Source organism: Kitasatospora sp. NPDC034035 (assembly GCF_055575755.1).
The window spans coordinates 1-230686 of the sequence record NZ_JBVISA010000007.1 but is presented as its reverse complement, the minus strand read 5'-3'; the positions used below and the strand labels follow the sequence as shown (position 1 = coordinate 230686).

Below are 230686 nucleotides of genomic sequence, written 5' to 3'. Positions count from 1 at the left end.
CGGCGGCGGTGGAGCCGGCCGGGCCGGCGCCGACCACGATGACGTCGGCACTCTCCTCGGCGGTCTGCTCTGGGCCGGGCATCGCACTCTCCCACGGGTCGGATCGGCTGCACGCGCAACGGAATCAGCGGACTGGGCGGTTCCAGACGGACGATAGAGAAACCTGGAGCCCGCACGCCGCCCCGACACGCAGGCCGGGCCCGAGGACCGGTCAATACCGGCCACCTCGGCATCGCAGGTTCACCCGCCGGGTCGGGGAGCGGAGTTGACCGCCACCGATCGCCGCCGACCACCTGCACCGGCCTGAGCGCACACGAAATCACGACAACCGGGTGATCGGATCGTTGTAACGAACTAGTCGGACTAACCGTCCACAGCGATGCATTTCGGCCAAACCTCCCTTGCATCACGTTTCTCTCTGCGGGAACTTTTGTGCCCCTCCCGTCGTACGGCACCGGCTCCCGCCGAACGGCCGACCAGAGGCTCCCTCCCACCGCGCAGGCTCGTCCGGCCTGCCGAACCCGATGGAACTAGCCATGCGCATCCGCTCCACCGCCGCACGCTCCCTGGTGGCCGTCCCGACCGCCGCCGCCCTGATGCTGCTCGCCCCCGCCGCCGCGCACGCCACCGCGGGCGGCAAGGGCGGCGCCCCCGGCAACAACGGCACCGTCAAGATCCACGACGCCGCCACCGGCCAGGAGGACGTCCGCAACGAGCCCAAGGTCTGCAGCTTCTACCTGGACTCCTTCGGCTTCGACGCCAACCAGGACGTGATCTGGGCGATCACCACCGTCGGAGGCGGCCCCACGGAGAAGCTCGTCGCGTACGGCGACCTCCCCGTCGACGGCCACGGCCACGTCCGCACCGAGGACATCCACCTGCCGGACGGCCACTACAAGCTGTACTGGCAGTCCGTCGAGCTGGTCAACGGCGATCTGCCGCAGGGCACGAAGCTCAACAACCCCAAGCACAAGGTCTTCAAGGTCGACTGCGGCGGCCAGACCCCGGCCCCGACCGGCAAGCCCTCGCCGACCGTGACGCCGACCCCCACCAAGACCCCGTCCACCGGCCCGACCAGCGTGCCGACCACGCCGTCGCACAGCCCGTCGGCTCCAGCCTCGCCGACCGCGAGCGCCACCCCGAAGCCGTCCGGGACCCCGACCACCCCGGCGCCCACCACGCCTGCGCCCACCGCCCCGGCGACCGGCGCCCCCACCGGCGAGCCGACCGGCGCCCCCACCGACGTCCCGAGCCCGGGCCCGTCCAACCCGCCGACCGCCACCGTGCCGGTGCACACCCCCACCACCGACACCCCGGTCAACCCGGACGAGCCGCTGACCCTGCCCACCAAGGTCAGCGTCCCCACCCCGATCCCGGGTGCCGCCTCGGACGGCAAGAAGCTGGCCAGCACCGGTAGCGACGGCACCCTGCTGTACGCGGGCGCCGGCACCGTCCTGCTGCTCGCGGGCGCGGGCACGGTGGTCTACACGCGCCGCCGCCGCACCTCCTCCTGAGGCACCGGACTGCCGAGGCACCGGGCCCGCCCGAGGCGCTGACCGCGCCTCGGGCACCCGCCTCGGGCACCCGCCGCGTCTGAGCCGCGGCATCACGGAGCCCCTGGCCCCGCGGGCAGTCGCGGGTCCGGGGGCTCCGTGTCGTACGACGGCACCCGTGTCCCCGGGGGGGGGCACGGCCGACGGTGCCGTCGCCGACGAGGGCCCCCGGCCACGGGGGTGAAACCGGCGGCCCTCATCCCGGTCTACGGGCGGCCCGCCGTCCCGGGTTCACCACCGGCACCACGAACCTCACCAGAGCCGCCCGACCCACCCGACCCGCCTGACCCGCCAGGCCCCGACCCCCGGAACGCCGGAAGCCCCTGGCCGCACGGGGGAACGGGCCAGGGACTTCCACCTGGGACTACGGCTGACCCACCCTCACGGGTTCACCGCCAGCACCGCGTACCCCGCGAGCACCGCCAGGTGCACCGCGCCCTGCAGCAGCGTCGCCCGGCGCGGGATCACCGTGAGGATGCCCAGCACGATCGTCAGGGTCAGCAGCACCATGTGCGCCGGCCCGAGGCCGAGGACGAGCGGGCCGGACAGCCAGGCGGAGGCGATCGCGACCGCCGGGATGGTCAGGCCGATGCTGCGAGCACCAGGGATCCGAACGGCTCCCCCGACCAGTGCGCGATGACCTCGGCGTGGTGCACGGCGGACAGTACGGCGGCCACCAGGAAGCACGCGACCACGCCCACCACCCAGCCGGGCAGGTCCTTGTGCCAGGTCAGGACGAGCACGACGAACGACACCACCGGAACGACGACGGTCCATTGCGCGGCGCCCGCGCGGAGCTTCGTGATCATGCCGCCGAGGATCCCAGACCTGGCGCCCGTCACCCGAGTGCTCGCGCCGGGATACGTGGGGGTATGGCATAACTCATCCCGGTTTGCGCGTTCACCCGCCGTAGTCGGCAAGGTACTGAAGCACCTTGTCGACATGGGCCCGCACCCGGTCCGGGACGCCCCCGGTCGCCTCCACGGTCTTGTCGCTGGTCCGGTAGGCGGCCGTGACCAGGGCCGGCAGGTCGCGGGTGAAGCCGCCGCGCTTGAGCTGCTGGTCGAGCCAGCAGACGTAGTTGCCCATCGCGGCGATCGCGTCGCCCGGGTCGAAGTACGACTTCGGGCCGGGGTGGGTGGCCGCCTTGGCCCAGGCCTCGAAGACGCCGGGCGTCCACATGGCGATGCCGTACTCGCCGGTCTCCGGGCGGGCGGCGTTCGGGTCGAAGCCGCTCTCGGCCTTCAGCATCGCGGCCAGCAGCACCGGGGTGACCTCCGGCTCGGGGCAGCGCCGGGCCGCGTTCAGGATCATGTCCCGGTAGGCGACCGGGACGTCCGAGCCCGCCGGGATCGCGCCGGGCAGCGGGGGCGGGGCCGACAGCGGGGGCGGAGCGGGCAGCCGGGCGCGGTGGGCGCCCGGCCCGGCGGGCTCAGGACCGCCGGTCAGCGCGAGGGCGGCGAGCGCGCAGGCCAGCAGGCCCGCCCCGGCCCGTACGGCGGCGCGGCGGTGCCGGGCCGGACGGGCGGTGGCCCGGGCGACCAGCGCGGCGAGGTCGGCGCGGGCCCGTTCCTCCTGCCCGGGGGCGAGGCAGGCGGTGACCACGGGACGCCATCGCGCGGGCAGTGCCGCGTCCAGCCGGAGCGGCGCCGCGCCGCGCGCGTACGCCTGGGCGGCCAGCGAACGGGCCCGGGCGGTGGCGCCGAGGAAGGGGTGCGGACCGCCGGTGAGCAGTTGGTGGGCGATCACCCCGTAGGCCCAGACGTCGGCGCTGGGGCGCACCGCGACACCGCGCGCGCCGGTGCGCTGGGACCACCACTCGGGCGGGACGTGGTCGGGCGAGCCGAGCGGCGGGGCGTAGGCGTGGGTGCCCTCCAGCTCCGCGGTGAGGCCGAAGTCGGCGATCTTGGCGGTGCCGTCGGGCATCAGGAGGATATTGGCCGGTTTCAGGTCCCCGTGCACCCAGCCGACCCGGTGCATGTGGGTCAGCCCGGCGCAGACCTCGGCGAGGATCCGCTCGGCACCGGGCACCGCACCGCCGGGACGGGCGACGGCCAGCACGTCCTGCAGACTGCGGGCGGCGCGCTCCATCACCAGGGCGACGGCACCGTCCAGGGCCGGGTGGTCCGGGTCCTCGACGGTGACCACGGCGAAGGTGCGGATCAGGTGCGGGTGGTCGGCGCGGCGGCTGAAGCGCTGCTCGCTGCGGGCCATCCGGGCCACGGTCCGCCGCTGGCCGGGGCTGAACCGGGCGGCGCCGAGGAGCTTGACGGCGACCGGGGTGCCGTCCGGGCCCTCGGCGGCGTGGACGCTGCCCCAGGCGCCCGCGCCGAGGAAGGCGCCGAGGCGGTAGCCGGCGATCGGGTAGCCGTCCGGGACCTCGAAGGGCGGGCCGTCCGACGACGGGTCTTGCGGCGACCGGCCTTCCGGCGAAGGGTCGTCCGGTCGGTGGTGGTCGGTGGGCAGTCCCTTCGGCGGCTCCGGATCGGGCCCGGCGTCGGGCCCGACGTCGGGCGTCACGGCCGGGCGGCCGCGCGCCGGGGCGGGAGCAGGGCCAGGTGCTCCTCCCGGACGAGGTCGAACTTCAGTGCCAGGGCGGCGAGTTCCTCGCGCTTGCCGCCGCCCGGGCCCTCCTCGTACGGCTCGCGCAGCCGCAGCTTGGTCTCCACCAGGTAGTCGATGTGGTAGTTCACCGCCGAGCGGGTCAGCCCGTGGCAGGAGGGCAGGGCGCGCAGCCGGGCCAGCACCTCGGTCACCCCGGGGACGGCGGCGGCGGAGGGCGAGCGCAGCCGGGGCTCGCAGAGCGCGAGCAGCACGAGGAAGTACTTGGCGGTCGGGTCCAGGGCGAAGGGGCTGACGGTGTGTTCGCCGTCGGCGCCGCCGGGACGGCCGTCCAGGTAGGCGTGCTGCGGGGCGAAGACCTTGAAGGAGGCGGGTTCGCCGAGCGCGGGCAGCAGCACGCGGGAGAGCTCGAAGGGCACGGGCGCGCCGAGCCGGCCGGGGGCGACCTTGATGTGCTCCCCCGCGCCCTCCAGGTTCTCCACGACGTAGGTCGCGGAGGCGCTGAAGTTGGACAGCCGCCAGTAGTCCTCGGCCGCGACCACCTCGCCCGCGCGGCGGGAGACGCCCTGGTCGGGCAGCGGGATGGCGACCGGTCGGCCGGGCTCGCCGCGCCCGAACACCGCGGCCTCGCCCGGGCCCATCCGCACCAGCGCGGGCGCTTCGCCGGGCGCCATCTCGGGCCCCGGACCGGGAAGTTGCACGATGACCGTGTCCACGCAGCCACCTCCGTGGGATCGGGTCGATGGTATCCGCCCGATTCGCCCCGTCGGCAATCCGCCACCCGGACGAGTGAAGGGACACCGCCAACGCCGCAACGCCGCCAACGCCCCAACGCCGTCCGGCTCGACCGGAGTTGCCGTCCACCCACGGGAGGAGCGCCCTTCTCCTTCCGGTCGGAGGGTCGGGCCGTTCGGCCGAGGCGGGCCCGGCCGAACGGCGCTGCGTACACGGCGAGCAAAAGAGCGATCCAAGGGTTGGTCAAGGCGGCGGCACCGGCGTACGACACCAAGGGCATCCGGATCAAACGCGGTCCTCCCGGGCACCGCGGACACGGCCTGCGTCCGGCCGCCGGGCATCCCGGACGCGGCCTGGGCGCAGTTCAAGAAGGCCTACGGGCCGCTGAACGTCGGAGGCTTGGAACGGATGGCCGAGCCGGAGGGGATCGCGCGCGCGATCCTGGCGCTGACCTCGGACGATTTCGGGTACCGGACCGGCGCTTCGGTGCCGCTGGACGGCGGGGCCACGGCCGGACGCCGGATGGTGCTGCCGCCCACGAACTGATCGCCCGCCAGGCCGCGGGTTGTCCGGATATCGAACGCTCGGCGAAATGATTGCGGTATGTAGTTGAACGGTCACCATGAGTGTGACGCAACGCACACACGCGGCGTTCACAATGTGTGCAACACTCATCCCAAGGAGTGAGATTCCCTTAATTTCCAAGGAGGTTCGCATCATGCGCACTCGGATCGCAGCTGTGATGATGACGGTGGCAGGGATCGCCGGGCTGACGGCAGGACCGGCCCTGGCCGCCACGGCAACGTCCGAGACCGACACCGTGGCCTGCACCACGGTGCTCAACCGCCCCTGCATCTCGCACCAGGCCGACGGCGAGGGCGTCGTCGGCGTCGCCCAGGTCACCGCCGACCCGGCCCAGTTGACGGTCGTCAGGGTCGAGGTCCGCACCCAGGCCGCCTGGGGCAGCCCGTGGGAGACCGCCGCCTCGGCCACCACCGTGCGGATCGGCTCCGCCAAGGCCGTCACCCCGCGCGTCGTCACCACCGACCTGCGCATCATCTGCGCCACCGCCGGCCCGGCGCTGGACGCGGCCAAGCAGGTCACCACCTGTACCAACCCGTTCTGATCACGGGGCCGGCCGCCGGGACCCCCGTTCCCGGCGGCCGCCCTGCCAGTTCGGCCATCCCGGTCGCACCGCCCCTCGGCCCTCGACCCTTCCGGGCACACCGCCCCCGACCAGGCCTCGGGTGGACCTGGGGCACCCGTTCACGGCAAACTGGTCTAGACCTCGAAGGTCTAGACCTCATACGCGCCTCAGAACGGTGGACCCAGTATGGAAATCGTGATCGTCCCAGACGCCCCAGCGGCCGGCGAACTCATCGCCGCGGCGATCACCGATCTGCTGACCGACAAGCCCGACGCCCTGCTCGGCGTGGCGACCGGCTCGACCCCGCTGCCGATCTACCAGGCCCTCGCCGCGCGGGTCGGCGACGGCCGGCTGGACGCCTCCCGGGCGCGCATCTGCCAGCTGGACGAGTACGTCGGCCTGCCTGCCGGCCACCCGGAGTCCTACCGCTCGGTGGTGCTGCGCGAGGTCGTGGAGCCGCTCGGCCTGACCGAGGGCTCCTTCCTGGGCCCGGACGGCAACGCGACGGACATCGCCGCGGCGGCCACCGCCTACGACCGCACGCTGGCCGAGGCCGGCGGCGTCGACCTCCAGCTTCTCGGCATCGGCACGGACGGCCATATCGGCTTCAACGAGCCCTGCTCCTCGCTGGCCTCCCGGACCCGGATCAAGACCCTGACCCGGCAGACCCGCGAGGACAACGCACGCTTCTTCGACAGCATCGACGAGGTCCCGCACCACGTCATCACCCAGGGCATCGGCACCATCCTGGAGGCCCGCCACCTGGTGCTGCTCGCCACCGGCGAGGCCAAGGCCGAGGCCGTCGCCCTCTCCGTCGAGGGCCCGCTGTCCGCCGCCGTCCCCGCCTCGGCGCTCCAGTTGCACCCGCACGCCACCGTGGTGGTCGACGAGGCCGCCGCCTCCCGCCTCAAGCTCGCCGACTACTTCCGCGACACCTACGCGGCCAAGCCGGCCTGGCAGAAGCTCTGAGCACTCCCGCGGCGCAGCCGTGACGGCCGGGGCGCCGGCCACCGATCCCCTCGGTGGCCGGCGCCCCGGCCTCGTCGTGTCGGCGGGTGCCAGAGTGCGGCGGGTACCGGAGTGCGGCGGGTGCCGGAGTGCGCCGGTCAGCGCTTGCGGAGCCAGGCGGCGAAGGCGTCCAGGGCCGGGCCCGGGTCGCGGCGGCCGAGGCCGATGCGGAAGCGGTCGGTCGGGGTGGGGGTCAGCTCGGAGCGGAAGATGCTCGCGGGCAGCAGGATGACACCCGCCTGTTCGACCAGCCCCGTGCAGAAGTCCTCCACGCCGTCCGCCCCGAGGTAGCGCGGGAAGGCGACGCAGCCGCCGTCCGGGGCGCGCCACTCGAAGAGGTCGGCGAACTCGGCGAAGAAGGCGTCGAAGAGCGGCAGGTTCTCCGCGATGATGCCGCGGTTGCGCGCCAGGATCCGCTCCCGGGCGGTGATCGCGATCCGGGCCAGCACCTCGCTCGGTGCCGAGTTGCAGATCGTGGTGTAGTGCTTGGCCCGTTCCAGGCGGGCGCGCAGCTCCTTGTCCCGGCAGGCGATCCAGCCGATCCGCAGGCCGGGCAGGCCGAGCGACTTGGACGTGACGTTGAGGGAGAGGGCCCGCTCGGAGAGGTCGGCGGCCTGCGGCAGGGTGCGAGCCGGGTCGCGCTCCAGGCCGCGGTAGACCTCGTCCGAGAAGACCCGGATACCGCGCTCGTCGCAGATGTCGACGAGCCGGGCGAAGTCGGCGGCGTCGATCACCGCGCCGGTGGGGTTGTTGGGGAAGTTGACCGACAGCACCTTGGTGTTGGGGCGCAGCGCCGCCTCGACCGCGTCGAGGTCGAGCGCCCAGTCCTGCCGCTCGTCCAGGGCGACGCCGGTGACCTCGCACAGGGAGAGCGGGATGGTCTCGGCGGACTGGTAGTTGGGGGTCACCACGACCGCGTGGTCGTCCGGTTCGAGCAGCACCCGCATGGCGAGGTTGAGCCCCTCCTGGGCGCCGCCGAAGCAGAGCACGTCGTCCGCGTCGACCCGCTCGTACATCCCGGCGATCGCCCGGCGCAGCCCGGGGTCGCCGAAGGTCTCGGTGTAGCCGAGGGCGAGGGTGTCCCAGGCCTCGCGGTCCTCGGGGCCGGCCAGGGCGAGCAGCTCGGCCATCGTCATGGTCTGGGCGTCGGAGGCGGTGAGGTGGTGGGGGGCGGTGAACTCCCAGCGCGAGAGGTGGGTTTCGAGCCGGAATTCGGGGAGCTGGGGCATGGGGGCTGTTCCTTCCTGAGGCCTGCGGGGCTGCGGGGCCTACGGGTCCTGCTGTCCTACGGGGCGGCGAGGCCTGCGGGGCTCACGGCCTGCGGGGCTTCACGGGTGGGCGGGGCTCACGGGCCTGCGGGGTGCTTGAGCTCGGCGAGCAGGCTGTAGGCGGTCGAGCGGGAGATCCGCAGCGCGGTGGCGACGACGGGGACGGCGCGTCGGACGGCGAACACCCCGGCCTGGTCGAGTTCGTGCAGTACGGCGAGCCGGTCCTCGCGGGTGAAGCGCTCCAGCGGGCGGCCCTGCGCGCGGACGTGGGCGCCGATGACGTCGTTCATCCGCTCGGTCCAGTCGCGTTCGAAGAGCGGTTCGGGGCGCGGCGCGGTGGGGGCGGCGAAGCCGGCCAGGAGGGCGGCGGCCTGTTCGAGCGGGCCTCGGTCGAGGTTGACGCAGAGCACCGCCGAGGGCCGTCCGGCGTCGTCGCGCAGTACGGCGCTGACGGAGGAGAGCCGGCGGCCGTCGGGCAGCGACTTCTCGTACGGGCCGTAGACGTCGGGGACGGAGGGGTCGACCTCGTCGAGTTCGCCGAGCATCGACGGGTCGCCCGGGGCGCGGGGGGTCATCGGGTTCCAGATGGCGAGCACCCGGTCGGTGGCGGGGTCGTGCAGCACCACCTCGGCGTACGGGCCGAGCAGCAGGGCGACCGCGCGGCAGACCGGGGCGAAGGTCCGGACGCGCGGGTCGGTGTTCTCCGAGGGCATGTCTGGACTGTACGTCCAGATCGGACACTTAGTCCAGCACCGCCGACGGCCGAGGCCCTGCCGGAACGGTCCGGCAGGGCCTCGGCGCGCGGGTGAGCGGCAGGTCCTACGCGCAGGTGATCGACAGCCCGAGGACGGAGGAGCAGCTGCGGGTGTCCCGGCTGGTGCCGGGCGACGGGTCGGCGGGCGCGCCGGCGGAGCGGGCCACGGTGACGTCCCAGCTGCGGACCAGCGAGAACAGGCCGACCTTGATCGAGAAGTGCCGGGTGGCGGTCGCGCCCTTGGCGAGCGGTGCGGCCAGCGTGCAGGTGAGCTTCCCGGCGGCGATGGCGCAGTCGGTGGAGGTCGCGGTCAGCCCGGCGGGCAGGTCGGCGGCGACGGTGGCCGCGGTGATCGGGTCGGGCCCCTGGTTGGTGAGGGTGATCGTGTAGTCGACCCGGCTGGCGAGCAGCTGGGTCACCGGGGTCGCGGTGAGCGCGACGCCCAGGTGGGCGCTGGGCGCGGCGTAGGTGAACCGGTCGGCGGTGACGGCCGCGCTGGTGCCGCCGGGCGTGGTGACCTGGACGTCCACCGGACCGGTCACGGTGGTGGCGGGGGCGGTCGCGGTGCAGCGGGTCTTGGTGCAGCTGAACGAGGTGGCCGCGCCGGCCGCGCCGAAGGTCACCGCGGTGGCACCGTTCAGGTCGGTGCCGGTGACGGTCACCGTGGTGCCGCCCGTCCCGGAGCCGCCGTTCGGGGTGATCGCGGTCACGGCCGGTACGGGCAGCGGGAAGTGCAGCAGCTGGACGGCGCTGCCGGTGAAGTCGGCGAGGTAGCCGTGCCGCCCGTCGGCGGCCAGCGCCAGGGTGTACGGGCTCGCGCCCACCGGGACGGTCGCGGTGACGGTCCGGCTCGCGGTGTCCACCACGCTCAGCGTGTTGTCGGCGTAGTTGGACACGTACGCGGCCGAGCCGTCCGGGGCGACGGTGACGGCGTACGGGCCGGCGCCGACCGGGACGGTGCCGAGGACCGTGTTCGCCGCGGTGTCGATCACGGCCGCCGTGCTGTCGTCGCCGTCGGCCACCCAGAGACGGCTGCCGTCCGGGCTGAGCGCGAGGCCGAAGGCGCTGTGGCCGACGGGAACGGTGGCGCTCACCGCGCTGCCCGCGGTGTCGACGACGTTCACCGCCTTGTCGCCGGAGGCCGCGACGTACAGCCGCTTGCCGTCCGCCGAGACGGCCAGCCCGTGTGGCTCGGCGCCGACCGGGACGGTCGCGGTCACCATGTTGGACGAAGTGTCCAGCACGCTCACGGTGTTGGCGGCGGCGTTGCTCACATAGGCGCGCGAGCCGTCCGGCGAGAGGGTGAGTCCCCAGGGCTGGGGGCCGACCGGGACGGTCGCGGTGACGGTGTGGCTCGCGGTGTCCACGACGCTGACCGTGTTGTCCAGGTGGTGCGTCAGGTAGGCGCGGTGCCCGTCGGGCGAGAGGGCGACCGCGTAGGAGCCGGTGCCGGCGGTGAAGCTGCCGCTCACGGTGTTGCTCGCGGTGTCCAGCACGCTGACGGTGCCGCTGCTCTGGCTGGTCACGTAGGCGTGGCCGCCGTCCGGCGCGAGGGCGACGCCCGCCGGGTAGGGCGCCACCGGCACCTGGGCGGTGACGGTCGGCGGCGGTGCGGCGGCCTGGGCGGTGGCGGGCTGGGACAGCAGTGCGGCCGTGGCCGCGGCTATCGCGGTCACGGCCGTCAGGGTCCGGCGGGGGGCTCGGCGTGTTCTCACGGTCTCTCCAAGCGGTCGGCGATACGGGCGGTGCTGCTGGGCTGCTGGGCCGCGGGTCACGTGTGGTACGTCACATGCGGGTGGGCGATGTGGGCCGCACGGGCACCACGCGAGGGGCGGCCCGGGGCCGCACGAAGCGTAGAAGCCACCCTGACTGCCCGTCAGGGAGTGACAACTAATGTCGCCAACTGTTCAGATTCGACCGATTCACCGGGGTAGCCCCCGGGCCGAACGGTTCAGGATCGTGCAGGAAATTGGAGTTTTGGAGTCGTATTAGATAGCGTTTCGAACGTGAGGCTGACCAAGAGCACCGACATCGCCCTCCGGATCGCCATGCGGCTGGCCGTGCTGGACGAGGGCGACAACCCGACCACCCGCGAGGTGGCCGAGTCGGTCGGTGTGCCGTACACCCACGCGGCGAAGGTGGTCAGCCGCCTGCAGCACCTGGGGGTGCTGGAGGCTCGGCGCGGTCGCGGCGGCGGGCTGATGCTCACCTTCGCCGGGCGGACCGGTTCGCTCGGGCTGCTGCTGCGGGAGCTGGAGGGGGTCGGCGACGTGGTCGGCTGCGAGGACGACCCGCCGTGCCCACTGCGGGCCGCGTGCCGGCTGCGCGGGGCGCTGCGCAACGCCCAGGAGGCGTTCTTCGCCGCGCTCGACCCGCTCTGCGTCGACGACCTGGTCGCCGCGCCCACCGGGCCGGTCCTGCTCGGCCTCGGCACCGGACCCACCGACTGATCACCCACCGATCGCACCCGCCCATCGGGGTCGCGCGCCACCGCACGGCCTTTAATACGCATCTCAGATGCCAGTTAGGAGCCCGACTGATGCTGTCCGCGAAGTCCACCGAGGTCATCGAGGCCACCCTGCCCGTCGTGGGCGCCGCCATCGGCGACATCACCCCGCGCTTCTACGACCGGCTGTTCGCCGCCCACCCCGAGCTGCTGCGCGACCTCTTCAACCGGGGCAACCAGGCCAACGGCACCCAGCGCGAGGCGCTGGCCGGCTCGATAGCCGCCTTCGCCACCGCACTGATCGCCCACCCGGACCAGCGCCCGGACGCGATGCTCGCGCGGATCGCCCACAAGCACGTCTCGGTCGGCATCGACAACGAGCAGTACAAGGTCGTCCACGAGCACCTGTTCGCCGCCATCGTCGAGGTGCTCGGCGCGGCCGTCACCCCCGAGGTCGCCGCCGCCTGGGACGAGGTCTACTGGCTGATGGCCAACGCGCTGATCGCCATGGAGAACCGGCTGCGCGCCGAGGCCGCCGCGGGCGGCGGCCCGGCCGACCTGTGGCGCCCCTACACCGTGGTGACCCGCTACCAGGAGACCGACACCGTCACCAGCTACCTGGTCCGCCCGGCCGACGGCCGCCCCGTCCCCGCCTCCCGGCCCGGCCAGTACGTCTCCGTGCGCACCGAACTGCCCGACGGTGCCCGGCAGATCCGCCAGTACAGCCTCTCCGGCGAGGCCGACGGCGCGCTGCGCTTCACCGTCAAGCGCGAGGCCGGCGGCGAGGTCTCCGGCCACCTGCACGACCACCTGCGGACCGGCGACACCGTCGAGCTCTCGGCCCCGATGGGCGACATCGTCCTCACCGACGGCGACGGCCCGGTCCTTCTCGCCTCGGCCGGCATCGGCAACACCCCGATGACCGCGATGCTCGACCACCTCGCCGCCACCGGCTCCACCCGCCGGATCGTCTCGGTGCACGGCGACCGCGACCAGCTCGGCCACGCCTTCCGCGCCGACCTGGAGCAGCTGACCGCCAAACTGCCGAACGCCACCGCCCACGTCTTCTACGAACAGCCGCTCGGCGAGTGGCCGGCCGAGCGCACCGGGCTGGTGGACCTCGCCTCCGTCGAGGTTCCGGCCGGCACCACCGCCTACCTCTGCGGCCCGCTGCCCTTCCTGCGCGCCGTCCGCTCGCAGCTGCTGGCCGCGGGCGTCCCGGCGGCGGACATCCACTACGAGGTGTTCGGCCCGGACCTGTGGCTCGGCGCCTGACCTCCGGCTCCGGCAGCTGACTTCGGCTCCCGCAGCTGACCTCCGGCTCCGGCACCCGACTTCGGGCGCAGGAGCGCGAGTTCCCACCACGGCACCGGTCCGCTCGATACGATCACGAGCGGTCCGGTGCCCGATCACGAGCGGGCCGGTGCCGTACGACCGGAGGGAGCCCGGATGCGGGTCGCGCTGTTCGCCACCTGCGTCAACGACGCGCTGTACCCCGCCACCGCGATCGCCACCGTGCGGCTGCTGGAACGCCTCGGCGTGACGGTGGACTTCCCCGCCGGGCAGACCTGCTGCGGGCAGCCGCAGTACAACACCGGCTACCGGAAGGGCTGCGAACCGCTGGTGCGGCGCACGGCCCGGGCCTTCGCCGGATACGACCACGTGGTCACGCCCTCGGGTTCCTGCGTGGCGATGGTCCGCGACAACTACCCGCGGATCGGCGCCCGGGCCGCCGCCGACGGCCGCGGCACCGAACTGGCCGACCTCGCCGCCGACTTGGCGCCCCGGGTGTACGAGCTCACCGAGTTCCTGACCGACGTGCTCGGCGTCGAGGACGTCGGCGCGTACTTCCCGCACACCGTCACCTACCACCCCTCCTGCCACGGCCTGCGGCTGCTCGGCCTGGGCGAGCGGCCGCGCCGACTGCTGCGCGCCGTCCGGGCGTTGGAGCTGGTCGAGCTGCCCGGCGCCGAGGAGTGCTGCGGCTTCGGCGGCACCTTCGCGGTCAAGAACGCGGCGGTGTCGGCCGCCATGGCCGCCGACAAGGTCGCGAACGCCCTCGGCACCGGCGCCCGGGTGCTGTGCGGCTCCGACAACTCCTGCCTGCTGCACCTCGACGGCACGCTGCGCCGCCGGGGCGAGACGCTTCGCCCGCTGCACCTGGCGGAGGTCCTGGCCAGCACCGAGGAACACCCCTGGGGGCCCGCGTGACGCAAGCGTTCCTCGGCATGCCCGCCTTCCCCGAGGCCGCCGCCCGGGCCGTCCGGGACGAGCGGCTGCGCGCCAACCTGCGGCATGCCACCCACACCATCCGTGACAAGCGGGCCCGGGCGGTCGCCGAACTCGCCGACTGGGCGGAGCTGCGCGAGGCCGGGAAGGCGATCAAGGACCACACGCTGCGCCATCTCGACCGCTACCTGGTGCAGTTGGAGGAGTCCGTCACGGCGGCCGGCGGCACCGTGCACTGGGCCGCCGACGCCGAGGAGGCCAACCGGATCGTCGCCGGCCTCGTCCGGGCCACCGGAGAGACCGAAGTCGTCAAGGTCAAGTCGATGGCCACCCAGGAGATCGGGCTGAACGAGGCGCTCGCCGCCGAGGGCATCACCGCCTACGAGACCGATCTCGCCGAGCTGATCGTGCAGTTGGGCGACGACCGCCCCTCGCACATCCTGGTGCCCGCGATCCACCGCAACCGCGCCGAGATCCGGGAGATCTTCGCCGAACGGATGGCCGCCTGGGGCCGGCCGGCGCCCGAGGGCCTCACCGACTCCCCCGCCGAACTCGCCGAGGCCGCCCGGCTGCACCTGCGGGAGAAGTTCCTGCGCGCCCGGGTGGCCGTCTCCGGCGCCAACTTCATGGTCGCCGAGACCGGCACCCTGGTCGTCGTCGAGTCCGAGGGCAACGGTCGGATGTGCCTCACCCTGCCGCGCACGCTGATCTCCGTGGTCGGGATCGAGAAGGTCGTGCCGACCTGGCGGGACCTGGAGGTCTTCCTCCAACTGCTCCCCCGCTCCTCCACCGCCGAGCGGATGAACCCCTACACCTCGATGTGGACGGGCACGAGCGCGGGCGACGGCCCGTCCGAGTTCCACCTCGTGCTGCTGGACAACGGCCGCACCGCCGCGCTCGCCGACCGGGTCGGCCGCCAGGCGCTGCGCTGCATCCGCTGCTCGGCCTGCCTCAACGTCTGCCCGGTGTACGAGCGGGCCGGCGGGCACGCGTACGGCTCGGTGTACCCGGGCCCGATCGGCGCCATCCTGACGCCCCAACTGCGCGGCACGGCAAGCCCGGTGGACGCCTCACTGCCGTACGCCTCCTCGCTCTGCGGGGCCTGCTACGAGGTGTGCCCGGTGGCGATCGACATCCCCGAGGTGCTGGTGCACCTGCGCGAGCGGGTCACGGAGCAGGGCGGGCACCCGCTGGAGCGGGCGGCGATGGCCGCCGCCGGGTACGTGCTGGACCACCCGGCGGCACTCGCGGCCGCCGAACGGCTGGCCGGGCGCACCCGCGCGCTGCACCCGCGCCGGCTGCCCGGGCCGGGGCGCGCGTGGACCGACACCCGGGACCTGCCGGAGGTGCCCGCCGAACCGTTCCGCGACTGGTGGCGGAGGAACCGCACGTGAAACCGCACACGACCGCACGGGAGTCGATCCTCGCCCGGATCCGGGCGGCGCTCGGCGACGCCGCCGGGATGGACGAACAGCCGCTGCCGCGAGGCTACCTGGCGGCGCACGTGCCGACGGACGCCCCGGCGGCGCTGGTCGACCTGCTGCACCGTAACCTGGCCGAGTACCGGGCGCGGGTGCACCGGTGCCGCGAGGACGAACTGCCGCGGCGGATCGCCGGGTTGCTGGCCGAGCGGGGCAGCCGGACGGTCGCCGTGCCGGACGGGCTGCCGTCCGGGTGGCTGGCCGCGACCGCCCCCGCCGTCGAACTCGTGCCGGACGACGGGACGCTCACCGCCGCCCGGCTCGACACCGTGGACAGCGTGGTCACCGGCTGCGCGCTGGCCGTCGCCGAGACCGGGACGATCGTGCTGGACGCGGGGCCGGGCCAGGGGCGTCGGCTGCTCTCGCTCGTCCCGGACCACCACGTGTGCGTCGTCCGGGCGCCGGAGCAGGTCGTCGCCTCGGTGCCGCTCGCGCTGCCGCGCCTGGATCCCCGGCGGCCGCAGACCTGGATCTCGGGGCCGTCCGCGACCAGCGACATCGAACTCGACCGGGTGGAGGGGGTGCACGGGCCGCGCACCCTGGAGGTGCTGCTGGTCGGGCCGGAGCTCAGGCCGGCCTGAGCTCCAGGGTGCAGCACTTGGCCCCGCCGCCGCCCTTCAGCAGCTCCGAGACGTCCACCGGTATCGGCTCGTAGCCGTGTTCGGCGAGGCGGCCCGCCAGGTTCTTGGCCGTCTCCGGCAGCAGCACCCGGCGGCCGTCCGAGACCGCGTTGAGCCCGAACACCTCGGCGTCGGCGCGGTCGGCGAGGATGGCGTCCGGGTAGAGCGCGCGCAGCACGGCGCGACTGTCGGCGTCGAAGGCCTCCGGGTAGTACATGACGTGGTCGTCCGAGAGCACGGCCAGCGCGGTGTCCAGGTGGTAGAAGCGCGGGTCGACCAGGTTCAGGCTGACCACCGGGACGCCGAACAGCTCGCCCGCCTCGGCGTGCGCCGCGCGCGAACTGCGGAAGCCCGTCCCGGCGAGCACCCGGTGGCCCACCACCAGGTGGTCGCCCTCGCCCTCGTTGACGTGCCCGGCGCGGCGCACCTCGCGGTAGCCGCGCTCCCGGAACCAGGCCTGGTAGGCGTCCGACTCGGCGGCGCGCTCCGGGTAGCGGAAGGTCGCCACCAGTGCCCGGCCGTCCAGCACGGTCGCACCGTTCGCGGCGTAGACCATGTCCGGCAGGCCGGGCAGCGGGTCGATCAGCTCGACGGTGTGGCCGAGGCGGCGGTAGGTCCGGTGGAGCCGCTCCCACTGGCGCAGCGCGAGCGCGGTGTCGGTGGGCTGGGCCGGGTCCATCCACGGATTGATGGCGTAGTCCACGGTGAAGTGCGTCGGCCTGCACATCAGGTAGCGCCGTGGCCGGGCGGTGCGCTCCGGGGTCTGCGTGGGCATGGGTCAACCGTCCTTGGATCGCGGGGTGGCCCGGGTTCCGCCGGTACGGAACACCGCGCTGTTGCAGAGGCGGCTGCCCCGGTGGCACCGTTCGCACACCCGCGCGGGCGCCCCCGGTGGACGCACGCCCCCGCGCACCCGGCGCGAGCACCGGCGCACGAACGCTCCGCCGCTGTCGGCGCTGTCGGCGTGGTGGCGCTCTCGGCGCTCTCGGCGCTCTCGGCGCTCTCGGCGCTCTCGGCGCTCTCGGCATTGTCGGCGCTCTCGGCATTGTCGGCGCTGTCGGCGCTGTCGCCGCTGCCGGCGGGCAACCGTGGTGGGCGGGCCGCCGGTCAGGCCCGCGTGGCTACCAGCGGAGCGCGGTGAAGTCCACCGGCGCGGGCCGCAGCGTCCGGCAGCGTTCGGCGAGGGAGCGCAGCCGGCGGTCCGCCTCCTCGGCGGGCATCCGGCGCCGGTCCCCGTGGCCGGGCAGCAGCCACTCGAAGCGGAGCACGCCCAGGCTGCGCTCCAGCGAGGCGGCCTGCTCCTCGATCGAGTACCAGGTGATGGCCTCCTGCACCTCCACGTCCTCGGTGGTGCGGGACCAGTACAGGCTGTCGCCGCTGAAGCAGTACCGCTCCTCGGCGACGAAGAGCACGCTGCCGCGGGTGTGGCCGGGGAACGGGTGGGCGACCAGGCCGGGCCCGATCTCCACCGGCTCGGTGCCGCGCAGTACCCGGTCCGCGTCGGGCACGGCCTCGAGGTCGCCCTCGTGGATCCAGAGCCGGGCGCCGAGCCGGTCGGCGTACTCCCGGCCGTGCCTGGCGTGGTCGCGGTGGGTGAGCAGGATGTCGGTGACCGGGCCGAGTGCGGCGTAGCGGGCGGCGAGAGCCTCGCTGTAGCGGGGCGTGTCGACCATCACCCAGCCGGTGGGGCGGCGGCAGAGGTAGGAGTTGGCGCCCGCGGTCCAGCGGGAGTTGTGGCCGAGCAGCAGCACGTCGTCGTCGAGCGCGAGCGGGAAGGGGTCGCCGGCCGGGTCGAGTGGGCCGGAGCCGGGGCGGATGGAGCGGGTCGGGCAGGCGTGGGCGGCGGCCCGCAGCTGTCGGCGCTCGGCCTCGTCGCGCGGTTGGCGGACCAGCTCGGACCGGCCGGCGTGCTCGCGGACCAGGTCGGGCGCGAGCTGCCGGGCGGCGTCGCAGTTGGTGCAGCGGTCGTCGATGGACCACTTCTCGGGTACGTCGGAGCGCGTGTCGATGGCCATGGATGTTCTCCCCCGGGAGGACGGCGACCCGGGCGGTCGCTCCCTTCGAGCATCGGCCGGTCGGGCCCAAAAGCGATAGGGGGTAAGGATCTTGTTCTTTCCGGGGTGCGGCGCTCTGAGCCGCGAGGAGAGCCGACGAGGGTACGTGGTCCATCTCACGTGCGGCCGGGGCGACCTACGGTGGCGTAGGTCACTTGATTGGGTGAACTATCTCTTTCATGCCGTACCTCCAGGAGACCCTTGACCTCAGCTCGTACGCCGCCCTCGGGGACAGCTTCACCGAAGGCCTGAACGACCCCGGTGTCGACGGCAGGTTCGCCGGATGGGCCGACCGCCTGGCCGGGCTCCTCGCCGCCGGGCGCCCGCCGGGCGCATTCCGCTACGCCAACCTGGCGGTGCGCGGCCGACTGTTGGACCAGATCGCGGCCGAGCAGGTGCCGCAGGCCCGCCGGCTCCAGCCCGACCTGGTCACCTTCTGCGCCGGCGGCAACGACATCCTGCGGCCGGGCAGCGACCCGGACGAGGTGGCCGAGCGCTTCGAGGCCGCCGTCGTCCAACTCGTCGAGTCCGCCGGGACGGTGCTGATCTGCACCGGCTTCGACACCCGCGAGGTGCCGCTGCTCAAGCACCTGCGCGGCAAGATCGCGACCTACAACGGGCACATGCGGGCCGTCGCCGACCGCAACGGCTGCAAGGTGGCCGATCTGTGGTCGCTGCGCGCGGTGCAGGACCGCCGCGCGTGGAGCGAGGACCGCCTACACCTGTCCGGCGACGGCCACCAGCGGGTCGCCCTGCTGGCCGCCCGCTCGCTGGGCCTGGCCACCGAGCAGGACCCGGAGGCGCCGTGGCCGGACGCCCCCGTGCTCACCCCCGCCGACCAGCGGCGCGAAAACCTCCAGTGGGCCCGTGAGTACCTGATCCCCTGGGTCGGCCGACGCCTGCGCGGCGAGTCCTCGGGCGACCATGTCGAGGCCAAGCGGCCCGACCTGCTTCCCCTCTGACGACCGCGTCACATTGTTCTGACGACTCGTCAGGTCGCTCCGCCGGGTGCTGCGCCGCGAACGGCCCGCAGCACCCGGTGGAGCAGCACGGCAGCGCCCGCGCCGACCAGGTACCAGAACAGGTCCGGCGGGTTGAACGTCGAGCCGAGGACCAGCCGGACGAGCATGCTCCGGCGACCCCAGGCGTCCGGCAGCCCGGTGAGCTGGAACAGCTCCACGGCCCAGCTCAGCGCGGCCGCCAGGGCGGCGGCCCGGGCCGGCTGGATCCTCGGCGCGACCAGCACCACCAGCGCGTACACCAGGACGGTGTAGAGCGCGTCCCCGGCGTACTTGGCGACGTCCCCGCCCGCCACCGCCCGCACACCCAGACCCGCGGCCACCGTCACCACGGCTGCTGCCCCTGCGGCCGTGCGGGCACGCAGGTTCCCCCCAAGATCATCCACGGGCCCACGCTACCCCGCTGCGGTGGCACCCGCGTCGTCCGGGGCGCGTCGGCGGTCAGGGGCAGGCAGCGCACGGACGGGGCGGACGGGTACGGGTGGGGGCGATCTCACCCGCCCCGCAGGAACCACCGTGCGGCTCCGGACGTCCCTCCCCCCGATGAACCATCCGCGCAGCTCGCGGGCGGGTAAGGACCGGAAGGGACGGGCGGGGCGCGGTGGCGCGGATGACCGAAGCAGTGGACGGAACTGAGCTGAGAGCAGCGGGAGGCCGGGGCGGGCCTGGCGTCGCGGCGCAGCGGAGCATGGCAGCGCAGCGGAGCGTCGTGGCACAGCGGAGCGCGGACGGTGCGGACGACCCGGCCGGGCGGGCCCGGCGCGGGTTCGCGGTGGCCGGGTTCGCGTCGGCGCAGGACGGGCGGGCGCGGGAGCGGGGCAAGGAGCTGCGGGCACGGGTGCCCCGGGAGCGGCACGCGGAGTTCGCCCTCGCCCACGGGCGGCCGACGGCCGTGGAGGCGATCGAGGCGTCGAACGCGGGCCGGCTCGCCGAGTTGGTGCCGATCCGGGTGGGACGGATGGCGGCCACGCCGTTCGCGTTCCTGCGCGGGTCGGCCGGGCTGATGGCGGCCGACCTCGAGGGCACGCCGGTGACCGGGGTCGGCGCGCAGCTGTGCGGCGACGCGCACGCCGCCAACTTCGGCCTGTACGGCGATGCGCGCGGCCAACTCGTCATGGACATCAACGACTTCGACGAGACCGTGCACGGTCCGTGGGAGTGGGACGTCAAGCGGCTCGCCGCCAGCCTGGTACTGGCCGGCCGGGAGACCGGCGCGAGTGAGACCACCGCGCGCGAGGCCGCCGAGCACGTGGCCGGCTCGTACCGCCGGACCATGCGTACGCTCGCCAAGCTGCCCGCGCTGGACGCCTGGAACGCCGTCGCCGACGAGCAGTTGGTGTCCTTCGCCGAGGCGCACGACCTCGCGGACGTGCTGCGCAAGGTCGGCGCCAAGGCGCTCGGCAACACCAGCGCGAAGTTCGCCGCGCGCAGCACCACCCGTACGGCGGACGGCGGTTGGCGTTTCTCCGCCGCTCCTCCGGTGCTCACCGAGGTGACCGACGCGACCGCCCGGGCCGTCGCCCACGCGCTCGGCCCGTACGTGGAGACGGTGCCCGCCGAGGTGCGCACGCTGCTGTCCCGCTACCGGGTGCAGGACGTGGCGTTCCGGGTGGTGGGCACGGGCAGCGTGGGCACCCGCTCGTACGTGGTGCTGCTCACCGACCACCGGGACCAGCCGCTGGTGCTGCAGGTGAAGGAGGCCCGCCCGTCCGCGCTGCTGCCGTACCTGCCGCCGGTGGAGCGGGACGGCCACGAGGGCCGGCGGGTGGTGCTCGGCCAGAAGCACATGCAGGTGGTCAGCGACACCCTGCTGGGCTGGACGACGGTCGACGGACTCCCCTACCAGGTGCGGCAGTTCCGCAACCGCAAGGGCAGCGTCGACCCGGCCGCGCTGCTGCCGACCCAGCTGGACGACTACGCGCGGATCACCGGCGCCCTGCTCGCCCGGGCGCACGCGCACACCGCCGATCCGAGCCTGCTGGCCGGGTACTGCGGCAAGAGCGAGGCGCTGGACGAGGCGGTCGCGGCCTTCGCCGTGGCCTACGCGGACCGCACCGAGGCGGACCACGCCGACCTGCTCACGGCGGTGCGCAGCGGGCGACTGCCCGCCGAGCACGGCGTGTAGTCACTCCGGCAGGCACTCCGCACAGCGTGTGGTCACTCCGACAGGAACGGCGCCACCGCGGCGACGAAATCCTCGGGCCGGGCACCGTGCACCAGGTGCCCGGCCTCGATGGTGACGAGGCGGCAGTCCGGGATCAGCCGGACGAGTTCGGCGATCCGCTCCTGGGGGACGTGGCTGGTCGGGCCGCCCGCGACCGCCAGGGTGCGGGCGGTGATCCTCGCCAGCCCCTCCCGCCAGGCCGGATCGGGGCTGTCGATCTGGGCCCGGACGGCCCTGACCATGGCCCAGTGGAAGTGGACGGACTCGTCCGGGTCGTCCGGCAGCGCACTCGCGGGGCGCGGGTACAGCGCGGGGATCTCCTCCAGGACCAGCCGGTCGATCCGTTCCGGCGCGGCCTGGGCGAGCAGGTAGGCGACGGCCCCGCCCATGGAGTGGCCGACGAGGTCGACGCGGTCCAGCCCGAGCGCGTCGAGGAAGGCCAGCACGTCGTCCCGCATCGCCTGCAGGCTGTAGGCCCCGGCCCGGTCACTGTCGCCGTGGCCGCGCAGGTCGAGCGCGTACACGTGGTGGCCGAGGGCGAGACCGGGCAGCACCACGTCCCAGTCGGAGGCGCGCTCGCCGAGGGCGTGCAGCAGTACCAGCGGCGGGCCGTCGGCGCGTCCGCTCTCGCGGTAGGCGAGCGTCACTCCGGGCAGGTCCACGGTCCGTACGTCGGTCATGCAGGCCACCGTACGGGCCGGAAGACCGTCAGCGGACCGCAGTTCGCCCTCGGCAGAGCGCGACCGGCTCGTCCTCGCGCCGCTCCCGCGCGGTGGCGCGGCCCGCGAGGACCGAGGCCAGGACGGCGAGTCCGGCCACCGCCGCGCAGACCGCACTCGTGGTGGGGCAGGCGGAGCGGTGCCCGCCGCCGCCGGCGGTCTGCCGCAGGTAGACGCCGGACAGGCCGAGACCGCGACGGCCGACCCGCGCTGGGCCGAAGATCACCGAGCAGTAGGATCGATTCGCAACACGACGCGAAGGGGAGCTCAATGGCGCGGGTTGCGGTGGTCGGCGGCGGTATCAGCGGACTGGGGACGGCGCTCATGCTCGGCCGGCGGGGCCATACGGTCACGTTGTTCGAGCAGGACGCCAGACAGGCCGGCGAGGACCTGAACCAGGACTTCTTCGACTGGAACAGACCGCGAGTCCCGCAGGCCAACCAGCCCCACTCGTTCCTCGCGCCCGTGCGCACCGTGCTGCGCGCCGAGGCCCCTGACGTCTACGCGGACCTGCTGGCCCGCGGAGCCCACGAGTACCACGACTTCGACTGGTTCGGTGAGCACCCGCCGCATCGGGCCGGCGACGAGGAACTGGTGACCCTGCGCACCCGCCGCATCGTGCTGGAGGCCGCCCTGACCGCGGCCGTGCAGCGGGAATCCACCGTCGAGGTGCGGCGAGGCTCCCGGGTCAGCGCCCTCGTCTTCGAGGAGGGCAGCCCGGCTCGGGTCACCGGCGTGCGGGTGGGCGAGGAAACGCACCGGGCCGACCTCGTCGTCGACGCCTCCGGTCGTCGCTCGCCGATACCTGCCTGGCTGATCGCGGCCGGCTGCCGCCCGCCCGTGGTCGACAACCACCGCACCGGGATCACCTACCTGTGCCGCTGGTACCGCCTGCGCGCCGACGGCCCGCGTGACCCCGGGCGGGTGAAGAACGGCTCGACCGCGCCGTACGCACTCGCCGGCATCTTCCCGTCCGACAACGACACCTTCGCGGTGAGCCTGGTGGTCTCCACCGGTGATCCGACCCGCAGCGCGCTCATCGACCCTGCCGTGTTCGAGGCCGTCGTCCGCCGCTTCCCCGCCACCGCCGCCTGGCTCGACCTGGACCCCGAACCGCACTCCGCCGTGCTGGCGATGGCCGGCCTGGACAACCGCTGGACCTCGCTCGTCGACGCCGACGGACCCGTCGTCACCGGCCTGGTCAACGCCGGGGACAGCCTCGTCCACACCAACCCCACCCTCGGCCACGGGGTGGCCCTCGGCCTCCGGGCCGCCCAGCACCTCGCCACCCACGTCGACCGGATCGCCGCCGACCCCACCGGCTACCACACCTGGGCTGCACAGACCCTCCGCCCGTGGTTCGACGCGCAGGTGGCGGCCGACCGTGCCAACGAGCAACGCCTCACCGACAGTTCTCCGTCCACGGACGTACGGGCCGCCGCCCAGGCCGCCTGCGCCTTCGACGATCCCGTCGTCATGCGCGCCCGGGCCCAGGTGCGCCACCTCGTGCGCACACCCGACGAGGCCTTCGGCAGCGACGAGGTGCGCGAGCGCGTCACCGCCTGGCTGGCCGAGCGCCCGGACTTCTCGCCCCGGCACGACGGCCCGACCCGGGACCAGTGGGACGCGCTCATCCCGGCCTGAGCGCTTCGACCCGGGGTGGCGGCCCGGACTCCCGACCGTCCGGACTCCCGACCGTCCGCAGGCCTCCCGTCCGTAGGCCTCCGGGTGGTACGCACCCTTGGGGCTTCGGCCGCTTCCACCACGGTCGTCCGCGCTCAGGTCCGTCAAGGACTCGGCCCAGCCACACCGCTGATCATATGATGTGCGGCGAATCGTGGCCGGTCAGCGGCCCGAAAGGCGAGGGGGACGATCGTGTTCGGCATCATCAGACCGTGCAGGCACCGGCTGTCCGAAAAGCTGCAGACCTCCTGGATGGCCCACCTGTGCGGGCTCTGCCTCGCACTGCGCGACGACCACGGTCAACTCGCCCGGACCGCCACCAACTACGACGGCCTGATCATCTCCGTCCTGGTCGAAGCCCAGGCCGCCCGGGAGGACGCCTCCTGGCGGCGCACCGCCGGGCCGTGCCCGCTGCGCGGCATGCGAACCGCCTCCGTCGCCAAGGGCGAGGGCGCCCGGCTCGCCGCCGCCGTCTCGCTCACCCTCGCCTCGGTGAAGATCCGCGACCACGTCGAGGACCGCGACGGCGTGTTCGCCCGCCGCCCCGTCGCCGCCGGGGCCCGCGCGGTCACCCGGCGCTGGGACCGGCAGAGCGCCGGCAGCGCCTCGACGATCGGCTTCGACACCGCCGTCCTGCTCGAAGCCGCCTCCCGGCAGGGCGAGTTGGAGCGCTCGCTGCTTCCTGGCGGATCCGTCCTGCTGGTCACCGAACCCACCGAGACCGCCACCTCGGCCGCCTTCGCGCACACCGCCGTCATCGCCGGACGCCCCGGCAATGCCGCCCCGCTCGCCGAAGCCGGGCGGCTGTTCGGCCGGCTCGCCCACCTCCTCGACGCCGCCGAGGACCAGGCCGCCGACGCCGCCTCCGGCGCCTGGAACCCGCTCACCGCCACCGGCACCGACCGCGCCGAGGCCGAACGGCTCTGCCGCGACGCCGTCCACGGCATCCGGCTCGCCCTGCGCGAGGTCGACCTGACCGACCGGGCGCTGGTCCACGTCCTGCTCGCGCACGAGACCGAGCGCGCCGTCGACCGGGTCTTCGGAGCCTCGCACACGGCCGACTGCCGCACCACGGGCGGCGCCGCGGGCGCCACGCCGGACGTCACCACGGACGTCACCACGGGCGTCACCACGGGCGAGCACCCGCACGACGCGCCGCCGCGCCAGGCGCCGCCCGGACAGGACCCGGGTGCGCCGATCCCGCCGTGGGTGCCGCAGGGCCCCGGCTTCACCCCGCCCGGCGAGAAGCCGCCGCGCCCCCGCAACCTGCTCGCCGGGTGCGCGGTGTGGGCGCTGATGGCCTGCACCTGCCAGCTACTCTGCTGCGACCACAACGACCCGTTCAGCCGCCGGCGCCGCCAGGGCTTCTGTGAGCGGCACGACTGCTGTGAGTGCCCCGACTGTTGCGACTGCTGCAACGGCTGCTCCGGGTGCGGAGACTGCTGCAACTGCTGTGACAGCTGCGACGGCTGCGACTGCGGATGCGACTGTTGAGGCGACTGTTGAGGCGACTGCCGAGACGGCTGCCGAGGCACTTGCCGATCCACCGTCAGTCGGCGTCCCCGGCGACCGCCTTCCCCGGCATCCCCGGCATCCCCGCCTGATCGGCGCCGACCGGCCCGGAGTGCCCCCGCGGCACTCCGGGCCGGTCGGCGTTCCCGTACTCCACGCCCTCGCTCCCGCGCTCGCCCTCACCGCGCCGCCACAGCGGAACCACCGCCACCGGGCACCACCCGGCGAACTCAGGCATCGCGCCCCGCCGCCTCCCGGTCCGCCATCAACGAGTGCTCCAGCCGCGCCAGCAACTGCCGGAACCGCTCGGTGTCCTGCTCCGTCATTCGCCCCTCGGGCACTGCCCCCGGCCGCTCGGCCGTTCTCTCGTCCATGCGCCCGACGGTAGGCGATGACGATCAACGGCCGATAAACGTGCCCTGGAGTCCGGATGTGGTCGGCCCGTGAGCGCGGGCCCCGATCCGGCTGTCGGCACCGGCGGTCGGGCGAAACGGCGGTCGGCGAACGGCCGTCCGGCTGCGGTCAGGGCCGGCCCGCCAGGGCGGCGTCCAGCAGCAGCCGGGCGGCTTCCCTGGCGTCGGCGGCGGCCGTCGGGTCGCCGTGGACGGCGGCGGTGGTGATGGCACCCTCGGCGAGCAGGGCCAGGTGGGCGGCGGTGGCGGGCGGGGCGCCGGCGGCCTCGGCGAGGCCGGCGAGGTAGCCGCTGAACTCCTCCTTGTGGTGCCGGGCGGCGGCCGCGACGACGGGCGTGGTGGCACCCAGTTCGCCGAAGGAGTTCACGAACGCGCAGCCGCGGAAGCCGGGTTCGGCGAACCACTGGCCGAGCCAGTCGAAGACCGCGAGCAGCTGGTCCCGGGGGGTGCCGCCGGCACGGGAGACGTGCACGGCGAGGCTCGCCCGCCAGCGGCCGTCGCGGCGCTGCAGGTAGGCCTCGACCAGGTCGTTCTTGGACGGGAAGTGCTGGTACAGGCGGCGCATCGTCACGCCGGAGGCGGTCCGGACGGCGTCCATGCCAACCGCTTGGATGCCCTGCCCGTAGAACAGTTCCTCGGCCGCGTCGAGGATGCGGGTCCGCGGGTCTTCGTGCTCCATCTGCCGTGCCCTTTGCGCGAGAACGATAGTTCTCCTATCGTAGCCACGGAAGTGAGAACGATCGTTCTCGCCAGTGGAATACCCGTTCCCGAGGAGTTCACCCATGGCCGAGCAGCTCGACGGACAGCGACCGCCCCTGCCCCCGTTCACCGAGGAGACCGCCCGGCAGAAGGTCCGGGCCGCCGAGGACGCCTGGAACACCCGCGACCCGCAGCGCGTCGCCCTCGCCTACACGCCCGACAGCCGCTGGCGCAACCGCACCGAGTTCCTCACCGGTCGCGAGCGGATCGCCGAGTTCCTCACCCGCAAGTGGCGCCGCGAGCTCGACTACCGGCTGATCAAGGAGCTCTGGGCGTACGACGGCAACCGCATCGCAGTCCGCTTCGCCTACGAGTGCCACGACGAGGCGGGCCGGTGGTACCGCTCCTACGGCAACGAGAACTGGGAGTTCACCCCGGACGGCCTGATGGCCCGCCGCCACGCCTCCATCAACGACCTGCCGATCACCGCCGAGGAACGGCTGTTCCACTGGCCGCTCGGCCGCCGGCCCGACGACCACCCGGGCCTCACCGAACTCGGCCTCTGAGTGCACTGAAAACCCTGTCGGGCCGCCACCGGAACACTGCTGACGCCGTATCGGCGCATCGGACCGCGCTGTTCCAGGTCTGTGACACATCGCGAACCGGTCATTGACCTTGCGCTGGGACGCTTCTCCCCAGAAAGCGAACAGCACCATAGGGGGGACCTGGAATGTCCGTGCGCAACAGATTCGGCACCGCCGCCGCGATCGCCCTCATGACCACCGTGGGCGCGGTCCTGCTCTCCGCCTGCGGTCCCAACGGCCCCGACTCCGGTCCCACCGCCGCACCGACCGGCGCCGCTCCCGCTTCGGCGGCGCCGGGGACGGCCGCGCCCGGTGCCCCGTCCCAGTCCGGCAGCCCGACGCCGGGCGCCAAGGAGGTCAACGGCACCTCCGCCGCCAACCACCTCACCATCAGCACGGGCACCCAGACCGTCGCGATGAACGGCGCCACCGTCGACTTCGGCACCACCGTCCGCGACCTCGCCTGGTCCCCCGACGGCAAGAAGGCCGCGTTCGTCAACGGCAGCGGCGACCTGGTGATCGCCAACCCGGACGGCACCGGGAAGGTCACGCTCGCCAAGAACCCGGGCGGGGAGACCTGGTCCCACCCCACCTGGCTGCGGGCCACCGCGATGCCCGGTGACACCTCCGGCGCCGCGGGGCTCGAGCGCTTCAACACGATCGTCTTCGCGTCCGACAAGGGCGGTGTGCTGAAGCTGGAGCGGGTCCCCACCAAGACCCCCGGCGCCACCCCCGAGGTGCTCACCCCGCACAGCTCCGAGGGCGGCGACGACAACCTGCCGCAGCCGCCGCAGACCGGCAACACCTGGGCCAACGCCGGCGGCCACCGCGGCGAGATCGCCTACGCCAACACCCCGGCCAACGAGGTGTACATCTACGACGACTACATCCGGCCCGCCGCCCGGGACATGGGCAAGGGCTCCCAGCCGGCCCTCTCCCCCGACGGCGAGCACCTGGTCTTCGTCCGCTCGGTGAACGGGCACGACCACCTGTTCACCCGCTCCACGCAGTTCGACCAGAAGCCCGAGAAGGACCTCACCCCCTCGGCCACGACCGACTACACCGAGCCCGTCTGGTCCCCCGACGGCAAGACCATCGCGGCCCGCACCCCGGACGGCGTCAGCACCCTGCCCACCGACGGCTCGGCTGGGCCCGTCCGGGTCTCCACCATCAAGGGCCTGCCCGCCTACCGGCCGTAAACAGCCGCACGGCCGTAAACAGCCGCACGGCCGTGAACCGCGGCACGGCCGTGAACCGCAGCGCGACGGTGCGCTTACTACTGTCCCCGGCCGGGCTGCTTCGCCAACTCGGCGCGCAGCTCGGCCAGGTGCTCGTCGGCCGACTCGTGCGGCAGGTACTCGACCAGGTCGAGGAAGCGGAACAGCACCCGGGTCTCGGTGACCGCGTACTCGTAGTCACCGAACCCGACCACCGCGCCCAGCCCACCGCGTGCCGCCCCGCGGACGGCGGCCGACGTCAGTGCGTCGGCCGCGTCCTCGGCGGTCACCCGTCGCCGGGCGTTCGGGCGGGCCAGGTACGGGCAGACCATCGACGCGTAGAGCATGCACGCGCGGTGCCCGGGGCCCTCCATGGTCGGCGCGAGGTTGCGGTACGGCCGGCCGGCCGCGAGCGCGTCGGCGATCGCGGCGCTCTCGGCGGGCCCCACGACCCGCCACACCGGTCCGCGCTCCATGAATCCGCCGCACACCGAACAGCGGCGCTCCAGCGCGCAGTCGGCGCTGCGGCCGTGGTCCGTCAGCGCGAACTGCGGCTCCTCCCCGTGCCACGGCGTGATCGCCGGCACCGGGTACCCCCGCCCGTCCCGGGGCCGCGCCCCCACACCGTCCGGCATCGGCACATGTTCGAATCGCACGCCCCTATCGATATCAGGGACGGGACCAGCCGGTCGACCCCGGGCGTGAGACCCCGCCGACCCCGCCGACCCTGCTGGCCTCGGTGGCGCCCGCCCCGGCGCCGACCGCGGTCAGCCCGAGCGGCCGTCCTCGGGGGCCTCCTGGACCAGCATCACCTTCCGCAGCAGGTCCGACAGCGTGCGCCGCTCGTCCTCGGAGAGCACTCCGAGCAGTCGGCGTTCCTCCCGCCCGACCACGTCGAGGGCCTCCTGCCACGCGGCGCGTCCGGCCTCCGTGAGGAGGATGTCGACCTTGCGGCGGTCCTCCGTGGAGGGGGTGCGCACGACGAAGCCCCGCCGTTCGAGGGTCTCCAGGCGGCCGGTGATCGAGGCCGGGGCGAGGTTGAGGTCGGCGCGCAGGTCGGAGGGGGCGGCGTGGCCGCCGCGGCCGGCGAGCTCGTGGAGGGTGTCGAACTCGTGCTTCTGCAGGCCGTAGTCGGCGACGCCCTGTTCGCGGACCCGGCGGAAGTGCCGGGTGAGTTTGGACATGCGAGTGACGGCGGCCTCGATGTCCGGGTCGAGGTCGGGCAGCACCGGTTGCCAGCGCTCGACGTGGCCGTCCGTCCAGTCGCGGGGCGGGGTGCGGTCCTGGTGGGGGTGCTCGGCCATGGGAGGAGTCTACAAACCTCAAAGCAACGCCATCAAAATATTCGTTGTCAAAATTTCGTCACCGAAATACAGTGCGGCGCGTGACCCGACACCCCCTGCGCCTACCGGACTTCCGCCTGCTCTTCCTCGGCCGGACCATCTCCACCCTCGGCGACGCCGTCGTCCCCGCCGCCCTCGCGATCGCCATCACCCGGGCCACCGGCTCCTCCGCCGCGCTCGCCCTGGTGCTGGGCTGCGCGATGGTGCCGAAGCTGCTCCTGCTGCCCTTCGGCGGAGTGGTCGGAGACCGCTTCGACCCGCGCCTGGTCGCGCTCACCACCGACCTCGTCCGGGCCGTCGCCCAGGTGCTCGTCGGCCTGGAGCTGCTCGGCGGGCACCCGAGCCTGCCGCACATCGCCCTCGCCTCCGCCGTCGGCGGCATCGCGTCCGCCTTCGCCATGCCGACCGCCTCGCCGCTGGTCGCGGCCACCGTCCCGGTCGAGCTGCGGCTGCGCGCCAACGCCCTGCTGGGCACCGCGAACGGCGCCGCCCGCCTCGGCGGTCCGGCCCTCGCCGGGCTGCTGGTGTACACCGCCGGGCCCGGCTGGGCGTTCGTCCTGGACGGCGCCTCCTTCGTGGTCAGCGCCGCGCTGCTGACCCTGCTCACCCGGTTCACCCGACCCGCCGGTGACCGCGCGCCCGCCGCGGACCGCGCCGACCACGCCCCGGGCGAACCGCGCTCGCTGCGCCGGGACCTCGCCGACGGCTGGGGCGAGGTGCGCTCCCGGGACTGGTACTGGACCAGTCTGATCGCCCACGGGGTGTGGAACGGCGCGAGCGCCGTGCTGCTCACCCTCGGCCCGCTCATCGCCGCCACCCGCCTCGGCGGCGACGGCGCCTGGGTGGCGTTCACCCAGGCCGGGGCGGTGGGCCTGCTGGTCGGCTCGCTGATCGCCGGGCGGGTCCGCCCCCGCCGTCCGGTGCTGGCGGGCAACCTCGCGCTCGCGCTGTACGGGCTGCCGCTGCTCGCGCTCGCCGTCCCGGCCCCGGCGCCCCTCGCGGTGGCCGCGCAGGCGGTGGCGATGACCGGGCTGGGCTTCCTCAACCCGGTGTGGGCGACGGTGGTGCAGCAGGACTTCCCGGCCGGGGTCCTGGCCCGGGTCACCTCGTACGACTGGCTGCTCTCGCTGGGCGCCGCCCCGCTCGGGTACGTCCTGGCACCGCTGGCCGCCGACGCCTGGGGAAGCCGGGTGCCGCTGCTGACGGCCGCGGCGCTGGTGACACTGGTCTGCGCGGGCACGGCGGCGGTACCCGGGGTGCGCAGGCACGGCGCGCGGCCCGCAGCCGGCACCGGAACCGCGCCCGCCACCGGGCCCGGAGCCGGAGCCGAGCCCTTGCCGGAGCCGAGCCCGGAGCCGAGCCCGAGCCGATGACCACGCGGCCGCCGGCTCAGGCTCGGCCTCCGGCTCAGGAGAAGGTCAAACCCCGATCGCCGGAGCTCAGTTCCAGATGCCGGTGATGTCGCTCGCGGTGGCCGCGTTGCCCGCGTGGCCGCCGGCGCCGGCCAGGTCCTCCAGGGTGCGCAGCACGTTGTAGTGGTTGTAGGTGGTGGCGGAGCTGCTGCCGGGGGTGACGTGGGCGCCGTAGACCAGGGTCGGGATCCGGTTGCCGGACAGCTTGTTGTCCTCGTCGAAGGTGACGACGAGGAGGCTGTTGTGGGTCTGCGCCCAGGTGGCGTAGGCGCCGAGGTTGTTCTTGATCCAGGTGTCGCCGGTGCTGACCGAGCAGTCGTGCATGTCGCTGCAGAGGTTCGGCACGACGAAGGAGACGTTCGGCAGGGTGGTGTAGTCGGTGGGGAACTGCGCGAAGGTCTTGGCGCTGCTGAGCGGGACGTTGCCGAAGCCGAACCACGGGTTGTGCTTCTGGGCGTAGTTGCCGCTGCTGCACACGGTGCTGCCCTGGCTGGGCAGGGTCTCGTTGTAGCTGGCCCAGGTCTTGCCGGCGGCGATGACCTCGGAGGCCAGGTTGGCGCTCTGGAAGCCGCCGACGGTCACGCAGCTGTCGTCGACGCGGCCCTGGGTGGAGCCGGAGAACAGCGCGTAGTAGTTCGGCTCGCTGGGGTGGGTGATGCCGAAGGACTGGGTGAGGTTGGCGCCGCCCGCCTTGAGGGTGTTGTTGAGGTACGGGGCGCTGCTGCTGCCGATGACCTGGGTGTAGGCGTGGTTCTCCATCACCACGACGATGATGTGGTCGGGCGTGGGCAGGGCGGCCGCCTGCGCGGTGGTGGCGGTGGCCGCCCACAGGCCGGCGGAGGCGGCGACCAGGGCGACGGCGGAGCCGATCGCGGTCGCGGTGCGGCGGGAGCGGGGGTTCTGGGGCTTCGTGGACGAAGTCATGACAAATCCTCGGGTGAGGAGCGGCCCCGGTGAGCCGCTCGGCATGGGGGGAAGGAACGTTTCCCGTACGCCGGGTGACGACCAGTACGCCTCAGCGCTGCGTCAGGACGGCGTCAGTACGTGTTGGTGCGGCGTTGGTGCGGCGTCAGTACGGCGTGCCGTTGGCGAAGTCGCCGGCGACGGTCGACTCGATGGCGTCGAGCACCCCGGAGTCGGTGGTGATCAGGCCCAGCTCGCGGTTGTGGTTCAGCGAATTGTCGGAGAAGTTCTCCGAGCCCGCGAACACCTTGGCCGACACCGTGCCGTAGTCGGCGACGATCGCCTTGGCGTGGACGTACAGGCCGGTGGTCGACGAGTAGGTGACGACCTGGCCGCCCGCCGCGGTCACCTGGTCGAAGGAGTCGGCGTACGAGCTCGGGTTCATCCCGACCACGCGCACGGTGACGCCGCGCGAGGCCGCCGCGGCGACGGCGTCCACCAGGGCCGCGTCGCCGAACTCCAGCTGCTCCAGGTCGAGGCTGGTCCGCGCGCCGTTGATCAGGGCCAGCAGCCGGGACTGCGAGTCGGTGGGCGACCAGACCAGGTTGTCGCCGTCGGTCGGGGTGACGGCGGTCTTGGCGTAGTCGGCGGCGAAGACCCGCTCGATCGCGGCGACGTCGTTGGCGTCGGTGTCGATGACGCCGTAGTCGCGGTCGTTCGCGTAGTAGGCGGAGTCCAGGTTGCCAGTCATGATCAGCGACGTGGCGCCGTCCACCGTGACGGTCTTCTGGTGGGTGTAGACGAACGCCGTGGAGGAGTACGTCACCCCGACCCCGGCGGCCTTGAGGGCCGAGTAGGCGGAGCCGTTGACCGAGGTGTGCGCGCCGTCCAGGATCACCCGGACCTTGACGCCGACCCGCTGACGGGCGATCAGGGCGTTGACGGCGGTGGTGTCGCGCAGCTCGTACATGGTGACGTCGACGGACCGGGTCGCCGCGTTGATCAGGTTGTAGACGACGGTGTGGTCCTGGTCGGGGAAGACGATCGCGGTGTACGTAGCGGAGGCCGTGGTGGCGGCCTGGGCGGTGCCGGACAGCGGTATCAGACCGGCGGTGGCGAGCAGCAGGGCGCCGGCGCGGCGCGCCAGGGAGGCCAAGGGCATGGGGAAGCTCCATGGTCGGGTGACGGGGAACCTGGTGACGGGGAACCTGGTGGGCGAAGCTGGACGGGCGAAGCTGGTGGCGGGAGGCTGCTGAAGGGATCCGGCGGGAGGGAGCCGGTGCGGGGGAGCATGCCGGAACGCGCGGTGAGCGCCCGAACAGCATGCGGCGCGGCCGTCAACGCGGGTAGACGACAGCAGGTAAAACCTTGGCTCCGGACCGGGAAACGAACGGGGCGGCCGACACGCCGATTCCCACAACGGACGATGCGGGCGAACCGGTTCACATTGCCTTCGACCGCCCCGGCCGGTGATAGTGATCTTCGATCGGCGCGGCCGGACGCCGCGTCAGCTGATGAGAGAGCCGAGGAACATGGCGAAGACCAGCCTCCTGCGTCCCCTCGCGGTGGCCGCCGCCGCTGCCGTCCTGATGGCGACCGGCGCCGTGCACGCCGCGGCCGCCGACCGGGGCGCCGCCGACGCGCCCGCCTCCGACATCCCCGGCGTGCTCGCCGCCCTGCAGGCCACCACCGGCGCCGGCGCCCCGGGCGCCTTCGCGGTGATCCGCGACCACGGCGACAAGGAGAACGCCCGATCGGTGTCGGTCGGCCGGGCCGACCTGGACGGGACCCCGATGAACTCCTCGTGGAGGTTCCGGGTCGGCAGCAACAGCAAGATGTTCACCGCCGTTCTCGTGATGCAGCTGGCGCAGGAGGGCCGGATCGACCTCGACAAGCCGCTGCGCGACTACCTGCCGGAGGGCACCCTGCCGGAGGGGTGGACCATGACGGGCCGCCAGGTGATGGAGCACCGGGCGGGCGTCTACGACCACACCAACGACCTGCTGGAGCAGGCGGGCGAGGAGACCACCAGCGCGTTCGAGGCGCGCATCCGCACCAATGTGTACGACCCGCGCGACCTGGTGGCGATGTCGGTCAAGCACGGTGTGCAGTACACCCCCGGCACCCGCTACTCGTACTCCAACACCGACTTCGTGCTGATGGGCCTCGCGGTCGAGCACCTCACCGGCCAGCCGTTCGCGGAGGTGCTGAACGAGCGGATCATCCAGCCGCTCGCCCTGCGCAAGACCTCCTTCGTGGTGCCCGACCAGCAGATCCGGGGTGCCCACGTCACCGGCTACCTCACCAACGACGACCGCAGCAAGCCGCTGCTGGACTCCACCGCGCAGAACGGCTCCTGGGTGTGGAGCGCCGGTGCCGTCATCTCCGACGCCGAGGACCTCGACCGCTTCCTCACCGCGCTGCTGGCCGGCGGCGAGGGCGGGCTGGTCTCGGACGACTCGCTGCGGCAGATGACCGCCGCCCTGCCGACGCCCACCGCGAAGATCTCCTACGGCCTGGGGCTGCGCCGCATCTCGCTGTCCTGCGGGGACGTGTACGGCCACGGCGGCATCGTGCAGGGGTTCCAGACCCAGTCCTTCGTGACCCAGGACGGGCGGCGCAGCGTGGTGGTCTTCGCCAACGCCTCCAACAACGGCGCGGTGACGCAGGGGCTGATGAACACCCTGGAGCCGGCCTTCTGCGGCAAGAAGCCCGCGGTCGCGTCGAAGAAGTCCTTCGCGCCGAGCGCGGACGTCCGGGGCTCGGACCTCACCGACGGGCTGCCCGTGGTGGAGGACACCCGGATCTGACCCTGCGGCGCCCGTCCCCTCTCGCCGCGGAGAGGGGACGGGCGCTCGTGTCAGTGCCCGGGCGGCCCCTGGAAACCGCCCCCCGGCCGGGGGCCGTTCGCGCTGAGGTCGCTGAGCGCCTCGGTGAGCAGTTCCCGGGCCTCCTCGGCGCGGCCCTGCTCGATCAGCGCGGTGCCGAGTTCGGTCAGCGTCTTGGTCATGCTGTCCGGCCGGCCGACCGCCTCGTAGTGCGCCAGGGCCTGCCGGTAGGCCTTCTCGGCGGCCGGCCAGCGCTTCAACGCCGCACGGTCCAGGCCCAGTTCGTGCGCGGTCATGGCCGCGAGCAGGTTCATCAGCGGCGCGGACCAGCGCTCCACCAGCTCCAGCGCGCCGGCCAGGGCCCGCCGCCGGGTGTCCACGGCCTCCTCGGCCCGGCCGGACTCGCGCAGGCAGTTGGCGGCGCCGCGCAGGGTGACCAGCCGGCCGATCATCGCCGAGCGGTTGTCGACCTCGGCGAAGGCGTCCGCCGCCCGTTGGAAGGCGTCGATCGCCTCGCGGTGCCGCCGCAGGTAGCGCAGGCCGGAGGCGAGGTAGGTGAGAGCCCAGCCCTGCTGCTCCCGGTCGCCCAGCGCCTGGGCCAACTCCAGTCCTTCGGCGGCCAGTTCGATGCCGCGCTGGTAGCGGTGCAGACAGGTGACGTACGTCCAGGCCAGGTAGTTGACGTGCACCGCCTCGGCCTGCCGGTCGCCGAGCGCGCGGGCGGCGTCCACCGAGAGCTGGAACACCTCCGCCCAGATCCCCCAGCTCAGCAGCCGGTCGGAGAACCAGTGCATGGCCTCGGCGGTGTCGATCACCTCCCGGTGGCGGCCGGTCCGCTGCGCCTGGTGCAGGGCGGCCAGCCACTCCAGGTGCTCGTACTCCAGCCAGCGTGCGGCCTCGGTGAGGTGCGCGGACGCGGAACCGGTGACCTCGGCGCCGTCCCTGGCGTGCTCGGGGTCGAACCGCAGCCCGTAGGCGGCGGCCCGGTCGAGGAGCCAGCGCCCGGCCCGGGTGCGGGCCTCGGCCAGGTCCTCGGGGGCCTCGTCAACGGCCAGCCGTTCGCCCGCGTAGAGCCGCACCAGGTCGTGCAGGCGGTAGCGCTCCGGGGTGGCCGGCTGCACCAGTCCGGCGTCGACCAGTTGCTCCAGCACCAGTTCGGTCCGGGCCGCCGACCGGCCCGCGTAGGCGGCGGCGACCACCGCCGTGAAGTCCGGTCCGGCCGTCAACGCGCATCGCCGGAGCACCAGTTGGGACTCGGCGGGCAGGCGGCGGTAGGACAGCTCGAAGGCCGGGCGGACCGCCAGGTCGCCGGTCTCCAGCAGGTCCAGGCGGTACTCCTCGGCGGCCAGCTGGCGCACCAGGTGGGCGACCGGCTGCTGCGGGCGGGCGACCAGCCGCTGCCCGGCGATCCGCAGCGCGAGGGGCAGGTAGCCGCAGAGCCCGGCCAGTTCGGCGGTGGCGTCGGGCGCGGCCTCGATCCGCTCCCGGCCGGCGATCCGGGCCAGCAGGCCGGCCGCCTCGGCCGGAGCGAGCACGTCCAGGCTCAGCCGGTGCACCGACTCCAGTCCGGGCAGCGCGTTGCGGCTGGTCACGATGGTCACGGCCGGTCCGGAACCGGGCAGCAGCGGGCGCACCTGGCTCTCGTCGGCGGCGTCGTCCAGCACCAGGACCAGCCGCCGCTCGCGCACCAGGGCCCGGTAGAGGCCGGCCCGTTCCTCCGTCCCGGCGGGCACCGCGGCGTCCGCGACGCCCAGGGCGCGCAGCACCTGGCCGAGGGCGTCACGGGCGGGCAGCGGGTGCGCGGACATGCCGCCGAGGTCGAGGGAGAGTTGGCCGTCCGGGAAGCGCGGGGCAAGGGTGTGGGCGGCGTGCAGGGCGAAGGCGGTCTTGCCGAGGCCGGGCTGACCGCTGACCAGCACCACCCGGGGATGGGCGGGCCGGTCGTCCGAGGCCAGGCCGGCGAGCGCCGCGAGGGCGCCCTCGCGGGCGGTGAAGTCGGCGATGTCGCGGGGTAGGGCGAGGGCGCTCTGGCCCGCGATGACGGGCGCTGTCCGGGGCGCTTGCTCCCTGCTCCCCGGGTCCCCGTTCCCCGGGTCCGTGGTCGCCGGGTTTTCGGGCGGCGCCGCCTGGGCCCCGACCCGCGCCGGACCCGGCCGGACGCCGCGCGGGCGCCCGGACTGCGCGGCGCGGTCCAGCGCCTCCGTCTGCTGGCCGACCAGGCCCAGCGCGACGGCCAGGGCCCGGACGGTGCGCCGCTGCGGCCCGCGGGTGCGGCCCCGCTCCATGTCCCCGAGGGCGCGCAGGCTGACCCCGGCGGCCGCGGCCAGTTCCTCCTGGGTCAGGCCGGCCGCCACCCGGTGTTCGGCCAGCAGACGGCTGAACTCCCCCACGTCCGTGCCCGTTCCGCCGACCCCAGCCGCCATGCCCCGCCCCCACTCACTCGGTCCTGCCACTTCCGCACTTCTGCCTGGAATCACGCCGGGCGATCGGCACCAGGCAGAAGTATGCCCCGGCGGCGGAATTGCCCGTACCCGATCAATCGTCGACGTCTCTTCCCAGCTCAGGGGTACCGCCCGGGTGTCGGACGGTCCGGCGGCGAAGGCCGTTCCCCACGTCGGAACTGCCGGTAGTTCCGCCTGCGGTTCCGCTCTCTGGTGAACGGCTCGACGGCGGGTCGAGGTTCACATCGGGTTTTCCCTCCGGTCTCCCCTCGGGCTTCCCATGGGTTTTCCGGGGGCCGGCGGGACGGTTCCGCCCATCGGTCGGCGGCTGCCCACCGGTCGGCGACCGCCCGTAGGTCAGCGGCCGCCCGTCGCCAGTGTCTCGGCGTGGCGCCGGGCCTCGGCCCCCTCCATGCCGCGGCCCAGCTCGCACAGCAGGTCCGCGAGCAGTCCGTGCGAGCGCGCCTCGAGCGCGGGATCGCCGACGGCACGGCCGAGGGCGACGGCGAGCCGGGCCGAGGACAGCGCGGCGTCGCGGCGGCCGAGGGCGTGCAGGGCGCGGGCGCGGCTGTGGGTGGCGAGGACGGCCTCGGCGCCGCCGGGGCCGGCGGTGGCTTCCCGGACGGCCTCGTCGGCGTGGGCGAGGGCCGGGCCGGGGTCGCCGGCCAGGACCAGGGCGTCGGCGAGTCCGGTGAGCGAGGGCACCAGCAGGTGTCCGGTGACCGGGGTCCGGGCGGCGACCACCAGGTCGGTGAGCATGGGCAGGGCCCGCTCGTAGCGGCCGGCCCGCAGCAGCGCGGCGGCCACCCTGCTGCGGCAGTGGTGGCGCAGCGCCGCGTCACCGGCCCGGTCGGCCGCGGCGACGGCGAGGTCCAGCTGCTCGGCGGCGGTGCGGTGGGCCGCGCGGGCGATGTGCAGGACCGCGAGGTCGGTGCCGAGCCGGGCGACGGCCGCCGCGTCGCCGTCCGCGTGCGCGGCGCTCAGCCCGGCTTCGACGACGGCCCGCCAGTGGGTCCGGTCGTGGCCGGTGGCCTCGTACAACAGGGCGATCCGGTGGGCGAGTTGCCAGGACCCGGCGGTCCGTCCGTACTGCTCGGCGCACACCACGACGGCGCGCAGGGCGCTCTCCTCGCGGCCGAACCAGGCCGCCGCCCGCTCGCTGCCGCCGGCCGCAGCCGTGCACTCGGCCGTCCAGCCTGCGGTGACGTCCAGGTAGTGGGCGATCAGCCGGTCGAGGGCGACGAACCGTTCGTCGCAGGTGAGTTCGGCGGCCTGCCGGGCGGCGTAGCGGCGCACCAGCTCGCGCCGGGCGTAGCGGCCGGGGGTTTCCTCCTCCAGCAGGTGGACGGCGTCCAGCCCGGTCAGCAGGGAGCGGGTGGCGGCGGGCGGGAGGTCGGCGAGGGCGGCGGCGGTGTCGGTGTCGATCACCGCGCCGGGGTGCAGGCCGAGCAGGGTGAACAGCCGGGCGGCGGCGGGCGGCAGCGTCCGGTACGTCCGGTCCAGGGCGGTGGTGAGGCCGATCGGGCCGCGGGCGGTGCTGGTACCGGTGCCGGACAGGGCGGCCAAGCCGGTCTCCTCGGCGGCGAGTTCGCGGGCGAGGTCGCCCGGGGTCCAGTCGGGTCGGGCGGTCAGCCGGGCGGCGGCCAGGCGCAGCGCGAGCGGCAGACGGTCGCAGCGCTCGGCGAGTTCGGCGAGTTCGGCGACGGTGTCCGGGTCGCCACCGGTCCGGTCCGGTCCGAGGGTGCGGGCGAGCAGCGCGGCGGCGTCCTCGTGGCCGAGCGCGCCCAGCGGGAGCGGGACGCCGCCCTCGTGGACCAGTAGGTGGCGCAGGCGGCTGCGGCTGGTGACGACGGTGACGGGGGCCGGCCCTGGTTCTTCCCCGCCCTCGGTGTCCGCCGCCGGCGGGTCGGGCAGCAGGGGCCCGAGCTGCTCGTGGGAGGCGGCGTCGTCCAGCAGGATCGCCATCCGCCGGCCGGCGACGAGTTCGCGGTAGCGGCGGGAGCGTTCGGCGGTCGAGGCGGGGTGGGCGTCCGGGGCGACGCCGAGGGCGGTGAGGAACTCGGCCAGGACGTCGGCGGGTTCGCGTGGCCCGTCCGGGTCGAAGCCGCGCAGGTCGGCGCGGAGGAGGCCGTCCGGGAAGTGGCGGGTGCCGTGCCGCGCCGCCCAGTGCTGGACCAGGGCGGTCTTGCCGACCCCCGCCGGGCCGGTGACCAGGATCGGATGGCCCGCCCGGGCCGCGGGCAGGGCCTCCTCCAGGCGGGCGAGTTCGGCGCCGCGGCCGACGAAGCGGCGGTCGGGTGAGGCGGGCTGCTCGCCGAACTGCTCACCGGCGCGGCGCAGTTCCGGCCCGGGCGGGCCGGGGAGCCGGGCGATCGCGCGCTCGTACCGCTCCCGCGCCTCCGCCCGCCGCCCGTCCTGCTCCAGGCAGCGGACCAGCCGGGCGGTCAGCGTCTGCCGGGACGGGTGGGCGTCGGCCGCCTCGGCCAGTTCGGCGGTCGACTCGCCGCCGCGGCCCGCGCGGAGGAGTTCCTCGGCCAGCCGTTCCAGGGCGCGCAGTCGCAGGTCGGTGAGGTGCGGGAGCGCCCGCTCGCGCAGCAGGGCTGAGCCGCAGTCGGTGAGCGCCGGGCCGTGCCACAGGTCCAGCGCGGCGCGCAGCAGCGGCAGCGCGGGGCTCTCCGGGGCCGCATCCCTCGGGGCCGCATCCCCCAGGGCCGTCTCCCCCGGGGCGACGGGCCCGGGCAACGGGACGCCCGCCTCCTCGCAGAGGCGCGCGAAGCGCAGCGCGTCGACCCGGTCGGGCTCACCGGCCAGCAGGTAGCCGGAGCCCCGGGTGCCCAGCACCAGCCCCGGCCCGTCCAGCAGTTGGCGCAGCGCCGCGACGTGCCCCTGGAGGGCGGCCCGCGCGGTGGGCGGCGCCGCGCCGTCCCAGACCAGCTCGATCAGCTCCTCGGTGGCCACCGTCTGGTTCAGCCGCACGGCGAGCGCGCTCAGCAGCGCCCGCCGTTTGGGGGCCGAGGGCGTCACCGCCGTCCCGTCCTCCCGCCGCAGGACCACCGGCCCGAGCAGATCGATGTACACGCGCCCCTCTTCTCCCCCACCCGCGGACTTCCGTCCGAGGATAGGCCCGACCTGCCCGTTCACGCTCTCGCGGACCGGTCGGGCCGCCGCGACCCGCGCTCGAACCGGACGTGGCGGTCGGCGTCGTGTCTCTCCGTCATGGCGGCACGGTATCCGGCGGGTCCGACACGAAGGACCGGGCCCCCTCGGGGATTCCGGCCCGGTGCGGGCCCGGGCCCGGGCGCGGGAGGCAAGGCCCCTCGGCGGTCGACGCAACCCGCACCCGCCCCGACCGCGTCCCCCGGGGCAGGAGCGGCGCGGCGCGGACCGTTTCGCGCATTACACTGCTCCACCCCGGGGACCACCCCGGGTGTGACGTGCGGCGATGGTGGGGGTACGTGGTGCGGATTCGGCTGCTCGGCCCGGTGGAGTTGCGGGTCGGGGCGGACGGCTTCGCCACGTTGGCGGGGGCGCAGCGGCGCGCGATCCTGGCGCTGTTGGCGCTGGGGCTCGGACGCGTGGTCACCGTCGACCGGTTCTGCGAGGCGCTGTGGGGGGAGCAGCCGCCGGCCAGCGCGCGGGCGGCGGTGCAGGGGCATGTCGCCGCGCTGCGCAAGGTGCTCGCCGGCACGCCGTTCGAGCTGCACACCCGGGCGTCGGGCTACCTGCTGACCGGGCCGGCCGACGAGGTGGACGCGCTGCGGTTCGAGACGCTGACCACCCGGGCCGCCGAGCACGCCGACACGGCCGACACGGCCCACACGGCCGGCACGGCCGGCTGCGGTGGCGGCGCCGAGGCGATCGCCCTGCTGGAGGAGGCCCTGCGGCTGTGGCGCGGCGACGCCCTGGCCGACCTGCCCGACACCCCGCTGCGCACTGCCGCCGTGGACCACCTGAAACAGTCCCGCACCGCCGCCCTGCTCTGCTGGGCCTCGCTGCGGCTGCGCCAGGGCACCGGCGCGGCGGCGGTGGCCGTGCTGGAGGAGAACGTCCGGACCGACGGGCTGCGCGAGGAACTGGTGGCGCTGCTGATGCGCTGCCTGCGCCAGGCCGGACGGCCCGCGGACGCGCTGACCGCCTACCACCAGGCCCGGCAGCGCCTGGACCGCGAGCTGGGGCTCCGCCCCGGCCCGGCCCTGCAGGCCGCCCTCGCCGAGGTGCTGGCCGACGACCGCCCGGAGCGGGTGCCCGCCGCGCCCCCGGCCCCCGGGCCCGCCGCCCGCGTCCCCCACCGGATCCCCCGCCGGATGGTGGACTTCGTCGGACGGCAGGCCGAACTCGACCGGCTCGACCACACCTGCGCCCCGGACCGCGCCGCCGACGGCCCGGTCCTGGTGGTCGGCCCCGCCGGGGTCGGCAAGAGCGCGCTGGTCACCGCCTGGGCGCACCGGGCCGCCGCCCGCTTCCCCGACGGCCGGCTGCACGCCGACCTGCGCGGCCTCGCCCCGACCGGCCCGGCGCAGCCCGACGCCGTCCTCGCCGACTTCCTGCACGCCCTCGGCGTCCCGGCCGACACCGTCCCCGCCGACCGCGCCGGACGCGCCGCGCTCTTCCGCGAACGCACCAGGGGCCGACGGCTGTTGGTGGTCCTGGACGACGCCGCCGACCCCGACCAGGTCGCCGACCTGCTGCCCGAAGGGCCCGGCTGCGTTGCGGTCGTCACCAGCCGGGGCTCGCTGGAGGACCTGGTCGCCCTCGACGGGGCCGCCCTGCTGCGGCTGGCCGCCCTGCCCGAGGACGACGCCCTGCTCCTCCTGGAACGCGCCCTGACTCCCGAACGGGTGCGCGCCGAACCGGAGGCCGCCGCCCGCCTCGTCCGCCTCTGCGACCGACTGCCGCTCGCCCTGCGGATCGCCGCCGCCCGCCTCGCCGCCCAGCCCGACTGGACGGTCGCCGAGCTGGCCACCGAACTCGCCGACGAACAGACCCGGTTGGCCGTCCTGGACGCCGACGGCACCCTCGGCATCCGCGCGCAGCTGCATCTGACGTACCGTCGACTCTCCGAACCCGCCGCCGACCTGCTCACCGCCCTGGCCGTCCACCCCGGCGGCGAGGTCGACACCCCGACGAGCGCCGCACTGCTCGGCACCGACACCGCCACCGCCCACCGGGCGCTCGGCGAACTGGCCGCCCACCACCTGCTCCCCGGCACCGCCCCCGGCCGCTACGGCCGCACCGACCTGGTCCGGCTGTTCAGCGCCGGACTGCTCGCCGAACTGCCCGAACGACGACGACGCCTGCTCCGGGAACGCCTGGCGGACTACTACCTCGCCGCCCTCCAGCACTGCGGCTGTTACCTCGACCCCGGCCAGGAGGACTCCGACTCCCCCGCCCACCCGCCGCAGGCCCTTCCGCCCGCCGGTGACATCCGCACCGCGCTCGACTGGTTCCGCGCCGAGGAACCCGCCGTCCACGCACTCGTCGGCGCCACCGCTGACACCGACCCCGAACGCGCCTGGCGGCTCGCCCTGACCAGCGGCTCGCTCTACTACGGCGCCAGCCGCTTCACCGACTGGCTCGCCACCGCCCGGGCAGGCCAGGAGGCGGCCGAACGGTGCGGGGACCCGGTCGCGGTCGCACTGCTGCACAACTGCCGGGCGCAGGCCCTGGTCGCGCTCGAACGCCGGCACGAATCGGCGGAGGCGGCACGAAAGGCGGTGGCCGCCACCGAATCCGTCGACGGGCCGCGGGCCGCGTCCGCGCGCGTCCGGGCGCTCGCCACCCTCGCCTTGGTCACCGCGATGCTCGGCACCACCGCCGAAGCCGAACGGCTGGCCGCCTCCGCCACCGCCCTCGCCCTGGCGTCGGGCAACCGCCGACGGCTGGTCGACGCCAAAGTCCACCAGGGCTGGGTCCGCCTGGCCGGCGGCGACCGGGAAGGCGCGCAGCGCTGCTCCCGCGAGGCCCGCGAGCTACTGCCGCCCGCTCCCGTCACCCAGGTCCACCTCTGGTCACTGCTGACCGAGGCACAGGCCCTCCCGCCGACCGTCCGCGACGAGACCGCCGACCTCGCCTGGCACCGGTTGCTCGCCGCGTGCGAGGAGGCGGGCCTGCTCTACCTGCACGCGGTCACCGAACAGTCCTACGCCGCCCACCTGCTGGCCCGCGGCCGGGAACCGGAGGTGGGCGGCCGGCTGCGCATCGCGCTCGACCGCTTCCGCGCCCACGAGCGGCAGGCCGGCTACCTGAGCGAGTTCACCACCAGCCTGGAGGAGTCGCTCAACCTCCGCTCCACCGGCTGGCCACCGGGCCGCTGAGGCGGGCGAACGGGCAGCGGGCGGCCGAAGCGGGCCGACCGTCAGCGGACGGTCAGCGGGCGGCCGAAGCGGGCCGCTGAGCCGGCACGGTCACCGGACCGGCCGCGGCGGCGCCGCCCTCCGCGGCCGCTGCCGCCGTGCGGACGGGCGGGGCGTACCCGTGCTCCGCCGCCAGGACCGGGCGCAGCGCCCGAATGGCGTAGAAGTTGCGGGACTTGACCGTCCCCGGCGGCACCCCCAGCCGGGCCGAGGCCTCCAGCACCGACCGGTCCTTCAGGTGGAGCTCGACCAGCACCTCCCGGTGGTGCTTCTGCACCCGGCGCAGCGCCAGCGCGATGTCCCGGGCGACCACGACCTGTTCGTACGGGTCCTCGGCGAGCGGGCGGTCCTCCAACGGCTCACCGATGACCTCCTTGGCGCGGGCGGCGGCCATCCGGTAGTGGTCGATCGCGATCCGCCGGGCCACCGTGAACAGCCAGGGCCGGCTCTGCTCGGGCCCGGCGCTCAGCGCCTCCGGGTGCTGCCAGGCGCGCAGCAGGGTCTCCTGCAGGATGTCCTCGGCCTTGCCGCGGTCCCCGCCCGTGGCCCGCAGCAGCGCACGCAGCAAGTAGCCGCCGTGCAGCCGGTGGATCTCGGCGAGCGTCTCGGGGTCGAGGGTCGGACGGACCGGGCGGGCCGGGGCAGTGGCAGCCCCCGCCGCGTCCGACGGACCCCCGGAGGGCTGGGCGACGGGCGTGGACTGGGCGACGGACGGCTTCGACACGCGCTACCTCTCAGATCGGGCAGGGGGCACGGCACAGACAGGGCACCGCTGGGCAGCCGGCCGGACGTCCCCGGCAGCGGCTACGACAGCACACTGCCGGAGCCCGCCAAGTCCTCACCAACGATCCGCCAACGCCCCGACTCACGGCACCCGGGCCGCCGCCGGATGCCGTGTTAGCCGGCCCCGGCCACGCGCGGCAGGCCCCCGTCGCAGGCCCCGCCGAACGCCCTCGATCAGGCGGCGGTCAGCGCCCGTTGAGCTCCCGCACCAGGTCCTCCACCCCGTCCTCGCCCCGGTGCTCCATCAGCATCGCGACCCATCTCGCCAACCGCTCCCGCTCCGCCGCCGACCACCCCGACGCCGACGGATGCTCGTCCACCACCAGCGCCGAGGCCACTCTCAACAACCCCGACGGCGCCGATCCGGGCCGCCACCGCCCCTGCGGCACAGCCCGCAACGCCAACCGGCGGGCGACGGCGATCACCACCTCCGCCGACGCCTCCGGCACCCCCAGCCCGGTCGGCCCCGCCCCACTCGGCGCACCCGCCCGCACCAGCGCGGCGACGAACTCCCGCGCCTCCGGCCCGTCCACATCCATCCCGCGGCCCTCCCCCGTCCCGATCACGGGACTCACGCTCCTTCCACCTCGATGACACTCGGCGGACGCCGGGTGCCACCGAACGACGGTACCGAGCGGTAGCCGGTCGAGCAGGGGAATTAGTGCGTACGACCGGACGGGCGGACGCACGGCACAACCTCCCGGCACGACAAGGGGAGCGAGGCGCGCCCTGCCCCGCTCAACGGTCCCCCCGCCGGGAGTGGTTCAGGTGAACCGGAACGGAACCTTCGACCGTAGTCCCGGCTGTACGGGCCGACCGGAGGCACCGGTCGGGCGCAACACGGACCGGAAGGTCGGACGATGGCTTTCACCGACGGCACCCCCGGTGTCGGCACCGACGTCCCCGCCGCCCCCGACTACTCGCCGGCCGCCTGGCCCGAACCCGTCGCCCTCCTCCCCCGGCAGCCGCTGGACCTGCTCGGAACCGTCCTGATCCCCGCCCCCGAACGGCAGTTGTTCACCCGCGGCCCGGACACCGACCCAGCCACGGCCCCCCAGCCGCCGACCGGCCCCGCCACCCCAGCCGCAGCCGCAGCCGCACCACCCACCGCGATCGCGGCGGTTGCGGCAGTCGCGGCGGTTGCGGCACCGGACACCCCGGCCCTGCGCCGTGCACCCGCCGGCCCGCGCACCCGCCGCCTCACCCTTCCCGGCAGCGCGGAGACCCGGCGCCGACACCTCCTCGACCGCATCCGCGTACCCCTGCGCGCCTGCCACCGCATCGCCGTCGTCGGCAGCCCCACCGAAGGCATCACCACCGTCCTCGGCGCCCTGCTCGCCGAACACCGCGCCGACCCGGTCGTCGTCCTCGTCCCCGGCGGCCCCGCCCAGGGCGAACACCGCACAGCCGGCCGACTCGTCGTGCGCGCCGTCCAACCGGACCCCGCCACCCTCCCCGCCACCCTCACCGAACTCAGCGGCCACTACCCGGTGATCCTCGCCGACACCACCGCCTCCCCCGTCGACCTCCGGCTACCCGCCGTCGAACTCGCCCACCAACTCGTCCTCTGCGAACCCGCCTCCGCCACCGGCGCCCACAACGCCAACACCCTCCTCGACCACCTCACCGCCCTCGGCCACCACGGCCTGGCCCGCGGCGCGGCCACCGTCTTCACCCCCGCCCCACCCGCCGACCGCCCCATCGCCGAACGCGACCTCCTCACCCACTTCCGCACCCGCTGCCGCGGCGCCGTCGCCCTCCCACCCCCCAGCCCGGCCGACCCCACCACCCTCCGTCCCCGCACCCGCGACGGCTACCTCGAACTCGCCGCCCTCATCGGCGACGCCATGGCCGACCGCCAAGGGTGACGCCGCCCCCGGAACCGCCCCGCCCCGGCCACAGGCGCGGAGGGTGACGGCGGCGGTTGGGGACATGGCGGGACGGCTGCGGGGCTGCGGGGTGCCCGTTCCCGAGCCTGCCCTCGACCGAACGTCACCGCAACGGGGCCTGCCGCAGCACGCAACCCCCTCACCAACCCGGGTACCTGCCCGGGGCGGAGCGACGGTGGTGGCTTGGGTGGGTCGTGGCTTGGGTGGGGCGTGGCCCGGCCGGCCGGGAGCTACCGCACGTCGCCCCTCCCCCGCCCGCTCCGGGCACGGGCCCGGATGGTGATCGTGGCAAAGACGGGGCAAGGGTCGTGGCGCGGGCGGCTCCAGGAGCTGCCGAAACTCGGACCGCCGCGCACCCCTCGTCCGCTCGTGCGCCCGGCCCGGGCACGGGTCTCAGTGCGGGCACAGGGGGCGATGGCGGCCCGAAGGGAGCACCCTTCCCTCAGTTCTCCTCCACGCGGCCCGGGCGCCAGCCTCGGGTGCGGGCGCGGGGGGTGACGGCGGCGGCTGCGGCTACCAGGGCGGCGGTGGCGAGGGAGGCGAGGGCGATGGTGGTGGCTTGGGTGGGGGCGTTGGTGGCGGGGCGGGTGGGGGGCATGGCGAGGGCGGCTGCGGGGGGTGCCGGGGTGGTGGGGGCGGGGTCGGGGAGTTGGGTGACGGCGGTGACGGGGTCGATGGTGCCGTAGCCGTACTGGGGGTCGGTGCTGTGGTAGGCGGTGGTTTCCAGGCGGCGGGTCAGCTGGTCGACGGTGAGGGTCGGGCGGTAGCCGAGGGCGAGGGCGGCGGTGGCGGCGACGAAGGCGGTGGCGAAGCTGGGGCCGACGCCGGTGTAGTAGCCGCCGGGGGTGGGGCCGGGGCCGGTGACGGCGTCGCCGGGGGCGGCGAGGTCGACGCGGCCGCCGACCGGGACGGCTGTGGGGCCGTCCGGGAGTGCGCCGCCGGGGGCGAGGTCGCGGACGGCGAGGACCTCGGGGTAGGCGGCCGGGTAGGCGGGGCCGGGTTTGGCGGTGCCGGACTGGCCGGTGTCGGTCGGGGCGGTGTCGGGGGCGGCGGGGGCGACGATCAGGGCGCCTTTGGCGCGGGCTGCCCGGACGGCGCCGGCGAGGGCGTCGTTGCCGCCGGGGAGGGCGACGGCGACCGCGATGATGCGCGCGCCCCGGTCGGCCGCTGCCGTGATGCCCTGGGCGAGGAGGTCGGCCGAGGCGACCCCGGCCTCGTTGGTGACGGAGACGGCGAGGATTCTGGCGCGTGGCGCGACGCCGGCGAAGCCCGTCCCCTCGCGTTGGTCGGCGGCGATCAGGCCGGCCAGGAAGGTGCCGTGGCCGACGCAGTCCTGGGTCGGGTCGGCGCCGCCGGGGAGCGGGGCGTAGTCGAGGCGGCCGGTGAGCAGGCCGCTGCCGTCCTTGACTCCGGAGCCGAGGACGGCGACGGTGACGCCTTCGCCCCGGCTGAGGGGCCAGACCCGGTCGGCCCGTAGGAAGGTCTGCGGCCAGGGGGTGAGTTGGGTGCCTTTGGTGGATGCCGGGAGGCAGCCGGCCGGTTTGCCGCCGGGGTCGCGGCGCAGTTGGGTGACGCCGGGCAGGGTGTCCGGGGAGTCGGCGGCGGCCGCGCTGCCCGCCGAGGGCAGCAGCAGGCCGGCGGCCAGCAGCGCCGCCGTGCCTCGTACGGCGGGCAGACCCACACCCCTCGCGGAGACCCCCCTCACGGGCACCCGCCTCACGCGAAGCTGCCGATCCGCTCGGTCGGGATGTCCTGGGGCAGCAGGAGGCTGAGTTCGTCCAGGTCCGCGATGTCCAGCCGGGACAGCCGCCCCGCCTGGCGGGTGATCATCGCTTCCAGCATCTGCCGCGCGAAGCGTCCGTTGCCGAAGGAGCGGTCGCGCGGGACGACCGCGAACAGTGTGGCGAGTGCCGCCAGGGTCTCCGGGGTGCAGCTGTACCCGGCGGTTTCGGCCTGGAGCCGGACGATGGTGACGAGTTCGTCGTCCGCGTAGTGGTCGAAGGTGATCTCGCGGGAGAACCGCGAGGCCAGGCCGGGGTTGGAGGCGAGGAAGCCGCGCATCTCCTCCTGGTAGCCGGCCACGATGACGACGACCTCGTCGCGGTGGTCCTCCATCAGCTTCATGAGGGTGTCGACCGCTTCCTGGCCGAAGTCGCCGCCGGCGCCGTGGCGGGGTGTCAGCGTGTAGGCCTCGTCGATGAAGAGCACGCCGCCGCGGGCGCGTTCGAAGGCGTCCCGGGTGAGCTGGGCGGTGTGGCCGATGTAGCGGCCCACGAGATCGGCGCGGGCGGTCTCGATGAGCTGGCCGGCGGGCAGCACCCCGAGTTCGGCGAGGAGTTCGCCGTACAGCCGGGCGACGGTGGTCTTGCCGGTGCCGGGCGGGCCGGAGAAGACCAGGTGGTGGCTGATGGTGGCGGCGGGCAGGCCCGCCTCGATCCGGCGCCGGGTCTGCTTGGTGAGGTTGACCAGGTCTTCGACCTGTTCCTTGGCGGCGGCGAGGCCGACCATGGAGCGCAGCCGGTCGAGCAGGCCGGGCTCGTCCGGCTTGCTGTCTCCGGCGACGGCCGCGGCGGCCTGCTCGCCGACGTCACCGGGCAGCAGCTGGGTCAGTGCGACGTTGTCGAAGTTCTCCAGTTCGGCGAGCCGGGAGGCCTGCCGGTCGACCATCTCCTCGAACACCTTGCGGGCTGCTCGGCCGTTGCCGAAGTCGGCGCCCTTGGGCATCCGTTCGAAGTGGACGGCGAGCGCTTCGCGGGTGCCCTCGGCGAGTTCGTAGCCGTGGCCGGCGGCGGCGTGTCCGACGATCGTGGTGAGTTCGTCGACGCTGTAGTTCTGGAACTCGACGGTGCGGCTGAACCGGGAGGCCAGGCCCGGGTTGGAGGCGAGGAACTCGCGGATCTCGACCTCGTATCCGGCGACGATGACCACCAGGTCCTCGCGGTGGTCCTCCATCAGCTTGACCAGGGTGTCGATGGCTTCGCGGCCGAAGTCGGGGCCGGTGCTGCCGGAGCCGGCCGACAGGGTGTACGCCTCGTCGATGAAGAGCACGCCGCCGAGGGCCTCCTTGACGACCTCGGTGGTCTTCAGGGCGGTTCCGCCGATGATCGAGGCGACCAGGTCGGCGCGGGCCACCTCGACGAGGTGGCCGCTGCGCAGCACACCGAGTTCGGCGAGGATGGCGCCGTAGAGCCGGGCGACGGTGGTCTTGCCGGTGCCGGGCGGCCCGGCGAAGACCAGGTGGCGGCTCATCGGGAGGGCGGGCAGGCCGGCCTGTTCGCGGCGCCGGGCCAGCTTGTTGAGGTTGACCAGGGTGGCGACCTGCTCCTTGACGCCCTCCAGACCGACCAGGGTCTGCAGGACGGCCTGCGGACCCTGGGGGCCCTGCGGCCCGGCGTCGGCGGGGCCGGACTGCGGGGTCCCGTCGGCGGGTGCGCTCTCCCCGTCGGTGGTGACGGCGGTGCCGGGCGTGGCGGCGGCGACCGCCGCCGAACCGTGGGCGTCCGGTGACCGGTTGTCCCGGCTGTCGAGGTTCTCGACCGCGAGCCGGTCGGTCGTCTCGGTCTGCCGCAGGCCCGCGCCCTGGTTCTCGGCGGCCAGGCAGTCGGTGAGCCGGACGGGCTCCGCGGACTCGGAGCGCAGCCCGTCCACGGTGTTGTCGATGAGCTGGCAGGAGGTCAGTGTGGCGCGGGCGCCGGCCATCAGGTGGAGTCCGTGGCGGCGGTTGGTCCGCAGCCGGGAGCGGGTGGCGGTCAGTTCGCCGCCGCGCTCGACGCTCGCGCCGTCGAAGGCGTTGTCGGTGGAGTCGACGTCGCGCAGGGTGGCGACGCCCTCGGTGCCCACCGAGATGCCGCAGGACTTGCTGCCGCGCACCTGGCTGCCGCCGAGGTAGGTGTTGGCGCCGTCGGCGATCCGGATGCCGTGGTTGCCGGAGTCGAGCACGGTGGCGTCCTCGATCCGGCCGCGCCCGTCGCGCAGCACCTCGATCCCGTGGCCGCCGGCGGCGGTGACGGTGGTGCGGCGCAGCAGCGGGTTGGCGCCGTCGCGCACCACGATGCCGACGCCGGCCGCGTCGCGGACCTCCAGCCGGTCGAACTCGGCGGCGCTCTCCCCGGTGAGTTCGACGCCGTCGGTCTCGGCGTCGCGCACCACCGCCCGCACCAGGCCGGGGCCGGCCGACTCGCCGACGTGGATGCCGGCCTGGGCGGGGGCGGTGACCTCGCAGTCCTCGAAGGTGCCTCGGGAGCGGCCCGTGATGTGCAGGCCATGGCCCTGGGGGCGCACGGCGCGGCAGCGCCGCAGCAGCGGGTCGGTGCCGTTGGTGAGCACGTAACCGTGGCCGCGCACGGCGGTGACGGTGCAGTCCTCCAGGACGACCCGGGCGGTGGAGCCGACGAACACGCCCAGCGCGCTGTCGCGGATCTCGGTGCGCAGCAGCCGCGTGGTGCTCTGCTCCTCCAGGGCCACGGCGGGCTTGTCGGTGGCGGAGATCTCGCAGTCCTCGACCACGCCGCGCGCCTCGCCGTTGGCGCAGACGCCGTTGCCGCGGGCGTCGCGCAGCACGCAGCGCCGAACGGTCGGGTTGGCCCGCTCGCCGATCACCAGGGCGGAGGTGCCCAGGTGCTCGATGACGCTGTCCTCGATGACACTGGCGCCGGTGGACGTCTCGACCAGCCCGGCGCCGGCCGGATTGACCACCCGGCAGCCGCGCATGGCGAGTTCGCCCTGCTGGCGGGTGAGCACGGCGGTCCACGCGTTGCCGGCCACCTCGCAGTCCTGGAGGGCGAGTTGACCGCGCGGAACGTCCACGGCGGGCAGCTCGTCGTCCTGCCCCTGCAACACCAGTCCGGTCAACTGGACGGCTTCGGTGAGCACCTGGACCACCGAGCCGCGCCGCGGACTGATCCGCACACTGCCCCGGACGTCCTCCGCGGTGATGCTCACCACCTTGGTGAGCACCAGGTTCTCGTCGTACCGGCCGGGGCGCACCGAGATCACCGCGCCGCTGCGGGCGGCCTGGAGGGCTTCGCCGATCGTGCGGTAGGAGCCGGGCTCCCGCTGCTCCGCGCAGACCGTCAGCACCGGGCGCGACATGCCTGGGGTTCCCTTCGTCGTGGGGCGTGGTGGTTCTTCGGTGGTTCGGGCGTGCGGTGTGAGGGCGTGCGGTGTCGGGGCGTGCGGTGTGAGGGCATGCGGTGTCGGGGCGTGCGGCGTCAGGGCGTGCAGGTGGCACGCACCGCGCTGGCGGCGTGGTGGGCCAACTTGGCGCCGCTGCTCCAGTCGACGCCGCGGCTGTGCAGGGTGAGGGAGATCGGGCCGCGGTAGGGGAACGGCCCCTTCGTCACCCAACTACCCAGGCTGGCCGTCTGGTTGATGGTGAACGAGCCGACCGATCCGCCGCCGCTCTGCACCGTGTAGTAGCTCGGGTTACCGCCGACCTGCTTCACGTTGCTGCTGGCCGGGATGTAGACGGCCAGGGTGCAGCTGGTGACCTTGTCCAGGCTGAAGGTCCAGACCACCGAGTTGCTCTTGTCGTCGTTCGCGTCACCGGACATCGGCATCGAGGCGTAGGTGCCGTTGCAGCCGTCGCCGCTGTAGCCACCGGAGTTGTTGCGCCAGCCCTTGTCGCCGTCGTCGTACCAGCCGTAGGTGCGGTAGTTGCCGCAGTACGGGCCGGCGACCGCGGTGACCGGCGCCGGCTGCTTGGCGACCGGCGGCGGGGCGGGGTTCTGGGCCCCGGCCGGCGGCGGGGCCGGCTGGTTCGCCGGCGGCTGGTTCGGGGCGGGCTGGTTCGGCGCGGGCTGCTGGGGCGCGGGCTTGGCAGCACCGGCGCCGCCACCGGCCGGGGCGGGGCCCGAACCGCCCTGGGCCGGGCCGCCCCCGCCGGTCGCGCTGCCGCCGGTCCCCACCGGGTTGGCCGCTCCACCGGGCTGCGCCGCGACGCCGGAACCCCCGCCGCCACCCGTGCCGTTCGGGGCCGACGCCGGCTGGTCACCCGTGGCAGGCGGGACCGATCCGGCGTCCACCGGCGGAACGACCGCCCCGGGCTGCCCGTCCGGGGCGGGACTCCCGCCGCCGACGCCGCCGTGCTCGTCGTAGCCGGGCACGAACCCGCTACCGCCGTCCCCGCCACCCTGCCCGTACCCGGGCGGCGCGTCGGCCTGGGCCGGCCCGTGCTTGGGGTCGTTGCCGCCGAGCTGCGTCACCACCACCGAGGTGCCGACCAGCACCAGACCGACCGCGACGGCCGCCGCGATCATCGGCCGGGACACCCGGCCCGGCCGCGGACCCGGATCCGTACCCGACTCGGTGGACGACTCACCGACCACCGCGGCGGCCAGCGCCTCGGGCGTCCCGGCCGCCGACGGAGCCGCGACGGCGGGGGCCGCGACGGAGGCGGGAGCGGGCACGGGAGGCGCGGCCGGGGTCACGGCCGGCTTTCCTGCCTGCGCCCCGGCCTTGGACGCGCTCTCGGACGCGTTCTTGGGGGCACGCTCTGCTTCGGCCCCGGCCCCCCCGGCGGCTCCCGCCTGCGCGGGCAGCACCGCGGTCGGGGCGCCCGCCGCGGCCTCCGCCGCCGCCCCGGACGCCGCCTCCGCAGACTCCGCTTCCGCGGACTCCGCCTCGGCGGCCAAAGCCCAGTTCACCGTCGGAAGTTGGAAACCGGACGGCTTCCGACCCGGCTCGCCGCGCTGCTCCTCGCCCACCATGCATCCCCTGTGTTCGACGACACTCCTGTGGGGAGGTACGGCCAGACCGGCCCGCGCGGTTCAGCCGGTTCCGCCCGCCTTCAGGAGCCGACGGTCCAGACCGGCTCCTCGGCCGCCTCCGGCGGGGTCAGCACGAACGAGACCGCCCGCTCCAGCACCTCCTGCTCCGGCTCCGCCCACGGCCCGTCACCCTGGGCGCGGACGTGCGCGAGCAGCTCCGGGTCGGGCGCCAGCCCGTACTCCTCGAGGTAGTACGTCACCGTGTCGGTCCAGATCCACCGGCCGTCGGTGCGGAAACCCATCGGGACGACACCGCGCAGGCTCGGATCGACCACGTCGTCCATCAGCATCGTGGTCAGCAGCACCGCCGCCCCCGCCCGCAGGTAGCGGGCGACGGCCTCGCGCTCCCCGCCCGCCGCGAGCCGCGGCCGGTCCGGCCCGAAGCCGGGCCCGGTCACCGGGTCCACGACGTCGAACACCGCCGCGAGCCGGAACCCGTCCCGCACCGTCTCGCCCATGCCGCACTCCTCCTGCTGGTCTTTTCCCTACGCTACGTCCCACGGACGGCCGGGCGTCCCCGGTTCACCGGAGGCGGCACGAGCGAGGAGCCGTCCATGGCGGGCCTCCGCGCCGGGCCTCCGTGCCGGGCCTCCGTCCGGGGTCGGCTCCGGAGTCACCTCCGGGGGTCCGGACCGCGTGCCCCGAGGGGCCTATCCCGTCCCCGAGCCGAGATCGAGCGTGTAGCGGGCGAGGTCCGCGGGGCGGACGCGGTCGGTCGGGGCGACGGCGTCGCGACGGGCGAGCCAGCTGCGGAGGCGCTCGGGGGCCGGGCGGACTCCGCCGATCTCGTGCAGCAGGACCCGCGCCGGGTGACCGGCGTCCGGGTCGGGTGCCTGGACGTCGACCACTTCGAACTCCGTCCCCGGGGCGAAGATCACGGTCGGCTGGTCCCCCAGTTCGCCGAAGGCCGAACTGCGGCGGCCGCCGACGGACCAGATCGCGAACTCGATCCCGAGGTCCTCGCCGAGTTCCGCACCCGGCGCCGCCAGACCGGTCACCGGTGCCCGTTCGGTCAGGACCGTGCCCGGGGTGTACGCGCCGAGGCCGGTCCCCTCGGCCGGGCCCGCGACCAGCACACCGCCGTAGTGGCTCGGCAGCCGGCGCAGGCCGGCGGCGAGGCACCGCAGGTACGGGCCGTAGCGGCCGGGTGCACCGGAGCGGGCCGCCGCGAGGAGCTCGGCGCGGGGAGCCAGGGGGGTGCAGTCGCCGTGCTGCAGCAGCACGGCGACCAGTTCGGGCCTCGGGTCGACCGCCTCCGACCGGGTGCGGAGGCTGGGCAGCCGGGTGGCGACGTCCTCGGCCCGCCGCGCGAGCCGCTGGTAGGCGGGCCCGAGCTGGGACACCAGGGCCGCGCGGTCCTCGGCGGGAGTGCTGGGCGCTCCCGCCGCCGGGGACACGGCCAATGGGGCGGGCACGGGCGGCGCGGGTACGGGTACGGGTTCCGGCTCTCGTTCTGGAACCGGCTCCGGGTCGGGGGTCGGCTCGGGTTCCGGCGCTGGTTCGAGGTCCGGCGCTGGTTCGAGTTCCGGCTCCGGTTCGGGCTCCGGGTCGGGCTCGGGCTCCGGATCGACTGCGCTCGAGGACACCGGACTTGACGCCTCGGAAGCCGGCTCCTCCGGCACTGACGGGGCTTCCTCTGCCTCGGTCACCGGACGAGGGTCCGGAGGCGTCGCCTCGAACTGCCCGCCGGAGGTCGCCACCGTGACGGCGGGCGTCGGCGCGGCCACCGGTTCGGGTTCCGGTTCAACCTCGGGTTCGATCTCGGGCTCGATCTCGGGTTCGATCTCGGGCTCGAGCGTCGGCTTCGGCTCAGGCGTGGGCGCCGGCTCGGCCTCGACCTCACACTCCGGCTCCGGCTCCGGCACCGGCTCCGGCACCGGCACTGGCACCGGCACCGGCACAGCCGTCAGCTCAGGCTCGGCAGCAGCCCCCGCTTCCGCCCCGGCCCAGTCCAGCCCGTACAGCCGCGCGCAGAACCGCCCGACCGCCGCGGACCCGATGTCCAGCGTCCCCGCGACGGCGAGTGCGAGGCGTGCTGTTCCCGGCGGGAGTGCGCCGAGCAGGGCGCCGAGGTGGTCCCACAGGGTCTCGGGGACCGGGCGTCCCGGGGCGCCGACGACGAGTACCGGCTGTGCGGGGTCGGGGCGGCGCAGTCGTGGTCCCCGGTCCGGGGTGGCCGCGGGGCGGAGCCAGAGGCCGGCGGCGACTGCCTCCAACTCCCAGCCGGGGAACGCCGGGTAGCGTGCCGGGCCGGGTGCCGGGGGCAGGTCGGGCCGGGTGCGCCAGCCGATGGCGGTGACGGTGCGCTCGCTCGGGCGGGCGACCAGTTCGGTGAGGTACGGTTCCCAGCCCTCGGCGCCGTCCGCGCCTACGTGGACGTGCCGGGTGCCGGCCCCGGCCCCGGCCGGTACCGGCACACCGACGGCCGCCCACACTTCCTGCCGGAGCGAGGCCGCCGACACCGCCGCCAGTTCGATGAGTTGGACCGGCTCGGCCCACGGCGCGCTCAGCGTGAGGCGTTCCGGCCTGCCGGTCGTCGTTTGCAGCAGCGCGGCGGCGTTGGCGAGTTGGGTGCCGCTGGGCAGCGGTCCCTCCGGTTCGCCGAGGACGAGCAGCAGTCCGTCGTCCGCCGTGACGGCCCGGTCGAGTACGGCCGGTCGCTCCGATCCCACGGCGGCCTCGGTGATCCAGTACGCGCCGCCGGCCAGCGGGGTGATGGTCGCGGCGGCCGGCCAGTGGGGACCGAGCGGCACCGTTCCGGCGCCGGGCCGGCACCGCCACCAGGTTCCGTCGACGGCCGGCAGCGTGCCGTCCGTCTCGACGCTGACCACGGAGTCGGGTGCGACGACCGTCAAACCGCAGCGCCTGGCCAGCAGTTCGGCGGGTCGGCGGCCGTCCGGCCCGACCGCCGCCAGGCCGGAGGCGGCGAGCACCAGCGTCTCGGCCCCGCGTTCGCGCGCGACCTGCGCGAGTTCGTCCAGCGAGGCCAGCAGGACGGGTGCCGCGTCCGCGGCGGCGGCGAGCAGCAGCAGCGCCCGCGGTTCGACGGGGACGGCTGCCAGCGCCTCGGCCAGTCCGGCCGCTTCCGCGTCGGGCGGCGCGATGACGTAGTGCGGGCCGAGTGCCCGCAGCGTCGAGCCGCCCGTCCCGGGGGTCACACCCACCGCACCCGTCCTCACCGGCCCCGTCCTCACCACACCCGCACTCACCGCACCCGCACTCACCGCACCCGGCGCGATACCCGTAGCCCCCGTCATCCTTCTTCTCCCAGGTGTCCGGTCTGCACCTGTACGGTGCGCCGCCGGGTGATGTACAGCCCGCGCCCGGTGGGGAACTGCCGCGGCTTGAGGTTGCCGAACAGGTATCCCTCGGAGGGCGGGCAGGACATCAGCAGCGAGGGCGAGTTGACTTCCTGGAGCTTGCGCAGCAGCGGGTCGCCGAGGGCTCGGCCGATGCCGTTGGCGCCGCGTGCGACGACCAGGTGGAGGCCGATCTCGGTGCCCTGGGCGAGGTCTTCGAGCAGGGCGGCGAAGGGGTGGGTGCCGCTGCCGGCGCCCACCAGGTCGTAGTCGTCGACGAGGATGAACAGTTCCGGGCCGGTCCACCAGTCGCGCAGCTTGAGCCGGGAGGGGGTGATGTCGGCGGGCGGGATGCGGTTCTTCATCGCCCTGGACGCCCCGTCGACGATCTGGCGGAGCTTGTCGATGGCCACCGCGTAGCCGAGCCGGTATTCCTCCGGCACGGCGTCGTACAGGCCGCGCCGGTAGTCGACCAGCATGATCCGCGCCTCGGCCGGGGTGTAGGTGGTGGTGATGGCGTTGATCATCAGTCGGAGCAGGTTGGTCTTGCCGGATTCGCTGTCGCCGACGATCAGCAGGTGCGGGTTTTCCTCGAAGTCGTGCCAGAGCGGGGAGACTTCGGTGTCCTCGAGGCCGATGGCGACGCGCAGTCGTCCTTCGGGCGCGGGGAGTCGGGCGGCGTCGAGGGTGAGCGGGAGCATCCGTACCTCGGGGGCGCGCGGCCCGGTCCAGTGTGCGGCGACGGCGTCGACGAGGTCGGCGACGCCTTCGCCGAGGTCGTCGGTGCGGCCGGAGCCGTCGATGCGGGGCAGGGCGGCGAGGAAGTGCAGTTGTTCGTCGGTGAGGCCGCGGCCGGGCAGCTTGGGGACCTTGGCGGCGGCCCGCATGTTGATCATGGAGTCGACGGAGTCGCCGAGGCGCAGCTCGAAGCGGGTCTGCAGCTGGTCGCGCAGGCCGCCGGCGACCTCGCCCCACCTGGTGGTGGCCACCACCAGGTGGACGCCGTAGTTGAGGCCGCGCTGGGAGATCAGGGTGAGCGGCTGGACGAGGTCGTTGAACTCCTGGCGCAGGGTGTTCCAGCCGTCGATGACCAGGAAGACGTCGCCGTGCGGCTCGTCGGACAGTTCGCCGGCGGCCCGGCGGCGGCGGAAGGCGGCGATGGAGTCGAGGCCGAGTTCGGCGAAGTACTGTTCGCGGCGGTTGATGATGGCGTTGATCTCGGCGACGGTGCGCAGCACCCGCTCGCCGTCGTGCCGGCCGGTGACGCCGCCGACGTGCGGCAGGCCACGCAGGGCGGAGAGCGTGCCGCCGCCGAAGTCCAGGCAGTAGAACTGGACTTCGCGCGGGGTGTGGGTGAGCGCGAGGCCGGTGATCAGGCTGCGCAGCAGGGTGCTCTTGCCGCTCTGCGGGGCGCCGGCGATGCCGACGTGGCCGCCGGCGCCGGAGAGGTCGGCGGTGAGCAGGTCGCGCAGCTGCTGGAAGGGGCGGTCGACCACGCCGACGGGCAGTCCGAGGATGCCGTGGCTGCTCGCGTCCTCGGTGGTGAGGCCGCGTTCGGGGTGCGGGACGAGCGGCGGCAGCAGTTCGTCGAGGGTGGGCGGGACGTCCAGCGGCGGCAGCCAGACCCGGTGGGCGGGCGGGCCGGCGTCGCGGAGCTTGCCGGTGGCGACGTCGAGCAGGGATCCGGCGGCGGTCTGCTGCTCCTCGGGTTCGGCCTGGGCGACGGGGAGCCGGCGGGGCACCACGTAGTCGGTGCCGTACGCGACGACCTGCCCGGCGATGGCGGCCTGCTGGGCGGCGCGGCGCTTGGGCCGGTACGGGCCGGAGACGTAGGCGGCCTTGAACCGGGTGAGGGTGGAGATGTCGCTGCGCAGGAAGCCGTTGCCGGGCTGGGAGGGCAGCTGGTAGGCGTCGGGGACGCCGAGGACGCCGCGGCTCTCCATGGCGGAGAAGGTGCGCAGGCCGATCCGGTAGGACAGGTGGGATTCCAGCGCGCTCATCCGGCCTTCGTCGAGGCGCTGCGAGGCGAGCAGCAGGTGGACGCCGAGGGAGCGGCCGAGTCGGCCGATCATCACGAAGAGTTCCATGAAGTCCCGGTGCGCGGACAGCAGTTCGCTGAACTCGTCGACGACGACGAAGAGCGTGGGCAGCGGGCGCAGCACGGCGCCGGCGGCGCGCGCGGTCTCGTAGTCGAGCAGCGAGGCGTAGCCGGCGTCGCGCAACAGCTCCTGGCGGCGGACGAGTTCGCCGTGCAGGGCGTCGCGCATGCGGTCGACCAGGGAGGCCTCGTCGGCCAGGTTGGTGATCACCGCGGAGGTGTGCGGGAGGGTGTCGAGGCCGAGGAAGGTGGCGCCGCCCTTGAAGTCGACCAGGACGAAGTTGAGCACCTCGGAGGAGTGGGTGACGGCGAGGGCGAGCACCAGGGTGCGCAGCAGTTCCGACTTCCCGGAGCCGGTGGCGCCGATCAGCATGCCGTGCGGGCCCATGCCGCCCTGGGCGGACTCCTTGAGGTCGAGGTCGACGGGGCGTCCGTCGGGTCCGAGGCCGAGCGGGACGCGCAGCCGCTGCGGGATGCCGCGCTGGCCCCAGAGCTCCTCGACGTCGAGGGCGTGCAGGTCGGGGATGCCGAGCAGGGCGGTGAGGTCGAAGTCGGTGGCGAGCGGTTCGGCGGCGTCGACGCCGTCGGCGATGCGGTAGCGGGCGAGCAGGGCGGCGAGGCGGGTCGCGGCGGGCAGGGTGAGCGCGTCGGGTCGGCCGAGGTCGGTGACGACGTCCTTGCGGTTGCGGTCGGAGCCGACCATGGTGAGCCGGCCGTCCTCGATCCGCAGCCGCAGGGTGGCGCGGGCGGGGCCCCACTCCAGGCTGTCGGAGAGGTCGATCAGGACGGCGTTGCGGTAGCCGGTGAGTGCGGCGCGGCTGCCGGTGTGCGCGCCGGGGCCGTCGAGGACCAGGACGGTGAAGGGCTCGTCGCGGTCGGGTACGGCGTCCGGTTCGAAGCCCGGGCGGCCGGTGAACTCCTCGCCGAGCAGCTGCTCGACCTCGCCGAGGCTGCCCGCGACCAGTCGGACCGGGCCGGCGCCGTCGGTGTCGGTCGGGTGCAGGGCGTGCGGCAGCCACTTGGCCCACTCCCAGTCGGCCCGCCGTTCGGAGTCGGTGACGACGGCGATGCTCAGCTCGTCCGGGCCGTGTACGGCGGCGAGTTGGGCGAGCACGGCCCGCACCAGGGCGCGGGCGGCCTCGGGGTCGTCGGAGCGCAGCAGCAGGTGGGCGAAGCCGCGCAGGTGGATGGCCATCGGCTGGTCGGCGACCGTCCCGTAGGCGTGGATGAAGCGGCGCAGCGCGTGGGCGCAGAGCGGTTCCAGGTCCTCGACGGGCTTGGTGGCGAGCGGTGCGAGCGGGGTGGCCAGGCGCTGGGCGCCGACGCCGATCCGGACGTCGCTGAAGTCGGGGTGGGCAGCCCGGCGCTCCCACAGCCGGCTGGTGCCGACCAGCGACCACAGCTCGTCCGGCGCGGGGTGGCGCCAGGTGAGGGCCTGCCGCTGGGCGTCGATCGAGCGGCGCACCTGGCGGCGCATCTGGGAGAGGTAGCGCAGGTAGTCGCGGCGTTCGGCGCGCAGCTGCTGCTTGCGGTCGCTGGAGCCGCGGATCAGCTGGGTGAGCAGCATGCCGACGGCGGACAGCGCCATCATGCCGACCGCGACGTAGCTGAGCGCGCCGCCGCCGCCTTCGCCGCCACCGCCGGGGTGCAGGAACATGAAGACCATCGACAGCGAGCCGAGCGCCATCGGGGCCATGCTGATCACGCTCGCCATGCCGCTCTGCTTCTCCGGCAGACCCGGCGGCTCCTGCAGCTGGATCTCGCCGTCCGGCATCTCGGGCCCCGGACGCCGGGGCGTCCGCTTGACCAGCACCACGCTCACTCAGGGCTCCTCACTGCGACCGGCTCTTCACGCCACGGGCTCCCCATTGCGACGCCGTCCCCTCTGGCTGACGGACGGTACGGCGCCCGGGGTTCAACGGCGGGTTGAACGCGGCGCGCCGGGCGGGCCGTTCATCCGGGCGGAGAAGGCAGCACACCACCGAGCCGGAGGACAGGCGTGAGCAGCAGTGTCGTCGCAGGATTGTGCCGATTGAGGTTCCATGCGCCGGGGGCGGTCTTCGAACTGGCCGTCCCCGCCGACGTACCGCTGGCCGACCTGCTGCCCGCCATCCTCGGCCACGCCGGGCCCGACCTCGCCGAGGAGGGGCTGGAGCACGGCGGCTGGGTGCTGCAGCGCCTCGGCGAGGACCCGCTGGACGAGGAGCGGAGCGCCGAGGCGCTGGGCCTGCACGACGGCGACGCGCTGTACCTGCGGGCACGCCACGAGGCGCTGCCGCCGGTGCACTTCGACGACCTGGTGGACGGCGTCGCCACCGGCATGCACGAGCGCGGCGACACCTGGCGCCCGGGCCTGACCCGGATCCTCTCGCTGGCCCTGGCGGTGACCGCGCTCGCGGCGGGCTGGGTGCTGCTGGCGCTGCCCGGCCCGGCCGCCCCGCGCGAGGCCGCGGCGGCCGCGGTCGCGCTCCTGCTGCTGCTCGGCGCGACCAGCGCCTCCCGGGCGATGGCCGACGCGGGCGCGGGCGCCGCGCTGGGCGCCGCGGCCGTGCCGTACCTGGCGCTGGCCTCGCTGCTGCTGCCGAACGGGCCGAGCGGCGACGACCTGCTCGGTGCCCGGGTGCTGGCGGCGTCCTCGGCCGGGGCCGGGGCGGCGGTGCTGGCCCTGGCGGCGGTCGGCGCGGCGGCGCCGCTGTTCCTCGGGGTGGCGCTGGTCGCGCTGCTCGGGGTGCTGTCGGGGGTGCTGGTGCTCGCCGGGCTGACGCTCGCCAAGCTGGTGGCGGTGCTCGCGGTGGTGGCGGTCCTGGTGGGTGCGTTCGTGCCGTCGACGGCCTTCCGGCTGTCCGGGCTGCGGCTGCCGATGCTGCCGCGCAACGCGGAGGAGCTGCAGGAGAACATCGAGCCGGTCCCGGCCGCCGCGGTGCTGCCCCGCGCGCTGGTCGCCGACGACTACCTGATGGCCCTGCACGCCGCCATCGGCGCGGTCTGTGCGGCCTGCCTGGCCGTCCTGCCCTTCGCGGACGGCTGGGCCGGCCCGGCCGAGGCCGGCACCCTGAGCCTGCTGCTCCTGCTGCACGGCCGGGCCGTCGGCAGCATCCGCCAGCGCCTGACCATCCTGCTGCCCGGCGTGCTCGGGGCGCTCGTCGTGCTCGCCCGGGCCACCGCCACCGCCTCGGCGACCGGGCGCCTCACCCTGGTGGGCGGCCTGCTGGCGCTGGCCGTCGCCCTCCTGGTCGCCGCCTGGACGGTGCCCGGCCGCCGCCTGCTCCCCTACTGGGGCCGGATCGCCGACATCCTGCACACCCTGTGCGCGCTCGCGCTGCTGCCGCTGGCCCTCCAGGCCTGCGGCGTCTACCACACGCTGCGCGGGCTCGCGGGCTGAGCCGGACGGCGAGAGGGCCCGCCACCGTGACGGTGGCGGGCCCTCTCGCCGTCCCCCGGCCGGGTGGCTCAGTCGAACGGGCGCAGCGGGTGCACCGGCTCCCCCGCGCGCTCGCGGGCGTCGAGGGCGGACCAGAGGGCACCCGGCTCCAGCCGCATGGCCGCCGGGGCACCGGGGTTGACCACGATCCCGAGGCCCGGCGGCAGCCGTTCCAGCAGCGTGCCGGGCCCGATCACCGCGTGGTCGGGGTTCCCCGCGGCGTCCAGCCAGGACCGCGCGGAGTACACCACCACCGCCGGCTTCCCGTCCGGGAGCCCGAACCCGCCGACGCCGCCGAACTCGTCCAGCAGCACGGCGAACCGGGCGGCGGCCAGCGCGCGGTAGACGTCCTCGGCCGGCCCGTACCCGGTCGCGGCCAGCTGGACGGCCGCGTCCACCGGGTCGGTCGGCGCCGGCCACTCGCGCGCCAGCGGCGAGGGGCGGTACTCCCCGTTCTCCGCGAACTCCTCGACGGTGCCGTCCTCCCCCGCGCGCCACCGCCCGATCACCGCCCAGTCCGGCGGCTCCCCCTCGCCCTGCCAGTGCGGGTCGACCAGTCCGATCCACTGCCCGGGCGCGGCCCTGGCCGCGGCCAGGATCCGCTCGGGTACCGGCCCCGGGCCCGCGTCGGGTGCGGGCGGCGCGGGTACGGGTGTCGGCTCGGCTCGGTCCTGGTCGGAAGCGGTCATCGTGGTCCTCTCGGTCGGTGGTGGCCGGCACTGCGCGTCCCGCTACTCGTAGTCGTCGTCGGAGAGCGGGGGCGGGTCGTCCAGCCTGCCGTAGACGATCCACTGGCTCTCCGGCGGCACCGTCTCCTCCCCGCCGTCCATCGGCTGGTTCCACTGCACGGCCGGCGGGATGATCCTGATGGGTGTCCAGTACATCCCGCTGCCGAAGAGGATCTCCAGTTCCTCCGGGCTCTCCGAGATCGCCGGCAGGAAGGCTCCCCGGGTGTTCTCGGGCACGAGCAGGTGCATCTGGATCAGCCGGCTGGCGAAGGACGGGTGCAGGTGCTCGCCCACCGTGGCGGAGATGTAGGTGGGTTCATGGACGAACTCGCCGACCCGCAGCACCCGCGGGTGCTCCCAGTTCCCCACGAACGGCGCGCCCCGGCTCACCAGGAGCGGCGCCGTCACCGGGCAGAGCCCGATCGCGTCGTCGATGGCCGCGATGTGGTCCAGGATGGCCTGGCCGTTCGGCCGGGCGGCGATGTCCGCGTCCGGGTTCGTGTCCAGTTCCCACTGGGTTTCCTTGATCTGGTAGTACGAGAGCTCGTTGGCCGCGCTGCCGTCGCCGTCCTCGCTGGGCTGCGTGTAGAACTCCAGCGCGGCCTTGAGCTGAGGTTCCAGCTCCGCGACGAGGTCCGTCATCTGCCGCAGCGCGGCGTTCCGGACGGCGACCGCTTGCGGGTGCTGGGAGACCGTCATGTGGAACTCCAGCTGCGCGTACCGCACCTGGAAGTCGCGGGGCATCGCGGCGAAGTGGTTCTGGGCCAGCTGCCAGCCGCCGCTCTGCGCGAAGAAGGCCTCGGCGGCCTGGGTGGCGGTCGCACCGGCCTGCGGCCAGTTCGCCGGGTTGAGCCACCCTGCGGCCGGCGGCATGTGCTGGCCGACCGGCGGCGGCACGGCGCTGTTGTCCGAGTCCGACCCCACCGCGAGGTCGTTCAGCACGTTCGCGATGTCGTCGGCCGAGTGGTCGCTCGCCGAGTCGCCGTCGGTGGAGGAGTCGCTGTCGGTCGAGGAGTCGCTGTCGTCCGGGTGCTCGACCGCGTGCTCGACCGCGTACTCGGCGTCCGTGTGCTCGGCCTCCGCGTGTGTGCCCGCCTCCTCCGCGTCGGCGGCCAGCACCCGCTCCCGCATCCGTTCGACCTGGTCGAAGTCCCGGTGGCTGGGCCAGTAGGCCTCGTTCGGGATGAAGGTGACCTCTTGGGCGTAGACACCGGTCGCCGGGTCCAGGGAGACGTCCTCCACCAGCTCGACGCCCACGATGTACTGCGGGTCGATGCCGCCGGGGAACGCGACCTCGTCCTCCAGCTCCGCGAGGCCCGAGTGCTCCAGCGTGGCCCGGACGTCGATGCCGCCCGGCGCGTCGGTCACGTAGCGGCGGTGCGTGCCCCAGTCCACGTGCTGGGCCCGGTCGGAGCGCGTGGTGCTCACGAAGGACGACGCCTCGTTGTTCCCCACGTAGTCCCGCAGGTCGACGTGGCGGTTCTCCTGCCTCGGCGCCAGCCCGTGCTCGAAGACGTGCTCGTAGTCCTCCATGCCCGGCCGCTGCCGCTCCCAGCGGTACAGGAGGCCGAGGTCGTGGCGCCACACCGGCGTGGTGCTCTGCTCGGCCAGCAGCTCGCCCAGGTTGACGTCCCGGCTGGTCGCGATGGGTGGGTTGGGCAGCTCCGGGCCTACCAGCGCGTCCTGTTGCGGTGGCACCGCGTACCGGGGCGGTTCGAGGTCGGGATCCATCCGGACGCCCTGGGCGCCGAGGACGTCGGCCAGCAGGCGGTACTCGGGTTCCTGCGGCTGCCCGTCCTGGTGGTGGACCGCCTGGGGCTGCACCTGGTGGACCAGGTTCCCGTCCACGTCGTAGTGGAACTCCCGGCCGTCCGGAAGGTAGTGGATCTCACCTCCGTGAGCGGGGTAGTGGATCTGCACGTGGTCGGGGAAGACATGGGTCTCCGAACCGTCCGAGTAGCGGTGGACCTCACGGTCCTGGTGCTGCTCGGACGCCACCAGGACGACCTGCTCCTGGCCGTCGGCGTGCCCGGCGTGGTCGCCGTACTCGCCGTTCCACATGTTGTCCAGCGCGTCATCCGGGTGCCGCGGCCCGGCGCCCCGGTCGCCGGGCGGGCGGACGGACAGGGGGCCGGACGGCGGTGTCGCGCCCGGGCTGTCGCCGGCGGGGTCCGGGTGGAAGGTCCGGAACAGCCCCGCCGATCCGTCCGGAGCGGTCTTGACGTACAGCCTGGCGGTCGACGGACCGTCGGGGCCTGCGGGCCTGCCGCTGACGCCGGTGCGGCCGGTCGGGGCGTGGACGGGCAGCCCGGTCTGCCGGGCGACGGCCTGGGCGTGCTCGGCGGACTCGCAGCTGACCAGCGCGATGGAGGCCGGTTTGCCGTTCACCGTGTCCTGTGCGTCGGCGGCCTTCCGGGCCAGGTCGGCGAGCTTGCGCTTGAGCAGCCCGCCGACCTCGGTGCCGCTGACGCCGTGGGCCTTGGTGCCGTCGGCCAGCGGGAGGTCGAACCCGTGCGGTCCGGCGTGGGCGGCGAAGAAGTAGGTGTGCTCCCCGTCCCACGGCACCCGCTGGGGCGTACCGGTGACGAGGCCGTCGGCCGTGCGGGGTACGAAGGTGGTGACCTCGCTCAGCTCGGGGTAGAGCTGGGCCCTGGACGCCCAGTCGGCGTCGTCGAACAGCGCCTGTCCGCGTTCCTGACCGGAGGCGTCGGTGATCGGGTGCGTGCGCAGCTGCCCGTCGGGAACGGTCCGGCCGTCGTTCAGCCGTACTCCGCCGGACGGCGGCGCGGGCTGCTCGGTGTGGTCGGTGCCGGCGCCCGGCCGCCGGGCCGGGGCTTCGGTGGCGGTGTTGTCCGACTCCTCGGCGGGCACCTCCCGCGCCCTGAGCCGGACGTAGGTGACGCCGTCGTCCGTCCGGGTGGGCGTGCGCTCGGTGACCTGCATCCGGGCGCCGGGCAGGAAGAGGACCTCGTCCTCCTCCATGTGCGAGGAGAACGGCGCGATGTCGCGGCCGTTGTGGCCCGTCGCGTCCAGTTCCAGCAGGACCCGGTACTCGTCCTCGCCGTCGTACTTCTTCATGAAGCCCAGCGAGGTGCCCTCGTTGGTGCTGAAGCTCGCGAACGTCCGGTGCTGGATGACGTCGCCGCCGTACTCCGGACCGGGAGGCCGGCCGGTCGGCTTCGACGGGTCCTCCAGCGTGCCGTCGCCGCGGAACAGCTTCCCCTGCGCCGCGGGCAGCAGCTTCAGGGCGTCCGCCAGCAGGTGGCTGTGCAGCGCCATCTCGTGCTGGATGCCGGCCAGCTGCTCGTCGGTCAGGGAGTCGGCGAGGCGCCACGGGTCGGTCCGCTCCCGCATGCCCTCGGCCAGCTGCGGAAGCGCCGTGATCGACTGCGGCAGGGCGGTGCCCTCGTCCCCGTAGCGCTTGGCGATCAGCGCCGCGATCTTTCCCCGGAGCGCGGGGACGGCCCCGGCGCCCGGGTTCTTGAGCAGCACGTTGAGCAGCGAGTAGGCCGGCCCGGTGTAGGTGTACAGGGCCACGAAGTGGGCGTGGCCGAGCAGGTCGGTCACGGCCTTGGGGTTCTCGACGCCGTTGCGGGTCATCCAGTCCTGGTAGGCCTTCACGCCGGGCGCGGGGGCGGGCTCGGTCTCCGCCAGCATGTCCCGGCGGTTCGCCGTCTCCTGGAGGACCGCCTCGTCGACCTCCTTCGAGGTCAGGGCCCACTCCAGGTAGGTCCGCTCGTGCGGCAGCCCGACCGTGAGCGTGTCCGGCGCGGGGTGTTCGGACGTCGGCCCGATCGGCCCCTCCCAGCCCTCCACCGGCGGGCGCAGCTCGAACAGCGGCACCCCCGGCAGGTTCCGGTACAGCTCGGCGCCGTCGGCGTATTCGTGGTCGGGGAACGCCCCGGCGAGCCGCATGCCCGCCACCACCTCGTGCAGCGAGTGCTCGCCGCCCGTCAGCAGGGACGCGTACAGGGCCCGCGCGAACGGCTCGTGCCCGGTTCCGCCGAGCCGCAGGTACGCGTGCATGGCGTCGGCCGCGGCCCGGGACACCCCGGAGACCGTCCGGATGCCCCGGCCCGCGAGGTCGGCGTGCCAGGCGGCGTCGGCCTGCGGGACCTCGGGGCGGCCGGCCGTGAACCGCGGGTCGCCGGCGGCCCGCTCCCGGAACGCCTGCATCACCTCGTGCAGGCTCCCGTTGGCGACCAGGTCGGCGTACTCCGCCGTGCCGCTCTCCTCGGCCAGCTTCCGCAGCGCCTCGCGGGCCTCGTGGAGCGCCCGGGGGTCACTCGCCGTCCACTCCCCGAGCTGCCGCTCGAAGTCCTCCGTGTGGTGCCGGTACCGCGGCTCGTCGAAGACCGCGTGCCGTACGGCCACTGCCGTGGGTGGCGGCTGCGGGTCGAGGTGCAGCGCGGAGAAGGAGGACGCGACGTCGTGGAGCTGCTGCTGATCGGGGACCGGTCCGCCGGTCTCCGACTCCGCGACGGAATGCTCCCCGGTGGCGTGCTGCTGGTCGGGGACCAAGGTGTCGGCGCCGAACTTCACCGCGCCGGCGAGCGGGCCGCGCACGCGGTGCTCCTGGACGGTCGGGTACTCGGCCCTGCCGTCGTCGCCCGCCAGGTAGGCGCCGAGCAGTTCGGTCGGGGTGTTCCTGGCGATGCGCAGCCAGTTGCCGCCGGGGACGATCACCGGACGGCCGCTCGCCGTCACGCCGACGCCGGAGGAGACCACCAGGTGGCCCGGTCGACCGGTGTCCACGGTGCCGTCCGGATGGCGCGCCTGGGCGAACCAGACCCGGCCGTCGGCGGCGTAGGCCACCGCCTCGGTCAGGCCGCCGTCCCACACGTACTGCATGACCTCGCGCACGTACTCCTGGTCCGGCCGGGAGTTGAGGTCGCAGCCCACGAAGCGCAGCGGCTTCACGCCGTCCCAGGCGTCGTCGGCGCGGAGCTTGAGCAGCCCGCGCGCGATGTCCGCGGGCGCGACGGTGACGTGGTCCAGCACCGGCACGCCGTCGGAGGTGTGCATGGCGAGGGTGAGGTAGTCGTCCGCGTGCGGGAAGTGCGGGAACACCGACTCGGTGAGCGCGCGCCAGTCGTCGCCCCGGGCGCCCACCCAGTAGAAGTCGGGCCGGTCCAGCGGGAGCAGTTCGGAGGCCGGGGCGTTCCCGGGGTCGCGCCAGGCGTGCTCCAGCGCGGCGACGGTCACCGCGTGGCCCGGGCGCTTGAGCCCGTCGACCAGCGTGACCAGGTGTTCCAGGTCGGCCGCCGCGACCTCGTCGCCGTTCGACCCGCGCAGCTTCCGGACGTAGTCCTCCAGGTGCGTCCGGGTGACCGGGTGGCCCGTCGGCACGGACAGGGCCTCGCGGACCAGGTCGGCGGTGCGGCGCACGCGGGTCAGACCGTCCAGGGTGATCCGGTCCGCGCCCCGCAGCTCCTGGGCGAGCTTCGCGGTGTGCCAGGCGTTCGTGCTCGCCTCGCGGCGGGCCGCCTCGCCCGACAGCAGCTCGGTGAACCGGCCGGGGAGCGGGCGCCGGTGGTCCGCGCCGATGTGCTCGGCCAGCGGCCACAGGTCCTCGTGGGTGCGCAGCTTCGGGATGTTGGCCAGCTCGGCCAGCGTCTGGTGCAGCCGCAGGTCCTCGGTGGTCGCCTTCGGGAACGCCTCCGGTGCGGACCGCTCGGTGAGGTCGATCCGCTCGTAGCTCTGCCGGGAGGCCGGGTCGTAGACGATCTTCCGGGCGGTGAGGTCGAAGGTGCTGCCCGGACGGATCAGGACCTCGTCCTCGCCCTGCTTCTCCGAGAACGGCTGGATGTCGAAGGCGCTGCCGCCGCCGTCCACCGCGTAGTGGACCAGGGCGGGGTGGGTGATCGCGAGCTGCTCGCGGGTCTGCATGAAGTTCCGCGCGACCCGTTCGCTGGTGCTGGTGCTGACGAAGTCGCGGTTGCGGTAGGTCGAACCCGCGTAGGTGGGCGACAGCCGGCTGCCGAGCGAGTTCAGCGGGCCCACCACCCGCTCCCCGCGCCAGAGTTCCCCGCTCCACGTGGGCAGCTTGGCCAGCGCCTCGTCCAGCAGCTCGGTGTGCACGAGGAGCTCGCGCTCGATCCTGGGGAGCTGCTGCTTCACGGCGGGCCGCAGGGCCGCCCAGTCCTCGTCGGAGCGGTCGCGTGGCGCCCGGCTGAGCAGCGGCGCGAGCACCGGGTCGTGCCTGAGGATGGACGGCAGGAGGCTCGGGTGCCGGTTGTCCAGCAGCTGGTTGATCTGGTACTCCAGCGCGGTCCGCCGGCTGAGCGGACCGAACCGCAGCATCACGTTGATCAGCGCGTGCGTGGGACCGCTGTAGAACGCCAGCGCGTCGAAGTGTGCGGGGGTCAGCCGGTCGAGCACCTCGTGCGCGGTCAGATGGTTACGGTCCAGCCAGTCGACCACTCGCTGCGAGACCTCGGACTCGCCGTCCCGGACGGCCTCGAACGCGGCCCGGTTCGCGGCCGAGGCCCTCCTCGTCGGCTCGTCGGACCAGCCGTTCTCGGCGCGCGGCTTGGCGAGCAGCTCGTGGTAGGCCGCCTCGTGCGGCAGCATGCCGTACTCGCCGAGCTCGGCACGGACCCGGTGCTGCGGGATGCCCGGGACGTGCTGGTACATCGAGGACACGTCGCCCAGCGCGTGCGTCGGGATCGGGGGCAGCTCGCCCACCAGTTGCGCGCCCTTGAGGATCTCGTACAGCGAGTGGTCGCCCAGCGGCAGCATCCAGCCGGTCAGGGCCAGCAGCATGTCCTGCGGTTCGCTGTCGTGGACCTTGAGCAGCCGGAAGCCGTTCAGCATCTTCGCCGTGGTGGCCGAGTTGCCGGTGCTGACCGGCATGTTCTTGCCGAGGTGGGTGTCGCCGTACCAGGCGGACTTCTCGTTGACGGTGTTGAGTGAGCGGCCGGATTTCCAGGCCAGCGGCCCCGCGCCGCCGTCGTGCCCCTGGAACGCCAGTTCCCTGGTGCTCAGCGGCATGCCGCGCTCGGCCAGGTGCGTCGCCGTCAGGTCGTTCAGCGGCACCTCGCGCGGCTGCCGGGCCTTCAGGCTGGCCAGGTACTCCGCGCCGGCCTTGAGCGGCTCCGCGCCCTGCTTGATGACGGTGCCGGTGCCGAAGTGGTCCTTGGTGAACATCGACTCCAGGCCGGGCACCTTCCCGAGGAACGCGCGCAGACCGCCGTTGAGGAAGTCCGCCTGGGTCTTCAGTACGCGCAGGTCCAGGCCCATCGCCTCGGCGCGGGCGGAGTCCCCGGTCTCCAGCAGCGCCTGCAGCACCTTCTTCAGGCCGTGGTCGGAGTCGTTGACGTAGGCCGCGTTGTAGAAGGCGGTCATCAGTTCGCGGGTGTTGCCGGTGCGCATCATCGTCCGGAACTCGGCCAGGGTGAGGTCCACGCCGACCTGGCCGGCGGAGCTCTTCTCGTCCTTGAGGAAGACCTTGTAGAGCTCGCCCTCGGCGACCGTCGGGTGGGCGGCCCGCAAGGCGTCGTAGAGCCGCTGTACGGCGTTGCGGGCCGCGGCCTGCGCCTTGGGGTGGCCGTAGGCGAGGGCGCCCAGCTTGGCCTCGAAGGCCACCGCCCGCCGCTTGTGCTCCGGGGTGGCGTGGAGCTCGTGCTTGGGACCGGTGCCCAGGGGCTGCAGGCCACGGCGATCGGTGATCGGGTGGTCCGGCGTGACCTCGGCCAGCGGATGCGGGTCGTGCAGCTGCGGGCCGTGGACGGCGACGACCTGGACGACGGGACCGTGCGCGCCCGCGCCGTCGTTCACCGGCGCGGCGTTCTCGTGCGGGGGCGCGGCGTTCTCGTGCTGCGGCCCGGCGTTCTCGTGCGGGGGCGCGGCGTTCTCGTGCTGCGGCCCGGTGGGCGGGGTCTCGCCGTTGCGGGGCACCCGGAGGTGCAGCCATTCGCCGCCCGGTTCCACCCGGGGCCGGCCGCCGACGTCCCAGCCGACGTCCCGGCTGACCACCAGGTGCGTACGGCCCTGGTGCGAGGCCACCCAGAGCTCGCCGTTGGTGACGAACGCGTCCAGTTCCGCGTCCGGGAGCCGTTCGCGCAGTGAGGTCAGCACCTGCTCGACGTAGGCGCGGGCGTCGCAGGCGGCGAACCGCAGCGGCCGCCCGTCCCACTCCCCGCTGCGGTGGAGCTCGGCCAGCCGGTCGGCCAGGGCGTCCGGGTGCAGGGTCCCGCCGTTCCAGCCGGGCGCCCCGTCCTCGGTGACGGCGTGGTAGGCGATGGTGAAGTAACGCGGGTCGTCCTGGATCCGGCGCACGTTCCGCTCGACCTGCTCGCGCGTGGCGGGACCGGCCGTCGGGTCGTGCAGCACGTGCACGCCGCCGTCGTGGTGCGGGGTCAGCGCGCGGGCCACCTGGACCGCGAGCGGGAGGGCCTGCGGCAGGGCGTGGCCGCCGGGGTGTTCGGGCGTGAACTGCGTCCAGTGGTCGGCGGGTGAGAGGCCGAGGGTGGTGTGGGCGTGCGGGATCTCCAGCTCGATCGGCACCAGACCGGCCGCCGACCGGTCGCCGCCGAGCTGCCGCACCACGGTGGTGTCGCCGTTGCGGAGGTCCAGTTCGACCTTGACGTAGCCGGTGTAACGGGCCATCGGGGTGGCCGCCTTGGCGTTGGCCACGGTGCGGCCACCGGCCTCGGTGACCACGCCCAGACGCTGCCGGTGGGTGCCCCCGCCCAGCACCGAGGCGGTGCCCTCGACCTTGCCCCCGAGGTCGCCCTGGGCACCGGCCTGCGCCCGGACGTTCCACTGCCGCCCGGTCAGCTGCGTGCTCCGGTGTCCGCCGCCCGACTCGTTCGCCGGGCTGAGCGCCGCCGCGGCGTTGTCCCCGTGGTACTCCAGCTGGACGAGGGACAGCCGGACGGTCACCTCGGCGTCGTCGACGAACCAGCGCCGGCCGACCGACGGGGTGGCGACCGGCCTCTGCTGTCCGGCCGGCCCGGTCGCCGGGGCCAGCAGCGAGGAGAGCTGGGCGTGGCTCAGGCCCGCGGTGACCATGGGCTCCAGCCGCTTCCAGGTGCCCTCGCCGAAGAACCGCGGGCCCTCGATCCGGAGCAGGCTCCGCAGGCCCGAGGTGTCGCCGGCCCAGCGCAGCACGTCCCCCGGGCGCAGGCCGGAGGTGAACACCTCGGCCGGCGGCACCCGCAGCTCCCGCGCGGCGACCACGCCCTGCCGCCGCCCCCGCAGGGTGGGTCCGTCGGCGGCGCGGTCGCGTTCGGTCAGCACGTCGGCGTGGATGACGGTCTCCGAGACCGTACGGCGCATCCGCCACTGCGGGACGACGGCGTTCCCGGCCTCGGTCAGGCTGTGGACGGCCGCGCGCAGCCCGGACCGCGGCGGCTGGACGGGGGTCGGCACCGGCCTCCCGTCGCCGGGCAGTTGCAGCGCGGGCCGGCGCTCCATCACCACGGACAGCCGGATGTCGGCCCGGTGCGCCTCGGCCGCGACCTTGGACTTGACGGCCGTTCCGGTCACCAGGACGTCCCGGCGGTGCTCCAGCGTGTCCTGCCGGCGGGTGTGGGTGACGCCGCCGCCGGCCACCACGGCCACGCCGGTGCCCAGCGGGTCGGTCGTCGCCAGCACGGTGACGCCGACCGAGTTCGCGTGCCCGCTGCCGGAGTTGGTGCCGACCTCGGAGCTGGTGAAGGCGGTCTGCGCGCCGGCGCCGATGTTGAACTCGACCTGGGCGGCGTCGCCGGACTTGGTGATCCGGTCCACCGAGGCGGTGATCCGCACGGTGCTGCGGCCGTGCGTCAGGACGATCTCGTGGCCGGAGGTCAGCGGCTTCAGCAGCGGGTGCAGCCGGTCGAAGTCGAGGGCTTCGAGGAGCTTGGCCTTCATCCCCGTCCAGTCCCGGCCGAGGACCGCCTTGCCCCGGTCCTCCAGGCTCGCGACCACCCGGGAGACCGCGCCCGGCCCGCTGTGCACCAGGCCGTTCCCGGCGTCGAGGAGGACCCGGGTGACGATGTCGGAGGAGCCGATCCGCTGGTCCGGCAGGTGCCGGACGGGCGGGCCGTCGTTCACCGGCGGCCGGACCACCTCGCGGTGCGGCGCGGCGATCACGACGGGTGTCGGAACGGTGGTCTCGGCGAGCGACCGCTGGAGCGGGCCGGGGACGAATCGGATCGTGAACGCGGCGTCGCCGTCGAAGAGTTCGGCTGTCTCGGTGCTCTTGCCGCGGCTGTTGGTGCCGCCGGTGCGCTCGATGGTGAGGCCCCGGACGCTGTCCCGGGTGTGGGCGTACTCGCCGGTGACGCTCACGTGCGGGACGGTGCCCTTGAGCGAGAGGCCGCCGCGCCAGCGGCTCATCCGGTCCCAGCTGTAGCCGATCGTGGTGCGCTGCTGGCTGCCGAGCTCGAACTCGAACCCGTTCACCGTGCGCCGGTGCCGCAGGGCCAGCGGGGCGACGGTGACCTCCACCGTGCCCTTCCAGTTCCCGGTGTCCACGGACAGCTTGATCCCGCCGCCCCGGCTGAGCCGGGACAGCGAGGCGGTCAGGCCGGCCGTGTCGAGCTGCGCGGCGAGCCGGGCCGAGGCCCGGGCGCTCACCGGGCCGGCCGTTGCGAGGACGCGCTCGACCTCGCCCAGCACGCTCGGGCCGCGCCGGCCGACGCTCAGCACCACGTCGGAGTGGCCGAGCCGGTCGGGGACGCGCAGGTGCGCGGGGGGCTGCCCGGTGGCCTGCGGCCGGACCGGCGGCTGCGGCTGCGCCTCGTCCAGGCGCGGGGGCGCCGCCCCGTCGAAGGGGTTGGCGATGACCCGGCTGTTACGGGCCCGGGGCTCGGTGTGCGCCTGCTCCATGCTCAACGAGGCGTCCAGCCGGACCGGGTCGCCGTGCGGCTTCCCGTTCACCGTCAGGTGCAGCTCGAAGGTCGCGTCATAGAGCACCTGGGCGCTGCGGTACTTGCCGTTCGCGTAGCTCTTGGCCGAGTCGCCGCCCCGCCAGCCGTCCCGGTCGCGCACCTCGTGGGTGACCGTGGCGGTGCCCTGGAGCGAGTCCTGGAACGGCTTGCCGTTCTCGTCCAGGACGTTCTCCCGGGTGTGCACCGGCCCCTTGCCGAAGCCCTGCGCCGTGATGTTGCGGCTGTCGGAGTTCAGGAACCGCTGCGACGCGAAGGTGGTGCTCTCCCGGACCGGGTTGAGGTCCGCCGAGTCCTGCTCCCGACGGTAGGTCAGCGTGGTGACGTGCGCGGTGACGCCGATGCCCAGCTTGCTCAGCGCGCCGAGCGTGACCGCCGGGGTCCGCAGCGGGACGTCGTGCGTCATGCCGACCAGGTGGGCGCCGACGGCGGCCTGCGAGAACGCCCGCAGGACGTCCTGCCGGACCGCGCGCCAGGCCTTCTCGCCCAGCTGGACACGGCCGATCTCGTCCAGCCGCGCGTGCAGCGGGGCGACGCTGTGCACGTCGCGGACGACCGTGGTGACGGGCAGGCCGGTGTACCCGGCCGCGCCGGGCCAGATGCCGGTCGGCGGGTGCGGGACCGGGGTGCCGGGCGGCAGCGCCGTGGACTCCTGGTGCGCGACGGGACCCGCCTGCCCCTGGTCCGTGTGGGCGGGGGCCTGGACGGTCTCCGAGCGGTCGACGACCACCCGGAACCCGAGCCCCGCGTCGACCGAGCGGGCCTGGACGGGCCGCAGCCCGCTGCGGCGGGCGCCGAACTCGATCTCGATCCGCGCCTCGCCCTCGAACACCACCGCCGTGGACTTGACCTTGGTGCCCAGCCCCAGGTCGTCGCCCCCACCGTGCAGCCCGACCTTCTCCCTGCCGGTCCTGGCACCCGCGCCGGCTCCGCCGCCGCCGTTCTTGGCCGAGCCGGTCGCGCTGAGCGGCAGCGGGAACTGCCACCCCGAGCTCCTGGTGTTCTGCTCGACGTGCGTGCGGGAGGTGCCGGTGGCGATGTTGAACTCGGTGGTCGGCAGGTCCGCCGTCTGCCCGATCCGGTGGATCCGGGCGTTCTTCAGGGTGAGGGCGGTCGTGGGACCGAGGGGGACGTCCAGCTCGATGGTGCGGGTCTCGCCCGACATCAGAGCCTTGAGGTCCTGGTGCAGCGTGTTGAGGTCGACCTCCTCGAGCAGCTTGGCCTTCAGCGCGGGCCAGTCGCCGCCGAAGTGCTCGGCTGCCTGCTCCTCGAAGCCGGCGATGAACTCGGTCATGCCCTTGGCGCCGGGCCGGGGCGCGTTCAGCTCGTTGAGCTGGACCCCGTCCGCGGTCACGACGGGCGCCTCCCGGTGCGGCAGCGCCCAGACGTCGGTGACGACGTGCGGGCCGGCCAGCCGCCCGCCCTCGCGCGAGCCGGGCGGCGGCAGCAGCAGCGGTCCGTCGAGCGGCCGCGGCGCACCGGTCTCCCGGAGCGGGACGGCGACCCGGGCCGTCACGTCCACCGGCCCGATCCGCTGCGGCAGTGCCTCGCGGGGCACCTCGGCGCCGTGATGGGTGAGGTTCAGGAAGTCCACCGTCAGGCGGAACTCGGTGTCGTAGAGGACGGCGGTCTCCACCGTCTTGCCGCGGGCCACCATCCGACTGGCCTGCGCGTCGGTCATCCCCTGCTGCCGGCCGTGCTGGTAGCCGGCGGTCTCGGTGAGGTCGGCGGGCTTGCCGAACTTGAACTTGCCCTGGGCGCCGACGTTCAGCTGCCAGAGCCGGTCCTTGGTCACGCCGACCGAGGTCTGCCGCTCCGAGCCGTACTCGAACTCGAAGTTCTCGGCCGTCCGGACGAAGGTGCCGTGGCCGAGCCCGGCCGCCATCCGCACGGTTCCGGACCAGCTGCCCGCCGAGAACGGCACGTCCCACTGCTCGCCCCGGGACAGCGCCGTCAACTTGGCCTGGAGCGTCTCCGCGCCGAACAGGCTCTCGGCGAGCGTCCTGGCCGCCGGCTCCTCGCCGTGCAGCACCCGGCTGAACCGCTGGGTGAGCCGGTCGAGGATCTGCGTACGGGTGCCGCCGAGCCCGATCAGCACGTCCGAGGCGGCCAGGCCGTGCTCGTCGATCCGCGACGGACGGACCGGCGTCACCGGGCCCTGCACGACGTGCTCGCCGTCCGCGTCCACCACGACGTGCCCGGGCTGCAGCACGTCCTCACCGGTGTGCACGGACGCGTCGTCGTGGTGCGACGCGACGTCCTCGTGCACCACCTCGTTCCCGTCGTGGTGCGGCTGGACGTCGTTGCGGGCGAACTTCAGGTCGCCGGACAGTTCCGTGACGACCTGGTCGTGCTCGACCTGCTGGTAGCCGCTCGCGGACAGGTCGAGCACGTCGTTCTCCCGCGGGAGGTTGGCCCCCGGGGCGTAGGGGTGGATCTCGAGCCACCTGCCGCTCCCCTTGGCGATCACCGGGAATCCGTTGGCGTCGAACCCCACCTTGGCCGCCGCCACGAAGGCCCGGCCACCGGTCGGCTGGAGCGGATCGCCGGCGTGCGGCGCCGGGACGGGCGCGAACCAGACGTCCTGCCTGGCGGCCCGGATCTTGATGTCCATGCCCGCGTCGTGAAGCTCCTTCTGAAGGGACCGCAGGTACCCGCCGCTGCCGGCCTCGGCGAGGCGGCACGCGTCGAACTCGATGTTCTTCGTGCCGTCCCAGTGCCCGTCCCGCCGGAGCGACTGGATCATGGCGCGCATGTCCGCGGGGGCGATCCGGTATCCGCCGACCGTGGGGTACGCCTCGTGGTCGGTGTGCACGACGATCCTGAACCAGTCCTTCGACGTGCTGAGGAACCCGAACTCCGGCAGCGCACTGCCGTCCAGCACCCATCCGTGCGTACCGCCGTCACCGTCGACGAGCGGCCGGCCGGGGTCGGACCAGTGCGGAACGGTCATGAGGAGCGGCACGGAGTGCGTCGGCGCTCCGGCCCCGGCGGCGTTCCCCGCGGGCGGGCCCGCGTTCTGCTGCGCCGCGTCCTGCTGCGGGTCCGCTCCGGCCTGGTCCAGCGCGGCGTGGTCGGCCCAGAAGCCCGCCTCGGTCTTGCCGCCGCCGACCGGCAGGGTGTGAAGCGCCGGACCGACGATGCTGCCCTCGTCCACCTCGTCGACCGTGAACTGGGTGGCCTCGCTGTCGAAGTAGGCAGCCGTGCTCTCCGGGGACGCGCCGTACTTCAGCCGGAACCACGTACCGGGGTTGGCGTACACCGTGTCCCCGGCTGCGTTGCTACCGGCCCGCTCGGCGGCGACGACGTGCCAGGTCCCGAAGGCCGTCCGGACGAGCCAGACCTTCCCCCGCGCCGCGAACACGGTGATCCGGTGGTCCATCCGCCACAGGTGCTCGAGGACCTGTTCGGTGAACGGCCGGTGGCCGTCCGCGTGCAGGTCCGTCGCCAACAGGCGCAACGGTGTGCGGGCGGGGTCCCACCCGCCCTCGGTCGTCAGCGCGTAGACGGCGTGCGCGACGTCGGCCGGAGTCAGTGGGGAACCCTTCAGCCGGGGCAGACCGTCAACGGTCGGCATCAGGACGCTGAAGTGGTCCCCCTCGAACTCGCTCGCCCTCAGGGCCCGAACGACGGCCTCGTGGTTCGGGGAGTGCTCACCGAGCACGTGCACGGCGCGTCCGACCGGCTCGGTGGTGACCAGGTTCGCCGCGCCCCAGACCCTCCGGAGCTGCTCCATCGCCGCGCGGTGGTCGGTGTACGTGACGTCCCGGGCGACCGCCACCAGTCGGCGGAGATCGCGCTTGTGCGTCTCGGCGTTCTGGGTCACCTGCAAGGAGAAGCGGTGCAGGTCCTCCAGGGTGACCCGGTGGTCGGGCCGGAGGCGGAGTTCGGTGCGGGCGAGCGTCGCGACCAGCGACACGTCGGTGAGTTCCGCGCGGCTGGTACCGGCCGTCCCGTGCAGGGTGGCGACGATCCTGGCCGTGTCCCAGGCGTGTTCCGTCGCCCGCTGGACCAGGACCGGGTCGGGCGTACCGGCCCCGGCACCCTCGGCGCCCGGCATTCCCAGGTGGGCGCCGATCGCCTTCGCCAGCGGCCACAGGTCACGGGCGTACCGGACGTCGGTCCCGTTGCCGAGGCGGGCCAGCTCGGACCTCAGCTCCTCGTGGAGCTTCCGGGGCCACTCGGGCGACCCCTCCGACCACTCGAACGGTCGCGGTGCCCCGGTCTCCACCTGGTCGATCCGCTCGTACGGTCCGGTGTACGAGGATCCCCTGCCGAGGTGCGTGGCCGTGAAGACCGCTCCCGGTTTGACCAGGATCTCCTGTTCCTCGAGCAGGAAGCGGGAGAACGGCGTGATGTCGACACCGCTCTCCCCGGCCAGTCGGATCCGGCGGAGGACACGGTGGGCCAGCCAGTACTTGGCGAGGTCCCGGTCGGGCAGCAGGAACCTCTCCGCCGTCTCGATGAGTCGGCTGGTGCTGAGCAGCGCCTCGCTGCTCTGCGTGCTTCCGGCCCTGGCCCGGAGCAGTCTCTCCAGGCCCTCCAGCCGGCCGGGCGCCCACTCGCCGCGATAGACGACCCCGGTCGCGCCCGGCAGCTTGTCCAGCGCCTCCACGATCATCTCGGCGTGGATCCGGAATTCCGTCTTCAGGTCCGGAAGCATCGCCATCGCCAGCCGGTAGGCCTCCGCGGAGTCCTCGGCCGTCCGTAGCTCCGGAGTGGACTTCGCGAGCAGCGGCCCGAGGACCCGGTGGTCCCGGAAGACCGAGGGGAGGCTGCCCACCGGCCCCTTCAGCAGATTGTCGATCTGCTTGCCGAGCGCCTGGTCCAGTGTCACCGCGCCGTCGTGCTTGAGCAGCACGTTGATCAGCGGGTACGCCGTCCCGGTGTAGATGTTGAGGGCCTCGACGTGGGCCAGGCTCAGCCGGGCACGGAGCTGGGTGGGCGTCAGCCCGATGGTGCCCAGCCACTCCCGCTCGTGCGGGAGGAGGTTGGCACCGTTGCCCGCCGTCATGCGCGCCCACACCACGGCCACCTGGTCCAGTTCCGCCTCCTTGTACCCCCCTTGATCGCGCGGCCGGGCGACCAGGTCGTGGTAGGCCGACTCGTGCGGGAGCATCACGGACGCCTGGCGCAGCGTGCCCTCGGGCAGGCCGGGCACGTGCCGGTACATGACGGCCGCCTCGGTCAGCGAGTCGGCGGGCACGGGCGGGAGCTCCTGGGCGAGGTCGGCCCCCTTGAGGATCTCGTAGAGCGTGTGGTCGCCGAGCGGCAGCATCCAGCCGACCAGGGCCAGCAGCATGTCGTCGGGGGAGACCTCGGGGACCTTCAGCGCCTGGAACGCGGTGAGCATCTTGGCCGTCGTGGCCGACAGACCGACACTGAGGTGCAGTCCCTTGTCGTTGCGGGTCTCCCCGTACCACGCCGACGAGGTGTTGAGCTCGTACCGGGAGCTGCCCGTCACCCAGTGGAGGCCGCCGGTCGGACCGGTCACCTGGAAGCTGAGCTCGCGCGGGCTCAGCGGCATGTCCCTGTTGATCGCCACCGCGTCCACCGGCATCGGGACCGGGCGCTCCTTACGGGCTTTGGCGCTGGTCAGGAACTCCATCTGTTCCGTGTAGGGGGCCTTGTGGAAGGTTGCTCCTGTGGCGAAGTAGTCCCTGGCGAAGTAGCTGGCCTTCGTGACCGTGGAGGGCATCCACCGGCTCGGACTGTTGAGGAACTCCAGCCGCTCCGGCACCTGGGAGGTGTCCAGGCCGAGCATGCGCAGTCGGTAGCCGATGTCCGCCGCCGGGCGGTCGGCCAGGTCGTTCAGCAGGTATTTGAGGGAGAGCGGGGCCGTGTCCTTGTTCCCCTGGGCGTAGGAGGCGTTGAAGAACGCGGTCATCAGCTCACGGAGGTTGCCGTCGTCCGCGAGCATCGAGTGGAACTGGTCCAGGGTGAGGTTCTCGCCGACCTGCCCCGCCGAGGTGACGTCCCCGCCCAGGAAGACCTTGTACACCCGCTCACCGGTCGGGTCGGCGTGCGCGAGCTTCAGCACGTCGTACAGCCGGTACACACTGCTGCGCGCGGCCCGCAGGGCCCTCGGGTCGTCGTAGGCGAGCTTGCCGACGGCCTCCTCGAACCTCCGCACGGCGGCGTCGTACTCGGGCCTCGCGTACAGACCCTGCCGTCCGACGCCGAACTCGTGGGCCTCCGGGTCCGGCTTGACGATCGGGTGCTGCGGCTCCGGGTGCTCGGGGGCCGGGTGCTCGGGGGCCGGGTGCTCGGGGGCCGGGTGCTCGGGGGCCGGGTGCTCGGGGGCCGTCGGCATCGGAGCCGACTCCTCGCCGGGGTGGCCCTTGACGTGGGTGACCTGCACCTCGGGGTGGTCCGGCGAGGCGGACAGCCGCACCCAGGACCCGCCGCCCTCGACCCGCGGGAGTCCGGCCGCGTCGAAGCCGACCGTGCGGGCGACCACCAGCTGGTGCGTGCCGTCGGCCTTCTCGTGGTCCGGCCGCGACCAGAGCGAGCCGCCCGGCGCGTCCACCTGGACCTTCAGCTCCGGCCGCAGCTCCCGCAGCGCGCCGAGGAATCGGGCGGCGTACGAGTCCGCGCCGCCCCGGCCCGCGTCGCAGCCGGCCAGCCGCAGCGGACGGCCGTCCCAGACACCCCGGTCGTACAGGTCGAGCGCGGCCCCGGCGAGCTCGTGCGGCGTGACCGGCCGGCCGTTCCGGCTCGGCGCACCGTCGGGGCCGGTGCCGTGGAACGCGAGGGTGAAGTGGGTGGGGTCGGCCGGGAAGTGGGCGAGCGCCCGCTCGGTGGCCCGGGGCGCCGGCCCGAGGTCGGCCACCCAGTGCACGCCGGGACGGACCTCGGTGATGTGCACGGCGTCGGCGGACTCGTGCGGGGCGACCGGACCGTGGACCACGGTCGGCGCCACGACGGGTGCCTCGACGTGCTCGGTCGGCGCGGGGGTGTCGTCCGCGCTGCGGCCGACCGTCCGGACCGGCTCGGCGGGGGCGACGGGCTCCTCGGGCTCGGTCGTGGTGCGGGGCTCGTTCCCCTCGTGCAGGGGCTCGTTCCCCTCGCGCGCGGGGTCGTTCCCCTCGTGCGGTTCCGCGTCCTCGCGGGTCTCCGGGCGCTCGCGGCGCCCGCCGCCGGACTCGCGCTGGACCGGGGCCAGGACGTCGAGGATCTCGTCGACGTCGCGCTCGCGGCCGCGGTCCTCTTCCGCCTCGTCGAGCCGGGGCTCCTCGGCCCGGGGCTCGTCGTCGCGGAGTTCCTCGGGCCGGGTCTCCTCGTCGGCCCGCGGCTCCTCCGGTCGGGACTCCTCGCGGCGGGCGAAGGCGTCCTCGTGGGTGCGCTCGTGGGTGCGCCAGGAGACCTCGTCCAGGTGGGCGAGCTTCCACAGCTCGCGGTAGCGGTCGAAGAACTCGTCGCCGTACTCGCGCTTGAGCGCGGCGGCCCGGTCCTCGGCGAGGACGTGCGGCCGGGCCAGGTCGTCGAAGCCCCGGGCGGCCTCCCGGAGGGCGGGCGCGACCTCCCGTTCGAAGGCGGCGTGCTCGTCCAGTTCCCCGGCCAGCTCGTCCTGGCGCCGGCGCCATTCGTCCCGGCGGGCCGTCAGGTCCTCGCGGGTGCGGAACACCTCGTCGAAGGCGCGGCCGGTCCGGTCGGCGTGGCCCTCGGCAAGCCGCTCGGCGGCGTGCTCCGACAGGCCGCCGTGCGTGCGGGCCGCCACGTCGGCGGTGGTCTCGGCGACGCGGTGGGCCGCCTCGCGGGCGGCCCGGTACATCAGGAGGTCGCGGACGTTGCCGGCGTCGGTGAGGCCCTCGATCGCGCGCCGGAGGGCGTCCGGGCGGTCGGCATACTCGGTGACCCCGCGGTCCAGGGCCTCGGCGAGATCCCGGGTCACGCCCTCCGTCGCCCGGTGGACGTCACCGGCGGTGACGCCGTACTGCTCGGCGAGAGCACTGTCCTCGGGGTGCAGGTGCCAGGATCCCGCCGCCTGCTCCGCTTCGGCGAAGGCGCGGCGGATCGCCGCCTCGCGCGCCGCGTGGACGGCGAACTCGTGGGGCAGGCCGCTGACGTGGCCGCCCAGGGCCAGGGTGAACAGCTCCACGGCCTCCGCACGCTCGCGGCGCGGTCCGGCGGAGGAGTCGAGGGGGCCGGCGATCTCGGCGAAGTCCTGGGCGACCCGCTCGCGCAGCTGCTCCTTGACCGCCTTCACGGCGGCGTCTGACAGCTTCACGGGCCCCGTCACCCCGGCGGCGGCCAGCAGTTCGCGGTCGGTCGCCGGGAGCCGGTCGTACCAGCCCGAGTCCCGGACCGCCCCGTCGACCAGGCGATCGGCCTCCGCGAGGGCGCGTTCCCGGTCGGCGCGCACGGCGAGTTCCTCGCGCAGGTGCCCGGTGAGCCGGTCCAGGGCCTCCCGCGCCCGGCCCGTGGCCTCCTCGACGACGTCCTCGGCCTGCCGGACCGGCCCGGCGCCCTCCGCCGGAACCGCCGTCAGATCGGGGACGTTCTCCGGCCGGGTGTAGAGCCGGGCCGCCTCGTCCTCCGCCCGCTGGAGGAACCCGCCCTCCGAATCCGTCCGGATCGTGCCGAGACCGGCCTCCGGGATCCGGGCGGGCTCGTGGGTGGGCCCGGTGCCGTCGCCGATGAGCCGCGGTGAGCCCAGGGAGTCCAGCGCGTCGTCGAAACGCTCGCGGGCCATCCGGACGAAGGCCTCGCGCACGGCCGCGACGCGCACCAGCCCGTCGAGGTCGGCGAGGATCCGCTCACGCTCCTGCGGCCGCTCCGCCAGTTCCCGGTACATCGCGTCCCTGGCCCTGCGGTGCACCGCCGCGGGCAGGTCCGCCGGGGCGTGCTCGGGGAAGCGCACGGACCCCTCGGCGAACTGCTCCGCCAACCGCGCCTCCGCGGCCTCGTCGTACTCGTGGCCGCTGTCGTCGGGGTCCCTCCGGTGCCGCTCGGCCGCGTCCGAGAGCTTGGCCTCGTAGTCGTCCTGAAGGTCCCGCTGGGTCTGCCGCCACCGCGCCTCGCGCTCGCCGTCCGCCTCGACGCGGATGTGCTCGGGCGCGTCGGCGTAGTGGTACGCGTGGCCGGACGCGGTCCGGTCCGACGACGGCGTGGACCCGTGCGGCGGCGGGACCTGCTCGGACCGGGGGTCCTCGCCGAACCGCCCGGAGTCGGGCATCGGCTTGTCGACCTCGCCGCGGAGGTAGTTGTCCGGCAGCTTCGAGGGCTTCGTGGTCACGAGCAGCAGGGGATCCTTGACGGGCCCCTCGGCCGGCTCCTCCGTGGGCGTCGTCCCCTCGATGGGCGGCTTCCGCTCGGCGTTCCCGTTGGTGTACTCGTGCCAGTTGCCGCCACCCTCGACGACCGGGCGGCCTTGCCCGTCGAAACCGACCTTCCGGGCGACGATCAGGTTTCCGCTGCCGACGCCCGGCGCCGTCATCGTCCTCGGGCCGCTGAACCCGGGCACCACCCAGACCGGCCCGTCGGCGGCCCTCGCCCCAAGTCCGGTGAGTCCCTTGACCTGCCAGACGTGCTCCATCACCTCGGCGACGAAGTTGACGTGCTCCGCGCCGTTCAAGCCGCAGGCGATGAAGTCGAGGACCTTCCGGTCCTTGAGCTGCCCGTGCTCGCCCAGGGCGATGACGGCGTCCGCCACGTCCTTCGGGGACAGCTCGACCCCGTCGCGGGTCGGCAGGCCGTCCGCGTTGGTGTGCATCACCAGGGCGTAGCGCGAGGCGTCGTCCGGCCGCTGTTTGAGTGCCTGCAGGGCCGCTTCGGAGGGCGGGTCGCCGACGACCCAGGCGTTGCGGTCCTCCGCGGACAGGGGCCGGCCGTGCGTCGAGGCCGCGCCGTAGTCGGGCGCCGGCACGTGCTGCGTGGTGGTGCCTTCCGGCGCCGGGTGGGTGACCGGGGTGTCGTTGCCGGTCCTGTCACCCTGGGCGGTGTGGTCGACCTGGGCGGTGTGGTCGACCTGGGCGGTCTGCGGCCGAGGGGTGTCCGGCTCCTCGTGGACGACCGGCCGCTGCTGGTTCTGCCCCTCGTGCTCGCCGGTCGTCGGCACCCGGCCGGGCGTCTCCGTCGCGGAGCTCGTGGCGTGCGCGGGGGGCGTCACGGGCTCGGCGGACTCCTCCGGCGTCCGCTTCGGTCCCGTCTCCTCGCCGCCGACCGTCGAACTCCGCTTCGGCGGCTCCGGCGTGGAGGCGTCGGAGGACTTGGACCCGCCGGAGGAGGTCTTCGCCCCGTCGTCCCCGCCCGTCATCTTCGTCCGGCTGCCCGCCGGGGGCTCCGCGGTCGTCTTGTTCCCGTTGTTCCCGCTGTTCCCGGACGACGTGGACGAGCCGTCCGAGTCCGTCTTCAGGTTCTGCGGCCGGGCGCCGTCGAGGGGGCCGGTCCCGTGCTCGTTGTCGCCGACGAAGATCCCCTTCGGCGGCCCGCCGACGCTGCCCCCTCCCTCCGGTCGGGAGACCCACAGCGAGGTCGGGTGGCCCATCAGGTTGGAGACCACGGCCAGCGGGAAGCGGGCGTAGTTGGGGAGTTCCAGGTCCTGGAGCTTGAGCCGCAGCGGGCCGCCCGCCATGTGGCCGAGGTGGCCGAGCGCCCCCATCGCGACGCCGCCGTAGAAGCTCTCGACGGAGACGGTGAACTTGTGCTCCTCGCCGAAGGTCAGGTTGTAGGCCCCCTCGGTGATGACGTTCTGGACGCCCCCCTTGAGCCAGCCGCCGACGCCCTCGCCGAGCCGGTACAGGAACTGCCCGGCGGTCTGCGGGTGCAGGCCGTCCATCAGGCCCACCGCGCGCTTGGCGAGGTCCTGGGTGGCCGTGACGGTGTCCGTGAGGTGCTTCGCCTCCGCCTTGAGGAAGTCCAGGTGCTTCGTCTCGCTCTCCAGCAGGCTGCCGCCGAGGTGCTTGAGCTCGTTCTGCATCTGCCCGATGTGCTTGGTGAGGCCGTCCAGGGCCTTGAGGTCGACCATCCCCGCGGTCTCGACCAGCGACCTCACCATCTTGTTGAAGGCGCCGAGGTCGATGGCGTGGCGGGCGCCGTCGGCGGCGAGCCGGGAGGCGATCAACCGCCCTGCGGCATTGGCGAGTTCCGCGTCGATGCCGTGCTGGACGAGGTCCTTCTCGAACAGCTCGCCCATCTGCTGGGCGAGCTTCTCCACCTTGCTGAGCTTCTGCGCCACGTTCTCGAGGGCCTCCCGGCCGGCGCCGATGACACCCTTCTCGCCGCTCTCGACGAAGCCCTTCTTGACCTGGTCCGCGATCTCCCCGAGGGCGTTCCGCTCGGCGTTCTTCGCGCTGTTCTTCGCGGCGTCCTTCGCGGAGTTCTTGGCCGCGTTCTTCGCCGCGTCCTTCGCGGCGTTCTTCGCGATGTCCTTCTCGACGATCTTGAGGGCGTCCTTGACGGTGAGCCCCGAGGTGTTCCGCATGAGCTTGAGGACCTGGTTCAATTCGGCCGTGCCGAGCGTCTTCAGCTCGTTCTTGAACTCGGACCCGGCCAGCATCTTGAGTTCGGCCTGGAGGTCCTTGCTGAGGCCGCGCCCGAAGATCCGTCCGAACAGCTTGCCGGCGCCGAAGGTGAGCAGTTCCAGCGGGCCGGTGAGCAGGCCGTTGATCGCGCCCATCTCGATGGCCTGGATGAAGGACTCCTTCTCCCACTTGTCCTTGTGGCCCTTGCCGATCTGGATGCCCTGGATGATCCCGTCCATCAGCATCGCGGTGGTGATGGACAGGAACTCGTGCAACAGGAGCTGCTTGAACAGCCAGATGAAGACCTGCTTGATCACTTCGCCCGCGACCTTGTAGGCGACGAAGATCTCCGCGAGCGAGCCGCCGAAGGTGATCGGCAGCATGGCGATGGCCCAGGCGATCTGGGCAACCAGCTGGATCAGCTGGGCGATGATCATCCACTTGGCGTACTCGACCTGGTTGGCCACCTTGTGCGCGAACTCGCCGAGCTGCTTGGCCATCATGCCCGCGGCCGTGACGTAGTCGGTGCCGCCGTCCTCACCGATGAGCTGGCGCATCTTGCGCATGAACTCGTCGGCCGCCTGGCCCTCGAAGCTGTCGCGGCAGATGTTGACGAGTTCGACCAGGTAGCCGCGGAGCTCGGGGATCTTCTCGTTGATCAGCAGGTAGTCGTCGCCCGCCGTGCGCAGGTTGTCCTCGTTCGCCTCCGGCCACTTCATCCCGGTCACGATGCTGAAGAACTTCGCCAGGCCCGGCGGCAGCATGATCGACACGGCGGTGGACTCCTGGCGGTGGTCGTACGGAAGAAGGGAGGTGCCCGGCCGCACGGCGGGCCGGACGGCGCGTCAGACCGAGTTCCCGGCCTCGTGGTCGGCGTCGTTGAGGATGTTGGCGGTGTTCGTCCCACCGGTCCCGGCGCTCTCGACGGTGCTCCGCACGCTCTTGAGCAGCTTGATGATGGACTCGGTGGGCGCGTCGACGTTCTCGTGGTACTTCTTGCCGATCTCGTCGTTGCCTGCCGATTCCTTGTTGTACAGGTTGATCTGCCCGGTCCAGGTCTCGATGTCCGTGAACAGGTCGGCGAGCTGGGGGTACTTGCCGAACTTGTCCTTCAGGTCCGACAGCGCGGTCAGCCTCTCAGCCACGGAACTCCTCCTGCCGGTCGCGCTTGCGCCGCTCCTCCGCCGCCGCGTCCTCGGCGAAGCCGGGGCGCATCTGCCGCAACGGGGCGAAGAGTCCGTCCAGTTCGGTGCCGCCGGTCATCGAGGCCGCCAGGGTCTCACCGAGGCCCTTGAACTCGCCCATCGTCGCGGCCACCCGGTCGCCGAGGTCGGCCCGCGCGGTGTTCAGCACGTCGGTGAGCACCTTGGCGAGCTGGGCCGGAGCCATCGACCGGTAGGCGGTGGTGTGGAAGGTCAGCGACTCCACCTGTCCCTGGGCGCCCACCACCGCGGTGACCATCCGGTCCTTGGACGTCACCGAGGCGGTCGCCACCTCCAGTTCCTTGGCCGCCGCGGCCATCTTGACCTGCTGCTCCTCCAGAGCGGCCATCGCCTGTTCGATCTGTTCGGCGAACGAGAGTTCCACTCCCGCACCTCCGTCTCTTCCCGAGGGTGCGTCCCGGGCCCGGGGATGTCGGGCCCGGGACCGCACCGGTCCGTGGGGTCGTACGGTCATCTCTACGGCTGCGCCCGGCCGCCGGGTTCGACGTCGGCCGACCGCGTCCCGTGAGACGGGGCCCCCGCGCGTGCTCAGCGGCCGATGACGCCCGTCACCGCACCGGAGTCGGTGCCCCAGACCTCCTCGTCCTCGGCCAGCCAGGTGGTGCGCTGCCGTTCCTTCTCGCTCTGGCCGGCGGCTCCGGCGCCCGCACCGGCACCGGCGCCCATCGGGGGCATCATCGGTCCGCCCATTCCGCCGGTGGTCGGGACGCCGCGGCCCATCAGCTGGGCCTCCTCGGCGGCGGTGGCGGCGGCGGCCCGGCCGGCGGCGGCGCGCCCGGTCAGGGCCGCCTCCTCGGCCAGCGCGGCGCCGCCGTTCGCGGCGCCCAGCGTGGCCATCCGCCCGCCGGTCCCGATCGTCGGCGGACCCGAGGCGCTGATGCCGCCGGTGGTCCGGGGGCCGGAGAGGCCCGAGCCGCCGGTCTTGCCGAAGGACTCCCCGAACAGGTCGGTGCCGCCCTTGAAGGAGCCCGAGCCGCCGGCACCGCCCAGACCGCTCGTACCGAAGGAGAAGTCGCTGCCGAAGGAGGGCGGCAGGCCGGCCCAGCTGCCACCCCCGCCGCTGCCGCCGGAGGTACCGCCGGGCCGCCCGGTGTAGGCGCGCGACTGGTCGTTCAGCAGCTGTTCGAACTGCGAGATCGGCTGCCCGTTGGCGTTGCGGACCGTGCCGTCCTTGTCGATCGTGTCGTCCTTGCCGAGCAGCACCGGATTGCCGTTGGCGTCCTTCAGCGCGGCGCCGCCGGGACCGGTGACCGTACCGTCCTCGTTCTTCTTCGAGCCGGGCGGCACCGTGAACGGCGCGCCGAGGCCGCCGCCGCCGGTCTGGTTCTGGGTCGGGGTCGGCTTGCCGACGGTCGTCCCCAGCGGCACGTGCCGCGGCTTGCCGTCCGCGCCCAGCAGAGGCTTGCCGTCGGGACCGATCAGCTCGCCCTTGGCGTTGACCGTGGTGCCGGGCGGCACGTACAGGGGCTTGCCGTCCTTGTCCAGGAGCGGCTTGCCGTCCTTGCCGAGCAGCGGCGCCTGGCTGCCGCCTCCGCCGCCGTTCCCGTTGTTGCCCCCGATCCCGGTGAACGAGCCCGGCACGTGCGGGGGCGGGGGCGGGGGCGGGGTGGCGCCCTTGGTCCCCGGCGGCTTCTTGTCGCCCGAGCCGCCGAGACCCAGGTCACCGCCCTTGCCGTCACCCCCGGCGCCGGACGATCCCGGCGGGGGCTTCGGGCCGCCGTCCGGGGCGGTCGGCGGCTTGTCGGCGGGCAGCCACTTCTTCGGGGGGTCGACCTTCTGCAGGACGGCGGTGGCGTGGGAGTAGGCCGTCTTGAACGCGGTCATCGCCTCGGTCGCGTGCTTGTCCAGGGTGAGCTCGATCCAGGTCGTCCAGGTTTTCTTGGAGAGCTCCTCCAACCACTGTTTGAAGGCGTCGTTGTCGGTCGGCAGCACCTGCCCGCCGGTGAAGGAGGCGGTGTTGTTGTCCACCATCGTCGGGACCAGGCCCGCCGTCGCCACCGCGAACGCGGCGTGGACGCATGCGTGCGGCCAGGAGAACGAGGCGTCGTCCTCCTTGAGGGTCCACTTCGTCGCGAACAGGTTCTCGCCTCCGTTGACCCGCCAGGCGTTGTAACCGTCGTACATCTTGCGGTGCGCGGCGCGCATCGCCTCCGCGACGTCGTCGAGGGCACTCGCCATGGCGTCCGTCGTACCGAGGTCGAGGTGCAGCTTGATGAACTCGTTCCGCGTACCGATCAGGACTTCCTTGAACCGGCCGGCCGCGCTCCCCTGGAAGTCGCTGCCCGCGCCGTCGACCTCGTCCGCCCAGGTCTGGATCTTCTGCTGCTGGTTCCCCACCCAGAGGTTCGCGGCGCGGATGACCGTCGCCGCGTCGTTGTAGCTCTGGGCGCTCGTCTTGTCGTTCCTGCGGTCGCCCCACAGGAGCGGCGCCAGGATGGTGTCCGCGTTGGCCTCGAAGTGCCCGAGCGGCGTGCTGGTGTCACCCGCGGGCGGCTTGAGCTGCCAGAAGTCCCAGTCGACCGTGACGCCCACGATCGTGCTCCACGGGCTCGTGGTGTTGTACACCCACTCGGCCCACATGTCGTAGCCCGCCCAGCCGCTGCTCCCCGACTTCTGGGACTTCCTCTCGTCGTTGCCGCTCTTCATGCCCGTACGGACCTCGATCCCGGTGATCCACGGCTGGGCCATCGCCGCGTCCCGGTTCGTGATCGAGGTCTGCGTCGAGCTCGCGAAGGCCGCCAGGGCGTCTTCCCATGGGTAGTGCTTCGGATCTGCCATGGCTTCCTCCGGTAGGCAGCGGAACGGGAACGGAAGGGGACGGCGCCGTACCCGCCGTCGGACGGGCGGTCAGGCCCGCCCGACGGAGAGTCGCGTCACTTGACGGATGTCGACGGGCTGCCGCCGCCCAGGACGTCGTGCAGGATCTCCATCATCTGCGCCTCGGTGAGGCTGTCCTCCGCCCCGAGGTTGAACATGGTCCCGGCCATCTGCAGGTCGGACTTGATGTTCTTGACGTCCGTCTGGATGGCGGTCAGCGCGGAGGCCACGCTGGCCATGAACTCGGTCGAGCCCTTCTTCAGGTTCGCGATCTCGGGCAGGATGTCGTTGCCCGGCAGAAGGGGCGGGCAGTCGTGCACCTTGCTCGCCGCGTCGCCGACCTCGATGCGGAAGGTCTCGAGCTTCGTGGCGAAGTCATTGAGACCGCTCACCGAGACCTTGATGGTTTCCTCGCCCATGGGCGATCACCTCCGTCCTCGCCTCAGTGGTGGAACTGCTTCCCGGCGTTGGCGTCAGACTCCGTCATGATCTCGTGCATCGTGTTGAGGGTGTTCGCCGCGGCGGTGATGTCCTCGTCCATGGCGCTCTCGTTGGCCGCCACGACCCGGGAGAGCTCCTCGAAGGCGTTGGCCGCGACACCCTGGAAGTGGCCGCCGTCGATCACGCCCTTGAGCTTGCCCATGAGTGCGTCCAGGTTGCTCCGCATCATGGAGCCGGCCTGGCGCAGTTCGGTGGCCGCCTGCGAGACGGTTTCGTGGTGGAGCTGGATGCTGCCGAAGTCCATCGGTACTGAATCCTCCTTCTGTGACGGGAAGTCAGGCGCCTTGCAGGCCGTTGTAGATGCCGTCCGCGGCGTGGGCGCGCGCGTCGTCCTCGGCCTGGGTGAGGATCTGGTTGGCACCCTGGGTGGACTGCACGAACCGCTCGAAGGACCCGATGATCTGCTGGTAGCGCGTCATCCAGTCCTCCACCTTCTGCTGGAAGATGGTGCTGGCGCCGGAGATGTAGCCCCCGGCCAGCTCCTCCTTGATCCGCTCGACCGTGCGCCCGGCGGTCACCATGTTCTCGATCTGGTGCTCCAGGCTGGCGAGGACCTGGCGGATCGCCTCGTCCTCCTTGGTCAACATGCCCGGTGTGGTCATGGCGTGCTCCCTTCCCTGCGCTCGCCGGGCGGGCGGCCCGGCGGAGATTCCTGATCGACTCAACGGCCCTGCGACGGGCGGTGGTTCAGCCGCACGGCGGCGAGGCCGGCGGCGCGGCCTGGGTGGCCTGCGCGGCCGGGGTGGCCGTGGCGGTCGGCGAGGCGCCGGTACCGTCGCCGAGGGCGGCCGGGTCGAGGCTCGGCCCGGCCGGCAGTAGGCCGAGCACCGGTGCGGGCACCGCGACGGGGGTGGTGCCGCCGTAGCCGAGCTGCTTCGCCACCGCCGCGGCGGGCAGCGGGAAGCGCACCCCGGCCTCGGTGACCAGGTACTCGGTGCTGCCCGCCCCGGCGCCGGACAGCGCCCGCACCAGGGCCCCGCGGCCCGGCCGTACGGCGATCCGGTCGGCGACCGCGCAGGTCCCCGGGGGCCCGCCCACCGGGGCCGTCGGCGGGCGGCCCGCCTCGGCCCGGTCGGCGGGCAGCACCGTGACGGACGTGACCGGGGCGCCGGCGCCGGTGTGCAGGTCGGCGCAGACGCCTTCGCCGCGCAGCGGCAGGACCAGGGCCGGCGGCGTCTCCGGGAGCCCCGGGGCCGGCGGACCGCCGGGCGCGGTGTGCGCGGCCAGGTCCATGGCGCCGATCGGCGCGGGCGTCGGGGCGTCGCCGCCGTACGCCTCCTGCTGGGTGCGCGGGTCACCGAGCAGCAGCGCGTACAGGGTCGGGGTGAGCGGGGCGAGGCCGTCCTTGGTGAGCAGGTAGTGCGCGCCGCCGGGGGCCCCGAAGAGCTGGCCGATCCGGGTCGGTTTGCCGCCCAGCGCCGGGCCCGGCTCGCCGCGCCGGGCGACGGCGGGCGAGGCCAGGTCCGGCCCGGCGGGCAGCGCGTTCAGCAGGCCGGCCGGGACGGGGAAGGGCGTCGCACCGCCGTAGCCGAGCGCCTGCAGCGCCTGGTTGGCGGTGTCCACGCGCAGCCGCTGGCCCTGCCAGAGCAGGTGGACCGAACCGTCCGGCTGGGCGACCAGTACGCCCTGGGCGGCGGTCAGCGCCCGTCCCTCCGCGGCCGGGTCCATCTGCAGGCCGAGCCGGGTCGCGGGGGCGCCGGTCGGGCCGGACTGGACGGTGCCGCAGACCAGCCAGGTGCCGCCCGCCAGGTCGGCGGCCGGGGGCAGCCCGTCGGGGGCGCCGACGATTCCGACCGGTAGGCCGCGCGGCGCGTCCGCGAGCGAGTCCCGGCTCACCTGCCGCACCGTCATCTGGTCGCCGGCCACCAGCCGGGCGCTGGTGTCGTTCAGCACCGGGTGCAGCTGCCCGCCGACGAAGAGGTAGCGGGCGCCGGTCTCCTCGACCACCACCAGGGTGCCGGGTTTGGCCCAGCCGTCGCTGCCGCCGGGTTTGATCACCCCGTACACCGTGACGCCGAGCCCGATCAGCACCGCGACGGCCAGGCCGGTCATGGTGCCCCGGGTGGTCCGCCCGGTGGGGGTGTCCGGCGCGTCGGGCTCCGCGCGCAGCATGCCCGAGGCCAGCCTGCTCATCACGAACAGGTGCGCCTGCACCTGGTCGCGTCGGGACTGCATCCGGTTCCTCCCCGCCTCCTGGGCGCACCCGTTGTCGCCGGGGACGCGCGGTGCGCGCGTCCTCTTCGGTGCTACGGGCGGCGGAGGCGGTCCGGTTCACCGCCCCGGCGGCGGCTCCGGCGGCGGCCCTGTCGGCGGCTCCGCCGGCGGTCGGTGGTCCGGGCCGGCGAGGGCGTTCAGGCGGGCGCTGACGGCGTCGGCGTCACGGTGCTCCAGGTCTTCGAGGATGGCGAGGCCGCGCGTCCAGGAGGCCCGGGCGGCTTCGGGATCGCCGAGGGCGAGGTGGGTGTCGCCGATGTGGGTGTGGATGTCCGCCTGGAGGAAGTAGTCGCCGACCTCCTGCCGCAGCCGCAGGGACTCCTGGTAGGCGGGCAGGGCCTCGTGGTACTCGCCGAGCTGGTGGTGGATGTAGCCGACGCTGTCCCAGATCGACGACTGGGCGGGGAGGTTGCCGGTTTCGCGGGCCAGGTCCAGCGCGCGCCGGCAGTGCGCCAGTCCCGGCCGTGGCTCGCCCTGCTGCGTCAGGTACCAGCCGATGCTGTTGAGGGCGAGGGCCTGCCCGTTGCGGTCGTCGATCGCCCGGAACAGCTCCAGTGCCCGGCGGGACTCTGCCACCGCCTCGGCGTCGGCCTGTTCCTCGCCAAGCGCGAGGGCGAGGTCGAGCAGTGTCCTGCCCTGGCGCGGCCGGTCGCCGAGTGCGTCGAACAGGTCGAGGGCCAGGCGCAGTTCGTGGCGGGCCTGGGGCTGGCGGCCCTGGGAGCGGTGCACCTGGCCGAGCCAGCGGTGCGCGTGGGCCTGTCCGCGGAGGTCCCCGGTCCGCTCGGCGGCGGCGAGCGCGGTCTCGCTCGCCCGCTGCCACTGCTGCCACAGCCCCGACTTGAGCAGGTAGGCCACCTGCGCGGCGACGAGCTGCCAGGCGTGCGTGTCGAGCCCCGCCCGGTGGGCCCCGTCGACGATCCGTTCGAGCACCGGCTGCTCGCCCCGGTACCAGGCGAGCGCCTGCCCGCGGTCGGCGAGGTCCTCGGGCGCGACCCCGGCGGCCGGCTCCGCGAGGGCGAGCGGCTGCCAGGAGGCGTCGTCGGCGTAGGCGAGGCAGCCGGCCCGGTGTGCGGTGTGGAGGTAGTGGTCGAGCATCCGCAGGGTCGCCTCGGCCCGTCCCTGCGGGGACTCGTCGGCGGCCGCCCGCTCGGCGGCGTAGGCGCGCAGCAGGTCGTGCAGGGTGTAGCGGTCCCGGTCCGGCGCCGCGATCAGGTGGGCGCGGTGCAGGTCGTCCAGCAGCCGGCGGGCCTCGGCCGGCTGCAGGCCGGCGAGGCTCGCCGCGGCGGCCGCGCCGGTCTCCGGCCCCGGGTGCAGGCCGAGCAGCCGGAACAGGCGCGCGGCTTTCGGCGCCAGGGCGCGGTAGGACCAGGAGAGCACCACCCGGACGTCCGCGTGCACGTCCCCGGTGGACAGCAGGTCCAGGCGCGCCCGGGAGTCCCGCAGTTCGCGCGCCCAGACGCCGAGCGGGGTGCCGGGGTGGTCGGCCGCGCGGGCGGCGGCGATGTTCAGGGCCAGCGGCAGCCGGGCGCACAGCTCGATCAACTCGTCGGCGTCGTCGGGCTGTTCCTCGACGGCGGCGGGGCCCAGGCGGCGGGCGAGCAGTTCGCGGGCCTCGGCGCGGGAGAGCACGTCGAGGGCGAGCGGGACGGCGCCGTCCAGGGCGACCAGTCCGGGCATCCGGTTCCTGCTGGTGACCAGGACCAGGCAGGTGTCCGAGCCGGGAAGCAGCGGGCGGACCTGCTCCGCCTCGAGGGCGTTGTCGAGGACGATCAGCGTCCGGGTGCCGGCCAGCCGGCTGCGCAGGAGCGCGAGTTGCCCGTCCGGGTCGGCGGGGATGCGCGAGGCCGGTACGCCGAGCGCGTCCAGGAAGCCGCGCGCCACGTCGGCGGCGTCGACCGGACTCCTGGCCGGGTCGAAGCCGCGCAGGTTGGCGAAGAGCTGCCCGTCGGGGAAGCGGTCCGCCACCCGGTGGGCGAAGTGCACGGCGAGCGTGGTCTTGCCCACGCCGGCGGTGCCGGCGATCGCCGAGATCACGACCGCGCCGCAGCCGGGGATCCGGTCGCCGAGGAGTCTGTCGAGCGCCTGGATCTCTCGGGCCCGACCGGTGAAGTGCCGGATGGCCATCGGCAGTTGCTGCGGCACGGCCGGCGCGCCACGCCCCCCACCCGGCCCGGCCGGGGAGCGCGGGAGGGGCGGGGAGGCCGCCGCACCGGCCTCGGGCCGGGGCGCGGCCGCCGGGGTGTCCGGTCCGCCCGGCTCCTCCGCGCCCGCGTCCCGGGCGGCCATCAGCCACCGGGCGCGGGTGTCCGGGTCGAGGCCCAGGGCCCCGGCGAGCCGGACCACCGAGGACATCCGCGGCCGTCGCCCACCTGCCTCCAGGGCGCTGATCGACCGGGTCGACACCCCCGAGCGCTCTGCCAGCTCGTCCTGGCTCCACCCCGCCGACAGGCGTCGCTCCCGTAACAGCTCGGCGAACACAGCAGCCCCCAACACGTCCCCCACTCCCCCGGCCAAGCGTCCCCCGCGCCCCGCCCCGTCCGGCGCGGGCCGCGAACGAGCGTAGCCGGGAGCGGCCCAAGTGTCAGGTCAACGTCAGGTCAACGTCGTGGTCCGCCGGAGCCTCCGGCGGCGACAATGAACGCCCGATCGACCCGTCCGAGGAGGAGCACGTGAACGCCCGCACGGCCGCTTCGCGTCCGACCGGATTGCGCGACACCGACGGTGGCACGTCCACCGGAAGTCGCATCAGGGTCACCGGCTGAATCCGCCGGCCCGGGACGCGAGCCGAGGCAACAGGGGTACCGCGGCCCGCGTCCGGGTCGGCTCAGCTCGGCATCGCCGCGAGTGCCGCGCGGGCGACCGTCACGGCCTGCGCCTCGCAGCCGTCCGCCGGGTGCGCCTTGCCGCCGAGGTCGACCGAGAGGCGCAGGTTGCCGTCGCGGACGTGAAGGGAGCAGTTCGTCCCGTTCCCCACCGAGCCCCAGTAGGCCTCCTCGCCGACGCCGAGGCCGCTCGCGCGGCGCTCGCCGGCGGCCAGGTCACCGAAGTCCTTGCGCTGGACCTGGGTCGCGTTGTCGCTGGTCCCGGCGCTGCGCTGGAGCATCCAGCGGACGATCGCGGACGGGTTCCGGTCCCAGTAGGTGGTGCCGGAGACGGCCGACGAGCCGTACCAGTAGCAGTCGGTCTCGGCCCTGGAGGACTGCTCGACGTAGTGGTCCTCCTCCTGCTTGCGCTCGGCGGCCGGGAGCGGGAGCCGCCCGGTGGCCTCCGCACAGGCCGGTGCCTTGACGTACTTGTCCGGAACGGCCGGGCCGTTCGGGTCGTTCGCGTCGCGCAGCCACAGGTATCCGCCGACGCCCGCCGCGGCGACGAACCCGGCGGTCACCAGGGCGGCGGTCCGGCGCGACCGGCGCGGCGGGGTACCGGCGGCGACGACGGGTACAGGTGCGGGCGCGTCGGTTTCCGGCCCGGTGTCCACGGCCGTGGCCAGGGCGGTCAGCCCGGGCGCCGCCAGGTGGTACGAGGTCGGCTCGGACGTCCGCGCGCGCGGCGGCGCGGCGCCCTGCGGGGCGGCGAGCAGCCCGTCCACCGCCGTCTGCTGCGCGGTGATCAGCGCGTGCACCGTCGGCGGCCACTGCCGGGCGGCCGGGGCGACCGGGCCGAGGAGTTCGAGCAGGCGGGCCGGGGTCGGGCGGGCGGCCGGGTCCTTGGCGAGGCAGGCCGCGAGCAGCGGCCGGGTGGCGGCCGGTACGGCGGCGAGGTCCGGCTCGGTGTGCACGACGTTGTAGAGGGTCTGCAGGGTGGAGGCCCCGGCGAAGGGGCTGCGACCGGTCAGGGCGAGCGCCAGCACCGCGCCGAGCGAGAACACGTCGGCCGCCGGGGTCAGTACCCGGCCCTCGGCCTGCTCGGGCGACATGTACGCGGGCGAGCCGATCACGCCGCCGGTGTGGGTGAGCTCGGCGTCCTCCTCGGCCGCCCGGGCGATCCCGAAGTCGATGACGCGCACGCCGTCGTCGGCGAGCAGCACGTTCTCCGGTGTGAGGTCGCGGTGGATCAGCGCCGCCCGGTGGATCTCCACCAGGGCCGTGGCCAGGCCGACGGCGAGCCGGTGCACGGCGTCCGCGGGCAGCGGCCCGGCGGCCTCGACGGCGGCGCCGAGCGAGGGCCCGACCACGAACACCGAGGCGAGCCAGGGCGTCGGCGCGTCGACGTCGGCGTCCATCACGGCCGCCGTGTACGCCCCGGACACCCGGCGGGAGGCGCCGGCCTCGCGCCGGAACCTGGCCCGGAAGCCGTCGTCGGCGGCGAACCGGTCGTGCACCTGCTTGACCGCCACCAGCCGCCCGTCCGGCGCGGCGCCCAGCAGCACCCGGCCCATCCCGCCGCGCCCCAGCTCCGCGAGGACCCGGTACGGGCCGACCTCGGCCGGGTCCGACTCCCGGCGCGGCCGCATCGAGGCGCCCGTCACCGGAACGCCGGCTGCGTGGGGGACACCTCGGGGGACGTCCCGTTCACGGACACGAACTGCGCCACCTGCACCGCCGTCGCGGCCATCGTCCGGGTCAGCTCCTCACACCGCCCCTTCGGGTAGCTGCTGCCCTTCACCGCGATGAAGACGTTCAGGTTGACGTCGCGCACGTAGAACACGCAGTTCTCCTCGTCCAGATACTTCTTCGGGAGCCAGAACGCCTCCTCCGCGAAGCCCGGGTCCGACACGCGCGTGCGGCCTCCGACGTAGAGGGCCTCGAAGTGCTCCTTCGCCCGCTCGGCGCCGGTCAGGCCACCGGGGAGGCTCGGGTAGACGTCCCAGTCGACGTCGAGCTGGTCGCCGCTGCGGGAGTTCCACTGGCAGCCCTTCTCCGGGTGCTTCCCGTGCGAGTCCGTGGCCTCCCAGGTCCCGGGGTTGCCCCAGGGTGCGGAGAACTCGGGCGGTACCGTCACCCTCCGGGCGTCCGCGCAGGTGGGCGCCACGGCCGTGTACTTGTCCTTGACCTGCGAGAGCGGCACGTTCCCGGGCGTGGGCACCGGCTCGGGGAACACCGAGTCCAGGTTCACCACCCCGGTGGCGACCAGCCCGCCCGCCACCCCGGCGAGCGCCAGGACGATCGCGCCGACGGTCAGGACGATCCGCCTCCCCCGGCGGCGCCGCCGCACGGGCGCGGCCGGCGGCTCGGCCGGTCCGAAGGCACCGCCCACCGCGGGCACGGGCCGGTCGGCGGCCGACGCGGGCACGGGCCGGACGGCGGCCGGCGCGTCGGTGCCCAGCAGCCGGGCGATCTCCGCCCCCTGCGCCGCCAGCAGCCCGTGCACCGCCTCGGGCCACGGCCGCGTCGACGGGGCGAGCCGCCCGACCGCCGCGAGCACCTCCTGCGGGGTCGGCCGCGCGGCCGGGTCCTTGGCCAGGCAGGCCGCGAGCAGCGGCCGCAGTCCGTCCGGCACCCCGCTCAGGTCGGGTTCGGCGTGCAGCACGTTGAAGAGGATCCGCGGCAGCGACTCCCCCGTGAAGGCCGGCCGGCCCGCGCAGGCCACCACCAGGGTCGCGCCGAGCGAGAACACGTCACTGGCGGGCGTCAGTTCACGCCCCTCGACCTGCTCGGGCGACATGTAGCCGGGCGAGCCGATCATCGCCCCGGTGCGGGTGAGCTTGGTGTCCTGGCTCTCCGCCGCCCGCGCGATCCCGAAGTCGATGACGCGCACGCCGTCCTCGGCGAGCAGGACGTTGGAGGGCTTGAGGTCCCGGTGGATCAGACCCGCCCGGTGCACGTCGACCAGCGCCTGCGCCAGCCCGGCGGCCAGCCGCCGGACCGACTCCTCCGGCAGCGCGCCGACCGCCCGCAGCGCCTCGTTCAGGGCCGGACCGGGCACGAACTGCGAGGCCAGCCAAGGGGTTTCGGCCTCCGGGTCGGCCGCGATCACCGCCGCCGTGTACCCGCCGGAGACCCGCCGCGAGGCCTCCACCTCGCGCCGGAACCGGATCCGGAACCCGTCGTCCTCGGCGAACTCGGCGTGCACCTGCTTGACCGCCGCGGGCCGCCCGTCCGGCGCCACCCCCAGCAGCACCCGCCCCATTCCGCCCTGCCCGAGCAGCGCCAACACCCGGAACGGCCCCACCTGCGCAGGCCCGTTCGGTCCCACCGTCTCCACGTCGCCCCTGCCCCCCGCCGCTGTGTGCGAACAGATGATACAGACGGGCCCTCCCTGCGATCCGGGCCGGTCCGATCGGGCACGGAACCTCCCCGCGGCCTGCCCGTCACTCGCATCGGTGCCGCGAACTGGCACCCGAACGACGCCTGGCCGAGGCTGGGGCCGGGTCCCCCTTCTGACGGGTTCGGTGCCGATGTTCGATACCAGCTTTGCGTTCCCGCGTTCCCTGCTGCGGCCGGTGGGCGGCGCCCGGGGCCGGGTCGCCGTGGTCGGATCGGGCATCGCCGGACTGGTGTGCGCACACGAGCTGCAGCGCCGCGGCTTCGACGTCGTCGTGTACGAGCGGGCGAACCGGCCCGGCGGGCGGGTGCGGACCCACCGGTTCTGGGACGGCACGCACGTGGACCTGGGCGCCATGCGCATCCCGGGCAACCACCACTGCGTGCTGCACTACGTCTCCGGGTTCGGGCTGGCGACCCGCCCGTTCGTCAACGCCAACCCGCGCGCCTTCTACCATCTGCGCGGTCGCCGGGTCCGGGTGCAGGACGTGGCCTCGCTGTTCCCCTCGTACGCGCTGCGCCCGGCCGAACGGCAGGCACCGGCACCCCTGCTGGACCACCTGCTCGGCTCGGTGTGGCGCACCTTCACCGTCGAGCAGCAGCGCCGCATCCTGGAGGGCCACTGGGACGACCCGGCGCTGGAACGGGCAGCCTCGGTGTCGCTGTGGCAGTTCGTGCACGAGCACGTGTCGCAGGACGCCTGGGAGCTCTTCGGACACGCCAGCGGCCTCGCACACTACGAGCAGTCCTCGCTGCTGGAGGTGCTGGTCGACTACTTCGGCCTGTTCCACAGCGGGCAGGTCGAGCTGGTCGACGGGCTGGACGCGCTGGTCCACGCCTTCGTCCGGTCCCTGCGCCCCGGCACGCTGCGGCTCTCCACCCGGATCGACGAGATCGCGCTGACCGCGGACGGCGTCCGGATCGGCGGCCGGCGGATCGGCGCCCGGCTGCGCGACCACGCCGACTACGTGGTGTGCTGCGTCCCGGCGCCCGCGCTCGACCAGATCACCGTCACCCCGGGCCTGCCGCCCGCCCAGCGGCACGCCGTCCGCGGCATCAGCTACGCGAGCAGCGTCAAGACCGTCCTGCACCTCACCCGCCGGCGCTGGGAGCTGGAGGACGACATCCACGGCGGCGGCAGCTTCACCGACCTGCCGATCCAGCAGGTCTGGTACCCGTCGGACAACGCGGTTCTCACCGAGGGCGGGGTCAACGGCAGCTCCGGCCCGAGCTGGGGCCCGCGCGACCCCCTGCGCTCCGCGGACCCGGCCGCCCTGCTCGGCGCGTACCTGTGGGGCGCCAACGCCCGGCGCTTCGCCGCGCTGCCGGTCGCGGACCGGGACGCGCTGGTGCTGGACTGCCTGGAGAAGCTCCACCCGGGCATCACCGGGGACGTGGACGACATCGTGCACTGCGACTGGGACGTGCAGACCGGCATGGGCGGCGGCGCCTTCGCCCACCTGGCGCCCGGCGAGCACACCCGCTACCTGAGCGTGCTCGGCTCCCCGCACCCGGTGGAGCAGCCGCGGATCTTCTTCGCCGGCGAGCACCTGTCCGGCGCCCACGCCTGGTGCCAGGGCGCCGCGCAGTCCGCCCTGGACGCGGTGAGCACGCTGCTCGACCGCGCCGGACACCCCCGGATCGCCGCCCGGGTGGGCACGGCGTGACCGGCCCGCACGCCGGCCGGGCGCTGGAACGGGCCGAGCTGCTGGCCCCGTTCCGGCCCGCCCGCGGCGAGCGGGTCGGCCTCGAGGTCGAGTGCGGCCTGCTCGACCCGGCCACCGGGCTGGCCGCCCGCTACTTCGGCCCGCGCGGCGTGCTGGCCGTCCTGGAGGAGGTGCTCGCCCGGTGGGGCGGCGAGCGGCTGGCGGACGCCGGACGGCTGACCGGCGTCCGCCTCCCGGACGGCAGCCTGATCACCCTGGAGCACGGCGGCCAGATCGAGTACTCCTCGGCCCCCGTCCCGAGCGTCGCCGAGGCCGTGGCCGACATGCGCACCGCCCTGGAGCGACTCGCCGAACCGGCCGGCCGGTTCGGCCTCGCCCTGGTGCCCGGCGCCAACCTGCCCTTCGACCGGCTGCGCGACATGCGGTGGGTGCCGATGAGCCGGGGCGCCATCATGCGGGACCACTTCGCCGGGCTGGGCGCGGCGGGCAGCCGGGCCCGGTACGTCATGGCGCTGTCGCTGTCCACCCAGGTCACCCTGGACTACCTCTCCCCCGAGGACTTCACCCAGAAGCTGCGGATGCAGATGGCCGCCGCCTCGGTGGTCTCCGCACTGCTCGTCAACTCGCCGATCCAGGAAGGCCGGTGCGATGGACTGCTGTCGAACCGGTGCTGGGCCTGGCTGCGGATGGACCCGTACCGCAGCGGCGTGCTGCCGCCCGCGCTGCGCCCCGACGTCACCGCCGACGACGTGGTCGACTGGGCGCTCGGCATCCCCCTGATCCACTACCGCACCCCGGACGGCCGCTACCACCCGGCGCCGCCCGGCCGCACCTTCGCCGAACTCCTCCGGGACGGCTACGGGGACGGTTCGCGGCCGACTGCGGACCACTGGGCCGCCCACCTCGACCAGCTGTGGACCAACACCCGGGTCCGCCGCACCCTGGAGCTGCGCGCCGCGGACGGACCGCCGTACCCGTTCGTCGCCGCCGTCCCCGCGCTGTGGGCGGGGCTGACCTACCACCCCGAATCCCGCGCCGCCGCCTGGGAGTTGCTCGGCCGCTACACCCTGCGCGAGCACCGGGCCGCCCTCGCGGAACTCCCCGCCCGGGGCCTGGCCACCCGCCTCGGCGGCGACCCGGTCCGCCCACTGGCCGTCGAACTTCTCCGCCTCGCCAGGGCCGGCCTGGCCGCCCGCGTCGCGGCGGACCTCGAGCCGCCGCACGTCCTCGGCTACCTGGACCCGCTGGACGAGATCGCCGCCACCGGCCGGACCTTCGCCGAGTGGTGCCTGCGGCGCTGGCACGGCGACCTCGGCGGCGACCCCGCCCGCTACGTCGCCGCGTACCGGGTCTGAACGCCCGGGGCCGGGCCGGCGTCCGCCCGCCGTCAGCGGTCCGTCATCGGGTCGTCAGCAGTTCGTCAGCAGTTCGTCAGCGGAGCGTCAGCAGCCCGTCAATCCGGGCCCCGGCCCGGCCGAAGCGGTGGAAGCTGGACGTCCCTGCAGGTCCGCAGGCCGTACCGGAGGTGAGCCGCATGTCCGTCAGCGCAGCGTTCCGTTCCGCCGTCCCCGACGTCCGCCGCCGGAGCCGCACCCTGCGCGCCGCGCTCTCCCGGGGCCTGCAGCGGGTCCTGGAGCGCCTGGCCGCCAGCCCGCTCGACAACTCCGTCCTCGGCGCCATCGGCGCACCCCGACCGCCCCGCCCGCACACCGCGTCCCGTCCCGACGGCTCACCCCGACGGCTCGACCCGACGGCTCGACCCGACGGTTCACACCGCGATGCCGTACCCGGACGGGCCGAGCGGCGCGGGGGCGGCGCCGACGCCGCCGCCGGACGTAAGGCCCGTCCCGGCGTAGGCCTGCCACTCGCGCGGGGAGACCCCGTAGGCGGCCCGGAACGCCCGGCTGAAGTGACTGGCGCTCACGAAGCCCCAGCGGCCCGCCACCGCCGCCACGGTGACCCGGCCCGCCGTCCGGCGGGCGAGGTCACGGCGGCACAGGTCCAGTCGCTGGCGCTGGATCCAGCGGGCCACCGTCACCCCCTCGAAGCGGAACAGCTTGTGCAGGTACCGCACCGACACGTGGTGGGCGGCCGCGATCCGCTCCGGCGACAGGTCCGGGTCCCCGAGGTGGCGCATGATGTGGTCCTTCACCCGGGCCAGGGTGGCCAGGGCCGCCTCCGGTGCCTCCGGCCCGGACCGGCCGCGGCGCTCGTGGGCGAGCACCGCGAGCAGGTCGAGCGCCGTGATGGCGAGCCAGGACGCCAGGTGCGGTTCCATCGAGCCGGCCGAGCGGGAGAGGCACTCCAGGTACGCGGCCACCAGCCGGGCGGTGCCGTCGGCGCTGTCGAAGGCCGTCGCGGTCAGCACCCGCAGGTCGTCCTCCGAGACGCCCACGGCCGAGCGCGGCCAGTGGAACGCCGTGAAGGCGAAGGGCTCCGGCAGCTCCTTGGCGAACGGCCGCCCGGCGTCGGAGACCGCGAAGGTGCCCGGCCGCAGCTCGACCCGGTGGCCGTCCTGGACCAGGCGGGCGGTGCCGCGGTGCTGGAGCGCCAGTGTGAGGTGGTCCTCCCCGCCGCGGGCGATCAGCCCCGCGCTGCGCTCGACCCGCTGCGGCCCGGCCTCCACCAGGGAGACCTGCAGGTCGCCCAGGCGGTGGCTGGTGATCGTCGCGGGCGCGGGCGCGCCGTCGAGCAGCTCCACGTCGAGCGGGATGAAGGTACGGGAGACGGCCTCGCGCCAGTACTCCGCGCGGTCGGCGGACGGTACTCCGGTGGTGTCGAGGACGACGGACATCGGTGCTCCTCAGGCTGCTGTCGGCCGGACCGGCCAGGTCCGGCCGGGTGGTGTCGCGGTGTCGGAACGGGAGAGCGGGAAGGACGCGGCGTCCCGGCCCGGCGGGCTCGGGGCCGGGGTCACCACGACCGGCTGTGCAGGGCCACGTGCACGGTGTCGACGACCTGGATCAGCGCGGCCCGGGCGGTGCCGGTGGGGCAGTGCCCGGCGAGCAGCAGGAAACCGTGCACCGCGCCCTGGTAGCGCATCGCCACCACCGGGACGCCCGCCGCGCGGAGCCGGGCCGCGTAGGCCTCGCCCTCGTCCCGCAGCACGTCGGCCTCGGCGGTGACCACGAGCGCCGGGGGGAGCCCGGCGAGCTGGTCCAGGGACGCGCGCAGCGGCGCGGCGGTCGCCTCGCCCCGCCGGCGCAGCTCCGGCAGGTAGTCGTCCCAGAACCGGCGCATGTGGTCGCGGTGCAGGAAGTAGCCCGTCGCGTACCGGCGGTAGGACGGGGTGTCGAAGTCGGCGTCGGTCACCGGGCACAGCAGCACCTGCTGGACCAGCCGGACGTCCCCGCGCTGCCGGGCCAGCAGGGTCAGCGCCGCCACCAGGTTGGCCCCCGCGGAGTCGCCGACGGCGGCGATGCGGCGCCCCTCCAGCCCGATCTCGTGGCCGTGCGCGTGGATCCACCGGGCCACCTCGTAGCACTGCTCGACGGCCACCGGGTAGCGGGCCGCGGGCGAGCGGGCGTAGTCCACGTACACCACGGCGGCATCGGTGCCCAGGGCGAACTCCCGGACCAGCCGGGCGTAGCAGGCCGCGTCGCCGAGCGACCAGCCGAGGCCGGGCAGGAACAGCACCACGGGGCTCGGGCCCACGGCGTCCGCGGGTCTGGTCACCTGGACGTGCACCCGTCCGGCCGGTCCGCAGGGCAGGGCGAGCCACTCCGTCGAGGTGCCGTGCGGGTCGTCCGGGTCCTCGTCCGGGTCCTCGTGCGGGCCGCCGGTCGGGACACGCTCGGGGGTGAGGAAGGAGAGGTCCGGCAGTTCCGTCGCGGACCGGCCGGCCCGGGCGTCCAGGAACTCCTGGAGTGCCCGGTCGAGCACCGGGTGCCGGTCGGGCAGGGGGGTGGGGTCGGGCAACTCTTCGCTCCTGGCTTCGGTCGGTGGGCGGCGCGGCGGCCGCGTGCGCGGCGGCGGTCCGGCGGCTCGTCAACCGGCATCGCGGTGCGGCGGTTCGCGCCACTCCCGGGGAGAGACACCGTACGCGGCGCGGAAGGTCCGGCTGAAGTGCGCCGGGTTGACGAAGCCCCAGCGCTGGGCGACGGCCGAGACCGTGGGCGTGGTGCGGCCGCGCCGGGCCAGCTCGCGGGCGCACGCCGCCAGGCGGCGCTGCTGGATGAGCCGGCTCACCGTCACGCCCTCGCCCTCGAAGATCCGGTGCAGGTAGCGCACGGAGATGTGGTGGGCCTGCGCGATCCGTTCGGGCACCAGCTCGGGGTCGGCCAGGTGGTGGTCGATGTACTCGCGCACCCGACGGACCAGGTGCGCGTTCGGGGCGTCCGGCTCCTCCGGCCGGGCTCCGACCAGCTGGACCACGAGCGCGCTCAGCAGGTCCGCGACGCTGCCCGCCAGCCGGTCGCCGACCGGGGCCGGGTAGGAGTGCGCGGAGGCGGCGAGGACGGCGAGGAACGGCAGGAGCACCGGTCCGCAGCCCTCCGTGGGGCCGACGGCCGTCGCCGCCGCCTGCCGCAGGTCCCGCTCCGGCACGCCCAGCAGCCGGCGCGGCAGGTGGAACAGGTGGGTGCGGAAGCGCTCCGGGTAGTCGACGGCGTACGGACGCGCCGTGTCGTACACCACAAGCCCGCCCGGCGGCACCTCCGCCCGGCGCCCGTCCTGCTCCAGGACGGCCCGGCCCGTCTCCTGCACGCCGATCGCGACCTGCGGCTCGCCGTACGGGGCCCGCTTGATCAGGGCCGCCGTGCGGGAGAGCCGGGCGGCGTCTGCCTCCAGGGTGGAGATCCGCAGGTAGCCGAGCCGGTGGGACACCAGGAGTCCGTCGAAGGGCCGCCCGGTGCGCGGGTGCACCTCCACCGGGACCATCGCCCGGGACACCGCCCCGGTCCAGTACGCCGTCTTGTCCTCGTCCGCGACCGAAGCGGTCGTCACCCGCACACCCATCTGACCGCCCTTCCGCCGAATTCCCTGCGCGGTCCCAGCCTGGGGCGCAGGCGCGGCGGCCCGTTAGGTCATCTGACTGTCCTTTCGGGCAGCATGTGCCGCGCGGCCGGGCAGCGACCGCCGGGAAGGACGTCAGCGCAGGTCAGTGGCGTTGTCGAGGGCGTGGGCGAGCGCGGCCCGCGAGGTGATGCCGAGCTTCGGGAAGATCTTGTAGAGGTGGGCCGCGACGGTGCGGGGCGACAGCAGGAGCCGGCGGCCGATCTCCTTGTTGGTCAGCCCGGTCGCGGCGAGCCGGGCTATCCGCAGCTCCTGGCCGGTGAGACCGGGCGATTCCGCGGCCGGTGCGCCGGGCGGCGGTGCCACCGGGTCGCCGGCGGCCCGCAGCTCCTCCTCGCAGCGCTGGGCCCAGGGGTCCGCCTGGAGACGGCGGAACACGTGGTGGGCGGCGCGCAGCGGTTCCCGGGCGCCGGGCCGGTGGCGGCGGCGCAGCCACGAGCCGTGGGCGAGCCGCAGCCGGGCGAGGTCGAACGCCCACTGCTCCGCGCCGGGGACGGCGTACGCGGCGCGGTAGCCGGCGTCGGCTTCGTCGTCCCCGGCGGCCACGGCGGTGGCGGCCGCGCACAGGAAGGCGTGGCGGTCGGAGATCTCCGCGGAATGGGCCGCCCGGCCGGCGGCGAGGTGGGCCCGGGCCTCCTCGTGCCGGCCGGTGTGCACGGCGGCCGTGACCAGGTCGAGGACCAGGGCATGGCGCCAGGGCGGGCCGCCGGGCAGCCGCCCGGGCGGGGTGAGCTCGGAGAAGTGGGCGTACGCCTCCTCGTGGCGCCCGTGGGCGAGCGCGGCCAGTCCGCGCAGGTGGGTCAGTCGGTCGAGGACGTACCGCATCCGGGCGCGGGTGGCGGTGGGCCGGATGGCCTGCTCGACCTCCCGGAGCCCGGCCTCGTCGCCACGGCCGGCCAGGAAGTGGGCGTAGTACTGGCGGAACATCAACGCGTTGGTGTGGTAACCGAGTTCGTCGGCGATCTCGGCTTCGCGCAGGCAGACGGCGGCCTGGTCCCAGTGGCCGAGCAGGAAGTCCTGGTGGCATTTGGCCTTGGCGATCGAGCCCTGGGAGGCGTAGCCGTGCAGCCCGGTGAAGCGCTGCCACAGGGAGCCCTCGGGGCAGTCGAGGGCCGAGGCGGTCCACAGCAGCAGCCAGGCGGCGCCGGCCTCCTGTTCCTCCGTCATCCGCTCGGCGACGGCCCGCAGGGTGGCGGCCGCGTCCGGGCCCGGGTCGGTCCAGGCCCGCAGGCACAGCCGGCCCGCCTCGGAGACCTCGTCCCGGTGCCGTTCCAGGGCCCGCCAGGCCCACGGGTCGTCCGTGTAGGTGGCGGCCAGGAGCAGTTTGAAGTAGGCCTGTTCGGTGATCCCGCCGAAGGTGTCGGCGCCCGGTGCGGTGAGCGCGTCGAGGGCCGCGGGCAGCAGGGCGGCGGAGGACTCGAAGTCGACGTGGTGACTCTGGTCGGCGTAGACCACCGCGTACGCGAACAGCGGGGCGACGTCATCCGGCACGGTGACGGTCTTCAGTTCCTCCACCAGGGACGCGGTGTGGCGCAGTTGCCCGCCGCGCGCCGACATCACCGCGGCCCAGGTGAGCCTGCGGACGCGGTCGCAGGAGCTGGGGCTGAGGACGGCGGCGCGTTCGAGCAGCAGCGCACCCTCGGCGTCGCCGCCCCGGCGGGCGAGCTCCCGGCCGGCCTCCTGAAGGCGGTGGGCGAGGTCCTCGTCGGGCAGCAGCGCGGCGGACGCCTCGTGGACCAGTCGCCTCGGGTCGTCCGGCGCGAGGGCTTCGGACAGGGCCCGGTGGGCCTCGCGGCGCGCGGTGTCGGAGGCCGCGGCGACGACGGCGGTGCGGACCAGGGGGTGCCGGAAGACCAGCTGTCCGGCCGGGTCCAGCCGGGCCAGGCCGTCCGCCTCGATCCGGGCCAGGGCCTCCTGCGCGTTCCCGTCGGCGACGGCGCGCAGCCAGGCGCCGCTGCTGAACTCCGGGCCGGTGGCCAGGGCGCCGAGCAGCAGGAAGCGGCCGACCTCGGGCGTCATCGCGCCCAGCCGGTCGGCGAACATCCGCTCGAGCTTGCGCCCCAGCGGCAGCCGTTCCGGCAGCGGCGCGGTGCCCCGCTGCTGGGCGGCGGCGAGTTGGCGCGGCAGTTCCACCAGCGCCAGGGGGTTCCCGGCGGCCTCCGCCAGGACCCGGTCCCGGGCGGCCGCGGCGAGTTCGGGGTGGCAGGTGCCCAGCAGCAGGGCCGCGTCCGGGCGGGGCAGGGCGCGGACCTCGACGGCCTCGGCCGACCAGGTCTGCGCGGCCGGTCCGTCCGGGCGGCTGGCGCCGACGATCACCATCGGCAGTTCGGCGCAGCGCCGGTGGAGGAAGGCGAAGACGGTCGCGCTCGACGAGTCGATCCAGTGCAGGTCGTCCAGGAGCAGCAGCACGGGGGCGGTCCGCATCGCCTCCTCCAGCAGTGCCAGGGCGGCGGCGCCGACGGCGAAGCCGCTGGGGGTTCCGGAGCGGACGCCGAGCGCGCTCTCCAGGGCCTCCCGCTGGTGGTCGGAGAGGGCGCCGGAGCGCTGGAGCAGTGACCGGAAGGCCTGGTGCAGGGCGCCGAACGCGAGGTCCGTCTCCGCCTCGGCGCCGACGGCCCGCAGGACGGTGAAGCCCCGTTCGCGCGCGGCGCGCTCCACCCAGGACAGCAGGGTGGACTTGCCGACGCCGGGCTCGCCGCGCAGCAGCACCGTGGACCCGCTCGCGCCGTCCTCGGCCTGCACCAGGGCGGCGGTGAGCAGTTCCGTCTCCCGCTGCCGCCCGACCACGGCCGGGACCCGGCTGTCGTGCACCACTCTTCGTTCCCCTCGGGTCGGTCGGACGGACCGCCCGCCCCGGGGACCCAAGGCTAATGCCCGCCAGGACCTGCTGTGACCACACTGGGTGTGGCTCCGACCACACCCGGCGACGCGCCGCGACTCCCGGCACGGAGGGCCGCTGACGGAACGTGTTCAGACAACTCGAGGCGTTCGCCGGACGTACAACGGGCAGCCATGAACGGTCCGCCGGGCGGTACCCCACGGGCGCTGTCCTTGGGGTGCCGTCCTCCACCCTCGCGACACCCAGAGGTCATTCCACCCATGGCAGAGCTGAACCGTCGACGTTTCCTCCAACTCGCGGGCACCACAGCCGCGTTCACCACGCTGTCGCAGAGCATCGCGCGGGCCGCGGCGATCGCCCCGCAAGGCGCCACCGGCACCCTCCGGGACGTCGAGCACATCGTCGTCCTGATGCAGGAGAACCGTTCGTTCGACCACTACTTCGGCGCGATGAAGGGGGTCCGCGGCTTCGGCGACCCCCGCCCGGTGACCCTGCCGAGCGGCAAGTCGGTGTGGCACCAGACGGACAGCGCCAAGAAGGAGGTGCTGCCGTTCCGCCCCCAGGTGAACGACCTGGGCATGCAGTTCGTCCAGGACCTCAACCACGACTGGGCCGGTGGCCACAAGGCCTTCAACAACGGCAGGTACGACCAGTGGGTCCCCGCCAAGACGGCCACCACCATGGCCTACCTGACCCGCCAGGACATCCCGTTCCACTACGCGCTCGCCGACGCGTTCACCCTCTGCGACGCCTACCACTGCTCGTTCATCGGCTCCACCGACCCGAACCGCTACTACATGTGGACCGGCTACACCGGCAACGACGGCACCGGCGGCGGCCCGGTCCTCGGCAACCAGGAGGCCGGGTACGGCTGGACCACCTACCCCGAGCGGCTGGAGAAGGCCGGGGTCTCCTGGAAGGTCTACCAGGACATCGGCGACGGCCTGGACGCGGCAGGCTCCTGGGGCTGGATAGGCGACGCCTACCGCGGCAACTACGGCGACAACTCGCTGCTCTACTTCGACAACTACCGCAACGCCAAGCCCGGCGACCCGCTGTACGACAAGGCCCGCACCGGCACCGACGCCAAGGCGGGCGACGGCCTGTTCGACGTACTGCGCCGCGACGTCCAGGCCGGCACGCTGCCGCAGATCTCCTGGATCGCCGCCCCCGAAGCGTTCACCGAGCACCCCAACTGGCCGGCGAACTACGGCGCCTGGTACGTCTCCCAGGTGCTGGACGCGCTCACCTCCAACCCCGACGTGTGGGCCCGCACGGCGCTGTTCATCACCTACGACGAGAACGACGGCTTCTTCGACCACGTCGTGCCGCCGTTCCCGCCCTCCTCCGCCTCCCAGGGCCTCTCGACGGTGTCGACCACGGCCGACTACTTCGCCGGGAACGCCGCCAACGCGGCCGGTCCGTACGGCCTCGGCCAGCGGGTGCCGATGCTGGTGGTCTCGCCCTGGAGCACCGGCGGCTACGCCTGCTCGGAGACCTTCGACCACACCTCGATCATCCGCTTCATGGAGCGCCGCTTCGGCGTGCTGGAGCCCAACATCTCGCCCTGGCGGCGCGCCATCTGCGGCGACCTGACCTCCGCCTTCGACTTCACCGCGTCGAACCCCGCCCCGGCCGCGCTGCCCTCCACGGCCGGCTACCTCCCGCCGGACCGCAACCGGCACCCCGACTACGTGCCCAGCCCGCCCGCCACCGGCACCATGCCGAAGCAGGAGCCCGGCACCAAGCCCACCCGCCCGCTCAAGTACGCCCCGTACGCGGACGGCGCGGCCGACACCGGCACCGGCAGGTTCCGCCTCACCCTCAGCGGCGGCGCGGCGGCCGGCGCCCAGTTCCTGGTGACCTCGCCCAACCGCACCGACGGGCCGTGGACCTACACCGCGGAGGCGGGCAAGTCGATCACGGACACCTGGAACACCAGCTACTCCAAGGGCGTCACCGACCTGACCGTCCACGGCCCCAACGGCTTCCTGCGCCGCTTCCGCAACCCCGGCAAGACCGCCGGGCCCGAGGTCACCGCGCGGCACAACCCGACCACCGGCAACCTCGACCTCACCCTGACCAACGCGGGCGCCGCCGACGTCGTCCTCACCGTCAGCAACGCCTACGGCGGCACCCCGCAGACCGTCACCGTCCGCCGGGGCGCGACGCTCGCGTACACCGTCGACCTCGGCGGCTGCCGCCACTGGTACGACGTCACCGTCACCTCCGCGGCGACCGCCGACTTCGTCCGCCGCCTGGCCGGCCACGTCGAGACCGGCGCCCCCGGCCTCTCGGACCCGGGCATCGTCACCTACTGATCCGGCTACCCCCCGCCCCGCCGCCACCGCCACCGACGCCGGCGGGGCGGCGGGCGGCGGCCATTCGGCGCAGCGCGCCCCCGCACCGCGCGGGCCCGGCCGGGCGGCGTGCCTATCGTGGGCGAATGACCGATCGTCGGACCGCCCGGCCTGCCGCGGGCCGCTTCGGCTACCTCGTGGCCGCCGCCGCCTTCGCCGTCTGCATGGCGGGCACCACACTGCCCACCCCGCTCTACGGGCTGTACCAGGACGAGATCGGCTTCTCCGAGCTGACGGTGACGGTCGTGTTCGCCGTGTACGCCTTCGGCGTCATCGGCGTCCTGCTGCTGGTCGGCAACGTCTCCGACACCATCGGGCGCCGCGTCGTCCTGCTCTTCGGACTCGGGTTCGCGGCCTGCAGCGCCGTCGTCTTCCTGGCGGCGGACAGCGTGCCGCTGCTGCTCCTGGGCCGGCTGCTGTCCGGCTTCTCGGCGGGCCTGTTCACCGGCACCGGCACCGCGTACGTGCTGGAGCTCGCCCCGCCCGGGCGGACTGCCCGCGCGGGCTTCGCCGCGACCGCCGCCAACATGGGCGGCCTCGGCTGCGGATCGCTGCTGTCCGGCGTGCTCGCCGAGTACGCGCCCGACCCGCTGGTCCTGCCGTTCGTCGTGCACCTGGTGCTGCTCGCCACGTCGTTCGTCCTCACCCTGTTCCTGCCGGAGACGGTCGCCGGGGCCCGCCCGCTGCGCACCGCCCGGCCCAACCGGCCGTCCCTGCCGCCGGAGGTCCGCCGGGTGTTCGTCCCGGCCGGGCTCGCCGCGTTCGCGGGCTTCTCCCTGCTGGGCGTCTTCACCTCGGTCAGCCCGGCCTTCCTCGCCGCCGGCCTGGGCATCCACAACCACGCGGTCGTCGGCCTGATCGTCTTCACGGCCTTCTTCGCCTCCACCCTGGGCCAGCTCCTGGTGCCCCGTCTCGGCACGGCCCGGGCGATCCCGCTGGGCTGCCTGGTGCTCATCGTCGGGCTCGCCCTGCTGGCCGTCTCCCTCGCCTGGACCACCCTCCCGCCGCTGGTGCTCAGCGCCCTGGTCGGCGGCGCGGGCCAGGGCATGGGCCTGCGCGGCGCCGTCGGCGAGGTCGCCGCGGCGAGCCCCGCCGAGCACCGCGGCGGGGCCCTGTCGGCGCTGTTCGTGGTCGCCTACTTCGGCATCTCGATCCCGGTCATCGGCGTGGGCCTGCTCACCGGGCCGGTCGGCCTGGCGCATGCCGGCCTGGTCTTCGCCGCCTGCATGGCCGCCCTGGCCGCCGTGTCCGGAACGTACCTGCTGCGCCAGGCCAGGGCCGGGGCCGGGGCCTGAGCCCGTGTGACGCCGGGGGCCGGCTTTGCGCCGGGAGGCCGTGTTGCGCCGACCGGTGCTTGCCGCCCGGGCCCGGGACCGATAGACACGGTCCCGACACTGTGTGTGACACCAGGAGGTCCCCGGCCATGAGCGTGACGAGTCGGTACCGGGACGCCTGGGAGGGCTTCTGGCGCGGTGCGCCCGAGGAGCCGGGCTCGGTGATCTGGGACGCGGAGCCGGCCCTCACGGCGGAACGCCACCTCGCGCTGTTCGCCCCCTACGTCACCGACCCGGGGCTGCCCGTGGTCGACCTGGGCTGCGGCAACGGCACCCAGACCCGCTTCCTGGCCGGCCACTTCGACCGCGTCCTCGGGGTCGACCTGTCCGCCGCCGCCCTCGACCTGGCCCGGCGCCGGGATCCGGCGACGCGGGCCGAGTTCGCGGCGCTGGACGCCACCGACGCCGAGGCCGTCCGGGCGCTCCACGACCGCCTCGGCGACGCCAACGTCTATCTGCGCGGTGTGATCCACCAGAGCGAACCGGCCGACCGCCGCCTGGTCGCCGACGCCGTCGCCACGCTGGTCGGCGCACGCGGCCGGGCCTTCCTCGTCGAGCTCGCCGAGGCGGCCAAGCAGGTCCTGGCCGACCTCGCCCACCACCCGGCCGGGCCGCCACCGAAGCTGCGCCCGGTCTTCGCCCACGGCCTCGCCCCTGCCGAGGTCGCCGACACGGCCCTCCCCGAGCTCCTCGACACGGCCGGCCTCGCCGTGCTCGCCGCCGGCGACCTGCCGCTGATCACCACGGAGTCCGCCCCCGACGGCCACCGGATCGACCTCCCGGCCCGGTGGTTCGTCGTGGGCGCCCGGCCGGCCCGCCCCTGAGCCGGGCGGGCCGGCCGTCGGGCCGTCAGGCCGGGTGGGCCGCCGTCGGTTCCTTCTCCCGGCGGAGGAGGTCGTCGAATCAGACAACAGCCTTACCGCGAGCCTGGGCGTCATGCACATGCAAGGCCAACGCGATCGAAATCGCAACTTCCTTTTGTTTTCACTTACTTGGGGTATACCTGCACCGCCACGCGAGGAGCGGCTCCCGATTGGCGCCGCTGCCAGAACGGGCTGTCCGGCCACCGCTGTTCGAGGGCGTAGTAGGCCGCGTGGTGGCGCCGGTAGGCGGCGGTGACGGCCGTGACGACATCGGTGTAGCCATCCAGCGCGTGCGGGTCGCCGTCGAGGTGGCCGTGCACGGCGGCTCCGGCGGCCTGACCGGTGTACAGGGCCGTCAGGATGCCCTGGGAGGACAGCGGGTCGAAGGCGGCCGCGGCGTCGCCGACGGCGGTCCAGCCGTCGCCGTGGACGCGGTCCAGGCGGACGGTGTGGGCGGGCGCCCTGGCGGGTGCGGGGAGCGTGCGGTGGGCGGCGGTACGGGCCGCGGTGGGGCCGGTGGCGGCCAGGCGCAGCCCGAAGGACCGGCTGTCCGGGCGGGCGGCGGGCAGGTCGGCGTCGGTGAAGAAGGCGACCAGCAGCCGGCCGCCGGGCAGCAGCGCGCTGTACCACCAGCCGTCGGGCGCGGCCTCGACGAGCGTGGTGGCGTCCGCGGTGTCGCGGGCGTCGAGGGTGAGGTACAGCGCCACGAGCCGGTCGCCGCGGACGCGTCGGGCGCCGTGGGTGGTGGCGATGGCGGCGCGCCGGCCGGTGGCGTCGACGAGGTGCCGGCAGCGGACCGTCCGGCCGGCCAGGGTGAGGGCCCACGAGCCGTCCTGGTGACGGGCGTCGGGGCGCACCACCGCCTCGCGGACGTCCACTCCCACCGCGCGGGCCGCCGCGCGCAGCCGCCGGTCGAAGAGTGCGCGGTCCAGGTGCCAGCCGGGGCCGTACGGGTCGTTGATGCTGTCGACGGTCCCGATGTCCTGGGCCCCCCAGGCGGACCGGTTGCCGTAGCAGGGCAGGTGCCCGGTGCCGGGGACGGTGTCGGCCACGCCGAGGTCGCGCAGCAGCATCCGGGCGACCGCCGGCAGCGCCTCGCCGACCGGTGGCGGGCCGCCGGGGGCGTGGGCGAGCAGCACCCTGCGCCCCCGGGCGGCCAGGGCGAGGGCGGCGGCCGCACCGGCCGGTCCGCCGCCCACCACCGCGACGTCGTGGTCCGACGTCACGCGCCGCCCTCCTCGCCGAAGGGGTCGAGCTTGTCGAAGTACCCGATGGTGACCTCCTCGGCCGAGAGCCCGGTGAGCGCGAGGACCTCGCCCGCCGCCTGCATGCTCAGGCCGTCGTGGGCGGCGGTCGCGGCGGGGACGTGGATGGCGCTCAGGTTGCGGGTGTCGGAGACGCCTTCGAGCGGGAAGCCGGGTACGGATTCGACCTGCATCCGCTCCGGGAAACGGCCGTCGCCGACGGTGTACGGGCGGACCTCGACGATGCCGAAGTGGTACCACTCGGCGACGGCCTGCTTGAGCTGCTGCTTGTAGTCGCCCTGGAGTCCGCGCAGCCAGGACGCGCGCTTGGCGAACGCCGCCTCGCGGCCGTCCTCCTCGACCCGGGTGATCTCCTTGTTGACGATCCGGTAGTCGCTCTCCTTGAGGACGTGGTTGGGCACCCGGGCCGGCCAGAAGGTGGGCAGGTAGGGGTCGTAGCGGGGGCCGAGCTGCTTGGCGGCTTCGTACCCCGAGCGGCAGCTGGCGGTGTCGGTCTGCCAGGGGACGGCCATCCAGCGGGTCAGGTCGCCGGGGCCCTGCTCGTGCAGGGGACCGTCCGGACCGAGCGCCCGGGCCTGGCTGAGCTTGTCGCCGTAGTCCGGTTCGGCGGTGCCCTCGGCGCGGTGGCGGATGCGCAGCGGTTCGCCGTACATGGTGGGGTGCCGGATCGGCCAGGTGACCTCGCAGCCGGGGTGGAAGGCGTCGGCGAGGCAGAAGTCGAGGGCGGCGCGGTCCAGCAGGGCGGGCTGGTCGGCGACGGGTGCGTCCTCCAGGCGCCGGGGGAAGCCCGGCCACGGCGTGGTGGTGAACTCGCCCTTCATCCAGGCGAGGAGGATCGCGTCCTGGGTCGGGGAGACGGTCATGTACTGCAGGACGGAGGTGGGGATGCTCTTCATGCCGTCGCCGTAGATCCACGGCCAGGGCATCGGGGAGATGCCGTCCCGCTTGGGGTCGCGCAGCGCGGTGTAGACCTGGCGGCGCAGTTCCTCGTGCGTGGGCGAGGGGTCGGCGAGCCTGGCGAGGTGGTCGGGGGCGAGGAAGTCCTGGGGGCCGCCGAAGCCGAAGTGGGCGGCGAACCCCTTGTTCACCCACTGGAGTTCGCAGAACCGCTGCAGGATCGGTTTGACGTCCCGCTCGAAGTTGACGGTCTTGGGCGGCGCCAGCGTCCCCTCGGTGACGAAGAGGTCGTACAGCAGGTCGTGGAGGGTGCGCACGGTCTTGACGTCGGGTGCGTAGTTCGGCGGGGCGACGACGACCCAGGCCGGGTCGACGCGCAGCGCGGTGCCGTCGATGGTCACGGTCGCGGTGACCGGGCCGTCGGAGGTGTCGTCGCACCAGCCGTCGTTGTTGCCGTACGAGACGAGCTCGCCGCCTTCGGGGTTGCGGGACGTGCCGACGCCGCCGAGCACGACCAGCCGGCCGTCCGGATCGCAGTGCATCCGGCCGAGCGGGACGGGCGCCCCGAGGAAGGAGCCGCCGGTGAACTCCACCTCCTGCTTGCTGCCCGCGACCAGGGTCTTGCGGCCGGGGTCGATGACCAGGCTCGCCCGGTCCTTGACGGCCGCGTTGCGCCGGGGCTCGGGCTGGTCCTTCATGTCGGGGATGTCGAGCGGGAGGCTGAACTCGTACCAGGCGGCCTTCTTGTTGGCGACGTGCACCGCCCACTCGATGCGCACCCGCGGGTCGTCGACCGTCAGCTCGCGGACGACCCTGCCGTCCGCGCCGTAGCCGTAGATCCGGAAGCGGGCGGCCTGCCGCTTGATCGCGCCCTGGTCGTCCTTGGAGAAGCCGGGCTGCTCGGCCGGCGGGTCCGGCACCTCCGGGCCGAGGAACCAGCCGTCGTCCCGAGTGCTGTTGCCGACCCGGGCGATGCCGATCGCGGGATGGATCCTGGCATAGGCGATGTCGTCGCTCAACGCGCTCTCCTCTGCTCGCACGGACGGGGCACGGCCGTCCGATGCCGCCCCCACCCCAGGGTCTTCGGTAGACGAACCACCGGAGTTGAGCACGCGCCCGGGTGAAGCGGTCGGACCGGAACGCGGAGCGAGCGCCGGACCGACGGGGAGGGCAGCGGGCCCACCACCGTCCGGCCCGGCGGGTCACTGCGCGGTCCAGCCGCCGTCCACGCCCAGTGCCTGGCCGGTGATGTAGGACGCCTCGTCCGAGGCGAGCCAGAGGACGGCGGCGGCGACCTCCTCGGGGCGGCACAGCCTGCCCAGGGGGATGTTGCCCAGGTAGAACTCGTCGGCGCTCGGGCCGCGGTCGCGGCGGGCCTGTTCCAGCATCGGGGTCAGCACCGGCCCGGGGCAGACCGCGTTGACCCGGATGCCCCGGGGGCCGTAGTCGATGGCGCTGTTGCGGGTGAGGCCCACCACACCGTGCTTCGCCGCGGTGTACGGGGCCGCGTTGAGGTAGCCGACCAGGCCGGCGATCGAGGCGACGTTCACCACCGCGCCGCCGCCGTCCTGCCGGAGCATGGCCTGGATCTCGTACTTCATGGACAGCCAGACGCCCTGCAGGTTGGTGTCGGTGATCCGACGCCAGTCCTCCAGGTCGAACTCGTGCAACTGCCGCCCCGATCCGGGGACGCCCGCACTGTTGCAGGCGATGTCCAACCGGCCGTCGCGGGCGACCACCTCCTCGACCAGTGCGGCGACGTCGGACTCCCGGGTGACGTCGGCCGGCACGGCGAACGCCCGTCCGCCGGCCGCCTCGATCACGGAGACCGTCTCGGCCAGTGCCCCGGGCCTCCGCCCGGCGACCGTCACCCGGGCTCCGGCCGCCGCGAAGGCGACGGCGACGGCCCGGCCGATCCCGGTACCGCCGCCCGTCACCAGGACGGACCTGTCCTGAAAGCGCATCCCCGCGCCCCTCTTTCCGCTCGTGTTTCCTGGGTCGGCTCGTGGGTTTCGTCGGCTCAGCCTGTCCGCTTGACGAGGTCCTCCACCGCGCGCACGATCGCCGCGGAGTCCGGCAGGACACTCGGCTCCAGCGCCGGGCTAGCCGGGTAGGGCACGCCGAGCGACCCCAACCGCACCACGGGGGCGCGCAGTTCCTCGAAGGCGTGCTCGGTCACCGCCGCGGCGATCTCCGCCGAAGGCCCGTACCGGACCCAGGCCTCGGCCGCGACCACCACCCGTCCGGTCCGGCGCGCGGAGGCGGCCAGCGTGGCCACGTCCAGCGGTCGCAGCGAGCGAACGTCCACCACCTCGCAGTCCAGGCCCTGTTCGGCCAGCCGGCCCGCCGCCACGAGGGCCTCGGGCACCATCCGGGACAGCGCGAGCACCGTGACGTCGCTTCCGGGGCGCACCACCTCGGCGGTACCCAGCGGCACCAGGTGCGACCCGGTCGGGACCTCGCCCTCGGTCGCGTAGAGCAGCTTGTGCTCGACCATGATCACCGGCTCGTCCGAGCGCAGCGCCGCGGTGAGCAGGCCCTTGGCGTCGGCCGGGCTCGCGGGCAGCACGGTGTGGAGCCCGGGCAGGTGGGCGGTCCACGCCTCCAGCGACTTCGAGTGCTGCGGGCCGGCGTTGATCCCGGCGCCGCCCTGGGTGCGCACCACGACCGGCATGCGCACCTGGTCGTTGTAGGCGAACGGGAGGGCGGCCACGCCGTTGGCGATGCTGTCCAGCGCCAGGCACAGGAAGTCGGTGTACATGATCTCGACCACCGGCCGCAGTCCGCTCATCGCCATGCCCATCGCGGCGCCGACGATGCCGTTCTCGGAGATCGGGGTGTCCAGGACCCGGTCGGCGCCGAACTCCTCCAGCAGTCCCCGGGTCACGGAGAAGATGCCCCCGTAGTGGGCGACGTCCTCGCCCAGCACGACCACCCGGTCGTCGGCGGCCATCTCCCGGCGCAGCGCGTCGTTCAACGCCCCCGCGTACGTCATCCTGGTCGTGGCCGGCGACGTGGTCGTGGCCGGCGAACCGGCCGTGGTCGCGCTCGTGGTCGTACCGGTCACCGCAGTGCTCCTTGGTCCCACCTGGACGCGTACGCGAAGAGCTGGTCGGGGTCGGGCCACGGGCTCGCCCTGGCGAACGCCACCGCCTCGGCGATCTCCGCCACCGCCGCCCGGTCCACCTCGGCCAGTCGCTCGGACGGGACGCCGCGCTCCCGCAGCCGGCCGGCCGCCAGCTCCAGGGGGTCGGTGGCCCCGGTCCCCTCGTCCGGGTCGCGGTAGCCGCCGCGGTCGGAGCTGGAGAAGCCGGACCTGCGGAAGGTGACGGCCTCCACCAGCGCCGGCCCCCGTCCCTGCCGGGCCGCCTCGACGGCGTCCGCGACCACCCGGCGCACCGCCTCCACGTCGTTGCCGTCCACCGCGTACCCGGGGATGCCGTAGCCGGCCGCCCGCCGGTACAGCTCGGTCTGGCGCGAGTGCCGGTCGAGGCGGACGCTCAGGCCGTAGCCGTTGTTCTCGACCAGCACGACGACCGGTAGCCGCCACAGCGCCGCCATGTTCAACGCCTCGTTGAACGCACCGGAGTTGACCGCGCCGTCGCCGGTCACGCAGAGCGTGACGGCGCCCCGGCCGGCCCGCTTCTGGGCCAGGCCGTGGCCGACCGCCAGGAGCAGCGAGTGCCCGACGATGCCGGAGGGGCCGAGCAGTCCGTGCTCGGCGTCGGCGATCAGCATGTGCCCGGCCCGGCCGCCGCACTGGCCGTCGGCCCGGCCCATCATCTCCGCGAAGGTGCGGCCCAGCGGCAGGCCGAGACCGACGTACTGGGCGTGCGGGCGGTGCGTGGCGGTGGTCAGGTCGCCCGGCCGCAGCGCGGCGGTGGCGCCGATGCCGGCCGCCTCCTGGCCGATGCCCAGGTGCATCGGCCCGGTGACGAGCCGCTCGGCCACCAGCTCGGCGAGCACTTCGTCCATCCGGCGGAGCACCCGCATCCGCCGGTAGAGCTCCAGCAGGTCGTCGTCGGGCGGGGGGTGCGGGAGCGTTCCGCACGCCTGCCGAGGTTGCGTCACAGTGCGTTCTCCAGAACGTGGATGGGGGCGGCGGGCGCGGTCCGACGGCGGAACGGCCCGACCAGGGCGAGTCCGCCGGCCGCGCCGGCCAGCGCGAGCAGCGCGCAGGACCACCACAGCGCCCACGGCGCGACCGAACCGTAGAGATAGGCGCCGGCCGGCGGGCCGAGCAGCTGGGCGGCCGCGTAGGACCAGCCGAAGGCCGCCTGGTAGCGGCCCTGGGCGTGCGTGGGGGCCAGGTCCGCGATGATCGAGCCGACGAAGCCGGCCGCCCCGATCTCGCCGATGGTCCAGACCACGACGGTGGCCAGGTACCCGGCCGCGGTGTGCACCAGACCGGTGGCCGCGATGCCCAGTCCGAAGACGGCCCAGGACACCGCGAGCACCGCGATCCGGTCGAACCGTTCCAACCAGCCGGCCAGCGGCGGTTGGAGCACGCCGATCAGGACGCCGCTGACCAGGAAGACCGCGCCGTAGACGGCGGAGGACTCGCCGCTGTCCTTGATCGCGAGCGGCAGCCCGACGGTGACCTGCGCGTTGATCAGGCCGCTGACGACGTTGAGCGCGATCAGTGCGAGCAGCAGCCGGTCCCGGAACAGCCCGACGGGGTGCTTCCGGGCGACGGCACGCGGCAGGGCCGCCGCCGGCCCCTTCGGCAGCAACAGGGCCACCAGCACCGCGAAAGCGGCGGAGGAGGCGGCCTGGGCGAGGAACAACAGCCCGTAGCCGTACCGGGCCAGCAGGCCCGCCAGCAGCCCGGCGAGACCCACCCCCAGGTTGACCGCCCAGTAGATCAGTCCGTAGGCACGCGGCTGGGACTGCGCGGGCACCAGGACCGCCACCAGCGCGGCCGCGGCCGGACGGTAGACGTCGGCCACCACCCCGACCAGGACGGCGGCCGCGAGAAGCGCCGGCAGGCCGTGCGCGAGGCCGAGGCCGACGATGCTCGCCGAACTGGCCGCGAGCCCGCAGACCACGGCCACCCGGGGGCCGAACCGGTCGGCCAGCACGCCGCCGAGCGGCTGCGAGACCAGGCCGCCCAGCCCGACGGCCGCCAGCACCGTCCCGGCGTCCGACGCGGACAGGCCCTGATCGCCCAGATAGAGCACCAGGAACGGGACCGCCATACTGCCGATCCGGTTCACGAGCTGGCCGGCGAACACCACCCAGAATCCCCGTGGCAGCCCACGGAAGTGACGTAAAACGAAAGTCCTTGCCTGGGTGATGATTTCGATACCCCCGATCCCCCGACCGGACACCGCAACGGATGGCCCGGAAACTCGGCGAGAATGCCGTATTGCCCCGCGAGAGCATCGGCAGGGCTGTTCCGGACGTGCGGTCCCTTCGTCCTCACCGTACAAGCCGACCACGTGCTTTTGAAGGGACATCTCAACACCCGAGATGGCCATCCGCCCTCGTTGACCGAATGTTGACAGGTCGTCACTCCTGTGCTTGCATCCCCAAGGCGAATCGCCAGCTGCCAGAGAGGCTCGGTCAATTGACTACCCGGCGTGTGATTCTCGTCGACACCTACGCCCTGTCCCGCCGTCTCGCGACCGCCTTCCTCGAGCGCGGAATAGAACCGGTCAGGGTACAGAGCACTGTCGAAGTCCCCCGGCTCTACGCCGGGAAGCCGGATTCGAATCCGTATCTCGCCGACTTCGTGCACACCGGGGACGTCGAGGCGACCGCGGCACGGCTGGCGCCCTTCGAACCGCTGGCCGTGCTGCCCGGCGGCGAGCTGGGGGTGGAACTCGCCGACGCGCTGAGCGAGCGGCTCGCCCGCGACCGCCCGATCCCGACGAACGGGACGGCGCTCAGCCCGGCCCGCCGCGACAAGTACGCCATGGTCGAGCGGATCAAGGCCTGCGGGCTGCGCGGAGCGGAGCAGATCCTGGTCCGCTCCGAGGAGCAACTGCGCTCCTGGCACGAGCGGTCGGGCGGGCGGGCGATCCTCAAGCCGCTGCGCAGCGCCGCCAACGACGGCGTGTTCTGGTGCGACACCCCCGAGGAGTCGGTGCGGGCCTACCGCACCCTCGCCGGCCGCGAGAACATCTTCTCCGAGCCCGGCGACGGCGTGGTCGCCCAGGAGTACCTGGTCGGCGCCGAGTACCTGCTGAACACGGTCAGCCGGGACGGCCACCACCATGTCTGCGACATCTGGAAGACGCACCGGATCAGCGCCAACGGCAAGCGCGACCTGGCGGTCGCCTGCCAGCTGCTGCCCCGCCGGGGCGAGGTGCAGGAGCCGGTGGTCGACTACGGCCTGCGGGTCCTGGACGCCCTGGGCATCGCGAACGGCCCGGCCCACGTGGAGATCAAGCTGACCCCGCAGGGCCCGTGCGTGATCGAGGTCGGCGCCCGGATCGCGGGACTCGACCTGCCCGGCCGCACCCACCTCGCCACCGGCGAGTCCCAGATCAGCTGGACGGTCGACGCGTTCGCCGAACCCGACCGCTTCCTGGCGCGCCACCAGGAGGACTACCGGCTGAGCCGGTCCGTCGCCTGGGCCGGCCTGGTGTCACCGGTGCGGGGCGTCCTGCGCGGCTACCGGGGGCTGGACGACATCAGGGCCCTGGAGAGCTTCCGCGAACTGCACCTGGCGGTCCACCCCGGCGACCCGATCAGCCCCACCGTGGACGACTCCACCTACCCGCTGGCGGTCTCACTCGCCCACGAGGTGGACGAGGTGCTCCTGCGCGACCTCGGCACGCTGCGCTGGCTGGACGGACCGGGCCTCTACGACGTGGCCGAGGGCCAGGCGCATTCCTGACCCTGCGGGATTCCTGCCTCTTCGGGATTCCCGCCTGTCAAAACTCTGCGAACTCCGCGAACTCCGCGCACTCTTCGAACTCCGTGACACACCGCTAGCAGATGGTTGGAATCACCCATGGATCTGGGAATTTCGGGGCGCACCGCGCTCGTGTGCTCGTCCACCGGCGGCCTGGGGGAGGCGATCGCCCGGGCGCTGGCCGCGGAGGGCGCCCGGACGGTGGTCTGCGGACGGCGCGGGGAGCGCGCCCGGCAGATCGCCGCCGAGTTGCCCGACGCCGTCGGAGTCGAGGCGGACCTCCTGGCCGAGGACGGCCCGGCCCGGCTGATGGCGGCGACGATCGCGGCTTTCGGCCCGCCCGACCTGCTCGTCCTCAACGGGCCCGGGCCCAAACCCGGTCCGGCGAGCGGCCTCGACCCGGCCGAGGTGGACGCCGCGCTGGACGTCACGCTGCGCCCGCAGTTGGCCCTGGTCACGCTGGCGCTGCCGGCCATGCGGGAACGCGGCTGGGGCCGCATCCTGGCGGTCGGATCCAGCGGGATCGCCGCTCCGATCCCCAACCTGGCGCTCTCCAACCTGGGTCGCGCGGCGCTGGCCGGCTACCTCAAGACCCTGGCCGCCGAGGTCGCCGCGGACGGGGTGACGGTGAACCTCCTGCTGCCCGGCCGGATCGAGACCGAGCGCACCGCGGCGATCGACGCCGCCAACGCCGAGCGCGCCGGCCGCAGCCTGGCGGACGTGCGGCGGTCCTCGGTCGAGGCCATTCCGGCAGGTCGCTACGGGCGGCCCGAGGAGTTCGGCGCGACCGCCGCCTTCCTGTGCAGCGCGCAGGCCTCCTACGTCACCGGCACCGCGATGCGTTGTGACGGCGGCTACGTGCGCGGCCTGTGACGGGAAACACGGATTACCCGGGCTTCCCGCCCATCACGCAGCGTCAAATTCCATCACGCGGGAAACCGCATTCCTGATAAGATCGATCATGCTCACGACGAGTAAAGCTCTCCGTAAATCATCGCGCAAACCTGCGAGTAAACCGGAGATCGCCGCCTGGCGGCCTTCCGTAGGCGGCATCCGAGAAGTCTTCCACGCGCGCATAACGAACCACGTCTACCCCATGCACACGCACGACGCATGGACACTCCTCATCGTCGACGACGGAATCGTCCGTTTCGACGTGGACCGTCATGAATACGGCGCCCTGGATCACCTCGTCACGATCCTCCCGCCGCAGGTCGCGCACAACGGCGATTCGGTCTCCCCGGACGGATTCCGGAAACGGGTGCTCTATCTGGACCCGACCCTGCTGAGCCATGAACTCATCGGGGCGGCCGCGGACCAGCCCGTCATCTCGGACCCGGTGCTGCGGCAACGGATCCACCTGCTGCACACCGCCCTGAACGGGACCGACGACCCGCTGGAGGCCGAGAGCCGACTGGGCTTCATCGTCGAACGCCTGCACGGACACCTCGCGGGAACGCTGCGTGATGCCCGTCCGCCGGCCGCCCCGGGCGTCGCCGGGCGGCTGCGCGACCTGCTCGACGCCCGGCTGGTCGAAGGCCTCACCCTGGCGGAGGCCTCCGACCTGCTGCAGTCCCACCCCACCCAGCTGGTCCGCGCCTTCACCAAGGAGTTCGGCGTGGCCCCGCATCAGTACCTGACGGGCCGAAGGGTGGACACGGCACGCGGCCTGCTGCTGGAGGGCATGACGCCGGGACTCGTCGCGGCGACCACCGGCTTCTACGACCAGTCGCACTTCACCCGCCACTTCAAGAACACCATCGGTACCAGCCCCGGCCGCTACGCCCGGTCCGCCACCGCCGGCTCGGCCAAGGCCTCGGTCGCCGGCTCGGTCGCACGCTCCGACTCGGTCGCACGCACGGTTTCGGCCGCACGCTCGGTCTCGGTCGCACGCTCGGTCTCGGCCGCCGGCTCGGCAGCGGGCATCTCCCGCAAGCGGGTGAGCGGGGACAGCAGGACCCCGCCGACCACGAAGACCGCCGATCCGAGCGTCGAGACCCACAGGGTCTGATGCACGCCGATCCGGTCGGCGAGCAGTCCCGAGAGCAGGCCGCCGAGCGCACCGAGCCCGAACATCACGGCCCGTACCGCCGCGTTCATCCGCCCGAGCAGCTCGGGCGGCGTGACGTTCTGCCGCACGCTGATGATCAGGATGTTGACGGTCGTCAGCCCCAGCGGCCCGAGGAACCAGGCGATCGTGAACAGTCCGCCCACCAGGAAGTCCGGGCCGGCGGCGGCCGGCACGAGCAGCATCGGCACGAACGCCACCGTCAGCGCGCAGGCGTAGAGACGCCCGAGGGACAGCCGCTGGGTCAGCCGGCGGCACATGATGCCGCCGACGATCCCACCGCAGGCACCGACCGAGAAGATCAGTCCCAGCACCGAGGCCGACAGCCCCCGGTCGCGGGCCGCGTACAGGAGGAACATCGGCTGCGTCGCCGAGAGGAAGAAGTTCGCCAGGCCGCCGACCAGCGCGATCCACCGCACCAGGCGGTTGCCCGCGACGAACCTCAGTCCCTGGGCCAGTTCCGTGCGGATCCGCCGCCCGGGCACGACCTGGGGCGGGGTCTCCTTGGCGCGGATCAGGAGCAGCGAGACCACCGAGCCGAGGAAGGTCACGGCGTTCGCGGCCATCGCGACCGGAGCCGTCAGCAGGCTCACCAGCGATCCCGCCAGTCCGGGCCCGGCCGCCTCGGCGGTCGCGGACGTGGTCGCCAGCTTGGAGTTGGCGTCGACCAGGTACTTCGGGTCGCGGATCAGCGTGGGGACGAACGACATCCAGCTGATGTCGAAGAGCACCGCGCCGATCCCCACACCGAAGGTGATCGCCAGCAGCAGCGGCATGTCCAACCGGTCGAGCCAGGCCAGCACCGGCACCATGCCGATCAGCACCAGCCGGAGCAGGTTCGCCCCGATCATCGTCGTGCGCCGGCGGTGGCGGTCCACCCAGACCCCGAACAGCGGCCCGAACACCAGGTACGGGACCATCTGCAGGAAGCGCAGCAGACCGAGTTCGTCGGGCTGCGCGTCCAGGGTGATCACCGCGGTCAACGGCAGTGCCAGCACGGTGATCTGCGTGCCGAACAGGGAGAGGGTCTCCCCCGACCAGAAGGTGAGGAAGTCCCGGTTGCGCCACAGGCTCGGGCGGCCCTGCACCCCGGCCCCGTCGGCGACGGTGCTGTCCTTGTCCGCGACGGCGGTTTCCCCTTCACGGACAGTGGTGTCCTGCGTGGTCATGCCGGTACTCCTTCCGGTCGCGCGGCGGACACCTCGTGCAGGGTTTCCCACACCGCTTCGCCCAGCGCCTTCAGTCCGGCTCCCTGCCACAGCGAGAAGTGGTCGCCGGGCACGGTGACGGTGCGCACGTCCTGCGCCGCGTCGCTCCACCGCAGCGGACCGCGCGGCGAGTCCTCGGCCTCGACGACCAGCACCGGTCCGGGGTAGCCGGGCTCGGGGCGGTAGCCGTGGAGGGCCTCGACGTTGCGCCGGAACACCTCGAACCGGTGGTCCAGGGTCTCGGCGTCCAGCTCCTCGGCGATCAGGCCCGCCCGGTGCAGCAGACGCCAGGCGTCCCCGGTCGGCGCGTCCGACGGCCACTCCCCCAGCACGTCGGCGACCTGCTGCTCGGCCCGTCCGTTCCCGGCCTCGGTCAGCAGGTTGACGGCGAACCCGGACAGGACCGCCTGCCGCGGCGGGACCGGTTCGGCGTGGTGCATCAGGGCGTCGACCAGCACCACGAGCGGCACCCGCCGCCCCCGCGCCAGCAGCCGGTGGGCCATGGCGAACGCGACCGAGCCGCCCATCGACCAGCCGAGCAGGCACAACTCCGGCCCCACGCAGTCCTCTTCGACCGTGCGGGCGTAGTCCTCGGCGAGCTCGCGCAGGTCGGTGGGCGGCAGGCCGTCGCCGTCGTACCCGGGCGCCTCGATGCCGACCACCGGCCGGCCTCCGAGGAGGCCGGCCAGCGGCAGGTAGGTGTAGGCGGAGCCGGAGGCGGAGTGCACGCAGTACAGCGGCGCCAGCCCGGTGTCGTCCCCGCCGAACGGCAGGAGCAGGTCAGCCGACACGGCCGGGCTCCGCGGTGACGCCCGCCGGGGCGGCCTTGAGGGCCGCCGGCTTCGCCGCCACCAGCCGGTCGACCTCCGCGGCGATCGAGCGCGTGGTGGCGTCGGCGAACATCGTCCGCAGCCGGATCTTGACGCCGAACTCCTTGCCGAGGCGGCTGACGACCCGCATCGCCTGCAGGGAGTTGCCGCCGGCCGCGAAGAACGCGACCGCCGCGCTGACCCGCTCGACCTCCAGTACCTCGGCGTAGATCCGCGCGACCGCCTGCTCCGTCGGCCCCTGCGGGGCGACGTAGTCCTCCTCGGGGTCGGCCTCGACCGGGTCCGGCAGGGCCTTGCGGTCGACCTTCCGGGCCGTGGTCAGCGGCAGCCGGTCCAGGACCACCCAGGCGGTCGGGACCATGTACTCGGGCAGCCGCTCGGCCAGGTGGGCCCGCAGGTCGGCCGGGTCGGGAAGGCGGTCGGCGGCCGGCGAGGCGTAGCCGACCAGGCGGTTCTCACCGCGCCGGTCCGGCCGCAGCACCACCGCGCCGACCCCCACGTCCGGGTGCGACATCAGCGCGGACTCGATCTCCTCCAGCTCGATGCGCAGGCCGCGCAGCTTCACCTGGCCGTCGCCGCGGCCGAGGAACTCCAGCTGGTAGTCCCGGTTCCAGCGGACGAGGTCGCCGCTTCGGTAGACCCGGCCGCCGGGGTGGAACGGATCCTCGGTGAACGCCGCCGCCGTCAGGTCCGGGCGGTTGAGGTAGCCGCGGGCGAGGCCTTCCGGACCGCCGATCAGCAGCTCACCGGCGACACCGCGCGGGACGAGCTGGCCGGCCTTGTCGACCACGTACATCCGGCGGTCGGTGAAGGGGGCGCCGATCGGCGGGGCGCTGCGGGCCGGCTCGTGCGGGCACTCGTAGGAGGTGCAGCCGACGGCGGCCTCGGTGGGGCCGTAGCAGTTGATCATCCGGCGCCCCGGCAGGTTCCACTTGGCGACCATCTCGGCCGGAACGGCCTCGCCGCCCGCCATGATCTTCCGAAGGTGCGGGTAGGACCCGCCCTCGACGAGCGCGAGCATCGCCGGCGACATGCAGATGTAGGTGACCTCCTGCGCCCGCATGAGCGCCGCGAGCGCGTCGGGCGAGGTGCCGGCCTCCTTGTCGACCAGGACCAGGGCCGCTCCGGCGGTGAGGCCGGCGAAGATCTCGCCCTGCGACATGTCGAAGGCCAGGGCGGCCAGCTGGAGCATCCGGTCCTCCGACTGGAGGTCGAACACCCGGCGGTAGGAGGCGATGAACGACTGGAGCGCCCGGTGTTCGAGGAGCACGCCCTTGGGCCGGCCGGTCGAGCCGGAGGTGTAGATGACGTAGGCGAGCGAGTCGCGGCCGGCCTCCTCGGCCCAGCCGTCGGACTCGGCTCCCGCCTTGGCGATCGCCTCCCGCTCGCGGTCGACCTCGATGACCGACCAGTCCGCCGACGCGGGTATCCGCTCGCTCACCCGGCTCTGGGTCAGCACGATCGGCGCCGCGGTGTCCTGGAGGATGTACTCCAGCCGACCGGCCGGGTGCGAGGGGTCCAGGACCGCGTACGCCGCCCCGGACTTCAGCACGCCGAGCAGCGCGACGAGTGCGTCGAGGTCGCGCTCCATCGCCACCGCGACCACCTGCCCGTGCCGTACCCCCCGGTCGCGCAGGAAGGCGGCGAGTTCGAACGCCCGGCTCTCCAGCTGACGGTAGGTCAGACTGTCGCCCTCGTGGATCGCGGCGACGCGGTCCGGCTGCTCCAGCGCGCGCCGGGCGATCGCGGCGTGCACCGGCTCGTCCGCGTGCGAGAGCAGCTCGCCGACCCCGGCCGCGAGGAGCTCCTGGACCTCCGTGCCGTCGAGCAGCGCCAGCTGCGACACCGGCCGGGCGGGCTCCGCGCAGGCCGCCCGCAGCACCTGGGCCAGGTGCCGGACGAGCGCCTCGACCCGCCAGCCGTCGAAGAGGTCGGCGGCGTACTCGACGAGGACGTGGAGCCGGTCGGCCGACTCGACGAAGGTCAGGGCCAGGTCGAAGCGGGCGCCGAGCGACGGGATCGCGACGGCCTCCGCGGTCAGCCCCGGCAGCTCGAACCCCATGCCCGAGGTCTGCTCGGTCAGGAACTGGGCGCAGACACCGAACAGCGGGTTGCGGCCCGCGTCGCGGTGCGGCCGGAGCCGGTCGACGACCCGTTCGAAGGGCACGTCCTGGTTGTCGTAGGCGTCCAGCAGGGTGTCGGAGAGCCGGTCCAGCAGGGTGGCGAACGCGGGATCGTCCTCGAGGCCGGCCCGCAGCACCACCATGTTGGTGAAGTACCCGACCACCTCCTCGAGGTCCGGATCGGTCCGGCCGAGCGCCGCGGTGCCGAGCGAGACGTCCTGGTTGCCGGTGTACCGGCCCAGGACCACGGTCAGCGCGGCGGTCAGGACCATGAACAGCGACGCGCCCTCGGCCTCGGCGAGCGCGCGGGCCGCCGCGAGCAGGTCCGGCGGCAGCTCGGCCCGCGTGGTGCCGGCGGTGTAGCTGGGTTCGGCCGGACGCGGGCGGTCGGCGGGCAGCTCCAGCGGGGTGACGCCGTCCAACTGCGTCTGCCAGTACTGGAGTTGCTCCTCCAGGCCGCCGTTCTCGAGGGCGGCGCGCTGCTCGGCGGCGAAGTCCGCGAAGCGGACGGGCGCCGGGCCGTCGGCCGGTCTGCCGGCCGGTACGTCGCCACGGAGCGCCGCGGCGTAGGCATCCGGGAGCTGCCGGAGCAGCAGGCTGGTCGACCAGCCGTCGGTGACGAGGTGGTGGAAGACGAGCGACAGCACGTGCTCGTCCGCCGAGAACCGGAACAGCTTGAAGCGGTACAGCGGGCCTTGCACCAGGTCGAAGGACCGGGAGGCGTGCTCGTGCAGCTCCTGCGCGAGCCGGGCCTCGCGGGCTTCGGGGCTCCCCTCGGCCAGGTCGCCGACCGGCAGGTCCACGTCCGACGGCGGGGTGAACACCATCCCCGGCGCCCCGTCCACCGCGGACACCGTTCCACGCAGCGACTCGTGCCGGCGCACGAGCTCGGTCAGGGCGGCGGCGAGCGCCGCGCCGTCCAGCGGTCCGCGGAGCCGATGGGCGACCGCGACGTTGTACGTCGCGAGCCCGGGAGTCAGCTGCTCCAGGAACCAGAGCTGCTCCTGCCCGACCGACAGCGACACGTGCCCCGACGCCATCGAACCCTGATCAACGACCACTGTGCTCGCTCCAAACCGATGAGAACCCGACAGCCCTGTCAGCCTGCCGGAACCCACCGTGCCGCTTCCCGGCCGCCACGTCTTGTACGTTCTTGACGTGCGCGGAAACCCGCTCCGAAGTTCCCCGACGGTTTGTCAAACGGCCTAGCATCCCTGCTTAAACTTGCGAACACCCCGGAACGGAGCGAACATTGACGACCAACGTCTTGACCATCGGCACGCCCGTCGACGATCTGCACGAGCGGCGGCTGAACGCGGTCGCCGCGGCCGGCGCCAGGCTCGGCGCACTGACCGGAGCCCCGGCGCCGGAGCCCTCCACCCCCGCCGTCGACCTGCTGCGCGCGCTGGCGGCCGCCGGCCGGATCGCGGTGAGCGCCGAGGACGAGGCGGCCGGACCGTGGACGTTGTCCTACGTGCCCTCGGCGGCCGCGCTGACCGCGGTGGCCACCGGCCGTGCGCCCTCCTGGGGGGCGCGGGTGGACACCAAGCAGCAGAAGGCGCTGCGCCGCAGCCGGGGCGCGGTGATCCGGCTGCCCTTCGCCGACCTCACGGGCGGCGAGGCGAGCGGCGACGCGGCCAACGAGGCGAACGGCGAGGCGAACGGCTCGGCGGGCGGCTCGGCGGGCGGTGATTCGCTGAGCACCTTCACCACCGACTGGTCGCCCTTCACCGCCGCCTGCGCGGTCGTGGTGCACCCTGACCACGAGGCACTGGCCGGCACCGAGGTGCGGCAACGCCCGTACTTCAGCGGCCGGTTCGTGCGCCACCCGCTTCACGGCGACGTGCTGCCCGTCTGGGTCGCCGACTGGGCCAAGCCCGAGTTCGGCACCGGCGCGGTGATCGTCAACCCGGCGCACTCGGTCGCCGACCTGGAGTTCGCGCGCGCCATCGGGCTGCCGGTCCGCTTCGGCCTCGGCGAGCAGGAGCCCGGCGCGGACCCGAAGACCTGGCTGACGCCGCCGGTCATCAAGACCGGTGTCGCGGTGCGGGCCGGCCGGCGGCACGACGGCCTGCCCCACGAGGAGGCCATGCAGGCGTACCTCGAGGACCTGCTGGCCTCCGGGCACGCCGAGACGGCCGAGTCCGTCTCGCTCGGCCGGACGCCGCTCGCGGTGCTGAGCGCCGACCCGGCCGGCGAGCTGCGCTGGGCGCCCGCGCTGCGGGCCCGCAGCCTCACCGAGGGGACGGACGGGGCCGCGGCCGTGTCCGTGTCGATCGACCCCGCGCCGCTGCTCGCCTCGGCGGCCGCGTACCCGGCGGGGCGGGCGACCCTGGTGGCCTCCTCGGAGGCGGTCACGGCGGACCTGCTGTGGCTGCGCCTGCTGACGCTGGACGTCGAGGTCGCGCACCCGCCGGTCGCGGTGCTGCCGGTGGCCCGGGTCGGCTCGGCCCAGAACGTCGATCCGGAGTGGCTGGACGCCTCGCTGCTGGTGGCGGGCCGCACGGACGAGACGGTGTCGGTCAAGGCCCAGCTCGGCGAGCAGATCGGACGCATCACCGGTGATCACGCGGCGGCGGCCGCCGCCGCCGGCGGGCCGGAGCCCGCGGCGTCCAAGACCGCCGCGAAGCTCTGCGAGGCGCTCTCCGCCGCCGACTTCCCGGCCGCCTTCGGCACGGCCGCCACCATCGCGAAGACGGTACGGCGCGGGGGCGAGGTCGGGGAGTCGGAGCGCACCGCGTTCCTCGCCGCCCTGCACGTGCTCTTCGGTCTGCCGCTGCCCGAGGGCTTCTCCGCAGGTGCGCTGGACGGCGCGCTGCGCGCGTGAGCCGGGCTGATCCGGACGTGATCCGGACCTGATTCGGACGTGAGGACGGGCGGGGCGCCGCAAGGCCACCCCGCCCGTCCACCGTCGCCACCGGCTGGTGCCATCGGCCTCGTTACCGGCCGGCGACCCGGTCCAGCACCTCGTCGCCCGCCGGGTTGCGCTTCACGCTGATCCGCTTCTGGTGCGGGTCGGTGAGCATGACCTGCGGGAGGACCCCCTTCTGCGCGGGCGCGTCCCCGAACGGCGACCAGAGCGGGCCGTCGTGCAGCGCCTGCAGGTCGGTCACGCTCAGTCCGCTGATCCGCTCGAGGCGGGCGGCGAGCGCGCGGTCCACGGAGCCGGCCAGCACCTCGCGGATCCGGTCCTCGGCCTCCAGCAGGTCGGGGTGCTCTCCGGCGAGGAACTCGTGCAGGTTGGCGGCCCGTCCCGCGAAGGGCGAGTACACCATGCAGACCAGCTGCGTGGTGTCGAGCCCGAAGGCGTCCTCGCCGTACCGGGTCGCGGACTCACGCATCGCCTCGACGCCGGCCTCGGTGGCGTAGCGCCGTTCCATCTCCTCGACGAGGTGGTCGGGGAAGTGCTTGCGGCGCATCAGTTCCAGGGCGAAGTCGGCGTACTGGTCGATGCCTTCGCGGTAGGAGCGCTGGTACACCCGCTCGGTCCGCAGTCCGCGCAGGTGGGCCATGAGCGCGGGGTTCACGCAGTCGGACTCGGTGAAGTTGAATGCGATGTCGTCGAAGACGAAGCCGAGGAAGTCCGTCAGGAGGCTCCAGTGCGCCCCTGAGGCGTAGCTCGTGTAGTCGTAGATGGAGTAGAACTGCAGCGCGGTGGGGATGGCCGACGTCACCCCGCGCGCCTCGACCCGCTCCGCGTTCTCCAGGCCGTGGATCTCCTGGAAGTAGGCCGTGGCCAGGCCGTTGAGCGTCTCCAGGGTGCCCTGGAAACCCTTCTTGCCGTCGGCGGGCTTCAGGCCGACGCTGCGCGCCAACTGCCGGATCCACAGGGCGTAGTCGCGCTGCTCGCGGGGGGAGTCGCCGGTGATGATCAGGTCCACGCCCTCGCCGTGGCCGGCGGCCACACCGAAGGAGTCCGCCACGTTCAGGTTGCACGCGTTGCAGAAGGTGGCCCGGCCGTCCCCGTAGGTGCGGTGCCCGGACATCAGCATGTCGACCCGGTTGAACTCGATCAGCCGGTGGGGCATGCTCCGGTCGCGGTGGAAGGGGCGGACCTGGCTGCCCTCGATGAGCAGCAGTTCGACGTCCGGATCGCCGTACAGGCCCAGCGCCTGGTACGTCCGGTCGATGTTCTGCATCACCTGGTAGGGCATTCCGCCGTGCCGCATGGTCGCCACCCGCAGCCGGAAGGTCTCCCCGTGCCGTTCGGCGACCGCCAGGTGGACGGCGCGCACGAAGGCCAGCGCGTAGGAGCTGTCCTTGCCGCCGCCGTAGGCGACCATCACGGTGTTGCGCCCGAGTTCGCCCGGTCGCGGCAGCGCTTCGAGCAGTGTCGTCGCGCACTCCTCGACCGCCGGCACGTCCCGCTCCGGGAGAGCCTTCCGCAAGTTGTCAAGAATAGCCGTGCTCATGACATCCCTCCCGGCTGCTTGGTCCTCGAGGACGCAGCCGACTCCAGTCGTCGAGGCCCCGATCGTCGGGGCCCGGTGTCGTGAACGAATGCGCCGGCCGACCGTCGATCACCCGGTGGCCGCGCAGGAAGAGGAGCCCGCTCCGGCGAACCGGGCGCGGGTGTATCTCAGATAATGGACAGAGTGGCTCGTTCGAACCCCTGGGGTCCCGAGCGGCGGAATCCAGCCTCGACCGGATGCGGGAGCAAGCGCTGAGCGACTCGTCCGGAGTCGGCGCGAGCTCTCGCCCGAAAAGCCAAACACACGTGTTCGCCCTGTGTCCAGCGAAGTCGATCAGTTCGCCCGCCTGCCCTTCGACGCCGGCCGGCCGATGGCTTCCAGCACCGATCGACCGCCGATCGACCGCCGCGGACCGCTCCGGACCGGGCCTGCCCGATCACCGACGTCTCGACATCCGAGACCGTTTCGGCTGTTCTGCCGGTTGGCTGATTCTTTCCCCTGCCGCCCCTGGGCGCGGCGGTCCCGACACCCGTCCGCAGCCGGTCCCGCTCCGCTGACCTGCAACAACCTGCCACCGGCCGGTCACTCCGAGGCCCGAAGAGACGCGACCATGCCGCCAGAACCGGACGGGCCGACTCCGACCTGACGATGCATGTCACATTCCCGACGCCCAACAAGCCGTTGATCTCCCTAAGGATGTGAGGCATAGTCAACAACCGGCGAGGACGCCGGCAATCCAGAGGGGGACTGGAGGTGGGAATCCCGTACGCGGACTTGTGTCGCGTCCGGCGAAGAAGTACTCACCACGAGGCCGGAACGCTCGCGCCCACGGCACGGTAGTGCCGGCGGCAGCGCGGCAGAGGTCGTTTCTCCATCCCGACCCTGATCGGGATTTCCACGGTCGAACTCCCTACGGTGACGTTCCATCGTTCTTGCTCCGCCGATGCGCGACCGCGCCCACCGGGAATCCGCCATGCGGTCCCGGAGGAGGTCCGGCATCGGCTCTTTCCCGCGAACCACCCATACTCATCCGCCAATCACTGAGCTCCGGAGGACGGTTATGTCTACAGCACCCGGCCCGCTGTTCGAGCCGCAGTCGAGCGAGATTCTTGACGCCACCCTGCGCGATGGCTCGTACGCCGTCGACTTCCAGCTCGAAGAGAAATTCGTCATCGAACTCCTCGGCCGACTGAACGAGACGCCGATCGGGAAGGTGGAAATCGGCCACGGCCTCGGCTACGAGGCCGAGCGTTCCGGCATCAGGGCCTGCAACATCGACCTGTCCCGGTGGTGCGAGATCGCCCGCTCGGAACTGTCGGAAACCTCCTGGGGCATGTTCGCGCAGCCCGGCTTCAGCCGGCTCGAGACGCTTCAGGAGCTCTGCGACCAGGGCATGTCGTTCGTCCGCATCGGCATGGAGGCCGACCGGGTCTCCGAGCACCTCGAGTACATCGAGCGCGCCACCGAGATCTGCGGGCAGGTCTACCTCAACCTCATGAAGACCAGCGCCACGCCCGCCGAGCAGCTGCCCAAGCTGCTGAGCGGAGTCACTCCGGCCGTGGCCGGACTGTACGTCGTGGACTCCTACGGCTCGATGCTCCCCAGCGACGTGCAGCACTACGTCGAGGTCGCCAGGGAGCACTTCCCGGTCGTCGGGTTCCACGGCCACGACAACCTCGGCATGGCGAACGCCAACAGCATCGCCGCGCTCCAGGCCGGCGCCGCCATCGTCGACGGAACGCTCGACGGCATCGGCCGCGGCGCCGGCAACGCGGAGACCGAGTCGCTGGCCGGCATCCTCAGCATGGTCGGCAGCGACAGGTACGACTACAAGCAGCTGGCCCGGCTCGCGGAGTTCTGCCGCACCAGCCTGGAACTCCTGCCGGAGAACCGGAACATGCAGGTCCTCGGCGGAGTCATCGGGATCCACTCCGGATACTTCCCGCTCATCGAGGAACTCTGCGCCGAGCTCACCGTCGACCCGGCCCCCCTGATGGAGATCGCCGTCGACCTGGCGTCGCAGAGCGTCGGCAAGAACCACCTTCACGCCGCGGCCCAGCGGATCTCCCAGGGCCTCGCGGCGGTCTAGCGAACCCCTTTCGACCAGCGCCCTACAGGGAGGAACACATGAGGATCGCACGATTCGACGCCGGCGACGGCTACCGGATCCACGCCGGACAGGACGGCGGCTGGGTGCCGCTGTCGGCCATCGAGGGCTACCAGGCTCCCGCGCGGATCGCGGACCTGCTGGACGAGGCCCGGAGGAGCGAGCTCGCCGCGCTGCTCGCCTCCCGGTCGGTCGAGCCGCTGACCGACGTCCGGCTCGACGAGGCCGCGACCATCGCCGACGGCGGCGACATCTGGGGTGCCGGCCTGAACTACCGGGGCCACTCCGAGGACCTGAACACCCAGCAGCCCGCCTCCGGCCCGGGATCGTACCTGCGGCCGAGCAGCTGCCTGATCGGCAACGGGCAGCAGATCGAACTGCCGTCCCAGAGCAAGCGGGTGACCGCGGAGGCCGAACTCGGTCTCGTCATCGGCGTGGCCTGCAAGAACGTGTCGCGTGCGAACTGGCGCTCGGTCGTCGCGGGTGTCACGACCGTGCTCGACATGACCGCCGAGGACGTGATCCGCGAGAATCCGCGGTACATCCCGTGGTCCAAGGGATTCGACACGTTCTGCAGTGTGGGACCGCAGCTGGTGACGCTGGACGAGTTCGACGACGAGGCGCTCCGGAACATCCGGGTGTCGACCATCCGCAATGACGAGGTCGTCTCCTCCGCCCTGGTGTCCGCCATGAAGTACGACCTGGGCTATCTGGTCGAGTACTTCACGGCCGGTCGGACCCTCGCGCCCGGAACCGTCATCTGCACGGGAACTCCGGGAGCCGCGGTGATCAGCCCCGGAGACTCGATCAAGGCCGTCGTCGAGGGTGTGGGAACGCTCGTCCACACCGTGCGGTAGTTCGTCTGACCATCGCTGAAAAAGGTTGATCACTTGTCTGTCCAGCAGATATCAGTAGTCGACGCGATCGAGCGCGTCGTTCAGGACCATCCCGACTGCGGCGCCATCGAGACCACCGACGGCTCGATCACCTATCGGGAATTCGGCGAGCACGTCCGCGATTTCACCGCGCGGCTCGAATCGCTCACCGAACCGGGTGAGTTCATCGGAATCGAGGCCGTCCGCACCTCGGGGTCGATCGTCGCCATGGTCGGCGCGCTGACCGCAGGACGACCGTTCGTGTTCATCGACCCGCGCGACAGCGAGTCGTCGAACAAGCGGAAGGTCTCCTCGCTCGGCATCAACCTGGTCGCCGGCACCCCTGCCGGGTCGCACGCGCCGCGACTCGCCGCGACGCCGGCCGAGTGGCGGGACGGCCCGGAAGGCCAACACCTGTCACCTCATGTCGATCTGACGGAGTATCAGGACCCTCTCGGCTACGCGATCCACACCTCGGGTTCGACCGGAGAGCCCAAGTGCGTCCTGGTGCGCGCCGAGCCGTTGGTGCCCATGGTCCGGGACCACGTACGGCGCCTGGAGCTGGACACCCGGTGCCGCACCCTGCAGTTCGCCCGACTGACCTTCGACGGGTGCATCACCGAGATCCTGTGGACCCTGACCTCGGGCGCCTGCCTGGTGATCCTCGGCGAGGAGCACCTCAGCCCGGGACCGGTGCTCCAGCGGACGCTGGAGCGGTACCGCATCACCCATCTGAAGACGACACCCTTCGCGCTGACGGCCACCGAGCCGAGCGAGGGGATGACTCTCAAGCACGTGATCAACGGCGGCGGCGCCTGCCGGCAGGCCGTGCTCCGGAAGTGGTCCGCGGCGGCGGCGTTCCACAACGCCTACGGGCTCACCGAGACCACCGTCTGCAACTTCCTCAGCGCCCCGCTGGACCCGGACGACTGCAAGGAGTCCGTCCCGCTCGGCGACCTGGTCGGCGACTGCGGGTTCGACCTCGCCCCGCTGCCGACGGCGGCCGACGAGGCCGCCGGTTCGCCGGTGACCCGCGGCGAACTCGTCATCACCGGCAACAGCGTCGCGGTGGGCTACCTGACCGCCCAGGGCGTACGGCCCTTCCTCGACGACGACGCGGACCGGGTCTACCACACCGGCGACATCGTCGAACGCCGCGACGGACAGGTCTACTTCGTCGAGCGGCTGGACCGGCAGGTCAAGGTCCGCGGCTACCGCCTGGACCCGGGCGAGGTCGAGAGCGCGGCCTGCCGCCTCGACGGCGTCGTGGAGGCGGTCGTCACCGCCGAGTCGCACGAGAGCGGCGACGACGACGCCGCCGACGCCCTGGTCTGCTACCACCTCGGCACCGCCACCTCCCGGGAGGTGCGCACCCACCTGGAGACGGTCCTCGACTCCTACAAGGTCCCCTCGGTGATCCGGCAGATCGAGGCGGTCCCCTACACCCGCAACGGCAAGGTCGACCGCGAGGCGCTCCGGGCGAGCCGCCGCGCCGCCCCCGAGGCGGAACGGGCCGCCGCGCCGGAGGACCAGATCCTCGAACTGGTACGCCGGCTCACCGGGGTGGCCGACGCCGGCCTCGACGACAACTTCTTCGACATCGGCGGCGATTCGGCCTCCACGGTGATCCTGGTCAACAAGCTGAAGGAACTCGGCTGGATGGCTGTCGGCGTCCGGGACGTCCTCCGGGCCGAGAACCTGAAGGTCCTCGTCGACGAACTACGTGATCGGAGCGCTTGACCGCGATGTGTGGCGTATGCGGGACCTATTCCCCCAACGGTCGGGTGAATCGCAGCATCGCGGCTGCCATGCACAACCGGCTGGTCCACCGCGGACCGGACGAGACCTACTCACTCAACACCGGGACGCTGTCCGCGAAACTCGGCCGCCTCGGCTTCACCGGCCTGGTCGACGGCTGGCAGCCCGCCGAGGACCGCAGCGGCCGGTACGTGGCCATGACGAACGGCGAGGTGTACAACGCCGAGGCCCTCCGCGCGAAGGTGGGTGCCGACCGGCACCGGAACGCCGTCGACGTGTCCGTCATCCCCGAACTCGTGGCCCGGTACGGGATCCAGGGGCTCGGCCTGGTCGACGGGCAGTTCGCGACCGTCGTCTTCGACCGCGCCGAGGACACCCTGGTCCTGGCCCGGGACCGGTTCGGCGTCTGCCCGCTGTACTACACCGCGACCGGCGACGACGTCCACTTCTGCTCGGAGCTCAAGCCTCTGGTCCAGAGCGTCGACCGCTCCTGGAAGGTGGACATCGGCGCCGTCGACCAGTACTTCTCGCTGGGCAACGTCGTCGCGCCGCGGACCCTGGTGAAGGGCGTGAACGCCGTCCCCCCCGGCTGCGCCGTCCGGTTCGGTCCGGACGGCCAGGAGACCGAACGCTACTGGCGCTACGGCGAGTTCGCCCCCAGCGCGGAGGCGGTCCCGGACGAGGCGCTCCGGGCGGGGCTGCGGGGCTCGATCCGGGACCGGCTGCACGCCGACGTCGAGATCGGCGCCTACCTGAGCGGGGGGTTCGACTCCACCGCGATCCTGATGGAATCGGCCGCCCTGCTCGACCGGCCGGTCCGCACCTTCTCCATCGTGTTCGACGATCCCTCGCTGGACGAGGGGCGCTTCCAGCGGGAGGTGGCGCAGCAGGCCGGTAGCAAGCACGAGCAGATCCTGTGCCGGCCGACCGACATCGCGGCACGGTTCGAGGAGATGGTCCGGCACTGCTGCTACCCGCAGCGCGAGACCTACAACGTGGCCGCCATGATGCTCGCGGACACGGTACGGTCCGCCGGCGTCAAGGGGGTGGTCTCCGGCGAGGGCGCGGACGAGCTGTTCTTCGGCTACGACTCCTACGCCTTCGACAGCGCCACCAGGTCCACCCGGAGCTCCTGCGCCGAGAACGAACAGGCCTGGGGCCGCGCGGACTTCAGCTGGGAGGTGGACTGGCGCAAGGTGCACCGCCGGCGGGAGTACCTCGCACCGGCGGCCGCCGAGGCGCTGGTGGGCGAGGAGTTCTGGCGCACCAGGCTGATCCCGTTCTCCGAGGACGAGGCGAAGCGGCTCTCGCCCATGCAGCTTCGCTCCGTCTCCGACGTCTACGTCCAGCTGGCGGGCCACCTCCTCGGCGACCACGGCGACTCCATGGTCATGAAGAACTCGATCGAGGGCCGCTACCCGTTCCTCGGGAACGAGGTGGTCTCCCTCGCGCTGCGGACCGCCGACAGCGCCAAGGTGGTCGACTTCGAGGGCAAGGCCTGCCTCAAGTCGGCCTACCGGGGAATCGTCCCGGATTCCGTCCTGCAGCGCGGCAAGCACGGGTTCACCGCGTACGACCTGCGGTCGGTCGTCGACGCCCGGACCTGGGACGACTGGCAGGGCCTGGTCGAGGCCAGCGGGCTCTTCGTCCCGGGCAGCCTCGACACCGTGCCGGCCCAGGGCGGTGCGGACAAGTGGGACTTCAGGCTCAGCCTGATCAGCATCGCCATGGTGATGGACGAACTGGCCCTCGGGCTCTGACCCGTGAGCCCCGCCGCCACATGTCACTGAAAGAACAGGAGAGGGACCGGTGGATCCCGAAAGTCCGAGTGTCGTCGTCTTTCCGGGTGCCGGGTCCTTCGGCACCGAACTCCGCGGACTGCTGAGCGCGTCGGGGCCGTCGGCCTGGCTCGCCCGGTACCCGGGAAGGCTCGGCCGGGACTTCGGCCGGGCAGCGGGCGCCTTCGAGGAGGTCGTGCGGTCCTGCGTCGCCCAGGTGGAGCGGCGCCGGCCCGTACGGCCGGTCCTCGTCGGGCACAGCTTCGGCGCGTACGTGGCCCATGCCACGGCGCGGGAACTGGCGGAGCTGGGCACGGAGGTCGCCGCCCTGGTGGTGGTCGGCGCGAACGCACCGGCCCTGCTGACGGTGCCGGAGCCGCCCACGCTCCACCGGTCCGACACCGTCGCCTACCTGGAGGGCATCGACCCCGGCCTCCTGCCGGACGAGGGCGACGAGTGGCGGGAGATCGTCATCGACACCGCGATGCAGGACCTGCGGCTGCTGCGGGAGTCCACCGGCTCGACGGTCCGTGAGGTGAGCTGCCCGATCCTCGCCGTCCGCGGTGCGGAGGATCCGCTGACCTCCACCGACGGCATCGGCGCGTGGGCCGACGCCACGTCCGGCAGCTTCGTGTCCCGGACGTTCCCGGGCGGGCACTCGGACCTGCTGGACACGCCCGCCTTCGCCACGTGGCTGCGCGGGGCCTCCCGGCACTCGCCCGTCGCCACCCGAACCGCGGGCTGACCCATGGACAAGCACGCCATCATCGTCGGCGGCGGAGCCAGCGGGGTGACCCTGTTCACCCAGCTGGCCACCACGCCCGGCATCGGCACCATCACGGTGGTCGACCCCAACCCGATCGGGCTGGGAACGGCCTTCGGCACCACCGATCCGCTGCTGCTCTGCAACACCTCCGTCGACGTCACCTCGATCGACCCCACCGGCGAGTCCGATCTGCTGAGGTACCTCGCCGCACGCGGCTGGCCGGTCCACCGCGACCACTTCGTCCCCCGCTACCTCGTCGGCCAGTACTGCCGCGAGCGGTACCTGACGTACCGCCGGGCCGCCGAACAGGCCGGCATCCGGGTCCGCCACCACCGCGCACGAGCCACCTCCGTCGGCCCCGACGACGGCGGCGGCCACACCGTCACGCTCGACGACGGGGCCCGGCTCACCGGCACCGACGTCTTCCTCTGCCTCGGCCTCGACCAGCCGGTCGTCCCCGAACTGGTCCGCGCGCACGTCGGCCATCCGGACCTCACCGCCGCGCCGTACCCCGTCGGGCAGTTGCGCCGGCTGCCCGCCCGCGCACGGATCCTGGTGCTCGGCAGCAAGCTCGCGGCGATCGACGCGGCGATCGTGCTGGGACAGCGGGGGCGGCACGTGGTGCTCTCCTCGCCCTCCGGACAACTGCCCGCCGTCCGGAGCCGGCTCACCCGGCCCGCCAGCTCGGTCCTCGACCCGGCCTCCTGGCGTCAACTCACCCCGGACTCACCGGACTTCGACCGCGAAGCAGCCCGCCTGGTGGTCTCCGCGGTGGCCCGGGCCGGATCGGGCGCCGCTCTGCGCGCCCAGACCAGCGGCGCGACCGCACCCGCCGACCGGCTGGCCGAGGAACTGCGCCTCGCCGAGTCCGGACAGGTCCCGTGGCAGGACGCGATCGCCGAGATCATCGACGCGATCAACGACAGCACCGCGCCCTGGCCCGCGGACACCCGCAGGACGGTGCTCGGACGGTACCGGCACGTCATCTCCCGCTACATCTCCTCCATTCCGGTCCGCAACGCCCGACTGCTGCTCGAACGCCTCACCGAGGGCACGCTGACGGTCGCCCCGCGACTGCCGGAAGCCGTCACCCCGGCCGAGTCCGGCCCCGGGTGGCTCGTCCGGTGGGCGGACGACCGCACCGAACACATCGACCACATCGTCTGCGCGGCCGGCTACCACAAGCCGACCCTGCGCCGACTCCCGGACCGCACCCTGCTGCTCCACTCCGACCCGGCCCTCGCCGTGACGGGCACCGAGCCGGAGATCTCCCCCGGCCTCCGGGTGTGCGATCCGCGGACCGGCGAACCCGAGCGGGTCTGGGTGCTCGGCGCCGCCTCGCACCCCCGGGCCGCCATCGTCAACTACCTGAACACCGCGGCCCGTCAGGCGACCGGCATCGCCACCGACCTGCTCTGGGCCGCGCACGACGCACCCACCCCTGCCATCAGGGTCACCGGCTCCGTCAAGGTCAACGACACCGTCAAGGTCAACAACACCGTCAAGGTCAACAACACCGTCAAGGCCACCGTCACCGCCACCGGAAGGCTCGTATGATGTTCGTCCTCGTCAACCCCGTCTCCACCGGAAAGGCGCTGGCCGAGGCCTTCCGGGAGGAGGGCGCGGACTGCCTGCACCTGTACGACGCGTCACTCCGGGCCGCGTACGACGCGGACGGCTCCCCGCGCACCATGGTGCACGAGGACCTCGCCAAGACCCTCGAGGTGCTGGGCGGCCTGCGCCCGACCGCCGTCATCGCCGCGAGCGAGTACGGCGTCCTGCTCGCCGACGAGCTCGCCACCAGGCTCGGACTGCCGCACCACCGGCCCGAGCAGGCCGCGGCCCGCCGCGACAAGGAGCTGATGGTCCGGGCCCTGGAGCAGGCCGGCGTGCCCGCCGCGCGCACCGGATCGGTCCGCGACGAAGCCGAGCTGACCGACCTGCTCGCCCGCTGGGACAGCTACCCCGTGATGGTCAAGCCGCGCGACAGCGCCGGCAGCGACGGCTGCACCATCTCGCCCGACCCGGAGACGGCCCTGACGGCCTTCCGCGCGATCGTCGACCGGCAGAACCTGATGGGCGAGGTCAACGACGACGTCCTCGTCCAGGAGTTCCTGACCGGCACCCAGTACATCGTGAACACCGTGAGCATCGACGGCCGCCACCTGGTGAGCGAGGTGTACGCGGAGCGCATCGACCACATCGACGGCGCCCCGGTGCTGCGCCACATCATCTCCCGGCCGCAGCTCGACGCGGCGGAGGCGGAGCTGGTCGGCTACGTGCTGGACTGCCTCGACGCCCTGGGCATCCGGGAGGGGGCCGCCCACACCGAGGTCATGCTGACCCCGGCCGGACCGCGCCTGGTCGAGGTCAACTCCCGCGTCATGGGCCCCTCGCTGGCTCCGGACCCGTACCACGCGGCCTTCGGATACAGCCACCAGCACCTCGTCGTGGAGCGCTTCCTGCGCCCCGAGGAGTTCGCGCTGCGCCTCGAACTCCCCTACACGGCGGCCCGGTCGGTCGCCAAGGTCTTCCTCCGCTCCGACCGCCCGGGGAAGCTGCTGGCCGTGGACGGCGCCCGCATCCTGCGCCGCCTGCCCGGCTTCCACAGCATCGACCGGCTGCCCGAGATCGGGCAGCCCATCCTCGACCGGTACCTCACCACCGGCGCCAGCGGCATCGCCTACCTGGTCCACGAGGACGAGCACCTGCTGCTGAACTCGCTCGGCGTCATCCACGACCTGGAGGACAGCGGAGCCCTCTACCGCCTCGCCGAACAGGACTGACCGCCGGTGCCGATCGCGCTCATCGCCCTCTCCGTCCTGCTCCAGGCCGGGACGGAGGGCTTCCTCTCCGGCCGGCTCGACCCGGCCGGCAGCCTGCTCTTCTCCTGCCTGGCGTTCCTCGCCACCGCGGTGGTGTTCACCCTGACCACCGTGCTGCGCGGCAAGCACCGGGGAGCGCTCGCCGACCGCGAGGTCAGACGGCTGCTGGTCCAGATGAACCTGGCGAGCGCACTGACCTTCCTGGGCTACTTCGTGGCGCTGGCCTGGGTGCCCGCCGCACTGGCCGCAAGCCTCATGGCCGGCGTCGGCCCGCTCGCCGTCGCCGTCCTCGGCGCGGCCCGGGGCGCCGGCGGCCCGGGCCGCGCGGGCTGGCTCCGGGCGGGCGCGCTGCTCGCGGTGTCGCTGGCGGTGGCCGCCTGCACCCGGTCCGGCGAGACGGCGGCGATCGGACCGGAGGTCCTCGGCGGCGGCCTGCTGGCGGTGCTCTCCGGCTTCGGCGCGGCCCATCTGGCGACCGTTTCACGGAAGTTGGGCGACCTCAAGGTGGACCCGGTGGTGGTGACGGCCCACCGCTTCCACCTCACCTACCTGCTGGCCGGCGTGCTCCTCGCGGCCCAGGGCGGCCCGACGGGCCACGGGCTGTCGCTCGGCGCGGCCTCGCTGGCGGCGGTGGCGGGGGTGGTCGTCCCGCTGTACCTGCTCCAGATCGGCGCGCAGCGCTGCCCCCCGGTGATCACCATGGTGCTGCTCACCACCCTGCCCGGACTGACGTACCTGGCGCAGGTGCTGTTCGGCGACCGGTTCAGACCGCTCAGCGCGGTGCTGATCACGGCGCTGGTGGCGCTCGCCGTGCTGTTCACCCGGCTCGAGGCCCGGCCCCGGCGTTCCCCCGCCGCGACCACCGCTCCGGCCGCCACCTCGACCGATCCCGCAACCTCGACCGGCCCCAGTGCCTCGACCGACCCCGCAACCACGACAGAAGGAGACCGCGATGCCGACCGTGCTGGTACTCGGGGGCGCGGCACCCAGGGAGTCCGGCTTCGTCCGTGACATCTGCGACCGCGCGATGGACCAGTTCCGCAAGCGCGGCGTCCGCGTCGTCCTCACCGACACCCGGGAGAACCTCGCGGCCGCACCGGAGCTCACCGCCCTGGCCGACGAGGTCCACGAACTGGACTTCGCCGACGCGTCGGCCTGCCAGGACTGGGCCGCCGCCTACGCCCGGCACTCCCCCGTGCACGCGGTCGTCGGCTACCGCGAGTACGCCGCCGTCAGCGTGGCCTCGGTCGCCGCGCTCCTCGGCGTCCCGGGCAACCCGCCCGAGGCGGTGCGACTCGTCCGGACGAAGGACGAGTGCCGCGAGCACCTGCGCCGCCACGGCTTCCGGCAGCCGGAGTTGACGGTCTGCGCGTCCGCGGAGGAGGCCACGGACTTCCTGCGGGAGCACGGACCCGACGTGGTGGTCAAACCCCGCCGGGGCTCCAGCAGCGAGGGAGTGAGCCGGGTCTCGGACCCGGCCGCGATGGCCGCCGCCTTCCGGGACGCCCGGGACGCCGACGGCCTGGCCCTGGTCGAGGAGTTCGTGCACGGCCGCGAGTTCAGCGTGGAGGGCCTGTTCACGCAGGGCACTCCCCACGTCCTCGCCGTCACCGAGAAAGCGCTCGCCCCCGGCGGGTTCGTGGAGATGGGCCACACGATGCCCACCGCGCTCGGCGACGACGACGAGGCCGAGGTCGTCTCCACCGTGACGGCGGCGCTCCGGGCGATCGGCCTGCGGCGCGGCCACTTCCACGTCGAGTGCTGGGTCACCGGGTCGGGTGTCGTGCTCGGCGAGGTCCACGCCCGCCAGGGCGGGGACTGGATCCACGCGATGCTGGAGTGGTGCCACCCGGAGCTCGAGCTCTACGGGCACTGGCTGGACGACCTCCTCGGCACGCCCCCCGCCGGTGTACCGGCGCGCGCCACGCGGGGCGCCGCCGTACGCTTCCTGGCCCCTCCCGCCGGCGTCGTCACCTCGGTCGGCGGCTGGTCCGAGGTGGCCGACGACCCCTCGGTGCTGGCCGCCACCTGCACCCTGGCGGTCGGCACCCGCATCCACCCCGTCACCTCCAACCTCGACCGGCACGGGGCGATCGTCGTGGGTGCGGCGGACGCCGCTCAGGCCCGGACCAAGGCCGAGTTGCTGCAGGGCTCGCTGACCGTCGAGGTGCGCCGGCCGTGACCACCGTGACCGCCGCCGTGGTGCAGGCGGCCGCCCGGCTGTTCGACACGCCGGGCGCGCTGGCCCGCGCCGAGGAGCTGATCCGCGAAGCCGTCCTGGGCCACCGGGCCGAGGTCGTCGTGCTGCCCGAGGCGTTCCTCGGCGGCTACCCCAAGGGCCTGGACTTCGGCGTCAGCGTCGGCGACCGCACCCCGGCCGGCCGCGAGCTGTTCCGCCGCTACCACGCCTCCGCCGTCACCGTCCCCGGTCCGGAGGTCGACGCGCTGGCCGCCCTCACCCGGGAACTGGGCTGCCACGCGGTGGTCGGCGCGGTGGAGCGGCGCGGCGCCACCCTGTACTGCGTCGCCCTGTTCTTCGGCCCCGACGGCTACCTGGGGCTGCACCGCAAGCTGATGCCGACCGCGGCGGAACGCTACCTGTGGGGTCAGGGCGACGGCTCCACCCTCACGGTCGTCGACACCGGCAGGGCCCGCCTGGGGGCGGCGATCTGCTGGGAGAACTACATGCCGCTGTTCCGCACGGCGATGTACGCCAAGGGCGTCGACCTGTGGTGCGCACCGACCGTGGACGCCCGCGACGCCTGGCAGGTGACCATGCGGCACGTCGCGCTGGAGGGGCGCTGCTTCGTCCTCAGCGCCTGCCAGTACCTGCGCCGCGACGCCCTCCCGCCCGACCTCCACCCGGTCCAGGGCGACGCCCCCGACACCGTCCTGATCGGCGGCGGCTCGGTCATCGTCTCCCCGCTCGGCGAGGTCCTGGCCGGCCCGCTGCGGGACGGCGAGGGCATCCTGTCCGCCGAACTCGACCTCGACGATCTGGCGCGCGCCCGCTTCGACTTCGACCCCGTCGGCCACTACGCCCGCCCGGACGTCTTCACCCTCCACGTCGACGAGTCGACCCGCAGGTAGGCCCGCGGATAGGCCCGCGAGTCGACCCGCGAGTCGACCCGCGCGAGAACGGCCGTTCTCGGAAATGAGAACGGCTGTTCCGCTGAAGGGCGTCTCAGCCCCGGCCGAGGACGCGGTCCACGGTGATCTCGATGACCACCCGGTCCGGGTTGACCCGCGGCTGGCGGTAGCGCTCGGCATAGCGCCGCTCGGCCTCGGCCACCTGTTCGGGCTCGTCCCGGACGACCGCGACGCCCTCCAGGGTCGCCCACCGCGCCCGGTCCACCTGGCAGACCGCGACCCGCAGGCCCTGAGGCCCCGCCTGCGCGACATTGAGCGCCTTGCGACTGGTGCGGCTGGTGATCACCCGGGCGGTCGCCGTCTCCGGCTCGAACGTCACACCGACCGGCACCACGTGCGGCGTGCCGTCCGGGCGGATGGTGGTCAGGGTGGAGATGTGCCGCTCACGCCAGAAGGCGAGCATGGCGTCGTCGAGGTCGCGCGGGTCATGGGCCATGATCGCGATCGTACGGCCCCCGGGGAACGATCAAGCCCCGGGGGCCGTACGCCGTACGGGCCGACGAGTCGACGGCCGGCGTGCGCTTCAGGGCCCGCAGCGCGTCAGGGCCCGCGGCGCGTCAGTGTCCGCGGGCGATCCACTCCGGCAGGGCCGGGGCCTCGACGCCGATGGTGGTCGGGTCGCCGTGGCCGGTCCGCACCACCGTGTCCGCCGGGAGCGTCAGCAGGCGCTCGCGGATCGAGTCGATGATGGTCGGGAAGTGCGAGAACGACCGGCCGGTCGCGCCCGGGCCGCCCTGGAAGAGGGTGTCGCCGGTGAAGACCGTGCCCAGGTCGGGCGCGTACAGGCAGACCGCGCCCGGGGCGTGCCCCGGGGTGTGCAGCACGGTCAGCTCCGTGCCGGCCACCTCGATCCGCTGCCCGTCGGCCAGTTCGCCGTCCGGGAGGCGGTCTGGGTGGGTGAGCTTCCACAGCGGCAGGTCGTCCGGGTGCAGCAGGATCGGCGCACCGGTGCGGGCCGCGAGGGCCGGGGCCGCGTCGATGTGGTCGTTGTGCGCGTGCGTGGAGACGATCGCCCGCAGCCGGCGGCCGCCGAGCGCCGCCTCGATGGCCGCCGCGTCGTGCGCGGCGTCGATCACCACCGCCTCCTCGTCGTCGCCGACGATCCAGACGTTGTTCTCCACCTCCCAGCTGCCGCCGTCGAGCTCGAAGGTCCCGGCGGTCACCAGCCGGTCGACACGGGCCTCAGAGGTCACAGGGTCACCACCGAGCGGAGGACGTCGCCCTGGTGCATGCGCTCGAAGGCCTGCTCCACCGCGTCGAGTTCGATGGTCTCGGTGACGAAGGCGCGCAGGTCCAGGCGGCCCTGGAGGTAGAGGTCGATGAGCATCGGGAAGTCCCGCGAGGGCAGGCAGTCGCCGTACCAGGAGGACTTCAGGGCGCCGCCGCGGCCGAAGACGTCGAGCAGCGGGAGCTCCAGCGTCATCTCCGGGGTCGGCACGCCCACCAGGACGACGGTGCCGGCCAGGTCGCGGGCGTAGAACGCCTGCCGGTAGGTCTCGGGCCGGCCGACCGCCTCGACGACGACGTCCGCGCCGTTGCCGCCGGTCAGCTCGCGGATGGCCTCGACGGGGTCGGTGGTGCGGGAGTTGACGGTGTGGGTGGCGCCGAGCGTGCGGGCGGTCTCCAGCTTGCGGTCGTCGATGTCGACGGCGATGATCTTCGCCGCGCCCGCCAGCCGGGAGCCCATCACGGCCGCGCCGCCGACACCGCCACAGCCGATGACGGCGACCGAGTCGCCGCGGCCGACGTTGCCGGTGTTGATCGCGGCGCCGAGGCCCGCCATCACGCCGCAGCCCAGCAGGCCGGCGACGGCCGGCTCGGCCGCCGGGTCGACCTTGGTGCACTGGCCGGCCGCGACCAGGGTCTTCTCGGCGAACGCGCCGATGCCCAGGGCCGGGGACAGCTCGGTGCCGTCCAGCAGCGTCATCTTCTGCTTGGCGTTGTGGGTGTCGAAGCAGTACTGCGGGCGCCCGCGCCGACAGGCACGGCACTGGCCGCACACCGCACGCCAGTTGAGGACCACGAAGTCGCCGGGCGCGACCTCGGTGACGCCCTCGCCGACCGACTCCACGATGCCCGCGGCCTCGTGGCCGAGCAGGAACGGGAACTCGTCGTTGATGCCGCCCTCGCGGTAGTGGAGGTCGGTGTGGCAGACGCCGCAAGCCTGGATCCGGACCACCGCCTCGCCCGGACCGGGGTCCGGCACCACGATCGTGGTCACCTCCACGGGCGCGCCCTTGGCACGCGCGATGACTGCCTTGACCTGCTGGGCCATCCGATTCCACCTCCGTCGGCCGATGCCGCTCCGCACCGGCGTGACCTGCGACGACACGACTGCAGAAGGACTGCAGAAGCACTGCCCACGAAGCGTAGCGCCCGCTCCGCCGGCCGCCGGCGGAGCGGGGGGCGATCCGGCGTGATCCGCCTCACCGCGCGTGCCGACGGCGTGTCAGCCGACGCCGCGGTACGTCACGGAACCTCACGGCACCTCACGGCACCTCAGGTGGCACATGCCGGCGGCCTACCCGCCGACCTATCCGGCGGCCGCCCGGCCCCCGCCCGGCACGGCCGCTCAGGCGGGGGCGCACGGACGGCGCTGAGCGCTCGTCAGCGCGCCTCGAACTGCCCGGAAAGCATCGGTGTTGGCTGGAAGTGCCGCAGACGGGCGCCCTACGGCCCACGTACGGTCGTAGCAGAGACGGTCCACGCGACCACGCTCAGCACACCCGCCCCACCCGGCGGCGCGCCACCGCGCGCCCGTGCCGGGCGCGTACCGACCGTACGCCCCCGCACATGTCGCGCCTCCCCGCAGCCTCCCCAGCAGATGCCCTACCCAGTCCCGGCCCGTGTCGAGCCGCCAGCCGGCCGCACCACCCGTCCCCCGCACCATCCTCGGACCACCCCCCGTCGGACCGCCCCCGCGGCCCCGCCCTGGAGTCTGGAGTACGGATGTCCACCGAGAACAGTGCGACCGGTGCCGGAACCGGCACCGCCCCGCTTCCCCCGCTGCACTGCCTGCGCCACCTGGAGCCCGGCCCGCCCCGGCTCGCCGCGCTGCCCACCGGCACGCCGGTCTGGCTGGTCAGCCGGCACGCCGACGTGCGGCAGGTGCTGACGGACCCGCGCCTGGGCCGCGCCCCGCTCTACGCGCCGGACGCGCCGCCGGTCACGGTCACGCCCAACATCCTGGACGACCCGCAGAGCATGCTGAACATCGACGGCACCGAGCACCAGCGGCTGCGCCGCACCGTGCAGCGGGCCTTCACCCCGCGCGCGATAGCCCGCTGGAAGCCGTGGGTGGCATCCGTCGTCGAGTCGCTCATCGACGAGCTGATCGACCACGGCTCCCCCGCCGACATCGTCGCCGCCTACACCCGGCCGCTGCCGGTCGCGGTGATCAGCCGACTGATGGGCCTGGACAACCTGGACACCAAGCGGCTCGCCCACTGGAGCGACCACGCGCTCTCCACCACGGCCTACACCGCCGAGGCGATCGGCACCGCGATGACCGAGTTCTCCGCCTTCGGCGCCGAGGTGATCGCCGAGCGGCGGGCCGAGCCTGGTGACGACCTGGTCAGCGGCCTGCTCGCGGCCGCCGCCGAGGACGGCTCGATCACCGAGGCGCAGCTGGTCGCGCTGGTCATCGGCCTGGTCGTGGCCGGCCACGAGACCACCATGACCAGCCTCGGCAACGCCCTGGTCTACCTGCTCGCCGACGGCCGCGAGGCCTGGCAGCAGCTCGCCTCCGACGAGACCAGCGCCGCCGCCGCGACCGAGCAGCTGCTGCGCGCCGTCCCGCTCGGCGACGCCCACGAGCACATGCCCGGACTGATGCGGCGCACCGTCGAGGAGGTGGAGATCGGCGGGGTGGTCATCCCGGCCGGCAACGTGGTCGCCGCCGACACGGCCGCCGCCAACCACGACCCGGACGTCTTCACCGGGGACCTGCGCACCGAGCTGTTCTCCCCGCTGGCCGCGCCGATGCTGACCTTCGGGGCCGGGCCGCACCACTGCCTGGGCGCCTGGCTGGCCCGGATGGAGCTGGAGCTCGCCCTGCACCGACTGGCCCGCCGGCTGCCCGCCCTGCGGATGGCGGACGCGGCCGAACGGATCGACTGGCGGCGCGGCCTGCTCACGCGCAGCCCGAACTCCCTGCGGGTGAGCTGGTGACGGGCCGGGCCGACACCGAACCGGTGATCGTCCGGGTCGACCGGGACCGCTGTATCGGCTCCGGAATGTGCGCTCGCAGCGCACCCGACTCGCTGGCCCTCGGCGCGGACGGGCTCGCCGCGCCGCTGGCCGAATACGCGGACGGCGGCGCCGAGTTGACGGATGAGCTGACCGAGGCGGTGGACTTCTGCCCGGTCGAGGCGCTCACCCTCCACTCGGCCCGCGGGGGCTACCGGATCGATCCGGCGGAGTGACGCCCGTCCTGGTGTCGTCTGCCGCACGGGCGCTGCCCGCCACCACCGCGGCGGGCGGATCCCCCGCGGCCGGCGACACCGGGCGACGCTGGAGCGCCGCCTCGCCGTACGGAACGGCCAGGCGGGCGCCAACGCGTGACCGTCGGCGAGAAGCTGTTCCACCGCTACCTGGCCGACTTCGAGGAGCCGCGGGCGAGGGCGGGCAGGTCCTGCCGCAGCCCTCGCCCTGACGGCCCCGGCCCCCGGCCTCACCGCATCGCCATCACGGCATCGCCACCGCCGTACCCGAGACCCGCACGCGGGCGTCCTCCGCCCGCAGTTCGACCCGCAGCACGCCCGGGCGGCCCAGGTCCTCGCCCTGGTGCAGCGTCAGGACCGTCGGGGCCGCCACCGCGCCCAGCTCCCGCAGGTACGCGCCGAACGCGGCCGCGGCGGCGCCGGTGGCCGGGTCCTCGACCACGCCGCCGACCGGGAAGGGGTCGCGGACGTGGTAGACCTCGGGCGTCTCGCGCCGGACGAGTTGGAGGGTGGTCAGGTCGCGGGCCCGCATGTAGTCCGCCAGGCCGTCGAAGTCGTAGTCGAGGCGGGCCAGCCGCTCGCGGGTGCCGGCGGCGAGGACGAGGTGCCGGGCACCGGCGTAGGCGATGCGCGGCGGCAGGGCCGGGTCCAGGTCGGCGGCGGCCCAGCCGAGCAGGGCGAGCGCCTCCTCGACATCGGCCGCGGTGACCTCCTCGACCTTCGGTTCGACGCTGGTGAGGGTGGCCCGCAGCAGTCCGTCGGTGCCGCGCTCGACCTCGACCGGGACGTCCCCGGCGGCCGTCGCGAAGGCGTACCGCCCGGGGCCGATGTGCTCGGCAAGGGCGACGGCGGCGGCGACCGTCGCGTGCCCGCAGAACGGCACCTCCGCGAGCGGGCTGAAGTACCGTACCCGGTACGCCCCTTCGGCCGGGCCGGCGGTGAGGAAGGCGGTCTCCGAGTAGCCGATCTCGGCGGCGATGGCGAGCATCCGCGGATCGGTCAGCCCGGTGGCGTCGAGCACCACGCCCGCCGGGTTGCCGCCCTCGGGGCGGGTGGCGAAGGCGGCGTAGCGGAGGATCTCGGGCGAGGAGCCGGAGGAGCCGGAGGAGGCGGCAGCGTCGTCGGTCATGCCCGGACGAACGCGTTCCCCCTGCCCGCTGTTCCCGCACGGCCGCTGCCGTCGTGCCGCCGTTCCCGTGCCGCGCGCCGGGTCACCGGAGCACCGCCTCCAGGAAGTCCGAACCGAGCCGGGCGCTGCCCGCCAGGTCGAGCTGGTAGAGCATGTACCGCCCGCGCCGCTGTGTGGTGAGCAGCCCGGCCTTCCGCAGCACGGCCAGGTGGCGGGAGACCTCGGGCGCGGTGAGATGCCAGGCGGAGGCCAGTTCGACGGTGGTGTGCGGGCCACGGGCCATGGTGCGGGCGAGGCGCAGCCGGACGGGGTGGGCGAGCGCCTCCAGGCGCTGCTGGACGAGGGCGAGTGAGACCGGCTCGGGCAGGCCGGGTTCGGCGGTCGGGTACTGCAGGACGGGCCGCCAGCCGGGGGCGTAGACGACCAGGAGGTGGGGGCGGCCGAAGGCGGTGGGGATGAAGGTGACGCCTCCGCTGTCGGCGGCGCCGGCGGTGGAGTCCTGCAGCTTGTCGATGACGATCCGCCGCCGCCCGTCGCCCTGGTCGAGGGTGACGGACGGTGAGAGGGCGGCGAGTGTTTCGCCGAGGCCCCGGCGGGCCAGCAGGTCGGCTTTGCGCCGGGCGTCGGCGGCGAGGTCGGGCAGGACGCGCTGCCAGGCGTCGGCGAAGAAGGCCGGCACGCAGTCCTCCAGCATTCGCCGTACCAGTGCCCGGACGGCGGGCGGGTCGGCGAGCAGCCGGTCGGCGAAGGCGGCCTGCCGGGGGCCGCGGGCGAGGGCGAGGTCGCGGGCGAGCTCGTTGGCGGCGGGGTCGGTGAGCGGGGAGGCGGTCCGGCGGTTGAGCCGGGAGGAGCCGCAGGTGGTGATGAGGGCGCCGGTGACGTACAGCTCGTCGTCGATCCGGTCGACGGCGTCGAGTTCCTCGGCGAGGGTGGCGCCGGGCAGGCCGGGGACGAGGAAGTCGGCGCGCGAGGAGCGCCACAGGAAGTCGGCTTCCAGGAGCCGCTCGGCCAGCTCCGGCGGGATCGCGGCGGTGGTGCTGCTCGCCCAGCCGTGCAGCGCGGGGTGGTGCGCGGGCTCGGCGAGGACGTGCAGCATGGCGTTCAGCTCGGCGAGCGGGGAGGGCGTGAAGAGCAGGCGTTCGTCGGACAAGCCGGTGATGTCGATGGTCACACTCATATGCCTGCCTCGCTTCGCTCACTCACGCGGCAGATCCTGTCACCCCGTGCCGCCACGTCCGCCCCCGATTGACGGGAACCGTCAATCGGCGTGCCAGGCGGCCCGGCCGGGGCGGACGGTACCGGCCATGAGCCTGATTCAGGAGAAGTCCGTCCATGACCACGCCGCCGTCCGCGGCGGGGAGCCGCCCGCCCCGCCGATCGGTGCGGGCCGCCGGGGCCCGTCCGCGCTGCTGAGCCTGCTGACCGCCGCCGGCGGGCCCCGGTACGCCGTCGCGCTGGCGGTGGACGCGGTGGGCGGCGGCATGCTGCGACCGTTCCTGCTGCTGTACGGGGTCGGCGTGCTGCACCTGGGCGCGGGGGCGGTCGGGCTGGCGCTGTCGGCCGGGATGGTCGCGGGCCTGCTGGTGGTGCCGCTGACCGGCCGCTGGATCGACCGTGGCGCCCGGACCCTGCCCGCGGCCGTCACCCTGCTGCTGCGGGCGGCGGGCGCGCTGACGCTGCTGCTCGCGGACGGCCTGCCGGGGTTCACGGCGGCGGCGGTGCTGTTCGGGGTGGGCAGCCAGTCCTGGCCGACGACGCACGCCGCGGTGGTGAGCACGCTGACCGACGGACGGCTGCGGGACGCGGCGCTCGCCGCCGGGCGGTCGGTGCGCAACGCGGGGCTGGGCCTGGGCGCGCTGCTGGCCACCGTGGCGGTGAGCGGCGGGGCGAGCGCGATCCGGCTGCTGGCCGGGGTGACGGGCGCGGCCTGCCTGGTCGCCGCCGCACTGGTGGCCTCGCTGCGGGTGCGGGCCCGCCAGGAGGGTGCGCCGAAGGCGGCGCACGACGGTCCCCGGGAGCGGCGCGCGCCACTGCGCCGGATCAGTCTGCTGAGCCTCGCCAATCTGCCGTACGCGTTCTGCTTCGACGTGCTGGAGGTGGCGCTGCCCGCGCTGCTGGTGCTGCACCTGCACGCCTCCCCGGCGTGGTCCTCGGGCCTGTTCGTGGGCAACACGGTGCTGGTGATCGCCCTGCAGCTGGCGCTGGTGCTGCGCTTGGCGGACCGTTCGCGGCGCGCTGTGCTGGCGGCCTCGGGGGCACTGCTGGCGGTCTCGTACCTGGGCTTCTGGGGGGCCGGGGCGCTGGGCGGCACCCCGGGGACGGCGGGCATCGCGGTGGTCTCGGTGCTGTACACGCTGGGCGAGATCCTCTACACCGGTTCGGGTACCGCGCTGGTCGCGGCGGTCGCCCCGCCGCACCTGCTGGGGCGGGCGCTGGCCCGCTGGGAGCTGTCGATGGGCGTGGGCCGGGCGGCCGCGCCGGCGGTGGTGACGGCCCTGCTGGCCGCCGGTCCGGGCGCGCTGTGGCTGCCGCTCGCCGCCGCCACCGCGCTGGGGGCGCTGGCGGTGCTGCGGCTGGGCCCGGCACAGTAGGGTCGGCCGGCGGGTGGGATGATCAGTGGCATGGCCCTGACCCCGTACCAGCAGCACCTCCGGGACCGGATCCTGGCCGCCGAGGTGACCGCCCCGCCGGAGCCGTGGCGCCCGGTCGGCCGGGGGCTGATCCCGGTCGGCGGGCTGCTCGGCATCGGCTTCGCCGTCCACCCGGAGAGCGGGCACGACCTGGTGCTGACCGTCTCGTCCGGCGGGCACGGCCTGTTCGACGCCGTGACGGGCCTCAAGGTGGCGCGCGACTACGACCCGGAGGACGACCCGGACGGCCCGGACCTCTGCTGCCCCGGCCTCGGCCAGGTCTCGGACGTACGGATCCCGGTAGCCGGGACGTGGGGCGGCGGCCTGCACACCGGCGCCGAGGGCGGCTGGCACGTCGAGGTCACCGCCCCGGAGTGGCCGCACCACCGGGTGCTGCTCGCGACCGGCCGGGGCCCGTGGCAGGGCGAGCACGGCGAGTGCTGGTGGCACGTCTTCAACTCCGGCTGGTCCACCCTGCGCGCCACCGGCTTCTCCCCCACCGGCCGGACCCTCGCGGTGGCCACCAGCAGCGACCTCACGCTCTGGACCCGCGCCTAGGCCGGACCCCGTGCCTGGCGCCGACACCTTCCGGATGCGGGAGCCGTGCCGAGCGCCGATGCTGGCCGCGAGGCGTGCCCGGCCCGAGGAAGGAAGTCCAACGTGAGCGCACTCGACTTCGAGATCATCGACAGCCCCGACAGCTCGCTCAACAAGACCTCCGTCCTGGTCACCGGCCCGCAGCACGCCATGCTGGTGGACGCCGGGTTCACCCGGTCCGACGGCCGCCGTCTGGTCGAGCGGATCAGGGCCGGCGGCAAGCGGCTGACCACCGTGTTCGTCAGCCACGGCGACCCGGACTTCTACTTCGGCGCCCAGGAGGTCCAGGACGCCTTCCCGCAGGCCCGGTTCCTGGCCACCCCCTCGACGGTCGAGCACATCCAGGAGACGTTCGACGCCAAGCTGCGCGCCTGGTCCCACCTGGGCCCCGAGCTGCCCACCCGGCTGGTGCGGCCCGAGGTGCTGGCCGGGGACGAAATCGTCTTCGAGGGCCACCGGTTCGAGGTGCGCGGCGCCGACTTCCACCTGCCGGACCGGCACTACCTCTGGCAGCACCACCACCGCGCCGTGCTCGGCGGGGTCCTGCTCTTCGAGGGCCTGCACGTGTGGACGGCCGACACCCCCAGCTCCGCCCAACGGGCCGCCTGGATCGACCTGCTGGACGGTATCGAGGCGCTCCATCCGACCTGGGTGGCGGCCGGCCACCGGGTCGCCGGCGCGCCGACCGACCTGAACGCCGTCGACCACACCCGCGCCTACCTGCGGGCTTTCGAGACCGAGATCGGCCGGGCCGCGGACGCGGCCGCCGCCAAGGAGGGCCTGGAGCGGCGCTTCCCGGAGCTGGGGCTGCGGATCGCGGTGGACATCGGCACCAAGGTCGTCATGGGCGAGATGGCGTGGGGGTGAGCACGCGATGATCGAGATCCCCAGGGACGTCGCCACCTTCGCCGAGTCCGCCGCCCCCGCCGACGTGGTCCGCCGCCAGTACCTGGCCTCCGCCCGGGGCGACCTGGCCGCGCTGCGCGCCACGCTCGCGGAGGACGTCGAGTGGACCGAGATGGCCGGCTTCCCGCTGGCCGGCACCCACCGCACCCCGAAGGGCGTCACCGCCAACGTGATGGAGCGGCTGGCCGCCGAGTGGGACAACTGGACCGCGCACGACGACACCTACGTGGTGGACGGCGAGGACGTCGTGGTCCTGGCCCGCTACACGGCCGTCCACAAGACCACCGGAAAACCGCTCGCGGTCCGGGTCGCCCACCACTTCACCGTGCGCGGCGGCCGGATCGTCCGCTTCGAGCAGTTCACCGACACCGCACTGGTCAGGGACGCGATGACGCCATAGGGCCGGTCGTCCACCCCGACCCCGCGTTCACCCGTACGGGCGGGCGAGGCGCGGCGCGCCCGGCGCGGCCTCGACACACCACCCGGACGGCGGCAGGCTGACCCCGGATCCACGGCCGGAGAACGAGGAGTCGAGCATGGCGGGCACGGACAGCGGCACCACCGGAACCGGCGGCAGCACCGGGGCGGGCGGCGGGCAGGACCGCCCGATCGTCATCGTCGGCGCGTCCCTGGGCGGCGCGAAGGCCGCCGAGGCGCTGCGCGAGGCCGGGTACGAGGGCCGCATCGTCCTGATCGGCGAGGAGCACGAGCGCCCGTACGAGCGGCCGCCGTTGTCCAAGGGCTACCTGCTGGGCAAGACGCCCCGGGAGAAGATCTACGTCCACCCGCCGCAGTGGTACGCCGAGCACGACGTCACGCTGCGCCTGGGCACGGCGGTGTCCTCGATCGACCCGGCCGGGCACACCGTGACGCTCGCCGACGACGGCCGGGTGGAGTACGCGAAGCTGCTGCTGACCACCGGCTCGGTGCCGCGCCGCCTGCCGGTGCCGGGCGCCGACCAGGACGGCGTGCTCTACCTGCGCCGGGTCGACGACAGCGACCGGATCAAGGCGGTGCTGCGGCCGGGCGCCCGGATCGTGGTGATCGGCGCGGGCTGGATCGGCCTGGAGGTGGCGGCCGCGGCCCGCCAGGCGGGCGCCGAGGTGACGGTGCTGGAGGCGCTCGAACTGCCGCTGCTGCGGGTGCTCGGCCGGGAGGTCGCCCAGGTCTTCGCCGACCTGCACCGGGACCACGGCGTGGACCTGCGCTTCGGCGTCAAGGTGGCCGAACTGACCGGCGACGGCGGCACGGTGAACGGGGTGAAGCTCGCCGACGGGACGACGGTGGCGGCCGACGCGGTGGTGGTCGGCATCGGCATCGCCCCCGCCGCCGGGCTCGCCGAGGCGGCCGGACTGGAAGTCGACAACGGCATCAAGACCGACCGGCACCTGCGCACCTCGGACCCGGACGTGTACGCGGCCGGCGATGTCGCCAACGCCTACCACCCGCTGTTCGGCCGGCACATCCGGGTCGAGCACTGGGCCAACGCCCTCAACCAGCCGCAGACCGCCGCCCGCGCACTGCTCGGACAGCCGGACGCGGTGTACGACCGGGTCCCCTACTTCTTCACGGACCAGTACGACCTCGGCATGGAGTACGTCGGCTACGTCGAGCCGGACGGCTACGACCAGGTGGTCTTCCGCGGCGACCCGGCCACCCGCGAGTTCATCGCGTTCTGGCTGTCCGGCGGCCGGGTGCGCGCGGGGATGAACGTCAACGTCTGGGACGTCACCGACCCGATCCGCGAACTGGTCCGCTCGGGGCGGGTGGTGGACTCCAAGGCGCTGGCCGACCCGAACGTTCCGCTCGGCGAGCTGTAGCAGCTTCCTCCCGACCCCCGACCCCCGACCCCTCCGCCTCCCGCCCCTCCGACCCAGAGGTACAGCGGCTACCCCACCGGGACGCCGGGGTTCACCAGGCCCCGGCCCCCGGTGACGGTGTTGCCCGCGCCGATCGTCACCGTGCACGTCGCGGCGTCGTAGTCGGTCACGTCGATCGCGTACCGGTCCGCTCCGGTGGCGCCGGTGAGGTCGGAGTGGTTGCCCCGGAAGACCGTGCCGCAGCCCCAGCCCGGCCGGACGCTGTGGGTCTGGAAACCGTCATCGGTGGTGCGCCTGCCGGTGTTGTTCTCGATGACGTAGCCGTTGCCCTTCACGTCGACCCAGGAGTCGTCGTAGTTGCGGCCGGTGAGGCCGTCGCCGTCGAAGGAGTTGCCGGAGACCAGGCCGCCGGTGGTGCCCTCCTTGAGGTCGACGTTCTCGGCGCCGATGTTCGGGCCGAAGGTGTTGCCGACGATCTGCACGTGGTCGCTGCGGTCGGAGAGGGTGTTGGCGGTGCCGACGTAGACGCCCTCGCCCAGGCCGTCCCGGGCCAGGCCGGTGTCGTGGACGCGCGAGTCGCGCAGCGTGCCGTGGGCGCTGGAGTTGCGGAAGTGCACGCCCTCCATGGTGGTGTGGTGGACCGTGACGTCGTCCAGCACCACGTAGTTCGCGGCGTCCGCCACGATGCCCTTCTGGGCGCCGGTGACGGTCAGGCCGTGCACGGTCCAGTAGCTCGCGCCGTCGAGGTGGAGGCCGTAGCCGCCGCCGGTCGGGGTGGTGAGCACGGCCTTGGCCGAGCCGGTCAGGGTGATCCGGGCGGCGGCGGTGCCGGGCGCGGTGGCCTTGAAGCTGCCGGAGTAGGTGCCGTCGGCGAGCTGGATGGTCTGGCCGGGCGCGGCGGCCGCGAGGGCGGCCTGGAGCTGCTTGGCGGTGCCGACCTTGACGACGGTCGCGGCCGGGGCGGCCGGAGCCGCCGGTTCGGCCGTCGCGGCGGGGGCGGCGGCGCCGAGGGCGAGAGCGGTGAGGACGACGCCGAGGGCGCGGGGGGACTGCGGCTTCACGGACGGTGCTCCTTTCGGTGGTCGAGGCCGCTTGCTTCCTTCGTCAGCGACAGGGACATGCCACTACACAGTGGACTGGACCATTCCGGAGCGTCAAGAGTGCCGCCGGTGGGCGATACTGGGCTTCGGGGAACCCTCGGGCAGCTCCCGGGGGCCTCGGGCAGCCAGGGCAGCTCGGGGAATCGTCGGGCAGGGAGGCGCGGTGGGCGGGACGGCCGGGTTCGCCGTAGTGGTGTTCGGCGCGTTGGGCGGCGTGGTCGCCTACCTCGCCGGGATGGTCGGGCTGCGCGAGCTGCGACGCTTGCGCCGGGTCGGCGTCCCGGCGTCGGCACTGGTGCGCGCCCGCGCCTCGGGCCCGGAGGACCGCGCGCTGCCGCCGCGTCCGCTGCTGGAGTTCGAGACGGCCGACGGCCGGGTGGTCGAGGTCTTCTCCCCCGTGCCCTCCACCGCCCGCCACCCGCTGCCGGACGGCCGCTACGTGCGGGTCCGCTACGACCCGGCCGATCCCCGGCAGGTGCTGGTGGACGGGCGGGAGCGGGTGGGGCTGGAGTACGGGTTCCTCGCACTCGGGGTGTTGGCGGTGCTCGGCTCGATCGCCCTCGCCGCCACGGCGCTCTAGCAGTCCCGGTGCGCTCCGCGGGGCCCGGGCCCCGCGGAGCGCTTCGCCAACGGCGGCTACACCACGGGCTGACCCTCCGGCCGACCACCGGGCCCGCCCAGGGCCGCGCCCGGGCCCACGCCCAGGGCCTCGACCAGCCGCCGGGCCCGGGTGTCCTCGTCGAGCAGCATCCGCACCAGCGGGCCGGGCGCCGCGCCGGCCAGGTACGCCTCGACGGAACGCGGATCGGCCGGGAGGGCGACCGTCCCGGCGGTGACGGCCGCGCGGGCCCGGGCGTAGTCGAGGCCCGCCCGGGCGAGCAGCTCGCCGCCGGCGTCGTCCACGTCCGGCTGCGGTTGACGGCCCAGGACTTCGTGGACGGCCAGGAGGGCGAGCAGGACGTGCTCGGTACCGGGCGTCCGACGGCCGAGGCGCTGCGCCTGTTCGTCCGTCTCCAGCCGGATCCAGTCCGACGACGGTGCCGCCGGACCTGCCGCACGAGCCGTGCCGGGCTTCAACAACCTCTTCCAGAGCGGGCGTCGGTTCGACCGACGGCCGAGCAGCGCGTCCCGGGTGGGGAGCAGCAACGGGTCCAGCGCGGTCGGTGCGCCCGGCGCGGTCGGTGCGCCCGGCGCGGTCGGTGCGCCCGGCGCGGTCGGTGCGCCCGGCGCGGTCGGCACGCCCTCCGGCTGGGAAGGCGCCCCGTCCAGACGCTCCCGGACGGTCTGCGGTGCGACGCCCGCCGCGCGCAGCAGTTCGGCGGCGCGGGTGCGGTCGTCGGCGAGCAGGGCACGCAGGACGTGCTCGGCGGTGAGCTTCCGCTCGCCGCCGTGCCGGGCCGACGTCACCGCGGCGGACAGCGCGCGGGCGGCGGCGCCCGTCAGGACGAGGTCCGGGGCCCCGGCCGAACCGAGGACCTCCCGGGCGGGCACGCCCGCGCCGGCCTCGTCGTCCGCGCTCCGGTCGCCGCCGTCGCGGTCACGGTCGCGGTCTCGGTCTCGGTCGCGCAACAGCGCCCGCAGCGCGCTCTCCGTGACCCCGGCGGCCGCGAGGGCCGCACCGGCCGGGCCACCCGACCCCACCACCGCGGCCAGCAGGTGCTCCGTCCCGAGCCGGCCGCCGCGCGTAGTGCCGAGCGCGTGCCAGTCCGCTTCCAGCGTGGTCTCCATCGGACCCTCCCCACCCAGGTGGCTTTGCCCATACCATACGCCCGCTTTGCTTCTGCTTTATAGTCGCCCGCACGTCAAGTCGGCATCAGGAGCCGGTGGCGGAAGCATCGGCGGCGCACCGTTGTTGGAAGCGGGAGAGCCCGCGCCGGCGAAAGGGGTGAGCACCGTGGCCGACATCCTCCCCGGGCCCGAGCACGCCCCCAAGGACACACCTTCCGAGGACACACCCGCCGAGGGCGCACCCACTGCGGACGTACCCACTGCGGACGCGACCATCGAGGACGCAGCGGCGACGGACGACACAGCCGCCGAGGCGCTGGACGCCTACTCGCGGATCGTCACGACCGTGGCCGCCGCGGTGACGCCGCGCGTCGCCGCGCTCCAGGTCCCCCGGCGCGGCCGGGGCGGCTGGTTCAGCACCGCGCTCGGCTCGGCGGTGGTCTTCACCGACGACGGTTTCCTGCTCACGAACGCCCACGTCGTCGGCCACGCCGACGCCGGGACGCTGGCCTTCGCCGACGGCACCACCTCCCCCTTCCACACCATCGGCGCCGACCCGCTCTCCGACCTGGCCGTGCTGCGCGCCGACGGCCCGACCCCCACGCCGGTGCGGCTCGGCGAGGCCACCGCCCTGTGGGTCGGGCAGCTGGTCGTCGCCGTCGGCAACCCGCTCGGGCTGGCCGGGACGGTCACGGCGGGCGTGGTCAGCGCCCTCGGCCGCTCGCTCCCGGCCCGCTCCGGCAGCGCCGTGCGCGTCATCGACAACGTCATCCAGACCGACGCCGCCCTCAACCCCGGCAACTCCGGCGGCGCGCTGACCACCGCGAACGGCGAGGTCGTCGGGATCACCACGGCGGTGGCCGGCAACGGGCTGGGCCTGGCCGTCCCCATCGACGCCACCAGTCGGCAGATCATCGCCGCCCTGCTCGCCGAGGGCCGGATCCGCCGCGCCTACCTGGGCCTCGCCGGAGTGCCCGCCCCGCTGCCGCCCGCCCTGCGCCACCGCACCGGGCAGCACACCGGCCTGCGGATCGTCGAGGTGATCGCCGACGCCCCCGCCAGCCAGGCCGGACTGCACGAGGGCGACCTGCTGCTCACCGCCTCCGGAGAGCCGATGAGCAGCGCCCAGTCCCTGCAGCGCCTGATGCTGGCCGACGCGATCGGCCGCCCGCTGGCGCTCACGGTGCTGCGCAACGGGGCCCTGGTCGATGTCATCGCCGTCCCGAAGGAACTGCCGTCGGACGACTAGGAGTTGTCCGGGCGGGGTGGCGACGGCTCCGGGAGCGCACAGGTGCTCGGCCGGCACTATGACGGCAGTGCGCTCTCACACCACCGACTGCCACGTCGCGCCCCCAGCTCGCGCCCGAACGCCGTGCCGTTCCGTCGGCAGTGCCGGCGACGGCCCCCGCGCCCATCACCCGATCGGGCGAAGGCCGTACCCGGTGGCCGTATCCGATGACCGGCTGGGCCGGTTGGTACGGCATCGATTGGTAGGCCGGTGCGCGACTGCTGTGGACACCACCCGGCGACGACAGGCAGAAGAAGGCGGAATGCTCCAAATCTCAGTCGAGGACTCCGAGATCGACCCGGGCGAGGCCCATCGGTGGCACCTGGTCTCCCTGACCGGTGACGGGGAGCCAGCTCCGCGCCGGACGACCGGTTACAACCAGGCGAAACATTTCACCGTGGCGCAGCACGCCCAGAGCATCGACGAACCGATCCGGTCCTACGTCGCGGCCAGCTTCGAGCTCCCCGGACGGGTAGATCTGGACGCGCTGGAAGGAGCGTTTCTCCACCTGGTGCGCAGGCACGAGGTGCTCCGGGCGGTCTACCAGCCGCTCGGCGGGGACCTGGGCTGCGAGGTCCTGACGCCCGACGAGGTGGCCCTCAAGCACGACTACGTCGGCCCGCTGGAGACTCCCGCCGAGGTCACCGGGCACCTCCACGAGGCGTTCCGGGAGGTGGACACGCTCGCCTGGCCGCTGATCACGATGGGCGCGGTCGTGCGGCCGGAGTCGACCACGGTCTGGTTCTCGTGCGACCACCTCGTCACCGACGGCCTCTCCAGCGCGATCGCCGTCAACGACATCGCCACCGCCTACCGGGGCCTCGCTCAGGAGCAGGAGCCCGGCAGCTACCTGGAGTTCAGCCGCACCCAGCGCCGCGCCAACCGGGCGATGAACGCCGACGACGCGCGGCTGGACTACTGGCGGGCCTTCCGCGACCGCAACGACGGCCTGTTCCCGCGCTTCCCGCTCGACCTCGGGGTACGGCCCGGTCGGCTGTACGCGCCGCTGGCCAGTACCGAACGGCTGCTGACCGCCCGCCAGACCGAGGAGTTCGGCGCCGCCTGCCGGGCCCGTGGCGGGCGGCTGTCCATGGGACTGCTCGCGGGCGTCGCGCTCGCCCTGCGGCAGCTGGGCGGACCGGCGGAGTACCGGGGGCTGGTGCCGGTCAACGAGCGCGACCGGGGCGTCTACGCCGAGTCCATGGGGTGGTTCATCAACACCCTGCCGATCGAGTTCCCGGTCGGGGAGCGGGCCGGCTTCGCCGACGTGCTGACCGCTGCCCAGGACGCCTACGGGCGGGCGCAGGCCCACGCCGGAGTGCACTTCGTGAAGGCGTGGCGGCTGCTCGCCCCGGCCGAGTACGCGCGACTGCACTACTGGCCGCACGCGGTGAACTTCTTCTCCTACATCGACTTCCGCCGCCTGCCCGGTGCCGACCTGCACGCCGCCCAGCGGGCCCGGATGCACGTCTGGGTCTCCGGCTGCAACGGGCTCCTGCACTGGCTGCACCGCACCGACGACGGCCTGTTCGTCAACACCATCCACGTCGACACCCCACTGGCCCGGGACACCAACCGGGCCCTGCTGGACGGATTGGCCGGCGTGCTCACCGACATCGCTCAGCCGTTCTGACGGACGACCAGCCGTTCCGGCTCGGCGGTCGGGGCGGCGCGCCGCGTGCCGCCCGGGTGGGTCGAGGACATCCGTGCCGCCGACTACCGCTTCGCCGGGAGGAGTTCGGGCGCCGGGCCGACCGGCAGGTGCCGGCGGGACCGGCGGTGGATCGCCTCCAGCTCGCGCAGTTCGGCGAGCAGTTCGGGCACCGGTACGGTCAGCACCGGGCAGCCCGCCGCCCGCACGAAGTACGCGGACACCGGGCGCCGCAGCCCGCGGCGCCGCAGGCCTCCGCTCTGCCCGAGGACCAGCAGGTCACCGGGCCGGTCGGCGAGGTGGACCAGCGCGGGGCCGGTCTCGCCGCGGATCACCACCGGGCGCAGCGGCACCCCGGGGTCGGCGCCGCCGAAGGCCGCGTCGAGGGCCTCGTGCAGGCGCTGTTCGGCGGCTTCCCGGAGGGCCGCGAGCAGCGGCGGGCAGGGCGAGCGCCGGTAGCCGTGCTCACCGCCGGGGGGCTCCCAGGCCAGCACCGGCAGCAGTTCCGCACCCCGTGCCCGCGCCTCGGCCACCCCGCGGTGGAGGGCCGCCAGGCTCCCCAGCGACCCGCTGACTCCGACCAGCACCCTGGGTGCCCCGCCGTCCTGGTGTCGCCCGTTGCCGTGCATGATCCGTCCTCGTGTCGTGGTGGCCTTACAGCTCCACCCAACCGTCGGCCCGGGCGTCCGCCGGCCCTTCTTGATGCCTCCCTGACGCCCGACGCGACGATCCCAACGCCGCCCATACGCCGTCCGTTCGGCGCGGGTGTGCGGGCCGGCCGAGGCCGGGCGGAGGCAGCCCGGACCGCCCGGATCACCATGGATCCCCGGGTCGGCAGAAAACGCCCATGGTGCTAGTGTCATTAGCACCATGTTGCTGAAGCTGGACATCGGAGACGCCCGGCCCCTGCACGAGCAGGTGGCGGGCGCGATCCGCCGAGCCGTCGCCGAGGGCGAGTGCGCCCCCGGGGACAAGCTGCCACCCGCCCGGGAGCTGTCCCGGGCGCTCGGCGTGAACACCAACACCGTGCTGCGCGGACTGCGCACCCTGCGGGACGAAGGGGTACTGGAGTTCCGCCGGGGCCGTGGCATCACGATCGCCACCGGCGCCGACACCCGCGCCGAAATCGCTGATCGCGTACGGCAGTTGGTCGACGACGCGGCCCGGGCCGGCTACAGCACGAACGATCTCGTGGACATGATCAGGGGGATGTCGTGAGGGACGAGGGGCCCATAGCGAAGGGGCACCGGGAGAAGGGGCACCGAGAGGGGCACCAACCGGGGGGCCGGGGCGCGCTCTGGGGCGCGGCGGCCTGGTCGGTCGGCGTACTGGCGCTGCTGGTCGCGCTGCCGCTGGCGGCGCGCCACCGGCTGCCGGACCCGCTGGCCACCCATTGGGGCGGACGGGACCCGGACGGTTCGATGTCACTGACGGGGGCCGCGCTGTTCCCGGCGGGACTCTGGCTGGTCCTGGTGCTGGTCTCCGCGCTGCTGCAGCGGTACTGCGCCGAGCGGTCGCCCGGCTGCGGGGCGGCGACACTGGCGGCCGGCGGGGTGCTCCTGACGGGGGCGCAGACCGCCGTCGTGCACGCCAACCTGGACCGCGCCCGCTGGCAGGACGCCGCGCCGATGGGCATCGAGGTGGTCCTGGTCCTGGTGGCCACGGCCGCCGCCGGGGCGCTGGCCTGGCTGGCGGGCCGCCGGTTCGGGGGCCGGGCCGAGGAGCGTCCGGCGGCCGGGGCGCCGGCGCTGGACGTGCCGGCGGGCGAGCGGTTCGTCTGGCTCTCGCGGGCCGCGAACCCGTGGCTGCAGCTGCTGGCCGCCGTGCTCGGGCTGGTCGCGGTGGCGGGTGTGCTGGCGGCCGCGAGCGGGCTGACCGCGCTGGACTGGGCGATCGTCCTGCCGTTCGCGTTCCCCGCCGTCGCCGTCCTCGCCTGCTCCTCGGTGCAGGCGCGGGTGACCGCCCGGGGCCTGACGGTCGGCTTCGGCCCGTTCGGCCGGCCCGCCCGGCACTGGTCCCCCGCCGAGCTCGAGTCGGCGCGGGTCGAGGTGCGCACACCCGCCCAGGCCGGCGGCTGGGGCTACCGGATCAGCCGCCTGGGCACCACCGTTATGCTGCGCCGGGGCACCTGCCTGGTGGTCCACACCCGCAAGGGCACGGACTTCGCGGTCAGCGTCGACGACGCCGACCGCGGCGCGGCCCTGCTCAACTCCCTGATCGCCAAGGCCGGACCGCCGGCCGTGAACCACGGAGGCGATCGCCGATGATCGATTCCCTCACCGCCTTCACCGTCGCCATCGACTACGGGCGGGCCCACACCACCTTCCTGGTGCACGCCGACGGCTCGCCCGGGCCGGTGGCCCGGATGCACAAGGACGCGGCCTACGACCACAGCGCGCCGTACCAGGTCTTCGCCGGGCCCGGACTCGGGCAACTCATCGGCCACGTCAACAACTTCTCCGCCATAGGGGCCGACCGGACGCTGATCGGCCGGGTCGGCCACCGCTCGCGGTCCTGGCGGCACGACGTGTGGACCTTCGACCAGAACGGCCTCACCGTCCTGGAGGGCGAACCCGTCGGCCTCGCCAACAAGGCGCGGGGCAGCCTTCCCCTGCTCGGCAGCGGCGTGGTCGATGCCGCCCTCCCCTTCGAGCTGCGCTACCGGTCGGCCGAGTCGGCGGGCTTCGAACTGACCCGTCACGCCGGGGTGCGGGCGACCTACGCCGTCCGGATCCACGATCCGCGGATCTCCCGGCTCCTGGTCCTGGCCTGCGTCGCCCACTTCAACACGTACGGCACCGCCGACCTCCGCAAGTCCATGGTGGACGTGACCGCCAACCCCCTCAAGGCCTGAGAACGGTCCGACGGCCGACAGCCCCGGCGTGGTCCGCCCACGCCGGGGCTGTCGGCTGTCCGGCCGTCGACTGTCGGGACGTCGGCCTGTCGAGCTGTCGAGCTGTCGAGCTGTCGAGCTGTCGGAAAACCTTCCGGCCCGCGAGGTGCCCCCACCTGCCGGAACGGGTACACCAGGTGACAGCCGCTCTCGAAAGGCAAGGAGGCGTCCGTGACTCATGACTCACGCGCGCAGCAGGCTTCGGACACCCGGCGGGGTGTCCAGGACGAACGGACCGTCACGTTTCTCCGTCTCGGCGTCGGGCTGATCGGCATTCTGCTGCCGCCGGCCCTGCCGTTCGGCAACTGGCTGGCCGCCGAGGTGACGGGGCGCAGTACGGACGGCTTCTGGCCGGGCTCGATGAGCGCCTCGTACTACACCGACACGCGGAACGTCTTCGTCGGCTCCCTGTGCGCGCTCGGAGTGTTCCTGATCTGCTACCGCTTCGACCGCCGGGACGACCGCTGGAGCACGGCGGCCGGGCTCTTCGCGATCGGGGTCGCGCTGTGCCCGACGTCGCCGGACGGCGCGTCGGACGTCCGGCGGACCATCGGGGTGTTCCACCTGGTCTTCGCGAGCCTGCTGTTCGTGATGCTGGCGATGTTCTGCCTCTACTCCTTCCGCAATCCCCGGTCCACCCAACCGGCCCGGGTGAGCGCGGCCTACCTGGTGGCCGGGGTGCTGATCCTGGTCGCCCTGGTGCTCTCCGTCGCGGCCGGGGCGACGGGGATCGGTGCCGACTGGTCGGTGCGGCCGCTGTTCCTGTGCGAGTGGCTGGCGACGTGGTCCTTCGGTGCGGCCTGGATCGGGGCCGCGCTCGAACTCGCCGCGCACCGCCGGGGCGGTTCCGACCCGGCGGCCGTCCCCCGGCAGCCGGGCGGCGCGCTGGTGGAGCCGAGCCTGCCGGAGGCCCCGGCCTGAGAGCCAAGCCGGAGAACCAGGCTGAGGGCCAGACCTGAGGGCCAGAGCCGAGGGTTCGTCATCTCGTCATACCGATCGACCGTTACCATGCGCACCAAGGGCAGCCACCACGGCGGCCGGTGACGGGTTCCCAGCAACGGGAGGGCGAGCATGGCGAACGAGGTCCGGGCGGAACGCGGTCCGCAGGAGCACTACCCGTCGATGGACCTGCGGATGGACGTCCCGCACTCCGCCCGGGTCTACGACTACCTCATCGGCGGCAAGACCAACTTCGAGGCGGACCGGGTCGCCGCGCACGCCTCGGTCCGGGCCTGGCCGTCGCTGCCGATCTCGATGCGGACCACCCGCGACTTCATGCAGCGCTCGGTGCGCCACCTCGCCGAGCAGTACGGCGTACGGCAGTTCCTGGACATCGGCACCGGCATCCCCACCTCGCCGAACGTGCACGAGGTCGCGCAGGCGGTCGCGCCCGAGGCCCGGGTCGCGTACGTGGACAACGACCCGATCGTGCTGAACCACGCGCGGGCGCTGATGTCCAGCACGCCCGAGGGCCGCACCTGTTACGTGGACGCCGACTTCCGCGACCCGGAGTCGATCATCAACAACCGCCGGCTGCGCGAGGTGCTCGACCTCTCCCAGCCGGTGGCGCTGTCGCTGATCGCGATCGTCCACCTGGTGCTGGACGAGGACGACCCGCAGGGCATCGTTCGCCGCTTCATGGCCACCCTGGCGCCCGGCAGCGTCCTCGCCCTGACGGTGTTCACCGGCGACACCGACCCGGTCGGCGTGGGCGGCGTCGGCCGGGAGTACAACGCGCGCGGCATCCCGCTGCAGATCCGCGACAAGGCCGAGACGGAGGCCTTCTTCGACGGCTTCGAGCTGCTCGACCCGGGCGTCACGCTGGTCCACCACTGGCGCCCGGACGCCGACGCCGCACCCGTGCGCGACCAGGACATCGCGATGTACGCGGGCGTGGCGATCAAGCGCTGAGCGGCCGTCAGCGGCGGGCCCGGTCACCCGGGGACGGAGACCAGGCCCGCCTCGTAGGCCAGGATGACCAGTTGCACCCGGTCGCGGGCGTCGAGCTTGGCGAGCAGCCGGGTCATGTAGGTCTTGACGGTGGCGATGCTGAGCACCAGTTCGGCGGCGATCTCGGTGTTGGACAGGCCGCGGCCGACCAGGGTGAGGATCTCCCGCTCCCGGTCGGTGATCGCCTCCAGCCGGCGGAGGGCTGCGCCCCGCTCGGCGGGGCCGGGCACCCGCTCGGGCGGCCGGGCGCCGGCGAACGCGCCGATCAGCCGCCGGGTGACGCTCGGCGCGATCAGGGCGTCCCCGGCGGCGACCACCCGCACCGCTCCCAGGATGTCCTCCAGCGCCATGTCCTTGACCAGGAACCCGGACGCCCCGGCGTGCAGCGCCGCGTAGACGTGCTCGTCCTCGTCGAAGGTGGTGAGCACGACCACCCTGGTCGGGCCGCCGGCGGCGGTCACCAGCCGGGTGGCCTCGATGCCGTCCATACCGGGCATCCGGATGTCCATCACGACGACGTCCGGGCGCAGTTCGGCGGCGAGCCGGACGGCCTCGGTCCCGGTGCCCGCCTCGCCGACCACCTCGACGTCGGTGGTCTCCGTGATGACCATCTCGAGCGCGGCCCGCACCAGTGGCTGGTCGTCGGCCAGCACGACCCTGATCATGCGCCCGCCTCCCCCGCGAGCGCGGCGGCGAGAACCGGCACCGGCCCGGGCACCGGCACCGGCACCGGCAGCGTGGCCGCAACCCGGAAGCCGCCGTCGGCGCGCGGCCCGGCGGCGAACTCGCCGTGCAGCAGGGCGACCCGCTCGCGCAGCCCGGCCAGCCCGAAGCCACTGCCCGTGCCCGTGCCGTGCCCCCGGCCCCGCCCCCGGCCCCGCCCCCGGTCGGTGACCTCGACGGACAGCTCCCCCGCCGTCCGGTGGTCGACGGAGACCTCGCAGGCGTCGGCGTCCGCGTGCCGGACCACGTTGGTGACCGACTCCTGGATGATCCGGAACGCTGCGAGGTCGATCTCCGGCGGCAGCGGCCTCTGTTCGCCGTGCCGCCGGACCTCCACCCGGACGCCCGCCTCGGTGGTCGCCCCGGCCAGCCGGTCGAGGTCGGCCAGGCCCTGCGGGGCGGTGGCCGAGGCCTCGCCGTCGGCCCGGCGCAGGACGACGAGCATCCGGCGCAGCGCGGCCAGGGTGTCCCGCCCGGCGGTCTCGATCTCGCCCAGCGCCGCCTTGGCGCGCTCGGGCCGGCTGTCGATGACCCGGCGGGCGGCGCCGGCCTGCAGCGCGACGATGCCGAGGCTGTGCGCGACGGTGTCGTGCATCTCCCGGGCGATCCGCAGCCGTTCGGCGGTGACCGCCTCCGCGGCCGCCCGGCTGCTCAACGCCTCGGCGTGCTCCCGGTTCTGCCGCACCGTACGCCCGACCAGCCAGGCGACCAGCGCGAGCAGTGCGGCGCCGTCGGCGGAGCCGATGTGGGTGCCGGTGAAGATCCCGACGGTGTTGCCGTGGACCAGGCCGATGTGCAGCACCAGGAAACCCATGACCAGGGCGAACGCGGCCCGCGAGGTGCGGCGCGACCGGGTGGCGGTGATCAGGCAGAGCGCGGTGTCCACGGCGACCAGCGCGCCGGGCGGCACCTGGGTGCCCCCGGCCCAGCCGTCGGTCTCCGTCCAGGTGGCGATCAGCAGCAGGGCGACCGACAGCACCGGCAGCCGGCGCACCAGCGCGGCGCCGGTGAAGGCCACCGCCGTGTCGGCCAGGGTGAACGCCCATCCGCCGTGCGCGGCGGCGCCGTGGTGCTGCGCGGCGTCACCGCCGAGCCGGACGGCGGGGTAGGCGGCGGCCACGCACCAGGCGAGCCCGACCCAGATCTCGGGCGGGACGCGCCGGAACAGCGGCGGCTTGGGGGTCGAGGACATGGTTCAAGATCGTAACCACGGGCCGGTGAGCCGTCATCCACCCGTGGTTGTACGGCCGGGGGGTGACCGCACTGTCGACGCCGGTCCGATGCGGCGCCACCCGCTTTCCCGGCACCGTGGAGCCCATGATCGAAGTCACCGAGCTGACGAAGCTCTACGGCCGCGGCAACGCCCGCCGGACCGCCGTCGACCGTCTCACCTTCACCGTCCGCCCCGGCCATGTCACCGGCTTCCTCGGCCCCAACGGCGCGGGCAAGTCCACCACCCTGCGGCTGGTCCTCGGCCTGAACGACCCCACCACCGGCACCGTCACCGTCGACGGCCACACCTTCCGCGGCCGCCCGCGCGGCCTGCGCCACGTCGGCGCGCTGCTCGACGCGGGCGACGTCCACGGCGGGCGCACCGGCCGGGCCCATCTGCGGGCGCTGGCCCGGAGCAACGCGGTCCCGGCCGCGCGGGTCGAGGAGGTCCTGGCGGAGGTCGGGCTCACCGAGGCCGCCGGGCGGCGGATCGGCGGCTACTCGCTGGGCATGAAGCAGCGGCTCGGCATCGCGGGCGCGCTGCTCGGCGACCCGCCGGTGCTGCTCTTCGACGAGCCGCTGAACGGGCTGGACCCGGAGGGCGTGCTGTGGGTGCGCGGACTGTTCCGCCGCCTTGCCGCCGAGGGGCGGACGGTGTTCGTCTCCAGCCACATGATGGCGGAGATGGAGCACACCGCCGACCGCCTGGTGGTGATCGGACGCGGACGGCTGATCGCCGACGAGAGCCTCACCGAGTTCGCCGCCCGCGCGGGCCGGGCCGCCGTCACCGTCCGGGCCGCCGAACCCGACCGGCTGGCCGCCGTGTTGGCGGCCGCGGGCGCCACCGTACGCCCCGGCCCGGACGGCGCCCTCGCGGTGACCGGCCTGGACGCCACCCGGATCGGCGAACTCGCCCTGGAACAGCGCCTGTTGCTGCACGCCCTGACCGACCGCGGCGCCTCCCTGGAGGAGGCGTTCATGGAACTGACCGCCGACAGCGTCGAGTACCTCGCCGGAGAGCCCCGATGACCAGCACGACCGCGAACAGCACAAGCACGAACAGCACCGCGACCGCCCACGCCATGACCGCCCGCGCCGAACCGCGCGCCCGGTTCGGCGACCTGCTCGCCGCCGAGTGGATCAAGTTCTGGTCGCTGCGCTCGATCCCGTGGGTGCTCGGCCTGAGCACCCTGGCCGTCGTCGCCGCCAACCTCAGGTCCGCCCAGTACACCCACGACCACTCCACGCCGGGCGAGGGTGACCCCGTCATGATGGCGCAGGTCGCGCTGAACGCCGCCTTCGGCATGGCCTCCGCCGACATCCTGATGCTCGTCGGGGGCGCGATCGGCGCGATCGTCATCGCGGGCGAGTACGCGACGGGGATGATCCGCACGACCCTGGCGGCCGTGCCGGACCGCCGGGCGGTGCTGGTGGCCAAGGCGTGCGTGCTGACGGCCGTGATGCTCGGCTTCGGCGTGCTCAGCGTCGGTGTCTCCTTCGGCGCCACCCAGGCGATCCTGTCCGATGTCGGCATCGGACAGTCCCTCACCGACCCCGCCGCCTTCCGGTACGTCGCGGCGGCCGTCCTGTTCGGTCCGGTGTGCGCGCTGGTCGGGCTCGGCCTCGGCACGCTGATCCGGCACAGCGCGGGCGCGGTGGTGGGCACGGTCGTGGTGCTGTTCTTCGTCCCGTCCCTCGTCACCGAGCGCTACCGCTGGACGGCCGACCTGCTGCACGCCCTGCCGCTGCCCGCCTGGCAGCGTCTCGCCCGGACCACCCTGGCGGGCCAGCGCCCGAGCGAGTACCCACCCACCGTCGCGGGCTCCTGGATCACCTTCGCGGCCTGGTCGCTCGCCTCGGTGGTGATCGCGGCGGTCGTGATCCGGCGCCGGGACCACTGAGGGCCGAGGGCCCGGGGACGGCTCAGAACGCCGCGATGCTCCCCGGCGCCCGCTCGGCCCGGCTGAGCGCCCGCAGCACGTCCACCCACCCGTGCCGGCGGACGGCCAGCCGGGCCAGCAGGCCGGCCACGGCGTCGGCCGTCTCCGGCGGGAGTCCGGGGGTCGGAACGCCGACACTGACCGCCAAGTCGTCGGCGTGGACGGCCAGTTCCATCGTCCGGGTCGCCAGCAGGTCGTCGAGGGTGAGCGACCAGGGCCCCCAGAACGGCAGCCGGGCCGACCGGGCGCCGTCCGCCGCGGCGAGGGCGGCCGTCAGGTCCGCGACCGCTCCGGCGACCCGGCGGTGCAGTGCCGCCGGCCCGTCGGCGGCGAACGCCTCGCTGCCCTGCCGGATCCGCACGTTGATGTCCGCGTCGAGCGCCGCGCCGACCCACGCCACCCGGGCGTAGTGGTCCAGCAGGCCGACCGTCTCCTCGGCCGGCGCCGCGGCGGCCAAGGCCTCGGGCACGCACAGCACCTGATAGGCCAGGTGCCCGGCCAGCCCGCCGACGCTCCACTGCGCCAGCGCGCTCGGCCGGCGCCACGCCTCGGCCACCTCCGGGCGGCGCAGCAACTGCTCGGCCGCGCGGGCCGCGGCCAGGAAGTCCGTTCGGGCATCGGTCACGACCCACTCCCTACCGCGCCGCGCCGGTTCGGAAACCGCCCCGACACCGTGTCCGCCACCGCGACCAGCAACGCCGCCAGCACCAGGCCCGCCGCGACCGCCACGCCCAACTGGAAGGCCGTCGCCCAGTCCGGGTGGCGGCCGCGGGCATGGGCGAAGAACACCGAGCCGACGACCGCGATGCCCACCGCCGAGCCGACCCGCTGCGCGGTCTGCAGCACGCCGCCCGCGCTGCCCGCCCGGGCAACCGGAACCTGCTGGAGGGTCAGCGTCTGGTTCGGGGCGATCACCAGCCCGCTGCCCACCCCGGCGACCAGCAACGGCAGCGCCGTCGTCCAGCCCACCCGGGGCCCCGACCACAGCTGCACCGCGAGTGCCGAGGCCAGCAGCCCGCCCAGCACCAGCAGCAGCCCGGCCACCACCAGCCGTCGGCCGAGCCGGCTCACCAACCGCCCGCCGACCGCCGCGGCCACCCCCGAGCCGACCGCGAACGGGGTGATCGCCAGGCCCGCCGCCAGCGCCGAGTAGTGCAGTCCGGCCTGCAGGTACAGCGTGAAGATGAAGAAGATCGCGGTGAACCCGGCGAAGTACACCAGCGACAGCAGCACCCCCGCCGCGTACGGGCGCACCGCGAACAGCGCCATGCTCACCAGCGGTTCGTGCCGCCGCCCGTAGTACACCTCCCAGCCGACGAAGGCCGCGAGCAGCACCGCCGCCACCGGCAGCAGCAGCCAGCGGGCCGGGCTGTGCCACTGCTGTTCCTGGACGAACGGCAGCAGCAGCGCGACCGTGCCGGCGCCGAGCAGCACCACCCCGACCGGGTCGAAGTCGCGGTGCCCGGCCCGCTCGGCGGCCGGCGGGGGCGGCGGGAGCAGCCGGTAGGCGATCGGCAGGGCGGCGACGCCGATCGGCAGGTTGACCAGGAACACCCACCGCCAGCCGTCCTGCGGGCCGAACAGGTGGATCAGCAGCCCGCCGAGCAGCGGCCCGACGGCGGTGGACAGCCCGATGGTGGCGCCGAGCGCGCCGAAGGCCCGGCCGCGGTCGGCGCCCTGGAAGAGGGTCTGGATGAAGCCGGACACCTGCGGCACGAGCACACCGCCCGCCGCGCCCTGGAACAGCCGGGCCAGCACCAGCCACTCCTGGTTCTGCGCCGCGCCGGCCAGCGCGCTGGCCGCGGTGAACAGGGCGAGCCCGGCGAGGAAGACGGCCCGCCGGCTGCGCGCGTCGCCGAGCCGCCCGGACGGGACGAGCACCAGGCCGAAGGCCAGCGCGTAGCCGCTGAGCACCCACTGCAGGCCGCTCTCCGACATGTGCAGCCCGGCCCGTACGGTCGGCAGGGCGACGTTGACGATGCTGACGTCCAGCAGGGTCATGAACCCGGCGACCAGGCAGACCGCGAGCGCCCGCCAGCGCCGCGCGGTGGCCCGCCCGCCCGCGGCGGAGGCACCGGGCGGCTCCGGGGCCGGGTCCGGTTCCGGGTCCGGGTGCGCGGAGGTGGGCGGGGGGTGGGGGGTCATGGGAGCCTCTTCCCGGTGTCCGGGGCGGCCTGCGGCCCGACCGGTCGTCGGCCGGCGTCGCTCGGCTCATCGTCGCGCTGCCCACCTTGGGCCGCCACCCGGGCCGCCACCCGCCGTCCTTGCACTCACTCATGCACGCAGTCCTTCATGCCGTCCCTGTGCCGTCCCTCACTCGAACGGCCGAACCGGATCGCGGTCGGCGCCCGCACCCCAGAGGCTGACGGCATGACCGTCGCCACCGAGAGCCCGCCGTCCGCCCCGCCGGTGCTGGACCTCCGGCAGCGAAACGTCGTCTTCGCCACGATCGTGCTCGGCATGCTGCTGGCCGCCCTCGACCAGACCATCGTCGGCACCGCGCTGCCCACCATCGTCGCGGACCTCGGAGGGGCCGCGCACATGTCCTGGGTGGTGACGGCCTATCTGCTGGCCGAGACGGTCGCCACCGTGCCGGCCGGCAAGTTCGGCGACCTGTACGGGCGCAAGCTGCTGTTCCAGGCCTCGGCGATCGTCTTCGTCTGCGGCTCCTTCCTGTGCGGGCTGGCCACCAACATGACCCTGCTGATCGCCTGGCGGGCGGTGCAGGGCCTCGGCGCGGGCGGCCTGATGGTCACCGCCATGGCGCTGATCGCCGACGTCATCCCGCTGCGCGAACGCGGCAAGTACCAGGGCGCGATCGGCGCGGTGTTCGGCGTGGCCACGGTGATCGGGCCGTTGCTGGGCGGGCTGTTCACCGACCACCTGTCCTGGCGCTGGGCCAACGCGTCTCCTTCCCTGCGGTGTTTCTCCCCCAGAGCATGCGGCCATACGGCCATGCGGCCATGCGAACGGACGGCCGATCTCTCGGAGACGGCCACGGCGGCGTCAGCCGGCCAGCCATGGCGCCTCGGGGAGCTTGGCGCCGTCGGCGTGGCCGGAGAACTCCGCCGTGGTCGGCGCGCCCAGGCCCGGCATCCGCATGGTCACCCGCCGCAGTGTGCCGTCGCCGTCGACCCAGTACGTCAGCGGCGACCGTCCGCCGTCGGGTGCGGAGCCCTGGGCGCGCGGCCCGGCGAAGCGGTCGTAGCCGCGGCCGTCGATCCGGTCCCGGCCCAGCCAGCGCGCCCCGGACTGGGCGAGCAGCAGCGGGTTGTCGGGGCGGTCGGCACCGAGCTGGACCACCAGGCTGAGTCCGGCGTCCAGGGGGTCCGCGGTGTAGGAGCGCGGTGACCAGCCCGGCCGCGGCACGTGCTCGGCCTGCTGCCAGGGCGGGTCGTCGACGCCGGCCGGCTCGGGGGCCAGCCCGAGACCGCCGGTGTCCCAGACGATCAGGCCGTGGTCGAGCGGCCCGCTCGCCCCGGTGGTCCGGTAGCGGCCCACACCCCGGTGGGTGCGGTAGTCCACGACACCCTCGACCCGGATGGTGACGCCCCCGCCCTCGGTGGCCGTGAGCGTCATCCCCACCGGGCCGGCCTGGTAGAGGTTCAGCCGCGAGAGCGCCAGCCGGGAGGCCTCGTCGGTGGTCACCGGGCGTTCGGCGGTCTCGTCGGAGACCGTCCGGTAGACGACCAGGCCACCCGCCGCGGTGCCGCACACCACGATCGCGATCAGGGTCCTCAGCCGGACGGCCCGACGCTGCCTGCGGCCGTCGGCCTTCGTCTTCCGGGGCATGCGGGTGCTCTTTCTCCTCGGTCGGTCACGACAGTCGGGCGGGTCCGGGGACCATCGGTCCGCGAACCCGCCCGATCGGGCCCGGCGCGGGTCTCCCCGCCTCGGGCTCCTGGGTGTCAGCCGTGCTGGCCGCGCTGGGCGGCCTTGCGCCTACGGACCACCAGCACCAGTGCCGTGCCGAAGGCGATCAGTGCCGCCGCGCTGGTCAGGGCGATCGGCATCCCCTCGCCCGCACCGGTGTTGGGCAGGTGCCCGGGTGCGGGGCCCGGCGGGGCAGGCGGTACCGGAGCCGCCGTCGTCGGCTCCGGGGTCGGAGTCGGCGTCGGCGTCTCGGTCGGGGTGGGTGTCGGCGTCGGCGTGGGGATCAGCTTGTTGACGGCCGTCACCTCCACGCCGGCATCGAGGTTCGCCGAGGTCAGCACCAGCGGCCCGAAGACCGTGATCTCCGGCGCGGCGTAGCCCGCGGGCGGGCTCAGCTCCTGCCAGTAGTACGACCCCGGCAGCCCGGTGCCCTGGCAGAGGCCGTCGGCACCGGTCGTACAGGGCGCACCGACCTTGGCGTCGGGCTTGTCGCCGGTCGACTGCAGCCCGTCCGTCCCGTTGGTCTCGTGCCACAGCTGGAACGTGGCGCCGGCCAGCGGTTTGCCGTCCTGGTCGTGCTTGACCAGGCGCAGCGCGCCCTCCTGCCGGCGGAAGCCGAAGTCGAAGCTGTGGTCGTTCTCGCCCGGTCCGCCGGTGGTCAGTGCCCGTTCCGGATACTTCCCGCCGGACGGGACGACACCGTCGGAGTCGACGAAGCGGTTGTCGCCGACGTCGTGTTCGGTCGGCACCCACTGGAAGAGGGGGCCGTCCTTGGCGTAGTCCGCCGGGTTGTCCAGCTTGATCGTGTACTTGGTCCTCGGCTTGAGGCCGCCGTCGACGTTGCTGTCGTCGAAGTAGTACTCGCCGCGGGTGGTCGTCTTGGTGGTGCCGACGAGCTTCCCCGACTCGTCGTACAGGTGGACGGTGGCCCCAGGCACCGGGCGCTGGCCCGGCAGTTGGAGGCCGCTGCGCTCGGGGTCGTACCAGACCCGGTTGCCGATCTGCAGCGGCGCCTGGTCGCAGAGGACTTCGAGGTCGCCCATCGCGGCGCCCTTGCCGAACGGCGGGACCGGCCCGACGGGGTTGAGCCGCACGCCGCCGTCGGCCTTGCCGTCGCGCTGGACGAAGGCGGTGCCGTAGCCGAAGGCCATGCCGTTGCTGTCGTAGCCCGAGGTCGCGATGGAGTTCTCGACCTTCGAGAACGCCATCCCGGCATTCGCGGCGTTGTTGTGGCCGAGGCGGTTGTTGTCGAAGACCCGGGTGCCCCGGGTCGTGATTCCGCAGCCCTTGTTGGTGTCCAGCACGTACATGCCGTTCACCGGGCAGGCCTTGTTGAGGTCACCGCCGGACAGGACGGTGGCCATCGTGCCGGCCGTCGGTCCGGCCGCCGACTGGTCGCCGAAGCGGTCCCGGAAGGCGATCAGCATCGAGCCGTCGGTCTCGAACGCGATCTCGGCCAACTCCGGCTCGGGGTTGGCCATGTAGCTGGTGCAGGCCTGGCCGTTCTGGGTGGCCGGGTAGGTGTCCTGCCACGGGAACCAGGCGGTGCCGGGGCACGTCCCGCCGACCGTGGCGCCGCGCGGGTAGTCGAGCGGCTGGTCCAGCACGGCCTTCTTGAACGCGCCGGTGGCCGGGTCGAACGGCAGCACCACGGCGCGCAGGTCCGAGGCCTTGCCGGTGGACTCGCCCGAGCAGACGCCGCCGAGGAAGCCGGTGCCGTCCTGGAGGCCGAGGCCGTACGGACGCCAGTCCCCGGCCGCCGGGCAGCCCGGGTCGGGGATCGGGTAGGCGGCCTTCGGCTCGGCCGCCGTCGGCGCGGTGGCGTCGTAGCGGTAGAGCTTGCGGTCGTTGAGGTTGACGACGAACAGGTCCTTGCCGTCGTCGGTGACCTTGATGGCGCCGAGGCTCTCCTTGCCCACCGCGGCCAGGAAGGCGTCGTCGTTGCCCGGGCCGTGCGGAGTGGTGCCCGCGTCCGGGACGGTGGCGAACAGCGTGGTCTTCTTCTGCGCCGGGTCGGTCACGTAGATCGCGCCGGGGCCACCCGGGCCGTAACTCGTGCTCCGCTTGGCCTGGGCCGAGGAGAACACCCGCCGGTCGGCCCGGTTCCAGGCGATGCCGTAGAGGTTGCCGGTCTGTTCGGCCGTGGCCAGGTCGGTCACGGTCACGTCGGTGCCGGCCACGCCCCGGGAGCTGTACGGGTAGGACACCAGCGTGTGCTGGGCCCCGCCCTCCCGGGTGGCCGGCTGACAGGTCGACACCAGCGGCGCGTTCTTCTGGCAGTAGTCGCCCGGGTTCCACAGCCCGGTGGTGAGTTCCGCCTTCTTGCCGCCGGTGAGGTCGACGAACTCCTCGTTGGAGCTGAGCTGGTTGGGCGCGCCCGTCAGTCCCTGGCGTGAGGCGAAGGCCGGGAAGAGCACGCCCGGCTTCGGATTCACCACCTGCACGCGGTACTTGCCACCGGTCGCCTTGCTCGCGGCCGGTGCGAGCGTCACCGTGCCGTCGGCTGCCGTGGTGCCCTCGATGCCGGCACCGGAGTCGTCGGTGAGCGTCACCTTCACGCCCGCCATGCCCGGCTCCAGCACGGGCGTCCACACCCCGCTGGTGTCGACGGCCCGGATCACCCGGACCGTGACCGTGCCGTCGCCGGTCTGCGGAAACGCCGACGGGGCCACCGCCAGCGAGCAGGCGCCGATCGCGACGGCGAGTGCCACCGCGCCGCCTGCGGTTCGACGGCCGATCCCACCCGGTCGCCACCGGTCCGGGCCGCGCGCGGCACCGGCTGGTCGTTCACTTGTCGTCGTCATCCCTGCTCTCATCGTCAAGTTGAGCATCATCACGTTGGGCATCACCAGTGGGGGCCTGCCGCCCGACCTCGCGAGGGAGCTCGTGAGTGGCGGAAAGCCGCCATTGTTAACGGGAGCTTAAAGCGGCCTCACGGAAGTTCGCAGGAAAACAAGGAACTTTGACGAGGTATCAGGCGTTTCGACGGCCGTCGCACCAACCCGCTTCCCTTTCGATACCGGAGCGCTGACCTGCGGAGAAGGCGCTCCCGGAGCCCCGGCGCCACTCCCGGGCGCCGCATGCACCTGTCGACAATCGAACACAGGACCTGCCGCGCCTGCACACACCATGCCCCAACTCGCGCACCCCACGGGCAACTTCCGCACCATCACGGCCGCCCCGGTGCGGCCGAAACCCGCTCTGGCACGATGGACCGATGCGCATACTGATCATGGGCGGCACCAGGTTCGTCGGCCGCCACCTCGCCGAGGCCGCCCTCGCCGCCGGGCACGACGTCACGGTGCTGCACCGGGGCAGGTCCGGCGCCCACCTGCTCCCCCACGCCACCCACCTGATCGCCGACCGCGACGCCGACCTGTCCGTGCTGCGCGGCCGCAGCTGGGACGCCACCGTCGACGTCAGCGCCTACTACCCGCGCCAGATCCGGGACTTGGCCGCCGCCCTCGACCCCGGCGCCGCCGGACGCTACCTCCTCGTCTCGTCCATGGCGGTGTACGACACCCCGGCCGCCCCCGCCTACACCGAGGACTCCCCGCTGCGCCCCGCCGACGGCCCGGAGCCCGACACGATCACCGGCGAGACCTACGGCGTCCTCAAGGTCCAGTGCGAACGCGCGGCCCGGCAGGCGTTCGGCCCGGAGACGCTGCTGGTGCGCCCCACGTACGTGATCGGCCCCCACGACTACACCCACCGCTTCGACTACTGGGTGCAGCGCCTCACCCGGGGCGGCGAGGTCCTGGCACCGGGCCGGCCCGACGCGCCGATCCAGGTCGTCGACGCCCGGGACCTCGCCGCCTGGATGCTCGCACTGCTGGAACGGAACGCCTCCGGCACCTACCACGCCGCCGCTCCACCGCCGTTCACCTTCGGCGACCTGCTCGACGCCGTCGCCTCGGCGGTCGCCCCGGCCGGCACCACCCTCACCTGGGTGGCCGAGGACTTCCTGCGCGCAGCCGGCATCCCCGACCGCGCACTCCCGCTCTGGCCCCGCAACCCGCAGCTCCGGGCCACCAACACCGCCGACCCGGCCGCGGCCCTCGCCACCGGCCTCACACCCCGCCCGGTGGCCGACACGGCCCGGGACATCCCGCCCTTCGAGCCGCTGCCGGAGACCCTGACACCCGAACAGGAGGCCGACCTGCTCGCCGCCTGGCACCGCCGCTAGGGTCCGTCCGGCGGATCAGGCGTGAGCGTGATCCGCCGGCACCCGGATGAGTCAGGCCTGCGAGAACTGAGCGACGTACTCGTCGAACGGCGGGATGCCAACTTCCGCGCGGCGCTCGTCCATGCGCTCGGGATCCTCACAGGGCCACGGGACAGGCGAGGCGTCCTCTACCCCGGCGATCTGTGTGCCGTAGATCTGCTTCCGACCTTCGTTCACAAGGGTGCGATCCCGCAGGAAGGCAAGATCTCGCGAGCTGGCGGCGCCGTTGGCCACCGCCTGCTCCATCAGCCGCAGCGCGCGCCGCTGGACGTCGAGCTGTCGGTCGGCGTGTTGCGCGATCAGCCACGCGGCCCGGGCCGCGTCCTCACCGACCAGTTCCGCGGTCGGCCATCCGTGCGCGTCCATGATCTCGCTGAGACGGTCCGCGTGCTGCGCGGTCAAGCGGCGCCACGCCAACTGCTCCGCCGGGGCAGCACTGTTCGCGTGGCGCGCGGCCCGGTGATCTGCCGCCGCCATGTCGGTGAGCTCCCTGGCCACTACGGCAACGTCGGATGCCATCCCAACTCCAAGTCAGATCGAGGTTCTCGCCGGTCATCCGCAACCCTAGGTGTGCAAATCACCCCAAAATTTCCTTCCAGAGGACGGTGACAGACCCGTCCGGCCCTTGGGATAATTGATCTGTCCACGGAGCCAGAGCCGGATCGAAGCAACGCCGACAGTCCCGCGGACGATGTAGGCGCGCTTGTCGTAGCGCGTCGACGGCGCGGAAGTGCTTCGGGCGATTGATCGTGCGCTCGACGTCATTGCGGCGCGGCCGGCCCCGCCGAAGGCCCGGCTCCACGAACCGTCCGGACATGCGAACGGCCGCACAGCGCAGGTGCGTTGTGCGGCCGCCGTCGACGGAGGAGAGGTCAGTCCTCGTCCTGGTCCTCGTACTCCTCCCGCAGGTTCTCCACCGGGTCGCCCCAGAGATCGGAATCGTCCGGCCCCTGCCCCAACTCTTCCAGCAGCGCGACGAACTCGTCCAGCGCGGCCTTCGCGTCGCCGTTGCGGATCCGGTCATCGAAGCGGGTCAGCAGGGCCAGCGCGCCGATCAGCCCGGGCAGCGAGTCGGCCGCCCGGCCGCCCGCGCCGCAGCCGTGCTCCCGGCCGTTCGGGTCGTAGATCTGGACGTGCTTGAATGGCGTCGTCACACCGTCCTGGACAGCACGGGCCGCCGGGGTAACCCCCGACGGCCCTTCCGCAGCTGTGGTCTGACGGCTCAGAAGAGGCCGTCGTCCTCGTAGTAGTTGTTGACGACGACCTCGGGCCCGTCGTCGTCGAACGCCTCGTTGAGCAGCGCGCCGCCGACCAGACCCGCCGCGCCGGCGCCGATCAGCGCACCGGTGCCGAAGCGCCGGCCGCCGCCCTGCGCCTGCTGGCCGGGCACCTGCGGGTACCCCTGCTGCTGGACGGGCTGCGGGTAGCCCTGCTGCGGGGTGTAGAACGGCGGGACAGTGGTCTGCACCCGCTGGGCGCAGGCGACGCAGGTCTCGATCTGGCGGGGCACGCCCCACTGCGGCGACCACAGCACCGCCGTCGTGCCGGCGCCGTGCGAGGGGTCGAAGAAGCACGTCACGGGGGAACTCCCTGCTACTGGCTGGGTCTGCGGTACGGGGGGCACGGCGGCGGGAACCACCGGCGCGGGCGGCGCGGACGGCACGGCGGGCTTCACCGGAGCCGGGGCAGCGGCAGCCGGGGTCGGAGCCGCCGCGGGCTGCAGGACGTCCACGCCGAAGTCCGTGGCGATGCCCGCGAGCCCGGCGGCGTACCCCTGCCCGACCGCCCGGAACTTCCAGTCGGCGCCGTGCCGGTACAGCTCGCCGAACACCATCGCCGTCTCGCTGCCCGCCTCGGGCGCCACGTCGTAGCGGGCCACCTCGGCGCCGCCGTCCGGGTCGGTGATCCGGATGTACGCGCCGCGGACCTGCCCGAAGCTCTGGCGTCGCTGCGCCGCGTCGTAGATCGCCACCGCGAAGACGATCTTCTCCACGAAGGGGGAGACCTCCGCGAGCCGGACCTCGATCTGTTCGCGGTCGGCTCCGCTGCCGGAGCTGCCCGAGCCGCCCGAGCCGCCGTGGTGGCGGACCGAGCCGTCCGGGCTGCGCAGGTTGTTGAAGAAGACGAAGTTCCGGTCCGCGCCGACCTTCCCGTCCGCCCCGCACAGCAGTGCGCTGGCGTCCAGGTCGTACCCGGCCCCCGCCGTCCAGCCGAGGCCGACCCGGACTACCAGCAGCCCGGGGGCCTGCGTGCCCAGGGAGACGTTGCCGCCCTTCGTCAGGGCCACACTCATGGGACTTCCTCCACGACCGTACGAGTACCGCTGTTCGACCACGACAACGCTGTAGATCTCGCGCTGGTTCCCGGCCGCGTCGTCAGGATCGCGTCAGTGCCGAAGCGGCCGGGCTCAGTACCGCACGGGAAGTTCCCGCAGGCCACGGGCCCGCAGGGTGGGTCGGTGGCGCAGCTGCTCGACCGGCGCGTCCAGGGCGAGGTCGGGGAAGCGGCGCAGCAGGGCGGTCAGCGCGATGGCGGTCTCCATCCGGGCCAGCGGCGCGCCGAGGCAGTAGTGGATGCCGTGGCCGAGGGCGAGGTGGCCGTTCTCGCGGCGGTGCAGGTCGAGCCGGTCGGGGTCGGTGAACTGCTCGGGGTCGCGGTTGGCGGAGCCGAGGGCGAGCAGCACGGTCTCCCCCGCCGGGACGGTGACGCCGCCGATGGTGACGTCCTCGCGCGGGAAGCGGCGGATGGCGAGCGGGGCGGGGCCGTCGAAGCGGGCGAGTTCCTCGACGGCGGCGTCGATCAGTTCCGGTTCGGCGCGCAGGGCGGCGAGCTGCTCGGGGTGGGTGAGCAGGGCGAGGACGGCGTTGGCGATGAGGTGGACGGTGTTCTCGTAGCCGGCGAAGAGGATGAGGAAGGCGAGCGAGGTCAGTTCGTCCTCGCTGAGCCGGTCACCGGCCTCCCCGATCCGGTCGGCGCCGTCGCAGAGCCGGTCGGCGCCGTCGCCCTCGCCGCGCCGGTCACCGCGCTCGTCCTCCTGCTCGTCGCGGACGGCGATCAGGTCGGAGAGCAGGTCGTCGCCGGGTTCGGTGCGCTTGTGCTCGATCAGTCCGGTGAAGAAGCCGAGCATCGCCTTGACGGCGGCGCGGGCGGCCTCGGGGTGCTCGGGGTCGGGGGTGATGAGGGTGTCGGTCCAGGCGCGGAAGTCGTGCCGGTCGTCCTCGGGGACGCCGAGCAGGTCGCAGACGACGGTGATCGGCAGCGGTGCGGCGTACGCGGCGAGCAGGTCGGCGCGGCCCGCCGGGGCCATGGCGTCCAAGAGCTGCTCGGCGACCTTCTCGATCGGGGCGCGCAGGGCGGCGATCCGGCGCGGGGTGAAGGCCTGGGAGACCAGGCGGCGGATCCGGGTGTGGTCCGGCGGGTCCATGTTGAGCAGGTTGGCGTCCAGCGCGGGCGGCAGCGCGAAGCCGCGGTAGTTGCCGGGGGCGGCGTGCGCCCTGTCGAGGGCGAGCCGGGGGTCGGCGAGGGCCCGGCGCACGTCCGGGTAGCGGGTCACCAGCCAGAAGGGCAGGCCGTCCGGGCCGACGACCCGGTGGACGGGGGCGTCGGCGCGCAGCCGGTCGTAGCCGCCGTACGGGTCGGCGATCAGGGAGGTGAGGGTGAGGTCGGGCGCTGTCACCGGCCCAGCCTACGGGCCGCTCGGCGGCACTCTGGCGGGGCATCAGGTCCGGACCTATTGTCAGGTGACATGACATTCCTTCGCCGTACCGCCGGACTGGCCGCCGCCCTCACCGGAACGCTCGCCGCCCTACTGGCCCCGGCCGCCGCCCACGCCGACCCCGGCGGCTGCCGCACCGCCGCGACGGCGTCGCCGGACGCCGAGCAGGCCCGCCTCCAGGACGCCCGCACCGCCGCCTTCACCGAGCGGTCCGGCCTGAACGACCTGCTCCGGGGCTTCCCCGCCGCCCTATGCGCCGCCCGCAACGCCCACCGCGCCGAGCGGGTGGTCGATGCCTGGGGCCGGGCGCTCTGGCAGGCCGGCGTCGACCGCGCCCAGGGCCGGCGGCCGAGCGGTGAACTGCCCGCCCGCGACGACCGCCCGCTGTACTGGACCCGGCTCGCCATGACGGTCCAACTGTCGCGCTGGCAGCCCGGGTTCACCGTCGACCAGGCCGGGCTCCGGGCCCGCTTCGAGGACGCCTCACGCGGCCTGGACGACGGCTTCAGCACCGCGCCCGACCTCCGCCGCATCTTCGTCAGCGGCTTCGACCCGTACGGTCTGGACACCGAGCCGCGTCGCGCCAACCCCTCCGGCTCGGCCGTCCTGCAACTGAACGGGCGGCGGATCACCCTCGCCGACGGCAGCACCGCCGAGGTGCGGGCCGTCGTCCTGCCGGTGCGCTACGGCGACTTCGACGAAGGGATCGTGGAACGCGCCTTCGGCCCGCACCTGGTGCCCGGCCCGCAGTCCGCCGACCTGATCACCAGCATCAGCCAGGGCTACCCCGGCATGTTCACCCTGGAGGCCTGGGCCGGACGCGCCCGCTCCGCCGACCCCGCCACCGACAACCTCGGCGCGCTCTCCGGCGGCACCACGCGGCACCCGGTCGACGCCCCCGGCCTGGCCGACGGACCCCAGTTCATCCACACCACCCTGCCCACCGACGCCATGACGGCCGTCCAGCAGCCCTACCCCGTCCTGCTCAACACCCCCGTCACCGAGATCCCCGCAGGCGCCACCGACCCCGTCGTCCGTGCCGACGGCCCCACCCCCGACTCCCGCGCGGTCGCCGGAGGCGGCGGCGGCTACCTCTCCAACGAAGTCGCCTACCGCTCCAACCGCCTCCGTCTCGACCTCGCCCCCGACCTCCCCGGCGGCCACCTCCACACCCCGGTCCTGACCGGCCTCCCCACCGACCGGAACCGCCTCACCGCGCCGGAGTTCGAACAGAACGAGGCCGCGATCGCCGACCAGGTCCGCGCCATCCTCAGCAGCGCCCGCCTCTGAGCGGCCGCCTCCGAGTCCCAGCCGCGGCGGCAGGGGGCGGGTCGACGCCCGACGGTGCGCCCCCACCACGCTCCCGCACGTCCCTCACACCGGGTCGGCGAAGCACGTCCCCACGGCCCGGGCCCGCGACGCGGCGATCTCCGCGTGGGCGGCCTCGCGGTCCGCCCAGTGCGAACCCTCGACGGACTTGCCGCGCTCCAGGTCCTTGTACACCCGGAAGAAGTGGGTGATCTCCAGCAGGTCGAACTCCGGCAGGTCACCGATGTCCTGCAAGGCCGCGTAGCGCGGGTCCCGGGCCGGGACGCAGAGCACCTTCTGGTCGGGCCCGCGCTCGTCGCGCATCACCCACATGCCCACCGCCCGGCAGGTCAGCACACAGCCCGGGACGGCCGGCTCCCGGCCGAGCACCAGGGCGTCCAGCGGCTCACCGTCGCCGCCGAGGGTGCCCTCGACATAGCCGTAGTCCGCGGGGTAGCGGGTGGCCGTGAACAGGGTGCGGTCGAGGCGGATCCGGCCCGCCACGAAGTCCATCACGTACTTGTTCCGCGACCCCTGCGGGATCTCGATCATCACCTCGAACTCCACCGCGGCCTCCTCCTCGGCTCCTGGGGAAAGTCCCCGGGCTCCCGGAGGAATTGTCGGCCGTTCGGGCACCCTCCGAAACCGCCTCCGCCGTTCGGCGGAACCCACTACCATCCCGGCCATGGGGAGCTGGCGGGTCACGGTCACGGATCACCATCGCAGGAAGGGCGGGCGGCCGCAGGGACGCCCGGAAGGGCCGCTGGCCCGGCGGGACGGACTGGCGGTGCACGGCCGCGACGGCGAACTCAGCTGCGTCGACGCCACCGGCCGGGTCCGCTGGCGGCAGCCCTGCCCGGGGCGACCGAACGCGGCCCACATCTCCTCCGGCCGGGTGCTGGTCACCACCGACTCGTTCGACTACACCGCCTGGGGCCACCTCGGCCCCGCCCTCCTGCTGGACCTCGCCGACGGCACCCCCGTCGCCGAACTGCGCGGCGAGCGCGCGGCGGCCCTCGGCGGCGGCCGCTTCGTCCTCGGCCTGGAGGGCTACGACGCCTTCGACACCCGGGCGTACGACCGCGACGGCGCCCTGGTCGACTCCTGGCGCAGCTACGGCCACTACGTCGTCGGCAGCGGCCTGCGCGTCGTCGAGACGGACCGCCGCCGCCCGACCGGGAGCCGGGTGGTGCGGCTGCTGCCCGGCGGACTGATCGAGCGCGGCCCGCTGCTCGCCGACCCGCAGGCCCCCGAGCCGCTGGTGCTGCCCGACGGCACCCTCCTGGTGCTCGACGCGGGGACGCTGCGCGCCGTCGGCCGCGACCTGGACGACACCGTCCTCGCCGAGCTGCACCCGCTGGCCCCCGACCGGCAGCACCGCTTCACCGGCTCGCTGCGCCGCACCGCCGACCGCCTCGACGTCACCCTGGTCGAACGCCACCCGACCCGCATGGGCTCGTACACCACCCACACCTGGCACCTCGCACTGCACCCGCCCCACCGGGCCTGAGCCGACCGCCCCGACCCCGGGTCACGTGTCAGCGCACGACCGGCAGGTCCAGCACCGATGCCCGGTCGCCGCCCCAGCCGATCCGGTAGGAGGCCTGTCCGTCGGCCGGGAGCAGCTGGAAGGAGTCGGGGTTGGCGGCGGCCACGGTGAGCCGGATCCGCTCGCCGGCCCGGAAGAGTACGGAGACCGGCTGCAGGTCGATGGTGACGCGCTGGGCGTGCCCCTGCGGGAAGTCCTCGGCGTCCGCCGCCGCATAGGTGCGCGGGGTGCGCAGCCGGCGCCAGTCGGGGTTGTCGTCCCGGTCGGCCACTGCCCTTTCGGTCAGCGCCAGTTGGCCTTCCGTCAGGTAGGTCACCCGGCCGTCCGGTCCGACGTCCTCCAGGTACACGTGCAGGGCGCCCCGGGCCGAGCCGGCCAGGCCGGTCACGTCGAGGGTGACCTTCCCGTTCCCGGTGACCCGGGTGTCGGCGGTCAGCGGCGCCGTGGTGTAGCTGAGCAGCTTGGCGTCGACGGCGGCGCGGTCGGGGTAACTGACCTCGGCGCCGCTGAGGTTGGTGTTCCAGCGGTCCAGCGGGCCGGTGCCGGCGGTCGGGTCGAGGCGCAGCGGGTCGGTGCCGGTGCGGCGGTCCTCCGGGCGGCGGCCGAGCGTGTTGCCGGCCGCGAGGTAGAACGACTGGGTGCGGGTGCCGGGCACCGGCCAGCGGGTGGTGGTGCGCCAGACGTCCTCGTTGAAGGTGTAGTAGTGCACCTGTCGTCGGCCGTCGGGGCGGGCGTCGGCCCGCACGTAGCGTTCGAAGAAGTCGTAGGTGCGCTGGTCGAGTTGGTCGCGCTCCTGCCTGGTGAGCGGACGGGCGGGCTGGAACGGGTCGGCGAGCCAGCCGGCGCCGTGGTTCCAGGGGCCGATCCAGTCGTCCTGGGTGTTGGAGAGGCCGGCGAACTGGGAGAGCACGCCGTTGGCGGTGCCCGCGTCGAGCCAGCCGGCCCTGGTGAGGATGGGGATTTTGCCCGTCCGGACGGCGTCGGTCTTGTCGCCGACGCTGCCGACCGTCCAGCTCTTCGGGCCGTCCTGGTAGTCGCGGTGGACGCCGGACGTCGCCATGTCGACCAGGTTGGCGTTGCCGGCGTGCTCGGCACGGGCGGCGGCGAGCAGGGCCGGTCCGTCGGGGCCGTCGACGGGGCGGGGTTGGAGGCCGGTGAGGCCGGTGCGCGCGCAGAGTTGCCGGGTCTGTTCGTCGGTCTCGCAGGTGGTGCCGCCGGCTTGGTCGAGGATGCGCAGCAGGAGGGCGTACGGGGCGAGCCGGGGTTCGATGAGCGCGCCGCCGGGGCGCACCAGGTCCTCGTACGGGTCGAAGTCGTAGGAGATCGGCGCGGCGGCGGTGATGTGGTGGTTGCCGAGGGCGGTGGCGAGCATCGCGGTGTCGCCGCTGTAGGAGATGCCGGTGGTGCCGACCCGGCCGTTGGACCAGGGCTGGGCGGCGATCCAGTCGCTGAGGGTGCCGCTGTCGGCGATGGCGTCGGCGCCGAGTTCGGAGGTGAGGGTGCCGAAGGAGGCGCCGGTGCCGCGCAGGTCGGCGATGACGTAGGCGTAGCCGTGGTCGGTCCACTGCTCGGCCTCACCGCCGGCGCCGCCGGGCCGGCCGGCCTGGACCTTGGCCCGCCAGTAGCGCTGGGTGACCAGGACGGTGGGGAGGTCGGCGCCGGCCCGGGTGCCCTCGGGCAGGTAGATGTCGACGGCGAGGCGGACTCCGTCGGGCATGGTCACGTAGCGCGACTGCAGATGCGGCAGGACGGGCCCGGTGACGGGCCCTGCCGCGGGCTCAACGGCGGGCCCGGCAAGGGGCGCGGCGGCTGCCGGGACGACCCCGACCCCGACCCCGAGCACGGCAGCGGTCGCAGCCGCGACCAGCGTCGCGAGCGGGCGGCGCAGCGTGGCGCGCCTCATCGGGCGGTCGCCTCCCCGTTCCCGGGGCCTTCTGTCCGGCCGGCCCTCGCCGTCCGCGGTGCGGAAGTGTTGCCGTGCTGTCTGATCGCTCATCCGACGACCTGGCCTCTCTCGTGCGAACGAGTAGCGTGGTCTCGCCCCCGTCGCCGATGGGACCACGGCCGCGCGGCCGCCCGCCAGGGTGAACTACCCGGAGACGACCCCGAGATGGCCCTGGTCGTTCCCGTAGTCGCGCACCGCCTCGGCGACGATCGCCTCCAGTCGGGCGTGGTGGGCGCCGCGCCAGTAGGCCTGGCCGCATTCGGTGCACTGGGCGAAGGCGTCGTAGGAGCGTTCGGTGCCGTCCCGCAGCTGCTCGCGCACCGAGGTCTTGGTGGCGGTGCGCAGTGTGCCGTTGCAGGTGGTGCAGCGGCTCCAGGGGGCGAGCGGCGGCGCGAAGCGGGAGAGCACGTCGCGCAGTTGCTCGGCGGGGCGGTGGCTGTAGACGTAGGCGCCGGCCCACAGTTCGCGGCGGCGCAGCAGGCCGCGGTCGCGGGAGAGCAGGACGCGCTGTTCGGCGGCGGAGCGGGCGGCCAGCGCGGCGTCGCCGATGTCGGGGTTCTCGTACGCGGCGTCCACGCCGAGCAGGCGCAGCCGACGGGTGAGGGTGCCGAGGTGGACGTCGAGCAGGAAGCGGGGCGGGGTGGGCGAGGGCTGCGGCCTGGTCACGGCCCGGACGGTGATGTGCTCGCCGTCGGCCGGGACGTGCGCGTCGGGGACGGTCCGGCCGTCCACCAGCAGGGCGCCGACCTCGGTGAGCGGGACGCCCAGGGACTCGACGACGTGGCCGAGGGTGGAGGTGCCGTCGGTGCGCAGCTCGGTCCGGCCGGCCCGCCGGGGCGCGGAGACGAAGAGGTGCAGCTCGGGGGCGAAGTCGAGCCAGATCTGGGGTCTGTCCACGCGGCCAGCATGCCAGTGGGTGGCGGGCGGGGGCCACCGGTTTCCGGGCGGCCCCGCGCCGCTACGCTCCGTTATGCCCTGTCCGTCGCGCTGCTACGACCCGTCCGCCGTGGTGCCCGCCACGACCCGCGACGCCGGTGACGCGGATGACGCCATCTGGCCTCGGTCGCGCTCCGCCCAGCGGGCGACCGGCCCCATCGCGTACCCCGCGACGAGGAACACCCCGCCCAGGACCAGCCAGCCCGCCAGGCCTCCGTCCAGCAGGAGGGTGGTGAGCAGCAGCGGCCCGAGGGTGCGGGCGACGGCGACGCCGGTGCCGAAGAAGCCCTGGTACTGGCCGATCCGGTCGGGCGGGGCGAGGTCGAAGCCGATCTGCCAGGAGCCCGCCGACTGCCGCATCTCGCCGGCCACCTGCAGTACGGACGCGGCGACCAGCAGGGCGCCGACCGCCCACACCGGCACGTCCAGCGCGGACAGTCCGAAGACGACGCAGCAGCCGAGCAGCAGCACCCCGGCGGAGCGGACCGCCCGCGCGGCCGTGTCCAGCCCGGTGACGTCGCGCGCCGCCCGGACCTGGAAGACCAGCACCGCCAGGGTGTTGAGCACGAACAGCGCCGAGCCGAGCCAGCCGATCGCGGGGGCGCGCTGGGCGATCCAGAGCGGGATGATCAGGCTGAGCAGCGGCATCCGCAGCAGCAGGATGGCGTTGAGCAAGGTGACGGCGGCGTACCGCCGGTCGCGCAGCACGGCCAGCCGCGGTCCGGTGCCGGACTCCTCGGCGGCGGGCGGGACTTCGGGCAGTCGCCGCAGGAGCAGGGCGCCGATCAGGAGGCCGACCGTGGTGAGGACGAAGGCGCTCAGGTACGCGGCGCGGGTGCCGACGCTCAGCGCGATGCCGCCGACGGCCGCGCCGACGGCCAGTCCCCCGTTGAGGGTTGACTGCAGGTGGGCGAGCAGGCCGGTCCGTTCGCCGGGTGGCACCAGGCCGGCGACCAGCGCCTGCCGGGCCGCGGTCAGCCCGGACTGCGTGGTGGCGTAGAGGCAGACCGCGAGGAGGAACAGCGGGTAGGAGCGGATCACCAGGAAGGCGGCGACCACGGCCGCGGCCGCGAGTCCGAGCGCCACCGCCGTGCGGCGCGGGCCGCGCCGGTCGGCGAGGTGGCCGAGTGGGACGCCCGCGACGGAGCCTAGCGCCCAGCCGACCGCGAGGCCGAGTCCGAGGGCGGTCGGTGACATGCCGACGACGCGGGTGAAGTAGAGCGCGGAGCAGGTGTAGTACGCGCCGTCGCCCACCGCGCTCGCCAACTGGGCTGCGGCCAGGGTCCGCTGGGGGCCGGCGGACGGAAGGAGGCTGCCCCACCGGGCGGCTCTGTCGGTCGGCACGTCTCTCCTTCACTGGTCACGGACCGTCACCGTTCGCCCGTCCGTGGGTGGCCGCCCACGGACGGGCGACAGCACCGGGACGGCGAGCGGCGCGCGAGCCGGGAGTTCACAACCGTCAGCGACGGTTCGCCACCCACCCTAGGCAGAAACTGGCCCATCCGACAGGTCCAGTGATCAAGGGATTCCCTGGGCCACTTCCGTCCGTCTCCGCACCGCCGACCGAGCGCTGAACCCTCGTACGACAGCGGCTCGTTGGGCTCTCCGGGCGATTTGGGAGCGTCTCAGGCGGGCCTCGCCCCCGCCGCCGAAGCGCCGTCCGTACCCGCTCCGAATCCGCTCCCGCCGAACGCTGCAAAAGCCCCATCAGCCAGTCCAGGGTCCAACTTTGACCGTGTTGACCCGTCAGTAGCGCCCTTTTATGCTCAACGGCGTTCGCGATCCGGCACCGGGGCCGGGGCCCCGTGCCCGCCCGATCCGGTGCCGTCTCCGGCTCGAAGGGCCCCTCCCATCAGCACCTCCATCGCCCCCTCGGACTCCACCGGCCACCCGGGCGACGCCGGACACCCCCGCACCCTCCGCCGCCGGGGCCGGGCCACCGAGGCCACCGGAGCACGGACTGCCGGAGCCGCACCCGCCGAGGCCGAGCCCGCCGGTCGCCGCCGCTTCCTCACCTACCTGCTGGCCGCGCCCACCCTCACCGTCGCCGCCCGCCTCGGCCTCGACGCCGCCGCCCCCGCCACCGCGCAGGCCGCCACCCCGGGCAGCGGACAGGCCGTCCACGCCGCCGAAGCCGCCCGGGACGCCGCCGCGCCCCCGCAGTTGCTCGGCCTGCCCGGCATCCCGGACATCGTCGACCTCGGCGACGCGATGATCCTCGCCGGACTGCCGACCTCGCACCTGCTGGTCCTCGAAGTCACCCCCGCCGGACGCGCCGCGCTGTACCTGCCCCGGCTGGAGGTCGGCCAGGGCCTGACCACCGCGATCGCGATGCTGGTCGCCGAGGAGCTCGACGCCCGGCTCACCGACGTGGACGTGCCGCTCTCCGACGGCCGCCCCGAACTGCTCTTCAACCAGCTGACCGGCGGCTCCAACTCCATCCGCTCGCTGTACGACCCGGTGCGCGGCGCGGCCGCCGCCGCCCGCGCCCGGCTGGTGACCGCCGCCGCCAGGCGCTGGAACGTTCCCGCGACCACGCTGCGCACCGCCGACTCCGCCGTCCTCGCCCCCGACGGCCGCCGGCTCGGCTACGGCGAGCTCGCCGCCGACGCCGCGATCGCCACGCCCGCCGTCCCCGCCCTCCCCAAGGCCGCCGACCAGCTGCGGCTGGTCGGCAGGCCGACCGGCCGGATCGACGCCCGCGACATCGTCACCGGCCGCGCCAAGTACACCGGGGACCTGCAGATCCCGGGCGCCGTACCGACGGTGGTCGCCCGCCCCACCACCGTCAACGGCACCCTCAGGTCCCTGGACGCCTCCGCCGCCCGCGCCATGCCGGGGGTGCTGGGCGTGGTGCAGATCCCGAGCGGCGTCGCCGTCCTCGCCGAGACCTTCGACCAGGCACTCAAGGCCCGCGACGCGCTGCGCACCACCTGGAACCCGGGCCCGGTCGCGGGGCTGTCCACCGACGACATCAGGGAGCGGCTGCGCGCCGCCCACCTGCCCTTCCTCCCCCCTCCGCTGCTCGCCCAGCACCTGGACGCGGAGTTCGACTTCGCCTTCGTCAACCACGCCCCGATGGAGGTGCTCACCGCCGTCGCCGACGTCCGGCCGAACCGGGCCGAGCTGTGGTTCGCCGCGCAGAGCCCGATCGTCGCCCAGCACACCATCGCCGCCGAACTCGGCCTGCCGCAGGACGCCGTCACCGTCCACGTGGTGCGCGGCGGCGGCTCGTTCGGCCGACGGCTGTTCTTCGACGCCGCCCTGGAGGCCGCCCGGATCTCCAAGGCCGCCGGCCGCCCGGTCAAGCTGATGTGGACCCGCAACGACGACATGCGGCACGGCCGGATGCGCCCGGCCAGCCACCACCGGATCCGGGCCGTCTACGGACTCGACCACGTGCTCAGCTGGGAGCACCGCGCCGCCAGTGTGCAGACCGACTTCGGCCACGGCCTCGGCGACGCCCTCACCGCCGCCGGCTACAACCTCCCGCTGGCCGGGCTCACCACCTCCGAGCTGTTCTTCCTGCTCACCGAGAAGAACCCGTACAACGTCGGCATCCCCACCCAGCTGCTCGCCGAGGTCCCACTGGACCTGCACACCGGCAGCTGGCGCTCGGTCTACTCGGGCACCGTCCGGGTCTCCGACGAGATCGTGATGGACGAACTGGCTCGTCGGATGGGCCAGGACGAGGTCGCCTTCCGCCGCGCCCGGCTGCGCAGCCACGCCGGACAGGCCGTCCTGGACACCGTCGCCGCGAAGGGGAACTGGGGCCGCCCGATGCCCCCCGGCCAGGCCCAGGGCATCGGCTACCACGACGACAACGGCGGCATCGCCGCGTACCTGGTCGAACTGGACGCCACCGACCGCGCCAACCCCCGGGTCACCAAGGCGGTGGTCGCCGCCGACGTCGGCCGGGTCATCAACCCCACCGGTCTGGAGGCCCAGTTGACCGGCGCGCTGGTCGACGGCATCTCGGTGATCCTCCAGGCCGGCAACCACCTCGACAACGGCGCGTTCCGGGAAGGAAGTTACGGCGACTTCCACTACGCCCGGCAGCGGCACACCCCGCCGGTGGTCGAGATCCACCTGATGCCGCCGAGCGGACCGCCGGGCGGCGCCGGCGAGTTGGGCGTCCCGGCGGCCTGCGCCGCGGTCGCCAACGCCTACGCCCGCGCGACCGGTACCAGCCCGCGCACCTTCCCCATCAACTTCTGAACCAGCCGACGACCTTCAAGAGCCGAGGATCCCGACTCCCCATGCCCACCCACACCTTCGTCCTCAACGGGCAGCCCGTCACCGTCGAGGCCCCGGACGACATGCCGCTGCTCTGGGTGCTGCGCGACAAACTCGGTGTCACCGGCCCCAAGTACGGCTGCGGGGTGGGCGTCTGCCGCGCCTGCACCAGCCACCTCGACGGCCAGGAGTTCCAGCCCTGCACCCGGTCCGTCAAGGACTGCGCGGGCCACACCGTCACCACCATCGAGGGCCTCGCCGACGGCGAGACCCTGCACCCCGTCCAGGAGGCCTGGCTCTCCTGCGACGTCGCCCAGTGCGGCTTCTGCCAGCCCGGGCAGATCATGGCGGCCGTCGCGCTGCTGCGCCGCACGCCCAACCCGACGGACGCGGACATCGACCAGATCCAGAACGTCTGCCGCTGCGGCACCTACCCGCGCATCCGCGAGGCGATCAAGCAGGCGGCCGCCCACCAGCCGCACTGACCCGCGCGTGCCCCGGGCCCGGCGGGCGGGGCACCCGGCGACCAGCACCGGCCGACAACCTTCACCGCCGCCGCCGAACACGCTTCCCCCGCCGCCGCCCGCGACTATGATCCGTACGCAACAAAGGCCGTCGCGGGTGGTTCTGACACTGTCTGACAACAGGGGGCGTCATGGCGGATCAGGAAGCGCAATCCGGAGGAACCGCACAGCCTCGGTGCGAGGAGGACTTCGCAGCCGAACTGCGCACGCTCCGCCTGGACGCCGGCCAGCCCTCGTTCCGCACGATGGCGAGGGCCGTCGGCTGCATCTCGCACACCACGCTCTTCGAGGCGGTCACCGGCTCGCGCCTTCCGTCCTGGCCCACGACCAGGGCCTTCGTCCGGGCCTGCGGCGGAGACGAGGAGGAGTGGCACCACCGCTGGAGAACCGCCGCCGACGGCGGGAAGCCGCCCGCCGCTCCGGCCCCGTCTCCCCCTCCCACTCCCTCGGCCCCCGCTCCTCCGGCCCTCGCCCTTCCGGCTCCGGCCGGCCCGGTTCCGGCCGGCCCGGTTCCGTTGCCGCGGCCCGCCACGTTCCCGGCCGCTCCCCGCCGGGGACTTCCCCGGCTCTGGACCCACGCGTTCAGCCTGCTCCTCGGCCTGGTGCTCGGCGTGTCGGGCACGCTCGGCCTGGTCGCCACCCGGGCGCCCGACGGCTCGCTCGACGCCGACAACTGCCCTTCCGCGCACGGTGATTCACCCAGCCCCGAGCCACAGCCGGAGGCCCGCGGATCCTCGGCCGACCTTTCGGCACTGTCCTGGGTGGCCCACACCGCCGTCGAACAACAGGACATCCCCAGCACCGAGTTGGCCCTCCCGGTGCGGGCCGCGGCGGCCCCGGGGGACGCCCTGGTCGTGTCGATGATGCTGACCACCACCTGTCCCGGCCCGGTCACGGTCACCGACAGCCACGACGACCGGTTCCAGCTCGTCGGGGACGTGACCGACTCGCTGCGCCGCCGGGTCCTCGTCCTCGCCGCCTTCGCCGCCTCGGCGCTGACCACCGCCGACTCCATCCGCGCCACCTACCCGCGCGCGAGCACCTCCCACGTCTCCGTGGACGAGTTCCGTGGCGCCACCACCGTCAGCACCACCGCCCGCTCCCTCGCCACTGCCACCGCCACCACTGCCACTGCCACCGCCTTCGACCACTGCAACGACGCAGGCAGGGCCGCCTCCCCGTGCGGCGCCGCGTCGGCCGTACTGCGGCGGGACGGCCTCGGCCGACGGCCGGGCCGACTCCGTTCGACCGTCCCCGCCGCCCCCGTCACCCGGTGACCGGCGCCGCCGGGTCGCGGCCGAAGAACGCGGCGAGCCGGTCGTACGGCGGCGCGTCCTCGGGCACGGCGACGGCCGGGCCGAAGGCGTGGTGGTCCTCCTCGGCGCCGCGGTACTCGGGCTTGAGCGCGCCCTCGGCCCAGGCCAGCGCGGCGAGCGCGACCTCGTGGTCCAGGCCCTCGGTGGACTGCCCGGTGGCTCGGGCCAAGTCCCAGTCGTGGACGGCGAATTCGGCGATCTGCTGGTCCACCGGGAAGCGCGCCGGCACGGTGCCGCCCCCGGGCATCTCCAGTGTCCCGCCGAGGTCGCCGGCCGCGCGCCAGGCGTCGGCCAGCTCCTCGGCCCCGGCTTCGAAGGCGTGCAGCCAGTCCTCCTCGACGCGTTCGAAGGGCTGCGACCAGTCCGGCTGCCCGCCCTTCGCCCGTACGGTGAACTGCCGCAGGTCGTGGAGCAGATGGCTGACCAGGTCGCCGACGTCCCAGGAACGGCAGGGGGTCGGATGGCCGGCCAGTTCGACGCCGGTGCCGTCGATCAGCCCGGCGGTCTGCGCGAGGGCCCGGGCGAGCAGTCCGATCGGGTCTTCCGCTGCGGTCATGGCACACCTCTCGGTCGGGGCACGGGTCGTGCCGGGCGATCGTAAGCGCGAGCGCCGACGACCGCCCGGCACGACACCTCCCCCGTGGGTGGACGGGTCGAGGGCCGTCCACCGCGCGGGTCAGGCCGCGAAGCCGCCGTCCACCGCCAGCTCCGCGCCCGTCACGTACCGGCCGTCCTCGCCGACCAGGTAGGCGACGGCGGCCGCGACCTCCGCGGCGGTCCCGAAGCGGCCGAGCGCGGTGAGCCCGGCCTGGAACTCCGCCGCCGGTCCGTCGGCGGGGTTCATGTCGGTGTCGATCGGGCCCGGGTGCACCAGGTTGGCGGTGATCCCGCGCGGGCCGAGCTCCCGGGCCAGCGCCTTGGTGAGCCCGATCAGCGCGGCCTTGCTGGTCGCGTACAGCGTGGCGCCGGGGAAGGCGACCCGCTTGGCGATGCAGCTGCCGATGGTGACGACCCGTCCGCCCTCGGCCAGGTGTGCGGAGGCCGCCTGGGCGAACAGGAAGGGCGCCCGGACGTTCACCTCCAGCACCCGGTCGACGTCGGCCGGAGCCAGCTCGCCGATCGGGCCGAGGGCGCCGACACCGGCGTTGTTCACCAGGACGTCCAGTCGCCCGAACCGTTCGGCGACCGCCGCCACCGCGGCCTGTATCGCCTGCGGGTCTGCGCTGTCCGCGCGGACGGCCCAGCCGGTCCGCCCCATCGCGGTGATCTTCGCGGCGACCTCCTCGGCCCGCTCCGCGCCGCCCTGGTAGGTCAGCACCACATCGGCGCCGTCCTCGGCCAGCCGCAGCGCGACCGCCGCCCCGATCCCCCTGCTGCCGCCGGTCACCAGGGCCACCTTGCCGTCGAGCACCGCGGTTCCGTTCATCGTCATATCTCCAGAACTCCTCGTTCCGATCTCGGACATGACTCGATCCTGGTCCGAGGCGCGGCAAACCTCCGGCGGGATTCGGACGTCGCGTTGAACCTTCAACCATGCTTCGAAGCGCCCCCGCACCCCGGCGTGCGCGCCGCCTACCGGTCGTGCGACCCGACGGCCGGCCGCCCCGTGCGATTCGACCCGCCGCCCGCCGTCCCGGACCAGCGGGCGCCGCCCCGGGAACGCACCGCGCCGAGCGGCCGCCCCCCGCACAGGGGGCAGCCGCTCGGCCGGGTCGCGAGGCTCCGTCGGAGGCTGGGTCGGGCACTCCGTCGCAGGCCCGCTCGGAACCTCCGTCAGATGGTTGCGGGCCGTCAGACGGCTTGCGGGTGTCAGACGGTTGCGGGCCGTCAGACGGTCAGGGTCTGGCCCGGGAAGATCAGGTCCGGGTTGCCACCGATGACGCGCACGTTCTGCTGGTAGAGGTGGTCGGTGTCGACGCTGAACTTGGCCGCGATGTCACTCAGGGTGTCACCGCTCTTGACGGTGTAGCTGCCGCCGGCGCTGTTCGTCGGCGCGGCCGGCGCGGACTGCACCGGCTTGGCGGACGGACGTCCCGGTGCCGGGTCGGCGGCCTGGGGCGCCTGCTGCTTGGCCATCGGAGCCATCGGGGCCGCCGGGGCCGGCTTGGCCACGGGCTTCGCCGCCTTGGTCGCCGGCTTGGCGGCGGGCGTGGCGGCCGGCGCGGCGTTCGAGGAGGTGTCGACGGCGGCGGGGGCGCCACCCTTGCTCAGGCCCGCCTTCTTCGAGCAGACCGGCCAGGCGCCCGGGCCCTGCGAGGCGAGCACCTTCTCGGCGACCGCGATCTGCTGCGCCCTGGTCGCCTGGTTGGCCTGGGGGGCGTACGCGGTGCCGCCGTACGCCTTCCAGGTGCCGGGGGAGAACTGCAGGCCGCCGTGGAACCCGTTGCCGGTGTTGATGCTCCAGTTGCCGCCGCTCTCGCACTGGGCGACGGAGTCCCAGGCGGAGGCCGGTGCGGCGGAGGCCGACGTGGCCGTGACGAGGCCGACCACCGGCAGGGCCGCGGCGGCGGCGCCCGCGACGACCGCCATCCGCACGCGGTTGCGCTTGGTGGTGGTGGTCTCGGTGGCAGCGGCGGTCTCGTGACGGGGATTCATACAGATCCTCTCGACAAGCCCCGGGCGGGCAGGCGGAACCAGGCCCGGGACATGGGCCGGTGGTGTCCGCTCACCTCACTCGACGGGCGGCCGGGCACGTGTCGGACGTACCGTGCCGCCCCGGTCACCCTCCGCTCGCCGGGGCCGGTTCGAGCCGGCCTGGTCGGCGGCACCGCCCTCGCGCCGTGGGTCAGTCGGCGGGCAGTGCGTCGGGGTGAACCCGGGTGGCGCTCGTTGCGCCGCCAATGAAGCTAGGGGGCATCCCCCGGGCTCAGCAAGCAATTCTTCGACGTCGCAGGTCAGTTGACTGTTACCGGCGGTATCGATCAAGAAACGGCGCCCGGTTTGACCGGGTTTGACCGGGTTTTCGAGATCAAATGATCAGATCCCGTGCCCTCGCTCACATCTGTCCATTCGCGAGATCCGGCACACCATCCACTCATGGCGACCGCGAACTGACGCACCGTCACCAGTACACCCGGAGTTCCCGGCTCCACGGAGCCGCCGAGTGGCATCCACCACACCGACCACGTTCCGTGAGCGCGCGAATGCGCTCAGCTCCGCCCGTCGAGCTCCGCGTCCCGCGCCAGCAGCGCGGCCTGGACCCGGTTCTCGCAGCCCAGCTTGGCCAGGATCCGGCTCACGTAGGTCTTCACCGTCGCCTCGCTCATGTGGATCCGGGCCCCCGCGTCGGCGTTGGACAGGCCCTCGCCGAGCAGCGCCAGCACCTCCAGCTCGCGCGCGGTGAGCACCTCCAGCCGGCGCCGGGCCGCGGCGCTGCGGGCGGCCAGCGAGCCGCTGTGCCCGGCCGCCAGCGAGTCGACGATGTGTCGGGTGGCGGCCGGGGAGAGGAAGGCGTTCCCGCCGGCGGCCGCCCGGACGGCCTGGATCAGCTCGTTCGGCGCGGTGTCCTTGAGCAGGAAGCCGGCGCCGCCCTCGGTCACGGCGCGCAGGACGTTCTCGCGCTCCCCGAAGGTGGTGAGGATCAGCGCCCGCGCGCCGGGGGCGACCCTCGCCAGCTCCCCGAGCGCCGTCAGTCCGTCCATCACCGGCATCTGGATGTCCAGCAGCACCACGTCCACCCGGTGCGCCCGGGCCAGCTCCAGCGCCTCCCGGCCGTCGGCGGCCTCGGCGACCACCTCGATGTCGTCGGCGGAGCCGAGGATCATCCTGATGCCGGCCCGGATCAGCGGCTCGTCGTCGGCGACGAGGACTCGGATCACGCTGGTCATTCCCCTCGAACGGTCTTTCGGGTGCGGGACCATCCTCACATCTCCGCCGCCCGGCCCGGACCGCCGGTCCCCCCGGCCTTGGCCCCCGGCGACCCGACCCCCGCCCCCGATCCCCCCAGCCCCGACCCCGACCCGGGCACACGCGCGATCAGTCCTTGGCGACGTACTCCTGCTTGTCCACCAGCACCCCGTCCCGGAAGCAGAACCGCGCCACGTGCTGCTCGTTCCAGGTCTCACCGGGCGGGCCGCCCAGGAGGTACCAGCGGCACCGCGCGCCCTCCGGCAGGGTCGGCCCGGTGCGCTTGTAGTCGTCGGTGAAGAAGCCGTTGCCGGACGGCAGTTCGCGCAGCACCGCGGCCTCGGCCGTGCCGACCTCGATCCGGTCGTACCGCGTCTTCTTCACCGTCGCGTCGCGGCTGCCGTCGACGAAGGCCACGACCCCCCAGACCAGCAGCCCCAGCACGGTCAGCCCGACCGCCACCACGCCGACCGCGCAGCCCATCGCCGGACTGCGCCGCTTGCCGTCCGCCTCGTCGGCCGGCAGGCCCTCGAACACCCAGTGGTCCGCCCCGGCCCCGGCGGCGGCGCCCTCCGTGTCGCCCTCCGTCCCCTCGTACGGCAGTACGGCGGCCAGCCGGAAGCCGTGCTCCGGCGTCGGCCCGGCGTGCACCATGCCGCCGACCAGCCTCGCGCGCTCCCGCAACCCGGTGAGCCCCTGACCGCCGCTCACGGCCTGGCCCGCTCCGGCGCGCACGCCCACCAGCTCCGGCGCGCGCGTGTTGGTGACCTCCACCACCAGCGCGTCCGGCTCGTACCGGAGCGCGACGCCGATCGGCGCGCCGGGGGCGTGCTTGTGCGCATTGGTGAGCGCCTCCTGCACGATCCGGTACGCCGCGTGGTCGACCGCGGCCGGCAGCGGGCGCCGCTCGCCCTCCCGGCTGAGCGTCACCTCCGCCCCGGCCGCCCGGGAGGACTGCAGCAGCCCGTCGATCCCGTCCACCCCGCCCCGGGCGGGCGCCGCGGCCGCCGCCCCCACCACGGGCGGTGCCCCCGCCGTGGGCCGCGCCGCCGTCGACTCGTCGTGCAGCACCCCGACCACCTCGCGCAGCTCGCGCATCGCCGCGACCGCCGCCTGCCGCAGCACCCCGACCGCCTCCCGCTGCCGGTCGGTGAGCGCACGGTCCACCTCCAGCGCGCCCGAGTGCACCGAGATCAGCGCCAGCTGGTGGCCCAGGCTGTCGTGCATGTCCTGGGCTATCCGGTGCCGCTCGCGCAGCCGTGCCTGGTGCACCACCATGACCCGCTCGCGCAGCAGCTGGTCGTTGCGCTCGCGCAGCGCGTCCAGCAGGGCGCGCCGCTGCGCGCGGTAGCGGCCGTACAGGGCGGGCAGCACGGCGAGCACCAGGAAGGTGCCCAGCGACAGCCCGAGGACCAGCTTGGGCGAGACCGAGGAGGCGTCCTTCAGTACGCCCGTCACGACGAACAGCGCCCAGCCCAGGACGAAGGTGCCGACCAGCGTCCAGGCCCGGCGGATCCGCGCCCCGGCCGTCCAGCCCGCGCAGACCAGCAGCAGCACCGGACCCCCCGACCAGCCGGAGGCCGCCGCGGCGGCGAGCAGCACGGTGGCCGGCAGCCCCCGCCGCAGCACCCACAGCGCCGCGACGCCGAGGCCGAAGGGCACCGCCAGGCCGGTGTCGGCAAGGGTCTCCAGCAGGGCGGCCAGACCGCCCATCAGCAGGGCGAGCGCGGCCTCGCCCACCACCCGCCGGGGCCGCCAGGGCCCCGGCAGCGCCGTCCGTACCGCCTTCTTCCAGGCCCGTGCGATCGCATCCACCTGCCGAGGCTAACCGGCCGGCCGACGCCCCCGCCGTCCTCCTTCGTCGCCGCCGGCACCGACGAAAGTCGCCTGGTCACGTCCATCGGTGGGGTCCGCCCGGGCGCCCGCTCAGCCGAAGGCCGTCAGCAGCAGCGCCACGTCGTCCACCCGGCGGGTCGAGCCGACCTCGCGCAGCAGCCGCTCGGCCGCCTCCTCCAGCCCCTCCCCCGCCGGGGCCCGGGCCAGCGCGGCGCGCAGCCGGTCCACGCCCTGGTCGATCGCCACCGCCGGGTCCTCGACCAGCCCGTCCGTGTACAGCGCGAGCACCGCGCCCGGCCGCAGCCGCAGTTCGCTGACCGGGTACTCGGCCCGCTCGTCCACGCCGAGCAGCGGTCCACCCGCCACGTACAGCGCCTCGGCCCGCCCGCCCGGGTGGCGCAGCACCGGCGGCAGGTGCCCGGCGCGGGCGATCCGGGCGGCGCCGTCGGCCGGGGTGAGCCGGACCAGGCAGCAGCTGGCGAGCAGCCCGGGGTCGAGGTCGAGCAGCAGCCGGTTGGTGCGCGCGAGCACCTGGTCGGGCGGGTCGCCGCCGGTCGCGAAGGCGCGGACGGCGCTGCGCAGCTGGCCCATCGCGGCGGCGGCGGCGACGCTGTGGCCCTCGACGTCGCCGATCACCAGGGTGACGTCACGGCCGGTGACGATCACGTCGTACCAGTCGCCGCCGATCTCCATCCCCTGGGTTCCGGGCAGGTAGCGGGCGGTGATCCGGATGCCGGGCACCTCGGGCAGCCGGTGCGGCAGCAGCGCCTGCTGCAGGCCGCGGGCCAGGGCGAACTCCGCGTCGTACAGCCGGGCGCGCTCCAGGGCCTGGGCGATGAAGCCGCCCAGGGCGGTGAGCAGGCCGCGTTCCTCGACGGTGAACGGGTGCGGGCGGTCGAAGCCGAGGATGCAGCTGCCGACCGGGCGGCCGGAGGCGATCAGCGGCAGGAAGGCCCAGGCGCCCATCTCGTCGAGGGCCAGGCCCGGGTAGGCGGCGGAGAGGTCCCGCACCGACTCGAAGAAGATCGGGGTTCCGGTGCTGAGCGTTTCCGCGCCGGGGACGCGGGCGTCGATCGGGGTGCCCTCGAAGGTGTCCAGGAAGCCGTCCGGGTAGCCGCTCTGCGAGACCAGGTGCAGGTGCTTGTCGCGCACCGTGTAGATGGCGAGTTCCTGGCCGCCGAAGGCCGGCAGGATCTCCTCGGCCACCGCCCGGCACACGTCGCGCACGGTGACCGCCTCGGTGAGCGCGCTGGCGAGCTGGAGCAGGTGGTGGGTGCCGCCGACGTCGGTGCGGGCGGCCGGCGGCGGCCCGGTCGGCGGCTCGGCGGCGCCGGGCAGGGGTTCGGCGGCGACGACCCGGCCGGTGACGCCGTGCGCGTCGGGGTAGAGCGAGAAGGCGAGCCAGCCGTCCGGTGGGCGGGCCGCCAGGAAGGTGGTGGGCCGCTGGGAGAGCAGCGCCGCGCGGTAGCGGTGCTCGTAGAAGGGATCGGCGAGCCAGGGCAGGACGTCCCAGGGGTGGTGGCCGATCAGGTCCTCGCGGCGGGCCCGCAGCAGGGGCTCGGTGGCACGGTTGGCGTAACCGATCCGACCGTCCAGGTCGAGCGAGAACACGCCCTCGTGCAGCCGCTCGACGGCGGCCGCGGCGGCGGTCAGGCTCCGGACGTCCAGCACGGCGCCCACCAGGTGGGTCCGGCCGTCCGAGATCGCCGCGGGCACCCGCGCCCACAGCTCCACCGGGAACGGCAGGCCGTCCGGCCCGAGCACCCGGACCCGGGCGGCCAGCACCTCGCCGTGCTCCAGCGCGGTCCGGGCGGCGGCCCGGAACTCCGGCAGGTCACCGGGGGCGACCCGGCGGTTCAGGGCGGCCACCGTGCCGTCGAACTCCCCCGGCCCGAACCCGAAGATCTCCCGGAACCGCGTGTCGGCGGAGAGCGCCCCGGTGACCACGTTCCAGTCGAACAGCCCGACCCGGGTGGTCGGCACCGACGGCGGCGGCAGTTCGACCACGGCCGCCTCCTCGCCCGGCTCCACGGACTGCCCGGCCTCCGCCAACTCGGCCAGCCTGTCGCCCAGTTCGGCAGCGACGGCGGCGAGTTCCGGGCCCGCCGGCCCCGGCACCCCGTCGTCCGAGGCGGGCCACAGCGCGCTCAGCACCCCGAACCGCTCGGGGCCGTGCCCCACCGGCACGCAGGCCGAGGCGAAGTCGTACGGCAGGCCGACCGCGAGCTGCGGGAAGCGCCGCATGGTGTCCTCGGAGTCGGACAGGACGATCTCGTGCCCGGTCCGGAAGCAGACCGCGACCGGCAGCGGCCCGGCCGCCGCGATCCGCCGGAACGGGGTCATCACCGACATCGGCACCCCCGCGATCGTGTGCAGCACCAGCGAGCGGCGGTCCCGCGAACGCAGGTGCACCATCGCGCCGTACGCCCCGGTGGAGCCGAGCACCCGGCGCACGGCGACCGCGAGCAGCTCGTCCCGTCGGCGGTCCGCTCCCTGGGCCGTTTCCCGCACGGATCGCGGAAGCTCCCGGCGCACCTGCGCGTCGGCTCCGGGCTCCCGCGGCCGGTCCGGCCCGGACCGCGCCCCAGGGTCCCCACCGGTCACATCCGGATGGCGCATGCTCTTTTGCTACGCCGGGCCCGGAACCGTGTCAAGGCGAGCCCGCTCCCGCCCCGGGCTGCCGGGCCGCCCCGCTTGCACCAGCATGGACGGCATGCCGAGCACGACCCGCCGCACCACCGTGGTCAACCTCAAGGGCCACCGCGACGACCCCGACTACGACGACGTCGTCTACGTCGGCCGCGCCATGCACCGCGGCGGCTGGCACCTCGCCGAGTCGCCGCTGCACTGCCCGTACCGCCCGGGCCCCGACCTCACCCGCGAGGAGATGGTCGCCGCGTACCGCGACCACCTCCTCGCCCGCCCCGACCTCCTCGCCCTCGTCCCGCCGCTGCGCGGTCACCGCCTCGGCTGCTGGTGCGCACCCCTGCCCTGCCACGCCGACGTCCTCGCCGACCTGGCGGACCACCCGCCGAAGAAGCCCTGACGCCCACCCCCGCACAGCCGCGTCCGTCTCTGCCCACGACGCCCGCCCCGCCTCTTCCACCGCTTCGGACGGTTCGGGGGCTGTTCGATATCCTCCGGGCGGGTGGCGGCGTGAGGCCGCCGGCGGGGAAGCGAGAGCCGTATGCAGTCGTCGTCCGAGGGGGCCGCGCGCGAGGCGTCGTGGCAGTGGGACGGGGAGGAGGACGGCAACGGGGAGGCGCCCGAGGACGTGATCGGCGGGGGCGGCGACGGGCCGCGGCTGAGCCGGCGCGGGATGCTGATCGGCGCCGGGGTGCTCGCGGCGGGCGGGGCCGTCTGGGCGTTGGGCCGTTCGGGTGCCGGCGGCGCCGTTGCGCCGAGGCCGACCAGGCCGCAACCGACCGCGCTCTCCGGCCCGACCCCGGCCTGGACCTACCGCGGCCCCCAGGCGATGACCCCGGAACGGCTCACCGACCCGCCGGGCCGCCCCGTCTACCTGTCCAAGACCGGCCTGCAGGTCCTCGACCCGGCCAACGGCACCGCCGCCCGGCTGCTGGTCTTCGACCCGCCGGAGAGCCGCGACTGGCCCAGCGACCTCGACATGCTCGGCAAGGTCGTGGTCGGGCCCGACCGCCTCTTCGCCACCACCTACGAGGGCCACCTCGAAGCCCGCCACTTCACCGACCCCGCCGCCGACTGGAGCCTTCCGCTGCCCGACGAGCTGGGGGGCACCCAGACCCGGCTCACCGGCTACGACCACGGCACCCTGTACGGCTACTCCTGGGCCGGCCCCCGGCCCCCGGAGGCCCCGTCGGATAACCGGCTGTTCGCCCTGCGGGTCGCCGACCGTTCCTTCCTCTGGTCCGTCCCCACCGAACGCGAGGAGCAGCCGGTCACCCCCGCCACCATGATCGGCGACAGCCTTCTGGCCTGTGTCCGCTTCCTCGGCAACCGCGCCGAGCTGGTGGCCCGGGACGCCGCCACCGGCCGGCAGCTGTGGACCGCCCCCGGCGACGAGGACCTGCGCTGGTGCGTCACCGGCTCGCAGGACGTCTACGTCCCCGACGGCAACGGCGGCGTGCGCGCGCTGCGCCCCACCGGCGAGCCCCGCTGGACGTACTCCCCCGCCCGGGGCGAGTCCTGGCGGGCGCTGCCGCCCGTCCCGGACGGCCCGCGGGTGTACGTCGCGCGCGACAACGGCATCGTCACCGGCCACGACGCGACCACCGGTGCCGTCGAGTGGACCTGCCGCCTGCCGTACCTGCTGGACCGCCGCACCCACCCCCTGGTCGCCGACCACACGCTGTTCGTGCCGGGTACGGCGGTCGGCGGGGTCAGCGCGATCCACACCGCGACCGGCGAGCTGGGGTGGACCTTCCGCGACTCGGGCCCCGGCCGGGACGTCTGGAGCCTCGCCGCCGACGGCGGCCACCTCTACGCGGGCCACGACGACATCCTGTACGCCCTCCCGCTGACCTGAGCGGCTCCACGAAGCGTCCACCAAGCGGCAGGATGGCCCGATGCAGGTACGCCCGATCTCCCCCGACAAGCTGGCCGAGCTGCTCGCCGACCGCATCACCGCCCTGCCCGACGCCGTCGGGCGCCGGCTGCGGGTGGCCGTCGACGGCGCCGCGGCCGCCCGCCCCGAGGCACTCGCCGACGCCCTGGTGGAACCGCTGCGGCTGCGCGGCCGCCCCACGCTGCGGGTGTCGGCGGCGGACTTCCTGCGCCCGGCCTCGATCCGGCTGGAGTACGGCCACCACGACGCGGACGCCTTCCACGACCTCTGGCTGGACGACGGCGCCCTGCTGCGCGAAGTCCTCGACCCGCTGGAGCCGGGCGGCAGCGGCCGTGTCCTGCCCTCCCTGCGCGACCCGGTCACCGACCGCTCCACCCGCGCTCCGTACGTCCGACTCCCGCCCGGCGGCGTCCTGTTGCTGGACGGCCGGCTCCTCCTCGGCCGCTGGCTGCCGCTGGACCTGACCGTCCACCTCGCCCTCACCCCGGCCGCCCTGGCCCGCCGCACCCCCGCCGACCAGCAGTGGACCCTCCCCGCCTTCGCCCGCTACGAGGCGGAAACCGCCCCCGCCGAAGCCGCCGACATCACCATCCGCATGGACGACCCCCGCCACCCCGCCCTGGTCGAACACCCGTAACCCCGGCGAACGCCCCGGCCCGCCACCCGCCGCCCCGGGCGGCCCGCACGCTCACCGCCCCGGCGGCCTGCCCCTCCCGGGGCGGGCGGGGGTCGGGGCGGGGCCGCGCTGGCAGTACGGGCACCAGAACACCGCCCGGTCCCGTGGGGGCGAGCCCTGCCGCCCGGTCACGACGGGGGTGACGCAGCGCGGGCAGGGCCGCCCGGCCCGGCCGTAGACCCAGTGCTGGTAGCCGGGCCTGGTGTCGCCGGTGGTGATGTGGCCGGGGCGCAGCTTGTTGGCGTCCAGCATCTGCCGGGCGCGCTCCACCAGCCGGTCGGGGTGCGGGAGTTCGCCGACCTCGGTCCACGGTGTCACGCCGGCCACGAAGCACAGCTCGTTGGCGTAGACATTGCCGATGCCGGCCAGGTTGCGCTGGTCGAGGAGGGCCTCGATGACCGGGCGGCCCGGGTGGGCGAGGAGACGGCGGACGGCCTCGACCGGGTCCCAGTCGGAGCCGAGCAGGTCCGGGCCGAGGTGGCCGACGATCCGCCGCTCGTCGGTGGTGCGCAGCAGTTCGACGACGGGCAGCCGGTAGCCGACGGCGGTGCCCCGTTCGGTGCCGAGGACGGCGCGGATCTGCCAGGCGGGGCCGCCGGTCCACCGTTCGCCGGGGCAGTAGACCTCCCAGCGGCCGTCCATCCGCAGGTGGGTGTGCAGGGTGAGGCCGCCTTCGAGGCGGGTGAGCAGGTGCTTGCCGCGCGGGGCGACCTCGAGCACCCGGCGGCCGGCGAGGTCGGCGGTGGCGTGGGCGGGCACCCGCAGGTCGGCGCTGGTCAGCTGTCGGCCGGCGAGGGCCTCGTGCAGCCGGGCCGCCACGCGGTAGACGGAGTCACCTTCTGGCATGTCTCCATTCTGGTCCGCGCGGCGGCCCGGTGGGTCGCGGTGCCCCGTCGCACTACTCCAAGCAGTCCGACTACTCCGGCTGCTCCGACTACTCCGGCTGCTCCGACGCGGGCTACTGCTCGCGGACGACGACCACCGGGCACGGCGCGTGCTCGGTGAGGTGGCGGCTGACCGAGCCGAGCAGGACGCCGGAGAACCCGCCGAGGCCGCGGCTGCCGACGACGAGCAGGGCGGCGCCCTTGGCCGCTTCGAGCAGGACCTTGGGGGCGTTGCCGGGCATCACGCTCTCGCTGATCCGCACGCCCGGGTCGTCGCCGACGACCCTGACGACGGAGTCGGAGAGGGTCTTGCCCGCGAGTTCCTCGGGGTTGAGGGTCTCGCCGGTCGGTACGCCCTGTCCACCCCAGCCGTAGAAGGCGGGGTACTCCCAGGCGGCGATCGCGTTGACGGTCCCGCCGACGGCCTTGGCGTAGTCGACCGCCCAGCGCAGCGCCTGCTCCGAGGCGGGCGAGCCGTCCACGCCGACGACGATCCGGGGATTGGCACTCATGGCCTTGCTCCTTCGGTTGCTCCTGCTTGCTGGTACAGCTGGATGGGCTCCTGATCGGTCCCGACCCTCCGGACACGGATCACGTCGGACACCTGGTCGGCCTGTGCCACGCCGCCGGCGGCGTGCCGCATGAACTTCGCTACTGCCGGATCAACTCCGGTACGCAGCCCACGAGTTCGACATCCGCTGGATCTGCCCGGGAGTGAACTGGCTCATACAGGGGTCGTAGCTGTAGTCCATGTAGTTGTGGATCGGGTCCAGCCCCGGGCTGGAGCAGGTGTCGCGGTCCTCGGGGCAGCCGTAGGCGGCGCTGCGCTCGGCCGGGGTGTCGTCCACGTAGTCGCCCGAGCCCAGGCAGCCGCCCTGGAAGGTGTGGAAGAGGCCGAGCCAGTGGCCGATCTCGTGCGTGGCGGTGTTGCCCTCGTTGTAGTGGGTGGCGGAGCCGCCGGGCAGCGAGGCGTCGAGCACGACCACGCCGTCGTCGGTCGGGTTCGACCGGTACGCGTTCGGGAAGGTCGACCAGCCGAGCAGGGACTGCCCGAGCCGGGCGGTGTAGAGGTTGAGGGCGCCCTGGTCGCCCTTGCGCAGGGCCGTCTTCATCGCCTTCTCGGCGGTCGAGCCGGGCGTCATGCCGCTGTACCAGCCGGCGTTGTCGGTCCAGTCGGTGCCGGCCAGCTCGAAGTGGAACGGAGTGGGGGTGTTGCCCGCGCCCTGGCCGCCGTAGGTGGCGTTGAGGTGGTCGATCTGGGCAGCGACGGCGCCCTCGTCCAGGTTCCCGGAGTCGCCGGCGTGGACCACGTGGACGTAGACCGGGACGGTGGTCGGGGCGCCGATCGGCGCGCGGGCGGTGCCGAGCTTGGCGAGCCGGTCGTCGAGGTCGGCCTGCATCGCCCGGGCCTCGGCGGCGCTGACGGCGTTCGGGTCCTTCCCGGCCTGGCTGCCTGCCGGTTTCCGAGCGGCAGCCCCGACGGCGCCGTCGGCTGTGACCCCGGTGTTGTCTCCTGCGACCCCGGTGCCGTCGGCTGTGACCCTGGTGCTGTCGGCTGTGACCCCGGTGCTGTCGCACATGGTCGTCGGGGCGGCGGCGGCGCGCTGCGGGACCGGTCCCGCAAACTGGCTCAGACCGGCGGCGGCGACCAGCGCGGCGGCGCAGGGGAACAGGCGGGGGGCACGCGAGCGCACCCGGGCAGTACGGCGCATCTGCGCTCCTGACGGGGGAGTTGACGGAGTCTCGGCCGCGCCCGGGCTCGCTCCGGCCGGACCCGTCGGCGCGGCACCCGGCGCGGACTCGCCGAGACTACGACGCCGTGAAGTCGATCTCCCGTAGGGCGCGCGCGGCGGCCCGGTCGAGTACCACGGCCGACGCACAGCCGGCCGGCAGCCGTCCGGCCGCGAGGATCCGCCGGCGCAGCCGGGCGACGCCGGACCGGTGCCGGGCGAAGGCGTAGCGGGAGACGCCGCGTCCGCGCCGCCGCTGCCCGTCCAGCGCCGCGGCCGGGTCGACGTCGAGCAGCAGCAGGTGCACCCGGCGGCCCTGCCGGGCGGCCGCGCGGACGAGCCAGGCCCGTACCCAGGGCAGGGTGCCGCAGTCGTGCACCGCGAGCGGTCCGCCGTCCAGTACGGCGCGGCGCAGCCGCCGGTAGTGCGCGAGCCGGGCGAGCGGGCGGTAGAGGGCGTACGGGAGGCGGCCGGGCAGTCGGGCCGCGTACTCGTCGCGGACCAGCTGGGAGTCGATCAGCGGGGCGCGGACGCAGCGGCGCATCAGGGTGCTCTTGCCGCTGCCGGGCAGGCCGGTGACGATCAGCAGGTCACCGGCGGGGTAGCGCAGGGCCGCCGGGCCCGGTCCGCGCAGCTCGTGCAGGGCGGGCGGGTCGTACGGCGGGGGCAGGACGACGTGCTCCCCGGCGGTGCGCGGCGGCGGCACGCTCGGCACCGCCGCCCGCGCCGTTCTCGTCCCGCTCACCGGATCTCCCCCCGCCGTTCCCTGCTCAGGAGCATGGCGCATTCCCAAGAGCGAGTAAAGGGCGACGGTCGGAGCGGATACGAACGGACCCTGCCGGGCCCGGGCCTGTTGCGGGACCGGGCCCGTTTCCGGCACCCACCGTCGCCGGTCGGTCCCGGTCGGGACCGACCGGCGACGACTGCTGCCGGCTGTTCCCGACCGTCAGCCGAGCTGCGGGGCGATCCGGGAGGCGATCAGCTCCAGGTGGTCGAGGTCGTCCAGGTCGAGGATCTGCAGGTAGATCCGCTCGCTGCCGACGGCCGCGAACCGGCCGATCCTCTCGACCACCTCGTCCGGGGTGCCGGCCAGGCCGTTGGCCTTCAGCTCGTCGACGTCGCGGCCGATGGCGGCGGCCCGGCGGGCCACCTCGGCGTCGTCCCGGCCGACGCAGGCGACCAGGGCGTTGGAGTAGACCAGGTCGTCGGCCGAGCGCCCGGCCTGCTCGACGGCGGCGCGGACCCGGGCGAACTGGGCGGCGGAGTCGTCCACCGAGGCGAACGGCAGGTTGAACTCGTCGGCGAAGCGGGCGGCCAGCGCCGGGGTGCGCTTGGGGCCGAGGCCGCCGACCAGCACCGGGATGCGGTCCTGGGCGGGCTTGGGCAGCGCCGGCGAGTCGGTCAGGGTGTAGTACTCGCCGGCGAAGTCGAAGGTGTCACCGAGCTTGGTGTTCCACAGCCCGGTGATGATCGCCAGCTGCTCCTCCAGCCGGCCGAACTTCTCCTTGGGGAAGGGGATGCCGTAGGCGGTGTGTTCGGCCTCGTACCAGCCGGCGCCGAGGCCGAACTCGACCCGGCCGCCGCTCATCGCGTCGACCTGGGCGACCTGGATCGCGGTGACGCCGGGCAGCCGGAAGGTGGCGGCGGTCATCAGGGTGCCGAGGCGGATGGTGCGGGTGTCGCGGGCGAGGCCGGCCAGGGTGATCCAGGCGTCGGTGGGGCCGGGCAGGCCGTCGACGTCGCCCATCTTCAGGTAGTGGTCGGAGCGGAAGAAGGCGCTGAAGGCACCGAGCTCCTCGGCGGTGCGGGCGACCTTCAGGAGGGTGTCGTAGCTCGCGCCCTGCTGGGGTTCGGTGAAGATGCGAAGATCCATGCGGACCATTCTGGTACCCACCCCCCGGTCGTGAGCGCAGGGAACCGGCCAGACCACGGAACGTACCGGGCTCCCGGGGACGGGTGGCCAAGGTCTCAGCACGGAACCGTCACGGCCCTCCGTTCCCGCCCCCGGTCTCGCCTACCGTGGACGGATGTTCGCGACCCCCGACGAATCCTTCCGACGCTCCCCCGACGAGCCGGCCGGCTGCCCGCTGCCCGGCATCGTGGCGGCCTTCACGCCTCGGCTGGCCGAGTTCGCGTTCGAGCCCGGCTTCGTCGCGGCGGTCGACCAGCACGCGGCGATGCTGCGCGAGCTGCTGTACGCGCAGGGGCCGGAGCTCGCGCCCCGACCCCTGGACCGTGCGGAAGTGTCGGACTACGCGCTGGGTTTCCTGGACGCGCTCGCCGAGATCGGCTGGCGGGAGCCGGTCGGCTACGACTACGCCGTACTCCGGCTCACCGCGATCTGCTGGCTGGCGCGCGAGCAGCGCCTGCTGGAGGCCTGAGACCTACCTCCGCTGCCTCCTCACCGGGTCCCGTCCTCGTCCCCTGGTCCCGCCCCCGTCGGGGCCGCGCGCGCCCGGTGTCCGGGGTGGTTCGCTCGGGTGAACGGTCCGGCGGTCCGCACGCGTACAGTGGCGGTCCGGGGAACAGGCGGCGCGGGCGGGACGGACGGGACGGTGCGGCAGTGAGCGGTACGGCGGCGGACAGCGCGGTGGGGCACCGGGCGCTGCACTGGCGGACCCGCCCGGAACGGGCCCGGGCCGCCGTCCTGGTGCTGCACGGCGGCGAGGAGCACAACCTCGCCCGGCCCGGTCGCCTCAACCTCCCCCTGCTGCGGATGCACGGCTTCCTGCGCGCGCTGACCAAGGCGACCGCGGACGCCGAGGTGGCCGTCGGCACCGTCCGCTACCGCCACCGCGGTTGGAACGGCGAGCGCGCCGACGCCGCCCGGGACACGCTCGCCGCACTCGACGAACTGGCCGCGCTGCTGGGCCCGGTGCCCACCGTCCTGATCGGCCACTCGATGGGCGGACGGGCCGCGCTGCAGGCCGGCGGGCACCCGTCCGTCACCGGCCTGGTCGCCCTCGCCCCGTGGTGCCCGGCCGAGGACCCCTGCGAACAGCTGGCCGACCGGGACGTCCTGATGCTGCACGGCGACCGCGACACCGTCACCGCGCCCGCCGACACCCGCGCCTTCGCCGCCCGCAGCCGTGCCGCCGGCGCCCGCGTCTGCGGCTACACCGTCACCGGCAGCGGCCACGCCATGCTCCAGCGCGTCCCCGACTGGCACCGCGCCACCACCCGCCTCACCACCGCCCTCCTCGGCCTGCACCCCCTCCCCGCCGAAGCCGCCTCCGCCCTCGCCCTCCCAGCCGCCTCCCCCGAGGCACTCACCCTCCCCCTCCCCCGCCAGCCCCGCCGCACCCCGGCCCTCCCGGCCAACCCCTGAGCCGAGGCCGCCGCGCGGTGGCCACCAACCTCACCTGCCGAAACGCTCTCCGTCCCCGGCTCCCCGCACCTCACCGGGCGCCCCTCCGGGCCCCTGGCCGGAAACCACCGCCGGACGGGCGGCGGACGGGCGGCGGACGGCCAGCGGGGGCGGCGTCAGGCGAGGTCAGGCCCGGCGACCGGGGAGGGGAGGCGGCCGGCCAGGAGGGCCTCGCCGAGCGGGGTCGGCCGGTGGGTCACGGTGCGGCCGGTACGGTCCTTGACGGTGAGGCCGGAGTCGGCGAGGACGGTCGCGTGCTCGCTGGCGGAGGCGGTGGAGACGTCCAGGTGTGCCGCCAACTCCTTGGTGGAGCACGGGCCGTGGGTGGCGATGGCCTCCAGGGCGGCGGCCCGGGTCTGGCCGAGCAGGGCGGTCAGGGTGCGGCTGGCGGTCGGTTCGGACTCGGCACGCAAGGGTCCACCGATCCGGGCCGGGTAGAGGAGCACGGGCTGCTGCTCCGGGTCTTCGAAGCGGGCGATGACGGGGCGGCGGGGGCCGAACACGCAGGGCTGGAGCAGCAGTCCGCGGCCGTCCAGCCGCACATCGTGCCGGCACCGGTTCGCCAGCGGGAAGCTGAGCACCGGGCGGCGCCAGGACACCGCCGGGTGCAGCGAGCCGAGCACCTGATCCGGCTCGGTGATCCGGCGGCGCCGCCCGTGTTCGGTGGTGACGATGGTCTCGATCTGCCGCCGGTACGGGTCGATCGCCCGGGTCTGGTAGTCGGCGGTGACGTTGCCGAGCAGCTTCCTGGCCCGGCGGTCGCCCGCCGCCACGCCCCGCGCGAAGGCGCTCAACTGCCGCTCGCCGCCGACCGAGCGCAGGTGGTCGCGCAGCGGCGCCTCGGGCGCTTCGGCGGTGGCGCTCTCGGTGGCGCCCGGGTCTCGCCGCACGGCGAGGAACTCCGGGATCGCCGAGGGGGTGTAGAGGTCGAAGAGCAGCGCGGTCCGCGGGTTCCAGGACGCCCGCAGATGGTCGCGCCAGCCCTGGAAGCGCGGGTCGCGCAGCCCGCTCACCAGGGCGTGCACGCTGAGGGACAGCTCCATCGACATGTCCGGACGCTCCGCGACCCGGACCCGCGCCAGGTCGTCCGCACCGAAGAAGATTCGCAGCACGACCGCGATCGTCACCCCGGGAGCGGCCCCGACGCAAGACCGTTCGGCGAGAACCGAATCGTTTGCCTGCCGCCCGTTCGCCCGGCCAGGCTCGGGCTCCCGAGTCTCCCCTTCGAACGGGGTGTTCGGTCTCCGAACGGAGTGTCCGACCTCCGAACGGGGTGTCCGGGTGGCCCGAACACCCCCGCCCATTCTCGCCTCAGCCCAGGTCGGCCGGGGACTCCACCACGACCCCGTACAGGTCCCCGATCGTCGCCAGCGCGCCGCGGTGGACCTGGGCGGCGGTCAGCTCGGTGCCGCCCGACGGCAGCGGCCGGGTCGCGCTGGCGGCGGCCACCACGGTCGGTCGGTTGCCGCGCAGGAAGGCACTGGCCGTGGTGAAGGTGACGCACATGTGGGTCATGAATCCGGCGACGACGACGTCCTGGTGGCCGGCCGCGTCGATCAGTTCGCCCAGGTCGGTGCCGACGAAGGCGTCCGGGACCTGCTTGACCACCACGCGCTCGCCGTCGGCGGGCGCCACGCTCGGGTGGATCTGCCCGATCTCGGCCCGGATGTCGTACGGGGTGCCCTCGCCGCCGTCGTTGATCACGTGGATGACGGTGGCGCCGGCCGCCCGGGCCCGGGCGAGCAGGTCGGCGGCGGCGGTCAGCGCCTCCTGCCAGCCCTCCAGCTCCATCACGCCGCGTACGTAGGTGTTCTGGTAGTCGATCAGGATCACGGTCGCATCGCCGAGCGAGGCCGGCTTCTCGTCGAGTCCGCTGAGGGTGCGCAGGGTCGTCGTGGGCACAGCGGTGCCGCCTTTCGGGTTCGGAAGTCGGGGATTCGGCAGGTCACGCTCGGTGCGGTCTGCCGTTGAAAACGCTACGGGCGACGCTCGCATGTCGGCAATGCCATCTAACATGCAGATTCCGACATCGAGGGGGCGCCCATGGCAACCGAGACCGACAACGAAGCCGCGACCGGCACCGACACCGATTCCGACACCGGCACCGACACCGACACCGTCCGGCGGCTGATCGTCATCGTCCTGTTCGAGGGCGTGGACCTGCTCGACGTGACCGGCCCGCCCGAGGTGTTCTCGCTGGTCCGGCGGGAGACCGACGACGCGACCGGCTACCGGGTCGTCCTCGCCGCCGAGACCATGGCTCCGGTCACCACCGCGGCGGGCGTGCGGATCCTGCCCGACCTCACCTTCGACCAGGCCGCCGAGGGCGGCATCGACACCCTGCTGGTGCCCGGTGCGGTCGAGGTGGACGAGCGGCGCCGGGTCCGCGCGCTCACCGACCCCGCGGTGGTCGGGCGGGTCCGCGCGCTGGCCGCCCGCTCGCGCCGGGTGGCCAGCGTCTGCGTCGGCGCGCACCTGCTCGCCGCCGCCGGGCTGCTGGACGGCCGGCGGGCCACCACGCACTGGTCCACGGCCGGCCAACTCGCCGCCGAGTACCCGGAGATCGAGGTCGACGCCGACCCGATCTTCATCCGCGAGGGCGAGGTCTGGACGGGCGCCGGCATCAGCGCCTGCCTGGATCTCTCGCTCGCCCTGGTCGCCGAGGACTTCGGCGAGGAACTGGCACTGCGGGTCGCCCGCCAGCTGGTGATGTACCTCAAACGCCCCAGCGGCCAGAGCCAGTTCAGCGTCCCGCTGGAGCCGGTGTCGACCACCCGGCGGATCGAGGAGCTGCGCCACCACATCCTGCGCAACCTCTCCGGGCGGCTCACCGTCCCGGACCTCGCCGCCCACGCCCACGTCAGCGAACGGCAGTTGACCCGGATCTTCAAGACCGAGCTGGGCACCACCCCGAGCGCGTACATCGAGTCGGCCCGGGTCGAACTCGCCCGCCACCAGCTGGAATCGGGCGACGCCACGCTCGAACGCCTCGCCACCGCCTGCGGGTTCGGCACCGTCGACACCCTGGTGCGGGCCTTCCGCCGTCGCCTCGGCACCACGCCGACCGACTACCGGCAGCGCTTCCGCACCGGCACCGGCACCGGCACCGGCACCGTCGCCAGTCCGGCCGCCACATCGGCCCCCACCTCAGCCATCGCTACGGCGACCGGTACGACCACTACGACCGGTACGACCGCTGTCACGGCAACCGGACGGTGAACACCGTACGGCCCGGCCGGCTGGCCGCGGCCACCGTGCCGCCGTGCGCCTGGACGACGGCCCGGACGATCGCCAGCCCGAGGCCGGTCGAGCCGGTGGCCCGGGAGCGGGCGCGGTCGCCCCGGACGAAGCGCTCGAAGACGCGGTCGAGCAACTCCGGCGCGATCCCCGGGCCGTCGTCCGCGACGCTCAACTCGACTTGGCTGCCAGCCTGGTGGAGACCCAGCTCGACCCCGGTGCCCGGCGGGGTGTGGGACCGGGCGTTGGCCAGCAGGTTGGCCACCACCTGGCTCAGCCGGTGCTCGTCGCCGCGGACCAGGACCGGCTCCTCGGGGAGGGCGAGGCGCCAGCGGTGGTCCGGGCCCGCGGCGCGGGCGTCGGCCACGGCGTTGAGGGCGATCCGGGTCAGGTCCACCTCCTCCTCCGCCAGCGGGCGGCCGGCGTCCAGGCGGGCGAGCAGCAGCAGGTCCTCGACGATCGCCCCCATCCGCACCGCCTCGGCGTCGATCCGCTCCAGCGAGTGCCGGACGGGTGCCGGCACGGCCCCGGGGTGGCGCAGCGCCAGTTCGGCGTGGCCGCGCACGGCCGCGACCGGGGTGCGCAGCTCGTGGCTGGCGTCGGCGGCGAAGGCCCGCAGCCGCTCCTCGACGGCGTGGCGGCGGGCCAGCGCGTCGCCGACGTGGCCGAGCATCCGGTTGAGCGCCGCGCCGACCCGGCCGACCTCGGTGCGCGGGTCGTCGTCCGGCACGCGTTCGGCCAGCAGGACCTCGCCGCTGGCAAGCGGCATCTCGCTGACCCGTTCGGCCATACCCACCACCCGCCGCAGCGGGCGCAGCGACCAGCCGACCCAGAAGGCCCCGGCCGTACCGGCGGCCGCAACGGCGATCGCGAAGACCGTCAGTTCCAGGGTCTCCAGCCGCCGGACGGTGTCCTCGGCCGAGCGCAGCGGCAGGCCACTGACCAGCACGTCGCCGTCCCGCCCGGCGACCGCGCGGACCCGGTAGTGGCCCTGCGCCCCGCCGAGGTCGAGGGTGCGGGCCGCGCCGCCGACCGGCAGGGCGGCGAGCGCCCCCTGCTGGGCGGGGGTGAAGGTGATCCGGTCGTCCTCGTCGCCGGGGCCGTCCGCGTCGTCGGCGTCGCCGTCGACCACGCCCGCCCCGGTGACCCGGCCGCCGAGCAGCCGTACCCCGAGCGTGCCCGGGGTCTGCGCCCGGGTGTCGGGGCCGGCGCCCTGGCCGGCGTGCTCCAGGCTCGCGGCGTAGCGTCCGCCGGACTCGGCGAGCTGCTGGTCGAGGCGGTCGACGAGGAAGTGGCGCAGCGCGGCGGCGGTGGCGAAGCCGACGGCGGCGCAGGTGACGACGAGCAGCACCAGCAGGCCGGCGATCAGGCGGGCGCGCAGGGTGCGGGGGGTGCGAGGGATGCGGGGCGGCCGCCGGGCGCGGCGATCCCGCGCACCGCCCGGCCTCATGCCGCGGCCTTGATCAGGTATCCCGCGCCCCGCACGGTGTGGATCATCGGGCTGCGGCCCGCGTCGACCTTCTTCCGCAGGTAGCTGATGTACAGCTCGACGATGTGCGCCTGCCCGCCGAAGTCGTACGACCAGACCGCGTCCAGGATCTGCGCCTTGCTGAGCACCTGCCGGGGGTGGCGCATCAGATGGGCGAGCAGCGCGTACTCGGTCGGGCTGAGCTCGACGGCCTCGCCGCCGCGGGTCACCTCGCGGGCCCGGTCGTCGAGGACGAGGTCGCCGAGGACCAGCGCGTGCGCGGGCGGCCGGTACGGGGTGGTGGCGGGCGGGGCGGCCCGGCGCAGCAGTCCGCGCAACCGGACGACCACCTCGGCCAGGCTGAACGGCTTGGTCACGTAGTCGTCGCCGCCCGCCGCGATGCCCGCGATCCGCTCCTCGACCGCGTCCCGGGCGGTGAGGAACAGCACCCGCACCTCGGGCTGCTCGGCGTGGACCCGGCGCAGCACCTCCAGGCCGTCGAGGTCGGGCAGCATCACGTCGAGCACCACGGCGTGCGGCTGCCAGGCCGCGGCGGTCTCCACGGCGGCCAGGCCGGTGGTCGCGCCGCGCGCCTGCCAGCCCTCGTAGCGGACGGCGCCGCAGACCACCTCGACCAGGTCCGGTTCGTCGTCGACGACCAGGACGCGCCACTCCGGGCGGTCGGCGGTGTCGTCCATGGTGCTCCCTCGGGCTCGTGCTGGGCGGCGTTCATTCTGTACCGCCGCGATGAGAAACCCCTGAGACCCCGCGCAATCGTTCGTACACCAGCACAACTGCCATGACCTGGGCTGATGCCGATGCGCGAGGGCGCGGGGAGCGGGACCGTTCAGAGGCGGCTCAGAGCTTGCGGTGCGATCGTGGTCGGCCTCGGCGGCACTCGCCGCCGGGCGCTGAGGAGGTACCCGATGACCACTGCCGCCGCACCGAAGTCGCGGCCCGGTCCCCGGCGGCACGGGCCGCGACCGACACCCGCCGGCCGGGGGCACCGGGCCTCGCCTCGTCCGTCCTTCGCCCTGGACCCGGCCGTCGCGCTCGGCCTGATCTCCGCCGGCGCGCTCGGCGTGCTCGCGCTGTGGTGGGCGAGCACCCCGGCGGTCGTCGGCGCGGCCGGCTGGCTGACCGGCGCCGGGCGGATCACCGGGCTGCTGGCGGGGTACGCCGCGCCGTTGCTGCTCCTGCTGATGGCCCGGCTGCCGCCGGTGGAGCGCGGGGTCGGCGCGGACCGGCTGGCGCGCTGGCACGCGTTCGGCGGGCGCTGGCTGGTGGCCGCCGTGTCGGTGCACGTCCTGACGGTCGTCTGGGGCTACGCGCTGACCGACGGGCGCGGACCGGTCGGCGAGGGCGTGGAGATCGTCTTCCACTACCCCGAGATGATCAAGGCCACGCTGGGTACCCTGCTGCTGCTCGGCACCGGCGCGGTCTCCGCCCGGGCCGCGCGCCGCCGCCTGTCGTACGAGACCTGGTACTACCTGCACCTGGCCACGTACCTGGCGGTGGCACTCGCCTTCTCCCACCAGCTGGCCACCGGCGCCGACCTGGGCGGCGGCCCCGGTCAGGCCGCCTGGTACGCGCTCTACTTCGGCACGGCGGCACTGATCGGCTGGTACCGGCTGGCCCGGCCGTGGCTGCTCGACCGGCGGCACCGTCTGCAGGTCGCGGAGATACGGCCGGAGGGCCCCGGCGTGGTGTCGCTGTTCCTGACCGGGCAGCGGCTGGACGACCTCGGCGCCGAGCCCGGCCAGTTCTTCCGCCTCCAGTTCCAGGCGCCCGGCCTGCGCTGGGCCGCCAACCCCTACTCGCTGTCCGCACCGCCGCACCCGCGCTTCCTGCGCTTCACGGTCAAGGACCTCGGCGGGCACAGCGCCGCGGTCGCCGCCCTGCGCCCCGGCACCAAGGTGCGCGCCGAGGGCCCGTACGGCGCGTTCACCGGGCGGCGGCTGCGGCAGCGCCGGGTGCTGCTGCTCGGGGCGGGCGTCGGAATCACCCCGCTGCGCGCCCTGTTCGAGACGCTGCCGGGCGAGTTGACGCTGGTCCAGCGGGCCCGGCGGCCGGAGGACGTCCTGTTCCGGGCGGAGCTGGCCGAGGTCGCCCGGCAGCGCGGCGCGGTGGTACACGAGCTGGTCGGCCCGCGCGAACAGGTCGGCGACCTCGGCGCCGCGCTCGCCCGACTCGTTCCCGACCTCGCCGAGCACGAGGTCTACCTGTGCGGGCCGCAGGCGCTGACCGACGAGGCCGTCCACGCGCTGCGCGCGGCCGGGGTGCGGCCGCGACGCGTCCACCACGAGAGCTTTTCCCTCTGAGCCCGGCCGGGTCCCACCCAGTCGCACCCAGTCCCGCCGAGTCCGCCGAGTCCGCCGAGTCCGCCGAGTCCGCCGAGCCTTCCCGACTTCCGAGGAGCGTCGAAATCCATGCGCCGAGCCGTCGTCACCAGCGCCGCCACCGCCGCCGGGGTGGTGCTGCTGCTCTCCCTCAAACCGCACGAGGCGAGCGGACCGCCCCCGGTGATCGGCTCGGGGACGGGAGCCGGTTCCGCCTCGGGCACTGGTTCCGCCTCCGGTGCCGGTGCCGGTTCCGATGTGTCGGAGCCGTCGAACGCCGCCGGCCCGTCCGCGGCCCCCACCGGTGCCACCCGGAAGGTCAGCGGCGACACCGTCAACACCCGGTACGGCCCGGTGCAGGTCCAAGTCACCCTCTCCGGCAGCCGGATCACCGCCGTCGACGTGGTCAAGTACCCCAACGCCGAACGGCGCGACCGCGAGATCAACACCTCCGCCCTGCCCGTGCTCAACCAGGAGGCGATCTCCGCGCAGAACGCCGGGATCGACGTCGTCAGCGGCGCGACGTACACCAGCGACGGCTACATCCGCTCATTGCAGAGCGCCCTCGACCGGGCCAAGGGCTGAGGCAGCCGTGCTCCGCCACGCCGAGCCCGTGATGGGCACCGTGTTCTCGATCACCGTCCGTGACTCGGGCCCGGAGACCGCCGCCGCGCTGGGTCGGATCGTCGAGCGGCTGCACCGGATCGACGCGGTGTTCTCCACCTACCGGCCGGACAGCGACATCAGCCGCCTCGACCGCGGCGAACTGGCCCTGGCCGCCTGCGATCCGGACGTCCCCGCCGTCCTCGCCGCCTGCCGCCAGGTGGCCGCGGAGACCGACGGCTGGTTCACCGAGCGGCCCGGCGGCCGGCTCGACCCCAGCGGCTGGGTCAAGGGATGGGCGGTCGAGGAGGCGGCCGCGCTGCTGCGCTCCTCCGGCGCCCGGCAGTACTGCGTCAGCGGCGGCGGCGACGTGCAGACCGGCGGCGGGCCCTGGCGGATCGGCATCGCCGACCCCCGACAGCCGGCCCTGATCGCCGCCGTACTGGCCGGCCGGGGCCTCGCCGTGGCCACCTCCGGCACCGCCGAACGCGGCGCGCACATCATCGACCCACACACCGGCCGCCCGGCCACCGGCCTGGCCTCTCTCACCCTGGTCGGCGCCCCGGGCACCGGCATCGCCCGTACCGACGCCTGGACCACCGCCGCCTTCGCCATGGGCCCGGACCGCGCCCTCGCCTGGGCCGCCCTCCGCCCCGGCATCGAGGCGCTCGCCATCCTGCCGGACGGCACCAAGCGCTGGACCCCGGGCCTGCCCGGCCACCTCCCGGCGAGCGGCCCAGCAGACTGGCAGTCCGCCGTCGGCTGACGGCGGCGACATGCGGGGGCCTCATGAGGCAGCGCCATGACGTGAGCTCATGAGGTGACGCCATGAGGCAAGCTCATGAGGTGACGCCATGAACCGAACTCATGAGGCAGCGCCATGAGGCGAGCTCATGAGGCAGCGCCATGAGAGCCACCGCCGCGTCCTCGCCTACCTCCGCACCCGCGCGGAGCACCCCGCCCGCTGACCCGCGAAGGCAGCCTGCACAGGGAGTTGCACGGCTGTTCCGCGCTCCCCCGATGTGGCGTAGCGTGGCCGGATGAACACGAAGGCGTCCTCGCGGTACGACGTCGTGATCGTCGGCGGCGGGCACAACGGGCTGGTGGCCGCGGCGTATCTGGCGCGGGCCGGGCAGCGGGTGCTGGTGCTGGAGCGGCTGGCCCGGGTGGGTGGGGCGGCGGTGTCCGCGTCGGCGTTCCCGGGGGTGGACGCGCGGCTGTCGCGCTACTCGTACCTGGTGAGCCTGCTGCCGCGCAAGGTGGTGCGGGACCTCGGGCTGCGGCTGGAGCTGCGGCGGCGCCGGATCGCCTCGTACACGCCCACCGAGCGGGACGGGAAGCCGACCGGCCTGCTGGTGGACGCGGGCGACCCCGGCCGGACCCGGGAGTCGTTCCGGGCGCTGACCGGCGGCGACCGGGAGTGGCGGGCCTGGCAGCGTTTCTACGCGATGACCGGGCAGGTCGCCGAGCGGGTGTTCCCGACGCTCACCGAGCCGCTGCCCTCCCGCGCGGAGCTGCGCCGACGGGTCGCGGACGAGCCCGCCTGGCGGTCCCTGTTCGAGGAGCCGCTCGGCGCGGCGATCGAGCGGAGCTTCGTGGACGACCTGGTGCGCGGGGTGGTCCTGACGGACGCGTTGATCGGCACCTTCACCCACGCCCACGACCCGTCGCTCCGGCAGAACCGGTGCTTCCTGTACCACGTGATCGGCAACGGGACGGGCGACTGGGACGTGCCGGTCGGCGGGATGGGCGCGGTGACGGGCGCGCTGGCCGAGGCGGCGCTGGCGGCCGGCGCCGAGATCCGGACCGGCCACGAGGTCACCGCAGTCGCCGCCGCTCGCTACGGCGACAGTGACGGCCCCGGCCACCACCACGGCCACGGCGACGCCGAGGTGTCGTACCGCGACCTGGCCCGGGACGACGAGGGGACGGTGGTGGCGCGCCGGGTGCTGGTGAACACCGCGCCGGCGGTCCTGGCCCGGCTGCTGGGCGACGACCCGGGGCCCGCACCGGAGGGCGCCCAGCTGAAGGTCAACATGGTGCTGCACCGGCTGCCGCGCCTGCGGGACACCGCCGCGGACCCGCGCGAGGCCTTCGCGGGGACCTTCCACATCGCCGAGGGCTACCGGCAGTTGGCGGCCGCGTACGCGGAGGCACAGGCCGGCCGGATCCCCTCGGCGCCGCCGTCCGAGATCTACTGCCACACCCTCACCGACCCGTCGATCCTGGGCCCGGAGGCCGTCCGGCAGGGGCTCCAGACGCTGACCCTCTTCGGTCTGCACATGCCCGCCCGGTTGTTCGGCGACCCGGCGGCCAAGGACCGCGCGCTGGCCGGGAGCCTGGCGCAGCTGGACGCGGTGCTGGCCGAGCCGATCGCCGACTGCCTGGCCACGGACGCCGACGGCCGGCCGTGTGTGGAGGCCAGGACTCCGCCGGAGCTGGAGCGGGAGATCGGTCTGCCGGGCGGCCACATCTTCCACCGCGACCTGTCCTTCCCTTTCGCGGACGGGTCCTTCCCGTTCGGGGACGAGGACGGCGCCGGGGACGCGGGTGGCAGTGCCGCTGCCCGCTGGGGCGTGGCGACGGACCGCCCGAACGTCCTGCTGTGCGGCGCGGGAGCCGTACGCGGCGGCGGCGTCAGCGGCATCCCGGGGCACAACGCGGCGCAGGCCGTCCTGGAGGACCTGGCTCACGGCTGACAGGGAGTCGTCGGGCGAGCACCGACGGCGGCCGGTCCCCTCAGACCTGGCAAGTCGCTCCCGGTGGCGGAATACTGAGAGTGAGCAGGGCAGAAAGGGAGGCCCTCCAATGGAATGTCCGCACCCATCCGGGTTCCATGTCGAGGTCCGTGAACGCTACGTCGCCGCGGTGGCGGAGGTGACCCGCCTGGTGCGGGCCGTTCCGGAGGACGGCTGGACGGCGCCCACGCCGTGCCGGGACTGGGATGTCCACACACTCATGAACCACCTTGCCGCACAGCACCTTTGGGTGTGCCAGGCGGTGGCCGGCTACACCCCGGAGGCGATCGGCCACCGGTTCGGGGGCGACGTGCTGGGCCGCAACCCCGCCGGGGTATGGGCGATGGCCGCCGACACGGCGGTGCGCGCGCTCCACCAGCCGGGCGCGCCCGACCTGCTGGTGCACCTGCCGTACGGGGTGCGTGACGCCGGCGGCTACGCCCGTGAGCTGACCGCCGAGACCGTCGTGCACGGCTGGGACTTGGCGCGGGCGCTGGGCGAGAACGGCCGGATACCGCCGGACTCCGCCCGGTACGCGCTGGAGGAGTTCCAGGGCTACCACGACCTGACCGGCACCGGCCTGTTCGACCCGCCGCTCGCCAGCGCACCGGGCGCCGACACCCAGGACCGGCTGCTGGCCCTCACCGGCCGCGACCCGAACTGGTCCTACGACAGCACCATGCACTGACTGGCCGTCAGGAGAATTTCCCCTGCAGATGGTTGATCCCCGCGCCCGGATCCGGACGCGGGGACGAGGAGCGGCCCGTCGAGCCGTTGAGTCGTCGAGCCGTTCAACCGTTTCAGCCGTCGGACCGTCAGGCGCGGGCGAGCACCCAGGCGCCGAGGCCGTTGCAGCCGCCGGCCGAGTAGGTGGTGGCACGGAAGCCGGGCGGGACGGGCGAACCGGGGCAGGTCCACAGGCCGACCCGGGCGATGTTGTGGTACCAGGATCCGGCGCCGTCGCAGCCGCCCTGCTGGTGGCCGGTGATGACGTAACCGGCGACCACCGGGGAGCCTGAGCAGGTCCAGATCCCGTCATGCGGGAGGCCGTGCTGCCAGGAGCCGATGCCGCCGCAGCCTGCCCGCAGGTGGTTGGTGATGACGTACCCGGGCACGACCGGCGAGCCGGAGCAGGTCCATATGCCGTCCTTGACGAGGTTGTGGCGCCACGAGCCGATGCCACGGCAGCCGGACGTCAGGTGGTCGGTGATCACGTAGCCGGCCACCACCGGGGAGCCTGAGCAGGTCCAGATGCCGTCCTTGACCGGCTGCTGGTACCAGGAGCCGAAGCCGCCGCAGCCCGCGCCGTCGTGGTCCGTGATGACGTTCCCGGCGTCGACGGGCTGCCCGGAGCAGGCCCAACGGCCCGCGGGCCACGCGGGCTTGGCCTCCGCCGAGGACATGCCGGAGACCGTGCCGCCCAGGACGACGGCCGCGACCAGGGCGAACGCCGCCGCAGCGGCTCCGATCCCCCTGCCGACGACCGCGGCCGCCGCGCGCTTCCACAGCTGACGGACATTCATTGTCGAACCACTCCAGTCGGATCGGGGGCAAGGGGAGCGTCCCGCCCGCCGGGGTGCCCGGCGGCGGAACGAGAGTCACCCTACGGGGAGGCGGAGTGAGAGTTCGGTGGAGGTTCCAAGAAATCCACTCCGGGGATCACCTTGTCCGAAAGCCGTCACGACCGCCGACCCCCGCGGCCCCCAACGGCCAACGGCCGACCCGCGCAACCCGGCGCCCGATCCTCACCGCCCGATCCTCGCCGCCCGCTTCTCACTGCGCGTGACCACCTCCCCCCGGGGTGACATCGCGGCCGGACGGGCGCATGGTGGAAGGAAGGACGATGCGGACGACTGCCACCGGATCCGCCGCCCGAGGCCCCCGCCAGGCCCGAACACTTCGCATGCGGACAGAGCGTCGGCCCGGTGCCCCGGCGGTGGCGTCCTGTCAGATCCGGGAGGCAGACATGTCCATGGTGCTCATCACCGGCTCGTACCAGGTCCTCCACGACCGACCCGACGGCGACACCGTCCACTTCCTTCCGCAGGACCCGGGCTTCTGGTGCGACGTCCCCGGCCGCAACCGGGTCAAGCGCGACGAACACGGCGGCGCCTCACTGCGACTGGACGCGATCGACGCCCTCGAGACCCACTACCAGGGCGTCGGACCGGACTTCGCGCACCAGCCGCTCGGGCTCGGCGCGCACGCCGCCCGCGACGAACTGCTGAAGTGGCTGGGCTTCACCGACATCGTGCAGGACAACGAGGAGAAGGTCACGGCCTCGACGCCGGCGGCCGTCCCCGGCTACATCCTCACCGGCGGCGCCGACGTCTTCAACCGCTGCGTGGCGCTGGTCGGACGCGGCGCCCCGCCGAGCGTCGGCGACCCCCCGAAGCCTGCGAGGAGCGGCTTCCGGCTGGACGTCACCCCCGACATGCTGCACGACACCGTCAACCACCACCTGCTCTCGCTCGGGCTGGTCTACCCCACCTTCTACCAGAACCTCCCCGACAACCTGCGGGCCGACCTGACCGCCACCGCGCAGCAGGCCCGCACGGCCAAGGCCCCCGACAGCGTCTGGCTGCACGACGTGACCACCTCCGGCGTGAAGGTCGAGAACCTCGAATCGATCACCGAGGACCTCGTGATGCTGCCGAAGCTGTTCCGCCGCCTCGTCGACTACGTCCGGCTCTTCGGCTCCGACCTGGGCTGCCTGCCCGCCTTCCTGGCCGGCGGCGCCGACGAGTTCACCCTCCCCGACCACCCCAAGCCACCCCTCGTCGGCCTGCAGCACGTGGTCGAGATCAGCAACACCAGCACGGTGCGGATGACCCGACCCATCGAGGACCTGCTGTTCATCGAGAAGTAGCCGAGAAGCAGCCGGCCCGGCCGACCCGCCGTCAGCCCGCCAGCCCGCCGGCCACCGGCCGCCGGCCCGTCAGCGCATCAGCCCGGACGTTGAGGTCGGATTCACGCCAGCCCGACCCCCTGCCCGCTTGGTGGACTTCGTGACACGAACCACCACTCACGGACAGGACCCCCGGCATGGCCGACACCGCCCTCCACCCGTCCCCGCGCACCCCGGACCCCGCCGGCAGCCGACCGAACTCCCGGGCGCGGGACGGTGGTTGGCTCGCCGTCCTCGCCGTCACCACGGGCGTGTTCGCCATCGTCACCACCGAGATCCTGCCGATCGGCCTGCTGAGCCCGATCGGGGCCACCTTCCGGATCTCCGACGGCACGGCCGGGCTGATGATGACGCTGCCGGGCATCGTGGCCGCGGTCGCCGCGCCCGTGGTGACCGTCGCGACCAGGCGCGCCGACCGGCGGACCATGCTCTGCGCCCTGCTGCTGCTCCTGGCCCTGGCGGACCTCCTCAACGCGCTCGCCCCCGCCTACTGGGCCGTGTTGACCGCCCGGGTCACCCTCGGCCTGGTGATCGGGGCCTTCTGGTCGATCGGCTCGGGGCTCGCCCCGCGCCTCGTCCCGGAACACCGGCAGGCCCGGGCCAACACCGTGGTCTTCTCCGCCGTTCCGCTCGGCTCGGTCCTCGGCGTACCGGCGGGCGTGTTCCTCGGCTCCCTCGCCGGCTGGCGCACCGCCTTCCTCGCGATGGCCGCGCTGACCCTGCTGACCCTGGCCGCCCTCGTGGCCTCGCTGCCGCCGCTCCCGCCGGTGACCACCACCGGCCTCGGCGTGCTGCGCGGGCTGCTGGCCGGGCGGGGCACCCGCACCGGCCTCGCGGTGACCTTCCTGATCGTCCTGGCCCACTTCGCCAGCTACACCTACGTCACCCCGTTCCTCACGGCCACCACCCACGCCGGACCCGGCCTGGTCACCGGCCTCCTACTCGCGTACGGCGCCGCGGGACTGCTCGGCAACGTCCTCGCCGGCGGCCGCGCCGCGCGGGCGCTGCGCCCGGTGTTCGCCGCGGCCGCCGTGCTGCTCGCCTCCTCGACCCTGCTGCTGCCCCTGCTGGGCACCGGCGGCCCGGGCGCCGCCGTCCTGCTGACCCTCTGGGGCGTGGCCTACGGCGCCGTCCCGGTCTGCTCCCTGACCTGGTTCCTCGCCGCGGCCCCGCACGCCCCGGAAGCGGCCGGCGTGGTGTTCACCTCGGGGTTCCAGGCCACCCTCTCGCTCGGCGCCCTGACCGGCGGCCTCGTGGTGGACCACTCCTCCCCCGCCACCGTCATGGTGCTCGGTGGCGCCGTCGCCCTCCTCGCCGCCGCCACCGTGTGGGGGTACGGCGCCCGGATCCGGCCCGCTTCGATGCCCGTGCCGCACCGCTGACACCGCCACCGGCCGGCCGCCCCCTGGTCAGGGCCGCGGTCCGTGGCGAGAATGCCGGAGCGCCATCCGTCCCTCCCGACCGAGAGCGCGGACGGGCGGGCGGACGGGCGGACGGGCGGCGCCACCGACCGGAACTGTCCGGGGCGGAAGACGGCACGTGACGGCGAGTGACGGCGAGAGGGACGGTGACCGGCATGGACCCCGAGTTCGGCACACGGTTCGGCGACTACCAGAACGAGATCTACCTCAACGGGCTTGCCGGCGTGCTGCCGACGATGCCGATGACCTTCACCGAACTGGAGGCGCGGGCGCGTTCGGCGCTGGCGCCGTCCGTCATCTCCTACGTCGCGGGCGGCGCGGGCGACGAATCCACCCAGCGGGCGAACGTCGTCGCCTTCGACCGGTGGGGCCTGGTCCCGCGGATGATGGTCGGCGCGAGCCGGCGGGACCTGTCCGTGGACCTGTTCGGGATGCGTCTGCCCTCGCCACTGTTCATGGCGCCCGTCGGGGTGATCGGCCTGTGCGCGCAGGACGGCCACGGCGACCTCGCCACCGCCCGGGCCGCCGCCCGCACCGGGGTGCCGATGGTCGCCTCCACCCTGACGGTCGATCCGCTGGAGCGGGTGGCCGCCGAGTTCGGCGACACCCCCGGGTTCTTCCAGCTCTACACCCCCACCGACCGGGCGCTCGCCGAGAGCCTGGTCCACCGGGCGGAGGCCGCCGGCTACCGGGGCATCGTCGTCACCCTGGACACCTGGACCACCGGGTGGCGCCCGCGCGACCTGGCCACGGGCAACTTCCCGCAGCTGCGCGGCCACTGCCTGGCCAACTACACCTCCGACCCGGTCTTCCGCGCCCGCCTCGCCAAGGCGCCCGAGGAGGATATGCAGGCCGCCGCCCTGGAGTGGATCGGCGTCTTCGGCAACCCGCTGACCTGGGCGGACCTGCCCTGGCTGCGGTCACTCACCGACCTGCCGATCCTCCTCAAGGGCATCTGCCACCCCGAGGACGTCCGCCGCGCCAAGGACGGCGGCGTGGACGGCGTCTACTGCTCCAACCACGGCGGCCGCCAGGCCAACGGCGGCCTGGCCGCGCTCGACGCGCTGCCAGGCGTGGTCGAGGCCGCCGACGGCCTGCCGGTCCTTTTCGACTCCGGCATCCGCTCCGGAGCCGACGTCGTCAAAGCCCTCGCGCTCGGCGCCACGGCCGTCGGCGTGGGCCGCCCGTACGCCTACGGCCTGGCCCTGGAGGGCACCGACGGCATCGTGCACGTGCTGCGCGCCCTGCTGGCCGAGGCCGACCTGATCATGGCCGTCGACGGCTACCCCACGCTCGCCGACCTGCGCGCCGAGGGCGCGCTGCGCCGGATCTGACACCTCGGCGGAACAGGCCCCGGCGGGGGCGGGCGGTTTCTCTGCGCCCTCCCCACCGGAACCCGCCCGGCCCGCCGAAGCCCGCTAGGCCACGTCTCTCCGATCATCTGACTTGTTGTCCCTGCGCGACTCGACAGGATCTTCGTGCCCGTCAGATCGCTGCAACCAGATGTGGTGTGGGTGGTAACCCTGTCCCACTGGGCGAGCTCCGGCAGAATCTGGATGCCGCACCGGCTGCCCGACTGGTAGCGTCGGGATCTTCACCGGTCCGCCGGATGGAGTACCCGGGCAGGATCCCCATGACCGACCCACACCGTCGACTCAGGAACGCACTCGACGCACTGGACGTCGCCTTCGCGCCCCTCGCATCGGATGCAATCACCTTTGGCGGCTGCACCCACTGCTACGCCGACAGCGACCTCGCGGCCCTCGAAGGGCCCGTCGACCAGGTGCCGGATGACCTGATCTCCTCCATCGCGGCCAAGTCGGCCGGCCACTGGGATGACTTCCCCGCGCTGTATCGCCGAATGACGCCCCGGATCGTACGGCTCCTGGCAACCGACCAGCTCCACGTCGATCACGGGCTGATCGCCTCCCGGCTGGTCGCCGCAGGTTGGCACGACTGGCCCGTCCCTCAGCGGGACGCACTGGAGCAGGTCTGGCACGCCTGGTGGCGCTCGACTCTGCACGAACACCCCAGCCCCGCGTACATCATGGGGGTGTTGGAGACCATCGCCGTCAGCACCCGCACCCTGGCACCATGGCTGACGATCTGGGCCGACACCCGGACGGAAGCGGCAGACCGGCACCTGGACGACGCCCTCGACGACTGGCTCTTCGAGACGCGACTCACCAACCTGCGGCTGGGCTTCTACGACGAGCTGGATGCCACTGCCGAACTGGTGCCCTGGCTGCTCTCCCTGGGCGCTGCCCGGATCGGGGCCGCCCGGTTCTTCGAGGTGGAACGGATTTCACTCGGCCAGGCCATGCCCCACCATTCGTGAGCGGAGCCAGATGATGATGGCCGCGAAGGTCACAGTGCCGAGAAAAACGTGGCCGCACTTGTCCTAGCGGGTGGCCACGGCCCGGAAACCCTTGAGCCTGTTGATCGCTCGCTCGACGACGTTGCGCTTCTTGTACCGCTCCTTGTCGAAGCCGGGAGGCCGACCGCCGCGGGAGCCACGTGTCACGCGGTTGGCCGCCTGGTCCGCCTTCTCCGCTTGTGGACGGTCTTCCACGGGCCGAACCGCTCCGGCAGGTCGCACCACTGCACGCCCGTCCGAACTCGGTGCAGGACACCGTTGATCACCTGCCGATGGTCCCGCCACCTGCCGCAACGTCCATTGCTCACGGGCAGGAGGGGCTCCGGCCTGGCCCATTCCGCGTCCGTCAGATCGCCGCGACCAGTCACACCAAGCTCACGATCCGATGATCGGAGAGACATGGCCCAAGGCCCGCTAAGGCGCACTGTCGGCAGCCAGATCGTCGAGGCCGAGCGACCCCCGGGAGAGCACGCGCGTGTGCCAGGCCCGGAGGTCGAAGCCGGGGCCCAGACGGCGCCGGGCCGCCTCCCGGCTCCGCAACCAGGCCCGCTCGCCCAGCTTGTAGCCGATCGCCTGGCCGGGCCAGCCGAGGTAGCGGTCGATCTCGCTGGTGCGGCGCCGGATGTCGCTGCCGTGGTGGGCGGCCATGAAGTCGGTGGCGAGCTCCGCGGTCCAGCGTTCGCCGTCGTGGCCACTCCAATCGCCGGTGGCGGAGCCGGCGGGGACGGTCAGCTCCAGGTGCATGCCGATGTCGACGATCACCCGGATGATCCGCAGCATCTGCTTGTCCAGGTAGCCGAGGCGCCGAGCGGGATCGGTCAGGAAGCCCAACTCGTCCATCAGGCGCTCGGCGTACAGCGCCCAGCCCTCCTTGTCGGCGCTGACCGCGCCGAGGGTGATCTGGTAGCTGCTGAGACGGTCGGCGGAGGCCGTCCACCGGGCCGTCTGCAGGTGGTGCCCGGGAACGCCCTCGTGGTACCAGGTGCTGACGAGCTGCCAGGTCGGGAAGGAGCGCCGACCGAGGGCGGGCAGATAGGTGCGGCCCGGACGGCTGAAATCGAGGCTGGGCCCGTTGTAGTACGGCGCGCCCGAGCTTCCCGGCGGCGCGATCCAGGTCTCCACCCGGCGCAGCGGGCCCGCGATGTCGAAGTGGGTGCCGTCGAGGGCGTCGATCGCCTCGTCAGTGATCTGCTGGAGCCAGGCGCGGATGTTCTCCTCGCCCTCGATCGCGTGACCGTCCCGGTTGAGGTGGTCCATGGTGGCCCGGACGCCCGCCCCGGGCAGCACGCGCTCGGCCTCGGCCCGCATCTCGGCGACCGTCCGGTGGAACTCCTCCCACGCCCAGGCGTACGCCTCGGCCGGGTCGACCTCGGCGCCGTTCGCCCAGCGGGCGGAGCGCAGGTAGCGCTCCCGGCCGACGGCGTCCGGAGTGCCGTCGGCGGCGGGCAGGTAGGTGTCGCGCAGCCAGTCACGGAAGCCCGCCACCGCGGCGGTCGCACGGACGGCGGCCGCGTCCAGTTCGGGCCGCAGCCGGGCGGGTCCACCCGCCACGAACCCGGTGAACCAGCCGGCGCCGCCCCCGTCCTCACCGGTCCAGGCCGCCAGTTGGGAAAGGACTGCGCGGGCCTGCCGCGGCGCACACAGCAGCCCGCGGGCAATGCCCTCGGCCAGGGTCGCCCGGTAGCCGTCCAGCGCGCCGGGCACGTTGCGCAGCCGCCCGGCGATCGCCGCCCAGCTCGCGTCGGTGTCGGTCGGCATCATGGTGAAGACACCGCGCACCTTGTGCAGCGGCGAGTTGACGTTGCGCAGCTGCCGGAAGTGGTCCCCGGCCTCGTGCACGGCGAGCTCGGCGGTCAGCCGCTCCCGCAGCAGACGGGCGCAGTCCCGTTCGGCGGTGTCCTCGGGAGTGGCCCCGGCGGTGTCCTCGGGGATGCCGGTGGTCCGTTCGGCGGCGTCGAGCGCGGCCAGTGTCCGCCGGGCCGGGTCGGCGAGCGCTTCGAAGCCCTCCGGCGACAGGTCCGGCAACCGGTCGTCCTCCGGGTGCAGCCCGAGTCTGGTCGAGGTCGCCGGGTCGAGCGCGGCGATCTGCGCGACGTGGTCGTCGGCGATCCGGCGGAAGGTCCTCGTCATCTCGGGCATGCGCCCATGCTGGCGCACCGGCCGGGGCGCTGTCACCGGCGCAGAACGCCCCCGCGCCGGCCCGGGGCCCTACGACCGGAAAGGCCGCCCGGAAATCGCCCGGGTACCGTCCGGAAATGCGAAGAACCCCCATCCGGGATCCGGATGGGGGCTCTTCTGAAAGATTGTTCGGCGGCGTCCTACTCTCCCACAGGGTCCCCCCTGCAGTACCATCGGCGCTGTAAGGCTTAGCTTCCGGGTTCGGAATGTAACCGGGCGTTTCCCTCACGCTATGACCACCGAAACACTATGAAACTGTCAACCGCACACCCGAAAATTTCCGGGCGGGTCGTTGTTTCAGAACAACACAGTGGACGCGAGCAACTGAGGACAAGCCCTCGGCCTATTAGTACCGGTCAACTCCACCCCTCACAGGGCTTCCATATCCGGCCTATCAACCCAGTCGTCTACTGGGAGCCTTACCCTCTCAAGGAGGTGGGAGTGCTCATCTCGAAGCAGGCTTCCCG

The 230686-nt window shown here is 74.0% G+C and carries 171 protein-coding genes, 2 rRNA genes and 5 pseudogenes (1 of these 178 cut by a window edge); 79 read left to right on the top strand and 99 right to left on the bottom strand.

Annotation, left to right across the window (positions count from 1 at the left end):
• Window positions 1–82 carry the start of a geranylgeranyl reductase family protein gene (locus ACZ52J_RS12640; RefSeq protein ID WP_465618099.1) on the bottom strand. It extends 1202 nt beyond the left edge of the window, so 82 of the gene's 1284 nt are visible here — the first part of the coding sequence; the start codon lies at window positions 80–82; the stop codon falls past the left edge of the window.
• Between the two features lie 454 nt (window positions 83–536).
• Here ACZ52J_RS12640 and ACZ52J_RS12635 point away from each other — a divergent pair, with 454 nt between their 5' ends.
• Entirely contained in the window at window positions 537–1514 is a 978-nt protein-coding gene (locus tag ACZ52J_RS12635; RefSeq protein WP_465618097.1) for an LPXTG cell wall anchor domain-containing protein, read from the top strand.
• 420 nt (window positions 1515–1934) lie between these two features.
• On the opposite strand, the pseudogene ACZ52J_RS12630 reads toward ACZ52J_RS12635, so the two are convergent.
• The 4 genes and pseudogenes from ACZ52J_RS12630 to ACZ52J_RS12615 form a co-directional block, all read right to left on the bottom strand.
• Window positions 1935–2147 (bottom strand): annotated as a pseudogene (locus ACZ52J_RS12630) (ionic transporter y4hA); the annotation flags it as partial.
• Window positions 2135–2362 carry a hypothetical protein gene (locus ACZ52J_RS12625; RefSeq protein WP_465618095.1) on the bottom strand — a complete coding sequence of 76 codons (228 nt, stop codon included), beginning with the start codon at window positions 2360–2362 and terminating at the stop codon, window positions 2135–2137. The pseudogene ACZ52J_RS12630 and the gene ACZ52J_RS12625, both read right to left, overlap by 13 nt.
• Before the next feature lie 91 nt (window positions 2363–2453).
• Window positions 2454–4073 carry a protein kinase domain-containing protein gene (locus tag ACZ52J_RS12620; RefSeq protein WP_465618093.1) on the bottom strand — a complete coding sequence of 540 codons (1620 nt, stop codon included), beginning with the start codon at window positions 4071–4073 and terminating at the stop codon, window positions 2454–2456.
• Complete coding sequence (locus ACZ52J_RS12615) at window positions 4070–4831, bottom strand: serine/threonine protein kinase (protein ID WP_465618091.1); 762 nt, start codon at window positions 4829–4831, stop codon at window positions 4070–4072. The genes ACZ52J_RS12620 and ACZ52J_RS12615 overlap by 4 nt, the downstream gene beginning before the upstream one ends.
• 427 nt (window positions 4832–5258) lie before the next feature.
• Between ACZ52J_RS12615 and ACZ52J_RS12610 the strand changes: the two genes are divergently transcribed.
• From ACZ52J_RS12610 to ACZ52J_RS12600, 3 genes are all read left to right on the top strand, one after another.
• A complete protein-coding gene (locus tag ACZ52J_RS12610; RefSeq protein WP_465618089.1) occupies window positions 5259–5396 on the top strand; it encodes a hypothetical protein in 138 nt (45 codons plus the stop codon).
• Between the two features lie 172 nt (window positions 5397–5568).
• Complete coding sequence (locus ACZ52J_RS12605) at window positions 5569–5976, top strand: hypothetical protein (RefSeq protein WP_465618087.1); 408 nt, start codon at window positions 5569–5571, stop codon at window positions 5974–5976.
• A 207-nt stretch (window positions 5977–6183) separates the two neighbouring features.
• Window positions 6184–6966 carry a glucosamine-6-phosphate deaminase gene (locus tag ACZ52J_RS12600; protein ID WP_465618085.1) on the top strand — a complete coding sequence of 261 codons (783 nt, stop codon included), beginning with the start codon at window positions 6184–6186 and terminating at the stop codon, window positions 6964–6966.
• Window positions 6967–7103: 137 nt separating this feature from the next.
• On the opposite strand, the gene ACZ52J_RS12595 is transcribed toward ACZ52J_RS12600, so the two are convergent.
• The 3 genes from ACZ52J_RS12595 to ACZ52J_RS12585 form a co-directional block, all read right to left on the bottom strand.
• Window positions 7104–8234, bottom strand: coding sequence for an aminotransferase class I/II-fold pyridoxal phosphate-dependent enzyme (locus ACZ52J_RS12595; protein WP_465618083.1), 1131 nt, complete (start codon window positions 8232–8234; stop codon window positions 7104–7106).
• 116 nt (window positions 8235–8350) lie between these two features.
• On the bottom strand, window positions 8351–8986 hold the full coding sequence (locus ACZ52J_RS12590) for a helix-turn-helix transcriptional regulator (protein WP_465618081.1): 636 nt from the start codon (window positions 8984–8986) through the stop codon (window positions 8351–8353).
• 106 nt (window positions 8987–9092) lie between these two features.
• Window positions 9093–10703 carry a virginiamycin B lyase family protein gene (locus tag ACZ52J_RS12585; protein ID WP_465618079.1) on the bottom strand — a complete coding sequence of 537 codons (1611 nt, stop codon included), beginning with the start codon at window positions 10701–10703 and terminating at the stop codon, window positions 9093–9095.
• A 330-nt stretch (window positions 10704–11033) separates the two neighbouring features.
• On the opposite strand from ACZ52J_RS12585, the gene ACZ52J_RS12580 reads away from it, so the two are divergent.
• From ACZ52J_RS12580 to ACZ52J_RS12560, 5 genes are all read left to right on the top strand, one after another.
• A complete protein-coding gene (locus ACZ52J_RS12580; protein WP_465618077.1) occupies window positions 11034–11477 on the top strand; it encodes an RrF2 family transcriptional regulator in 444 nt (147 codons plus the stop codon).
• A gap of 89 nt (window positions 11478–11566) precedes the next feature.
• On the top strand, window positions 11567–12748 hold the full coding sequence (locus ACZ52J_RS12575) for a globin domain-containing protein (RefSeq protein ID WP_465618075.1): 1182 nt from the start codon (window positions 11567–11569) through the stop codon (window positions 12746–12748).
• A 174-nt stretch (window positions 12749–12922) separates the two neighbouring features.
• Window positions 12923–13684 carry a (Fe-S)-binding protein gene (locus ACZ52J_RS12570; protein WP_465618271.1) on the top strand — a complete coding sequence of 254 codons (762 nt, stop codon included), beginning with the start codon at window positions 12923–12925 and terminating at the stop codon, window positions 13682–13684.
• A gap of 17 nt (window positions 13685–13701) precedes the next feature.
• Window positions 13702–15096: a lactate utilization protein B gene (locus ACZ52J_RS12565; RefSeq protein WP_465618269.1), complete on the top strand. Its 1395-nt coding sequence runs from the start codon at window positions 13702–13704 to the stop codon at window positions 15094–15096.
• A gap of 68 nt (window positions 15097–15164) precedes the next feature.
• Entirely contained in the window at window positions 15165–15764 is a 600-nt protein-coding gene (locus ACZ52J_RS12560; protein ID WP_465618267.1) for a LutC/YkgG family protein, read from the top strand.
• Here the strand turns inward: ACZ52J_RS12560 and ddaH are convergent.
• On the bottom strand, window positions 15751–16578 hold the full coding sequence (ddaH, locus tag ACZ52J_RS12555) for a dimethylargininase (RefSeq protein WP_465618073.1): 828 nt from the start codon (window positions 16576–16578) through the stop codon (window positions 15751–15753). The genes ACZ52J_RS12560 and ddaH overlap by 14 nt on opposite strands.
• An 81-nt stretch (window positions 16579–16659) precedes the next feature.
• Between ddaH and ACZ52J_RS12550 the strand changes: the two genes are divergently transcribed.
• On the top strand, window positions 16660–16944 hold the full coding sequence (locus ACZ52J_RS12550; RefSeq protein WP_465618071.1) for a hypothetical protein: 285 nt from the start codon (window positions 16660–16662) through the stop codon (window positions 16942–16944).
• On the opposite strand, the gene ACZ52J_RS12545 is transcribed toward ACZ52J_RS12550, so the two are convergent.
• Complete coding sequence (locus ACZ52J_RS12545; protein WP_465618069.1) at window positions 16925–17818, bottom strand: 4Fe-4S domain-containing protein; 894 nt, start codon at window positions 17816–17818, stop codon at window positions 16925–16927. The genes ACZ52J_RS12550 and ACZ52J_RS12545 overlap by 20 nt on opposite strands.
• Before the next feature lie 218 nt (window positions 17819–18036).
• Here ACZ52J_RS12545 and ACZ52J_RS12540 point away from each other — a divergent pair, with 218 nt between their 5' ends.
• Window positions 18037–18819, top strand: a complete 783-nt coding sequence (locus tag ACZ52J_RS12540) for an SGNH/GDSL hydrolase family protein (RefSeq protein ID WP_465618067.1) — start codon at window positions 18037–18039, stop codon at window positions 18817–18819.
• Window positions 18820–18848: 29 nt separating this feature from the next.
• On the opposite strand, the gene ACZ52J_RS12535 is transcribed toward ACZ52J_RS12540, so the two are convergent.
• The gene (locus tag ACZ52J_RS12535) at window positions 18849–19262 is read right to left on the bottom strand and encodes a ribosomal maturation YjgA family protein (protein ID WP_465618065.1); all 414 of its coding nucleotides are present in this window, start codon (window positions 19260–19262) and stop codon (window positions 18849–18851) included.
• A 224-nt stretch (window positions 19263–19486) separates the two neighbouring features.
• On the opposite strand from ACZ52J_RS12535, the gene ACZ52J_RS12530 reads away from it, so the two are divergent.
• Window positions 19487–21001, top strand: a complete 1515-nt coding sequence (locus ACZ52J_RS12530) for a DUF2252 domain-containing protein (protein WP_465618063.1) — start codon at window positions 19487–19489, stop codon at window positions 20999–21001.
• Between the two features lie 32 nt (window positions 21002–21033).
• On the opposite strand, the gene ACZ52J_RS12525 is transcribed toward ACZ52J_RS12530, so the two are convergent.
• Window positions 21034–21720: an alpha/beta fold hydrolase gene (locus tag ACZ52J_RS12525; protein ID WP_465618061.1), complete on the bottom strand. Its 687-nt coding sequence runs from the start codon at window positions 21718–21720 to the stop codon at window positions 21034–21036.
• A 28-nt stretch (window positions 21721–21748) separates the two neighbouring features.
• Window positions 21749–21985, bottom strand: coding sequence for a hypothetical protein (locus ACZ52J_RS12520; protein WP_465618059.1), 237 nt, complete (start codon window positions 21983–21985; stop codon window positions 21749–21751).
• 44 nt (window positions 21986–22029) lie between these two features.
• Here ACZ52J_RS12520 and ACZ52J_RS12515 point away from each other — a divergent pair, with 44 nt between their 5' ends.
• Both ACZ52J_RS12515 and ACZ52J_RS12510 read left to right on the top strand, forming a co-directional pair.
• Window positions 22030–23403: an FAD-dependent oxidoreductase gene (locus ACZ52J_RS12515; RefSeq protein WP_465618057.1), complete on the top strand. Its 1374-nt coding sequence runs from the start codon at window positions 22030–22032 to the stop codon at window positions 23401–23403.
• 231 nt (window positions 23404–23634) lie between these two features.
• A complete protein-coding gene (locus ACZ52J_RS12510; RefSeq protein ID WP_465618055.1) occupies window positions 23635–24936 on the top strand; it encodes a DUF5685 family protein in 1302 nt (433 codons plus the stop codon).
• 55 nt (window positions 24937–24991) lie between these two features.
• On the opposite strand, the gene ACZ52J_RS12505 is transcribed toward ACZ52J_RS12510, so the two are convergent.
• The 3 genes from ACZ52J_RS12505 to ACZ52J_RS12495 form a co-directional block, all read right to left on the bottom strand.
• Window positions 24992–25192, bottom strand: a complete 201-nt coding sequence (locus ACZ52J_RS12505; protein WP_465618053.1) for a hypothetical protein — start codon at window positions 25190–25192, stop codon at window positions 24992–24994.
• Entirely contained in the window at window positions 25185–25328 is a 144-nt protein-coding gene (locus tag ACZ52J_RS12500) for a hypothetical protein (RefSeq protein ID WP_360493981.1), read from the bottom strand. The genes ACZ52J_RS12505 and ACZ52J_RS12500 overlap by 8 nt, the downstream gene beginning before the upstream one ends.
• A gap of 148 nt (window positions 25329–25476) precedes the next feature.
• Complete coding sequence (locus tag ACZ52J_RS12495; protein ID WP_465618050.1) at window positions 25477–26046, bottom strand: TetR/AcrR family transcriptional regulator; 570 nt, start codon at window positions 26044–26046, stop codon at window positions 25477–25479.
• Between the two features lie 103 nt (window positions 26047–26149).
• On the opposite strand from ACZ52J_RS12495, the gene ACZ52J_RS12490 reads away from it, so the two are divergent.
• Together ACZ52J_RS12490 and ACZ52J_RS12485 are read left to right on the top strand one after the other, a co-directional pair.
• The gene (locus tag ACZ52J_RS12490; protein WP_360493975.1) at window positions 26150–26632 is read left to right on the top strand and encodes a nuclear transport factor 2 family protein; all 483 of its coding nucleotides are present in this window, start codon (window positions 26150–26152) and stop codon (window positions 26630–26632) included.
• A gap of 164 nt (window positions 26633–26796) precedes the next feature.
• Window positions 26797–27849: a hypothetical protein gene (locus tag ACZ52J_RS12485; RefSeq protein ID WP_465618048.1), complete on the top strand. Its 1053-nt coding sequence runs from the start codon at window positions 26797–26799 to the stop codon at window positions 27847–27849.
• 77 nt (window positions 27850–27926) lie between these two features.
• Here ACZ52J_RS12485 and ACZ52J_RS12480 read toward each other — a convergent pair whose 3' ends face one another.
• Window positions 27927–28523: a hypothetical protein gene (locus ACZ52J_RS12480; protein WP_465618046.1), complete on the bottom strand. Its 597-nt coding sequence runs from the start codon at window positions 28521–28523 to the stop codon at window positions 27927–27929.
• Window positions 28524–28634: 111 nt separating this feature from the next.
• The gene (locus tag ACZ52J_RS12475; protein ID WP_465618044.1) at window positions 28635–29171 is read right to left on the bottom strand and encodes a MarR family winged helix-turn-helix transcriptional regulator; all 537 of its coding nucleotides are present in this window, start codon (window positions 29169–29171) and stop codon (window positions 28635–28637) included.
• Between the two features lie 80 nt (window positions 29172–29251).
• Here ACZ52J_RS12475 and ACZ52J_RS12470 point away from each other — a divergent pair, with 80 nt between their 5' ends.
• The gene (locus tag ACZ52J_RS12470) at window positions 29252–30583 is read left to right on the top strand and encodes an MFS transporter (RefSeq protein ID WP_465618042.1); all 1332 of its coding nucleotides are present in this window, start codon (window positions 29252–29254) and stop codon (window positions 30581–30583) included.
• Between the two features lie 66 nt (window positions 30584–30649).
• On the opposite strand, the gene ACZ52J_RS12465 is transcribed toward ACZ52J_RS12470, so the two are convergent.
• Both ACZ52J_RS12465 and ACZ52J_RS12460 read right to left on the bottom strand, forming a co-directional pair.
• The gene (locus tag ACZ52J_RS12465; protein WP_465618040.1) at window positions 30650–31546 is read right to left on the bottom strand and encodes an alkaline phosphatase family protein; all 897 of its coding nucleotides are present in this window, start codon (window positions 31544–31546) and stop codon (window positions 30650–30652) included.
• 145 nt (window positions 31547–31691) lie between these two features.
• Window positions 31692–32687, bottom strand: coding sequence for a phospholipase D-like domain-containing protein (locus tag ACZ52J_RS12460; RefSeq protein WP_465618039.1), 996 nt, complete (start codon window positions 32685–32687; stop codon window positions 31692–31694).
• 370 nt (window positions 32688–33057) lie between these two features.
• Here ACZ52J_RS12460 and ACZ52J_RS12455 point away from each other — a divergent pair, with 370 nt between their 5' ends.
• Complete coding sequence (locus tag ACZ52J_RS12455) at window positions 33058–34335, top strand: serine hydrolase domain-containing protein (protein ID WP_465618038.1); 1278 nt, start codon at window positions 33058–33060, stop codon at window positions 34333–34335.
• 50 nt (window positions 34336–34385) lie between these two features.
• Here the strand turns inward: ACZ52J_RS12455 and ACZ52J_RS12450 are convergent, their stop codons facing one another.
• Together ACZ52J_RS12450 and ACZ52J_RS12445 are read right to left on the bottom strand one after the other, a co-directional pair.
• Window positions 34386–36776 (bottom strand): ATP-binding protein, encoded by a 2391-nt coding sequence (locus tag ACZ52J_RS12450; RefSeq protein WP_465618037.1) that lies wholly within the window; start codon window positions 36774–36776, stop codon window positions 34386–34388.
• A 375-nt stretch (window positions 36777–37151) separates the two neighbouring features.
• Window positions 37152–39872 carry an AfsR/SARP family transcriptional regulator gene (locus tag ACZ52J_RS12445; RefSeq protein WP_465618035.1) on the bottom strand — a complete coding sequence of 907 codons (2721 nt, stop codon included), beginning with the start codon at window positions 39870–39872 and terminating at the stop codon, window positions 37152–37154.
• A gap of 377 nt (window positions 39873–40249) precedes the next feature.
• On the opposite strand from ACZ52J_RS12445, the gene ACZ52J_RS12440 reads away from it, so the two are divergent.
• Window positions 40250–43108, top strand: coding sequence for an AfsR/SARP family transcriptional regulator (locus ACZ52J_RS12440; protein ID WP_465618033.1), 2859 nt, complete (start codon window positions 40250–40252; stop codon window positions 43106–43108).
• A 52-nt stretch (window positions 43109–43160) separates the two neighbouring features.
• Here the strand turns inward: ACZ52J_RS12440 and ACZ52J_RS12435 are convergent, their stop codons facing one another.
• Together ACZ52J_RS12435 and ACZ52J_RS12430 are read right to left on the bottom strand one after the other, a co-directional pair.
• Window positions 43161–43871 (bottom strand): sigma-70 family RNA polymerase sigma factor, encoded by a 711-nt coding sequence (locus ACZ52J_RS12435; protein WP_465618031.1) that lies wholly within the window; start codon window positions 43869–43871, stop codon window positions 43161–43163.
• Window positions 43872–44115: 244 nt separating this feature from the next.
• On the bottom strand, window positions 44116–44505 hold the full coding sequence (locus tag ACZ52J_RS12430; RefSeq protein WP_465618029.1) for a hypothetical protein: 390 nt from the start codon (window positions 44503–44505) through the stop codon (window positions 44116–44118).
• A gap of 285 nt (window positions 44506–44790) precedes the next feature.
• On the opposite strand from ACZ52J_RS12430, the gene ACZ52J_RS12425 reads away from it, so the two are divergent.
• The gene (locus ACZ52J_RS12425; protein ID WP_465618027.1) at window positions 44791–45798 is read left to right on the top strand and encodes a hypothetical protein; all 1008 of its coding nucleotides are present in this window, start codon (window positions 44791–44793) and stop codon (window positions 45796–45798) included.
• Window positions 45799–46261: 463 nt separating this feature from the next.
• Here ACZ52J_RS12425 and ACZ52J_RS12420 read toward each other — a convergent pair whose 3' ends face one another.
• From ACZ52J_RS12420 to eccCa, 6 genes are all read right to left on the bottom strand, one after another.
• Window positions 46262–47524, bottom strand: coding sequence for a S8 family serine peptidase (locus ACZ52J_RS12420; RefSeq protein WP_465618025.1), 1263 nt, complete (start codon window positions 47522–47524; stop codon window positions 46262–46264).
• Between the two features lie 11 nt (window positions 47525–47535).
• Window positions 47536–50910, bottom strand: coding sequence for a right-handed parallel beta-helix repeat-containing protein (locus tag ACZ52J_RS12415; RefSeq protein ID WP_465618023.1), 3375 nt, complete (start codon window positions 50908–50910; stop codon window positions 47536–47538).
• A 119-nt stretch (window positions 50911–51029) separates the two neighbouring features.
• On the bottom strand, window positions 51030–52463 hold the full coding sequence (locus ACZ52J_RS12410) for a hypothetical protein (protein WP_465618021.1): 1434 nt from the start codon (window positions 52461–52463) through the stop codon (window positions 51030–51032).
• Between the two features lie 143 nt (window positions 52464–52606).
• Complete coding sequence (locus ACZ52J_RS12405) at window positions 52607–53044, bottom strand: hypothetical protein (protein WP_360493924.1); 438 nt, start codon at window positions 53042–53044, stop codon at window positions 52607–52609.
• Window positions 53045–53236: 192 nt separating this feature from the next.
• Window positions 53237–55750, bottom strand: coding sequence for a hypothetical protein (locus ACZ52J_RS12400; RefSeq protein WP_465618019.1), 2514 nt, complete (start codon window positions 55748–55750; stop codon window positions 53237–53239).
• A gap of 89 nt (window positions 55751–55839) precedes the next feature.
• Window positions 55840–59805 carry a type VII secretion protein EccCa gene (gene eccCa / locus ACZ52J_RS12395; RefSeq protein ID WP_465618017.1) on the bottom strand — a complete coding sequence of 1322 codons (3966 nt, stop codon included), beginning with the start codon at window positions 59803–59805 and terminating at the stop codon, window positions 55840–55842.
• Window positions 59806–60015: 210 nt separating this feature from the next.
• Here eccCa and eccD point away from each other — a divergent pair, with 210 nt between their 5' ends.
• A complete protein-coding gene (gene eccD / locus ACZ52J_RS12390) occupies window positions 60016–61365 on the top strand; it encodes a type VII secretion integral membrane protein EccD (RefSeq protein ID WP_465618015.1) in 1350 nt (449 codons plus the stop codon).
• Between the two features lie 68 nt (window positions 61366–61433).
• On the opposite strand, the gene ACZ52J_RS12385 is transcribed toward eccD, so the two are convergent.
• The 12 genes from ACZ52J_RS12385 to ACZ52J_RS12330 form a co-directional block, all read right to left on the bottom strand.
• The gene (locus ACZ52J_RS12385) at window positions 61434–62093 is read right to left on the bottom strand and encodes a type VII secretion system-associated protein (protein ID WP_465618013.1); all 660 of its coding nucleotides are present in this window, start codon (window positions 62091–62093) and stop codon (window positions 61434–61436) included.
• Between the two features lie 42 nt (window positions 62094–62135).
• Complete coding sequence (locus ACZ52J_RS12380; RefSeq protein ID WP_465618265.1) at window positions 62136–85238, bottom strand: scabin-related ADP-ribosyltransferase; 23103 nt, start codon at window positions 85236–85238, stop codon at window positions 62136–62138.
• Between the two features lie 81 nt (window positions 85239–85319).
• Window positions 85320–85619, bottom strand: coding sequence for a hypothetical protein (locus ACZ52J_RS12375; protein WP_465618011.1), 300 nt, complete (start codon window positions 85617–85619; stop codon window positions 85320–85322).
• Window positions 85612–86061: a YbaB/EbfC family nucleoid-associated protein gene (locus tag ACZ52J_RS12370; RefSeq protein ID WP_391549843.1), complete on the bottom strand. Its 450-nt coding sequence runs from the start codon at window positions 86059–86061 to the stop codon at window positions 85612–85614. The genes ACZ52J_RS12375 and ACZ52J_RS12370 overlap by 8 nt, the downstream gene beginning before the upstream one ends.
• Window positions 86062–86225: 164 nt before the next feature.
• Entirely contained in the window at window positions 86226–88475 is a 2250-nt protein-coding gene (locus ACZ52J_RS12365; RefSeq protein ID WP_465618009.1) for a hypothetical protein, read from the bottom strand.
• Window positions 88476–88570: 95 nt separating this feature from the next.
• Window positions 88571–88933: a hypothetical protein gene (locus ACZ52J_RS12360; protein ID WP_465618007.1), complete on the bottom strand. Its 363-nt coding sequence runs from the start codon at window positions 88931–88933 to the stop codon at window positions 88571–88573.
• A gap of 23 nt (window positions 88934–88956) precedes the next feature.
• On the bottom strand, window positions 88957–89259 hold the full coding sequence (locus tag ACZ52J_RS12355) for a hypothetical protein (RefSeq protein WP_465618005.1): 303 nt from the start codon (window positions 89257–89259) through the stop codon (window positions 88957–88959).
• Window positions 89260–89290: 31 nt separating this feature from the next.
• The gene (locus tag ACZ52J_RS12350) at window positions 89291–89617 is read right to left on the bottom strand and encodes a hypothetical protein (protein ID WP_465618003.1); all 327 of its coding nucleotides are present in this window, start codon (window positions 89615–89617) and stop codon (window positions 89291–89293) included.
• 85 nt (window positions 89618–89702) lie between these two features.
• On the bottom strand, window positions 89703–91190 hold the full coding sequence (eccB, locus tag ACZ52J_RS12345; RefSeq protein WP_465618001.1) for a type VII secretion protein EccB: 1488 nt from the start codon (window positions 91188–91190) through the stop codon (window positions 89703–89705).
• 96 nt (window positions 91191–91286) lie between these two features.
• Window positions 91287–93722, bottom strand: a complete 2436-nt coding sequence (locus ACZ52J_RS12340) for an ATP-binding protein (RefSeq protein ID WP_465617999.1) — start codon at window positions 93720–93722, stop codon at window positions 91287–91289.
• Between the two features lie 331 nt (window positions 93723–94053).
• Window positions 94054–95697 (bottom strand): protein kinase domain-containing protein, encoded by a 1644-nt coding sequence (locus tag ACZ52J_RS12335; RefSeq protein WP_465617997.1) that lies wholly within the window; start codon window positions 95695–95697, stop codon window positions 94054–94056.
• Window positions 95694–97373, bottom strand: a complete 1680-nt coding sequence (locus tag ACZ52J_RS12330; RefSeq protein ID WP_465617995.1) for a serine/threonine-protein kinase — start codon at window positions 97371–97373, stop codon at window positions 95694–95696. Before ACZ52J_RS12330 ends, ACZ52J_RS12335 begins: the two co-directional genes overlap by 4 nt.
• Window positions 97374–97566: 193 nt before the next feature.
• Here ACZ52J_RS12330 and ACZ52J_RS12325 point away from each other — a divergent pair, with 193 nt between their 5' ends.
• Both ACZ52J_RS12325 and ACZ52J_RS12320 read left to right on the top strand, forming a co-directional pair.
• The gene (locus ACZ52J_RS12325) at window positions 97567–99099 is read left to right on the top strand and encodes a flavin monoamine oxidase family protein (RefSeq protein ID WP_465617993.1); all 1533 of its coding nucleotides are present in this window, start codon (window positions 97567–97569) and stop codon (window positions 99097–99099) included.
• Complete coding sequence (locus ACZ52J_RS12320; RefSeq protein WP_465617992.1) at window positions 99096–100454, top strand: glutamate-cysteine ligase family protein; 1359 nt, start codon at window positions 99096–99098, stop codon at window positions 100452–100454. Before ACZ52J_RS12325 ends, ACZ52J_RS12320 begins: the two co-directional genes overlap by 4 nt.
• 413 nt (window positions 100455–100867) lie before the next feature.
• Here the strand turns inward: ACZ52J_RS12320 and ACZ52J_RS12315 are convergent, their stop codons facing one another.
• The 4 genes from ACZ52J_RS12315 to ACZ52J_RS12300 all read right to left on the bottom strand — a co-directional run bounded on the left by ACZ52J_RS12315 (window position 100868) and on the right by ACZ52J_RS12300 (window position 106926).
• Window positions 100868–101893, bottom strand: a complete 1026-nt coding sequence (locus ACZ52J_RS12315) for an AraC-like ligand-binding domain-containing protein (RefSeq protein ID WP_465617990.1) — start codon at window positions 101891–101893, stop codon at window positions 100868–100870.
• Window positions 101894–102012: 119 nt separating this feature from the next.
• Complete coding sequence (locus ACZ52J_RS12310; RefSeq protein WP_465617988.1) at window positions 102013–103017, bottom strand: alpha/beta hydrolase; 1005 nt, start codon at window positions 103015–103017, stop codon at window positions 102013–102015.
• 69 nt (window positions 103018–103086) lie between these two features.
• Window positions 103087–104055, bottom strand: a complete 969-nt coding sequence (locus ACZ52J_RS12305; RefSeq protein ID WP_396287844.1) for an AraC-like ligand-binding domain-containing protein — start codon at window positions 104053–104055, stop codon at window positions 103087–103089.
• 132 nt (window positions 104056–104187) lie between these two features.
• Window positions 104188–106926, bottom strand: coding sequence for an ATP-binding protein (locus ACZ52J_RS12300; RefSeq protein ID WP_465617986.1), 2739 nt, complete (start codon window positions 106924–106926; stop codon window positions 104188–104190).
• Between the two features lie 285 nt (window positions 106927–107211).
• On the opposite strand from ACZ52J_RS12300, the gene ACZ52J_RS12295 reads away from it, so the two are divergent.
• The 3 genes from ACZ52J_RS12295 (at window position 107212) to ACZ52J_RS12285 (ending at window position 111469) form a co-directional block, all read left to right on the top strand.
• Complete coding sequence (locus tag ACZ52J_RS12295; protein ID WP_465617984.1) at window positions 107212–109272, top strand: phosphocholine-specific phospholipase C; 2061 nt, start codon at window positions 107212–107214, stop codon at window positions 109270–109272.
• Between the two features lie 125 nt (window positions 109273–109397).
• On the top strand, window positions 109398–110606 hold the full coding sequence (locus tag ACZ52J_RS12290) for an MFS transporter (protein ID WP_465617982.1): 1209 nt from the start codon (window positions 109398–109400) through the stop codon (window positions 110604–110606).
• A 128-nt stretch (window positions 110607–110734) separates the two neighbouring features.
• The gene (locus ACZ52J_RS12285) at window positions 110735–111469 is read left to right on the top strand and encodes a class I SAM-dependent methyltransferase (RefSeq protein WP_465617980.1); all 735 of its coding nucleotides are present in this window, start codon (window positions 110735–110737) and stop codon (window positions 111467–111469) included.
• 164 nt (window positions 111470–111633) lie between these two features.
• On the opposite strand, the gene ACZ52J_RS12280 is transcribed toward ACZ52J_RS12285, so the two are convergent.
• The 6 genes from ACZ52J_RS12280 to ACZ52J_RS12255 all read right to left on the bottom strand — a co-directional run bounded on the left by ACZ52J_RS12280 (window position 111634) and on the right by ACZ52J_RS12255 (window position 119129).
• Entirely contained in the window at window positions 111634–112734 is a 1101-nt protein-coding gene (locus ACZ52J_RS12280; RefSeq protein ID WP_465617978.1) for a tryptophan 7-halogenase, read from the bottom strand.
• Complete coding sequence (locus ACZ52J_RS12275; protein ID WP_465617976.1) at window positions 112731–114689, bottom strand: LodA/GoxA family CTQ-dependent oxidase; 1959 nt, start codon at window positions 114687–114689, stop codon at window positions 112731–112733. Before ACZ52J_RS12275 ends, ACZ52J_RS12280 begins: the two co-directional genes overlap by 4 nt.
• A gap of 183 nt (window positions 114690–114872) precedes the next feature.
• Entirely contained in the window at window positions 114873–115634 is a 762-nt protein-coding gene (locus tag ACZ52J_RS12270) for an SDR family NAD(P)-dependent oxidoreductase (RefSeq protein ID WP_465617974.1), read from the bottom strand.
• Between the two features lie 56 nt (window positions 115635–115690).
• Window positions 115691–116737: an alpha-ketoacid dehydrogenase subunit beta gene (locus tag ACZ52J_RS12265; RefSeq protein ID WP_465617973.1), complete on the bottom strand. Its 1047-nt coding sequence runs from the start codon at window positions 116735–116737 to the stop codon at window positions 115691–115693.
• Window positions 116734–117741, bottom strand: coding sequence for a thiamine pyrophosphate-dependent dehydrogenase E1 component subunit alpha (locus tag ACZ52J_RS12260; RefSeq protein WP_465617971.1), 1008 nt, complete (start codon window positions 117739–117741; stop codon window positions 116734–116736). The genes ACZ52J_RS12265 and ACZ52J_RS12260 overlap by 4 nt, the downstream gene beginning before the upstream one ends.
• A complete protein-coding gene (locus ACZ52J_RS12255; RefSeq protein ID WP_465618263.1) occupies window positions 117738–119129 on the bottom strand; it encodes an MFS transporter in 1392 nt (463 codons plus the stop codon). Before ACZ52J_RS12255 ends, ACZ52J_RS12260 begins: the two co-directional genes overlap by 4 nt.
• Before the next feature lie 110 nt (window positions 119130–119239).
• Here ACZ52J_RS12255 and ACZ52J_RS12250 point away from each other — a divergent pair, with 110 nt between their 5' ends.
• From ACZ52J_RS12250 to ACZ52J_RS12240, 3 genes and pseudogenes are all read left to right on the top strand, one after another.
• Window positions 119240–120514 carry an ATP-grasp domain-containing protein gene (locus ACZ52J_RS12250; protein ID WP_465617969.1) on the top strand — a complete coding sequence of 425 codons (1275 nt, stop codon included), beginning with the start codon at window positions 119240–119242 and terminating at the stop codon, window positions 120512–120514.
• Window positions 120515–120631: 117 nt separating this feature from the next.
• Window positions 120632–121405 (top strand): SDR family oxidoreductase, encoded by a 774-nt coding sequence (locus tag ACZ52J_RS12245; RefSeq protein WP_465617967.1) that lies wholly within the window; start codon window positions 120632–120634, stop codon window positions 121403–121405.
• An 88-nt stretch (window positions 121406–121493) separates the two neighbouring features.
• Window positions 121494–122261 (top strand): annotated as a pseudogene (locus tag ACZ52J_RS12240) (AraC family transcriptional regulator); the annotation flags it as partial.
• A 50-nt stretch (window positions 122262–122311) separates the two neighbouring features.
• Here the strand turns inward: ACZ52J_RS12240 and ACZ52J_RS12235 are convergent.
• The 3 genes from ACZ52J_RS12235 to ACZ52J_RS12225 are packed head-to-tail and all read right to left on the bottom strand — an operon-like array spanning window position 122312 to window position 127801.
• Window positions 122312–123769, bottom strand: coding sequence for an MFS transporter (locus tag ACZ52J_RS12235; protein WP_465617966.1), 1458 nt, complete (start codon window positions 123767–123769; stop codon window positions 122312–122314).
• Entirely contained in the window at window positions 123766–124599 is an 834-nt protein-coding gene (locus ACZ52J_RS12230) for a thioesterase domain-containing protein (protein WP_465617964.1), read from the bottom strand. Before ACZ52J_RS12230 ends, ACZ52J_RS12235 begins: the two co-directional genes overlap by 4 nt.
• Window positions 124589–127801, bottom strand: coding sequence for a non-ribosomal peptide synthetase (locus tag ACZ52J_RS12225; protein WP_465617962.1), 3213 nt, complete (start codon window positions 127799–127801; stop codon window positions 124589–124591). Before ACZ52J_RS12225 ends, ACZ52J_RS12230 begins: the two co-directional genes overlap by 11 nt.
• A gap of 212 nt (window positions 127802–128013) precedes the next feature.
• On the opposite strand from ACZ52J_RS12225, the gene ACZ52J_RS12220 reads away from it, so the two are divergent.
• Complete coding sequence (locus ACZ52J_RS12220) at window positions 128014–129588, top strand: hypothetical protein (RefSeq protein ID WP_465617960.1); 1575 nt, start codon at window positions 128014–128016, stop codon at window positions 129586–129588.
• Between the two features lie 112 nt (window positions 129589–129700).
• Here ACZ52J_RS12220 and ACZ52J_RS12215 read toward each other — a convergent pair whose 3' ends face one another.
• Window positions 129701–131149 (bottom strand): PqqD family protein, encoded by a 1449-nt coding sequence (locus ACZ52J_RS12215; protein ID WP_360493842.1) that lies wholly within the window; start codon window positions 131147–131149, stop codon window positions 129701–129703.
• A 1084-nt stretch (window positions 131150–132233) separates the two neighbouring features.
• On the opposite strand from ACZ52J_RS12215, the gene ACZ52J_RS12210 reads away from it, so the two are divergent.
• From ACZ52J_RS12210 to ACZ52J_RS12165, 10 genes are read left to right on the top strand one after another with little or no spacing between them, the layout of a single operon-like run.
• Window positions 132234–133262 carry a beta/alpha barrel domain-containing protein gene (locus tag ACZ52J_RS12210; RefSeq protein ID WP_360493839.1) on the top strand — a complete coding sequence of 343 codons (1029 nt, stop codon included), beginning with the start codon at window positions 132234–132236 and terminating at the stop codon, window positions 133260–133262.
• A gap of 38 nt (window positions 133263–133300) precedes the next feature.
• Complete coding sequence (locus ACZ52J_RS12205) at window positions 133301–134137, top strand: fumarylacetoacetate hydrolase family protein (protein WP_465617957.1); 837 nt, start codon at window positions 133301–133303, stop codon at window positions 134135–134137.
• A gap of 33 nt (window positions 134138–134170) precedes the next feature.
• Window positions 134171–135895 (top strand): non-ribosomal peptide synthetase, encoded by a 1725-nt coding sequence (locus ACZ52J_RS12200; RefSeq protein ID WP_465617955.1) that lies wholly within the window; start codon window positions 134171–134173, stop codon window positions 135893–135895.
• A gap of 5 nt (window positions 135896–135900) precedes the next feature.
• On the top strand, window positions 135901–137673 hold the full coding sequence (gene asnB / locus ACZ52J_RS12195) for an asparagine synthase (glutamine-hydrolyzing) (RefSeq protein ID WP_465618261.1): 1773 nt from the start codon (window positions 135901–135903) through the stop codon (window positions 137671–137673).
• A 49-nt stretch (window positions 137674–137722) separates the two neighbouring features.
• Window positions 137723–138436, top strand: coding sequence for a thioesterase II family protein (locus ACZ52J_RS12190; RefSeq protein ID WP_465617953.1), 714 nt, complete (start codon window positions 137723–137725; stop codon window positions 138434–138436).
• Window positions 138437–138439: 3 nt separating this feature from the next.
• On the top strand, window positions 138440–140014 hold the full coding sequence (locus ACZ52J_RS12185; protein WP_465617951.1) for an FAD/NAD(P)-binding protein: 1575 nt from the start codon (window positions 138440–138442) through the stop codon (window positions 140012–140014).
• Window positions 140011–141243: an ATP-grasp domain-containing protein gene (locus ACZ52J_RS12180; protein WP_465617949.1), complete on the top strand. Its 1233-nt coding sequence runs from the start codon at window positions 140011–140013 to the stop codon at window positions 141241–141243. Before ACZ52J_RS12185 ends, ACZ52J_RS12180 begins: the two co-directional genes overlap by 4 nt.
• Before the next feature lie 6 nt (window positions 141244–141249).
• Complete coding sequence (locus ACZ52J_RS12175) at window positions 141250–142293, top strand: EamA family transporter (RefSeq protein WP_465617947.1); 1044 nt, start codon at window positions 141250–141252, stop codon at window positions 142291–142293.
• Window positions 142235–143464, top strand: coding sequence for an ATP-grasp domain-containing protein (locus ACZ52J_RS12170; protein ID WP_465617945.1), 1230 nt, complete (start codon window positions 142235–142237; stop codon window positions 143462–143464). The genes ACZ52J_RS12175 and ACZ52J_RS12170 overlap by 59 nt, the downstream gene beginning before the upstream one ends.
• The gene (locus ACZ52J_RS12165) at window positions 143461–144372 is read left to right on the top strand and encodes a nitrilase-related carbon-nitrogen hydrolase (protein WP_360493816.1); all 912 of its coding nucleotides are present in this window, start codon (window positions 143461–143463) and stop codon (window positions 144370–144372) included. The genes ACZ52J_RS12170 and ACZ52J_RS12165 overlap by 4 nt, the downstream gene beginning before the upstream one ends.
• Before the next feature lie 94 nt (window positions 144373–144466).
• Here ACZ52J_RS12165 and ACZ52J_RS12160 read toward each other — a convergent pair whose 3' ends face one another.
• The 3 genes from ACZ52J_RS12160 to ACZ52J_RS12150 form a co-directional block, all read right to left on the bottom strand.
• On the bottom strand, window positions 144467–144868 hold the full coding sequence (locus ACZ52J_RS12160) for a pyridoxamine 5'-phosphate oxidase family protein (RefSeq protein ID WP_465617943.1): 402 nt from the start codon (window positions 144866–144868) through the stop codon (window positions 144467–144469).
• Window positions 144869–144989: 121 nt separating this feature from the next.
• Window positions 144990–145625 (bottom strand): MBL fold metallo-hydrolase, encoded by a 636-nt coding sequence (locus ACZ52J_RS12155; RefSeq protein WP_465617941.1) that lies wholly within the window; start codon window positions 145623–145625, stop codon window positions 144990–144992.
• Window positions 145622–146707 (bottom strand): S-(hydroxymethyl)mycothiol dehydrogenase, encoded by a 1086-nt coding sequence (locus tag ACZ52J_RS12150; RefSeq protein WP_465617939.1) that lies wholly within the window; start codon window positions 146705–146707, stop codon window positions 145622–145624. Before ACZ52J_RS12150 ends, ACZ52J_RS12155 begins: the two co-directional genes overlap by 4 nt.
• A 674-nt stretch (window positions 146708–147381) precedes the next feature.
• Between ACZ52J_RS12150 and ACZ52J_RS12145 the strand changes: the two genes are divergently transcribed.
• Together ACZ52J_RS12145 and ACZ52J_RS12140 are read left to right on the top strand one after the other, a co-directional pair.
• Entirely contained in the window at window positions 147382–148602 is a 1221-nt protein-coding gene (locus ACZ52J_RS12145; RefSeq protein WP_465617937.1) for a cytochrome P450, read from the top strand.
• Window positions 148599–148856, top strand: a complete 258-nt coding sequence (locus ACZ52J_RS12140; RefSeq protein WP_360493802.1) for a ferredoxin — start codon at window positions 148599–148601, stop codon at window positions 148854–148856. Before ACZ52J_RS12145 ends, ACZ52J_RS12140 begins: the two co-directional genes overlap by 4 nt.
• Before the next feature lie 262 nt (window positions 148857–149118).
• Here ACZ52J_RS12140 and ACZ52J_RS12135 read toward each other — a convergent pair whose 3' ends face one another.
• Together ACZ52J_RS12135 and ACZ52J_RS12130 are read right to left on the bottom strand one after the other, a co-directional pair.
• Window positions 149119–150003: a PhzF family phenazine biosynthesis protein gene (locus tag ACZ52J_RS12135; protein WP_465617934.1), complete on the bottom strand. Its 885-nt coding sequence runs from the start codon at window positions 150001–150003 to the stop codon at window positions 149119–149121.
• A gap of 82 nt (window positions 150004–150085) precedes the next feature.
• Window positions 150086–151180 (bottom strand): DUF5937 family protein, encoded by a 1095-nt coding sequence (locus ACZ52J_RS12130; protein ID WP_465617932.1) that lies wholly within the window; start codon window positions 151178–151180, stop codon window positions 150086–150088.
• Between the two features lie 127 nt (window positions 151181–151307).
• Here ACZ52J_RS12130 and ACZ52J_RS12125 point away from each other — a divergent pair, with 127 nt between their 5' ends.
• From ACZ52J_RS12125 to ACZ52J_RS12105, 5 genes are all read left to right on the top strand, one after another.
• Window positions 151308–152594, top strand: coding sequence for an MFS transporter (locus ACZ52J_RS12125; protein WP_465617930.1), 1287 nt, complete (start codon window positions 151308–151310; stop codon window positions 152592–152594).
• A gap of 30 nt (window positions 152595–152624) precedes the next feature.
• Complete coding sequence (locus ACZ52J_RS12120; RefSeq protein WP_465617928.1) at window positions 152625–153191, top strand: hypothetical protein; 567 nt, start codon at window positions 152625–152627, stop codon at window positions 153189–153191.
• Window positions 153192–153293: 102 nt separating this feature from the next.
• Window positions 153294–154097 (top strand): MBL fold metallo-hydrolase, encoded by an 804-nt coding sequence (locus ACZ52J_RS12115; RefSeq protein WP_465617926.1) that lies wholly within the window; start codon window positions 153294–153296, stop codon window positions 154095–154097.
• A gap of 7 nt (window positions 154098–154104) precedes the next feature.
• A complete protein-coding gene (locus ACZ52J_RS12110; protein ID WP_465617924.1) occupies window positions 154105–154536 on the top strand; it encodes a nuclear transport factor 2 family protein in 432 nt (143 codons plus the stop codon).
• A gap of 136 nt (window positions 154537–154672) precedes the next feature.
• Window positions 154673–155956, top strand: coding sequence for an NAD(P)/FAD-dependent oxidoreductase (locus tag ACZ52J_RS12105; protein WP_465617922.1), 1284 nt, complete (start codon window positions 154673–154675; stop codon window positions 155954–155956).
• A 68-nt stretch (window positions 155957–156024) separates the two neighbouring features.
• Here ACZ52J_RS12105 and ACZ52J_RS12100 read toward each other — a convergent pair whose 3' ends face one another.
• Window positions 156025–157017: a right-handed parallel beta-helix repeat-containing protein gene (locus ACZ52J_RS12100; RefSeq protein WP_465617920.1), complete on the bottom strand. Its 993-nt coding sequence runs from the start codon at window positions 157015–157017 to the stop codon at window positions 156025–156027.
• A gap of 202 nt (window positions 157018–157219) precedes the next feature.
• Here ACZ52J_RS12100 and ACZ52J_RS12095 point away from each other — a divergent pair, with 202 nt between their 5' ends.
• On the top strand, window positions 157220–157636 hold the full coding sequence (locus tag ACZ52J_RS12095) for a DUF3592 domain-containing protein (protein ID WP_465617918.1): 417 nt from the start codon (window positions 157220–157222) through the stop codon (window positions 157634–157636).
• A gap of 56 nt (window positions 157637–157692) precedes the next feature.
• Here the strand turns inward: ACZ52J_RS12095 and ACZ52J_RS12090 are convergent, their stop codons facing one another.
• Window positions 157693–158784 carry a Clp protease N-terminal domain-containing protein gene (locus tag ACZ52J_RS12090; RefSeq protein WP_465617916.1) on the bottom strand — a complete coding sequence of 364 codons (1092 nt, stop codon included), beginning with the start codon at window positions 158782–158784 and terminating at the stop codon, window positions 157693–157695.
• Window positions 158785–158950: 166 nt separating this feature from the next.
• On the opposite strand from ACZ52J_RS12090, the gene ACZ52J_RS12085 reads away from it, so the two are divergent.
• Entirely contained in the window at window positions 158951–160033 is a 1083-nt protein-coding gene (locus ACZ52J_RS12085) for a S1C family serine protease (RefSeq protein WP_465617914.1), read from the top strand.
• 301 nt (window positions 160034–160334) lie between these two features.
• Complete coding sequence (locus ACZ52J_RS12080) at window positions 160335–161705, top strand: condensation domain-containing protein (protein WP_465617912.1); 1371 nt, start codon at window positions 160335–160337, stop codon at window positions 161703–161705.
• Between the two features lie 83 nt (window positions 161706–161788).
• On the opposite strand, the gene ACZ52J_RS12075 is transcribed toward ACZ52J_RS12080, so the two are convergent.
• Window positions 161789–162352: a universal stress protein gene (locus ACZ52J_RS12075; RefSeq protein WP_465617910.1), complete on the bottom strand. Its 564-nt coding sequence runs from the start codon at window positions 162350–162352 to the stop codon at window positions 161789–161791.
• Between the two features lie 241 nt (window positions 162353–162593).
• On the opposite strand from ACZ52J_RS12075, the gene ACZ52J_RS12070 reads away from it, so the two are divergent.
• From ACZ52J_RS12070 to ACZ52J_RS12050, 5 genes are all read left to right on the top strand, one after another.
• The gene (locus ACZ52J_RS12070) at window positions 162594–162941 is read left to right on the top strand and encodes a GntR family transcriptional regulator (RefSeq protein WP_360493762.1); all 348 of its coding nucleotides are present in this window, start codon (window positions 162594–162596) and stop codon (window positions 162939–162941) included.
• The gene (locus tag ACZ52J_RS12065) at window positions 162938–163990 is read left to right on the top strand and encodes a DUF1648 domain-containing protein (protein WP_465617907.1); all 1053 of its coding nucleotides are present in this window, start codon (window positions 162938–162940) and stop codon (window positions 163988–163990) included. The genes ACZ52J_RS12070 and ACZ52J_RS12065 overlap by 4 nt, the downstream gene beginning before the upstream one ends.
• The gene (locus tag ACZ52J_RS12060) at window positions 163987–164577 is read left to right on the top strand and encodes a hypothetical protein (RefSeq protein WP_465617905.1); all 591 of its coding nucleotides are present in this window, start codon (window positions 163987–163989) and stop codon (window positions 164575–164577) included. The genes ACZ52J_RS12065 and ACZ52J_RS12060 overlap by 4 nt, the downstream gene beginning before the upstream one ends.
• 210 nt (window positions 164578–164787) lie before the next feature.
• Entirely contained in the window at window positions 164788–165537 is a 750-nt protein-coding gene (locus ACZ52J_RS12055) for a hypothetical protein (protein ID WP_465617903.1), read from the top strand.
• Window positions 165538–165687: 150 nt separating this feature from the next.
• The gene (locus ACZ52J_RS12050; RefSeq protein ID WP_465617901.1) at window positions 165688–166527 is read left to right on the top strand and encodes an SAM-dependent methyltransferase; all 840 of its coding nucleotides are present in this window, start codon (window positions 165688–165690) and stop codon (window positions 166525–166527) included.
• A gap of 23 nt (window positions 166528–166550) precedes the next feature.
• Here the strand turns inward: ACZ52J_RS12050 and ACZ52J_RS12045 are convergent, their stop codons facing one another.
• The gene (locus tag ACZ52J_RS12045) at window positions 166551–167231 is read right to left on the bottom strand and encodes a response regulator (RefSeq protein WP_465617899.1); all 681 of its coding nucleotides are present in this window, start codon (window positions 167229–167231) and stop codon (window positions 166551–166553) included.
• A complete protein-coding gene (locus ACZ52J_RS12040) occupies window positions 167228–168481 on the bottom strand; it encodes a sensor histidine kinase (protein ID WP_465617897.1) in 1254 nt (417 codons plus the stop codon). Before ACZ52J_RS12040 ends, ACZ52J_RS12045 begins: the two co-directional genes overlap by 4 nt.
• A 125-nt stretch (window positions 168482–168606) precedes the next feature.
• Between ACZ52J_RS12040 and ACZ52J_RS12035 the strand changes: the two genes are divergently transcribed.
• A complete protein-coding gene (locus ACZ52J_RS12035; protein WP_360493745.1) occupies window positions 168607–169530 on the top strand; it encodes an ABC transporter ATP-binding protein in 924 nt (307 codons plus the stop codon).
• Complete coding sequence (locus ACZ52J_RS12030) at window positions 169527–170402, top strand: ABC transporter permease subunit (protein ID WP_465617895.1); 876 nt, start codon at window positions 169527–169529, stop codon at window positions 170400–170402. Before ACZ52J_RS12035 ends, ACZ52J_RS12030 begins: the two co-directional genes overlap by 4 nt.
• 22 nt (window positions 170403–170424) lie before the next feature.
• On the opposite strand, the gene ACZ52J_RS12025 is transcribed toward ACZ52J_RS12030, so the two are convergent.
• Window positions 170425–171066, bottom strand: a complete 642-nt coding sequence (locus tag ACZ52J_RS12025; protein WP_465617893.1) for a maleylpyruvate isomerase N-terminal domain-containing protein — start codon at window positions 171064–171066, stop codon at window positions 170425–170427.
• On the bottom strand, window positions 171063–172586 hold the full coding sequence (locus ACZ52J_RS12020; protein ID WP_465617891.1) for an MFS transporter: 1524 nt from the start codon (window positions 172584–172586) through the stop codon (window positions 171063–171065). The genes ACZ52J_RS12025 and ACZ52J_RS12020 overlap by 4 nt, the downstream gene beginning before the upstream one ends.
• A gap of 225 nt (window positions 172587–172811) precedes the next feature.
• On the opposite strand from ACZ52J_RS12020, the pseudogene ACZ52J_RS12015 reads away from it, so the two are divergent.
• Window positions 172812–173342, top strand: a pseudogene (locus ACZ52J_RS12015) (MFS transporter); the annotation flags it as partial.
• Between the two features lie 105 nt (window positions 173343–173447).
• Here the strand turns inward: ACZ52J_RS12015 and ACZ52J_RS12010 are convergent.
• Complete coding sequence (locus tag ACZ52J_RS12010; RefSeq protein WP_465617889.1) at window positions 173448–174233, bottom strand: hypothetical protein; 786 nt, start codon at window positions 174231–174233, stop codon at window positions 173448–173450.
• Window positions 174234–174349: 116 nt separating this feature from the next.
• The gene (locus tag ACZ52J_RS12005; protein ID WP_465617887.1) at window positions 174350–177025 is read right to left on the bottom strand and encodes an SdrD B-like domain-containing protein; all 2676 of its coding nucleotides are present in this window, start codon (window positions 177023–177025) and stop codon (window positions 174350–174352) included.
• Window positions 177026–177531: 506 nt separating this feature from the next.
• On the opposite strand from ACZ52J_RS12005, the gene ACZ52J_RS12000 reads away from it, so the two are divergent.
• A complete protein-coding gene (locus ACZ52J_RS12000; RefSeq protein WP_465617885.1) occupies window positions 177532–178500 on the top strand; it encodes an NAD-dependent epimerase/dehydratase family protein in 969 nt (322 codons plus the stop codon).
• A gap of 51 nt (window positions 178501–178551) precedes the next feature.
• On the opposite strand, the gene ACZ52J_RS11995 is transcribed toward ACZ52J_RS12000, so the two are convergent.
• From ACZ52J_RS11995 to ACZ52J_RS11975, 5 genes and pseudogenes are all read right to left on the bottom strand, one after another.
• The gene (locus ACZ52J_RS11995) at window positions 178552–179058 is read right to left on the bottom strand and encodes a DUF6624 domain-containing protein (RefSeq protein WP_465617883.1); all 507 of its coding nucleotides are present in this window, start codon (window positions 179056–179058) and stop codon (window positions 178552–178554) included.
• Window positions 179059–179184: 126 nt separating this feature from the next.
• Window positions 179185–179311, bottom strand: a pseudogene (locus tag ACZ52J_RS11990) (IS5/IS1182 family transposase); the annotation flags it as partial.
• A gap of 100 nt (window positions 179312–179411) precedes the next feature.
• Window positions 179412–179693 (bottom strand): hypothetical protein, encoded by a 282-nt coding sequence (locus ACZ52J_RS11985; RefSeq protein WP_465617881.1) that lies wholly within the window; start codon window positions 179691–179693, stop codon window positions 179412–179414.
• 68 nt (window positions 179694–179761) lie between these two features.
• The gene (locus ACZ52J_RS11980; RefSeq protein WP_465617879.1) at window positions 179762–180832 is read right to left on the bottom strand and encodes a TerD family protein; all 1071 of its coding nucleotides are present in this window, start codon (window positions 180830–180832) and stop codon (window positions 179762–179764) included.
• 114 nt (window positions 180833–180946) lie between these two features.
• Complete coding sequence (locus ACZ52J_RS11975) at window positions 180947–182215, bottom strand: cytochrome P450 family protein (protein ID WP_465617877.1); 1269 nt, start codon at window positions 182213–182215, stop codon at window positions 180947–180949.
• 69 nt (window positions 182216–182284) lie between these two features.
• Here ACZ52J_RS11975 and ACZ52J_RS11970 point away from each other — a divergent pair, with 69 nt between their 5' ends.
• On the top strand, window positions 182285–183544 hold the full coding sequence (locus tag ACZ52J_RS11970) for a pyroglutamyl-peptidase I (RefSeq protein WP_465617875.1): 1260 nt from the start codon (window positions 182285–182287) through the stop codon (window positions 183542–183544).
• 84 nt (window positions 183545–183628) lie between these two features.
• On the opposite strand, the gene ACZ52J_RS11965 is transcribed toward ACZ52J_RS11970, so the two are convergent.
• Window positions 183629–184129, bottom strand: coding sequence for an inorganic diphosphatase (locus tag ACZ52J_RS11965; protein WP_465617873.1), 501 nt, complete (start codon window positions 184127–184129; stop codon window positions 183629–183631).
• Window positions 184130–184247: 118 nt separating this feature from the next.
• Between ACZ52J_RS11965 and ACZ52J_RS11960 the strand changes: the two genes are divergently transcribed.
• Window positions 184248–185072, top strand: coding sequence for an outer membrane protein assembly factor BamB family protein (locus ACZ52J_RS11960; protein WP_465617871.1), 825 nt, complete (start codon window positions 184248–184250; stop codon window positions 185070–185072).
• 28 nt (window positions 185073–185100) lie between these two features.
• On the opposite strand, the gene ACZ52J_RS11955 is transcribed toward ACZ52J_RS11960, so the two are convergent.
• The 3 genes from ACZ52J_RS11955 to ACZ52J_RS11945 form a co-directional block, all read right to left on the bottom strand.
• Window positions 185101–187014 carry a CocE/NonD family hydrolase gene (locus tag ACZ52J_RS11955; RefSeq protein ID WP_465617869.1) on the bottom strand — a complete coding sequence of 638 codons (1914 nt, stop codon included), beginning with the start codon at window positions 187012–187014 and terminating at the stop codon, window positions 185101–185103.
• A gap of 186 nt (window positions 187015–187200) precedes the next feature.
• Window positions 187201–187953, bottom strand: a complete 753-nt coding sequence (locus ACZ52J_RS11950; RefSeq protein ID WP_360493700.1) for a Mut7-C RNAse domain-containing protein — start codon at window positions 187951–187953, stop codon at window positions 187201–187203.
• A gap of 93 nt (window positions 187954–188046) precedes the next feature.
• Window positions 188047–189336, bottom strand: coding sequence for an MFS transporter (locus ACZ52J_RS11945; protein ID WP_465617866.1), 1290 nt, complete (start codon window positions 189334–189336; stop codon window positions 188047–188049).
• 477 nt (window positions 189337–189813) lie between these two features.
• Between ACZ52J_RS11945 and ACZ52J_RS11940 the strand changes: the two genes are divergently transcribed.
• The 3 genes from ACZ52J_RS11940 to ACZ52J_RS11930 all read left to right on the top strand — a co-directional run bounded on the left by ACZ52J_RS11940 (window position 189814) and on the right by ACZ52J_RS11930 (window position 194029).
• Window positions 189814–192210, top strand: coding sequence for a xanthine dehydrogenase family protein molybdopterin-binding subunit (locus tag ACZ52J_RS11940; protein ID WP_465617864.1), 2397 nt, complete (start codon window positions 189814–189816; stop codon window positions 192208–192210).
• Between the two features lie 41 nt (window positions 192211–192251).
• Window positions 192252–192713, top strand: coding sequence for a (2Fe-2S)-binding protein (locus ACZ52J_RS11935; protein WP_360493692.1), 462 nt, complete (start codon window positions 192252–192254; stop codon window positions 192711–192713).
• A 170-nt stretch (window positions 192714–192883) separates the two neighbouring features.
• The gene (locus ACZ52J_RS11930; RefSeq protein WP_465617862.1) at window positions 192884–194029 is read left to right on the top strand and encodes a helix-turn-helix domain-containing protein; all 1146 of its coding nucleotides are present in this window, start codon (window positions 192884–192886) and stop codon (window positions 194027–194029) included.
• Here ACZ52J_RS11930 and ACZ52J_RS11925 read toward each other — a convergent pair.
• The 6 genes from ACZ52J_RS11925 to ACZ52J_RS11900 form a co-directional block, all read right to left on the bottom strand.
• On the bottom strand, window positions 194019–194624 hold the full coding sequence (locus ACZ52J_RS11925; RefSeq protein ID WP_465617859.1) for a TIGR03086 family metal-binding protein: 606 nt from the start codon (window positions 194622–194624) through the stop codon (window positions 194019–194021). The genes ACZ52J_RS11930 and ACZ52J_RS11925 overlap by 11 nt on opposite strands.
• A 120-nt stretch (window positions 194625–194744) precedes the next feature.
• Window positions 194745–195500 (bottom strand): SDR family NAD(P)-dependent oxidoreductase, encoded by a 756-nt coding sequence (locus ACZ52J_RS11920; RefSeq protein ID WP_465617857.1) that lies wholly within the window; start codon window positions 195498–195500, stop codon window positions 194745–194747.
• A 395-nt stretch (window positions 195501–195895) separates the two neighbouring features.
• Window positions 195896–196663, bottom strand: coding sequence for a transglycosylase family protein (locus ACZ52J_RS11915; RefSeq protein WP_465617855.1), 768 nt, complete (start codon window positions 196661–196663; stop codon window positions 195896–195898).
• Window positions 196664–197217: 554 nt separating this feature from the next.
• Window positions 197218–197886, bottom strand: coding sequence for a response regulator transcription factor (locus ACZ52J_RS11910; protein ID WP_360494158.1), 669 nt, complete (start codon window positions 197884–197886; stop codon window positions 197218–197220).
• Between the two features lie 157 nt (window positions 197887–198043).
• On the bottom strand, window positions 198044–199729 hold the full coding sequence (locus ACZ52J_RS11905) for a sensor histidine kinase (protein WP_465617853.1): 1686 nt from the start codon (window positions 199727–199729) through the stop codon (window positions 198044–198046).
• Window positions 199730–199840: 111 nt separating this feature from the next.
• Window positions 199841–202261, bottom strand: a complete 2421-nt coding sequence (locus tag ACZ52J_RS11900; protein WP_465617851.1) for a SpoIIE family protein phosphatase — start codon at window positions 202259–202261, stop codon at window positions 199841–199843.
• A gap of 202 nt (window positions 202262–202463) precedes the next feature.
• On the opposite strand from ACZ52J_RS11900, the gene ACZ52J_RS11895 reads away from it, so the two are divergent.
• From ACZ52J_RS11895 to ACZ52J_RS11885, 3 genes are all read left to right on the top strand, one after another.
• Complete coding sequence (locus ACZ52J_RS11895; RefSeq protein WP_465617844.1) at window positions 202464–202796, top strand: DUF4326 domain-containing protein; 333 nt, start codon at window positions 202464–202466, stop codon at window positions 202794–202796.
• A gap of 141 nt (window positions 202797–202937) precedes the next feature.
• Window positions 202938–204254: an outer membrane protein assembly factor BamB family protein gene (locus tag ACZ52J_RS11890; protein WP_465617842.1), complete on the top strand. Its 1317-nt coding sequence runs from the start codon at window positions 202938–202940 to the stop codon at window positions 204252–204254.
• A gap of 40 nt (window positions 204255–204294) precedes the next feature.
• A complete protein-coding gene (locus tag ACZ52J_RS11885) occupies window positions 204295–204930 on the top strand; it encodes a nucleoside/nucleotide kinase family protein (protein ID WP_465617840.1) in 636 nt (211 codons plus the stop codon).
• 51 nt (window positions 204931–204981) lie between these two features.
• On the opposite strand, the gene ACZ52J_RS11880 is transcribed toward ACZ52J_RS11885, so the two are convergent.
• The 5 genes from ACZ52J_RS11880 to ACZ52J_RS11860 form a co-directional block, all read right to left on the bottom strand.
• A complete protein-coding gene (locus ACZ52J_RS11880; protein WP_465617838.1) occupies window positions 204982–205815 on the bottom strand; it encodes a DNA-formamidopyrimidine glycosylase family protein in 834 nt (277 codons plus the stop codon).
• Between the two features lie 112 nt (window positions 205816–205927).
• The gene (locus tag ACZ52J_RS11875) at window positions 205928–206365 is read right to left on the bottom strand and encodes a universal stress protein (protein WP_465617836.1); all 438 of its coding nucleotides are present in this window, start codon (window positions 206363–206365) and stop codon (window positions 205928–205930) included.
• Between the two features lie 150 nt (window positions 206366–206515).
• Window positions 206516–207565 carry a zinc metalloprotease gene (locus ACZ52J_RS11870; RefSeq protein WP_465617834.1) on the bottom strand — a complete coding sequence of 350 codons (1050 nt, stop codon included), beginning with the start codon at window positions 207563–207565 and terminating at the stop codon, window positions 206516–206518.
• 97 nt (window positions 207566–207662) lie between these two features.
• The gene (locus tag ACZ52J_RS11865) at window positions 207663–208370 is read right to left on the bottom strand and encodes an AAA family ATPase (RefSeq protein WP_396287852.1); all 708 of its coding nucleotides are present in this window, start codon (window positions 208368–208370) and stop codon (window positions 207663–207665) included.
• Window positions 208371–208529: 159 nt separating this feature from the next.
• Entirely contained in the window at window positions 208530–209456 is a 927-nt protein-coding gene (locus ACZ52J_RS11860; protein WP_465617831.1) for an LLM class F420-dependent oxidoreductase, read from the bottom strand.
• A gap of 154 nt (window positions 209457–209610) precedes the next feature.
• Here ACZ52J_RS11860 and ACZ52J_RS11855 point away from each other — a divergent pair, with 154 nt between their 5' ends.
• Together ACZ52J_RS11855 and ACZ52J_RS11850 are read left to right on the top strand one after the other, a co-directional pair.
• Entirely contained in the window at window positions 209611–209964 is a 354-nt protein-coding gene (locus ACZ52J_RS11855; protein ID WP_360493649.1) for a DUF6401 family natural product biosynthesis protein, read from the top strand.
• A 182-nt stretch (window positions 209965–210146) separates the two neighbouring features.
• Window positions 210147–210911, top strand: coding sequence for an alpha/beta fold hydrolase (locus ACZ52J_RS11850; RefSeq protein ID WP_465617828.1), 765 nt, complete (start codon window positions 210147–210149; stop codon window positions 210909–210911).
• A 155-nt stretch (window positions 210912–211066) separates the two neighbouring features.
• Here ACZ52J_RS11850 and ACZ52J_RS11845 read toward each other — a convergent pair whose 3' ends face one another.
• Both ACZ52J_RS11845 and ACZ52J_RS11840 read right to left on the bottom strand, forming a co-directional pair.
• The gene (locus ACZ52J_RS11845; RefSeq protein WP_465617826.1) at window positions 211067–212062 is read right to left on the bottom strand and encodes an ArsR/SmtB family transcription factor; all 996 of its coding nucleotides are present in this window, start codon (window positions 212060–212062) and stop codon (window positions 211067–211069) included.
• 199 nt (window positions 212063–212261) lie between these two features.
• On the bottom strand, window positions 212262–212852 hold the full coding sequence (locus tag ACZ52J_RS11840) for an isochorismatase family protein (RefSeq protein ID WP_465617824.1): 591 nt from the start codon (window positions 212850–212852) through the stop codon (window positions 212262–212264).
• 141 nt (window positions 212853–212993) lie between these two features.
• Between ACZ52J_RS11840 and ACZ52J_RS11835 the strand changes: the two genes are divergently transcribed.
• Window positions 212994–214169 (top strand): GlxA family transcriptional regulator, encoded by a 1176-nt coding sequence (locus ACZ52J_RS11835; protein ID WP_465617822.1) that lies wholly within the window; start codon window positions 212994–212996, stop codon window positions 214167–214169.
• Here the strand turns inward: ACZ52J_RS11835 and ACZ52J_RS11830 are convergent.
• Together ACZ52J_RS11830 and ACZ52J_RS11825 are read right to left on the bottom strand one after the other, a co-directional pair.
• Window positions 214150–215637: a sensor histidine kinase gene (locus ACZ52J_RS11830; RefSeq protein ID WP_465617820.1), complete on the bottom strand. Its 1488-nt coding sequence runs from the start codon at window positions 215635–215637 to the stop codon at window positions 214150–214152. The genes ACZ52J_RS11835 and ACZ52J_RS11830 overlap by 20 nt on opposite strands.
• Window positions 215634–216353 carry a response regulator transcription factor gene (locus ACZ52J_RS11825; RefSeq protein ID WP_465617818.1) on the bottom strand — a complete coding sequence of 240 codons (720 nt, stop codon included), beginning with the start codon at window positions 216351–216353 and terminating at the stop codon, window positions 215634–215636. The genes ACZ52J_RS11830 and ACZ52J_RS11825 overlap by 4 nt, the downstream gene beginning before the upstream one ends.
• 228 nt (window positions 216354–216581) lie before the next feature.
• Here ACZ52J_RS11825 and ACZ52J_RS11820 point away from each other — a divergent pair, with 228 nt between their 5' ends.
• The 5 genes from ACZ52J_RS11820 to ACZ52J_RS11800 all read left to right on the top strand — a co-directional run bounded on the left by ACZ52J_RS11820 (window position 216582) and on the right by ACZ52J_RS11800 (window position 222023).
• Window positions 216582–217976 carry a ferredoxin reductase family protein gene (locus ACZ52J_RS11820; RefSeq protein WP_465617816.1) on the top strand — a complete coding sequence of 465 codons (1395 nt, stop codon included), beginning with the start codon at window positions 216582–216584 and terminating at the stop codon, window positions 217974–217976.
• 108 nt (window positions 217977–218084) lie between these two features.
• Window positions 218085–218579 carry an FMN-binding protein gene (locus ACZ52J_RS11815; protein ID WP_465617814.1) on the top strand — a complete coding sequence of 165 codons (495 nt, stop codon included), beginning with the start codon at window positions 218085–218087 and terminating at the stop codon, window positions 218577–218579.
• Between the two features lie 7 nt (window positions 218580–218586).
• Entirely contained in the window at window positions 218587–219363 is a 777-nt protein-coding gene (locus tag ACZ52J_RS11810; protein ID WP_465617812.1) for an FAD:protein FMN transferase, read from the top strand.
• A gap of 274 nt (window positions 219364–219637) precedes the next feature.
• Window positions 219638–221296 (top strand): phytoene desaturase family protein, encoded by a 1659-nt coding sequence (locus ACZ52J_RS11805; protein WP_465617810.1) that lies wholly within the window; start codon window positions 219638–219640, stop codon window positions 221294–221296.
• Between the two features lie 109 nt (window positions 221297–221405).
• Window positions 221406–222023: a TIGR03086 family metal-binding protein gene (locus tag ACZ52J_RS11800; protein ID WP_465617808.1), complete on the top strand. Its 618-nt coding sequence runs from the start codon at window positions 221406–221408 to the stop codon at window positions 222021–222023.
• Between the two features lie 127 nt (window positions 222024–222150).
• Here ACZ52J_RS11800 and ACZ52J_RS11795 read toward each other — a convergent pair whose 3' ends face one another.
• Window positions 222151–222858 carry a hypothetical protein gene (locus ACZ52J_RS11795; protein WP_465617806.1) on the bottom strand — a complete coding sequence of 236 codons (708 nt, stop codon included), beginning with the start codon at window positions 222856–222858 and terminating at the stop codon, window positions 222151–222153.
• 443 nt (window positions 222859–223301) lie between these two features.
• Between ACZ52J_RS11795 and ACZ52J_RS11790 the strand changes: the two genes are divergently transcribed.
• The 4 genes from ACZ52J_RS11790 (at window position 223302) to ACZ52J_RS11775 (ending at window position 228002) form a co-directional block, all read left to right on the top strand.
• The gene (locus tag ACZ52J_RS11790) at window positions 223302–224204 is read left to right on the top strand and encodes a nuclease (RefSeq protein ID WP_465617804.1); all 903 of its coding nucleotides are present in this window, start codon (window positions 223302–223304) and stop codon (window positions 224202–224204) included.
• Window positions 224205–224380: 176 nt separating this feature from the next.
• On the top strand, window positions 224381–225625 hold the full coding sequence (locus ACZ52J_RS11785; RefSeq protein ID WP_465617802.1) for an MFS transporter: 1245 nt from the start codon (window positions 224381–224383) through the stop codon (window positions 225623–225625).
• Between the two features lie 194 nt (window positions 225626–225819).
• A complete protein-coding gene (locus tag ACZ52J_RS11780) occupies window positions 225820–226998 on the top strand; it encodes an alpha-hydroxy-acid oxidizing protein (protein WP_465617800.1) in 1179 nt (392 codons plus the stop codon).
• Window positions 226999–227297: 299 nt separating this feature from the next.
• Window positions 227298–228002 carry a hypothetical protein gene (locus ACZ52J_RS11775; protein ID WP_465617798.1) on the top strand — a complete coding sequence of 235 codons (705 nt, stop codon included), beginning with the start codon at window positions 227298–227300 and terminating at the stop codon, window positions 228000–228002.
• On the opposite strand, the pseudogene ACZ52J_RS11770 reads toward ACZ52J_RS11775, so the two are convergent.
• From ACZ52J_RS11770 to ACZ52J_RS11755, 4 genes and pseudogenes are all read right to left on the bottom strand, one after another.
• Window positions 227970–228442 (bottom strand): annotated as a pseudogene (locus tag ACZ52J_RS11770) (transposase). The gene ACZ52J_RS11775 and the pseudogene ACZ52J_RS11770 sit on opposite strands and share 33 nt — an antisense overlap.
• Window positions 228443–228455: 13 nt before the next feature.
• Window positions 228456–230180: a DUF885 domain-containing protein gene (locus ACZ52J_RS11765; RefSeq protein WP_465617796.1), complete on the bottom strand. Its 1725-nt coding sequence runs from the start codon at window positions 230178–230180 to the stop codon at window positions 228456–228458.
• Between the two features lie 166 nt (window positions 230181–230346).
• Window positions 230347–230463: ribosomal RNA gene (gene rrf, locus ACZ52J_RS11760) — 5S ribosomal RNA — on the bottom strand.
• An 82-nt stretch (window positions 230464–230545) separates the two neighbouring features.
• Window positions 230546–230686: ribosomal RNA gene (locus ACZ52J_RS11755) — 23S ribosomal RNA — on the bottom strand; the annotation flags it as partial.

Coding starts and splice junctions, on each gene's coding strand:
- asnB (WP_465618261.1), top strand. CDS start 135,901: ATGTGTGGCGTATGCGGGACCTATTCCCCCAACGGTCGGGTGAATCGC.
- ACZ52J_RS11825 (WP_465617818.1), bottom strand. CDS start 216,353: ATGGACGACACCGCCGACCGCCCGGAGTGGCGCGTCCTGGTCGTCGAC.
- ACZ52J_RS12210 (WP_360493839.1), top strand. CDS start 132,234: ATGTCTACAGCACCCGGCCCGCTGTTCGAGCCGCAGTCGAGCGAGATT.
- ACZ52J_RS11870 (WP_465617834.1), bottom strand. CDS start 207,565: ATGCGCCGTACTGCCCGGGTGCGCTCGCGTGCCCCCCGCCTGTTCCCC.
- ACZ52J_RS12475 (WP_465618044.1), bottom strand. CDS start 29,171: ATGGCCGAGCACCCCCACCAGGACCGCACCCCGCCCCGCGACTGGACG.
- ACZ52J_RS12485 (WP_465618048.1), top strand. CDS start 26,797: ATGTCCGTGCGCAACAGATTCGGCACCGCCGCCGCGATCGCCCTCATG.
- ACZ52J_RS12245 (WP_465617967.1), top strand. CDS start 120,632: ATGGATCTGGGAATTTCGGGGCGCACCGCGCTCGTGTGCTCGTCCACC.
- ACZ52J_RS11775 (WP_465617798.1), top strand. CDS start 227,298: ATGACCGACCCACACCGTCGACTCAGGAACGCACTCGACGCACTGGAC.
- ACZ52J_RS12145 (WP_465617937.1), top strand. CDS start 147,382: ATGTCCACCGAGAACAGTGCGACCGGTGCCGGAACCGGCACCGCCCCG.
- ACZ52J_RS12625 (WP_465618095.1), bottom strand. CDS start 2,362: ATGATCACGAAGCTCCGCGCGGGCGCCGCGCAATGGACCGTCGTCGTT.
- ACZ52J_RS12490 (WP_360493975.1), top strand. CDS start 26,150: ATGGCCGAGCAGCTCGACGGACAGCGACCGCCCCTGCCCCCGTTCACC.
- ACZ52J_RS11920 (WP_465617857.1), bottom strand. CDS start 195,500: ATGACGATGAACGGAACCGCGGTGCTCGACGGCAAGGTGGCCCTGGTG.
- ACZ52J_RS12135 (WP_465617934.1), bottom strand. CDS start 150,003: ATGACCGACGACGCTGCCGCCTCCTCCGGCTCCTCCGGCTCCTCGCCC.
- ACZ52J_RS12295 (WP_465617984.1), top strand. CDS start 107,212: ATGGCAGAGCTGAACCGTCGACGTTTCCTCCAACTCGCGGGCACCACA.
- eccB (WP_465618001.1), bottom strand. CDS start 91,190: ATGCAGTCCCGACGCGACCAGGTGCAGGCGCACCTGTTCGTGATGAGC.
- ACZ52J_RS11875 (WP_465617836.1), bottom strand. CDS start 206,365: ATGAGTGCCAATCCCCGGATCGTCGTCGGCGTGGACGGCTCGCCCGCC.
- ACZ52J_RS12365 (WP_465618009.1), bottom strand. CDS start 88,475: ATGGCAGATCCGAAGCACTACCCATGGGAAGACGCCCTGGCGGCCTTC.
- ACZ52J_RS12495 (WP_465618050.1), bottom strand. CDS start 26,046: ATGGAGCACGAAGACCCGCGGACCCGCATCCTCGACGCGGCCGAGGAA.
- ACZ52J_RS12125 (WP_465617930.1), top strand. CDS start 151,308: ATGAGCCTGATTCAGGAGAAGTCCGTCCATGACCACGCCGCCGTCCGC.
- ACZ52J_RS12500 (WP_360493981.1), bottom strand. CDS start 25,328: ATGGACGAGAGAACGGCCGAGCGGCCGGGGGCAGTGCCCGAGGGGCGA.
- ACZ52J_RS12000 (WP_465617885.1), top strand. CDS start 177,532: ATGCGCATACTGATCATGGGCGGCACCAGGTTCGTCGGCCGCCACCTC.
- ACZ52J_RS12120 (WP_465617928.1), top strand. CDS start 152,625: ATGGCCCTGACCCCGTACCAGCAGCACCTCCGGGACCGGATCCTGGCC.
- ACZ52J_RS11925 (WP_465617859.1), bottom strand. CDS start 194,624: ATGACCGCAGCGGAAGACCCGATCGGACTGCTCGCCCGGGCCCTCGCG.
- ACZ52J_RS12070 (WP_360493762.1), top strand. CDS start 162,594: ATGTTGCTGAAGCTGGACATCGGAGACGCCCGGCCCCTGCACGAGCAG.
- ACZ52J_RS12450 (WP_465618037.1), bottom strand. CDS start 36,776: ATGGCGGCTGGGGTCGGCGGAACGGGCACGGACGTGGGGGAGTTCAGC.
- ACZ52J_RS11935 (WP_360493692.1), top strand. CDS start 192,252: ATGCCCACCCACACCTTCGTCCTCAACGGGCAGCCCGTCACCGTCGAG.
- ACZ52J_RS12170 (WP_465617945.1), top strand. CDS start 142,235: ATGCCGACCGTGCTGGTACTCGGGGGCGCGGCACCCAGGGAGTCCGGC.
- ACZ52J_RS11805 (WP_465617810.1), top strand. CDS start 219,638: ATGAACACGAAGGCGTCCTCGCGGTACGACGTCGTGATCGTCGGCGGC.
- ACZ52J_RS11815 (WP_465617814.1), top strand. CDS start 218,085: ATGCGCCGAGCCGTCGTCACCAGCGCCGCCACCGCCGCCGGGGTGGTG.
- ACZ52J_RS11890 (WP_465617842.1), top strand. CDS start 202,938: ATGCAGTCGTCGTCCGAGGGGGCCGCGCGCGAGGCGTCGTGGCAGTGG.
- ACZ52J_RS12045 (WP_465617899.1), bottom strand. CDS start 167,231: ATGATCAGGGTCGTGCTGGCCGACGACCAGCCACTGGTGCGGGCCGCG.
- ACZ52J_RS11855 (WP_360493649.1), top strand. CDS start 209,611: ATGTTCGCGACCCCCGACGAATCCTTCCGACGCTCCCCCGACGAGCCG.
- ACZ52J_RS12290 (WP_465617982.1), top strand. CDS start 109,398: ATGACCGATCGTCGGACCGCCCGGCCTGCCGCGGGCCGCTTCGGCTAC.
- ACZ52J_RS12035 (WP_360493745.1), top strand. CDS start 168,607: ATGATCGAAGTCACCGAGCTGACGAAGCTCTACGGCCGCGGCAACGCC.
- ACZ52J_RS11790 (WP_465617804.1), top strand. CDS start 223,302: ATGTCCATGGTGCTCATCACCGGCTCGTACCAGGTCCTCCACGACCGA.
- ACZ52J_RS12460 (WP_465618039.1), bottom strand. CDS start 32,687: ATGCCCTTGGCCTCCCTGGCGCGCCGCGCCGGCGCCCTGCTGCTCGCC.
- ACZ52J_RS12080 (WP_465617912.1), top strand. CDS start 160,335: ATGCTCCAAATCTCAGTCGAGGACTCCGAGATCGACCCGGGCGAGGCC.
- ACZ52J_RS12350 (WP_465618003.1), bottom strand. CDS start 89,617: ATGACCACACCGGGCATGTTGACCAAGGAGGACGAGGCGATCCGCCAG.
- ACZ52J_RS12285 (WP_465617980.1), top strand. CDS start 110,735: ATGAGCGTGACGAGTCGGTACCGGGACGCCTGGGAGGGCTTCTGGCGC.
- ACZ52J_RS11885 (WP_465617840.1), top strand. CDS start 204,295: ATGCAGGTACGCCCGATCTCCCCCGACAAGCTGGCCGAGCTGCTCGCC.
- ACZ52J_RS12325 (WP_465617993.1), top strand. CDS start 97,567: ATGTTCGATACCAGCTTTGCGTTCCCGCGTTCCCTGCTGCGGCCGGTG.
- ACZ52J_RS12405 (WP_360493924.1), bottom strand. CDS start 53,044: ATGGGCGAGACGGTGCGGGACGGGTTCCGGCTCGCGGCGGTGTTCGAC.
- ACZ52J_RS12415 (WP_465618023.1), bottom strand. CDS start 50,910: ATGTCGCGCCCGGTGCTGACGGTCTGCGCGGAGCAGCGGGAGCCCGGC.
- ACZ52J_RS12205 (WP_465617957.1), top strand. CDS start 133,301: ATGAGGATCGCACGATTCGACGCCGGCGACGGCTACCGGATCCACGCC.
- ACZ52J_RS12575 (WP_465618075.1), top strand. CDS start 11,567: ATGCTGTCCGCGAAGTCCACCGAGGTCATCGAGGCCACCCTGCCCGTC.
- ACZ52J_RS11960 (WP_465617871.1), top strand. CDS start 184,248: ATGGGGAGCTGGCGGGTCACGGTCACGGATCACCATCGCAGGAAGGGC.
- ACZ52J_RS12385 (WP_465618013.1), bottom strand. CDS start 62,093: ATGACCGCTTCCGACCAGGACCGAGCCGAGCCGACACCCGTACCCGCG.
- ACZ52J_RS11835 (WP_465617822.1), top strand. CDS start 212,994: ATGGCAACCGAGACCGACAACGAAGCCGCGACCGGCACCGACACCGAT.
- ACZ52J_RS11795 (WP_465617806.1), bottom strand. CDS start 222,858: ATGAATGTCCGTCAGCTGTGGAAGCGCGCGGCGGCCGCGGTCGTCGGC.
- ACZ52J_RS12150 (WP_465617939.1), bottom strand. CDS start 146,707: ATGGCCCAGCAGGTCAAGGCAGTCATCGCGCGTGCCAAGGGCGCGCCC.
- ACZ52J_RS12605 (WP_465618087.1), top strand. CDS start 5,569: ATGCGCACTCGGATCGCAGCTGTGATGATGACGGTGGCAGGGATCGCC.
- ACZ52J_RS12050 (WP_465617901.1), top strand. CDS start 165,688: ATGGCGAACGAGGTCCGGGCGGAACGCGGTCCGCAGGAGCACTACCCG.
- ACZ52J_RS11780 (WP_465617800.1), top strand. CDS start 225,820: ATGGACCCCGAGTTCGGCACACGGTTCGGCGACTACCAGAACGAGATC.
- ACZ52J_RS12060 (WP_465617905.1), top strand. CDS start 163,987: ATGATCGATTCCCTCACCGCCTTCACCGTCGCCATCGACTACGGGCGG.
- ACZ52J_RS11880 (WP_465617838.1), bottom strand. CDS start 205,815: ATGCCAGAAGGTGACTCCGTCTACCGCGTGGCGGCCCGGCTGCACGAG.
- ACZ52J_RS12235 (WP_465617966.1), bottom strand. CDS start 123,769: ATGACCACGCAGGACACCACTGTCCGTGAAGGGGAAACCGCCGTCGCG.
- ACZ52J_RS12180 (WP_465617949.1), top strand. CDS start 140,011: ATGATGTTCGTCCTCGTCAACCCCGTCTCCACCGGAAAGGCGCTGGCC.
- ACZ52J_RS12635 (WP_465618097.1), top strand. CDS start 537: ATGCGCATCCGCTCCACCGCCGCACGCTCCCTGGTGGCCGTCCCGACC.
- ACZ52J_RS11955 (WP_465617869.1), bottom strand. CDS start 187,014: ATGAGGCGCGCCACGCTGCGCCGCCCGCTCGCGACGCTGGTCGCGGCT.
- ACZ52J_RS12380 (WP_465618265.1), bottom strand. CDS start 85,238: ATGCTGCCGCCGGGCCTGGCGAAGTTCTTCAGCATCGTGACCGGGATG.
- ACZ52J_RS12130 (WP_465617932.1), bottom strand. CDS start 151,180: ATGAGTGTGACCATCGACATCACCGGCTTGTCCGACGAACGCCTGCTC.
- ACZ52J_RS12540 (WP_465618067.1), top strand. CDS start 18,037: ATGCCGTACCTCCAGGAGACCCTTGACCTCAGCTCGTACGCCGCCCTC.
- ACZ52J_RS12570 (WP_465618271.1), top strand. CDS start 12,923: ATGCGGGTCGCGCTGTTCGCCACCTGCGTCAACGACGCGCTGTACCCC.
- ACZ52J_RS12020 (WP_465617891.1), bottom strand. CDS start 172,586: ATGACCCCCCACCCCCCGCCCACCTCCGCGCACCCGGACCCGGAACCG.
- ACZ52J_RS11865 (WP_396287852.1), bottom strand. CDS start 208,370: ATGCGCCATGCTCCTGAGCAGGGAACGGCGGGGGGAGATCCGGTGAGC.
- ACZ52J_RS11970 (WP_465617875.1), top strand. CDS start 182,285: ATGACATTCCTTCGCCGTACCGCCGGACTGGCCGCCGCCCTCACCGGA.
- ACZ52J_RS12360 (WP_465618007.1), bottom strand. CDS start 88,933: ATGGGCGAGGAAACCATCAAGGTCTCGGTGAGCGGTCTCAATGACTTC.
- ACZ52J_RS11765 (WP_465617796.1), bottom strand. CDS start 230,180: ATGCCCGAGATGACGAGGACCTTCCGCCGGATCGCCGACGACCACGTC.
- ACZ52J_RS12525 (WP_465618061.1), bottom strand. CDS start 21,720: ATGACCGACGTACGGACCGTGGACCTGCCCGGAGTGACGCTCGCCTAC.
- ACZ52J_RS12030 (WP_465617895.1), top strand. CDS start 169,527: ATGACCAGCACGACCGCGAACAGCACAAGCACGAACAGCACCGCGACC.
- ACZ52J_RS12560 (WP_465618267.1), top strand. CDS start 15,165: ATGGACGAACAGCCGCTGCCGCGAGGCTACCTGGCGGCGCACGTGCCG.
- ACZ52J_RS12425 (WP_465618027.1), top strand. CDS start 44,791: ATGGCTTTCACCGACGGCACCCCCGGTGTCGGCACCGACGTCCCCGCC.
- ACZ52J_RS11895 (WP_465617844.1), top strand. CDS start 202,464: ATGCCGAGCACGACCCGCCGCACCACCGTGGTCAACCTCAAGGGCCAC.
- ACZ52J_RS12590 (WP_465618081.1), bottom strand. CDS start 8,986: ATGCCCTCGGAGAACACCGACCCGCGCGTCCGGACCTTCGCCCCGGTC.
- ACZ52J_RS12465 (WP_465618040.1), bottom strand. CDS start 31,546: ATGACTTCGTCCACGAAGCCCCAGAACCCCCGCTCCCGCCGCACCGCG.
- ACZ52J_RS11830 (WP_465617820.1), bottom strand. CDS start 215,637: ATGAGGCCGGGCGGTGCGCGGGATCGCCGCGCCCGGCGGCCGCCCCGC.
- ACZ52J_RS11980 (WP_465617879.1), bottom strand. CDS start 180,832: ATGAGTGTGGCCCTGACGAAGGGCGGCAACGTCTCCCTGGGCACGCAG.
- ACZ52J_RS12225 (WP_465617962.1), bottom strand. CDS start 127,801: ATGGCGTCGGGGCACGTGTCGCTGTCGGTCGGGCAGGAGCAGCTCTGG.
- ddaH (WP_465618073.1), bottom strand. CDS start 16,578: ATGCCCACGCAGACCCCGGAGCGCACCGCCCGGCCACGGCGCTACCTG.
- ACZ52J_RS12105 (WP_465617922.1), top strand. CDS start 154,673: ATGGCGGGCACGGACAGCGGCACCACCGGAACCGGCGGCAGCACCGGG.
- ACZ52J_RS12530 (WP_465618063.1), top strand. CDS start 19,487: ATGACCGAAGCAGTGGACGGAACTGAGCTGAGAGCAGCGGGAGGCCGG.
- ACZ52J_RS11930 (WP_465617862.1), top strand. CDS start 192,884: ATGGCGGATCAGGAAGCGCAATCCGGAGGAACCGCACAGCCTCGGTGC.
- ACZ52J_RS12040 (WP_465617897.1), bottom strand. CDS start 168,481: ATGTCCTCGACCCCCAAGCCGCCGCTGTTCCGGCGCGTCCCGCCCGAG.
- ACZ52J_RS12565 (WP_465618269.1), top strand. CDS start 13,702: ATGCCCGCCTTCCCCGAGGCCGCCGCCCGGGCCGTCCGGGACGAGCGG.
- ACZ52J_RS11785 (WP_465617802.1), top strand. CDS start 224,381: ATGGCCGACACCGCCCTCCACCCGTCCCCGCGCACCCCGGACCCCGCC.
- ACZ52J_RS12515 (WP_465618057.1), top strand. CDS start 22,030: ATGGCGCGGGTTGCGGTGGTCGGCGGCGGTATCAGCGGACTGGGGACG.
- ACZ52J_RS11860 (WP_465617831.1), bottom strand. CDS start 209,456: ATGGATCTTCGCATCTTCACCGAACCCCAGCAGGGCGCGAGCTACGAC.
- ACZ52J_RS12455 (WP_465618038.1), top strand. CDS start 33,058: ATGGCGAAGACCAGCCTCCTGCGTCCCCTCGCGGTGGCCGCCGCCGCT.
- ACZ52J_RS12315 (WP_465617990.1), bottom strand. CDS start 101,893: ATGTCCGTCGTCCTCGACACCACCGGAGTACCGTCCGCCGACCGCGCG.
- ACZ52J_RS12185 (WP_465617951.1), top strand. CDS start 138,440: ATGGACAAGCACGCCATCATCGTCGGCGGCGGAGCCAGCGGGGTGACC.
- ACZ52J_RS12305 (WP_396287844.1), bottom strand. CDS start 104,055: ATGGGTGTGCGGGTGACGACCGCTTCGGTCGCGGACGAGGACAAGACG.
- ACZ52J_RS12600 (WP_465618085.1), top strand. CDS start 6,184: ATGGAAATCGTGATCGTCCCAGACGCCCCAGCGGCCGGCGAACTCATC.
- ACZ52J_RS12595 (WP_465618083.1), bottom strand. CDS start 8,234: ATGCCCCAGCTCCCCGAATTCCGGCTCGAAACCCACCTCTCGCGCTGG.
- ACZ52J_RS11915 (WP_465617855.1), bottom strand. CDS start 196,663: ATGAATCCCCGTCACGAGACCGCCGCTGCCACCGAGACCACCACCACC.
- ACZ52J_RS12110 (WP_465617924.1), top strand. CDS start 154,105: ATGATCGAGATCCCCAGGGACGTCGCCACCTTCGCCGAGTCCGCCGCC.
- ACZ52J_RS12505 (WP_465618053.1), bottom strand. CDS start 25,192: ATGCCTGAGTTCGCCGGGTGGTGCCCGGTGGCGGTGGTTCCGCTGTGG.
- ACZ52J_RS12075 (WP_465617910.1), bottom strand. CDS start 162,352: ATGCACGGCAACGGGCGACACCAGGACGGCGGGGCACCCAGGGTGCTG.
- ACZ52J_RS12010 (WP_465617889.1), bottom strand. CDS start 174,233: ATGCCCCGGAAGACGAAGGCCGACGGCCGCAGGCAGCGTCGGGCCGTC.
- ACZ52J_RS12090 (WP_465617916.1), bottom strand. CDS start 158,784: ATGGAGACCACGCTGGAAGCGGACTGGCACGCGCTCGGCACTACGCGC.
- ACZ52J_RS12355 (WP_465618005.1), bottom strand. CDS start 89,259: ATGGACTTCGGCAGCATCCAGCTCCACCACGAAACCGTCTCGCAGGCG.
- ACZ52J_RS11995 (WP_465617883.1), bottom strand. CDS start 179,058: ATGGCATCCGACGTTGCCGTAGTGGCCAGGGAGCTCACCGACATGGCG.
- ACZ52J_RS11800 (WP_465617808.1), top strand. CDS start 221,406: ATGGAATGTCCGCACCCATCCGGGTTCCATGTCGAGGTCCGTGAACGC.
- ACZ52J_RS12545 (WP_465618069.1), bottom strand. CDS start 17,818: ATGGCCATCGACACGCGCTCCGACGTACCCGAGAAGTGGTCCATCGAC.
- ACZ52J_RS12255 (WP_465618263.1), bottom strand. CDS start 119,129: ATGTCCCTTCAAAAGCACGTGGTCGGCTTGTACGGTGAGGACGAAGGG.
- ACZ52J_RS12610 (WP_465618089.1), top strand. CDS start 5,259: ATGGCCGAGCCGGAGGGGATCGCGCGCGCGATCCTGGCGCTGACCTCG.
- ACZ52J_RS12160 (WP_465617943.1), bottom strand. CDS start 144,868: ATGGCCCATGACCCGCGCGACCTCGACGACGCCATGCTCGCCTTCTGG.
- ACZ52J_RS12270 (WP_465617974.1), bottom strand. CDS start 115,634: ATGCGCTTTCAGGACAGGTCCGTCCTGGTGACGGGCGGCGGTACCGGG.
- ACZ52J_RS11820 (WP_465617816.1), top strand. CDS start 216,582: ATGACCACTGCCGCCGCACCGAAGTCGCGGCCCGGTCCCCGGCGGCAC.